The sequence below is a fragment of the Alcaligenes nematophilus genome, from assembly GCF_026344155.1.
Taxonomy (GTDB): Bacteria; Pseudomonadota; Gammaproteobacteria; order Burkholderiales; family Burkholderiaceae_B; genus Alcaligenes; species Alcaligenes phenolicus.
Genome location: NZ_JAPKMZ010000005.1, coordinates 112,389 through 337,931, shown reverse-complemented (window position 1 = coordinate 337,931; position 225,543 = coordinate 112,389). Strand labels below are relative to the sequence as shown.

Sequence of the window (225,543 nt, the reverse complement as noted above, 5' to 3'; positions counted from 1 at the left end):
GCATAACCACCTGTTCCAACTGGCTGGACGCGGTTTGGGAGATGGCATGGCCCTGTGGCAATGGCTGGGTGAGTTCATGCTGCCCTTGGCTGCCGACATACGCCCGGCAGAAGCCTTGGCTGCGGTACGCCTGGGGGCACTGGAAGCCGTCTCTTCCGGTGTGACCACCGTGCTGGACAACCACTACGCTCCCGCAGATCCGGAAACCACCATCGCCGTTGCCCAAGCCCTGCAAGACACTGGTTTGCGCGGCATCGTGGCCCGAGGCATGTTCGGCCCCTTTACCCCCGTCGCCCGTGACAACGGATTGCAGGACACCCTGTTTCGCCACAGCGTGAAACACGAGCTGGACACCATGCAGGAGTGTTTGAGCAACTGGCAACAAGGCCGCGTGCAGATCTGGCCCTCGCCCATCAACATCATCTACAACGACCTGGATCTGGTGCTGGGTTCCGCCGAAATGGCCCGCAAATTCGACGTGCGCTGGCAAACCCACTGTTCAGAAGCGCCCGTAGACCCGGATATCTTCCAGAAAGCCTACGGCGCACGCCCTTTCCGCTGGCTGGATGAGCAAGGCTGGCTGGATGAACGAGCCGGATTTGCCCATGCCATCTGGATGGACGACGATGAAATCGAGCGCGCAGGCCGCGCCGGATGCAGCATCGCCCACAACCCCATGTCCAACGAGTACCTGGCCTCCGGCCCCATCCGCCTGAAAGAACTGCTGGAAGCTGGCGTGCGCATAGGCCTGGGCGCAGACGGAGCCGCAGGCCACCAGGTCGACCTGTTCCAAATCATGCGCCAAGCCGTCTACGTCCAACGCCTGGCACGACTGGACCCACAAGCGAGCAACGCCCAGGACGCCTTCTGGCTGGCTACCCGAGGCGGCGCAGAAATGCTGGGCATAGACGCTGGTCAACTTAGCGAAGGCAAGCTGGCCGATATGGCGCTGGTCAACCTGGACCAAGCCCACCTGAGCCCCTGTTTCGACGTAGTCGCCAGCCTGGTCTACTGTGCCAGCGGCCGTGACGTCACCACGACCATCGTGAACGGCCAAGTCATCTACGAAAATGGTGAAAGCCAGTGCGTCTCCAAACAAGAAGTCGTGGCCAAAGCAAGAGAACATTGCACCGCCTTGATTACACGGCTTGGAGTCCTGAAACCAGCAGGTCTGATGCCAGCTTAAAAAGCAGATAAGAAAAAAGCTGACACAAAAGAGTAGAAGGGGAGGAGGACCAAAGGCCGAGGGGCAACCCCCTCGGCCTTTGATTTATGAGCTTGGAGGTCAATATAGATAGACCCCCTGCAGTGAAGAGAAACTGCTACTCCTAAAGCTGGAGCGAGCTGCTATCTTGCTTTTGACCTTTAGTGAGAGCGCTATTAATGATTTTTTTCATCGCCACCACTTTTTGAGTAGCTGGGTTGTCCGTTGTTTGCGGCTTGTTGTTGTTGTTGTTGTTGTTGTTGTTGTTGTTGTTGTTGTTGTTGTTGTTGTTGTTGTTGTTGTGCCAATTAGATGGGGCCAAAGCAGAAGTGGAGTATCTATTTATCGTGGGAGAGGCGGATGAATAATTTTTATCCTCTGGTCTATGGAAACCGTTCTTCAAGCGGGATGGGGAATTGATTCATCGCCGCTTTCCAATCATAGGTAGCCCGTACGGAGAGGCTCGTAGACGTTGGTTTTAAGCTGTATTTGTTTTTTCAAACTCTTGATTTCTCAAACGAGCCTAGCCCTCGTTCTTGAGCAGCGTCATAGAAACCCAAAGAGCCCCTTTCTAAGCAATCTCTGGAATTCGAAGCAATTCTGAGTCGTTCGAGTGGGTGGAGCTCTGGCGGGGCGATTCAGATGGCTTGCCGCGGGCGAGTAATTGCGTAGGGATGCAAGCGACCTGCTGTTTGAGCGGGGCGCTTGTGGTTCGTCCGGGGGACGAACCACCCCGTGAGTTCAGGTCGCGCCCGTAGCAATTACTCGACAAGGGCACCGGTGCGCAGCACCGGCAAGCTATCAGCCCGACCAGAGCTCCACCCACTTGAACGACGTCTTCAGAGCGCCTTCCTTCAATCCAGAGACGGCACCCCAGCCCCACATGGTCTTCAATCGCTCTCACTTAAGCCCCAGGCTTGAGGCAAACCCCGGCAAGCCTCATTAGCCATCCAGACGCAACACCGCTCAAAACAGTGTTCTGCAGAACGAAGCACAAAACAAAAAGGGCATCCCATAAGAGATGCCCTTCAAGTGCTTAGCAATAATGCTTACAGCCCAGCCAAACGTCCCAACACCTTGTCGCGTCCAACCAAAGCCAGCACCGCATCCACCGCAGGCGTCTGCTTCTGTCCTGTCACTGCCACGCGCAAAGGAATCGCCAGCTTGGGCATTTTCACCTCGTGATCCGCCAGAACCTGCTTGATCAAAGCAGCCAGATTCTCCGTATTCCACTGCGGCAAGCTAATCGCCTTGCTGGCAAAATCACGCAGCAAAACACGCGCTTCCGGTGTCAACACCTCGGCCATCAGCTCATCGCTGGCGGGCTCGAAAGGACGGCAGAACAGCAAAGCACCTTCAGCCAGCTGATTCAAAGTCTCGGCACGGTCTTTCAACAAACCCATGATGCCGGGCAAATCCTGACCATCCGTCTTGCCACCCAAGGCCTCAATACGGGGAGCCACACGCTCGGCCAGATCCGCATTGTCACTGGCCTTGATGTAATGGGCGTTCACCCAGTTCAACTTCTTGGGATCCCACTGCGAAGCCGACTTGCTCAGACTGCGCGTATCAAACCACTCTACCAACTGCTCGCGAGTGAACAGCTCGTCATCACCATGACTCCAGCCCAAACGGGCCAGGTAATTGATCATGGCTTCAGGCAGATAACCGTCCTTGTCGTAATCCATGATGCTGACCGCACCATGACGCTTGGACAGCTTCTCGCCATCAGGGCCCAGAATCATGGGTACGTGACCGTACTCAGGCAAAGTCGCGCCCAAAGCCTGCAAAATCACAATTTGACGTGGCGTGTTGTTCACGTGATCGTCACCGCGAATCACATGAGTGATCGCCATGTCCCAATCGTCCACCACCACGCAGAAGTTGTATGTAGGCGTGCCATCCGGGCGGGCAATGACCAGATCGTCCAGCTCGCTGTTATCAAAGCTGATGCGGCCCTTCACCATATCGTCCCAGCTGGTTGCGCCGGACTGGGGGCTCTTGAAACGAACTACAGGCTTGCGATCAGCCGGGATGGCAGGCAATTGCTTGCCAGCCTCAGGACGCCAGGTACCGTCATAACGAGGCTTCAAACCCTGAACACGCGCTTTTTCGCGCATGGCTTCCACTTCCTCGGGGCTGCTGTAGCAGTAGTAAGCATGGCCGTCTTTCAGCAGCTGGGCGATGACCTCGCGGTAACGATCCATGCGCTGCATCTGGTAGAACGGACCTTCGTCCGCATCCAGGCCCAACCATTGCATACCATCCAGAATGCCTTGCACCGCCTCGGGGGTGGAACGCTCCAGATCCGTATCCTCAATACGCAGCACAAAAGTGCCTTGATGATGACGGGCAAAGGCCCAGGAGAACAGTGCAGTGCGCGCGCCGCCCAGGTGCAGATAACCAGTGGGCGAGGGGGCAAAACGGGTGCGGATGACGTTGGAAGTAGACGTGCTCATAACTTGTGTGTGGCCTTGACCTTGGGAAGCCCGCATACGGGACCGAATCTGCGTATTTTAACCCAGCACGCCAACTAGGAAAGAACCGCCGCGTAGAACTGTCCTAATGGCCGCTTTCTGTATTGAGTTGATCGAACTGGCGCACCAGTTCCGCCAGCGACCCGGCTTGCATTTTTTGCATCACGCGGGCGCGGCGAACTTTGACCGTCACTTCCTTCACATCCAGCTCGGCCGCGATCTGTTTGTTCAGCAGGCCTTGCACCACCCGCTCAAAGACATCGCGCTCGCCGGCGTTCAGGCTGTCCCAGCGTTGCTGCAAAGTCAGCCGGGTTCTGGCTTCTTCCTTGCGCTGCGCATCAGCAGCCAGAGCCGACTGCACGGCATCAATCAGGGCCTGATCTACAAAAGGCTTGGTCAGAAAATCCCAGGCACCATGCTTGATGGCCTTGACCGCCATATGAATATCGCCGTGACCAGTAATAAAGATGACCGGCATATGCAGCCCGCGCGACTCCATCTGCAAATGAAAATCCGTGCCGCTTTGCTCGGGCATGCGCACATCCAGCACCAGACAGGCAGGGGCGTCAGATAAGGGATGCGCCAGAAAGTCCCGCGTAGAAGCAAAGCTCAGCGCGTTCAAGCCTACGCTGGCCAGCAAATCGTCCAGGGCAGCGCGAACGGACGGGTCATCATCAATGATGTAGACGGTGGGCGTGTTCAGAGAGGAATCCAGATTTTCTGTCATGGCGCCAAAGGTAAGGTGAAATGAAAGGCAGCACCACCATCGGCTTGGTCAGTGGCCCAGATATGGCCGTTATTGGCATCAATAATGGTGCGGCTGATGGTCAGACCCAGACCCAGGCCGCTTGCCTTGGTGGTCCAGAAGGTATCAAACAATTGGGACAGCTGCGTGCCCGACAAGCCGGGACCATTATCCTTGATGGAAAACAGCACCTTGTTGGCTTGCGGCTTGTCGCCGGGCAAAACGCTGGTTTCTATGGTGATATGAGCCGCATGATAGTCCGAGGGAGGGGATAGGGCTTCGATGGCATTGAGCAGCAAATTGGCCATCACCTGCTGAATCTGAACCCGGTCGGCAAAGACCTGGGGCAGATCGGACTGCAAGGCCAGACGCAGATCAATATGCTGACGTCGCATCTCGCCACCGGACAGGCTAAGCAGTTCGGTCAGAGCCAGATTCAAATCAAACGCGCTGCTGGTGGGGGCTTCGTTACGGGTAATGCTGCGTACCCGATCCAGCACATCCTTGGCGCGCTGGGCGTCGTACACAATACGCTGCGCGGCAGCCTGTGCCTTCTCGACATTAGGGGGCGAGGCTTCCAGCCAGCGCTGACAGGCGCCCGCGCTGCTGTTGATGGCGGCCAAAGGCTGGCTGACTTCATGGGCAATCGAGGTGCTGAGCTGGCCCAGGGTAGTCAAACGGGACAGTCGCAGCAAATGCTCGCGTGTCTCATGAGCCGCTGCCTGTACAGACTTGAGCTTCAGCCCCAGATAGGAGGTGATCGCGATGGCAATAATACTGATGCCGGTATTGACCAGGCCCACGTCGTAGTCGCCCGAGCGGGTCAGCAGAAAACTGACCACGGTCAGCACCATGCTGATGGTAGTCAGGGCAACAACTTGCCGTGCCGACAGAAAACGAATCGCTATCAGCAGCAGCGGGGTGTGAAAGACCGCAGCGGCGATAGCGTAGTTGGTGACGGTATCGGCAATGAAGACCAGCGCCATCAAAATACAGATGCCGGTCAGGGCCAAGGCTCGGTAGGTTTTGCTCGATAGGAAGCGAAGGGGTGGTGTCATATCTTTCGTGTATGGGCCAGGCTGCAGGATGGTGTCTGTCGTGTGGCCATCATATACCCGAGGTTCTTTCAGAAGGTGCGTTAAGGCCTGGGCCCCCGGAAGGAGTTCCGGGAGCCCAGGCCTGTCCGACTTAGAACCACTGGCCAAAGCGGCGGATGTACAGCATTTTCATACCCTGTGCGACCAGGCAGTAAGCCAGCAAGGTGCCGACCAGCCATGGGAAGTATTCCCAAGGCAAAGGCTGCAGGCCAACCAGTGCACCGACGCCCGAGAAGGGCAGATAAATACCAATAGCGGCAATCAGGAAGGTCATCAGCATCACAGGCAGGGCTGCGGTGCTTTGGATGAAGGGGATCTTTTGGGTACGCAGCATGTGAACAACCAGTGTCTGCGAGAGCAAGCCTTCAATAAACCAGCCGGACTGGAACAGCGATTGCAGTTCAGGCGTATTGGCGCCAAACACGTACCACATCAGGACAAAGGTGGTGATGTCGAAGATGGATGAGGTCGGGCCAATCCAGATCATGAAGCGGCCAATATTCTTGGCATCCCATTTACGCGGTTTGCGTAGAAAATCCTTGTCCATGCGGTCCCAGGGCAAAGCCAGCTGGGAGATATCGTAGAGCAGGTTCTGAATCAGCAAGTGGATGGCCAACATGGGCAGAAAGGGGATGAAAGCACTGGCCACCAGCACCGAGAACACATTGCCAAAGTTGGAGCTGGCTGTCATGTTCAGGTACTTGATGATGTTGCCAAAGGTCTCGCGGCCTTTGATCACACCTTCTTCCAGAACCAGCAGGTTCTTTTCCAGCAGGATGATGTCTGCCGATTCCTTGGCAATATCCGTGCCGCTATCCACCGAAATCCCCACGTCGGCATCGCGCAGGGCGGGGGCGTCGTTGATGCCATCCCCCAGAAAACCGACGGTGTGACCATTGGCCTGTAGCGCTTTGAGCACACGCGATTTTTGCAGGGGAGTGAGCTTGGCAAAAACCGAGTGACGTTCGACAGCGCAACGCAGATCGGGGTCTTGCATCAGCTCGATTTCAGGTCCGAGCAAAGGCTTGCCGGGCTCCAGGCCCACTTCACGGCAGATTTTCGCGGTAATGATTTCGTTATCGCCGGTCAGCACTTTCACGGCTACACCGTGTTCGGTCAGGGCGGCAATGGCTTGGGCAGCACTTTCCTTGGGTGGGTCCAGGAAGGTCAGCAAGCCTTGTACCGTCATCTCGCGTTCATCCTGGGCTTCGTAACGGCTCTTGGCCTGCTCGATGGAAATACTGCGAGTGGCAATCAGCAAGACACGGAAGCCGTCCGAGTTGTAGCGGTAAGCCATTTTCAGCAAACGGGCACGTTGCTCGGTATCCAGTGGCAAGCGCTGGTCACCGTCTTGTACGTGGGTGGCAATGCTGAGCATTTCCTCCACCGCCCCCTTGCAGACCATGAGCTGCTCGCCTTGCGGATTTTGCACGACAACTGATAGGCGACGACGCACAAAATCAAAAGGCAGTTCGTCGATCTTGCGGTAGGAGCCGATGGCTTGCAGGGCAGAGGGTGTCTTTTCTGCAAAGCGCAGTACCGCCTGATCCATCAGGTTCTTCACGCCGCTTTGGTGCAGGCTGTTGAGCAGAGCCAGTTCCAGAATGCGGGGGCTGTTGCGATCATCCAGACCCAGATGGTGTTCCAGAATGATGCGATCTTGTGTCAGGGTGCCGGTCTTGTCGGTACACAGCACGTCCATGGCACCAAAGTTCTGGATCGCGTTCAGACGTTTGACCACCACCTTGTTCTTGGCCATGGCCACCGCGCCCTTGGCCAGGTTGGAGGACACAATCATGGGCAGCATTTCAGGGGTCAAACCGACGGCAACGGCCAGTGCGAACAGGAAGGCTTCGGTCCAGTCGCCTTTGGAGAAACCGTTGATCAGCAGCACGATGGGCACCATGACCAGCATGAAGCGAATCAGCAGCCAGCTGACGCTGTTAACGCCCCGGTCAAAAGAAGTTTCGGCGCGCGAGCCGACAATGGCTTTGGCCAGCGAGCCGAAATAGGTCTTGGCACCGGTGGCCACAACCACTGCCGTGGCCGTACCGCTGACCACGTTGGTGCCCATAAAGCACATATTGTTCTGTTCCAGCACACCAGCCTGGGAACTGGAAGCAGAGGCACTCTTGCTGCTGACGGCGCTAAAGACATCGTACTTTTCAACAGGCAGGGCTTCACCTGTCAGGGCGGCCTGGCTGACGAACAAGTCGCGGGACTCTATCAGGCGCAGGTCTGCCGGGATCATGTCCCCAGCCGACAGGCGCACAATATCGCCGGGCACGATCTGGCTCATGGGGATTTCGCGCATGACCGTAGCGCTGGACACGGTAGAGCGTCGTTGTACGCTGGCGGTGGTACGAACCATGGCTTTCAGAGCCTGGGCAGCTTTGCCGGAACGGTACTCCTGCCAGAAACGCAGCAGGCCGCTCAAGGTGACCATGACCACAATAATCAGCACGCCGGTGTAGTCCACGTCTTCGCCCGAGCGCATGGGCAAGATGATGTCGGTGACAGCGCTGACGGCGGCCAGCACCATCAGGACCGCAATAAAGGGATTTTTAAAGGCCAGCGCCAATTGAATCAGGGCGTGGGCGGGCTTGTCCCGGGCGACCTCGTTAGGGCCGTATTCGGTCAGGCGGCTCAAGGCTTCGGCGTCGGTCAGGCCATTCAGATTGGCTTGTACAGAGGCCAGGGTCGTCTCCAGGCTAAGCCCGGTTTCGGTGGCCGTGCGCAGCTTGGCGTCGTAGTCCGCTGAGCGCAGTGGCGGACGATGTTGTTGAATGCTCATGTAATGCTCCTGGTGTACAGGCGTGACGGTGCTGTCCATCCCAAGAGATGGACACAGCAGGTCCTGCCGACCGGTTTGAGAGTCGGCAAACTAAAGATAAGAACAAGCGGATTTAGTAAGCGTCAGGCCAGCGTTTAGTGGCTGGGCAAGGTGCAGCGCCACACTCGCGCTGAGGGTGGTTTGTCACTGTCTGCAATCCAGTGAATTTCTGGTTTGCGACTGGCCGTGTTGATACGCCAGGCAATAGCGGGGCGGCGGCCAGGAACAGCGCGCTCGCGAGGGCAAGGTGTGGCAAGATGCGAACCCGACGAGGTCAGGGCCCGGATCGGTCCAGTATGAATAATGCGGTGCATGGTTGACTCCTGATCGTGCTGCGCAAGCCACATCAGCAGACAACCCGGTGGGTCAGTAGCGTCTGAGGGGCCTGTGCAGCATCTTTCTTCGACTGTCTTCGCTGGACATAGTGTGTTTTTTCCTGTCAGAGAGAACGAAAGGTCCTGCTTTCCGAACGGGTGTTATTTTACGACCTGCAAGCCGCTTTGCGACTGGCTTTGCGCCCGTTTTGCCCAGGCATTGGCGTATGGTTGCTATACGAAAGTATATGAATGGCCCGCCACAGGATAAAAACCGGCTGCATGATGCAAGACAGAGATAGCCAGCCAAGTCTCTTTTATTTGTAGACGGCTGTGCTTAAGATGGGAGAATTCATTATTTTGGTGTGTGGTTTTCTTATGGCGGAACAATCATGGCAGCCCTAAGGCATCGTCTGACAGCATTGTTTGAGCCCCGTTCGGTGTTGGTCGTGTCCACCTTGCCTTTGCCCCTGATCAACGAGATGCCAGCCCGATTGGCTGGGCGGATCACGCAGGCACGGATTACAGCCACGCAAGTGCTGGTGCCCGATCGTCTGGAAGGATTGACCGATACACAGCGCCTGGATCTGGCGCTGGTGTGTATCGAGCCGGTGCGTTTGCCACAGGCCCTGGATGCCATCCGGGTGCATAAGCCACGTGTGGTTCTGTTGCTGCCCTCCAATCTGGCCTCCCGCGATCCTATGGAAGACATGGTGTATGCGCGCTCCTGGGCCCGTATCAATAATTGTCTGGTGCTGGGGCCGCGTGCCTTCGGGATACAACGGCCGCATCTGGGCATCAATTTAAGTCACGAGCCGCAAATGGCTCTGGCGGGCCGTGTGGCCTTGGTGTCTCAGTCGCGCTCCATTACCTCGGCCTTGATGGACTGGGCTGAGGATGTCAGCCTGGGTTTCTCTGCCATTGTGTCGGTCGGGGACGAGGCCGTTATCGACGTGCCCGAGGTGCTTGAATATCTGGCCATGGACCCGCGCACGGACAGTATTGCGCTGTACCTGGAGCACACACCTGCTTCTCGTCGTTTCACCAGTGCCTTGCACGCCGTGGCGGCCGTCAAACCTGTGGTGGTCCTGAAAGTAGGCGGTCAGCGTCAGCAGGGCGAGGCCCACGAGGCGGTCTTCAATGCCTTGATGCGGCGTGTGGGGGCGGTGCGCATTCGTTATTTTGTGCAGCTGTTCTCGGCCCTGAAAGTGCTGGTTTACACCCGCCGTCCCAAAGGGCGGCGTATTGCTTTGTTCTCCAATGGGAATGGGGCCGCGCAGATGGCTTTGGATGTACTGGGTTCGGATGCCGCGGTGACCTGCCCGGAGCTATCGCCCTCTACCCAGCGGGCGCTGGATAATCTGCTGGCTCCTGGCGACCAGGTTCAGAACCCGGTGGTCACTTATGTACCACTGACGCCCATGCGCATCGACTCGGTCATTTCTACCTTGCTGGACGATAAGGATATCGACGGGGTGCTGGTCTTGTTGACCCCGGACCCTTTGGCCGATATGCCGGCGGTATCGCGTGAGTTGGCCATGTTGTCGGCCAGTGCTCGCAAGCCCATCATTACCTGCTTGATTGGGGATGCGGATATGCGGCCCCTGCGTCACCTGCTGGATGGGGTGGGGACACCGGCGTTCCGTACCCCGGACACGGCGGCCAATGCCTTTGACCTGCTGGCTCGCTATCACTATAACCAGCACTTGTCGCAGCAAACCTTGCCACCTTTGCCGCTGGGCACCTTGCCAGAGGTAGAACCCGCTCGCGAACTGGTGCGCCAGATTCAAAGCGAGCGACGCGAGGCCAGTGAGCAGGAGTGTCGTGATTTGCTGCGCTACTTCCACGTGCCTGTGGTGGACTTGCGCGTGACGCACGATCAGGGAGAGCCTGATCCCGATGTTCCGCCCATGGGTCTGCGTTTTGAGACCGATGACAAGTTGGGCCCTTACGCTGTCTTTGGTGGGGCCGATCACGCGGATTGGCTTTCCTCATCCTATCCGGCGGTAGAACTGCCACCGCTGAACCGCTATCTGGCGCGCCAGTTGGTGGAGCGTAGTCCCTTGTGGCGCAAGAGCTTGTCCTCGCAATTGACGCCTTTGGTATTGACGCAGCTGTTGCAGGTGCTGGAGCGCCTTTCGGATTTGATGAGCGAGTTGCCCGGCGTGCGCCGTGTGGTGCTGGACCCCATCATGGCGGGCGAGAATAGCCTGTACATCAAGAGCATTTCCATTTCCCTGAGCAAGCAGTCCATGCTGGTACTGCCTGAAACGGCTGGCTATCGCCACATGGCGATTCATCCCTATCCGCGTCACATGATTGAGCGGCGTCAGTTCAAGGATGGGCAGCGCTGGACCTTGCGCCCTATACGTCCCGAGGACGCCGAGGCCTTGCAGACCTTTATGCGTGGCTTGTCGGATGAAAGTCGCTACATGCGCTTTGTGTCCATGCTGCGAGAACTGACTCCACGCATGTTGTCGCGCTACACCCGTATCGACTACGACCGGGAGCTGGCGCTGATCGCTACCGTGCGTTCGCCCAATCCAGATAACCGTAACCATCCCCGTGACGAGATTATTGGCTTTGCCCACTATCTTCGTAATGGTGATGGCCGGGGGGCAGAATATGCCCTGGTTATCGGGGATGCCTGGCAGCGGCGTGGTCTGGGAGTCATCCTGATGGAGGCGCTGATACAGGCTGCCGCCGAGCAGGGGCTGACCTACATCGACGGCTATGTGCTGGCCTCCAATGCGCCTATGCAAGCCTTGATGAAGCGTCTGGGCTTTCAGAACGATGCGGACCCGGAAGACCCCAGCATGCGTCGTGTCTGGCTGGATCTGGGTGAGACCCGTCGCTCGGACTGATGCTCAGCTTGTATTAGTCCATAAAAAAACGCCACTGGTATCCAGTGGCGTTTTTCCTGCATGTGGCCTGACCGCCAGCAATTGGCTCAGGCAGACGTGAAGCCTATTTCAGTACCTGCTTCAGAAACTGGCCAATCGCGCTGATTTCTTCCGGGCAAACAGCGTGGGGCATGGGGTAGACATTCCATTGCACCTGATAGCCCATGGCTTCCAGTTGCTGACGGCTGGCTTCGGCACGTGTCAGAGGCACGACCGGGTCCATGCTGCCATGCGCCATGAATATAGGCGTGTTCTGATTGGCCTGATGACGTTCTTTTTCCACCGCTGCCGCCAAAGGCAGGTAACCGGACAGGCAGAGCATGCCAGCCAGACGCTCTGGCAAGCGCAAGCCGGTTTGCAGCGTCATGGCACAGCCTTGCGAGAAACCGGCCAGAACAATATTTTCCGTGGGAATGCCGCGAGCGTTTTCGCGGGCAATCAGGTTCTGCACTTCGATCTGCGATTGGCGCAGGCCGCTTTCGTCCTCGTGGCGCACCAGGTCCGCCACATAAATGTCGTACCAGGAACGCATGGCCATGCCGCCGTTAATGGTGACGGGCTGGATGGGGGCGTGCGGGAAAATGAAACGAATAGCGGGGGCGTTTTGCAGGCCCAGCTCTGGCACGATAGGGGCGAAATCGTGGCCGTCAGCGCCTAAGCCATGCAGCCAGATAACAGCGTGCTGAGGGTTGGCACCGGTTTCAATCTCAATCGACTCAAGCAGAGGGTTCATGCGGACTCCGAAAGATCTACCAAGGTCTTGATGTACTGGTACAGGGCGCGGTAGTGCTTGCGCTGTGGGTCCTGGCCTTGTACCAATGTGGAATTTTTCTCGGCTTCTTTGCGTGCGGCACGAATCAGGGTGCGCAATTGCTGGATATCGGCGCCGGAAAATTCATTCATGAATTCGGTCAGAGCGTCGTCATCACGCAACAACAGGTCGCGTAGCGCTTCCAGCCTGTGCATGGCACGGGTGTCTTCCTTGGAGCCGTTTTCCCAGACGTCCAGTTGTTTCAGGATCGGTTCGGGTTCCACATTGCGCATCAGCTTGCCCACGTAGTGGATTTGACGGCGGCGTCCTTCGCGGGCCGTCGGGCTGATGCGCTTGGCATCCTTGATGGCAGCCATCAAGGGCTCGCCCAGATCAAGTTGTTTGAGTCGGTCGTCCGAGAGCTCAATCAGGCGTTTGCCCAGGTCGAGCAGAGCGTGCATTTCGCGTTTTACCTGCGATTTGCTGGGGCGGTCGTAACCGTTTTCATCGATTTCAGTGCGTGGACGGGCCATAAGAAGTGAAATAGCAAAGATTGTCGCCAATTGGCTATGATAACCGCCTAACCCTCAAAGAGTAGCAATGAGTCATCCAACTATTTCCCAATTGTCGATCAGCGCCAATCAGTTCCAGTTTTGTGAATTGGTGGATGAAGCGCTGCGGCATGCCAAAAAACTGGGCGCCAGTGATGCTGCCGTCGATATTTCAGAAAACAAAGGTCTGGCCGTCTCCGTGCGCCAGATGGAACTGGAAACGGTAGAGCAGACGCAGGACCGCTCCTTGGGTGTGACCGTGTTTGCAGGCCAGCGCAGTGGCTCGGCCTCCACGTCGGACTTTTCGATCAAGGCGCTGCGTGAAACGGTAGAAGCCGCCTGGCATATTGCCCGCTACACCGCTGAAGATCCTTTTGCCGGGCTGCCTGAAAAAGACATGCTGGCGCAAAGCTATCCCGATCTGCACCTGCATCATCCCTGGCTGCTGGACGCGGATCAGGCCGCCAAACTGGCGATTCGTGCCGAGCAGGCTGCGCTGGAGTTGAGTCCTCTGATCAGCAATTCCGAAGGCGCGTCGGTCGATACGCTGGAAGGGCATTTTGTGATGGGTAACAGCCGCGGCTTTCTGGGGGGCTACCCCTATAGCCGTCACTCGCTCAGCGTCAGCCCCATTGCCGGCAAGGGCGACAATATGCACCGCGACTACTGGTACAGCAGCTCGCGTGACCCTTCCCGCCTGGCCAGCCCCGAGTCGGTTGGGCGTTATGCGGCCGAGCGCACTTTGTCGCGCCTGTCGGCCCGCCGTATCCCGACCGGCCGCTATCCGGTGTTGTTTGAAGCCCCGCTGGCTGTGGGCTTGATCGGCTCTCTGGTGCAGGCCACCAGTGGCTCGGCCCTGTATCGCAAAACCAGCTTCCTGCTGGATTCTTTGGGCAAGTCCGTCATGGCCAAGCACATTGACGTGCTGGAGCGTCCGCATCTGGCTGCCGCCATGGGCAGTGCACCGTTTGACTCGGAAGGGGTGCGTACCTGCGACCGTGATGTGGTGCGTGGCGGCGAGCTGAAAGGCTATTTTCTGTCTTCCTACGCAGGCCGCAAACTGGGCATGCCTTCTACGGGGAATGCCGGTGGTTCGCACAATTTGCTGCTGAGCTCGCGCCTGACTCGTCCCGAGGACGACCTGGATGCCATGTTGAAGAAAATGGACCGTGGTCTGCTGGTAACCGAGCTGATCGGCCAGGGTATCAATTACCTGACCGGCGACTACTCGCGTGGTGCCTTCGGCTATTGGGTGGAAAACGGCCGCATTCAGCACGCCGTGGAAGAAGTAACGATTGCGGGCAATCTGGCCGAGATGTTCGCGCAGATTGTGGCCGTGGGTGCTGATACCTTTGCGGCTGGCTCCAAGCGTACGGGTTCCATCCTGATCGAGCAGATGTCGGTGGCCGGTTCCTGATTTCTGCTGTCTGGAAAACCGGTTTAGCCCCTTATGTCTTGCCACGGGCAAGAGGGCGCTCAATAAACAGATGTTTACGGCCTGAGTTCGGCATTGCTTCCGACTCAGGCCGTTCTCTATGGAGCATCCTTCAGGTGTTTCAGATCAAAGACCCGACAATATAGGGCCGGATTTGCGGGATAATCCGGGCTTTCCCAGCCCCCCATTCGGGGCGCGCCAGTGTACTATCCATAGCATAAAAATATTTCCCAGTTACCGAATACCCACAAGGAGGTTATTCATGCAGCGTCGCTCGTTTCTGAAAAAGGCAGGTCTTGGCGCCGTAGCCAGTACCGCCGCTATTGCTGCTCCTGCTATTGCCCAAAGCAATCCCAAGGTTAATTGGAAGCTGACATCGACTTACGGTCCCGCTACCCCGGCTCTGTTTTCGACAGCCCAGTCGTTTTGCAAGATGGTGGAAGAGGCCTCTGACGGCAACTTCAACATTCGTCTGTATCCTGCTGGTGAAATCGTCCCCGGTTTTGGTGTGATGGACGCTGTTAGCAATGGCACGGTGGAATGCGGCCAGACGGCCTCGTATTACTACTACGGTAAAGATCCTTCTTTCAGCTTTGACACAGCGGTGCCATTTGGTCTGAATGCTCGTCAAATGAATGCCTGGATGCAGGAAGGCAACGGTACCAAGCTGCTGCGTGAGTTGTTTGCCACTCGCAACATCGTCAACTTCGCTTTCGGTAACACGGGTACCCAGATGGGTGGTTGGTACCGCAAGGAAATCAACTCTCTGGAAGACCTGAAAGGTCTGAAGATGCGTACGGCCGGTTTTGCTGGCGAAGTGCTAGCCCGCATGGGCGTGGTGCCTCAGCAAGTGCCACCAGGCGATATTTACCCATCGCTGGAAAAAGGCACGCTGGACGCTGTGGAATTCGTCGGTCCTGTGGATGACGAAAAATTGGGCTTCCAGAAAGTGGCCAAGTATTACTACTATCCCGGTTGGTGGGAAGGTTCGGCCCAGGTTTCGCTGTACGTGAACGACGCTGCTTTCAATGCACTGCCCAAGCAATACCAGTCCCTGATTGAAATTGCTTCGCGTGCTGCGGGCGAGCGCATGATTTGTCAGTACGATGCCCAAAGCCCAGGCGCACTGCGTCGCCTGATCGCCAGCGGAGCTGTCCTGAAATCCTTCCCGCGCGACGTGATGGACGAGTCCTTCAAGACCTCCAACATTCTGTACAAGGAATTCTGCGACAAGGATCCCATGTTCAAGAAGATTCACGACGACTACATGGGCTTCCGTGACGCGATTGTGCCTTGGTTCCGTGTGGCCGAAGGCTCTTACGACAACTACCTGGGCATTGCTCTGGCAAACCAGAAAAAAGGCTGATCTCTGTAGTTGGGACCGGGCAGGGCAGTCTGCTCCGGTTCCACAGGCCAGTCTTGTTAACCCCTGTTTTCCACTTGGAAAGCAGGGGTTTTTTATGGGCTTCCCCTCTATGAGAGAGCTCCTGTTTGTGGCAAAAAACCTGTGTTTTTGTGCAAAACCCTAGTGTTATCCACTATTTATGTTATTATGGCGAGCTATTTGGCAGAAATGCACGGGCGGAATATAACGCCTTGGCAGGGTCAGGTAGAGCTGCCCGGCTTGAAAAAGCGGGTGGATTGTATGGGCCAGGCATGTTGCTTTGACCCAGAATTTTAATATTTAGGAACCATCATGAAGACCTTCGTGGCCAAGCCGCTTGAAGTCAAACGTGACTGGTTTGTGATTGACGCTAAAGGCAAAGTCCTTGGTCGTGTGGCCAGCGAAGTCGCACGCCGTTTGCGTGGTAAGCACAAACCCGAATATACCCCTCACGTTGATACCGGCGATTACATCATTATCATCAACGCTGCTGACATTGCCGTGACCGGTAACAAGGCACAGGATAAGAAGTACTATCGTCACTCGAACTACCCAGGCGGTATTTACGAAACCAACTTCCAAACCATGCAAGAGCGCTTCCCAGGCCGTGCCATCGAAAAGGCCGTCAAGGGTATGTTGCCAAAAGGCCCTCTGGGCTACGCCATGGCCAAGAAACTGAAGGTTTACGCTGGTGCCGAGCATCCTCATAGTGCTCAACAGCCTAAAACTCTGGACATCTAAGGATAGGTCATGATCGGTAACTGGAATTACGGTACGGGCCGTCGCAAGACCTCCGTCGCTCGTGTCTTCATCAAAAAAGGTTCGGGCCAAATCGTAGTCAACGGCAAGCCTGTTGACGAATACTTTGCTCGTGAAACGGGTCGCATGATTGTGCGTCAGCCTCTGGTGCTGACCAACCATGTTGAATCGTTCGACATCAAGATCAACGTGCATGGCGGCGGCGAAAGCGGCCAGGCCGGTGCTGCCCGTCACGGCATCACCCGCGCTCTGATCGACTACGACGAAACACTGAAGACAGCTCTGAAACAAGCTGGCCTGGTGACTCGTGACGCTCGTGCTGTTGAGCGTAAGAAAGTCGGTCTGCACAAAGCACGTCGCCGCAAACAGTTCAGCAAGCGTTAATTCGCCTCGCGACCTGTTTATGGTGCTCAAAAACCCCGGACACGTCCGGGGTTTTTGTTTGCTGGCTACATTTGTCCTGCTTTGCCCGGTCTGGTGCTTGAGAACAGGCAGGACTACGTTAAGATAGAATTTTTGCTCGTCTCTCTTTCAGGAAAGTTCATGGCTACACATAGCGATACCCGGATCAAGGTAGGGATTGTTGGCGGTACAGGTTACACCGGGGTCGAGTTGCTGCGTCTGTTAAGTCAGCACCCCCAGGTAGAACTGGTTGCCATTACCTCGCGTAAAGAGGACGGTGTGCCGGTATCGGATATGTATCCGAACCTGCGTGGTCATGTGGACCTGAAGTTCTCCACGCCGGAAAATGCCAATCTGGAACAGTGTGACGTGGTCTTTTTTGCCACTCCACATGGCGTGGCCATGAGCCAGGTCGAACGTCTGCTGGAAGCGGGTGTGCGCGTCATTGACCTGGCCGCAGACTTCCGCCTGCAAGATACGGACGTATTCCAGAAGTGGTACAAGATGGAGCACAGTTGCCCGGACATCCTGAGCCAATCGGCTTATGGCCTGCCAGAGCTGCTGCGCGACAAGATTGCTCAAGCCAAGGTTATTGGTAACCCGGGTTGCTACCCCACCACCGTCTTGTTGGGCCTGGCTCCCTTGCTGGAAGGCGGCAAGGCGCTGGTTGATACCCAGCATCTGATTGCAGACTGCAAATCCGGTGTGTCCGGTGCTGGTAAAGGGGCTTCGGTTCCCAATTTGTTTGCTGAAGCCAGCGACAACTTCAAGGCATATGGCGTGTCGGGTCACCGTCACCATCCGGAAATTGTGGAACAGCTGCAGCGATTGGCTGGTGGCCCGGTGGGTCTGACCTTTGTGCCCCATTTGGTGCCCATGATCCGAGGCATGTTCTCCACGATCTACGCACGTATCAAGCCCGAAGCCATGGATACAGACTTTCAGGCCCTGTACGAGCAGCGCTATGCCCAGGAAACCTTTGTAGATGTGCTGCCTGCCGGTACTCTGCCAGAAACCCGCTCGGTACGCGCTTCCAACCAGCTACGTATTTCCGTGCAGCGTCCTGGCAATGGCGATCAGCTAATTATTCTGGTGGTGCAGGACAATCTGGTTAAGGGTGCTTCGGGCCAGGCTGTGCAGAACATGAATATCTTGTTCGGTCTGCCAGAACAAACCGGCTTGAATCACGTTGCAATTTTGCCTTAAAGGGAACTTGGTCTTGGTGAACAGGTCAAATGTTTATGGCTGAATCACCGCAAACCAATTCTTCTACTGTCGCTCCTTCCCGTTCGCGGGGCGGGGCGACTACGATTGGGCTGGCCGTATTGCTGGGAGTGTTGTTGGGCGGTGGAGGCCTGTGGCTTTACCGCAGCCTGACTCAACCGGCCGATCAGTCCGAACAAATACAGCTGGCCATGCAAAATCTGGCGCGTAGCCAGCAATCCCTGCAGCAAATTCAAAGTGAATTTGAAGGGCTGCGCGGGCAACTGGTTCTGGAAGAGAGCACGCGCAAGGGTTTGGAAAAGTCCTTGTCGTCTACCCAGGCCGAACTGGCGCAGACGCGCGAACAGTTGGCCTTTTACGAACAGTTGCTCCCACCCGGTCCCAGTGGTTCTGTTACTGTCCGAGCCCTGGACGTTGCGAAAAGGGGTGATTTGCTGGAGTACAAGGTACTGCTGCAACGTAACGCCCCAGAAGGAAAGGCTTTTTCCGGGCGCCTCCAGTTTCAGCTGACTGGGCGGCAAGACGGAAAAAACGTTAAAATCGATCTATCACCCAGTTCCGGGCCGGACTCGGTACTGGCAGAGTCGTCTGTAGAACAGATCGATCCCTTGGTTTTAAACTTCAACCAGTTTCAGCGCGCCATGGGTTGGCTGGCTTTGCCGCCAGGCTTTGAACCCACCGCCTTGACGCTGAACGTCCTGGAAGGAAGCGTTATCCGCGCCTCTCGCCAGGAAAAAATCGCCCAGCCAGACTAATCACCTTACCCGCGGGTGGTCATGTGCAAGGCGATCACATGATAATTATTCATGCCGGCGGGGGCCGGCAGGAGAACCACATGAGCACTCTTACCGAATCCGTTGATCTGCAAGCCCCTCCTTCCCCACTGATCTTTACCGATTCAGCGGTTGAGAAGGTCCGTGAGCTCCTGATTGAAGAAGGTAGCCCCGAACTGAAGCTGCGCGTCTTCGTGCAAGGTGGCGGCTGTTCCGGCTTCCAGTACGGCTTCACCTTTGACGAACTGGTTAACGACGACGACACCATTATTGATAAGGATGGCGTGCAACTGCTGGTTGACGCCATGAGCTTTCAATACCTGGTGGGCGCTGAAATTGATTACAAGGACGACCTGGACGGCGCTCAGTTCGTGATTCGTAACCCGAATGCCACGACTACCTGCGGCTGCGGTTCTTCCTTCACGATGTAAGAAGGCAAGGCTGGCGCTGATTGCTTAGCGCTCCAGGCCTTGGCAAGTTGCTACAAAGTACACCCCAGACTCTGAGTCCAGAGTCTGGGGTGTTTTGGTTACGGGGTTTTGTTGAAGGCCGTGCAGCGTCAGGTTTCAGGGCTAATCCGTTGTAGGGCGCTTCGCGGTTCAACTTGGGGGGGCTCGTTCGTAGCCTAGGTAGGGCGGCGAAGCAGCTCAATGCTGTTAATGGCACGGCCCAAAGAAAAGAACGGCTTGCTTCTATTTGCTTGAATAGGAGGGGCGCTGCCTTGTCATGTTCTGCTTTTTTGGCAGGTGCTTGGCTAGCGAATTATGAGTCCGCCGCTGTATTTTAAAGTTTTGCGAAGCTAAACGTTAAAAGCAGTTCTCAGGCCGGATAACAAGCGCCCAGCACCGTAGCGCGCCGTGCGCCTGTCACAGCGGGCAGTCCCGCAGGAATACGTTCGATATGCGCGTAAGCCAGCCAGGCAAAGGCCAGGGCTTCGATGGATTGCGGATCCATGCCCAGCTCGGCGCTGGAGCGGATAGGCATAGTCACCAGATCGCCCAGGCGTTTTAGCATGGCAGGATTGGCAGCGCCACCACCACACACAATCAGCTCTTGAATCTGATCTGCGTAAGGCTGGATGGCCTGTGCAACGCTGTGTGCGGTCAAATCCATCAGAGTGGATTGCACCGTAGCAGGCTGAAGCTCGCCTTTCGGATCAACACGATCCAGATGCTCCTGCAGCCACCCCAAATTGAACAGATCACGACCTGTAGATTTAGGAGCAGGCAGAGCAAACCAGGTTTCGCTCAACAGGCTGGCAAGCAAGGCAGGATCAGAAGCGGCGCTATCAGCCCATTGTCCGTCCTTGTCGTAGGGCTGGCCTTCATGTTTGTTCACCCAGGCATCCAGCAGCATGTTTGCCGGGCCAGTATCAAAGCCAAAAACATCGCGTCCAGGCAGCAGCAGGGAGATATTCGCAATTCCACCCAGGTTCAGAATGACGCGGCCATGTTTGTGACGGAACAGGGCTTCATGGACGATGGGCACCAAAGGTGCACCTTGGCCGCCCGCCGCTATATCCCGGCTGCGGAAATCCGCAATCACGTCCACTCCACAGCGTTCGGCCAGAAGAGCAGGGGCATTCAATTGCAGGGTATAGCCCTGGTCAGGTGCGTGGCGGATAGTCTGACCGTGTACGCCAATCGCACGGATCAGGTCTTTCTCGGGGCCTTGAGTCCAGGGCGTGCAAGCCTGAGCATAGAGCTCGGTCAACTGCTGGGCGGCGATGCTGGCGCGGGCCAGTTCGTTGTGCCCTGGATGCTGCAAAGCCAGCAGCTCGTCTCGCAGAGCGGCTGGCATGGGCAGGCTATGGGTTTGGTGTATCTGTGCCCCCTGTGGGCCGAAGGATGCCAGCACGGCATCCACACCGTCCATGCTGGTACCAGACATCAGTCCGATAAACAGGGGGGCTTTCATGGTTTAGCGGCTGGCCAGCTTCACGGGCTCAGCATCTGTGTGCAGCAAGGCAAAGCTGTTCTGGTAGGAAGCCAGGGTTTGCTGGAACTGCTTGCGCTGCGGGGCATCCAGAACGCGTGCTACTGGCAGGTCTACCGACAGGGGATCAACGGCTTTCTGGGCGATACGGAATTCGTAATGTAGATGTGGGCCTGTTGCCCAGCCCGTCGAGCCCACATAGCCAATCAACTGGCCTTGTTCTACGCGGTCGCCTTTGCGCAGTCCAGCGGCAAAGCGGCTCTGGTGAGCGTACAAGGTGGTGAACTGACCGTGATGCTTCAGGATGATCGTGTTGCCGTAGCCGTTCTGGCGGCCAATAAACTCGACCGTGCCATCCGCGGTAGCGTGGATGGGGGTGCCGGATGGGGCAGCATAGTCCACACCCTTGTGGTCACGCCATCCGCCATGCACCGGATGGCGGCGACCGCCAAAGGTGGAGCTGATACGGGTGAACTTCAGTGCGGTGCGCAGGAAAGCGCCTTTCAGGCTTTGGCCGCTGAAATCGTAATAACCACCGGAGCCATTTTCAGGCTGGAACCAGGCGGCCTCATGAGTTTTGCCCTGATTGATGAACTCCACTGCCAGCAAGCGGCCCGAACCCACGTCCTGGCCTTCATGACCGTAGGACTCGTAGACCACGCGGAAACTGTCGCCTTTGCGCAGATCTTTCAGAAAGTCGATCTTGCTGCCCATCACATCCGCCATTTGCAGCGTGATGTTGTCGGGGATGCCGGCCTGATCGCTGGCGCCAAACAGCGAGCTGTTGATCGTGGCTTGAGCCACGCGCACTCGGGTCTGGGTCAGGTCGGTTTGTTCCTGGGCGATAAAGCCATTGTTACCGTCCGGGCGTACTTCCAGCCAACTGGCCAGACCTTGGCCGGACTGATCGGAGTAGGGAGTATGACGGTAGCGCAGCCATTGCAAATTGCCATTGGCATCCAAGGCAGCTTGGATGGTACGGCCAGGGTAAAGCTTGTAGATGGAGCGCGCTTTCTTGTCGTGCGTCAGAAATTGCAACAAGCCTTCTTCACTGACTTCCATGCGCTGGAGCAGGGCGGACAAGGTGTCGCCACGGCGGATGCGGGTTTCAGTAATGTAGGCTTGCTGGTCCTGGGCCTGCAGCACGGTCAGGTCCGAGGGCAGGGTCAAGGCGGTGCGGGCTTGGTAAATCTGGGGTTCCGGGCTGCTGGGCATCACCACGGCAAGTGCACCGGCGGCTACAAAAGAGCCAAGGGCAAGCGTGATCAAACCGGCACGGATAAAAAGGGCTCGGGCGGACCGAGGCTGGTGGATGTTGAGGTGGGAGGAGGAGCGTTTCCCTTTGCTGAACATAAAACCAGAACCTTGTTGGACGTACGGTTTACCGTCCACCCGGCTGGCAGGCGGAGGTCAGTTGTACTGGGCGGACAGAACATTCCAGCCCTGGCGATCTGACCTGCGCGGGAATGATAAAATAATTCGGTTTACGAAACCTTGCTCAATTATTAAGCACGTCTCGCAATAGCAGGCTATCCTAGCGCATTAGGCTTAATTTTTCGAGCATTTTTACTCATTAGTTTGTCACCAGATTTGTTATGTCATCCCCCTCAGAGCCCCTTTCTCCAGAAGTCCTGGCTGATTTAGCCATCGTCAAACGCGGCTGCGACGAATTGCTCGTCGAATCCGAGTTTGCCCGCAAACTCGCGCGCAGCCATGCAACAGGACAGCCGCTGCGGATCAAGCTGGGTCTGGACCCCACGGCTCCCGACATTCACCTGGGGCACACAGTGGTGCTCAACAAGATGCGCCAGCTGCAGGATTTGGGGCATACCGTCATCTTTTTGATTGGCGACTTCACCTCCACCATTGGTGATCCCAGCGGCCGCAACACGACTCGTCCGCCCCTGACGCCCGAGCAGGTCATTGCCAACGCCAAGACCTACTACGATCAGGCTGCGCTGGTTCTGGACCCGGCCCGTACCGAAGTTCGCTACAACTCGGAGTGGTGCGACAAGCTCGGTTCGCGCGGCATGATTCAACTGGCTTCGCGTTACACCGTGGCCCGCATGATGGAGCGTGATGATTTCACCAAGCGCTTCAAGGCGAATCAGCCTATTTCGGTGCACGAGTTTTTGTATCCTTTGCTGCAAGGCTACGATTCGGTTCAATTGAAAGCGGACGTGGAATTGGGCGGTACCGACCAGAAATTCAATTTGCTGGTGGGTCGTGAATTGCAAAAAGAATATGGTCAGGAACAGCAATGTATTTTGACCATGCCATTGCTGGTGGGTTTGGACGGCGTAGAAAAAATGTCCAAATCCAAAGGCAATTACATTGGTATCAGTGAAACGCCGGACTCCATGTTCGGCAAGTTGATGTCCATCTCCGATACCTTGATGTGGCGTTACTTCGAGCTGTTGTCGTTCCGTAGTCTGGAAGACATCGCCGGTCTGCAAAAGCAGATTGAAGAAGGCCGTAACCCACGTGAAGTCAAAGTGGAGCTGGCACAGGAGATCGTCACACGTTTCCACAGCGCCCAGGCCGCCGAGCAGGCGCTGGAAACTTTCGATGCCCGTTTCCGTCGTGGCGAAATGCCCGAGGACATGCCCGAGGTGACCGTGGCGGGTGAACTGGCTTTGCTGCGTGTCTTGCGCGAAGCAGGTCTGGTTGCCTCCGGCAGCGAAGCCCAGCGCAATGTGGAGCAGGGCGGCGTGCGCATCAATGGCGAACGTGTGGACGATAAAGGTTTGCAACTGGAGCCGGGCAGCTATGTGCTGCAAGTGGGCAAGCGCAAGTTTGCGCGAGTCACTTTGACCGGCTGATTGATTGTGGAGGTCTGCAATGAAACTGCGTAGTGATTCTTTTCAAGATCAGAGCGTGATTCCCGAGCGTCTGGCGTTTTGCCGTTACGACGCGCAATCGAGAGTCGCCTTGGCCGGTAACGCCAATCCGCATCTGGAATGGTCCGATGTTCCCGAGCAGACCCAATCCTTTGTGGTTATTTGCCACGATCCCGATGTCCCCAGTAAACCGGACGATGTGAACCAGGATGGGCGCGAGGTACCGGCGGATTTGCCACGGGTGGATTTCTTTCATTGGGTCTTGATCAACATCTCGCCCGAGCTGCGTAGCCTGGCAGAAGGCTCTTATTCCAAGGGCATCACGCCACGCGGTAAAGCCGGTCCACTGGCTCTGGACGATACGCGCCAGGGCGTGAACGACTTTACCAACTGGTTTGCCAGCGACCGCGACATGAACGGTGATTACTTCGGTTACGACGGCCCGTGCCCTCCGTGGAACGATGCCTTGCCGCACCGCTATGTCTTTACGGTTTATGCCCTGGATATTGCCGAGCTGCCTTTGGAAGGTCGCTTCAATGGCCAGGACGTGTTGCGCGCCATGGAAGGTCATATTCTGGGTCGTGCATCCCTGACCGGCATGTATACCCTGAATCCCCGTTTGATCCAGCAATCCTGATTCCCCAGGGCGGACTGTTTGAGTTTTTTTCATATTCTCTTGAGTCCGCCTGCCGCCGCCTTACTTATTTCCATGTTTTTTGGGGTTTCTGCCACCAGAGACGTTTGTCTCGGTGGTTTGACGCGCTTCCGCGCTAAAATGTTGCTTTCTTAGTTTGCTACCACTTTATCCTTAGGAACCCTCATGTTTGACCGTTCTGCGACTCTTGACAAAGTTGACCCCGATCTTTGGGCTGCGATTCAAAGCGAAGATGTGCGCCAGGAGCAGCACATCGAGCTGATCGCCTCGGAAAACTACACCAGCCCCGCCGTGATGCAGGCCCAGGGCACACAACTGACCAACAAATACGCGGAAGGTTATCCTGGCAAGCGCTACTACGGCGGTTGCGAGTTCGTGGACGTGGTCGAGCAACTGGCTATTGACCGTCTGAAAGAGCTGTTCGGTGCAGAAGCCGCCAACGTGCAGCCCAACTCCGGTTCGCAAGCCAACCAGGGCGTGTACATGGCTGTGCTCAAACCCGGTGATACCGTTCTGGGCATGAGCCTGGCAGAAGGTGGTCACTTGACCCACGGTTCCCCCGTGAACGCATCGGGCAAGCTGTACAACTTCGTATCCTACGGTCTGGACGAGAACGAAGAGCTGGACTACGACGAGCTGGAGCGCCTGGCCAAAGAGCACAAGCCCAAGCTGATCGTGGGTGGTGCTTCGGCTTACGCCCTGCGCATCGACTTCGAACGCATGGCTCGTATTGCTCATGAAAACGGCGCCTTGCTGATGATCGACATTGCCCACTACGCCGGTCTGGTTGCTGGTGGTGCTTACCCCAACCCCGTGCCTCACGCTGACTTTGTGACGTCTACCACTCACAAGTCCCTGCGTGGTCCTCGTGGTGGCGTCATCATGATGAAGGCCGAACACGAAAAAGCCATCAACTCGGCTATTTTCCCCGGCATTCAAGGCGGTCCACTGATCCACGTGATCGCTGGTAAGGCTGTTGCGTTCAAGGAAGCTCTGGCTCCCGAGTTCAAGACCTACGCTGCTCAAGTTGTGAAGAACGCTGACGTTCTGGCCCGCACTCTGGTTGAGCGCGGTCTGCGTATCGTGTCCGGTCGCACCGAAAGCCACGTCATGCTGGTAGACCTGCGTCCCAAGGGCATCACCGGTAAAGTGGCTGAAGAAGCACTGGGCAAGGCTCACATCACGGTCAACAAGAACGCCATTCCTAACGACCCCGAGAAGCCATTTGTCACCAGCGGCGTGCGTTTGGGTACTCCTGCCATGACCACTCGCGGCTTTAAAGAAGCCGAAGCGGAATTGACGGCGCACCTGATTGCTGATGTACTGGACAACCCTCACGACGAAGCCGTTTTGGCGGACGTTCGTCGCCGTGTACACGAGCTGACTGCCAAGTTGCCCGTTTACTCCTCCAAGTAATCCAGCCGGAGCGGGCCGCGAGGCCCGCGATCTTGAATGAAGTGTCCGTTCTGCCACCATGCCGATACCCAGGTGATCGACTCTCGAATCACCGAAGAAGGCGACGCCATACGGCGACGTCGTAAATGCTCGGCCTGTGAACGGCGCTTCACGACTTACGAGCGTGCTGAGCTGAGCCTGCCGGTTGTGGCCAAGCGCAATGGCACTCGTATGGATTTTGATCCCGCACGTTTGCGGGCGAGCATGGGCGTTGCACTGCGCAAGCGTTCCATACCCATGGCTCAGGTCGATGCCGCTGTGCAGCGTATCGAAGAAAAACTTCAACTGACTGGCGAGCGCGAAGTCTCCTCCGAGACCATAGGCGAGCTGGTCATGGCCGAGCTCAAGCAGTTGGACCAGGTGGCCTATGTGCGCTTTGCCTCGGTCTACAAGAGCTTTAAAGACATCCGCGAGTTCGTAGAGGCGATCGACGAAATGAACGATCCCGACCGCGGCTAAGGCTATGGTCGAGCAAGAAGACGTCATCTGGATGCGGCAAGCCCTGGAGCTGGCCGAGAAATCCCTTTATATCAGTGCCCCCAACCCGCGAGTCGCCTGCCTGATCGTGCGCGATGGCCAATTATTGGCTTCGGGTTCAACACAGCAAGCGGGTGGCCCCCACGCAGAAGTGATGGCCTTGCGCCAAGCCAAAGAGCGCGGCGTCAGTGTGGCCGGCGCGACCTTCTACGTCACCCTGGAGCCTTGCAGTCACCACGGGCGAACCCCTCCTTGTGCCGATGCGCTGATCAAAGCAGGCGCTGGGCGTGTTGTCTTTTCCATGTACGACCCCAACCCCTTGGTGGCTGGTAACGGCGTTTCACGCTTGCGTCAGGCGGGTATTACCGTAGATGGCCCCTTGTGCGTAGAGCAGGCGCTGGCGATCAACGCCGGTTTCTTTGCCCGCATGACACGTGGGCGTCCCTGGTTGTGGATGAAGATGGCCGCTTCGCTGGATGGCCGCAGTGCCTTGCCGGACGGTCGCTCTCAATGGATTACCGGGCCGCAGGCTCGTGACGACGGTCACCACTGGCGCGCCCGCAGTTGCGTCGTGCTGACAGGCATCGGAACCGTGCATGCCGATAATCCCTTAATGAATGTGCGTGCGGTTTCTACGCCGCGTCCCCCGATCAAGGCTGTGCTGGATACGCATTTACGCATGGACCCGAAAGCTGCCTTGCTGGACGGCACGCCGTGCTGGGTATTCAGTCACCGTCGTGATCCCGAGCTGGAGGCGGAGCTGGCAGATCGAAATGCACAGGTTATTCCCATGCCCTTGCACGAAGGTCAGGTGGATGTCCGTGCCGTTCTGGACTGGATGACAGATCAACAGATCAATGAAGTCCATGCAGAAGCCGGTGCTCGCCTTTCCGGTGCCTTGATTGATGCGGGTGTAGTGGACCAATTACTGATGTACCTGGCCCCCAAAATCCTGGGGCAGGGGCGAGGCGTGGCCGATATTACCGAACTGGCCGGGCTGGACGATGTAGAGCCGTTTGAGTTTACCGATGTGCGCTTGCTGGGTGCCGACCTGCGCGTCCTGGCGCGCCAGCGCGATCATTGGGAAGCCTTGCTGCGAGCGGTGGGTGGAGCTTATCCGCCGGACTCGGAATAAGCTGTTTGTACGCTTTACTGTTTAGTTGCTACTAATTAGCCGAAGAAAGAATTTGAGCACTTGCGTTACAAGGATAAGTGCTGCTATTATTATGGACTTGGCGTTAGCAGCTTCAAATTGCTTGGCCAAAAGAACAGTTAGGACAGGTGGCCGAGTGGTTGAAGGCGCACGCCTGGAAAGCGTGTATACGTTTATAGCGTATCGGGGGTTCGAATCCCCCTCTGTCCGCCAAAATTCTTATGCAAATCAGATAGTTAGAGCTTGTGTCGTGTCATTATAAAGACACTCTTTTTCTGACTGAATTGCACAGCCCCCGGCACTTGTTGGGGGTGCTGTTATAGGCATAGCCGGTACCAAAAATGCTTTCGGCTTTTTGTCCGGCATTCTCATCGGCCTCGGGCATCCACTTAGCGTAAATTTTGGCAATCATTGTCCAGTCGCGATGCCCCATCTGTTTCGCAACCCACATTGGATGTTCTCCAGCGCTTACCATCATTGAGGCATAGGTATGTCTGGTCTGGTAAGGCCATCTGTAGCGAACCCCAGCGGCTTTCAAAATTCGTATCCAGGCATCTCTAATTTGTTGATCACCTGTCCAGCGCTGGCCTGTGCCTGGGTTTAGAAATATGGGATCTCCTTTCAGGAACGTATGCGGTCGTTGCGCCTGCAGCGCTTCAAGTGTGGGCTTCAATATTTTGATTTCCCTCAGCCCTGATGCTGTTTTCGTGGTTTCAGCTTGACCTTTTGATGCTTGGGTCATAGCGCGACGAATTCTTATATAACCACGAACAAAGTCAACGTCTCCCCAATTTAGAGCAATTAATTCACTGGTTCGGACTCCTGTCCAGAACGAGAACTTGATTTGATTGGCCATGTCCTGGGTGCATTTTGCCAATATGGACTGTTGTTCTTCTATTGTGAATGGATCAATGTCTTCCTCTTCTTTGATCTGAGCTTTTCTTTGGTAGCAGAAATCAGTCATGAAATTGACATCCAGTAGCTCATCATCAACTGCATCAGAAAGAGCCTTGCGAATAACGCTTTGTATGTTTGCTAATCGCTTGTTGCCGCACTGCATGGCTTCTAACCAGTCTCGAGTATCTTTTCGGCGCCATTGAGGCAAGAGCAAATGGCCAAACTGAGGAATAACTAAGTTATCGATGATTTTCCGGTATCCCTCATAACTGGATGCCTTCAAAACGGGTTTTTGTGAACGAAGCCACTTAGTCAGATATTCTTCGACATGTTCTGTTTGACCGCTTGTGGTGAAAAACATCTTTGCTCTCGGGCTATCAGGGAAATAATTTGCATATTCAAATGTGCCTTGATCGATAGCATGAATAATTGCAGCCCTCTGCTTCTCAACGCGCTTCAGATTCGCTGGTGTTGGTTTCAGCTGAATGTTTTCTCTGCATCTAAAGCCCTGGTACTGAAATGTAATTTGAATGCTGCTTTTTGATGCGGGCTTGACGCCACTACCATTCCTACTCATATGCAATTACCATAAAACGAAAATGAGCAACACCATGCTGGGCTTGAGTGTACGAGCTTTGGGTAAGACCTGAGACTAGGTTTCGGGCTCTACCCAAAACTGGCGAAAATGTACAAAATAAAAAAAGGTATGCCCCCTAATTAAGGGGGGGCTGAGTATAATTTCGACTAAGTTTAGTCAATACCTGAAAGAGGATTACTCGCCATCCTCACGAGGGATTGTCTCACGACAGATCCGGCGTCCAAAACATCTGGATCGTCAGTCCTGGCCCCTCTTAGCGCCAACTCACTGGCCTGGGGGGAACTGATTTTTCACGCGCTTTATCTCCTGCCGCCGTGCATTGTTGGGCAGCCGCGCAGTCCTTACCGCAAGGTAGGGCACGGTATTTATCAAGCTTCGGTTGTTAAGGAACGTGCTATACATCAGCAATTGAATGTATTATTAGTCAATGACTTAGTAAAGTCAACAGCTACCTGACCGTTATATTTATTATTTATGAACCATGATCACCCTAACTCTTCCGACAATCCCGAATTTGATGCGCCATATCATGTAAAGCGCGCTATTAAAATTGTGGGAAATGGAGCGCTCTTAGCTGAAAAACTTGGTGTCACAGCTGTGACTATCAGCGACTGGTCATCAGGAAAACGCCCTGTGCCAATTATTCGATGTGTTGAGATCGAAGAGTTGACCTGTAATGAAGTGACTCGAAAACAGTTACGCCCAGAGGATTGGTATCAAATATGGCCAGATTTACGTGATAAAAAAGCATAATCATAAAGCACTTTTATTATTTTTTCGGTAGCGCTCTTGGTTAAGCTTATTGTCCCTTTTGCTAATGATGGTTAAGAACCCGGCTCCTGGTCGGGTTTTTTATTTATGGGGTTGTTTGTAATGCCATAGTTTGAGGCTCAATGTTGTGATGCTGTAGGGCTAATGTCCTCTCTTTCAAATGCGCCTGCTCAAGCCGTAGCAGTGGAGGGCGGATCTGCATACCTGGGTAGTGTGCCACATCGTTCTCGCGTTCAAGTGCTGCACGCCGCCAGCGGCGCTTGCGGCCAGCTGGCCGTCTTCGACACTTGAGCGCTGCGCTGCGACGTGTCTTCAGGTTCCGGGCAGTTCCGCCCCAGCAACCGGAGAGACCGAATGGCAACGAAAGCACAACAGCAGAAATTCATTAACACAGCCGATGAGCATCAACAGCAAATCATCAAGCTTTTGCGAGCCGTGGCGTGTTACCGCGGCCTAGATCAAACATGGTCCGATTGGGTGGAAATGGGCGCCATAGCCATAGCGAATGCCGTCGATAAAGCGCAGTTCGAGCAGCGCGAGAAACGGTATCTTGAAATTGTGGCGCAATATCAAAAAGAAGAAGTGAGCAATTTAGTTAAGGCATTTGCGCACCTGGTGCAGTGCTGGGAACAGCGTGTCGAAACAGGTGAGTTTGGCGACGTACTAGGCTCAACATTCATGATGATGGACATGGGTAACGCAAGCACAGGACAGTTCTTCACCCCGTACGATGTGTCTCGCTTGATGGCTGGCATCTTGATGGCTGATCATAGCGCGCACCAGGCTCAATTAAAGCGGCAGGGGTTCATTACGTTGCAAGAGCCAGCATGCGGAGCGGGTGGGATGGTTGTTGCTGCGATACACGCATTGGTTGACTCCGGCATTAACTACCAGCAAGCGCTACATGTCACAGCCATCGATATTGATCGGCGATGCGTCCATATGGCATACCTTCAGCTAGCGTTGTTGCATGTGCCAGCAATCATCATTCAAGGTAATGCGCTATCGCTGGAGGTGTTTGAAACATGGTACACACCAGCTCATATACTGGGCGGCTGGTCGTCTCGTTTGCGCGAACAGCGGGCCATTAGTAATGTCGATCAGTTGCTGATGCCTGAAATTAAGCCGGCTGGAACTGAGCCGAGTATTGTAGAGCCGGTGCAGCATGTGGTAAGCGCTATTAAAAAAGGGGTAGAGGTAGGGCAGATGAGTCTATTCTAAGTGCTTAGATGGTGGGGGCTCGTAGAAGCCCCCGCCGTTATCCGTGCTCAGTTATGGTATGCGCGTTTTTATTTATTCTGCGAATCCTTGGCGTCTAAGTAATCCCGGAGCTCTTTGATGCCTGGGTATTCTCCGCTTCGAATTTGCGCTCGCAGCTCATTGGAGTGGCTCGAGAGCTCAATTTCTCGATGAATGCGATTGGTGATGCTTTCCCATTCTTCCCAATAGCTATATTTGCCACTGTCTTTTTCATCCCATATGTCTTCCCACCATGGGCGTTCATTTCTGTCTTGTGGGTTGAGGGACAGCGGATGTATCTTCCCTGTAATTACATCGAGGAACTCATCTTTGGGCATGATCATGCTTTTAATGGTAATGCCTCCGCGGGTAAATACTTTGTAAAGCAGCTCAAGAGTCAGGAAAAGGGCTCGAAGCTGGGCGGCTCCTCCGGCGCCAATGGAGTTGCTGACATGAGTCGGTGTTTGGAAGGTTGTGCAGTGATGCTTTCCAATAATTTTGATAATCGCTAGTGAGCCTGTTTGGTCATCACTGCGAACAAATACTAGTTTTTCGTGTTTGTCTGAGGGGTCTAAAGGCTGGGCGATGGCGGGTTCAGCTGCGGAAGAGAAATCCAGCAGCCACCGAGCTGCAATTGTGGGGTCTTCGCTTAAGCGAACGTAGCCAGTTGGGAATGGCGTGTCGTCGCCGTGCGCAAGCCAGCTGCTATTCACTCCCAGTACCATGGCAACTTTTTCAAGCTCAGCGAAGCTCGGTTCTTCTTGTCCGAGAAACCAGTTTTCAACGGATTCAGCGTAGGCGGAGCCAATTTTTTTTGCGATATGAGAAGGTCGTAATTTGTTTGAGTGCCTAATCTCATTGATGTTGTCTAATGCCTCATTAAGTCGCGCCGAAATGTCCTTGCGTCGTAGGCTTTGCTCTATGGCGGAAAAAGCAGGTCTTGCCCAAGACCGTAGTGCGAAACGCGCCTCAGCCTCAAGTGATCTTTCACTCTCTTTGGCCATCAGCTCAAGTTGTTTGAGTACTTCTGAATCAATGCCGCGAATCAATAATTTACCTGCCTTGTCACCCATCATTTCAATTTGACCTCATTTTGATTAAATTGGTTTTCGTTGTGAAAGCATAGTGCTTTCTCAAGTGTATGGGGTGAACGTTGAAAGCGCAATATCGTATTGATATGTCTATATAAAAGATCTGAATTAAGAAAAGAGTCAAGGATAAGAAATGGTCAAAATGTAGCCGTGACATTTACTCTGTATCCTGCTAAATTGCTGTTTATTTATACAGCGTTTAGGCATGAACAGTATGCTACCTATCCCTCTTTCACAGTTACCGATACACGTATGGGCTACGCCAACAACAGTTCAGTGTGGGTTTCCCAGTCCTGCAGAGGATCATGCTCAGAAGCGCCTGGATTTGAATGAGCTGCTTGTTCAACAAGCTGACGCTACTTTTTTCATGCGTGTCCGCGGACCTTCAATGCGAGATGCCGGAATAGATGAAGGCGACTATGTTGTGATCGATCGCTCTATAGAGGCAAAACATGGTCACATTGTGCTCGCGGTTATTGATGGTGAGTTCACGATCAAACGTCTATTTCGTCGAGCAGGTCGGGTAAAGCTACAGGCCGCAAATCCTACATTTACTGATATCGAGTTCCGTGACGGTCAAGAGCTAGCAGTCTGGGGGGTTGTCACATGGACACTAAAAGGCCATCTACACGCATAGCCCTCATCGATGGAAACTCGTTCTATTGCTCTTGTGAGCGTGCAATGCGTCCGACGTATGAAGGGCGGCCACTTGTGGTGCTTTCAAACAATGACGGTTGCGCAATCGCTAGGACCCAAGAAGCTAAGGATCTTGGTATCGCGATGGGTGCGCCCTGGTTTCAAATCAAGCACCTTGCCGACACCCATGGATTAATCGCCTTGTCTGCCAATTTCAACTTATACGGTGATCTCAGCAATCGAATGATGAGCGTCATCGGGCAGTTCTCGCCTAAGCAAGAGATTTATTCCATAGATGAGTCATTTCTCGATCTGACTGGCATCCCGGGGTCCGGCCGGGAGATCGGCAGCGAAATCCGCCGGCGCGTGCGTCAATGGGTAGGCATCCCCACATGCGTGGGCATAGGGCCAACAAAGACGCTTGCGAAGCTCGCCAACCATCTTGCCAAGAAATTGCCACGTCTGCAGGGCGTGTGTGATTTGTCCGGCCTGGCCACCGGCGATCTGATGCGTGCTATCCGGCATGTGGCCATTGAAGATGTTTGGGGAGTAGGTAGAAAACTGGCCCCCAAGCTGCAAGCGTTGCATATCAATACCGCAGCCGATCTAGCCCAAGCTGACTGGCGTGTATTGCGTGACAGGTTCTCTATCGTCCTGGCCAAGACAGCACGTGAGTTGGCAGGGGAGCAATGTATGGAATGGGAGGACATGCCAGCCGAGAAGCAGCAAATCATGTGCTCAAGATCCTTCGGACGCCCAGTACTAGCGCTGCAGGACCTGGAGCAGGCGGTCAGCACATTCACGAGCCGCGCAGCTGAGAAGCTGCGGGCTCAAGATGGCGTGACGACGTCAATTCTTGTGTTCATTCGCACCAGCTATTTTCGGGATGATCCGCAGTACTCCGGCGGCACTGTTGTGCGTCTGTTGATACCTACAGATGACACAGCAAGCCTGGTGCAAGCCGCGTTGCAAGGGTTGCAGAAAATCTATCGGAAAGGCTTCAAATACGCAAAAGCCGGGATTTGTCTATTGGACCTTTCCTCGCAGCAACAAGCGTGTGCGCAGGGCAGCTTGTTTTCCACCCCAATGCTTAATACATCCGATAAACCTGCTCTTATGTCAGTGCTAGATGGTATCAACCAACGATACGGTCGTAGCACGATTGCAGCCGCCAGTTCGTTCGCACCAGTTGATGCTGTGTGGAAGATGAAGCAAGAACGCATGACACCAGCGTACACCACTGACTGGAGTCAAATTGTGGATGTTTGGAAATAGGTAAGCCTGAATGAAACGAGTAGCGGATTAAAGAGTGGTTTGCCGCAATATGAACGTAGCGATTGCCATAATAATGCCCCCAGCAAAATACATCGCAGCGTATAGCGCGTAGGGTGGTGGTTTCACTCCTTCCAAGGCTTTGGCTATCACGGGATCTGAAATCGGAGTATTACGGAGTTGCCAAAGCCGTACCGCACGATAAGCATGGAATACGCCAGCAGTAATGAGTCCTGCAGTAATTAACAAACCAATTGGTGGCACCCACCACATAGACGTTGTTAAAGGCTGAATTATTGCATTCATCAGTGTCCTCTTGATCAATAACTGCTAAATCGTCTGTCGTTGAGTTCAACGAGTTTCACTTAACTTTTTTGACTTCGGCCCTATTGGGCCTGCGCGCTTTGCTTGCCAGGGCCGCGGTGCGGCCTAGTTGGTGCGCTGCGCACAAAAGGCGCTCGCCGCGCGGCTGTGTTGCGTCCTCTCACTACTGGGCTACCGCGAATCCGATCTCGTCAGTCCGCCGCCCCAACAACGCCGACCGTACCACTCCAGGCCCGCACTCCAAGGGCTTTCGCGGCATAAACCGCTCGCTTCGCTCCCTATTTATTCCACGGTCCCTTTCCGTTTGTCCTTCCATGGTTCGGCACGGCACGGGCGGCGAACTAACGAGACCGGCGGCACACACCGCAAGCCGAAATGTAGAACGCAACACATATCTACAAATCGGGCTCGGAATCTTCGATCCCGGTCAGCGGTAAATCCTTGGAATGTTTAAAGGGGTGGTTTATGCAAGCGAAGAAAACACGGCTTAAAGGGTACATCGTAACCGTGAAAGACGGTGATGAAACTACTGAAACTCACTATGTGGTCAAACCGAATGGTGCTGTCCTTTTCAGTTCTGGCCACGACCCACAAGACCCCCGTTTTGGCCCACGAAATAGCGATGATTGGGGCCAGTCATCAACCTTGCCCGAATGCGCTGTGTTCGTTGGTTTTTTCTATATACACATTGCATAAAGAAGCCCCTGCTCGGGAGCAACCGAAACAGGGGCAGGCATCACACAACCTTGAAGGAGTTCACGTAATGCAAGTCGATCTTATCAAATTAGCCCAGGAATGGCGAGAGGCCCATGCGACTGCAACACCCTTTCGTTTGCCAGCGTTGACCGTTGCCCAGTTGGGCCGATTGTCCGCACTGCTTTCTGACGCATTGCCTGTCGTTGGCAATTCGACGGTTCATTGATTTAGTGGGAGTACGCACCATGAAACATAAGGCTATTCAACTTGACCCGCGCAAACTGATTGTCTCGGAGCAGTATCAAGCTCGCAAAACTGCAAGTCAGACACCGTTGCCTCAACTGGCTGACTCAATTGCGGCTATCGGCTTGCTTCATGCCCTGGCTGTGGTCAAAAGCAAAAAACGTGGTTTCCATGAGGTTATCGCTGGGGGACGACGCTTAGAGGCAATCCATCTTTTGCTAGACGATGGCCGCTGGCCGGAAGGCCAATCAGTCGCCGGTAATCTCTACGAGGAAGAAAATGCCTTGCTTGTGTCGATCACGGAGAACGTGCAGCGTGAGCAGATGCATCCGGCAGACGAGTTTGAATCATTTGCTGAGCTGATAGACCAAGGCAAAACCATTGAAGATGTGGCTGCCGCATTCGGTGTCACGGCAACCGTTGTGCGACGTCGCTTGCAGTTGGGCCGAGTGGCGCCAATATTGATGCAGGCATATCGTGACAACGAAGTGTCGCTGGACGCACTGATGGCCTATGCAATGACGGACAATCAAGAGCGTCAAGTGCAGGTGTATTCCAATCTGGATATGTGGGACAGAAAAAATCCCCGTGTTATCCGCAGCATGATTGAAGAGGCCATGACAGCCAATCACCGGCTTGTGCATTTTATCGGCCTGGACACTTATCAAGCGGCCGGCGGCGGTGTGACGCGAGATTTGTTTGCCGAAGAAAGTGACTTGAACGGCATTTACCTAACTGACAGAGCGTTGGTTGATCAACTGGCGCTTGGCAAGCTGCAAGAGACTGCGGATAGTTTGATGGCGCAGGGTTGGGCCTGGGCAGATGTGACGCTTGATACTGAGCCATTCAGCAGTCGCTATGGTCGTGTTTATCCCGAACCGGTTGAGCTGACCCCGGAGCAGCAGGCGACGGTTGCCCAGTTGAAAACCCAAGAAAAATCGCTGATGCATGAGATAGCGATTCTGGAAGAAGAGGAAGAAAAGGCTGATGAAGGTGAATGGCGAGCATTGAATCAGCAGCTTGACGAGTTGCAAGAGCAAATCCGTGCAATCGAAGACCAGTGTGAAGCCTATACCGACAGCCAGAAAAAAGTTGCAGGTTGCATTGTTCGTCTGGATTACCAAGGTGTACTGGACGTAGTTGAAGGTCTGATTCGCCCAGAAGATCGTGCGCAGGCTCAGGAGCAGCAACAAGAAGCTGACGGAGTAGGACGTGTTTCCCTACCAGCAGTGAAAACCCGCCCAACGCATTCTGAACGCTTGGTGCGCCAGTTGACCGCCAATAAAACAGCCATTGTGCAAGCCGCCTTGGCTAACAATCCTAACGTGGCCCTGGCCGTGCTGGTTGCTCAGCTGGCTCGTCGTCATTTCGGTGCTGGCTATTACAGTCACGGTGGCTTTGGCTTAGGCATTTCGACGAGTTGCGAACCCTTGGCGTCAGACGCGCCAGACTTCACGGAAAGCCGCGCTGGTCAGGAGTTAGCGCGTATAGAGCAGCATTGGGGCGATGTGATTACTCCAGGTAGCGATGGCGGCGAGTTGGCCTGGGCATTGAACCAAGATACTGAAACGTTGCTTGAGTTGTTGGCCTACTTGGTGGCGACCACTGTACAGGGTATCCAGCACCAAGAGTCCAGCAAGGCGAACGCGCTTGATCAACTAGCTGGATTGCTGAACATCCAGATGCCCGAGTGGTGGAGCGCTACAAGTGAAACCTACCTAAGCCATGTCTCGAAAGATCGGTTGGTGGAAGCCGTTTCCGAAGGGGCTTCGCCCGAGCAAGCCGCACCGTTGGTGCGGATGAAGAAAAAAGAGGCGATTGACGCCGCAGAGAAAGCGCTTGCGGGTACTAATTGGCTGCCATCAATCATGGCTATTAAACAGAACTGAGTGCTAGGGAAGCTACCCCGCTTTGGGGTAGCTCATAGGCAGTGAAATAACTTATTTAGTGGAGTTAAGGCAATGAGCACAACGGAAAAATGGTGGAAATATTACTCAATACACATCAGCACGAATCTGGTGGTTCTGTTGCTAAGCATTGCAGGGCTTTATGATTTCGTGCATGACGACCCTGCTGATGCTGTGTACGTATCGGTTATTGCGTTGCTTGGCCCCTACCCGTACTTTGTGGGAATCGCTCTGAGTATCAGTGTGCTTGCTTTTACCTATTCCAGAGCGGATGAGTGTACCGAAGGTCAGGCGTTTGCGTTGGCTGGAGTTGTGTTTACGGGGCTTCTTGCGGGCCTGGTGTTCTCCAATTGGTTTTTCTCCTAAACCGGCAGTGGTACACGTATCCGTAGTTTTTTATCAAGGTTAAACCGGGCTGCTAGCGTCTTGATGGCTGGCGCTGGCAGTCTTAATACACGAGGTGATGATATGAATTTGGCAACAGGGCCATTCGATATGCTTTTTAATCATGGTGGCTGGCGTGAGTTTTTGGAAGCGTCAGGGCCACACCTGGCACTCATGATCTTGTGTGGTGTTGGGTTGATGGTAATCCTATGGGGGACAGCAAAAGAACGTCCGGGCCTAGTGCTGCTCGGTTTATCTTTGGGCGGACTCCCTCTTCTAGCGCTGATTGCCTGCAATGTTTTCAGAGGGATCATGGCGCTTCTCCTGTTCCTGATTCTGATTGCAGTTGCAATGGTGTATAGCTCAATGTCAGCCGTAAAAAAACGTGAAGAACTAGGCGGTGACCCGGCAGTCGAGTACACGAAGATCAACGAGGACGGAAGCACGCATACGCTCCTGGTTGGCAGGACGGCCTACGGCGCGGGTCACGTCCTGTCCGGAGGGCATAAGCCAGTGCGCGTGGTGGAAGCCGCCCAACCTACCAGTTCGCCGCGTGATCAGAGTGGCGACTCTGCCCCGTAGTAAATGACAGCACCAGCAGCAAGCGCTTTGCGAGGCAGAGCGCTTGCGCGGGGATTGTCCCGACGCAACAAGGAAAGGAAATGATATGAATTCAGCAACTGGGCCATTCGATATGTTTTTTAATCATGGTGGCTGGCGTGAGTTTTTTGAAACGTCAGGGCCACACCTGGCATTCATAATCCTGTGTGGTGTTGGGTCAATTCTAATCGGGTGGGGGTTAGTAAAAGAACGTCAGGGGCTGGTGCTGGTCGGTTTACTTTTGGGCGGTCTCGCTATTCCGACAATCATGATTGACTGGAATATTTTCAATGGGATCATGGCGCTTTTCCTGTTCCTAATCCTGATTGCAGTCGCAATGGTGTATAGCTCAATGTCAGCCGTAAAAAAACGTGAAGAACAAGGCGGTGGCCCTGCCGTCGAGTACACGAAGATCAATGAAGACGGAAGCACGCATACGCATCTGATCGGCAAGACAGCCTACGGCAAGGGCCATGCCCCGGCCGCAGGGCACAAACCGATGCGAGTGGTGGAAGCCGCCCGTCCCGCCAGTTCGCCGCGTGACGAGAGTGACGACTCTACCCCGCAGTAAATGACAGCACCAGCAGCAAGCGCTTTGCCCTGGCAGGACGCTTGCGCGGGGATTGTCCAGTTACTCATTACTCAAAGGGTATCAATATGAATTACGCAGCTATGCAGGACGCATTATTTTGGATAGTTGTTTTTTTAGTCATTATCTCTGCAATTGTAGGTGTCTTATATATTTGTTTGACTCCAGCCCCCGATAGCGAGAGCACGGCTAACCAAGGCGCTTGCGCGGTGGTCGCCCCGAATACTCAGGAAAAGAAAATGAAATTTTTATCAAACTCAATAAGTGCATTGTTTTTAGGTGGGGTTTTAGGAGTACTGTTTTGGGCATTTTTAAATGGAATATCTGTTACCGGAGTGCCCATTTATCTGATTGCCGGTAGCTTCGGCGTACTTGCTTGGGCCGCGATGTGGAACGGGTGGGAAATAGGAAGGGAGCAGAATTTGTGAGAAAACGCACTATACAACTTATGCTTATTTAAATGCGTTATAAAAATAGCCCCCGTCCGTGTAAATCCGAAAAACTAATTCAAAGTTTTTCGTTCTAGTAGTTCAACGGTTTTTTTTCCGTTCTGGTATATCCCAGAAAGTACGAACCAGAAGCCACCGATGATTGCACCTGTCACGATTCCAGCGATCGTTCCGAGGATGGGCATCGCGAATGTACCAATAATTGCCATAATTACTACGAGTGCAATCATTAACCAGTCATTAATTTTGATTAGAAAATTAGCCACCATATATCCTTTTAATAAAAAAACGAAAAAAACATTATAAGCATTTCTCCCGGTTTTTTTATTTTCATTAAAGGATTTCAGCCCTTCGGGTAACGATCCTTCACACCTCCGGCCCATTGGGCCTGCGCGCTTTGCTTGCCAGGGCCGCGGTGCGGCCTAGTTGGTGTGCTGCGCACAAAAGGCGCTCGCCGCGCGGCTGTGTTGCGTCCTCTCACTACTGGGCTACCGCGAATCCGATCTCGTCAGTCCGCCGCCCCAACAACGCCGACCGTACCACTCCAGGCCCGCACTCCAAGTGCTTTCGCGGCATAAACCGCTCGCTTCGCTCCCTATTTATTCCACGGTCCCTTTCCGTTTGTCCTTCCATGGTTCGGCACGGCACGGGCGGCGAACTAACGAGACCGGCGGCACACACCGCAAGCCGAAATGTAGAACGCAACACATATCTACAAATCGGGCTCGGAATCTTCGATCCCGGTCAGCGGTAAATCCTCTTGTGAATTAATTTTTTTGGAAGCAGTCATCATGGCAGCACGGCACCACCGAAAGTTTCAATGGCAAACTGCGTGACGAGTGCTTCAGTCTGGAATGGTTTCGCAACCGGATCGAGGCCAGAATCGTCATCGCGGATTGGCGGCGCCATTACAACGAGGTACGACCGCATTCCAGCTTGGGCTACCTGACGCCGTTGCAAATGGCCCAAAGCTTGAGGAACTGTTTATCAATCCATGCCATTTCCCAAATGGCGGTGGTATGAAAAAACGGAGCAGGTCACTTTATCGGGATGAGAGGCTAGACTTCAAAGGTTTTGTCCTCAAAATTTCAAGAGCCAGTCGTTTGACTGGCTATTTTGTTTGTTGCCCTTGCCCATATCTTTCACTCCGTCGTAGCCGAAGCTGCCGTGGAAAGAATCGGTGTGGCGACGCCACAGCCCGAACTTCGGCGCCCAGGGTCGGCGGCGGCATTACAAGCCGAGCTCACAAGCCGATTTAGTGCGGACGGCTCAAAAGTATGTCGACGAAAGCAGCGATGGACGGATGCTTCAGCATGCCATTCCGAAACACGATGTAGATCTCCTTCCGGGGCGGATCGCCCTCAAAGGGAACCGTTGAAAACAAGACAAGTCGGGACTCGTTCTCGACGGACGCTTTCATCACGACTGATATCCCCAGTCCTGCCTGCACAGCACTTTTTACAGCGGCGGTACTGCCCAGTTGCAAGGAAACACTCAGCGTATTTGCCCGTGTACCGAGATACTGCCGAAGGACCCGTCCGGTGCCCGAGCCCGCCTCGCCTCCGATCAAGACTTGGTTTTCAAGCTGGTTCGGCCCAACACTCCGCATGCCCGCCCACGGATGCCCCAGCGGTACGATAAGTACCAGCTCTTCTCGTCGCCACAGCTTGGCAGCGAATCCCGGGCGCTCGTCCCATCTTTCGACGACAGCGATGTCCAGGTCGTAATTCTCTATGGTCCGCGCTATCGCCTCGTTTCTATCGATGACCACCTTGACTGAAAATGGCGTTCGCTCTTCAAACTCTTTTATATATGGCTGAAGCAAGTATATGCCCGTGTTAGAACTCGCACCAATCGTGATTTCATCTTTCTTTTCAAATAGAGTTCCGGCTTTACACGCCAGGTTGACGAGCTGTTGCGCATACGGCAAAAAAGTTTCACCCTCGGCTGTCAAGCTGCAACCGGCATTGCTTCGCACGATCACTTCCATCTTAAGCGACTCTTCAAGCTTCTTGATATGCTGCGTCACCGTCGACTGCGAAATGTCGAGTTGTTTTGCGGCGTCGCGGAAGCCCCCGGCTGCGACTACGGCCAGAAAACTCTCAACGTGATCGAGATTAATCACTCAGTCATCTCCCCGCTCCAACATGGTTGACCGCTCCGCGTGGAATGCGCCCTTGCAACGCTTCGAGGATACTGAGGGCGGCTTCACGCTCGATTTCCATCCGTACCGATTTGACCGCCGAACCCAGGTGAGGCGTAAAGAATGTGGGTAAAGCAGGATCAAGCAATTCGTCAGGAATAGAATGCGGCCTGTCGGGACGCGCCCATTCCTCCATCTCGAAGACGTCTGCGGCGTAACCGCCCAGATGCCCCGTCCGAAGCGCATGCACCACGGCCCGCTCATCTACGATGGAGCCGCGACAGGCATTGACGAGGTACGCACCGGGCTTCATGCGGTCTAATGCCCGAGCATTTATGGTGTGGTGGGTATCTGACGACATCGGCAGCATGGGAATGATGAAATCGCTTGTCGCCAATAGCTGGTCCAGCGATGTTCTGCTCGCATTCCATGCCCTTTCCGACTCTTGCGGCAAAGGCTGCGGATCCGTGTACTGAATTTGCATATCGAAGGCGGCCAGCCGCTTTGCGACCGCCCGCCCGACCGCTCCCGTCCCAATGATGCCGGCGGTTTTACCCGTCAAACCTGTGCCATAAAACCGCGGGGTCCAACCATTGAACTGGCGTGATCGAATGTAATTATCACCTTGCAGCATATTCCGTGTGATGCTCAGCAACAGGCCAATCGTTAGTTCAGCTGTGGGACTCGTAAGCAAATCAGGAACAATCGTAAACCAAATCCCATGGCGGGTACATGCCTCGACATCAAAGTTGTCATATCCTTTAAGCGCGGCGCCGATGACCTTCAGATTGGGGCACGCGGATAGAAAATCCGCATCTATGCTATCCGGCATAAACACCATCATCCCGTCCGCATCATTGGTGCGCAACAGTACCTCTTCCCGCGACATGGTTGAATCGGACTGATTGGAAATTACTTCAGCGGCGGTCTCAAGGAGGGCCAGCGTGTCAGGGTGGATTCGATGCGTTGTTACGATTCTTGGTTTCATGGGACCTCTGAGGAACGAACTACGCGACATGCCGCTGCAACGGCTCGTCTCTGTCGCTGTGTACGGCACGCTGCTGATAAATGGATCGTATCTTTTGCATCATGCCTTGATTATTCGGTTGGTTAGCCATATTCAAACTGATTCGCCCATCCCGCAATCCCACGACTCGATCAGACACTTCAAGTGCCAGGTCTACCTGGTGCAGGCTGCACAGGACCGCGACATTAAGATCTGTAGCCGCGGCTTTCAGCGTTTGCAGAACCGAGCGCGCCGTCAGCGGATCGAGGCTGGAGACGGGTTCGTCCGCAATAATAATCTTGGGCTTCTGCGCCAAGGCTCGCGCTATCGCAATACGCTGTTGCTGACCGCCTGACAGCAGTTGCGTAGGCGTGTTTGCATAATCGAGCATGCCGACCCGGTCCAGACATTCGAACGCGAGCACTTTGTCAGCCCGGCTGAAGCTTTTCAATGTGACGCGCCAAATGGGCATCTCTGCCAGACGCGCACCCAATACATTCTCGAGTGCTGAGAACCTTTTCACCAGGTGCAGTTGTTGGAACACGAACCCGATCTGGCCACGTACTGCCCGCAGACGCGCCGGAGACAGTTCATGTATGGATTCTCCGAGCGCCACGATAGAACCGGAGTCAATCGGCTCAAGGCCAGTGAGACATCGGAAAAGCGTCGACTTCCCTGCCCCGCTTGTGCCGAGCAAGGCAACCATTGAGCCGTGACGTACTTCGAAGTCAATCGATTCCAGGACAACTTTATTGCCGTATGACTTACCGACATTCTTTAACTGCAACGCTACATCTTTCATTGCGAACCGCCCTTCCAGTAATACGTGAAGCAATCAGTTATTCGCAGGGAGAGTTTCGAATCCCTCGCGTTTTGTGTCCAATATCAAGTACCTGAGCCGGTCACTGATGAAATCGATTGCCGACACCATCAGCAATACAACCGCCAGTACCGTAATCATCTTGTTGAATTCCAACAAGTCCACAGTATCTTTCAGGGTCTGCCCAATTCCACCTGCGCCTACGATGCCCAGTACTGTGGACGTTCTGACACTGAATTCCCAAATGTATAGAACGCTCGCGATCAGGTGCGGCATAACATCCGGGATCAGACCGTAGCGGATAATCTTTGCCCTGCTGGCACCGGTCAAGGCGAGCGCATCCAATGGCCCTTGGTCAACGGGCTCGATGGCTTCAGCAAACATTTTGCCGATTGCCCCTACCATGTGGAAAGTAATGGCCAGTACGCCGGAGAACGGACCGAAGCCCACTGCTGCTACAAATACAAGTGCATAGACAAATGTCTCCGTGCCGCGGCTGGCGTTCAAGATGGCGCGGGATACCCGATAGGTCCACTTGTTCGGACAGGTATTACGCGCAGCCATGAGTGCCAGCGGAAATGCCATGATTGTGGCGAATATCGTGCCAATCGTCGCCATGGCGAGCGTCTCGCCAGCCCCTTTTAGAATGACGTCCAGGTCGCTCAGGTCGGGTGGAAACATCTGCACGACGAATGACCATAGTCTCGGTAAACCGGCGCCTAGCTTCTGGAATTCTATCTGACACACGTACCAGGCCACTGCCAGCAAACTGAGTACTACGACCGACGTTGCAAAATGCCGCTTTCTCCTGGCTACGTCCCTCTTGACATTAGCCAGCATGACTTCTTCGATTCGCTGATTCATTGGTTCATCCTCTGTGGTATCGCGATGCGCGCCCGTATGTTCGTGCAGCGGAGACAAGGAGCTGGCGTGCGTCAGTCCACCTTGTCGTCCGCTGCCCTCATCCAAGAACGGACCCCTCGTGCTTTATAGTTTTCCCAGGATGCGGCCGGCGTCTTCGATTACCTTGTAATCGCTGTGCTTTGCCTTCACGAAGCCGTTATAGCCCGAGCCCATCAGCGACTGTGCTTTCTCTTCGGACAAGGACGTCAGTATTTCCGTGATGCGCGCTTTCAGAGCAGGATCAAAATCCTTCGGCACGGATATCGCGTCGTTCGGCAGCTTGCTGGATTCCCACACGATCTTGGACTTCGAAGGATCGATTTGACCCGCTTCGATCATCCCGTTCCGGCCCCGATCCATATCGGATCCGAGGTCGATCAGTCCGTGCTGAATCTGTGATTCGTTCTGGCCAAACGTGGCACCTTCACGATATTCAAAATAGCTCGCAGGGTCGATGCCGATGCTCTTGAAGTACGCCATCGGGATGAGCCAGCCAGAAGTGTTGCCCTGATCACTGAGTGACAGCTTCAAACCCTTCGCGTCCTCGGGCCATTTTTTGATCGGCAGATCGGCGCGACCGACAATGAGGGCTTTGTAGAACGGCTCCCCGCGGTACTTGGCCGTTGCAAGCACTTCGGTGCCGGCCTTTTTATTCGACAAGACATAGCCCCAGGGTCCGAGCCAGCCCACATCGACATGGCCATTTGTCATTGCCACAGATATTGCCGCCCAGCTTTCCGGGGAGACGATTTCATAGGTCGCGCCGAGCTGGTCGGCGAGATACTTGAATATCGGCTCAAACTCTTTGATGGTCTGGCTAGGCGTTGGACGCACCGGCGCAATTGCAAAACGCAGGTGAAGTTTACCATTGACAACCTCAGCTGCCTGCGCGGGTGTGCACACTATGATTGTGGCGATAAAGGCAAGAATGGCGCGCGTTAACGCCTTCTTGAATTTCGAAAACAGAGTAAAAACTTGCATTATGAGCTCAGTGAGTTAAAGACTTCAGTAGTACTTTTGAGTCAAAGCTCGTTGACTTTCAAAGATGCGATCACCGTACATCGACAACGGATACGGGACAGTCAAAGGGAGTTCCACCATGCGCGGGAATACGGTGGATCGGCCAGAGACCATGAGGCTTTCATAATCCCCATAGTTGCCACAGCCCAGAAGTGGCCAGGCATCAGCCGCGGCATAGCCGATGAGCAGAAAACGCCGCCTGATCGTTGAGTGGTTTGGGCCTGAACCATGAAGGGTCCGGACGTGATGCAACGTGACAGTTCCTACGGGTCCCGTCAGTAACTCCCCTTCTGTCGGGTCGAGCGCTTCGTCCCAGTTGGAGCGAGAGATCGCGTGGCAAAACTCGCCCGTCTCGACGTTCCGGTGGTCGTACACTTTTCCTTTGTGGGAGCCTGGCAAGCATGCCATCGCGCCATTTTTCTCACTTGTCTCGTCGAGGAAAATTCCGAGAGTAAGAAAATCATCGTTTGTGTGGGGATAGAATGCCCAGTCCTGATGCCACTGGACTGGCGCGCCTGATGGCGGCTTGAAGTTGATTTTGCTATTGTGCAAACGGATGTTTTCGCCCAGGAAATGCCGAAGCAAATCGACGATTTTTTCCGACCTGACCAAAGAATCTATTGCATCGAAATAAAGGTGAGGATTCTCGACGCGACGCAGTAGCTTCGTCGTCTCGCCATTCTTCTTTTCGAACTGGTAAGTCTCATTGTCCGAAGCTACGCCAATAGCTCCCAATTCAATTTGCTTGACGTCTTCAAGAATCTTCGCTATTTCCTCCGCGGAGAAAAAGCTTTCAATCTTCGTATATCCCTTGTCGAGATATTCGCGTTGCTGCTCTGCAAACATGGTGATGCTCCGAGGTCTTCCAACGAATAATCGGGAGGGCAAACTGCGGCTCCTTCCGGCATGCTGATTCGATCATGTAATCAATAAGTAACTTTGATCTACAGATCGATCATGAAAGGATGGTAGATCGTCGGTATGACATAGGCATGACAGCGGGACGCGGAATGCAACACAGAAGGATGGTCGCAGCGCCTGGCAAGCGCCGCCCGTGTCGCTTTCTGCCTACGTCACAATAGGCCTTTGCACGATAATATCTGCTGTTCACCCCCGCAAATGGCAGTGAACAACCCGCTGCCACCAAACTGGAGAGAGCCGCTATGCAACTCACCGTCGAGACGAACGTACGAGCCCCGATTGAACGGGTGTGGGAGGCGTACACCACACCCGACGAGATAATTCGCTGGAATGCGGCCTCAGATGACTGGCACACCACCAGGGCCATTGTGGAGGAGTGCATGCGGTGCCATCAGTGGCGGTCGCTCAGAGGACGGCGCCGAGTATGTGACAGAGGCCATCCTTTACTTGGAGGATTCCAATCCGCATGACAATCGAGCCGTTCGAGTGACTATTGAAGGACAGAGAGTAGGGTATCTGTCGCGACAGAATGCGCGCCTTTATCGAAAGCAATTAAAACAATTGGGCCATGCGCAGATCGTCTGTAAGTGTGATGCAATGATAGTCGGCGGGTGGCACCGTTCACCTGCGGATGCGGGGCACTTCGGTGTCAAGCTTGATCTGCCAGTTGTATAGTTCCTGCCTGTCCATTCAAGCCTATACGCTTCACGGGTTCGTGGAGGACTGTAAACAACCTCGTTGGTCGGTCGGCATTTGTTTACATAAACTTTTTCTCAGTGCTCTCCCTATTGAGAAAAGCCCCATTGTTGCTGGGGAAATTTAGAAGTTTACAAACTTAGGTATACATAACCGTTCTAGAGGTCAGCTGGGATGGTGAGAGCCTAGAGTAATAGGGCCTCGCCATCCCAAAGCCAGAACATTACAAAGGAAAAGCACTATGCAGGCTTGCAACGCGCAACGATACACGATACAATTCATTCATGATTAAGGGATTCCGGCATAAGGGTCTTGAAGCCCTCTACGACAACGACACAACCAAGGGCGTCCAAGCTGCACACGCTCCAAAATTGAGGCGCATTTTGGGTGCATTGGATGCAGCAGTAAGCCCCGAAGACTTGAACGTCCCCTCCTTTCGTTTACATCCGCTGAAAGGAGAGTTAAAGGGGTATTGGTCTATCACGGTAAACGGCAACTGGCGAGTAATTTTCCGCTTTGTTGGCACCGATGTTGAGTTGGTCGATTACCTGGACTACCACTGATTAGGAGTACCGAATATGATGAAGAACCCCCCACACCCAGGCGAAATTTTGCGAGAAGATGTAATCGTAGAGCTGGGGTTGTCAGTAACAGAAACTGCTCAGCGTCTTGGAATGTCGCGTGTAGCATTTTCCCGAGTTCTGAATGGCAAAGCGGCTGTTAGCCCCGACCTAGCTATTAGACTGGAACGTGCAGGTGTCAGTACGGCCCGTGCTTGGTTGGCCATGCAATCCAATTATGATTTGGCTCAAGCCATGAAGCATCCGCAACCTGCAATTCAGGCTTTATTTCCAGCTAGCGCTCATGCGTAGAAAAGTTTAGCTAAGAGCTGAGCACCAAAACAACAAAGGCCACCCAAGGGTGGCCTTTGTTGTTTCTAGTAGCCAGGATGGGCTTAGCGTTCTAGTTCCGGCCCTTCTGACTTGATCTGTCTGTCCTGACGTTCCAGGCTTGGCTGCGGCAGTTTGTCAGAGATCGCCTTGGCATTGATCATCAATTGATTGACACGCTCAAAACTGGATTGAGGAGCCTCCGTTCCTTTCAAATGTAGATCAACTTTATGTTCTTCTAGCCCTTGGATATAGTTTTTAAGTAGATCTGGATGGGTTTGGATAAATTTAGGCATTTCAAGCCCGTCTCGGCCCGCTTCACGTGACGTTTCAGCTAAATTATTAAATGCTCTCACTCCATTTTTGTAGGCTTGGAGCAGCTCCGGGTCATCGTGAGCAGCTGATGGTATTTCTTTCCCTTCATATCCCGCATTTTCAGAGTCATAGTAGGCACTCCAGTCGACCGACTGATAGTCACGGTCTTCATGTTCAAATTGATGTGCCGGTAACGGAGGCTCATGATTTCGCTGTTCCTCTTTTGCGTGGTCAGCTGACGTCAATTTTTCTAATGACATACTGGCCTCATAAATCTTCGTATTGATGTGCTCACGCTCAGCCGGTTGTCGCTGAAGTCCCAGTTTGACCATCACATCCCGGAATAATCTGGGTCCATCTATGGTTCTGGAGCGCCGTTGCTGCTCAACAGCATGTGACTTTTCAGCTTGTCGCCGTCGCTCGCGATCATCTATTGATTTGCGTTTGGTGCTGTCATCCCCATTGTTCAGTTTCTTTTCCATCGTCGTAAATCTCCTATTACGCGCAGTTTGATGTACTGCATGGTGAAGCCTTCATCAGCGTGATAAAGGCGTGACAATCTGGCCGCGCTGTTCAATAGCAGCGGCTAAATCGGAGTTCGTGGGAGAGTGAGTTTCCCCGGCGTTGCCGGGGCCCCATCATAGTGACGCCGCCTGGTCTGGGGACCAGGCAAGAGACCAAAAGACCCTCAACGAGCTGGCGCTCTTTGTGGCCCTTAAGGTCTCACACAGGACGCACCCCCGCAGGGGTGCCGAAAGCCGCATGAATGCGGGCTTTCAAAAGGTTGGCGACTTTAGGCAGTGTGGAACAAATAGAGCAACATAATCATCCATAAGCCAGTAAATACACCATTTCAATGGGGTACAGATGTGGCGTTTTGGCATGTAGACATGCACTAAAAACCAGCCAATTGCCAGTTAATAGACAATCGTTAGACTATTAGCACCCACTGACTGGACAAGTAATAGACAAATCATGGTCTATCAATAGACAGATCATTGACAAACCCTTGGCAATAAATTGTCAAACTCCTCAAATCTCTAGCTCGGCATGCTGTTTTTCGGGTTTGGTGTGGGCCAATTCATGTGGCTTGACCTTGTTGCGGGTGGTCAGCAAGTCATGAGCCAGCCCTTTGTAGGCCTTTCGATTGACTGCATTGGGGAGCAAGGTGGCGTTATCCGTGAAGACAGTGACCTCATGCCGTTCACGAGAAATACTCACGTAATAGGTGTCCTGGGCGGTCGTGCGCGAAAAACTTTCCGCGTTGTAGAGCACGCGATCACAGGTTAGTCCTTGGGCACTGTGAGCGGTCGTCGCATAGGCATGATCCAGGTGCAAGGGTTGGTCAGCGGACAAGGTGACGGCTCGGCCATTGGCGGCAATCGTCACCGAGTCCTGCGCGATACTGAGTACTTCGTAGCGCTCGCCATTGGCCAGATCGAGCTCAGCATTGTTGCGAGTGACCCGAACCATGTCACCCACAGACACTTCGGCAGTGTGCTGGTGATAGACCGATAGCGTACTCATGGTTTTCGGGATCACTTCAATAGGTTGAGCCACTTGGCCAGGGTCGGGGCGCAGGGGTAAGACGATCAACCTATCGGTGGATCGATTGCATTCGACGACCTCATACAGTTGGCCACGTTTCATCCCATTCTTGTAATCGCGCTCGGGCTGGACGATATCACCGACCGTGTAGTACTTGGCGCAGCGACGCTCAGCTCGGGTAGTGTCGTGTCGGGTGAGCAGGCGGTATGGCCGTCCTTTGCCGCTCAGACCTTTGAGCTCATGCACGCGTTGATTCAAGGCCAGACGAGAGTGGTTGGTCCCAGTGACAATGAGCGTATTAGCTTGTGCGGTATCGGATAGGTTGACGTACTCGCGTGCGATCGCTTCATAGCGAGGACTGCTATCGCGTATTTGGGTGCCGTCATCCCTTTTTGTGATGCAATCGTCAATCTGCACGACATGATCTTCCAGGACTCTGAGCGATGCGCTGGCTTTGCCAACGGCGGCCAGTTCGACCGCTTGTTTTAGTGTGTCACTTTTCTGGCGCTGAATATCGCCCATGAGAGCGGTTTTCATGCCTTGTTCTTGCAGCAGTGCAAACGCCCGACCAGCCTCAACTGCCTTTGTCTGGCCAGTGTCCCCGAGCAACACGATGCGAGCGCCGCTGGGCTGCAATCGGTGTAACAATTTTTGCATCTCGCGCACCGGAATAACCCCCGCCTCGTCAATGACGACGACCGTTTTTTCGCCCAGCTTGCTGTCCAGGCGCTCGGTCTCGGTGGCCGTTGTCATTGAGGCGACCGTGTTCGCTTCAATGCCGTCCTGGCGCAGATTGGCGACCTGTGCACCGTAAGGAGCCAGGGCGATCATGCGATATCCACGTGCCTCTAACAAAGCCTTGGTTTCTTGTAGTGCGAATGATTTTCCCGTTCCGGCCAATCCTTGCACACCCACTACCTGGTCTTGGCCTGACAGCATCAGTTCGATGGCACTGCGCTGGCCAGGAGTGAGGGTGGTGTCGGTTAACTCCGCCTGTAATTGATCACGCGCGAGCACAGGCGCTACCTTGCCGCGCCCCGCGTGCATCATAGATACGACATCGCGTTCACTGCGCAATGCCGTCTGAGTCGCAAAGAGAGGTTCAGTGGGTGTCAACCGACCGACATCGATGGCCTGGTCGACTTGTTGCAGCGCCTTTTCTATGGGGATGCCGCGCAGTTGGACGAGCTCTTGCGCCCAGGCCTGCCGTGTGCGCGGTTTGGCGTCATGGTCAGAGCTGCTGCGATAATGAAAGGCCCTGGCCACCAGCTTGTTTTGCTCGACCAGTCGGGTTAAAGACTGCCGCAATTGTTCTGCGCTAACAGCGCCTTCCCCATGGAGTAGTGCGTGACTCAGCAATGCGGACTGGCTCATGACCGTTTCGCGTTCAGACAAATGTTTGATCGCCCAGATCATCGCGGTATCAGCAATGCGCTGACGAGCCTCTGGCTCTGGTGAGTGGCGAGCAAGGCTTTCCAGATCCTTGGCACGCTCTTTAGAGGTGTGCAGACTATTCTGAAAGTCGATGCCAATGTCCTTGGCTTGTGTTGTCCAGTCCGCTTGAAGCTGGTCGCGGGTGAACTCCTGGGTTTTGGCCTTGCGTGTGGCCAGAACGGCCATCTGGCGTTGCGCATGAGAAGCAGTGTGACCGTCCATGCCCGCGTCGGCCAGTCGCTGGTGCATTTGCGCACTGCGTTTACTAAAGTGCTCGATCTGGTCACGTGAGATATGTGCCAGTTCGATGTGGTTCTTTTCAAAGCGCAGATCGTAGCCGATGGCGGTTAACTCTTTGGCCAATTCAGCCATGTAAATCGAGTCCAGGAGCGGACGGGACTGAACCAGTAAATCATTATTCAGCGCGGCCCAACTGCCGTCCTTGCGCTGGGTCAGGTTCATGATGACGGCGTGGGTGTGGAGCTGCGGGTCCGGCGGGGAGTTATCCGTGGCTCTGGCAGTTTCGTGTCGAAATTTGCTGATGATCAGATTACCGGTGTTTTCCACCTGCGATTTACCACGGATGGTTTGGCGTGACTGTGCAAAATGTTGCTCTGCATAGGTCAATGCACGTTCAACAGCACGGTCATGAGCGAGGATGATGCGCTCATCACCACCGATCAAGGCTTGCAATGAAACACTTTTGGGTGCTGAAATCGTCAGATCCAGGCCTGAGCGGGCCTGTGAATCGTGGCGGATGCTGTTGCCCGCATTCACGCCATGGCCAAACTCACCGCGCAACATTGCATGAAATCGCTGGGTATCGACTATGCCGGATGCGCCAAGCATTTCGGCTCCCTTGCCTTGCCAGATAGCCGCTTGGCCGTCACGGCTGTAGTAGTCATCGGCCTGGTCGCCGTAGTAATGCGTATGCTTGGCGGCCGCAGAGCGGTGTAAAACCTCTTTGGTAATCATGATGTGTTTCCTACTGGCAAGACAAGGGAAGGACGTCACTAAGCGGCAGCCGTGTCTTGTGTTGAACGGGGAATACGTTTGAGTTGACTCGATTCAATGAACGGCTCAATGACTTGAGGAAAGGGTTCAAACTGCAACTTGAACCGTGAAATCGGGTACTTCCCGGCAAAAGCGACATAGCCGCTTAAGTCATCAAAGGCTTGAATCTGCGCAGCGGTCACCACGCGTTCTGTGACCGGTGTATTTTGATCATTGGTATTGCGATCACCCACAGAGCGAGAGACGCTGTATTTATGACGCTCTACCTCATGCTCACCCAGGCTCTTGCTCAGATCCTCAGCGGTTTCATGGTCAGTGCGAGAGCCACCCAGCACCAGCAAGTTACGAAAACTGGCACGAATCGTTTGAGCCTTCTTCTCGCCGTAGATGTAGTCCAGTTGGGACGTGCTTTGCAGGCCAGCGACGATACGCAGGCCTTTTTTACGGCCCTTGGTCAACCCATCTTCCAACGAAGGCAGGGCGTCAAGACTGGCCAACTCGTCGATGAACAACCACCAGCGCCGTTTTGCATCTTCGGGCAATGACAAGACAGCCGTAATGAACACGTCAGCCCACGATGAGACCAATGGCTTCATTGCGGTCACCATGTCTTCACGCCAGTTGATGAACGCGTTTCCACCGTTGGGATCGTCAATCCAATCACGAATCGAGAATGGGCCGGATTTCATGCTGGTGTGCTCGGACAGCTTGTTCGATAGTACAAAGCGCGCACTTGAAAGCGCTTTACTGGCCTCAGATGAACCAACAAACAGCGATTCAGCCAATGTGCCTTCCAAGTAGCTCTTGAGTTTGGCAGGGTCCTCAATCGTACATAGCCGGAACAACTCGTCGATGTGTGCCTCGTCAGGTGTGACGGTGTAGAGCTTCTTGGCTGTCTCGCGTAGCAACAAACGTCCGTAATCGTTCCATTCTTCAGCACTCTTGTCTTGGCTCATCGGAACCATGGAGTGTGATAAACGCTTCCAGTCGTACTCAGCCCGAATTTCATTGAAGAACGCCCAGCCAGGTGAGCGAGCATCGTATGGATTGAGGATGATGTCGCCCGGCTTCCAGAACTTGCTGAGCAAATCGCCATCGGGGTCGATCACAAGCATGCGGTCCCCACGCTTTTTCACGGACTTGGCCATTCTGCGTAGCACCACGGATTTACCACTGCCGGTAGCCCCTCCGATAAGGGTGTGAAGGTTTTCTACTTTGACCGGCATCGGTACAGAGGCTACGTCCACCTGTCTGTGTAATCGGTCCGTACATTGTGAACGCAGCTTGGCAATGGGAACGACTTTCGTGCCTCGGATATGTCGTGTGAAACGGTCGCCTTCAAATCCGGCCGTGCGTTTAAACATTTTGCTTAACGCAATAACGGCAACCAATGACAAGACAAATCCAATGGCAGGGGGAATATAGAGGACGGGGTACTGGACGGTTGCTGTCAGTAGATGCCAGGTAGTGCGTGCGTCCCAATGATTGACTGCCACCCCGCTGGCCAAGCTCGCAGCTGTTATCCATGCCAGAAGCGGGAATGCAACAATTAACAATACCGACAAGCGTCGTCTCGTAATCGGTGACATAAAGAATCCTTGAAAAGATGTGCCCTGGAGCTTAGCCCCAGGGCATAGGCATACAGACGTGTTTATGAAGCAAGAAAGCGCAACAAAAGTGCGGTGGCACCTGCCCCGGCGCTGGCCCCAACCAGCAATGCAAAGATGGCCATCTTGCGTGCCGAGGCATGGGCAAATCTGGCATATCGAGCGGTGTCCGCACTGATTACCTTCAACTCCGCGCGGATGGGTGAGAGGCTGCCTTGCACGTTGTGCACCACTTGATCGGTCAGATCGATACTGGCGCGATCGAGCACGGCTCCCAGGGTGTTGGCCAGATCTTCGGGCAAGTCTTGCAACTGCTTGTTGGCAGCGGAAAATGCCTCTATACCGGCTACGAGCGCAGTGACGGTTTCGCGCAGTTTGTCGTTAGTGCGCTCTGTGCGTTCAATCAGCCCGGCCACATCCCCCAGAGTCTCCTGGTACAACAGATCCAGCTTTGTCCGCGCTGTTTTTTCCTCACTCATGCGAAGCTCCGTTGGTGGCAGGCAGCACATCCCCGAATAGGGCCTGGAAAGCACGGTCAAGCTGACGATCTACAGGGCGTGCCAGTGCTTTTAACGTGTGCATGTCTGACAGGTGTGAGATGTGTTTCCGATCCTTGGGATCAGCCTCGCGCAAAAGCTGGCGGTAGTCAGTTTGATCGGCCAGTATCGACGCGATAGTGGTGCGTTTATCGGCCAACAACTCAAACACTTCGTTCTCGAAAATGACGGCTTGGGGGCTGGCGATAAATTCGCCGGTCTTCTTGGCGTAAGTCAGCAGCGCCAGAAACTCTTCATCCACATCGCTTTCTACGCGGTTGAACAACACGCGAATTCGATTGGCGGGCACGCCCAGGTCGCTCAAGGCAGCAACTGTCTTGATGGTTTCTCGCTGTGCTTTGCCTGTCGGGACGACCGGCAACACGAATTGGTCAATTTCTTCATGGGACAAGTCGTAGCGCGACATGTGCGCCAAAAATTCCTCGATGTTCGATGCCCCGACGTCCACGATTGCATCGTCCAGCGTGAGCAAACCGCGAAACAGTTTGCCAAATTGCATCCCGCGAAGCTGGTCAACATCCAGTCCTAGATCTTCCGCTGTTTCATTGGTCGATTCGATAGCGAAAATCTGTGCATGATTCAAGCGCGGGGCCAATAGGTGCGATGCCACGACGGTTTTACCGACCGAGCCGGTGTAGTTCAAAACGGCGATTTTCATGAGAGTTTTCCTTCAGGTTGTGAGGGTGAATTCAAGGTGGGGTTAAGAGGATTTAGGCTTGGTTCGCATAGCGCGGCCTTCTTCGCGCAACGCATCCAGGTCAATGTTCATCTCGCGGTATTTACGCAAATCAGCGGGTGACTCAATGGCATTAGGACGGCCTTGCACCGCTTCGGTGCGGAGGACTGGAGCTTGGACCGGAGTGGTTGACGTGATAGGCGGTGCTGCCAGGCTATGGGAGGGCTGGGTCAAGATTGGAACCTCGGTTGTGGATGTGTGAGGTTTCTTAGGCTGACGCAGGCGCCATAAGGCTTTAGAAAAAAAGGAATGCGAAATCGGGATTCCCGCCGCGTTCAGATCTTCGACGACCGCGGCATATGACGAGCCGTTGGCCAGCCGCATTTCGATGATCGGCAGCAGTAAACGAACGCGTGCTGTGACCGTGGCTCGCGGGTCAGCATCGGCCAATGCTCGACGAAATTGCTCGACGAATTGGTCAACTTGCATGGGTTGGGTTCCTGGTTGTGCGGGAAAGCAAATGCCACTTTCCACGTTGAAGACAGAAGCGCGGCAGTACCGCGCAGGGGGAGCCGCGCCCGGTGACGGGCGTGGGGGGCAAGGCCCACGGGGAAGGGTCGAGGCCGCAGTCCGACCTTGGGCGGACTGGACAGGGAACCCGGCAGGGGTTCCGCGGCCAAGGGGTACATTCATCCCCGCCCGTCAGGGTGGGGACCAATGTTCTTTGGGGGTCTACCTTTCCCCCACGCCACCAGCGTGGGGGACTGACGTGATACGAACTTCGATTACAGCGTCAGGCTTTGCATGCAGAGAAAGGGGCAGGAGATAAATGTTTCTGAAATGTAACTTTATCTGGGTGCAGCAATAGAGTTATCAACAGCCCTATATGGTAGAAAGAAGGTAGAAAGAAGGTAGAGGTGTAACAGAGGCTCTGAAAACCGCATGGATAAAGGCTTTCAGAAATGTAACCGCGACGCTATTACGATAAAGCGCGATGCTATTACGATAAAGCGCGACGCTATTACGATGGGGCGCGATGCTATTACGATGCTTTGAATGAGTTATCCACAGGCCCATTTCGGCGACAAAATGGCCAGCAAGCGCGATGCTATTACGATGTTAGGGAGCTAATTAAGACTAACTTCTAGGCTGATTGAGGTTCATCACTGACCCGATTCCAGACCGCCTGTTCCACCCCGCGTCGACTTGTTTCGATGCGCGGAGAGAGGATCAGGCCAAGCTCTGCCAGCTCATTGATCGCTCGCTCCAGCGCCGGTTTGAAATCACGCATCCGGCCTGCGTATTGTGAGCGTTCTTTGAGGATTTGCAGGCTGTAGCGCTGCTCAGCATCTTTTGAGGTGCCGATCAAGCGCTGTAGGCTTTTGGACAGCGCATAGCGCATGTTTAACCGGGTATTCCAATCGATCAAGGTAAATTCACGGTTGCCAAAAATCTGCGTCCATCGTGGGTCCACGTACAGCGTATATTCATTGAGCTCATCGTCATAATCAAATCCACCTAGCATGGCCAGAACTCGGCTGGAAGGATGGTTGCCGAAGCTGTATTTCAAGATCCCATTAGGTCTTGTTGCCACGATCGATAGTGTGAATCGGGCCAGGTCTTTCATCGTATTGTGCAGCCATTGATAGCTGGCACCACTCGTATTTCGGCCAAGTGCCCGTAAAAAATCAGCACGATTGACTACGGGACGTTGGCCAGATGGGCATGTGATTTGGAGATACATGGCATGCATCCAAACATCAGCATGATCCTCGCACAACTGTTTGCCAGAGCCTTTGATCACAACTCGTTCGTTGCGTAGGAACTCAACGTCATCGTGCATTTTGCGATGGCCTCGCGCTATGGGTGCGAAAACGCTACTACGCGCGATGTAGTTGGGCATTGCTCGCGTTTTTTCGTTGATGCCAGGTAAGAAGATGCGTTTGAAGGCGGGCTTGTTCGGTTCGCTGGCGGCTGCCGTGGCCTGACGTTGCTTGGCTGTTTCCGTCAAGCGATGTAAAGCCGTATTTAGTCGTTGATTGGCGCGTTGGTTGGGCAAAGACATGATGGTCCTGATGGCAGATAGGCACAGGACGGCCTTGTCGATGAGGTGCGCCCCTGTGCCGTTCAATTAGTCAACCGCCGCATGCGAAAAACGCATGAGGCGGTTATTTGATTAACAAAGGGGAATACGTCGCCGACTAGCGATATGTCGCAAATTCGTTATTCAGTTTGAGACTGCGCAGTGGTTGCAGACCCGGTAGGTCATGTTGCTCAAAGAATTCGCGACGGGCACGCAACCATTGTTTGTATCGCCAACCGGAGCGCTCATCCCAGGGATAGTTGGCATCAATGTCCGAGGCGATTTGTTCCAGATTCTTGCCTTCGGCTCGACCGTCGTTATAGAGCTCGGCCATCAAGTTATAGGAATAGACGGCGAAGCCGACACCTTCATAGGGTTCGACCATGGTGTTCTCCTTTTATGGGGTTAAAGGCCAGGGCGACGATTGCGCGGATCAAAGAACACTTCTTCGAGTTCGAAGTTTCTGTAAAACGCCACGACGTTAATCGTGTTCCGCAAGGACATGCGGATTGTCTCCAGATCCAGCTGGCCGCCCGTAGGCGATTGTTTGATCAAGGCGATCACTCGATCAATGGTTTCCAGTGAACTGTTTGAGTGAATCGTTGTGACCGAGCCTGGATGACCAGTGTTTAACGCTGTCATGTATTCCCAGGCCTCTGAGCCGCGTAGCTCGGCCAGGAAGATACGGTCCGGTGACAAACGCATGCAGGCTTCTACGCACTCCGTTGCTGATACACGCCCTTGCCCTTTGCCATAAAACAGGTTCACCACGTTACGGTGGTTGGGCAATAGCAACTCATGCACGTCTTCGATCGTAATCAAACGCTCATTGACCGGAACCCGTTCAATCAGTGATCGTGCAAACGTGGTTTTGCCTGAGTTGGTGGGTCCGGCCACAATGATGTTGTAGCGGGCTTGAACGGCTTCATGCAGAAATTGCGTGAATTTACGCTGTTGTTTTAGTTCTAGCAGATGCTGATCAATGGGCGTGAGCCCTTGCTCATCGAGCAAGTCCAAACTGTCACGGACGTTATCAAAGGCGCCATCGGCTTCAAGTTCTTCCAGTGTTTTAACGAGCCGTGTGTGCTTGCGTATATTGATAATGAACGTGCCGTCTGGGCAGGCTGGGGACTGCACGACTTGTCCCCGTTCTCCATCGGGTAAGCACACCACCATGATCGGTGTTAAATCCAGGCCGTTATAGACGGCCAAGCTCAATACCAATCCTTTCAAGTTTGGCAGCGTGAGCGCAGGGCAAGGATGCTCATGCCAGGTACCACGTTGACGCACAAAGACAAACTCGGGCCGCACAATCGCCAGCTCGGTGATTGTGGAGTCGTTCAAGAATGGCTCCAGCGGTCGCAGCTCAGCTCGTGTGGCAAATCCCGGATCAAGAAGTTGGTTCATGCCGGGTGTGTTGCTGCTCTTTGACTTATCGGGTGTAAGTAGGTTTGAGTTCATAGACTTTACTGAAATCCAGATCGCGAGCGACCATGATGCCGACACGTTCGCCCTGGTTTTTATAAAGGGTTGGGGGAATATCTAAGGAATGTTCCAAGATCTTGGCCACCACTTCCTGACCACCTTCGCGGGTGTTGTCGAATCGGATGTTTCCATCTCCTTTGTTGCCCTGGTTCGAAGCCCAATCACCCAAATCCCCCAGCAAGCTAAGCAAAATGGCATTGCCCAGTCGATCCCAGAAGTGATGGTCGATTGCCCCATCGACCCCGGCTTCGCCAAGTGAACCAGTACCAGGTGAGCCCAAATTAAGAATGACGCCGTTGGGCGTTTCCAGACGGTGCCAAGTTACAAAAGCGCGTGGCTGACCTTGAACAATCCCACCGCTTTGATAGCCAACAAACTTGGTGCCGGCATCGATCAGTACAACCTTGCCGTTAGCGCTCATCACATCACGGGTAGCATTGCAGGTCAGCATGCCAGCCTGAGCTGTGATCAGTCGGGTTTGCATAACACAATCGATCATCGTGCCTTGTGTGATCAGGAAGTTGCGGTTCCCGAGCTGACCAGCCACTGACGGTGCCAATTCGAGTGGACGCAGCTGATTGGCCAAGGGACCTGCATCGCTATTGACCGCGACGGAAGTCGCGTTTTTTGGGCTTGTTTCCTGTCCTTCGTTGCTTTGGGACCGTAATGGGCTACGCAAGCGCCGAGCGTCAACACCATTAATCACCTTGGGCAGTATGGGAATAGTCAGATCGCCCAATGACTCGCTTGAAGTAGTGTCTTCAGGTGGGGTGGTTTCAACACTGGAGGCTGGTGTTTGTAGCGTTTTGAGCTCAGGTAACTGAAGCAAGTTGCTGATACCGCTGACGGATGAGTCATCCCCACCATCGGGGGCTTCATCACTGCTCGCGAGCCAGCGCCAGCTTACAAAGCTGATGATGGCAATGGCGATCAGTACACATAGCCACAAAAATCCTTTCGCGCCAGGTGGTAGTGGACGTCGTGCGCCACTTAGATCATTGGGCCCGCGATCCTCGATGCTGTTGGCGTCCTTGTCGGTGCTGCTCATTTCAAATGCTCCTTCGTGGTGAAGGTGTGAATGGATGATCCTTGCTGCGATTGCCAGGCAGACGCCGTGCTGTCGATCACTAGAACGTTGTCTGGTTGAATCGTGGTCTTGACCTGAAATGGAAGACCCGACTCGTCAAGAGGCTGGACTAACGGTAAGGAGCCAGGACCGAATTGCATCCAGGTCTGTCCGTCTTGCACTTTGAGCTGACGAGGCGTCAACTCATTAGCTTGTAGGCTTATCGTTGATGCAACGGGATAAGTCGCCGTTTTTGAGGTTTGCTCCACCACAGGTGGCGGCAAGCTGGCCGGTTCTACTCCATGGACAACGCGTTTGACCGACGGTGAGACAGTGCCGGTATACGGTTTTGGTGGTGTTTGGCCGAATGCAGAGTTATGAATGGCAACAACCCGGTTTCCCAATCGGATATGCCAACGCTTGCTGGTTCGATGTAAGACCATCGTTCGGTGGTCAGCCATGTGATAGTTTGTCAGGACTTCCTGACCATCCTCGGTCACCCGGTATACGACCGGGATTTCAGCAGCCGGGGCAAATTGCAGCCAGGTCTGCTGGCCATCGTCCCAGGCATGAACAGGGGCCAGATCTAAGTCCCCGCTTTTTGTATACGCTTGCCAGTTTGCTGGCTGGCCAGCTTGGGCAAAGGCGTTTTGAACATACTGTTTACGAGCCTGATGGCGCGTCTGTACGGCATCGCTGTCCGGGTAGCGCATGACCAACTTGTAGAGCGTCCTGGTAGTCGTACGGTCATTGTGATACTGGATTCGAAACGTGTAATTGCGTCGATCAGTGATGAGGATCAGATTGCCATCGGCTTGATCCAGCATTGGTTTGAAGAAAACGTAATTATCGTGAGCGGTGAAGTCATAGGCTTCACTGTCACCGAAGACGTGGAACTGATACTGCTCACCTTTCTCAAGCTCAATCATGGTTGCTACGCCGATCACCGCATCTAGCTGGATGACATTTGCAGGGTCGTAGCTGGCGTATCGCACGCGATGATCTGAGGTAGAGCGTTTCGGGTCATTAAGGGCAGCAGCAGGCGTGACGACCGCGCACGCCAAGGCCACCGCTAATGCCGCTTGGGCAAATCGGTACATGGGAACTCCTTCTTGCGGATTAACGTGAGAGATCGGCGGCCAGGTCGTAGCGATTTACCTGGAATCCGAGGGGATTACGACGCGCGACGGACTCATCAAGTGGCACGTTGATGTACCCGTAGGCAATGGTGGCGATCATGTGCTGCTCGCGTTCATTGCGACCTGAAGCAACTTCGCGTTGAGTTGTACTGAAACGGACAGTGGCTGTTTGATTGGCACCCAGGGTGATTGAGTGCACTTGAACATCCAGATTTGACAGTTGGCCCAGCCGCTCGGTCGGTGCGTTAGGTCCTACATATCGTTTGCCATACTGAGCCTGAATTGGTGGCGAAGATAGTAAAGCGCAGGTATCGAACTGTTCTTGAATCGTGTACCAGTTATACCCCTCGCAGCTACGAACATAGGTATTGAGAAAGTACTTGTCGACCCGTTCCCCATAGGTATCGAGTGCGTCACCCAGACGGCTGACATGTTCAATGGAACCGGTGGCATCGTTAACACGTACCACATACATCTCTGGCGGTTGTTTCAACGGCGTTAGCGCTGTCACAGCAAGCACACTGGCTAGAGCCAGCACGCACATGAACAGGCAAAGTCGCCACGCCAGACGCCGACTGGATACTAACTCAGTGGTTAGGTCACGCTCCAGGCCACGGTTCTTTTCTAGTTCCTGGGCGACATTAACAGTTTCCAGGTGCTTACTCATGAACAACTCCAGATGCTTGCAATGGGGCGGTTGCGTTGACAGGAACTTGGGGTGAGTCAGCCGGTTGAGGAGCCTGGGGTGGGGTAAAGGCGCAACCAGCCAACACGATGGCCAGGGCCATCGTGGTGAGTGAGAGTTTCATAGGAATACGACTCCTGGCCCACTTACGACTTAACGTAGAGGGCTGAATAAAAGATGAAGGAAAATTTCAGACGGGCTGTAGAGCCGACGAAGAGTTATCGGCCAAGAAGTTTGCGAAGAAGATGGCCAGCTCGTAGTGCGGTCATAGTCCCCCGCATGGCGCTACCGACGCCGAATTGCGCGCCAAAACCTCCCGACAAACCTTGTGCAATGCCGGGAATCATGATCACGACAAAAATACTAGCTAAGGCAACGAGGAGCTGGGCGGTAACGAGAGGGAGAACCGAAAAAGTTCCATTGCCAATAAGTTGGATCATCATTTTGACGTAGGCAATATTGATCTGAATCAGGACTCCAAAAAGAAGCCCTGCCAACAGCGCCAAGAAAACAAAATTTAAGGCTTGAGAAACCCAGCTATTGAACATACCCTCCGTACGATCAAAGGCCAATGCTGAGATAAAGATAGGTCCAGTGGCTACGATTAGAGCCATACCAACTTTAACGACGATCATTAAAATAGCAATAACTGCGCCAACGACCATAGCATTCACGTGGATGCCTGTTTTCATTAACCACAAGACGATGTCTTCAGAGCTTGGGAGATATCCGGTATCTCTTTTGTCAATTTCATCCGCTGCTTCTTTAGAGCTTAGTCGGAGCTGATCAATCTCTGTAGCTACAGTTGTTTTGCCTGCTACTATCGAAACCATATCATCTGGTAAAGAAATCATCGTGTTGGCAATATTAGTTTGATAAAGCCCTCCTGTTGTCGCGAAGCCTGCAATTATGGCAATACGTATGTATTTCCATACCAGTTCAGTAACATTCATGTTTCCATAGCCACGCATAATAGCCATTGTGTAGAACAGAAACTGAATTGTTAAGCCGATAATAATGATGGGTGCAAGAGCCTGGGCCAGTTGTTCAATCGGTTTAGCAACCGCAGAATTTAGGACCACATCCACCTGCTTCATCAACCATTCGGCAATTCTGTCAGCATTCTCTGGTTGAGAAATTTGGGACGAATTAAAGGCCATGATCGCTCCTATTCACCGGCGGATTGACTCTTTCCCAACCACCCTCCATAAATGACATTTGCTCGTTTGCGCAGTAATTCACGCTCTGCTGCAAACTGTTGCTTGGCCAACTCCACCCGTGTCTGGTCAGCTTGAATATTTGCTTGTTCAACAGCAATACGCGCTTGTAGCTCAGCAATCTCTTTGGGATTTGTCGTTTGGTTGATTTGAGCTTGCAAGCCATCAATCGTTTCAAGACGTTTAGTCATCGCGTTATAGGCTTGTTCTGACATTGCTCTCTGCGTTGCAGCCAAGCGAACACCTTTTTCACGGAGCGCTTCTGGATCTCGTGAAAAATCTACTGAAGAATTTACATCAGCGGTAATGTTGTGAACAGCTCCTGAAAGTGCTGTATTTTGCCCATCAAGCCTGTCAATGAGTGCTGCAGCATCCGTTGGAAGAGATGCCCGAATGGCTTGTTGTACGGACGGATTGTTTAGAACATATCCAAAGCCGGACGATTGGGTTAGAGCGTTTAGTTGTGCCCGTGTTTGATCAAGTTGCGCCCGCGCTGTCTCCAGTTGATCAAGCAAAGCGTTTAGTTGAGGGATTGAATTAACGTCTAGCGTGGGAATGCCACCAGCTGCATGGACTAAGGGTGTGGTTAAGCATGTGGCCAGCAGAACGCTGACCACACGCGCGCGAATGCGTGTCATCGCAAGACTCCTAAAGTGTTTTACATAGTGTGCTGAATTGCACGAGACAATTAGCAGCCGTGATGGCTGCTAACTAAAAGGAAGAGGTACAACTAAATTGAAGTTAGTCAGAAGTTAGGCTTTTATATTCACTCTCACTGATTTTTTTAAAAGGTTTGTATCGCCCATCCGAATCAGTCAAATGTTTTTGAGACTTATCATAGGTAAGCTGCCATTTGTCAGAGATTGTCATTACGCCATTTTCCCTGGCTTTTGCTGGGAAGTTGTGTTGACGATACGTTCCAGAAATCATGGAGATTTGTCTTACTCTTACCACTAAATTAGGCCCATCTTCAGTCACGTGAAGTGTTGCGGGACGTTCGTCTTTTTGCTCTAACCAGTATCCTACGAAGGGAGCATTCAGATTATCTTGACATCCTGAAAGGAGGGTGAGGCTTAATGCTCCTAATACACTCAGGAAATAACGTCGATTCATGGAAGGCTCCTTGTAAAGTAGGTGAGGTTGAGTAGTTCCAGGCCCATGATAAGCAAAACTTCACCATGGTGCGACGTTCGGCCTTGTTTTATTCAGGGAATTGAACAGCGACTGAGAGAAACGAACGAAATTCCGGATACTTGATAACGAAGTTGCTCAAATCCTGCAAAGTGAGTTCTTCATGAAGCTTATTTCCATGCTCCGGAAAATTGTGAAGAGCATCTGCTAAGTCTATTGCAGGAGCAGTTCCACCAGGTATGCGACCTTCAAGCAAGCCACGAATTAACGTGAATCCAATCTTGGCCAAAGCATGAGTGTTCAAATCAATCGTGTCGTTGCCTACTTCTACTTCTTTGTCGGGATAAAATGGCTCCATCCCGTTTCCAAAATCGGCATGGCAACCAAAATCAACACCATCTTGCATAACCACGAATTGAAACTGCGTCGCCCCTTTTGCATTGGCTAAAGCCTCATGCCGCACCCGTTTCTGTTCCATTGTTTCAGCGGTCGCGCCACCGATTTGAACTTTCCTTTTAATGTCGGGGCAATTCCCGTGTAAGCGTCCAGCCAGTCCAGCGGTAGCGCCATTGATGACTTCCACACGACTGTGCGGGTCAGCTTTATTGATGACGGTTACACCGTATTTGCGGCCATACTTACAAAAGAAATTCAGCACTGTAATTTCATCAGGAGTTAGCTCCGCAAACCTGCGGCCGTCCAACGATTGCAGTTTATCCAATGTGGGGGTAGGTAGATAATCGGTCATTTCCTTTCCTTGGTTAATGGACGGTGATAAAAAATACTAGCGGCAATGCAGACAAGGGCAGCTGGTACAGAACTTGAGATAACCGCGATCAGGGCAGCTCCTACACCAACTCCAACCGCAAAATATTTAATGAAATAATCAACCTGCGCTGCTTCTTTATCGCTTTCTTTTGGATTCACAATTTCATCTCTTTCAAAGGGCGTGACGATCCCCGCCAAGCACCCTGCTGAGCAGGGGCTTGGTGCAGGTGCCGCTTTATTGATTGATAAGTTCGGCCTTTTTCTGAACCGCCTGTTCGTCTGCTCGGGCTTGTTTGACCCGTTGAACATACAGTGGCAGCCAATCAGTAGGATCATCACCGACTTCGGCAATGGCCTGTCGTGCGACTACGGCCATATCTGGACTGCCTGAGAATACGAGCAAGGCCTCTTTACACGCCGACAGATCCAGCTCTGCAACGGTCACGCTTGAGCCTTGCTTAATGACGAACTGACGGCTTTTTTCACCAAGCTTCTTGACGAGCTCAAATTCCTGAGCAGTTAACCCAAAATCCTTCATGTAGGTTTCACGTTTGGCGCGTGGGTTTGGTAGAAAAATCAGGGTGCCAGACTGCTGGATAATGGAGGGACCAATCGGATTGTCGGCAATGGCTTCTGGCTCTTGAGTCGAGAAGCACAAGATGCCATTCTTCTTACGAATCGTGCGGCACTGGTCTTGCATATCCTCTTGGAAATGTTCATCTTCCAATGGATGCTGACATTCATCGATCAAGTTCATGATGCGCCGCCCATCATGCATAGCCTGGCTACGGTGACGTAGGTACAAGGTCACTGCTCCACGCACGTACTCGTCATCAAGAATTTCTGTCAGGTCAAAGCCGAAAATCGGATTATGTCCGGGAGGCGCCTCCAGATTTAACCGATCCGACGGGTTATCAAATACCCATCCATATTCATTGCCTCGACACCAGGCCAGCAAACGGTCTTTGACTGAAGAGCGTCCTTCTTCCCCATCAGTCTTCATGGGATTTGTCAGGTACTGGCAAAGCAGGGTAACGCCTCGATATTGCACGTCGATACTGTCACGACACATTTGTTCGATCGCATTGAAAATCTGCTTCTTATCAAAGGTCGTGACAATCTCGCCGGACAAGCCCGCCAAGTGCGTCACCAATTTGCGCATAAATGCCTTGTTTCCAGGCGTGGGCTCCTGTTGGAAGGGGTTCCAGCCCGTAGGAATACCAAGGCGCAGCGTGAAGTATTGTCCGCGTAACGCCAGTGTCAAAACATGCAATCCCTCGTCTTTGTCGAGAATCAGGGCGGTGGCACCAAATTTTTGCGCCTGGGTTAAGAGCATTCCTTGAAGTACCGTTTTCCCTGTTCCGATGTACCCAATAATGAGAGTGTTGCCAGGCATGCGTTCGCCTGTTGAATCTACCTCTTCCAAGGAAGAGTGGTAATTGAAGAAGTAGGGATCACCCGTGACCGAACGCAACATCGTCACAGCTGGCCCCCAAGGGTTACCAGTTGCCTTGCCAGTGAGCTGATTATGGAAACTGTTGTAGCAAAGAAAATTCTCGCTCGTGATCGCCTCGGGGCGAGTGCGCCAACTCCAGTTGCAAGGCAACTGCGACCAGAAACCGGCTTCGAGTGCCTTCTCAAGAGGTTTAATAGTTAGCCCACGGTCAGCCATTTTGGCCACCATGTTGGACATCGAGCGACGCAGCTCAACAGGTTCATCTCCCCAGATTAGTATCGTCGCGTGATGGTCTCCTAAACCGAGCTCGCCAGTTTCCAGCTTTTCAATGAGTTTCAACAACTGTTTGAGCTGGCCAGGAGCATCGTCATTTGAGTCACGCATCAACTTAAAATGTTTTTTGACCAGTTTCTTGGCTGCTGCGCCAGTAAAGCTGCCCCACGATTGGGTGATGATAAATTCGTAAGGGCTGGACAGAATGGGGTCCAGGTGTCCAGGACGTAACTGCCCGGGGCTGCGAAACAGCTCTAACATGCCGAATTTGCGCGTGCTCTCGAGCGTTCGCAGTTCACCAAGCTCACCGTATCGTGAAAATATGGGACGGGCACTAGGTAGGCTATCCCACATGTAGCCATCGGTCACGGGAACCTGCTGTCGCTGACCAGTGAGCAAGAAGGCGAGAAATTCCCCAGGTTCACTAAACGCAAAGCCGCTACGATCAACGATTTTTAGCACTTCGGCATCATATCGGTGAAGTCCAGCCATGACGGCTCGGATGCCGCTTTCAAGGTCCTCAATGGACTCTTCCTGCCAGGCTTTCAATCGCTCTGCATCTGCCTTCTCCAATGAGGCCACCGTTCCTAACAACGCATCTTGCACCGGGTGAATCGAAATAGTGAGATACAGCTCATTGATCTTGAGGCCACGTTTGTTGAACGTGGCCCGATACTGATCATCGAACTGTTGAGCAAAGGGTTGCGGGAATGTGCTGTCGGGATATTCACTCACATGACGACCGACAATGTGGGTGTACAAGCCCAATTTACCCAGTGGTAAGCCTCGTATGACATTATGCAAGGCTTCAACCCAGTCATATTGCTCTTCCAGGCTTGCGGCCATGGCAGAGCGGCCGCTGACTTTGATGATAGCCAGGTATTCATTGTTTTTGGCCTTGATGATTTCATCCGTGACGTGATGAGAGTAGGGCACATAGTGCGAGACCGGACGCTCCTTCAAAGTCAGGGCGCTCATGAGAGACTCCTTTATGGTTTACGCCAGGGACGGCGTGATGAGTAAGAAGTGGGCGCGTAGCTGGAGCCATTCCAGAACTTTTTATTGCCGTTCTTGAACCGTGTTTTCAGTTCTAACCACCAAATCTGGAATGCTTTGTCATCCGATTTTGTGATGGCCGCGAACAAGGGAATTAAGATGAGGACAGCAACCCACATGTAAAGACCAATGAACATGGCTGAGATGGCCACACCGGCTAAAGTGCCAAGGAAAATCATGGTAGGAACACCCATGAAAGTGGCTTTGCGGCTCAGCCCATTGAAGACGGGATAGTGAAATGGCTTCAATACGATAGTGTTGTCATCCTCGTCTTGATTAGTGTCCTTAGCCATGGCTACTTCCAGAACAAGACAACCATCTCAGCCACCGACCCGGCTCCAAGTACGCCGATTCCCCAACGAACTGCGTCGTCTTTCCGCATAATTTCTGCGGCATAAAGTACCCAAATGACTAGGCCGATCACCACGCAGGCAATCGGCAGAATGATGTAAAGGTTGTCGCGGAACATTTCCAGCGATGATCGGGCTTTGGTAAGGCCGCCCACTTGAGCGTGTGCGACGCCGGTGGTGAGCATCGCCAGCACAGCCGTTTGATACAGATGGCGAACAAGGCGGTGTTGCGCCATACGAGCCAAGTATTGCTTAATGAACATGCATAACTCCTGTGCCAAGTGTCAATTGACATCGGCATTGATGGTTGAAAAAAAAGGGGATTGGTGCTCGATTGAGCGTTGATTACATAACGGTGAAAAAGCGGCTGAATGTTGTAGGTTTAAGTGCCGCAAATTCGGTATCCGTCAGCGCGAATGCACGTTGGTATTGCTCGTGCAAGCTTTGAAGCTGAGTGGTCGGAACAAAAAGATAAGAATGGATTTCAGGCATACGGGGTATCGTGGTTACGGTTGACGGAGGGCTTGGGCTAGCAACACACCGTGCAACGCTGTTTTTCCTGCTCCCATGTGCCCAATAACGAGCGAATTGCCGGGAACAGGATCGCCCTTGGCGTTCATTGCAGCCAACGGTAAGTGGTAAGGGTTGGAAAGGTTGGGATGAGCGGAATTGATAGGCATACGTACTCCTGCCTTTGACGTCTGGTGACGTAAGGCATTGCGGTGGTTAAGAAGAAAAATAGAGCCCGAATGGGTAAAGTGAAGGCAAGAGATCGGTCCCCAACCTGAAGGGTGAGGATCGATCTACCCCTTGGCCGCGGAACCCCTGCCGGGTTCCCTGTCCAGTCCGCCCAAGGTCGGACTGCGGCCTCGACCCTTGCCCGTGGGCCTTGCCCCCCACGCCCGTTACCGGACGTGGCTCCCCCTGCGCGGCAGTGCCGCGCTACTGTCTACAGTAGAAAAGAAGGTTGAGGCAGGGTTCGATTTGATGACACGTTGACAGAGAAGCATCACACAGTAGGCGGCTCAGCGGTGACGATAATGGGCGCGGTGTCTTGCTTCTTAGCAGACCTGTCCGTATCGTCCCCTCGGGGTGAAAACCCGTCTGGGATGCGGTGCTGGCCAAACCCGTCTGGAGTACCACCTGGGCTTTCAAGTGGAGGTGGTGGCGACTCAGGGGTGACGGTGGCTGGCGCTAGGTCTGGCTCGTTAGCAGGCGTGGCCATATCGTCCTCAGAGGATTTAGAACCTTCCGTAATGCGATTCCGAGTAAAGCCGTCTGGAATACCTGTGCGCTGAGCTTTTCGTGCTGACGATTTGGCCGTGCTCATTACGGGTTCATCATCCATAGCTTTAATAGCGGGTACTTTGATTCCTGCTTGTGCCAGGACTTTTCCAACATATCCATTGCTGAAGCCGCGCTCGAAATTGCCTGTGTTGTAGCAGGATAGGGCAGAACGTAATGCGCGTTGCTCATCACTTGATTGGCGCAAGGCTCGCTCATAACAGTCCATCAGAACTGTTTGAGCAGCTTGCAGATTCGTGCAGGGGTCAAAGACCGTTTCTGTCGTCAATCCAAGCCAAGCCCAGTTCCGCACATTGATTTGACCAAGCCCGGCATCAAAATCAATGCCACGCTCAATGAGATCGTTGGCAATCTGTGCTGCTTGCTCGTAGTCAGTTGGTTGTTGCTCCAGCCGTTTGCCTTTATTGATACCGATCGCATACACCTGGGCCGTTGATTCATGTCGCACCAGGGCTGATAACGTTGTTTCATGAATATTGGGCGCACAGGTGGCGGCCAAAAGCGCGATTTCTGCTAGCACGGCTCTCTCTCAATGGTTATTCCCAGTGCCTGCGGAGTTGTCGATATTGCGACGAGGATCTTCAAACGAGTACTGCCAACTGCTAGCCCAGTTCCCGTTGTGTTCCGCCTCCCATTTAGCCTGGGCTTGCTCGTATTCGCGAGCGGCGACCCAATAGCCGCCTTTGTTTGGAGTGCCGACGTACTTGATCGATAGATCATATGTCCAGGCATGATCGTTATAGACGACACAATAGTTAGGCAACTGGGTCAAGGTGACTGTCTTGATGAGCGAAACATCTCGTATGGCTGGGATGCCCAAGTAGTTCGAGCCGACGATGCGATAGCGATAGAGATCCTTTGCATAGGCTGCATTGAGATAGTCGGCATCACATTTGCCAGCTCCACGAGAGATTGCATCCATGCGATCGGACATACCCGGTTCACTGCCAGCTGGACACATACCTAGGAAAAAGCGTCGGGCATCTACCGTAGCCTCCCAATCGAGCATGCCTTTGGCATATTTACGGATGTCAAAGTAGTGATTGAGGGCATCGTTACATTCGCCTGGTTGGAAGCTGCTAGATAAACACAGCACTGCTTTGCAGGCTAGGGCGGGCAGGCCGGTCATAACTTCAGAAGATTGGGCGTACGAAGGGGACGCGCAGGCCAAAGCCAGCGCACCCAATGTGATGGGGAGCCGTTTCATGGTGATTCCAATTGAAAAAAGGACGGGGCTAAGGCCGGAGAACTACAAGAGAAGTAAGGACCGCTAGAAGCGGGAAAGTCTCAACGAATAATGATTAATCGTTGGAAGGGTTGGTGATTCGGTATTGCTCGCGTGACCCACCTGCTGCTTCGAGGTCGGTTATCCAAAGTGGAGGGCGGCCTCTTCCGGTCCAGGTTGAACCGTCAGGGTGTTGATATTTAATAACGCTCGCAGAGCGAGCTTTCTCTCGTGGTTGCAAAAGTGCCTGTGATACTTCCTCTAGGTTTATATCGTTGTCCCGCATGGTGCGGACAATATCACTAATGGTTTTTTTGCTTTTTTGTCTTTTGAGCTGTTCTGCTCTGCGTTTAAGGCGCGTGATCTCATTTTGGATCGCGGAAATTGATTCAAGCTTGGCGGTCATTGTTTTCTCTAATTAGTTTGGCAAGTTAACGATTCAGCCACTTCCAAATGGTTGAAAAAAATTTGAAAACGAAAGCAGCGAGCACAAGCCAGTAAAAGATGTGTGCTCCAAATACTACAACTTTGATTAACCAGTGCTCTCCCGACTCAGGAATAGCGTTCCACGCAGATATGACGATTAGAGTCGAAAGGACACCGAGAAGAAATGCACGGCGCACAGGTTTGCGCGGTTTATTGACTGTGGACTCCATTGTTAGTCCTCCAAATGAACAGGCTGGTACCCCAGTGTTGACATGCGTTGATGTGCTTTCCTAACCTTTTCTAACGGAACTATCTCTCTGAGCAACAACAAAGTTTCGAGGATTGTTCTTTTATCTTCAGTCAACAACTCAATTGCGTATCGCAGGGCTTCTAATTCGGTTCGAATTGAGTCTGAACTTGTGAGTAAGCGACGAGCATATTCTGAGGGAGTAATACCCGCCATGGCGGCCGCTTCACTGAAATTTTGTTTTTGAGAGGGTGTGATGCGCACACGCAGTAATTCTGACAAGGGCTCTACCATACGATTTCCTTGGTGAAAGTAAGCTACGAAAAATCAAAGACAGACTTAAGACACGCATAGTCTGAGAAGCGGCTTTAAACATAAAATATCAGGGGGTTCGAATCCCCCTCTGTCCGCCAGAATTCAAAAGCCCTCGCACAGTAATGTGTGGGGGCTTTTTTCTTGGCTGCGTTTTACAGAGTCGGTGAAATTAATAATTCATTTTTAGTCAGGCTCTGCGTCGTCGTTGCAAAAAAGGTCGCTGACCGGGAACCGCGCAAGATCAGCGCAGGCCTTGAGAGTCTTGCCTTTGTTTCTCTCGCCATTTTGAGGGAGGAAGTGTTTCGTGTTGCCGCCAGGCGGCGCGAAATGATTGCAGGCTGGCAAAACCACAATGCTCGGCAATTCGCTCAATAGACCAGTCGGTATCCATGAATAATTGACGCGATCTGTCCAGCCGCATGGTTTGTTGGTACTGCTTCAGACTGATGCCGCATTCTTTCATGAACAGGCGGCTCAGATGCCTGTAGCTGACTGAAAATTGTGCTGATAAGGATTCGTTGAGCGGGGTTTGAACCGTCTGTTGTGCCAACCAGTCTTGCACTTCATGAATCAAGGGATGTTGGTGATTGCGATAACTCAGATGGACGCTTAACTGCGGGTCTGCTTCCAGACGACGAAACTGAATCAGATTTTCGCGCGCGATGCGTGCGCTGATTGCGCTGCCGAAATACTGGGTGATCAGGTGCAATGCCAGATCTATTCCTGCAGAAACGCCAGCTGAGGTATAGATAGGACCATCCTGCACAAGGATGCGTTTGTTGATAACCCGTGCTTGTGGCGCAAGTTGTTGCAGGGTCTTGAGGTGATTGTGATGTGTCGTGCAGAGGCGACCATCCAGCAGTCCTGCTTGTGCCAGCAGCACAGCGCCTGTGCAAACGCTGGCGATCACTATTCCCGACGGTAGCTTGCCCCCGATATCACGTAGCCATTGCGTCACTTGTTGCTGTGCCGGCGTTGCGGGGAGTTCGGCCTGGATTTTGCTTCCGACTACGACAACGACATCTCCTGCAGTCAGACGCTTGGGGAGGGGGGCAATCGCGCTTAGAAAAATCCCCTGGTAGCTTTTTATGTGGGACTCCGGCCCGACACACTGGATCTTGATGTCGGCTATATCCAGTTCTGTTAGAGAAGCAAAAATCTGCATAGGCCCTCCCAGATCCAGGATGTGCATCTGGGGAAGGACGACAAAGAAAATCCGTTTCATGTGTTATTCGGATGAGTCATTGATTTGATTTAGCGATGTTATCGCTTTTTATTCCTTTTTCTTAATGGTGTTTTCTTTTCTATTTATGTCCTGAAACGGTCTGGAGCCTGGATGGTCGAGAATTTACGATAAACAAGAAATTTTTACATCGAAAGGGTTTGTCCTCGTGGCGGAAGAATCAAGAGTTATTGAGCTTTATTGGAATCCCGCTTTTACGGGAGCAACGGGGGCCGGGGTGCTGGAGCTTATCAATATGACGGTCGCTGATAAGGGCACGCTGGGGTTTGCCTCTGAGCTGTCGGGAGAGCAGGCGCGTCTGTTCCTGGACGCCCTGAACCGCAAAGTGGCAGACGGCGATACGCAAGCCTTGTATGCCAGCTATGCCGGTCAACCCGCTTTCTTTGTGATGATGAATTTGAGTGGCATGCCCAATTGCCGACACAGTGCTGAACTCGCCAAGGCGGTCGTGGCGCCGGGGTTTCGTGGACAAGGTTTACCGAAACATGCCTTGCGAGCCTTGATCTGTCGAGCCAGGGAGTTGGGCATCGAGCAGTTTGTTCTGGATGTGCGCGAGGGGTCTCGGGCACATCGGTTATGGACTCGATATGGTTTTCAGACCTGGGGAATTCTTCCGGACTATGCCCGCGTGGCAGGACAGGTTTTCGCGGGTCACTACATGTCGCAATCCATAGAAGTGCTGGCCCAACGCCTGGGAATTTAGGAATTCTTCAAAAGGATCTTGTAAATGTTGAGTAAGTCAGAATTTAAAAATGAGCTTGAAAGTACATTGCATGGCCATCTTACATTGGCTCATCCTATCTTTATTGAATTGCTCAATACGCAGCAACCTAATAAGGAGTTGCTGAAACAGGTGGCCTTGCAAGGTTATCAATTGACCAAGCATTTCCTGCATTATGTGGAGCACCTTTTTTTCTATTGCCCGGTCCCGAAATTCAAGAGGGCTTTGCTGGTTAATGTGTATGAGGAAGAGACGGGTCGCCTCTCCCAGACAGACAATCATGTCGTCTTGATGCAGAACTTTATTCGTGCCTTGGGAATTAGTGATGAAGAGCGCGACGCCGCCACTCCTTTGCCCGCCACGCAAGAACTGATTGATTATCGACTGAAAGCGGTCGAGGATCCGCAGCGCTACCACGTGGGCGCGGCGGCGGTCATGATCGCCAGCGAAGGCCAGAACCTGGAGACCAAGGCAGGTGAGGCCCGCCACACCTTGCTGGGAGAAGTCTACGGCTTGCAGGAAAAAGATCTTTTGTTCTTTTCCGTGCACCAGGAAGAGGATGTGGGGCATGTCATGCAGGGGCTGAATTTGGTGACCGAGCTCTGTAACACTGAAAAGTTGCAGAAAGAGGCGCTGGAGGCCGTGGACCATACCTGCACCTTGTTCTGGAATATGTATGACAACTTGCACCGAGAGTACTGTCAGCCAAGCCCCGTTCGTCTGAGTTGATTCGGTGCGCCATTGAAAATCTGAGGTGGATGTTGCTTCATGCAAAACAAGAATGTTGTCCGCTCTCTGGTCGGGCTGGGATTTCTGGCCATGTTTCTCTCGAGCGCGTTCAAAGGGGTTTTCCAGGTTTATTTCAATGACCTGGCTCTGTCTTTTGAGCGCGGCCGATCAGATTTCGGTTTTGTGGGCGGGGTGTTCCTTTTGGTATCCGGGCTGGTATCGCCGATGGTCGGCGCCTTGTCGGATCGCTTTGGGCCCATCTGGACCGTCTTGATCGGCAGTGTGCTTGGAGGGGGAGCATTCCTTTTGCTTGGCCTTCTACCTCATCAGTACTGGCTTTTTGTCATTTTGTATGGACTTTTGGCGGCGTTTTCTCTGGCGGCGATGACGTTTGTGCCCATGGGCATATTGGTTGACCGGTTGTTCGATCAGAAAAATAAAAGCTTCGCTTATGCCTTGATCACTAATGGCACGGCAATTGGATTCATTGTCCTTTCCCCATTCTGGTTGTGGTTGCAAGCCCATTTCGAATGGCAGCAGGTCTTTTTTGTTGTTGGTCTGCTGTTCCTGGGGCCTTTGGCCTTGCTGTTCTGGCTGGGGGCACGAGTGCCTTTGCCTGCGAAAGAGTCTGTCGGACATATTCAGGAGAAACGCGTTGGCACTTGGCCTGTCGTGTTGCGCGATCCTGGCTTTTACGTGCTTGCCTTTGGTTTCTTCGGCTGTGGGGCGTCGATGGCGTTCATTGACGTTCATCTGGTGCCTTTATGGCGCGATGCCGGGGTCAGCCGCGCCAGCATGGGGATGAGTTTGAGCCTGTTTGGCGTGCTGGAAATGATTAGCGGTTTAGCGGCTGGCTGGTTGGCGCTGCGCTTCTCCCAGCATCGGCTGCTGGCGGCATTCTACGTACTACGCTGTCTGGCCATGAGCTTGTTATTGGCTCCCTCCGGGATAGTGACGACCTATGTATTTGCGGCTGTATTTGGGGCCAGTTATCTCGGAACAGTCATATTGACCTCAGCGATCTGTCTGGATCGCTATGGAGGCGCCGTCAAGGGACAGGTATTTGGCATGCTTTTTCTGGTTCATCAGATCGGCGCTTTTGGGTCTGCTCAATTAGGTGCTTACGGCTATGACCGTTTGGGTAGCTATCAGGCCACAGTCATGGTCCTGGCCATGCTGACCGCGATTGCCGGTATTTCTTCACTCTTTCTGTCGTCTGTTGCTTTTCGACGGACTCAATCTGAATTCAACTGAGATCTCCATGATGTTCAATGACCAAGGTGCTACTCAAATGCTCAGGATTGGACAGGGTATCGATGTCTCTGACAGCTTTTGCGAGCCGCTTGCACTGACCTCTGCCTATTGCTTCAGTTCAGCCAGTGAGGCAGCCGCTCGTTTTGGCGGGACGGAGCCGGGCAATGTTTATAGTCGATTTACCAATCCAACAGTAAAGACGTTCGAGCAGCGGGTTGCCTTCCTGGAGGAGGCTGAAGCGGCGGTGGCGTTTGCATCCGGCATGGCTGCATTGTCAGCGGTGGTGATGGCGTTTGCCGCGAGTGGTCGCAACATCGTGTGCGCACGTGATGTGTTTGGCACGACTCTGACGATGTTGCGTCAGCACTTTTCCCCTTATGGAGTGGAGGTGCGCGTCGTTGGCATGTTGGATTACGACGCTTGGGAAAAGGCGATCGATAGTGCTACATGCTTGGTTATTGTTGAAACTCCAGCAAATCCGATGCAGCAGGTTGCCGATATTGCCCGGCTGTCACGCATGGCTCATGCCCATGGCGCATTGCTTCTGGTAGACAGCACCATGCTGACGCCTGTTTTGCAGCGGCCATTAAGGCAAGGTGCGGATCTGGTATTGCATTCTGCCGGTAAGTATATGGATGGCCAAGGTCGGTGCATTGCCGGTGTAGTCGGTGGGGCCGAGGCATTGATGAAGCCACTGCGGGCGGTGTTGCGTTCGCAAGGAGCCTGTCTGAGCCCCATGAATGCCTGGTTACTGCTCAAGAGTCTTGAGACGCTTGAGCTGCGCATGCAGCATATCAGTGCCAACACACTGTCGATAGCACGTTGGCTGGAGAAGCATCCAAATGTAGGTTCGGTGTTTTACTCGGGCCTGGAGTCGCATCTCTGCCATGAAATCGCTTGCGCGCAACAGGCCGGCTTTGGAGGGGTGGTCAGCTTTGAAGTGGGCACGAGCCAAAAAGAGGCTTGGGCTTTCATGGACGCTTTGCAGCTGATTTCAATTGCCACCAATATTGGAGATACACGCAGCATGGTCACGCACCCGGCATCGACGACACATGGACGCTGGTCGCCGGAGGATCGCATGCACTGCGGGATTGGGGACAATCTTGTGCGCTTGTCTGTGGGCTTGGAGTCACTTGCCGACTTGCAGCAGGATATGGATCTGGCACTCCAGATTGCCCTTGCTCAGAAGGATCAGAGTGCGCAGGGTTACTCCTTGCTTGAGACGCTGGAATGAGGGGGACAGATGTTTTTGACACTGTTGTTCTCTGTCGTACTGACTTTCCATGCGCTGGTGCTGTCAGATAGCGGGCGACGCTCCAGGCAATGGTTTCGGTATCTTGTTATTGGCTTGATGGCTCTGTTGCTGAGCTTGCCGATTGATTTTTCCACCCTGAGCGACCGCCGGATTGACGGCCTCGCCTTTGGTGGCCTATGCGGTTGATGGCTGACTGGAAGCCTAGTACCGGATAAGCCAATTGATTTCAGCTTGTCCGGTACCAATTTCATTAGGACGCCAGATCAGACAGGATTAAGGCAGCAGGCTCAGGCGGTCGACTTCAAATTCAGTTTTGCGCAGGCCTTTGTCGAACTCGCCTGTCAGCTCCACTTTCTGTTCGGCGCTGATGGTTTGACCAGCCGGAAAGTCCTTGTTGTCGATCTCTACCGTGATACGGCCGGTGGCATCTTCAAAAATATAGCGCTCATCACCTTCAAACGACACCAGACGGCCTTGCAAACGCGCGATTTGATCGTCGCGGCCGGTTTCCAGGAGCTGCTTGACGGTCATGAGCGGCACATTGTTAGGGCCAGAGTAGGAGCCGGCAGCCGTGGCGGCTTGAGGTGCATTGCTTGGGCCTGTGTAGTTGGCTGGTTGCGCGAGGGCAGCGGTGGCGCTCAGAGCAAGTACGGCGGCAAGAGTGGGTAAAGTGAATCGCATGATTGGGTTTCCTGTATCGGGTTATCGGGTCAATGTTCCGCCGATTGCGGAATGGTTTTATTAGACCCCCCGAACCTGAAGGCAATCTTAAGATACTTAATTGGGTGGGAAATCCAGCACGACACTCAGACCCTGGCCGTCCAGCCCCTCTTCAAAGGACAGCGTGGCCTCGTGCAAGGCCGCGATGCGGGCCACGATGGACAAACCCAGTCCGTTGCCTGTTTGGCCGGTTCCCAATACGCGAAAGAAGCGTTCTCCCAGTCTGGGCCGTTGTTCGGGGGGGACGCCAGGCCCATTGTCTCGGACCGCAAGGCGTACACCGCCATCGTGTCTGCGTGTTGTTTCGACCCGTACTCGGACGCCTGCGCCGCCGTAGCGAATGGCATTGCCAATCAGGTTACGTAAAGCGCTGTTTAACAGCACTGGCGCCGCCTGTATGCTTGTGACGGCCAGGGCTCTTTCCATGTTGATGGATGTCGAAGGCAGGGATGGAATCAGACTGTCCAGGACCTGATTCAGGTCTACGGTTTCACGCTTCAAGGGTTCGGCCTGCGGCTCCAGTCGCGTCAGGGCGAGCAGGCTTTCTACCAGGGCGGTACAACGGTCCAGGTCCGCACGCAATTGCTGTAGATGGGCTTCAGGCAGTTGCAGCTCGCGCTCAATCAGTTGAACGCGCATGCGCAGCCCGGCCAAGGGCGTGCGCAGTTCGTGTGCGGCATCGGACGTAAAGCGCCGTTCACTTTCCAGTGCGGAAGACAAGCGTGCCATGAGCGCATTCAATGCATCCAGCATGGGTTGCAGCTCGCGTGGGGGATTTCCGCCTTCTACAGGAGTGAGGTCATCGGGCGATTTGGAATTGATGCGTTTAGCCGTGTCCTCCAAAGGACGCATCAGGCGTCGGATCAGGAACCAGCTGGATAGACCCAGCAGCGCCAGTAGTCCCACTGCGGGCCAAACCAGGTTCTCGGCCATGTCTTCAAGCAGCTCCAGGCGTTCTTCCATAGGCTGGCCAACCTGGGCTGTGACCCCTTCGGCTCCGGGGCGGACGTAAACCCGCCAGAGTTCGTCATCCACCCAGACAGTGGTGATTTGCTTGCGTTTCGCCTGGGGGATAAAAGCCGTTTTGGGAGTGTCGTCGCCGCGCAGCAGTACCCGGCCATCTGCGGCCACGAGCTGGTAATACATGCGCAGCTTGAGAGCCGCGTCACGGTTCAGTCGTGTGTCTGTAGTATTGGCAGAAGCCTGCGCCTCTTGCGGGTCCAGCATCAGTACCAGACGCGCCCCTTCTTCAAGGGCATCATCAAGCACATCGCCGGTTGCGTGCCAGGCCACTCCGACTACGATGGCCAGGCTGACCAGCCACAGCCCAATACTGGTGCCCATGACGGTAAGCAGCAGACGACGTCGTAAGGACCAGCCTTTCGGGCGTGACACCGGGGACTTGGCGGTAGAGCGGATACGCTTTAGTTTCTGGGGCAGGTTTTTCATGCGGGTGCCAGAACGTAGCCTTGATTACGTACGGTGACGATGAAGTCACTGCCCAATTTCTTGCGCAGATTGTAGATGTGTACTTCGATAGCGTTGCTCTCCACTTCTTCGCTCCAGCCATAAAGGGCTTCTTCTAGCTGGGCACGACTCAGAATATGGGTGGGATGATGCATCAAGGCTTGCAGAACAGCGAATTCGCGTGCTGTTACGGCCACAGGCTTGTCGTTCAAGGTGACGCGCTTGGCTGTCGGGTCAATGGCGACGGGACCGTGACGCCATTGGGGAGAGGCTTGGGCGGCACTGCGGCGCAAGGCCGCACGTACTCGCGCGGACAGCTCTTCAAGATCAAATGGTTTGACCAGATAGTCGTCCGCGCCCAGATCCAGGCCCTGTACCCGGTCAGCCAAGGTATCGCGCGCAGTGATCACAATGACGGGCACTTGTGCGTGAGATCCGCTGGCTCCTCGCAGACTGCGTAAAACCGCATCGCCATCCACACCGGGCAAGCCCCGATCCAGCAAGATGCACTGATAGGTATGAGTGGCCAGGGCTGTGGCAACTTGATCGCCACGTTGCAACCAGTCCACAGCGTAGCCGTCCAGATGCAGCCAGGACTGCAAGGAACTGCCCAGCGAAGGATCATCTTCGATTAAGAGAATACGCATGTGCAAAGCCTGGCAGGGAAAGATGAAGGGAAACTGATGTTGCTGCGGGGTATGAGGTAAAGCAGGGGCAAGCCCCTACCTTGTTTGTATAGCGACTGTGTGTTTTTGAAAAGCGCAGCGAGGTGTTTTCCGTTCTGATTGGCGCGCTAGATGCTGCGCTGTTGTACCCGTGCAGACAGCTCCTGCGCCGTCTCCTTGCGCTCGCTATATCGATCCACCAGATACTGCGCACAGTCACGCGTCAGCAAGGTGAACTTCATCAGTTCCTCCATCACATCCACCACGCGCTCGTAGTAGGACGAAGGTTTCATGCGGCCTTCTTCGTCAAATTCCAGAAAGGCTTTGGCAACCGAAGACTGGTTGGGGATAGTGATCAGGCGCATCCAGCGGCCCAGAACCCGCATCTGGTTCAAGGCGTTAAAGGATTGCGAGCCGCCTGACACTTGCATCACGGCCAGTGTTTTGCCTTGTGTTGGGCGTACAGCACCGATGCTTAACGGTATCCAGTCAATTTGTGCTTTCAGAACGCTGCTCATGGCACCGTGGCGCTCGGGCGATGTCCAGACCATGCCTTCGGCCCACTGCACGAGTTGGCGCAACTCCTGCACTTTCGGGTGGTCTTCTGCTGCACCATCGGGCAAGGGCAGGCCTTGCGGGTCGAAAATTCTGGTTTCTGCACCCATTGCTTCCAGCAGCCGTGCTGCTTCTTGCGTCAGAAAGCGGCTGTAGGAGCGTTCTCTCAGGGAACCATATAAAAGCAGAATTCGAGGTGGGTGTGTGGCGCGTGCTTGAGGCAGTAGCTCTGCCATATCTGGAGTGTTAAATGCGTGCTCGTCCAGATTGGGTAAATCAGGCTTGCTCAATTCTTTGTCCTTTTTCATCAATAACGGCTTGGCCGTCTTCTTTCCGGAAGGCACCTTGTTGTGCTTGGGGAAGTATCTCCAGCACCTGTTCCGAGGGACGACACAAGCGCGTTCCCAATGGGGTGACAACAATAGGGCGGTTGATCAGAATCGGGTGCTGCAACATGAAATCAATCAGCTGTTCATCGCTCCATTTCGGGTCGCCGAGCCCGAGTTCTTCATAGGGCGTACCTTTTTGTCGCAAGACTTCACGCACGCTCAGGCCACAGTTTGCGATCAACTTAGTCAGCGTGCTGCGGTCCGGCGGTGTTTGCAGATACTCGATGATGGTGGGTTCTTGTCCGCTATTGCGGATCAGGCCCAAGGTGTTGCGCGAAGTGCCGCAGGCGGGGTTGTGATAGATGATGATGTCTGTCATGGCGCGATCTTGATATCAGGGTTTAGTGGGCCATACCCAGTCGCAGCGCCAAGGCTGCCAGGGTGATCAGCAAGACGGGTGTGGTCAGGATGGCTCCTACTTTGAAGTAGTAGCCCCAGCTGATTTTTGTGCCTTTCTGGGCCAGGACATGCAGCCACAGCAAGGTGGCCAGACTGCCTATAGGTGTGAATTTCGGGCCCAGATCGCTGCCAATGACGTTGGCGTAAATCATGGCTTCCTTGACGATGCCCTCGGCGCTGGAAGCGTCAATGGACAGGGCGGTGACAAGGACCGTGGGCATATTGTTCATCACCGAGGACAGCAACGCAGACAGGACGCCGGTACCCATGGCCGCTGCCCACACGCCAGCTTGGGCGAACTGATCCAGCAGTAAACCCAGGTAATCGGTTAGCCCGGCATTGCGCAGGCCGTAAACCACCAGATACATGCCCAGCGAGAAGATGACGATTTGCCAGGGGGCGTCACGCAGCACTTTTCGTGTGCTGATGACTGTGCCACGGGCGGCAACCGCCAGCAAAATGATGGCGCCTGTTGCGGCAACCGCACTGACGGGGACACCCAGGGGTTCCAGTGCAAAAAAGCCTGTCAGCAACAACGCCAGCACCATCCAGCCAGCCTTGAAACTGGCCCTGTCCTTGATAGCCTCAGCAGGCGTTCTTAATTGTTCAAGGCGATAGTGGGCGGGAATGTCGCGACGGAAGTACAGCATCAGAACGACCAGGCTGGCCAGTACAGACACGATGTTGACGGGTGCCATGATGGCGGCGTAGTCCGTGAAGCCCAGTTTGAAGTAGTCGGCAGAGACGATGTTCACCAAATTGGAGACGACCAGCGGCAAGCTGGCTGTGTCCGCAATAAAACCGGCTGCCATGACAAAAGCCAGAGTTGCTGCTGGTGAAAAGCCCAAGGCCAGCAACATGGCCATGACAATCGGCGTCAGAATCAGTGCGGCCCCGTCATTGGCAAACAGGGCAGAGACTGCTGCGCCCAGAATCACGATAAAGGCAAAGAGCTTGCGCCCGTTGCCGGCTCCCCAACGGGCGACATGCAGGGCGGCCCATTCAAAAAAACCTGCCTCATCCAATATCAGGCTGATGATGATAATGGCGACAAATGTGGCGGTGGCGTTCCAGACGATATTCCAGACCAGGGCCAGGTCAGTCCATTGCACGACGCCAGACAGCAAGGCAGCAACTGCGCCTAAAGAGGCACTCCAACCAATGCCCAAACCTTTGGGCTGCCAGATCACCAGGGTTAAGGTAGCGATAAAAATGAGTACAGCAAGAAGCATGACGGAGTGCCCTGATCAGGGGGATAGCCAGCAAGGCAGTTAAGTTCCGAGTGGTTTTTGCAGGACGTGGATATCAAGTGTCCGGCGCTCTAGCAGTTCTGACACAGGTCTTGCGTTGGGAGGCAGGTTTGACCCTGACAGCAATTCTCGGTCAGATAAGTAAGCAGATCGTTCATGGCGGGAAAGGTGGCGCTGTAGAGCAGATTGCGACCTTGCCGCTCGGCGTGGATCAGCCCGGCATTGCTAAGCTCCTTTAAATGAAAGGACAGGGCGTTGGGCGCAATGCCTAGCTGCTCAGCCAGAGAGCCGGGTGTCAGTCCGGTTGGCCCGGCAACAACGAGTGCGCGGAAAACCCGTAGGCGGGCTTCGTGGGCCAAAGCGGCCAGGGAGCGGATAACTTGAGATTCTTCCATGGAGTAATAATACAACAATTCAAGAATTGTTGAATTAATTATTGCTTTCCAATCGCAGTACTTTTGCGGACTGCTTATCTATTTGAAAGACAAAGTCACGATGATGTTCTGGTATAGCGCGTATGGCCCATTTTGCTGTTTGCCGCCAGCACTGGGCTTAAGCCGCCAACTGCTCACTTAACCAGTCGGCAAATACTTCCGCACGCGGGTTTTGATCCAGAGCCTGGGGAGAGAGCAGGTAGTACGCCGAGCCGTCCGCAATGAATCCTTGCGGGGCAATGAGCTGCCCGCTTTGCAATTCATCTTGCACCATCAGGCGCGACACAATACTCATGCCCTGTCCGGACAAGGCGGCCTGGATACATAAATAAAAATGCTCTAGTTCCAGCTTGTTGGCAGAGCGTATGACTTGGCCGCTAAGTCGCGCCCAGGTGGCCCAAGCTTGCGGACGGGAGCTGCTTTGTATCAGCACCTGTTTGGCCGTGTCCTGGATGTGGGGATAGTGGGGCTGGCAGACCGGCCCTATCATTTCTTCGCACAATTTCAGGCCGCAGACCGAGTCTGCCCAATGAAAGTCGTCACGGCGTATGGCCAGATCCACTCCCATTTGAGCAAAGTTCACTGGCCCCCCGGCTGTAATCAGATGCACGGTGATATTAGGGTGCAGAGTGTGAAAATCCCCCAGTCGGGGTATCAACCATTTCATCGCAATGGTGGGCTCGCAGGAAACGACCAGCGCATGTTCACGCTGTGTCTGCTGCAACTGATACACCACGTCTTCCAAGCGCTCGAACATGGGCGCGGTCACATGCAAAAGCTGGCGGCCTGCCTGTGTCAGAAATACAGCTCGATTGCGCCGTTCAAACAGTTCTACCCCCAAAGATTCTTCCAGCGCCCGAATCTGGCGACTGACCGCGCCGTGAGTGACATGCAGCAGCTGGGCTGCCTGCACAAAGCTGCCTGCCTTGGCGGCCGTGTCGAAGTAGCGGAAGGCCGTGAGATTGGGGATTTGCATGGTCGATGAAAACTCACAGAAATAGCGCAGGAATTATCGTTTTTAAATTAGCACAGGATTATCAATAATGAAATCCTGAGAGCAAATATTCAAACAAGAAAACGATAGAAGTTTTGGAGGGTTTTTCTTGGGTTTTGAAAATCTGGATTGGTCCCGTTGAGAATAGCAAAAACTATATAAATTGGATGAATACATAGCTCACCAGGAAGGGTTTTTACATTCTGACTGGAGCGGTCTTTGCAGACTGGTAGATCGTCCGCGAAGGAACGATCTCATTCCTAGAGTGTAGGACTGGCTCTGCGGTTTGGCTGCCTTTGACCTAGCTTGTCACACCGATTTCATCAAACTTAGGCTTGTTAAAAATGCATGAACTGTTGGCCGTTGCCACTATCACTATCCTGGCCGTGATCAGCCCAGGCCCCGACTTTGCCATGGTCACTCGTAATGGCTATTCCTTTGGCCGCAAGATTGGCCTGATTTCGGCTCTGGGTATTGCTGCCGGGGTGCAGGTGCACGTGGTCTACACGGTACTGGGCGTTGCGATTCTGATTACTCAGTCTCCCACCTTGTTTCTGGTGATGAAAGTGGTGGGAGCAGCGTACTTGATGTACCTGGGCTATCAGTCTTTCCGTAATCGCACTGTTTTGAATACGGACGGCGAGGCGGGAAATATGCCCAGCGCCTGGCAAGCTTTTGGCATGGGGTTTTTGACCAATGCCTTGAATCCCAAAACCATGTTGTTTGTGGTGGCCACCTTTACGCAGCTGGTGCAGCCGGATGCATCGTTCTGGCTGAATTTCGCTTATGGATTTTTCATGTCTTTTGCCCATTGGGTCTGGTTCAGCATTGTGGCGCTGGTGTTCTCAAACAAGCGCTTGCGGGCAGCCATGCTGGCCCGGCAAAGATTGCTGGACAGGGTGATAGGCGTGGCCTTGTTCAGCTTGGGCGCTTCGCTGCTATTTGCCAACTCGGTGTCTTAGGGCGGCCATGCGGGAGCAGGTGCTGTGCACAGGCGATTTGTACTGCCTGATTATTGAAGTGATTAATAAATTGGCTTGAATTAAATTCAGAATTTAATTGAGTATTTTATTTTTAATTTGATTTTGAATTATATTTGTATGGCTATTAATAATAAAAATATAAAAGTATGGAAAAAAATATGAATTAAATTCTTTAAAAGAATATCTGTTATCTTCTGTCATTTATTGACGGCGCTCTGGGTATGGTTGTTACGTTGCCGTTTCAGGTTTCGCACACTACTTGTAGAGAGGGAGACAAGAATGACTTGCCATCATATAAACGCAAAAGCGCTGGCTGCGTCTGGCCTGGCTTTATTCGCAGCGGTTCAGAGCGGTGTTATGGCTCAAAGCCCGGAGCCCCGGCTGGATACCAGCCAGCTGTATGCGGACGTGCATTTCCACGCTTCCAATTACGCCATGCAAGGTATTTCCTTAAAGGAATATGCAGAGCGCTATATGAGCGCCAATCGCCAGCAAATTGTGCGCTCCACCATCATGCCGATTCCTTTGCAGCAACGCTGGGATGGGTTTGAACAGTACCAGGCACAGTCTGGCGATCAGATGTATGGCCCGAACTACTACATAGGCCCCAAAGCAGACTTGTATTACTACTCTTTTGTGGATGCCATGTTTGCGCGCGAGTACGAACGCTTGCCGCCCCAGTATCAGGAAAAGCTGGATGTCATGATTACGGCCTTCAATCCCATGGACGTATATGCCTCGCAACATATCAAGCGTGCGGTGCTCAGTTTTCCAGGCGTGTTTGCCGGGGTGGGAGAGTTCACCATTCACAAGGAGCTGGTGTCCAGCAAGCTGGCTGGTGAAACGGTAGAACAAACCAAGGCCCCCTCTGTGCCGCTACCGCCTGATGCGGGCGATGGCAGCAAGGTATCGCTGTATTCCGAGTCGCTGGAGTATTTGTTCAAGACCATTGAAGAGATTGGTTTGGTCGCGATCTTGCACAATGATATGTACCGGGTAGAGGTCAATTACCAGGGTGAGCTGGAGCATTCCTATCCCGATCAGGACTATGTGGACGGCTTGAAGCACGTGTGCGGACATGCGCCCAAAGCCAAGGTGGTGTGGGCGCATACGGGCCTGGGGCGTTTTGTGAAACCCACCAGCGACCACATTACGCGCGTGAAAGAGGTGCTGGATGCCTGCCCCAGCTGGTCTACCGATATTTCCTGGGATCTGGTGCAGGACTATATGTTGAATCCCGAGCCGGGCATGCCCAGTCGCCAGGATTGGCTGAATTTCTTCAATGAATACCAGAACCGGATTCTGTGGGGTTCAGATGTGGTGATTTTTACGCGTAATCGCTTTGAGTCGGACCCTCCCTCGTCAGTGACACCGGGCGGTTTGATGGAACCGGCTCAGTACCATGCGGACTTGTCCAAGATGAGGGAGTTTCTGGACGAGTTGCCAGTGGCCATAGGCAACAAGATTCGCTATGAAAACTATCTGGGTCTGTTCAATCGTGCCAAGTTCTCTGTGCGGGCCTGGGAGCGCGAGAATGCGGATCTCAATATCTGGGATATTCCTACGCCCGTGCATCCTTGAAGGAGGCATGCTGTTGATATGGGCGATCAGCCATAGATACTGGACTTGATTCTGGCCCTTTCAAAGCCAATGGCAAAGGCAAAAAACAGCCCCCCGACAGTTGGATAACTGCCGGGGGGGCTGTTTGCGATTGCGCGTCAAGAAAGCCGAGCCTGGCTTCTTGATTCTGCTGTCAGGCATCTGGCTGGATGCAGCTTGGTTAACCGGCCTTGTTCTGCGCAGCCAGCTTGTCCAGATCCTCCTGAATCAGCTTGCGAATCGCGGTTTTCAAGAGCTTGCCGGTTGCTGTGTGGGGCAGTTCATCGACCACGATCAGTTCGTCAGGAATACTCCATTTGGAGACTTGTTCTGTAAACAGATCAATCATGTCCTGCTTGGTGAAGGTGGCGTCGTCCTGTAGCTGCACCACCAGAACCGGACGTTCGCCCCAGCGCTCGTCGGGCTTGGCTACGACAGCTGCTTCCTTGATCGCCGGGTGAGCCTGGGCAATGTTTTCCAGCTCGATGGAGCTGATCCATTCGCCACCGGATTTCACCACATCCTTGGTTCGGTCCACGATCTGGATAAAGCCATCCTGATCAATGGTCACCACGTCGCCCGTATTGAACCAGCCATCTTCTGTATGGGCAGAGGTGTCATTGCTATTGAAGTAAGAAGCCGCAATCCAGGGGCCGCGCACCATCATGGCACCAAACATCTTGCCGTCGCGGGCAATGGGTTGACCATCGTCGCCATCTACCCGGAACTCGACCCCGAAGAGCGGACGACCTTGCTTGGCCAGCAGCTTGAGTTTCTCGTTCTCCGGCAAGGACTCGTGCTTGGGCAGCAGGGCAGCCGCCAGACCGACTGGGCTGGTTTCCGTCATGCCCCAGGCGTGGCGTACCTTGACACCCAGCTTCTGGAAGCGGGTAATCATGACTGGAGGCGCAGACGAGCCGCCAATCACCAGACGTTGCAGGCTGCTGAAGGTTTTGCCATTGGCTTGCATCCAGTCGAGCAGGCCTAGCCAGACGGTAGGCACACCGGCTGTCATGGTGACACCTTCGTTTTCAAACAGGGTATGCAGGCTGGCGCCGTCCAATTTCGGGCCGGGCAAGACCAGTTTGGCGCCCACCATCAAGGCCGCATAAGGCAGCCCCCAGGCATTGACGTGGAACATGGGCACGATGGGGGTAATGGTGTCAGAAGCAGACAGACACAGGGCATCGGGCATGCTCAAGGCAAAGGCATGCAAGATCGTGGAGCGATGGCTGTAGAGCACGCCTTTGGGGTTGCCCGTGGTGCCGGAGGTGTAGCACAGGCCGGAGGCCGTGTTCTCATCAAACACCGGCCAGTCGAAATGATCGGATTCAGACGCAATCAGGGTTTCATAGCACTGCAGGTTGGGCAGCAGGTCCGACTTGGGCATGTGCGCTTCGTCCGTCATGATGACCACGGCTTTCAGCTTGGACAGCTGATCGGCCAAGGACTCCAGAATCGGCATGAAGTTCAGGTCGGCAAACAGCACGCTATCGTCTGCGTGTTCAATGATGTAGCCAATTTGATCCTGAAACAGACGCGGGTTGATGGTGTGGCACACCAGGCCCGAGCCCGATACGCCGTAATACAGCTCCAGGTGACGATAGCCGTTCCAGGCCAGGGTTCCGACGCGGTCGCCATGTTGCAGACCCATTTTTTTCAGCGCATTGGCCAGTTGCTGGCTGCGCTTGGACAGATCGGTATAGGTGTACCGGTGAATGTGGCCTTCAACGGTTTGCGAGACGACCTCTCGGTCTGCGTGATAGTTCGCTGCGTGACGCAGTATGGATGATACTAGCAGTGGGGTATTCATCATCATGCCAAGCATGGTCTTCGTCCTCCCTGGGAGTAAATCAAACAGAACTGACGGGCCTTGAAACTGTGAGTCTACGCGCAGAAAATGGACGAAACACATCACTGACTGTCATGGCCTACGTTTGCACAGTAGCCTAAAACTCACAAATACGTCTATGTAGTCGTTTGTATTTGCTTGCGTAATGCCAAAGCTTCTGTGAAAAATTGGGCAATCATGCGGCTGTCCCGGCGCTCGGCCAGGCAATACAAATATGTGTCGGTGCGCACGGGGTCTCCCTGAATACGAACGGCTTTGAAACGATGGTCCGGAATGAATTCGGCCTCGGATACCGTACCGACGCCCAGCCCTCGGGCGACGGCTTCCCGCAAGGCCTCCCGACTACCGATTTCCATGACGGCGCGGGGCCGGATATGCTCCTTTTCCAGTGCTGCTTCCAGACAGGCCCGTGTGGTAGAGCCCGATTCCCGCTGCAATAACGGAGCATCCTGCAAGGCGGACAGAGGCACGCTGTCGTACCGGGCCAAAGGGTGCGACAAGGGGGCGAACAGAATGACAGCATGGCTGGCGTAGTGCTCGGTGTGAAAAGCCGGGTCCTCGCAGGCTCCGGCCAGCACGGCAATATCGGTGGCATAGTCGGCCAGGTCGGCCAGCACCTCGGCCGAGTTCCCCATATGAATGGAGATATCCACCCCTGGAAACAGCTTGTGGTAGGCCTCTACCATTTCGATCACATGAAAAGGCCCCACCGCTCCAATGCGCAAGCGCCCCACGTGCAGCTTGCCACTGTCATGCAGGAGGTTGAAGGCATCAATTTCCAGAGCCCCCAGTTGCTGTGCCACGGGCAGCAGGGCCAGCCCGACCTGGGTTAGCTGAATCCCGCGCCCCCGGCGATGAAAAAGCTCGACATCATGCTGTTGTTCCAGGCCCTGAACCTGTTTGGTAACGGTGGGTTGGGCCAGTCCCAGGGCACGGGCCCCGGCGCTGAAGCTGCCGTGGCGGGCAACAGCCAGAAAGGCACGTAGGCGTGCGGCGGACATATAGACTCCATCTATAGATAACTGATGTTTTCAATCCTAAATCGATAACATGAAGGCAATGTGACCTTCCTAAGATGTCGGCATTCCTCCTACAAACCTTAAGGACGACTGCCGTGAACAAGAACGTATTTCAGACTGCCCGCCGCTCTTTCATCGCGGCAACGGCCGCTACAGCTATTTTTTCGGTGTTCGGTACAGCGGCTCAGGCCGCACAGGACACGCTGACCATTGGCTTGATCCCTGCCGAGGATTCCCAAGCCATGATCGAATCCAGCAAGCAGGTGATTGAACAGCTGGAGCGCGAGTCGGGCATGAAGGTCGAGCCCTTTGTCGCCACGGACTACAACGGCATCATCGAAGCCCTGCGTGCCAAGAAGCTGGACGTGGCTTATCTGGGCCCATTCTCTTATGTGCTGGCCAATTCGGTGGCCGATGTAGAAGCTTTTGCCGTGGCTGTGACCAAGAAGACGGGCAAAAGCGCGTACAAGAGCCTGATCGTGGTGCGCGCAGACAGTGGCATTGAAAATGTGGAGCAGTTGAAAGATCGCACCTTTGCCTTTGTTGACCCCAGCTCCACCTCCGGCCACCTGTTCCCTAAAGCGGGCCTGGAGAACGACGGCTACAAGCCCGAGGCGCTGTTTTCCCGTGTGGTGTTCTCCGGTTCGCACGATGCCAGCCTGCTGGCCGTGGCCAACAAGAAAGTTGACGCTGCCGCTGTTGCAGACCGTATTTATGCCAGCGCCATTGCCAAGGGCCAGTTGGCCGAAGGCGATTTGAAAGTTGTCTGGTCGTCCAGCGATATTCCCGAGTCGCCCATGGTCTGGCGCAAGGATCTGGACCCAAGTGTGAAAGAGAAAGTCGCCAAGGCTCTGGCCAATATCAAGGATGTTCCTTGGGGCGATCAAGGCATGCTCAATGGCTTCCAGCCTACCACTGACGCGGCTTACAACGTAGTGCGCGATACCGCCAAGGTGCTGGATCTGGATCTGCGGAGCATGAAATGATCCGTGTGCGTGGCCTGAACAAGTGCTACGGCAGCAATAAGGTGCTGTGTGGTGTGGACATGGATGCAGAGGCTGGCGAGTTCCTGGTGGTACTAGGCCAGTCCGGGGCGGGCAAGTCCACCCTGCTGCGCTGCATGAACCGGCTGGCCCAAGCGGATACGGGCGAGTTGTCCGTGGCCGGTATCGACGCCATGTCCGCCCAGGATACGCGGGCTTTGCGACGCCAGGTTGCCATGATTTTCCAGCATCACGACGTGGTGCCGCGCTTGTCGGTGCTGCGCAATGTGTTGACTGGGCGCCTGGGGGCGGTGCCCGTGTGGAGTTCCATTTTGCAGCTGTTCAGCCGGGCAGATATCGCCCTGGCCCAGGACTGTCTGCAACGGGTCGGGCTGGCGCACAAGGCCCAGGCTCGTACCGACTCCCTGTCCGGTGGTCAGCGTCAACGGGTGGGGATTGCCCGTGCGCTGGCTCAGCGTCCGCGCATCATTCTGGCCGACGAGCCAGTTGCCAGCCTGGACCCGAAAACGGCCCGTCTGGTGATGCGTTATCTGCACGATGCCAGCCGGGAACTGGGCATTACCGTGGTCTGCAACCTGCACCAGGTTGATTACGCACGCGAATTTGCAGATCGCATTGTGGGTCTGGCCCATGGCCGTGTGGTGTATGACGGTGCCCCGGAACAGATGACTGAGGATGATCTGGCCCGCATTTACCCCGGCCCCGAGCCAGGGCACGGCGGTGTGTCCGGCAGCACGGGTGATGCCGCTTCTTTTCTGGCCGAACCGTTAAACCTTGCTACCAAGGGAGCGTGATGATGGACAGCAAGTACTCCTGGGTCATGTCTACCCCGACCAGTGCCAAGGGCTGGATTCTGACCGCCCTGATGGTGGCCGCCATTATGGTGGGATTGCAGTGGAGCGCAGAGGGGGCGCAGTTAAGCGCCGCCGAGTTTGCTGCCGGCCTGCCACAAATTGCCGACTTTCTAAGCCGCACCTTTCCACCGGACTGGAGCATTTTGGGCAATTTGCTCGCTCCGGCTATCGAGACCATTCAGATTGCGATCTGGGGCACGGTGTTGGGCGTGATCGGCGCAGTGCCCGTGTCCTTTCTGGCAGCCCGTAACCTGAAGGTCAACCGCTACTTGTACGGCTTTACCCGCCAAAGCCTGAACATCATCCGCAGTATCAATGAGCTGATTCTGGCCCTGGTGTTTGTGGCTGCCGTGGGCCTGGGCCCTTTTCCCGGTGTGTTGGCTCTGGCCGTACATGGAGTGGGAATGCTGGGCAAGTTCTTTGCCGAAAGCATTGAGGAAATTGACCAGGGGCCATTGGATGCCCTGCGTGCTACCGGCGCGCGTCCTTTGCAGGTGATTGTGTTCGGTGTCTTGCCGCAGGTTATTACCGCCTGGATTGCCGTGATCCTGTATCGCTTCGAGGTCAACCTGCGTTCGGCCACCGTGCTGGGCATGGTGGGGGCCGGTGGCTTGGGCTTTGAACTGGTCAGCAGCCTGAAACTGTTCAAGTACCAGGAAACAGCGACCTGCATTGTGGTCATTACCGTGATGGTGGTGGTGGCCGACCTTATCTCCAACCGCCTGCGCGAAGCGATTCGCCACAACGGGCGCGATTGATTGCAGTTTTTCTTTTGAGATTGTTATGTGGCATTTTTTCAATCCAGTTCAGATCGATGCAGGGCATGGGGCTTTTGAGCGTCTGCCCGAACATCTGGGAACACGGCGAGCCATTCTGATTGCCTTTCCCGAGGCGCGTGAACTGGGCCAGTGCGATCGTTTGCAAGCCTTGCTGGGCGATCAACTGGTGGCGATCGAAACCGATATACAGCCCAATCCGGATGTGTCCTGGCTGGCCCCGCTGTATGAGCGCCTGTGGCGTGATCATCCCGATGTGGAGTGCATCATTGCTCTGGGTGGTGGCAGCGTGATCGATTGCGCCAAAGCCATGCTGAGCAGCACGCCTTCGGGCACGTTTTCCGAACTGCTGGACTGCCTGTCTGGCAAGACCAGCCTGAGCCAGCCTCCAGGGCGGGTGCGCAGCCTGATTGCCGTGCCCACCACGGCAGGTACCGGGAGCGAGGTTACCCCCTGGGCAACGATTTGGGACAAGGGGCAGGGGCGCAAGTACTCCCTGCATCTGCCCTGGACCTGGCCTCAGGCCGCCATTATTGATCCGGGCTTGATGCGCAGCCTGCCTGCAGCGGCGACGTTGGCCAGCGGCCTGGATGCCTTGTCGCACGCCCTGGAGTCTTTGTGGAACGTCAACCGCAATCCGGTGTCGGCAAGCCTGGCGGTCTCGGCAGCGCGCCAGATCATGGGCAGCCTGCCACTGCTGATGCAGGACTTGTCCAACCTGGAACTGCGCGGCCAACTGGCGGTTGCGGCCGTCATGGCAGGGCTGGCGTTCTCCAATACCAAGACGGCCCTGGCCCATTCTCTGTCTTACGAGCTGACTCTGGAACAAGGGCTGCCGCATGGCATCGCCTGCTCCTTCAGCTTGCCGCATGTGATGCAAATGGCACTGGGGCAGGATGCAGATCTGGACCGCTTGCTGCTGTCCATTTTTGATGCGCAGAACGGCCAGCAGGCGGTGACAGCTCTGGCCCGTTTTCTGGAGGGGCTGGGTGTCAGTACAGACCCGGCCGCTTACGGTCTGGCTCCCCAGCAGTGGCAAGAACGAATTGCCCAGGCTCTGGAAGGCCCGCGAGGACGTAATTTCATTGGTGCACAGACTCTGGATGCTGTGCAGGTATAAGCCCGGCTATTGATCCGGTTTGTTTTCAAAACTGAAGGTTTTTCAATAATGACTCAGAATTTCAAGGCTCTGGATACGCTTATGTCGGACAAGGTCGAGGCCGTTATTTTTGACTGGGCTGGCACGCTGGTCGATTTCAGCTCTCTGGCACCGACACAGATTTTTGTGGATGCCTTTGCCACCTTCGGGATTCAGATCAGCCTGGAGCAGGCACGTGGTCCCATGGGCTTGTCCAAGCGCGATCATATCCGTACCTTGCTGGCGACTGAATCGATTCAGGACCAATGGGTGGCCCAGTTCGAGCGTGCTTCCACGGATGCCGATATTGATGCCATCTACGAGCGTTTCATGCCCATGCAGATCGAGAAAGTAGCCGAGTACTCGGCTCCGATTGAAGGGGCGGCAGCTGTTTTGGAGCAGTTACGTGCCAAGGGGATCAAAGTGGGTTCCTGCTCGGGCTACCCGCGTCAGGTGCTTGATGTGCTGCTACCTGCTGCAGCCAGCCAGGGCTTGGCTCCTGATTGCGTTATCGCTGGTGATGAGTTGCCTGCTGGTGGTCGTCCCGGTCCTTTCATGGCTTTGGCCAATGTTCTGGCTCTGGGCGTAGGTGATGTGCGTCGTTGCATCAAAGTGGACGATACCGTGCCCGGTATCGAAGAAGGCCGCCGTGCGGGGATGTGGACGGTGGGCTTGAGCCTGTCGGGTAACGAAGTGGGCTTGTCTCTGGCCGAACTGGAGACTGCAGATCCAGTTGAAGTAAAAGCACGAGTGGAGCGAGCCAGCGAGCGTTTGAGCCAGTCCGGCGCGCACTACGTGATTGAAACCATTGCGGACTTTCCAGCCATTGTTCAGGCGATCCAGGCGCGTCTGGCACAAGGCGAAACACCTTGATTTCGTGGGGGCATTGAATCAGGCGTGAAGGGAAGGGCGGGGCTTTATGCCCCGCTTTTTTTATGCCTGGTATCAGTATGGCCGGGCGTGCTTCAGGTATTGCGCCGTCAGGCGACTAGGCACGTAGCTTGCAGGCGCTGGACAGGGCGCTTTGGTGTTGAGCAATGGCCTCGAAGAAGGCGGCCACCAGGCGCGACTCACGTCGCTCGTGCAGACAGCAGACATGGATTTGCGTCCAGACCGGCTCATTCTGGATACGCACCACCCGCAGGCGCGGGTCTGGCACGTATTCGGACTCGGAGACCGTACCAACTCCCAGGCCACGAGCCACGGATTCGCGCAAGGCCTCCCGGCTGCCGATTTCCATGGCGATATCCACCTTGATCTTGTGTTCATGCAAGGCATCTTCCAGTGCCTTGCGAGTGGTGGAGCCTTCCTCACGCATCAGCAAAGGCTCGCCAGCCAGTTCGTCCAGGGCAATGGCATCGCGCTTGGCAAAGGGATGGTCATGGCGCACAAAGGCAATGACCGGATAACGGGCATAGGGTTGCATGTAGTAGCGGCGCTGGGGCTGGCAACTGGCCACGACGCCGACATCGCAGACGTACTTGTCCAGGTCGTCCAGGACCAGCTCGGAGTTGCCCAGTTTGACAGACAGCTTGATGCGCGGGTACACCGCGTGGAAGGACTCGATCAGTTCGGTGACGTGGTAAGGGCTGACGGCACCCAGTTTGAGGGTGCCGTAGTGCAGCTTGCCCGTGCCATCCAGCATTTGGCGCATGTCGGATTCCAGCGAGATCATGCGCCGGGCCATGGGCAGCATTTCCAGCCCCAGGGTGGACAGCTCGACACGCCGGCCCCGGCGATGAAACAGCTCGGCTCCGTATTCGCGTTCAATCATCTGTATTTGTGAACTGAGCGTGGTGTGGCTCATGTTCAGGGCCCGCGCGGCGGCGGTAAAGCCACCGTGCTGGGCCACCATGACGAAGGCCCGAATCTGGTTGAGCGTCATCGTGTTTCTCTAACTGTTTTTTCCGGGACTGGCTGCCCTATCTTGCCTGATCAGTATGACTAGCGTGCGACACCCATGGCCGGATCACTGATCCCGTCGCGACCATTTTCCAGACGGCCAGCAAAGCGGCGCTCGAAATGTTCGCCCATGGTGGCGGTGAAGTCATACCAGTTGGCCGAGCCCTCCAGCGACCAGCGTGCGTCAATCTGCATGCCGGGGTCCACGGTGTACACCCATGGGCCATCTTCCCGATACGCATTGGCGGTGACCGTGACGGTCGCCGCTTCGCTACCCACGTTCATGATGGTCAGGGAGACGATGTTGGCCTTGGGCTCGTAGCAGACGCGGACTTCGGGTTTGGGGCCCTGGCGCAGGGCGTGCAGATTGCCCTTGAAATGACGGTGGTAGCCGTTGGGGCCCAGCACCCACAAGCTGTAGTCGCCGTTCTGGTCTGCGCCCACGGTCCAGGAGTCCGAAATCATCTTGTCGGCTTCTACGGTAAAGCGACGTGGGTACTCGGACAGATGCAGCTCGTCGTACACATGGAACACGGTGCCTTGCGTGCCAGTATTGCTGAAGGTCAGCCAGACCTTGTCCTTGTCCAGATCCACATTGGCGCTGGTATGTAATTGATAAGGCAGGGCACGGGAGGGGCGTAGCATCAGATCCTGTGTGGGCATGGGCTCGGAACCCACAGGCGGCATGGGAACCTTGCCCGCCTGTACTTGCTGTGCCAGTGTGGCATCGGCCTGATCGCGGGTGGGGGCTGACACCAGGGCAGGCTTGTTGGCATTGGGGGACTTGAAGTCAAAGCAGGAGCGCATGTCGCCGAATACGGCTCGACGCCAGGGGCTGATATTGGGCTCCTGCACACCGAAGCGCTGCTCCAGAAAGCGCAGCACGGAGGTGTGGTCAAACTGCTGGGAGTTCACCCAGCCGCCCACGCTCCAGGGAGAAATGATCAGGGTTGGCAAACGGGGGCCGGCACCAAAGGGGCGGCCATCGGGGGGCAGTTTGCGCGAGTCTCCATCCGGGGCGGGCATGGTGTAGTACTCGTTCGAGACATCCACGGTGGACTTGCCGGCCAGAGTGCCGTCGCGGTGACGCCATGGCGGGGCTGGTGGGGGCATGTGGTCAAAGAAGCAGTCGTTTTCGTCGTAGTTCACGATCAGAACGGTTTTGCTCCAGACTTCGGGATTGGCCGTCAGGATGTTCAGCAAACGCTCCAGATACCAGGCACCCTGTCCGGGCACGCCCATGCTGGGGTGTTCGCTGTAAGGGCCAGGGGCCACAATCCAGCTGACCTGTGGCAGGGCACCCATCTCGATATCGTCGGCAATGGCTTGCAGAAAGCCGCCGTCGGGCATGGTATTGCCAAAGCCCTTGTACAAGGGAGACAGCGCTTCCATTTGTGGTGAATACGTGGCCGAGGGCGAGCCCATCGAGGCCAGATCTTCATTGACCTTGCGGTAGGACGCAAACGCCACCAGCTGATTGTTATTGCTGTTGTTGCCGGGACGGTTGTAGACCTTCCAGCGCACGCCTGCTTCCTGCAGACGCTCCGGGTAGCTGGTCCAGCCCAGCCCGTCTTCGGATGGGCCCAGGCCCCCCCAGTTAGAGTTGGTCACGCAGGCACGCCCGGTGACATTGGCCCCGTTGGTGCCGCTCCACAGGAACATGCGGTTGGTGAAAGTGCCGGTGTTGATGGAGGTGTGATAGGCATCACAGACGGTAAAGGCGTTGGCCAGAGACCAGTGAAAGGACAGGTCCGACTCCTTCAGGTAGCCCATGGCCACATTGGTGTATTTGGCTTTGGGCCAAAAGGCCATGCGGCCGCCGTCCCAAGCCTCCTGCTGGTCATTCCAGTCGTGTGCACCACCCACGCGCAGGGCATTGCCTTTGGTGGCGTCCAGATAATAGGGCTGCACCACGCCGCTGCTGCCTTGCTGACGCCAGACCGATTCGCCCGAGGCCATGGGGATGGTGAAGCGGTCACTAAAGCCGCGTACTCCCGGCATGGTGCCGTAGTAGTGGTCAAACGAGCGGTTTTCCTGCATCAGGATAATGACGTGCTCCACGTCATTGATGGTGCCGGTGGCATTGTTGGCCGGGATGGCCAGTGCTTTCTGAATGGCGGGGGGAAAGGGCCCCAAGGCAGCGGCGCTGGCGGCCAGCCGCAGAAAATTGCGACGATTAAGGTAAGTCATGGGAAAGCCTTGTCGATTGAGTGTTGCAAGAGGGCCAGGCGCGGCAGTGGCCACCGCCCGGCCGGGGGGCCCTGTCAGGGAGCGCAGTCCAGTTGCGAATTGGGGGGGGCGGGCTTGTTAGTACCCTGTTCCCCCAGCGAACCGCTGGCCGGAGGCGTGACGATGGGCACCTGCTCACTGCCCGAGCCCGTGTCGCTTGCTGGGGAAGGGTTGCCGCTGCTGCCATCGCTGCAGGCACTCAACAGCAGGGCCGTAACGCTCGTCAGGGCCAGGGTTCGCATCAAGCGAGCCAGAAGAGTCAAAGAGGTCATGGCGTGCTCGCTTAATGGGTGGACAAGCTGGACAGCGGCTTGTTGGACCAGTAGATCGACTGCAGCTCTTCGTCGCTCAGCACACGATTCCACATGGCCAGATCACCGAACATTTGCTGGGTTGGCGGAGCAACAGCACATTTGCCCACGGTGTAGGGCGGCGTGACCGAGCCATTGCACTTGTTCATCAGGAACTTGCCGGTGCCATCATCGCCAATACCCCATTGCGGATAGGGAGAGAGCTTGGACAGATCAACAGCGCCGGTGGATTTGCCAGCCGCAACCTGCGTTGTCTGGCCGATGACCGGGTCGAAGATCTGCATGTTCATCTTCTTGGCCACACCGTCCACCGCAAAGGCAATGTAGACCCAGCGGCCTACCGGAATTTGCGTGTAGGGATTGGTGGGGCCGTCGGCACGAACACCGCCTGAACCAATATTGAAGGCCACGCCACACTGATTCTTGGTGGAGCTGCTGAACAGGCCAATCGCGACACCGGCATTGCCACCGCTGACATAGTTCTTGTTGGACAGGATGGTGACGTTATTGCGGTCAATGCATTGGGGCACTTGATACCAGAAGCCGATGGTGAACTGGGGGCTGCTGCCGGTGGAAATATCAAAGCCTTGTGTCGGCGTCATGCGGTAGCCTTCCAGCCCTTCGACAGTGACATGGTTGGTATCGACCAGCAGCCCATGCGTGCCGCTAAAGGGGCCGGGCACCACTACCCCTGCGGCCGAAGGCAGATCGGCAGAGGCGGAGGCCATGCTGCTGTTGCCTTGTGCATCAACAGGCGGCAGGGTCGCGCTGAAGGGGTAGTAAGAAAGCAGACCGTTGCGCAAGGTGGTGGCCAATGGCACAGGCGGCAAGTAGGAGATGGGCGGGCTGATCAGGTTGCGCCAGGCGGCCTGCTCGCCCGAGCCTGCCTGCACGGTGTAGTCAAACTGATACGTACCTTTGCTGCTCAGGTCGGCCGTCAACTGATTGTCGGTATAGCTTTGTGTCCCTGCGGGCAGACGCGAAGCAATGACCTGGCCATCGCGCAGGATATCGATGGGGGCGTCGGCCGGTGCTTTCCAGTCCAGCTTGATGGCCACGGACGAAGAATTGTTGTCCACGACGGTGGCATTCAGATTGGACACGGCTTGTGGGCCCAGCAGGCTGCTGCCATCGAGCTTGTATTCTGCCGCTGGGGGCAGCGTGTCCAGATAGCGCATGACGGTGGGAGCGACATCAACCAGGCTGTTGTACTGATACAGCTCGGCCAGTGTCTGGGGCAGGCTGGCGCCTATGCCTTGTTCCCCTGTGTTGACGCTTTGGTTGAAGGCCAGGAAGGTAGCGGACTGGGACAGCAAGGGCAGGCCATTGTCTTGACCATGCTCGCTCAAACCGTGGTTGCCTGTCACGACAATCAACCATTCGCGATCCTGCTGCTTGGCCGTGGCCGCCATCAAGGTACCGATCTCCTTGTCCAGCTTGCTCAGGGTGGCCAGGTAGTCAGGCGATTCGACACCAAAATCCAATGCCGCATCTTTGGCAGAACGGTACTGAACCAGAACTTTGCGGTAGTTCCCTTCAATCATCTTCATTGCCTGGGTGGAGACACAGGACAGGGTGACGGCTTGTGCAGAACAATCGGCCAGCTCGTGCAGACGCTTGGCATCATGGTCAGCCTTGAGCAAATGGGCCAGTCCGCTGGATGCAACGGCCGCGGCATTCTGGCCAGGCTGGGCAGAGTGAAACAGGCTGTTTTGACGCAAGACCTGGTCTGGTGCCGTAGATACCACACCGTGACGATTGGCCCAGGTGCCGGTCAGCAGGCTGGCCCAGCCCGGCATGTCCAGATTGGCTTGTTGGCTGGGGGTGCCCACCACACCGCCGCTATAGGCCAGTTGGACGTTCAGCTTGGCCAGATTAGGAAGGCTGCCCGCTGCCATGCCTTGCTGCACAGCGCGGTAGGTAGCCCCGTCCAGATCAATGATCAGGGCGTGACGAGTGCTGGGTGTGTCAGGCTTTTCCGGATTGGTGGGTGTTTCGGGGTCGGTGGCCGGGCCCGAGCTGGTTTCAGAGCCACTACAAGCGGCCAGAGCGGCGGTCAGGCTTGCCACCGCTAGGGCCTTGATCAGGCCTGTATTGCTGCGTCCAGCGCGGCCCAGGGGCGGGCGCTGCTCGCCAGCTTGGGCTGCATCCAGATTCGGGTTCGCAGAAGGAGAAGGAAAGCCGGGCCCCTGAGAAAGGGGGCTGGCCATGTGCGCATGTCTCATGATTCGATTGCCTTGTCGCTGACGTTAAGAAAGGATCGATCGAATTAGAGCAAGGCAGCATGACGGCCTTGGGTCGATATCCTAGACGTTCATCGTCGTTGCTGTGTATTGGTTCGGCAGATGGTGTTGACGCTCCCAGAGCTCCAGTCGTTCGACCATGAACTGATGGAGCTGGCGCAGGAGCGGGGTAATTTGGGCCCGACCGGCAACCAGCAAGTGCAAGGGCGTCAGCTCCCCGATCCAGTCCTGGCAGATGGCCTGCAAGCGGCCCTGGGCCAGATCCTGTGCCACATCGAAATGGGCCTTGTAGGCGATGCCCTTGCCCAGCAGGGCCCAGCGTCGGACAACATCGCCGTCATTGGACACATTGACGGCACGCACCCGAATCAGGCTGGCTTGTTCGTCCGGCCGTTCAAAGCGCCAACGGTCATGAACGTCGTCACCCAGCATGAAGCACAGACAATCATGTTCCTGTAATTGGGCGGGGGAGCTGGGCGTACCGCGCCTTTGCAAGTAGGAAGGGGCTGCGCACAGCACACGTCTGTGTTCAGGCGCAATGGGCAGGGCGATCAGATTGGAGTCGGGGGGATGTCCGTACCGAAAGGCCGCATCAATAGGTTCGCTGTACACATTGGCCAGCCGGTCCGACAGATGCAAGCGGATGTCCACACCGGGATTGGCATCTTGAAATTCGTTCAACCACGGCAGCAAGACATTGCGCCCCAGGTCCGAGGGAGCAGCCAGCTTTAACTGACCACGCGAGCCGGGCCCGCCGCTGGCAAGCTGCAGAGCTGCCTGTTGCAAGGTTGACAAGGCCGGACGACATTGAGCCAAAAACACTTCACCTTCCGAAGTCAGACGCAAATGCCGAGTGGAACGCAGGAAGAGCTGGACGCCGGTCTCGGCCTCCAGCCGCTTGAGGGCGGCGCTGGCGGCGGCCGGAGTAATCCCCAGGGACCGTGCGGTGGCGGACAGATTGGCGTTATCAGCCGTACGGACGAAAATTTCCAGATCTTGCAGCGCTTTCATGGCAATCCTTCGGAGACATAGAGGATGTCGTTAAGACACGGTTTTACCGCGATCAGACCCTGATTTTAGGGGTGATCTTCAAATTATTTTTGAAAATGGATTCAAGCCGCCACGGGTTTTTCTGATTCCCCTGGCGTTGCACACTGTGGTTTCGGCTCTGATTATCTGAAGTGGCATTGCCCCACGTCGCCACCAAGAGCCATCAGATTAACGGTGCTTCCAAGGAACAAAGATGAAAGCGATTGGATACAAGGTTTCCCAAGCGATTGAACAAGCAGAATCCCTGCTGGATATTGAACTGCCTGATCCCGTGGCCAGTGGTCGTGACTTGCTGGTGGAGGTAAAAGCGGTGTCCGTCAACCCGGTCGATACCAAGGTGCGACAGCGTGGCGGGCCGGATGCTGGGCAGCAGTACAAGGTGTTGGGCTGGGATGCCAGCGGCATTGTGAAGGCGGTTGGCCCTGAGGTCCGCTTGTTCAAACCGGGTGATCGCGTCTGGTATGCCGGTTCGATTGCGTGTCCGGGCACGAACAGCCAACTGCATCTGGTCGATGAGCGCATCGTGGCGCATGCACCCAAATCGTTGGATTTTGCCGCGGCAGCCGCTTTACCCCTGACCACCATTACTGCCTGGGAAATGCTGTTTGACCGTCTGGGGATCGCACCTGGCAAGGCTCCCAGCGGCAAGAGCCTGCTGATTGTCGGGGCGTCCGGTGGAGTGGGATCCATCATGACGCAACTGGCTTCCCGCCTGACTTCCCTGACCGTGATTGGTACTGCTTCCCGCCCCGAAACCCAGGCCTGGGTGCGTGAACTGGGCGCCCACCATGTGATTGATCACAGCAAGCTCTTGAGCGCCGAGCTGGAGCGTATCGGCTACCCGCAAGTGGACTACGTCGTCAGCCTGACACATACCGATCAGCACTTTGAGCAGATTGTTCAGGCCATCGCCCCGCAAGGAAAGTTTGGCCTGATTGATGACCCCGCCAGTCTGGATGTCAGCCAGCTCAAGCGCAAATCCGTGTCCTTGCATTGGGAGTTCATGTTTACCCGCTCCTTGTTTGGCACGGACGACATGCTGGCCCAGCATCGCTTGTTGAGCGAGGTCGCCGACTTGATCGATGCCGGTCTGATCCGCACAACCTTGACCGAGCGTTTTGGCAGTATCAATGCCAGCAATCTGAAAAAAGCCCATGCCTTGCTGGAGTCGGGCAAGGCACGTGGCAAGCTGGTGCTGGAGGGGTGGGACGAGTAAACCGTTTGCTGTATTTAAGCCGCCAACCCGGGTTGCCATATGGCGACAGCGGGTTTTGGTGGTTTGGATTAAACGGTTTATATGCCTTGTTGGGCTTAATGTGCGCTTGAGGGTTTTGCCCGGAGCGTTTTAAAGTTGCTTGCCAGAGTTGTTTACGGACCTCGTTGGCCCCCTCAGGGTGTCTGACGGCTGCTTTCAAACCAGTCCCACAGTGCCTGACGCTCCGGCTCCAGTTCTACCGCCAGGCCACCTGTAAATTCACGCCATGCAGGCAGGTAGGTGTGGGCCACAACGGTCAGCACCGGGTAGCCCTGGTCGATCAAGGCCAGGATCTCGTTGTTGAAGCCCTGGCCGTCCGCTTCCATGATTCCAAAGCGATTCACAATCACCAGATCAGCTGGGCTTTCCAGCGCCTGCCGCAGTACTTCGCTGGCTTCCAGCAAGGCACCAATGTCCAAGCAACAGGCGGTGGATTCCGCCCCCAGGTTCTGGGTAATGGGATACAGTGTGCCCTTGTCCAGATCCTGCACCGTGCGCAGGCTATGGTCCTCCTTCTGAATTTCCGGGCCTTGCACCAGACCACAGACGCGATAGTTCTTCGCGCGCAATTCCTGCACGAATTCCAGTAGCAAGGCGTCGGCACTGCCTTTGCCTGCGTGCACGATGGCCGCAAGGGCAAGAGGCGGGGAAGTGGTGTCCATCGGGGTGTGGCTCCGGGCAGTAGAAAGGGAAGGCAAGGCTCTTTGTACACGCATTTGGCCTGGGCTGGAAAGCGGAAAAACCTCTGTGCTGCTGGCCGGTGTTTGGCCTTGGTGGGTAGCAGGCTTGTTGTTTAAGGTTCAAGTCTTGAAGCCTGTCTGCTTGAAAAGCGGATGGAACTGTTGCGAAAGCCGCTTGCTGCTTTGCTATACGGGCTTGTCTGGCTATGGCGTGGTTCTGTTCCATGAGACAATTCATGCACTTTTAGTGACTGATGGGATATTCGATTGGACAAGACTTTTGTTAAGGGCCTGGTGCTCCTGGAAGCCCTGGCCAAGCACGAACGCGGTTCGGGTGTCACCGAACTGGCCAATCAATTGATGCTCAATAAAAGCAATGTGCATCGCCTGTTGCAGGCCCTGGTTCACCAGGGCTTTGCACGCAAAAATGAAGATACGGGTCGCTACGAGCTGACCATGAAGCTCTGGGAGCTGGGCTCGGGCCTGGCCAACCGTCTGGATGTGCGGGTGGAAGCCTTGTCTTTCATGAAAGAGCTGGCCGAGCAAACCCAGGAAACGGTGCATTTGTCGCTGCTGGACGGGGTCGAGGTGCTGTATATCGAAAAGATAGACAGCCCGCAGCCCGTGCGCGCCTACACCACGGTCGGCGGTCGCTCGCCTGCGCAATGTGTGGCTACCGGCAAGGCCATGCTGGCATGGGCCAGTGAAGACACCTTGAATCTGGTCAAGAACCGCCTCAAGCCTTATACGCCTCGCAGTCTGGTCAAGTTTGGGGATTTGCGCCGAGAGCTGGAGCAGGTGCGTGATCAGGGCTATGCCATTAACCGTGGCGAATGGCGTGAGCAGGTCGTGGGGGCGGCTGCGCCTATTTACGATAGTCGTGGAATGGTGGTGGCGGCTTTGGGTATTTCCGGGCCTGCGGAACGTCTGGAGGAAGCCCGGCTGGTTCAGGCCGGTAAAACCTTGATGACGGCAGCGGCACAGATCTCGCGCCGTTTGGGCTATAGCGGCCGTTAAGCTGCTACAGCCCCCGTCAGCTTGTCCGGGCTGCAAGAAGCCGCCCGGATGCAAATTGCCCCCAAAATCTGGATGCGTCTCCAGTTTTTGGGGGCAATTCCATTCAGGAAAGAAAGTTCAAGGTTTTGCGGCTTGCCGGAAGGCCGCAATTCTTTGTTTGAGGCCGGGTGCGGAAGCAGAGCGTACCAAGGCTGCCATATCCCGATCAGCTTGTTGTGGGCAGCCCGTTAACTGATGCAGATAGGTGCGACTGGTGGCGTCCAGCAAGCCCGCAGTCTGTTGAGCCTGCTCGATGACAGCAGGCCATGCATCGGGCTCTTGTATGCCGTTAATAAAACCCAGCTGCTCCGCCTTGGCAGCATCAAAAATCTGGCTTCCTGCCAGAAGTTGATGAGCCTGCTGGCCGCCGATCAGGGCAGCCAGCCTGCCTGTTCCCAGTGCCAGACCAAACTGCAGTCCAGGCATGCGAAAGCGGGCATCGGCACTGGCGATACGTTGACGACAAACAGCAATCAAATCCACCCCGGCGCCGAAGTTCTGCCCATGCGCCAGGGCCAGGGTGGCGCAAGGCGTATGGGCCAGCATTTGCAGCAGGGTTTCGATGCGGATAAAGCGCAGTACCAGGTCCCCTTCGCTTTCTTGCTCGTAGTCGCTGAAGTCAAAACCGGCACTGAAATTGCGGCCCTCACCTCGCAATATCAGCAGATCTGCCTGGGCCTTTTCCGCGGCCTGCACGGCCGCGATCAAGGCTTCGACCAGATCGGCCGACAAGGCATTGCGCTTGTCAGGCCGGTTCAGCGTCAGTGTCCAGACTTTGCCCGCGCAGTCCACGTTCAGGCCGGGACTGCTGCTGCAATACGGCTCTGTCATGGGGTAACTCCGTGCAAGATGCTGTCGTTATGTTCGCCCAATGCCGGGGGGGCCATACGGACGGGCAAACCCACTCCATTGATACGCAGGGGCGAGACAAAGGTGCGCGTCTCGGTGTCTGTGCCCGGCAGGCGAATGTTTTGCACCCACTCCATGTGCTCGACCTGCGGGTCTCGCAGCACATCGGAATAGCGGTTGATGGGACTGCAGGGCACGCCTTGGGCACGGAATTGCGTCAGCCAATGTTCGGAGTCGTGCTGCGCAAAAATAGCTTCCAGCAGTTCACGCAAGGCGTCTTGATGTTTGGCGCGCAGGGTGGTGCTGGTGAAACGCTCGTCCTCGGTCAGGTCCGGGCGTTCTACAACCTGACAGACGGAGCGCCACAGCGCATCGTTGCCCGCTGCCATGGCGAAGTAACCGCCTTTGCACTGGAACGCCTGGTAGGGGGCATTGCGTGGGTGGGCGGAACCCAGCTTGTCCGGGTCGCGACCACTGCCGAAATACTCTGAGGTTTGCAGTGCGGCGATGGCCAGGGTGGTCCCCAGCATGGGCACGTCGATATGTGCCCCCTGACCGGTGGCGCGGGCTTGAGGCAAGGCGGCACTGATGGCAAACGCCGCATACAAACCGGCCGCAAAGTCCGCCAGTGGAACTCCGCATTTAACGGGGGCTCCACCTGCTTCGCCCGTCACGCTCATCACGCCGCTCATGGCCTGAATCGTCAGGTCAAAACCGCCTTCCTGCGAGCGGGGGCCGCTTTGTCCGTAGGCAGAAATTGAGCAGTACAGCAGTCTGGGATTCAGGGCCTTAAGGCTTTCATAATCCAGCCCCAAGCGCTGCATGACGCCGGGCCGATTGTTTTCCAGCAAGACGTCTGCATCCAGTACCAGTTGGCGTGCCTTGGCTACATCTTCGGGGTTCTTCAGATCCAGCGTTACCGAGCGCTTGTTGCGGTTCAGCGAAGCAAAGTTCTCGCTATATCCTTGGTTGATGGGCGGCCAGCTTCGCAAGGTGTCACCCCCTTTGGGGTGTTCGATCTTGATGACGTCAGCCCCCATATCGGCCAACAACATACCGCAGTACGGGCCAGCGGCCACATTGCAAAATTCCAGTATCCGAACCCCGTTCAGGGGCAATGTCGTATCCATGAATCAGCTCCAGAGCATGATAGGTAGATGGGGGCCGACAGGGCCTTATGCGTTCACATCAACCACGATGCGGCCGCGTACCTTGCCTTCCAGTAACTGGCCGGCTTGATCAATGGCTTGGGAAAGTGTGATGGTGCTGGCGCCGATGCGCTCCAGGGCTTCGATAGACAAATGCTTGGCCAGCAAGTCCCAGGCTGCCAGGCGCTCGGGTTTGGGGCAATGGACGCTGTCCACCCCAATCAATTGCACACCACGCAGAATGAAGGGGGCCACGGAAGCGGGGAAATCCATGCCTTGGGCCAGACCGCAAGCGGCGACTGCACCCAGGTATTGTGTGCCTGCGCAGACATTGGCCAGGGTATGGCTGCCTACGCTGTCGATGGCTCCGGCCCAGCGCTCCTTGCCCAGTGGCTTGCCCGGTTCGCTCAAGGTGTTGCGCTCCACAATCTCGCTGGCGCCCAGCGCCTTCAGATAGCTTTCTTCCTGAGGTCGGCCTGTGCTGGCCATGACGGTGTAGCCCAGGGCATGCAGCAGGGCCACGCTGACACTGCCTACGCCACCAGCGGCACCCGTCACCAGAATCGGGCCCTTGTCGGGCGTGACGCCCTGACGCTGCAAGGCACGTACGCACAGGGCGGCGGTATAGCCGGCGGTGCCAATCATCATGGCTTGCTGGGTAGAGAAGGCCTCAGGCAGGGGAATCAGCCAATCGCCTTTCACGCGTGCTTGCTGTGCCAGACCGCCCCAATGGACCTCACCCAAGCCCCAGCCGTTAAGCACCACTTTCTGGCCGGACTTGAAATTCGGGTCGCTGCTGTCGGTCACTGTGCCAGCAAAGTCGATGCCGGGCACCATGGGGAACTGGCGCACTACGGGGGATTTACCCGTCATGGCCAGGCCGTCTTTGAAATTTAGGGTGGAGTAGTCGATGCGGACGGTAACCTGGCCTTCGGGCAGGGCGGACTCGTCCAGGGATTGCAGGCTGGCTTTGTATTGGCCGTCGGTTTTGTCGATGACGATGGCAGAGAACATGAGTGAATTCCTTCGATCAGTTAAGGGTTTGTGTTCTGATATTTGGAACAGCGTTCTTCAAATTGACATGGAAAAGCAGTGTTTTCATTTTATCCAGAAGCTCGTTGCGGTCAAGCCCAATGCGACCAGATGATCGAACTGGGGAAATCCCGAAGGGGTTTAATAGTTGACACCTGAAATCAAATATCCCACTATTTGAACCGTTGTCCTAAGTTGCTTGTGTTGTTGCTGTCTGTTGTATTCAAGCCGTTCTCACGGCATTTTTAATATCAAAAACAAGAACAGCGTTCTATATATTGGAACACCAAGAGAGAAAAACTCTCACACAGGAGGCAAGGATCATGTTCAGTTCTTTTTTTTCGCGCACAGGGTTTCTACGCACAGTGCTGGTCTCGGGACTGGCGGCAGTCAGCAGCTTTTCTGCCCCGGCTGCCATCGCGGCCGATACCTATCCCAGCCGTGAAGTGACCTTTGTGGTTCCCTATCCCCCAGGCGGTAACAGCGACAATCTGGCGCGTCTGTTTGCCGACCGTCTGCGCGTCAAGCTTGGCGTTCCCATCGTGATTGAAAACCGGCCCGGCGGCACCACCTCGCTGGGCACGTCGATCGTGGGTCGCGCCAAACCCGATGGCTACACCTTGTTGCTGGCCACCAGCACCGCCTTTACCGTGCTGCCCTATATACGCGACGTGCCTTATGACCCGATCAAGGGCTTTGATTTTGTAGGCAGTCTGGCCGGTTACCTGCCCATCATGACGGTGCGCAATGATTTGCCGGTCTCCAACCTGAAAGAGTTTGTCGAGCTGGCCCGCAAGGAGCCCGGCACCTTGACCTATGGTTCGGCAGGTATTGCGTCTGGCGGCCACCTGGCGGGAGAAATTCTGGAAAACGCCGAGAAACTGGACTTGCTGCATGTGCCGTTCAAAGGCTCGGCAGACACCATGACGGCTTTGATGGGCAATCACATCGATTTCTTTATTGATGGAGTCGGGCTGGAGCTGGTGAAAAGCGGCAAGGCCAAAGCCCTGGTGACCTATGCCAGCGTGCGTCATCCCGAACTGCCGGATGTGCCCACACCGAAAGAAGCCGGTTTTGATCTGGCCCTGCCTTTTGAAGGGTTCTGGGGGCTGGCGGTGCCGGCTGGCACCCCTGACGATGTCATGAAGAAGCTGGCCAAGGCTACCGAAGAAATCCTGGCCGAGCCGCAGACTCAAGAGCGTTTCCACCGCATCAGTGTCAGTGCCAGCTGGAAAGACGGCGATGCGTATGCCAAGGATCTGGAGCAGAGTCGGGCTTATTACAGCGAGCTGCTCAAGACCATCAAGATGAGCGATGACTAAACGCTCACAGAACCACCAACAGGAGACAAACGTGATGGAAACCGTCACTTGCGCCAGCACGCTGGACGCTTTGCTGGACCCGGCATCCATAGCTTTGGTCGGCGCCTCGGAAGATCAGTCCAAGTTTGGCGGGCGACTGTTCCGTATGCTGCTCAAGCACGGTTATGGCGGCAAGGTCCTGCCTATCAATCCCAGCCGCAGCAGTTTGTTTGGTTTGCCCGCTGTGCCCGGTCTGGCTGCACTGGATAGCGCTCCGGATCTGGCCGTGTTTACGGTGGGGGCCGATACCGTTCTGGAACAGGCGCAGATTGCGGCCCAAATGGGGGTACGCGGTTTGCTGGTGATCTCCGCAGGCTTTGCTGATGCAGGCGAGCGCGGGCTGGAGCGCGAGCAGGCCTTGCTGCGTATCTGTCGTGACTCGGGCATGCGACTGATCGGCCCCAATTGCCTGGGCATGATCAGCCCCAGCCGCAGTCTGGTGCTGTGCTCTTCGCCGGTGCTGGACAGAGACAGCCTGCCGGAACGGCCTATTGGTTTTGTCAGCCAAAGCGGTGCCTTGATGACTACCTATTTTGATCGGGCCTGGGCGATGGGCGGTGGCTTTACCTACGGTTTTTCGGTGGGTAATCAGGCTGACCTGGATCTGTGCGACTTTGTGGATTTCCTGATTGATGATCCCAAGACGCAAGTGATCTGTACTTATATAGAGGGCATTAAAGATACCCAGGCTTTGCGTCGCACAGCTCGTCGGGCGCAGGCGGCGGGCAAGCCCTGGCTGGCCGTCAAGGCAGGGCGCTCCAGTGCGGGCAAGGCGGCCGCCTTTTCGCATACTGCCAGCGTAGCGGGTGACCATGATGTGTTTGCCAGTGTCTGTCGCGATGAAGGCATCAGCCTGATGGACGATATGGGGGCCATGCTCTTGCTGGCAAACAGCATGGTGCGCTTTACCAGCAACAAGATCTCCAAAGTTGCGATTGTGACGCCTTCGGGTGGCGGTGGGGCCTTGGCTGCAGATGCTTTGGCAGAGCATGGCGTGGAACTGTCCAGTTTTTCGGCTACTACCAAGCAGGCTCTGGCTGCCCACTACCCGGCAGGGCAGGCGGATAACCCGGTTGATCTGGGAGCGCGTCTGACGCAGGACTCCACCGAAGTGGCCCGCGCTACTTTGGATGCCTTGATGCAGGATCAGCAAAGTGACGCGGTATTGATCACGGCTTCCATGTGTCCGCAGGAGTGGATGGCGGCCCTGATTGAAAAAATCATCCACCCTGAACCGCACTGGGCCAAGCCCGTGATGGTGGCGTTTGATGCGGGTGCAACGTCCGAGCCTTTGAGGCAGAAGCTGGCCCAGCACGGCCATGCGTATGCCAGTTCCAGTCTGGAAGCGGCGCTGGCCTTGTCCGCCTGGAAACGTCACGGTCAGTTTGTGCCGCGCCAGCAAGCCTTGCGTCCCAGTGCCTGCCAAGCGCCTACGGTCATGCCGCGCGGTGTTTTGAATGAAGATCAGTCCAAACGTCTGCTGGCGCATTACGGCCTGCCCGTGAATCTGGGCCAGGTGTGCGAGGACGTGGAACAGGCCGTGGTGCAGGCCGAGCAGATTGGCTATCCGGTGGTGATGAAGATTGTTTCCCCCGATATCGTCCATAAAACCGAGGCGGGTGGGGTGGCGCTGGATGTGGCCGACGAAGCCAGCTTGCGACGCGATTTTGCCCGGCTCTACGCCAATGCCAAAGCCTATAAAGCAGATGCCCGTCTGGAAGGCGTTTTGGTACAGGCCATGGCCAAGGGGGATGTGGAACTGCTGATCGGGGCACGTCAGGATGCGCAGTTTGGTCCGGTCGTGGTGTTTGGTGCCGGCGGCATTCTGGTGGAAATGCTGTCGGACCGGGTGATTGCCGCGGCCCCTTTAACCCTGGCTGATGCAGATCGACTTTTATCTACCTTGATGATCGACAAGCTGCTGAAGGGGTACCGGGGACGCATGCTGGATCGTGACGGTGTGCTCGATGCGATTGTGCGTGTCAGCTTTCTGGCCCACGACTTGCGCGACACCAACTTTGAATTGGATATCAACCCCTTGATCGTGGCGGCTACCCGCTGTCACGCCGTCGATGCCCGCCTGTCCATAGGCGAATAAAACCAAAACCTATTCTTTGAAAAATACCCAGGAGGAGTAAACCATGTCGGATTATCAGTGCATTCTTGTAGAAAACCATGATGACGGTGTTTCCATCTTCACGATCAACCGTCCTGATCGCCGCAATGCCTTGAGCGCTACCGTGGTCAAGGAACTGCAGCAGGCATTTCTGGCCTTTGACGAAGACCCCACACGCCGCGTAGCCGTGCTGACCGGGGCAGGCAATGATGCTTTTTCTGCCGGGGCGGATATTAATGAGTGGCCCGAGTTGTGGCGCGCCATTCCCACGGTAGGCTTTGAAACCGACAAGCCCATTATTGCGGCCGTCAGTGGTTGGTGCGTGGGGGGAGCCCTGGTGATGGCCATGATGACGGATTTGCTGGTAGCGTCCGAGAGCGCCAAGTTCTCCTACCCCGAAGCCAAGCTGGGCTTTACTGGCGGCATCATCTCGGGCCTGGCCTCGCGCATTCCGCATCATGCCGCCATGGAAGTGATCTTGTTGTGCCGTACGCTGGAAGCCCGCCGTGCTTACGATCTGGGTTTTGCCAATGAAGTGGTGCCGGTAGGCGAGCAACTCCAGGCTGCTGTGCGTATGGCGCAGGACTTGGCAAAGATGTCGCCGCGTGTTTTGCAAACCTTGAAGCGCTTTATCAATAATGAAGTGCTGACGCGCGGCCCGTCCGAGCAGATGGCGCGCACCATGCGGCAACTGAAAGCGATCGAGGATAGTTATGATGCCAAGGAAGGGATGAACGCGTTCAAAGAAAAACGTGCCCCGGTGTATCTGAACAAATAAGAACTGATTCACGAATTGGGCCGCAAGGCCCAGTCAACTATGGAGACATCCCCTTATGCACCCCCGTTTTGAGCGTTTTATTCAAGGGATGAATGAATTGACCGGCCGCCCGGCTGTCGCCGAGGCGGATATCCTGCGTGATGGCCGTGTCCTGCTGGGCGAACTGGTGGCCCAGGACGATTGGCTGGCCCCGGAGTACACCCAGCCCCATCCCCAGTTTTATCAGCAGTACTTGCTGTATTGCTGTCCGCAGGAACGCTTTTCCGTGGTCAGCTTTGTGTGGGGTCCCGGCCAGAAAACCCCTATCCACGACCACACTGTGTGGGGCTTGATTGGTATGTTGCGTGGCGCGGAACGCTCCCGGCCTTTTGACCGTGATCCCGATACCGGCCATATGACAGAACAAGACACACAGACTCTGGAACCAGGCGTGGTGGAAGTGGTGTCACCCACGGTGGGTGATATACACGAGGTCTCCAATATGTATGACGACCAGGTGTCCATCAGCATTCACGTTTATGGTGCGGATATCGGCAAGGTACGCCGTCACGTCTTTGACCCGCAGACTGGGCAGGCCAAGGAGTTTGTCTCCGGCTATGCCAACCGTCCGGCTGTCGCGTGAGTCAAGTGGTGTTGTTGGGCAGGTGCCCAATACGGGCGCCAATAATCATTTCCTGAATCCAGCGATAAAGCAGCACGGAGTAATCACGCTGGGCGACTTTCTCGTCCAGTGCGTGGTTGCTGCCTTCCAGCACTCGATGTGTCAGGGAATGAGCCTGACTGAAGGCTTGGCGATACGTTAGCAAGGTCTGGCGGGGAATCAGCTCATCGTATTCCGCTTCAAACAGCAAAACATCTCCCGTGAATTTGGAGCAGGCCTGCAAGGCGCGGTTCTCTTGCGGAGAATGAGTATGCAGACGGTAGTCCTGCAGCAACTCTCGGTTGAGCTGATCCTTTGGAGACAGCCAGTCGTCGTCCGGGTACAAGGCAGGAGCCAGCAAGCTGAGCCAGCGTACCGATCGAAATTCACTTAACAGGCAGGCCAGATAGGCGCCATAACTATGCCCCACAATGGCGATGGAGCTGGAGTCCACCATAGGGTGGCTGCTCAAGGTGTCGAAGGCCGCGCAGATGTCCTGAAAGTTCTGTTCTCGGGTGACGTTCTCGCGCTCGTGCTGATTGGCATTGTGCCCGGCAAGATCAAAGGTCAGACAAATACAGCCCATACCGGCAATGGTGTGGGCGCGTTTCAGGTCAAAGTGCTGGCTGCCGCCCCAACCGTGCACGAACAAAATGCCAGGGACAGGGGATTGGGGGACTAGCAGGCGTGCATCCAGGTGCTGATGGGGCACTTTGATGGTGGTGTTGAAAATTTCCGTACTCATGATGGCAGTGGGCCGCCGAAGCGGGCAAGATAAGCCTCGTCTTCTTGGTCGAGGCTGTAAAGATGAGGGGAGTTTTTCACCAGGCTGGCATCGTCTAGATAGCGCTCGCGTGTCCATGCGTGGGTATGTTGGAGCTCAGGGTGGCGTTGCAGGGTGCGGATGGCCAGAATCTCTGCAATGGACGCTCCGCCGAAACGCCAGGAATGTTCCAGTACGGCTGCCTTGTAGTGGCCACGCGCATTTTTACCGACGATGAGGTCATAGTTGCGACGTGAGGCATACAGTTCAGGAAAGGCCTGCCTGATGTTTTTTTCGTAGCTTATGGTCAGCTCAAGCAGATGCTCAATGCGCTTCATGCCCGAGAGCTGCAGCAACTGCGGAAACCCGCCGCGAACCAGTAGCAAGCTGGAGCCGCCATATACGGACTCGTGCTGCAGGTTGGTGGTCTGGTGTTGCTGGCCGATATAGGAAAAAAGATGCTCGCCTACCTGGGTCTGGCCGATGCTGAAGGTCTCGCCATCGAGCAGGTTCTCCTCCAGTACCAGACCCTGTTCCAGTTGACTCTGCCACGGCGGCAGGTTCAAGAGCTCTTCCAGCTCTTGACGGCTGTAGATCACCTTCTGGCCTTTGCCTGCATTAGCACTGGCCAGTTTGGCCCGTATGCCGGTCTGGCCTGCTTCATCCAGAAGGCTCATTGTGCGTAGCGCGTCGTTTCTTGAAAAGACGCTGTAGCCTGGCAAGACCGTGTGCCGTAACGCCAGGCCCAGCTCATTGTTCCAGCCTTCCGGGCGGTCCATATCGTCCTGGGGAAGGGGATGGGCGACGGTTTTATGGGCCAGAAAGTCATATGGCACTACACCCCCATACAGTTGGGAGGCCTGTTCGATACCCAGTTGTCGCGCCTGCTCCAGGCTCAAGGTCTGCAGGGGGAGGTAGTAAGTGTTTCCGGAGCTGGGCTTTAGCTGGTCTTCATAGTCAATATGGACTCGAGGCAGATCCAGGAATTGCGCCAGTTCCCTGGCCATGAATTCCAGACTTTGGAGCGCGCCTTTGTTGCAGCCCTTGCTGGGCAGGCTGATTTGCAAGGAGGTCTTGGGCGTAGAGGTAAGTATCTTGCTCATGGGGCCATCCTTTTAAGTAAAGAGAGTGCGGCCAGTGTCAGCGAGTCATGGCGCAACCGTTTTGGCGCCTGAGGGCGTTCGCTGTGCCAGCTCGGAGAAAAAGCGCGTCTCCAGCAGACTGGTTTGCAAAAGTGTCAGCAGGTCAGAGGGGTGTGGCAAGGAAAGCTGGGCCGCGCTGGCTGGCTCCTGAGGACCGATGCGTATGCTCAGCCCGCCTTTCTGGTTCACAAACTCAAAGGCGGCCTCATCGGTCAAGTCGTCGCCAATCATGACGGGCTTGCGGTCGGCGAACGCGGGCAGGCGTTGGGCCCGGGCCAGGGCTTGGCCTTTGTCAAAGCCGCTCATGCGCAGTTCGATGACACAATGTCCACGGATCAGATCAAAGCCGGGATATTCCGAGCACAGCACGTGCAGTTCGGTGGCCAAGGCCTCGCCAACTTCAGGGCGTTGCCGAAAGTGCACAGCCACACCGTGCGATTTGCGCTCCATCCAAACCAGTGAGTAGGGGTGGATCAGGGCGGCGACAGAGCGGGACAGGCTGTGGTGCTCAGCCGGGTTGATCGGGATGTTCCAGCATTCCTGACCCTCGGCGTCATACATGGCTGCGCCGTGGCTGCTGATCATGGCAAGCGGAAGCTTGGTGCAGGCGATATGCAGGCTGTCATAGTCGCGGCCTGAAACCAGTGCCACCGCGCCGTCGCAGGCAGCGTGCAGATTCAGCAGCAGGCCGGCGGTGGACGGGGGAAGAAATACCTGGTCAGGCCGCGCAGCCAAGGGGACCAGGGTACCGTCCAGATCCAGAAACAAGGCGGTCTGATCCAAATGCAGAGCGTTATTCATATCAGCTTCCTGGGTAACCCGTGATGGGGAGCACGGTGCCGGTGATGTAGCTGGCGGTGATCGGGCTGGCCAGGTAGACATAGGCAGGCGCCAGTTCTTCCGGCTGGGCGGGGCGGCCAAAGACCGTATCGGCACCAAACTCGGGGATTTTTTCGGCCGGGGAGTCGGCGGGGTTCAAGGGGGTCCAGACGGGTCCGGGAGCGACCGCGTTTACACGTATACCTTTGGGCGCCAGGTTGGCCGCCAGGGAGTACGTGAAGGCAATAATGGCGCCCTTGGTGCTGGAGTAGTCCAGCAGATGAGCGGCCCCGCGTAAGGCTGTGACCGAGCTGGTATTGACGATGGCATCGCCCGCGTGAAGGTGCGGCAGGCAGGCCTGGGCCATGTAGATATAGCCATAGATATTGGTGTGGAAGGTTTCATTGAGTCGCTCCGGGGTCAGGTCCAGCAAGGATTGGGCATGTTCCTGAAAGCCGGCATTGTTGACCAGAATATTCAGGTGACCGAAGCGGTCCAGTACCTGCTCAATCGCTTGTCGGCAAAATTCAGGGTCTTTCACATCGCCGCGCAGTGTCAGGCATTGGCGGCCTTCGGCCTCGACGGCCAGACGAGTGCGTCCGGCATCTTCATCCTCGTGCAAATACACAATCGCCACATCGGCACCTTCTCGGGCATAGAGCACGGCAACGGCCCGGCCTATGCCCGAGTCCCCACCGGTAATCACGGCTACTTTTCCTTCCAGCTTGCCGCTGCCCTTGTAGCTGGAGGCTTCGTAGCGGGGGGCCGGGTCCAGATCACTTTCACACCCAGGCTTTTCCAGGTGTTGTTGCGGCAGGGGGGGAGTGGGGTAATCGCTGCCTGGGTGGCTCTTATCGTGCGTAACGGGCTCGTTCTGGCCGACCCCGTTCTTGTCCTTCTGGTCCTGCTGTTCTTGCAGGTGACGTTGCTCTTTCACTGTTTGACGCGTTGTCATGACGGCTCCTGAAATAGACAAGGAATGGGACAGGGCGCGGCGGCCCTGGTGGGTGCGCCGCGTCCAACTGGGGCTTGGTTAAGGCTTAGCGTCGCTGGTCCTGGGTGGCCTTGCCACCTTTGGCGCCGGCCTTGCGGGCCTCCTCGGAGTCGAACTCATGGGCCGTGCCCTTTTCATGGGCTGCCCGGCCACCCTTGGCACCGGCTTCACGGGCTTCTTCGGAAGTGAACTCGTGAGCTGTGCCCTTTTCATGAGCGGCGCGACCGCCCTTGGCACCGGCTTCGCGAGCTTCTTCAGAGTTGAACTCGTGCGCCGTACCGCGTTCATGGGCTACACGGCCGCCTTTAGCGCCAGCCTCACGGGCCTCTTCCGGGGTGAACTCGTGCGCGGTGCCTTTTTCGTGCGAGGCACGCCCACCTTCAGCAGCAATCTCGCGCTGCTTTTTGTCGTCCATGGAGGCAAAGCCACGTTGATCTTTATGATCCTGTTTGTTTGTGTGCTGGGTCATATAACTCTCCTTGAGAAAGAACACCAATCACGTGATTGGTTATGACTGACCCAGCACAAAGCGTGCCTGACTGCCTGGGGGCGGGGCGCGGCACACAAGTTGCTGTATCTGGAGACATGGTTTTCAGGAGAGCAATCATGATGTCAATGACGTGGTGGATGTGGCTGCTGTTATTGCTGGGCGGCTGGGCGATACTGCTGCTGGTGCATTTTCTGGGTGGCAAGATTATTGAAAGACTGGCCTCGCCAGAGCACTTTCTGCGGTTTTTCAGCGAACGGATACGCTGGCCGTCGCGGCTGTTTTTTCTGGCCGTATTTTTGCGGATATGTATTCCGCTGGCCCCTATTTCGGCCAAGTGGCAGTCCTATCTGATCGTTGGGGACATGCTGGTGCTGATTATCTGCACGACCTGGATGCTGATGAGTGCAGTCGAATCTCTGTTCCAGCTTGTGGTGGTGCGTCACCCCTTGAATGTGTCCGACAATCTGCGTTCGCGTCAGATCTACACCCAGGCGCGCGTGCTGGCACGCAGTGTGCATTTCTTGCTGGTCTTGTTGGGGCTGTCCTTTGCTTTGATGGTTCTACCCGGCGCACGGCAACTGGGCACCAGCCTGCTGGCATCGGCCGGGGTAGCGGGGCTGGTAGCCGGTATTGCTGCCCGGCCGGTGCTGGGTAACTTTATTGCCGGTTTGCAGATCGCATTCACCCAGCCCATACGCATTGACGATGTGGTGATTGTGGAAGGGGAGTGGGGCCGGATAGAGGAAATCACGGCCACTTATGTGGTGGTACGTGTGTGGGACGAGCGCCGTCTGATCGTTCCCTTGCAATGGTTTGTAGAAACTGTCTTCCAGAACTGGACCCGTCGCAGCGCCTCTTTGCTGGGCACGGTATTTCTATGGGTGGACTACAAGGTTGAAATGCAGGGCTTGAACGCGGCATTCAAGGACTTGTGCGAGTCCTCTGAATTGTGGGATGGGCGCGTTCAGGTGTTGCAGGTGACCGATACCAATGAGTGGGGGATGCAGTTGCGCTTTCTGGTCAGTGCTGCCGACTCGGGCCGTTTGTTCGACTTGCGCTGTTTGTTGCGCGAGCGCTTGGTGGCCTATCTGGGTCAGCACCAACCGGATGCATTTGTACGCGTCAGGATGCTGGAAGCTCAGCCAGAGGGTCATGGGCCTGATTCAAGCCCGAGCTGATGCCAAGATCATGCAGGAACTGTTCGCACCACTGCCTCAGGTCCTGCTGTCGCAGTTGCATCATTAAATGCTGGTGGCGTCGGCGTCGTTCCTCTAGCGGCATGTTCAAGGCTTGATACAGGCTGCGTGCGGTGGCGTCCGCATCAAATGGGTTGACGGGCAGGTAGCCGCCTTGCAGGGATTGTGCCGCGCCCGTAAAGGTGGACAGAACCAGGACACCGGGGTCGGCGGGGTCCTGGGCAGCGATATATTCTTTGGCCACCAGATTCATTCCGTCACGCAAGGGTGCGATAAAACCGACGCGGGCGCGGCGCAACATGCGCATCAGCTGGCCGGCCGGAAAGGCGCGGTTCATGTACACCACCGGACTCCAGCCTGGCGTGGCAAATTGACCGTTAATCTGTCCGGCCAGACTTTCCAGCTCTTCACGCATGACTTGATAATCGTGAATATCGCCGCGGGTAGAGGGGGCGATTTGGACATAGGTTGTTTGCCCGTGCAGCGTCGGGTAGCTGCGCAGCAGCGTATCCAGGGTGCGCAGCCGATAGGCCAGACCCTTGGTGTAATCCAGCCTGTCCACACTGATAATGGTGTCAGGCCCGTTGACTGGCTCGATTGGTGTGGCGCTGTCGGTCCATGAGGGGGCCTTGGCCAGAGCCTGAACCAGATCCACGTCGATACTGATGGGATAGACGTCTGTGCTGACGGTACGGGCGCCTGACTCGCTCGTACGCGGTGGCACTAAGGTCTGGAGTGCGGCTGTCAGCGCATGATGGTCGCCACGGCTTTGGACGCCAATCTGGTCGTAATGGTGCAGCATGGGCAGCCATTGTTCATAGCGGGGAATGGAGCGCAGAATCTCCGGGCACGGAAAGGGGGTGTGAAAGAACAGCCCAATAGCCTGCTGCATTCCTTGCTCTCGGCAAAAATGGGCTAATGGCATCAGGTGGTAGTCATGGACCCAGATCAAGTCGTCCTCTTCGGCAATCTGGCGCAAATAAGCGGCAATTTGCCGGTTGATCTCCAGGTATTGCTGGAAGTGGTGGGTCTGGAAGTCCATCAGGTCCAGGCGGTAGTGAAAGGCGGGCCAAAGGCAGGTGTTCGCGTAACCGCAGTAAAACTGTTCGTATTGCTCCTGGGTGAAGGAGAAGGTGACGGCTTGGTAGCTGCCCCGATCTTCGGTACGCAACGCCCCCGGCTGTGGATCACATTGGCCGTTCCACCCCAGCCAGATGCCCTGGGTCTGCGGGTGCTTTAACAATTGATCTACTGCGACGGCCAGTCCGCCTGTGCAAGGTTGATCGGAACTGGCCACGCGTACGGACACCACAATGATTTTGCTCATGCTGATTCTCGCTTTGTTTTATTAAGGGATCTTCGTTGGAGAATCAGCAAATTGCGTACCCGCTCAGTTCAAGGGGTGCACATCCTGCCCGCTGACAGCACGCAAGCGTGCCCGTTGCAAACGTTCGCGGGCATTGGGAATACCCAGTTGCAGGCGGTACTTGGTGACGGTTCGTTTGGATAGCTCCACACTGTTCTGACGCAGCGCCTGATGCAAGTCGACATCGCTTAAAGGCTGACGCTCTGGTTCACTGGCAATCAGCCGGCGTATCTGCTCCTTGACCAGGGCGGTGGAGCAACTGCCACCGAAATCAGTCTCCAGCTCGCCGGAGAAAAAATGCCTGAAGCTCAAGGTGCCAAAGGGAGTGCTCATGTACTTGTTGGCAGTCGCTCTGGAGATGGTGGATTGATGCAGATCCAGCTCCTTGGCCAGATCGCTGATGCGCAGGGGTTGCAGGCCTTGCTCACCTAGCTCGAAAAAAAGGCTCTGGTGCCGGACGATGAATTCAGCGACACGGCACACCGTACTGCGTCGCATCGCCAGACTCTCGGCCAGCCAGCGAGCCTGAGTCAGGGCGCTGTGCAAAGGGCGGTTCTGTTGCGTGCGTGCCTGTTGCTCCAGGGTGGCGGCATATTCTTGATGCACCTGAACGCGTGGCAGGCTGCGAGGGTCCGCGAGCACACGCCAATGCTTGCCATCGCGGTAGACGTGGACGTCTGGCGTAATGGCTTGGCGTAACGGCTCCAGATAAGCCAGACCGGGGTTGGGGTCCAGGCTTTGCAGTTCGCGTAGCGCCTGATGAAAGTCTGCATCCGACAGATTCAGGCGGCTCTGCACTTGTGACCATTCGCCTTGCGCCAGCGCGGGTAGCTCGGTAGCCACTAACTTGAGCAGTCTCTGTTTCAGAACCGGGTCTAGAGACTGACGCGCCTGGATCTGCAAGCGCAACGCGTCGGACAGGCAGTGGGCACCTGTGCCGGGAACAGAAAGGGACTGGACCAGCGCCAGCGCGGTTTGCCATTCGGCAAGGGGGATGTGTTCGTAGCCGGCGGGGAGCAGGTCTTCAAAGTGATCGCGCAAGTATCCGTTGTCATCCAGTGCGTTCACGATCAGGGCACATAAGGCCTTGCAGCGCTCACTGGCGTGACTCAAACGTACATGCTCCAGGATCTGTTCGTCACGGCTGCGCGGAGCCGGGCTTATGTCGTGCTTATCGATCAGGTGAGCGCTTTGGCTGGACACAGGATGGGACAGGCCCTCTCGTAAGGGGGCGGCGGGTTCTGGAGCGGGTTCCAGGAGGGGATTGTCTTGCAGGCTGTCTTGCACCAGCGTTTGCAGTTCCTGCGCCGAGAGCTGCAGGATTTGTGCGGACTGTTGCAGTCGCTGCGAGAGGGTTTGCTGCATGTGCAGCTGCGGAACCATTTCCAGCTTCATGGTGGCGTCTCCTTGTGGTTGGTGATGAGAACCGACAGTTCTTCGGACACAGTTGCCGGAATGATCCGGGCCCTGTGCTATCTACATAGCAAGTTCCGTTCCTGCCCCAAGGTTCAAGGCGCGGGTACGGTCCTTGCTAGGACACCGTCAAGGCTTTGCTGGCCATGCTGATTGGCCTCAGGTCAGCAAAGATGTTCTGGTTTCAGGCAATGACTGACGTTTTTGGAGGTGTGTGATGCGAGTAAGACATCTGATGTGTTTGGCGCTGGCGGCGGGTCTGGTATTGGGTTTGAGTGTTCGCAGTGCTTCTGCCATTGAGCTGTTTTCTCCGGATAAAGGGTTCTTGAGAGATGCGGCACAATCGGGACATTTTGAAGTGAAGGCTGCCAAGCTGGCTCTGGAGCGCAGCAACAACGATAGAGTGGTCGAATTTGCACAAATGATGATCGACGACCACGAGCAGCTGGCCAAGGAACTGCAGACGCTGGCACAGGCCCGCAAGGTGGAGCTGCCCACCGAGCCCAGCCTGATGCAGCGCGGCAAGATCTCCATGCTTGAGGGCGCGGAGGGTGAACAGTTCGATGCGGACTATGCCAACGAAGCGGCAGTCAAAGCGCATGAGGACACCATCAAGCTCTTTGAGGACTACATCAAGGATGGTAAAGACAAGGAAGTCATGGGTTTTGCTCAGGACGCTTTGCCCATGCTGCAGCAACACTTGCGGCATGCTCATGCGTTGGCAGACTCCATGAAGCCTGCCGTGGCCCAGTAAGCTTTTGCCAAGCTTGCTCAGTTCCACACTGGGCAAGCATTTATTCCATGGGGTCGGCCTCCATATTGATTTCCACCTGATCGCTGTTGCTCATTACATAGCTGCGCAGTACCGCATTGCGTAGCTGGCGTATATTGCCCGGCCAGTGATAGCGCTCGATCTCCTTCATGCTGGCCAGGCTCAGTGAGCGGTTCTGCTGATGCTCCTGGTTCAGCTGTTCTACCAAGTGCTGGGCGATCAGGACGGCATCATCGCCGCGTTCACGCAGGGGGGGAATTTGAATCGGAAAGACCCCCAGGCGGTAATACAGATCTTCGCGCAGTTTCTTGTCCTCAATAGCGCGCATGGGCGGGCGATTGGTCGCAGCGATGATGCGGGCATCATGTTTGATCAACTTGTCGCCACCTACCTTCATGTATTCGCCATTTTCCAATGCGCGCAGCAGCTTGGTTTGGGCGTCTATGGGCATTTCGGTGATTTCGTCCAGGAACAGCGTGCCCTGGTCCGCCAGTTCAAAGTAGCCCTGCCGATTACGTTCGGCTCCGGTAAAGCTGCCTTTTTCGTGGCCGAACAGCTCGCTTTCGATCAGTTGTTCTGAAATGGCTGAACAGTTGATGGGCACATACGCCTGTTCCTTGCGAGCGCTGCAGCGGTGAATAGCCCGGGCCGCCAGTTCCTTGCCGGTACCACTCTCGCCAATCAGCAGCACAGGCAGGTCGGTGCTGGCCACTTTGCTGATTTCTTCATAGAGTTTTTTCATGGGGGCGGAACAGCCTACAAACTCGCCAAAGTCATGATGCTGCTCGGCTTGAAAAGCACAGGCACCGTTTTGATACTTGGCTTTTAATTGCTCCAGCAAGGTGCGCAATTGCGCCTGGTCTTGCCGGGTCGAGCCACTGTAGGCGTGCAAGGTATAGCTTTCCACCGCATCCAGTCCGATGCGACGGCTCAACTCCTGGGCCTGCAGGGCGCTGACACTGGGGCCAAACAGCAGGGCATCAGGAGTTTTCTGGTGATAACGGATCAGAACATCTTCTGGCGTATTTGCAGCGATGGCGGAAAAGTTCATCTGCCGCGCCAGTGCCAAAAAAAGGCTTATAAAAGCTGAATCTGTCTCCAGCAATAATAGGTGGGGCATTTTTTCCTCTGGGATAGACAAAGTTAATTTGAAATCCGATGTCTTATCCTAATCAGGATAGAAAGGGCATTCGTTACCAGATATGGCAAGGACGAACCCGCTTATTTTCTGAAAATACCTTATGGCCGCGTCCCCATGCCCTGGGCTCTTATGGCGTTTTTTGTCGCCTGGTCATGTACGTATTCAACTTACACATCTGTTTACCTGTCAGCGACGGGCAGGCTTGCCTGTGCCTGGGGAGCACAAGGCAGCAGGTCAACCTCTGATCCAATCGCAGGTGGGGGTCAGGACTGAGCTGGGGGCGGCTGAGTCACATCAATCCATTGCGCGCTGGTCAGCTCGGCCAGGCGCTGCGGGGTGATGCGTACCGCAGAATTAATAGAGCCTGCTGCGGGCAAGACCGTGTCGTAGTCCTGCAAGGACAGATCGCAGTAAATCTCCAGCGGGGTAGCCAGACCAAAGGGGCAGACCCCGCCAACCGGGTGACCCGTCAAGGCTTCGGTGCTTTCCAGGTCCAGCATTTTTACGCGCGTACCGAAGGCGGTACGCAGCTTCTTGTTGTCCAGGCGGGCATCGCCCCGAGCGACCAGCAGCACCACTTTATCGCCCACTTTCAAGCTAAGCGTCTTGGCAATTTGTCCCGGCTCGACTTGGTGCACTTGCGCAGCCAGCACGACGGTGGCTGTGCTTTCGGTGGTTTCAATTACCTGGATATCGGCAGCGTGTTCGTTAAAAAACTGTTTGACGGAATCAAGACTCATGGCGGATCAGGACGGATTAGTGTGTTTTGTTAAACTTTTTTGCGAGTGCCTAGTCTTAGTCAAGTGCATGAGAGTGTCAACCAGAGCGCCGTGGCGCTGCAAAACAGGAATGTAATTGTGGTTAAACCTTTATTGTTGACGGCCAGCCTGATGGCCTTCAGTTCCATGGCGTTGGCAGAGGGTCCCGCTATTACGATGTACCAGGATCCTAACTGTGGTTGTTGTGGGGGCTGGGCACAGCACATGCGTGATGAAGGCTTTGAGGTCAAAGAGGTCAAGGTCGTGAAGATTCAAGACGTGAAGCGGCTTTTGAGAGTGCCGGAAAACCTGGCGTCCTGCCACACCGCGATGATTGAAGAGACGGGGCAATTGATTGAAGGCCATGTGCCTGCCAAGGTCGTCAAACGCATGATGAATGATGGCAGTGTGCGTGGGGTGGCCGCGCCAGGCATGCCCGCCAATTCACCCGGCATGGGCCAGATGGACGGCAATTTGGTAACCGTGGACTTTAACGGACGTCCTTACTCGCGCGACTGAAGTCTGTAACGGGAAGGGTGGCATGCAGATACACGAAACTACATTGAGAAACTTGTAAGCTGCTGCCGCTCTTGTCATGATGGTCGTTCATTGACTCTGTTTAGGAGGTTCTATCCATGCAGCCCTCAGTTAAAGCTTTTCTTGCTGCTACCGCAGTCGCATTTGGCATGTACAGCCCTTTTGCGATGGCCCAGGGCAATGCGGCTCCGGCCAACTCGGCAGCCCCTGCTGCCACCCAGGTCGTTAAACCTACGGATTCTCAGCTGGAGCAATATGCGCGCACCTACAAGAAGGTCGCTCAAACTGCTTCGGAATATCAGCCGCGTCTGGATGCGGCCAAAAGTGATGCAGAGCGTCAGGCTATTGTTCAGGAAGCCGACCAGCGCCTGGTAGGCGTGGTCAGTGCCAATGGCATGGATCTGGCGGACTACAATGGTATCAGTCTGGCGATTCAGCAGGATCCGGCCTTGCGCCAGCGTGTTGAAGGGATGCTGAAGTAAGGCTTGTTTGTGATCCTCGGGTTTGACAGAGCGCCGGGTGTCATTTTGTAGTGACCGTAGTGGGTAAATTTAAACCCTGGACGTAATCGTCCAGGGTTTTTTTTGTCGCCGTGCTGCCCCAAAGCTCGGCGCCCCCCGGTAAAAAATTGGCGGCGTCAAGTCATTTGTGAAAATGGCTTGATGGTTGGAAGTCTATATGGGGTGCGGGTTTAGCTCTACTTCGGGCCGCCTTGCGGGCTGTGGCGTTGCGGGCTGGGAGCCACATAAGAGCTTCGCGGTAGAAAGCCGGAGCGTGCTGCATCGGGGACGATTGCCAGCAGACGGTGGCCGCGTTTGGTCATCATAGCCCAATCGGTCGCCGTCCTCCAGAACGAAGAACGCGCAGCGTTGGGCTGCGCGTTCGAGGGATGGCCGCCAGCGGAAACCGGCATCATCAGCTTGGCTTCGGAGGCGCGGCCTTGCCCGCGCCTCCCTTCCTGAATCCCCGATCCCCGGCCATGAAGGCTTCCAGCATGTGCGGAATCAGCACCGTGGCATCGACCGCCTCGCCGTAGGTCTGCGCGTGCAGCGCGGCGTAACGGTCGAGGTCGGCTTTCAGGCTGGCCGGGCAGGCAAAGGTCAGCTTCGTGGATTCCGTTTTCGGCAGCGGCCCCAGCCGCAGCTTGCGCGTCGTCATCGTGAAGTCCCCCTGTTGAAGAAAAGCGGCTGGTACGGCCGCAGCACCAGATCGCGGTTGACGATGATGCGTACCGGCAAGCCGGGGCGCTCGGTCAAGGTGGGCTGGATGTTGAGGTTGCGCCGGGTCATCTCCTGGCCGACCTGATTGATGCTGTCCTGGGCGCTATCGCGGCCGGCGATGATGACGCGATCACCGTCCTGCCGGTTCTCCGGCGCGGCCAGCTCGGCACCGATGCCGAGCAGCGTCGTCAGCGCCGCGCCGGCAAAGATGCGATCCCAATGCCAATCCACATCATCTTCCAGGCCGGCATAGCCGGCCGGGTCGGTGCCGGCCAGGTTGTCGAGCGTGAGCGAAGACGTGTCAGGCAGGATGATCCGGTTCCACACCACTTGCACGCGGCTCTGCCCGTAGCTGACCTGGCTGTTGTATTTGCCCAGGATGCGCGAACCCTGCGGGATCAGCAGGAACTTGCCGGTGGCGGTGTCATAGACCGGCTCCGTCACCGTGGCGATCACGTCGCCCGGCAAGTCCGACTTGATGCCCGTGACCAGCGCCCCGGCGACCACCGTTCCGGCCATGACCTGATATGGCGAAGCCGGCAGGGTCAGATTGCCGGAATTACGGGTTTCCGTGGTTCCGGCTTTCTGGAATGCCTCTTTCTGGTCTTGCCGGTTTTGCACGGCGGTCGGGTCGGCAGGCTGGGCGGCCGTTGAGGCCGGGCCAGCCGCCAGCGGGTCGAAGGCCGCATTGGCGGCGAAGCCCGGCGCGGCGGCTACCTGTGTCTGCGCCACCGGCGCGGCCTTCTGCGAACCCGAGCGGAAGAACACCGTCGAGGCCGCTGCCGCTTCGGCTTCCTTGCGCAGCGCGTCGTTGGGATCATGGCCGGGGGCCGCATAGGCGGCAGTCACCGGCTGCTGCGACTTTACGATGGCCGGGCCAAGATCGCCCGGCAGCGGCGGCCCCAGCTCCGGCACCTTCGGCGGCAGCTTGGAGTAGTCCGCCGGCAGCGCGTCCAGCCCTTCCGACTTGGAGACGCGATCGACGTTGTAAAGCTCGGTCTGCTCCGTGGCACCGCGCCGCTGCGGTTGCAGCGACCACATCAGCGCGCCGAGCACGGCAACCGACAGGGTGCCGGCGAGAATGGCCAGCGTGCGCCGGTTCAGGCGCGTGACCGGGCGCGGCTGCGCGCGCAGCGCCACCGCCTCGGGTGCTACCTTGCCCGCCTGCGGCGCGGCAAGGTCGGGAGTGTCGTCCTGGCTCATGGTCAGTTCCTCCGCGCCACGCCATCCGTGCGTTCGATCCGCACCACATCGCCGCCATCACCGCCCAGGCGCAGTTCGGCCGCGCCGAACAGCCGATCCACGATGTAGTACGGCGAGCGGAAACGGTAGTTCACCAGTTGCCCATCGCCCTGCGCGCCGATGACGAACAAGGGCGGCAACTCACCTTGGGCGATACCCGGCGGGAACTGGATATAGACCTTCTCGCCGTCATCGAAGGCGCGCAGCGGCTTCCACGGCGGATTGCTGCCGCTGACCGCGTAGCGGAAGCGGATCTTCTCCAGTGACAGGCCGGTATCGACCGGCGCGGCGGCGCTGGCCGCCTGCGCCTGGCGCTGCAAGGCCAGCATCCGGTCTTTCGGGTAGTCCCAGGACACCGACGCCATCCACGCCTTTTCCGTCGAGGTCAGTTCCAGCAGGTACGTCCGGCGGCTGGTGGTGATGACCAAGTTCGTCTTGAGGCCCGAACGGATGGGCTTCACCAGCACATTGACGCGCAGCGCATCGCCGCTGCCGCTGGACGTGTCGCCCACGATCCAACGCACGGTATCGCCTGCGGCGACCGTCACCAGTTCCTCGCCTGGCTGCAAGGAAACCACGGTCACGCGCCCCGGTGCGGCATAGACCTGATAGAGCGCGCCATCCGTGAAAGGCCACACCTGAATCGCATTGACGTAGCCCTCGCGGGTCGGCGCGATACGCGCCTCGGCATTGGCACGGGAGACGCGCACCTTCTCGTCGGCCGGCTCCGGTGCGGCCGGGGCCGCGTCCGCCTCGGGCAGCGGCTTCAACTGCGCCGGCAACGCCAGGGGTTCAGGCACGGCGACCACCTCCACCGGCGCAGGCGGCTCCGGCAGCACCTGCGCCTGCACCGGCTCATCAAGCGAAATGGACGGCGGCGGCTTGCCCTGCGTCGCGCAGCCCGACAACGCAGCGACCAGCGCCAACAGGCTAACCCGCTGTAGCGTGCGGAAATCCAGCCCGAGACGCGGCGAGAACAACGGAAAAACAAGCTGGCACATCTCGGCCGCCCGCTGGCGGTAGTCGGCTTCCATCGCCTGTCGCTGCGCTGTGGAAAGCGGCTGTGCATCGGCTTTGCGCGGACGGCGCGAAGCATGGTTGTTGAAACGTGCATTCATGGCTTTGCTCCTTCGGAAGAATCCAGTTCGCGGCTCCACGACAGGCCATTGACGTAGATACCCAGCGGGTTCTTGCGCAGGCGCTGTTCGGTGCGTGGGGTTTGCAGGACGGTGGAAAGCACGGCGTTCCAGCGTTCGGTGCCAGCCGGTGCGCCATTGACGAACCGTTGTTCCATCCAGCGCACGTTGAAAGACGTGTCGCTGGCGCGGACAACGCTGGTGATCTGCACCGTCACCGACTCCTTGCCGATGCGGGCGAAGGGATCGTTTTTACTGGCGTAGTCGTTGAGCGCCACCGCGCCCTTGTCGGTGGTGTAGTCGTAGGCATCCAGCCAGTTCTGCCGCACCACGATGGGGTCGATGGACAGCGAGCGCACCAGCGTCACGAAGCGCGCCAGGTGGTACGCGATCTGCGCATCCGTGGGTTTGTACGGAGTGATTGCCTCGCCGACAGCGCGCACATGGTCTTTTTCCACTTCGACCACGTAGGGCGTTACCAGCGACTGTGTGGAAAGGCGGATTCGATCACCGGCGAGTAGCAGCGCCAATCCCAAGCAGCCGAAGGCCATGAATCGCCAGTTCTTGGCCTGGACGCGGGGTTCGCCGATGCGCTTGTCCCACACTTGGGCGGCGGCTTGATACGGGGTGACAGGTTGCGGCGTGTCGGCATAGCGCACCTGCGGGCGTTTGAATCGCATGGGTGTTCTCCTTGAGGGTCAGGTATCGGAATCGCGCAGGCTCGGGCCTTGCCCCGAGCCGCCGCCGTCGCCACCGCGCAGCGTGTGGGCGGCGGTGGTCGCGGCATGGGTGATCTGCTGGCGGCGGTGCATCCGCTTTGCCCAGGCGGGTTGCTCGTGCTTCGGTGCGCTGGCGGCGCTGTCCGCGCCTTCGCCCGCGGTGGCCTGGCTGGAACCGGCAGCGCCGGCATCCGCGCCGTTCCAGCCAGCACGGAAGGAATCGGCCACCTTCTGCCCGGCAGCGGAAGCGCCGGACGCAGCGCGGCGGCCTGCCGCCTGCGCGCCTGTCTTGGCAACATTGCCGAGGCCCGCAGCAGCGCCCTTGGCCCCGCCGCCCGCTGCGGCGGAACCGGCCTGGAACGCCGATCGGGCGCTGCTGGCCGCCGACGTGGCGGCGCGTGCGCCGCTGCCTGCCAGCTTGGCGGCGGCCGGGGCCATGCGCGCCCCGGCAATGACGGCACCGCCCACGCCGGTTGCGGCGGCACCGATGGCAACTCCGGTGCCAACCGCGCCGACCGCAGCCCCCGCCATCGCGCCCGCGCCGAGCTGCGGCGCACCGGACACGAGGCCCGTGGCGATGCCAGGGCCGAAGATGCCCAGCGCCAGCAGCGCGAGCGAGGCCAGCATCACGACCAGCACATGGTCGATGGAAGGCTCGTCGGGATGAACCTGGAACTCCGCGAACAGGCCCGAGCCGATGCCGACGATGACGGCCAGCACCAAGACCTTGATGCCCGACGACACCACGTTGCCAAGTACCTTTTCCGCCAGGAAACTCGTCTTGTTCCAGAGCGCGAACGGAATCAAGACGAAGCCGGCGAGCGTGGTCAGCTTGAACTCGATCAGCGTGATGAATAGCTGTACCGCCAACACGAAGAAGCAGAGGATCACCACCAGCCAGGCGATAAACAGCACCACGATGGGGTCGAGGTTCACGAACACTTCGGGGAAGCCGGCCATGTCGCCGATCTGATCGAGGATCGGCGCAGCCGCGTCGATGCCCGTCTTCGCCAGCCGGCCCGGCTGCAAGAAGTTCTCCATCGTGATGGCCGAGCCGGTGGCGGTGATGCCCAAACCGGCGAACGACCGGAACACGATGCCCGACAGCCAGTTGAAGTTGCCGATGATGTAGGCGAAGGCGCCGACGTAGAGCACCTTGCGCAGCAGCTTGGCAATCACGTCCTCGCCCTGGCCTGTGGCGTGGCTCATGGCCCAATACAGCCCGGCGATGGTCATGTCGATGACGATGAGCGTGGCTGTCAGGAACGCCACTTCGCCTTGTAGTAGCCCGAAGCCGGAGTCGATGTAGCGCGAGAACGTATCGAGGAAGCGGTCGATGATGGTCACGTCGTTCATGGCGTGTCCTCCGTAGCGGCGAGCGGCGCCTCGCCTTCCGGCGCGTCGTCGTCGGGCGTGTCGAAGCTCGCCGGGATCGGCGGCAGTTCTGCCAGCGTCCGGTATTCGTCTGGCCCGGTCTGGCCGGCGAAGAAGCGCCGCCGGAAGGCTTCGGCGGCGGCCCGGCAGGCGTCTTCGCCCACGGTCGGCCGGTCGGCCTCGCATTGCGCCCGCAGCGCCTTGAGCCGCACGGGATCGGCGGCCAAGGTGGCGGCCAGGTCTTCGGCCGGCTGCTGGCCGCACGCGGTCAGCAGCACGGCCAGCAGGACAGGAGCACATCGCATGGCCGTCTCCCGTCAGTTGGAATAAAAATCCACGCGCTGCGGCGTGTACGGCGTGCCGGTGCCGAGGAAACGCCGCCGCACTTCGCGGGCGCGCTCGGTGGCGGCCGCCTGCCGCGCCAGTTCCAGCGAGGCCGCCCGGTCTTGCGTGATCTGGAGCTGCTGGGCCTGGATGGACTGCTTCGCCTGCAAGGCGAGAAGCTGGTTCGTCGCCTGCATGGCCTGCAAGGCACCCGTGGCCGATTGGCTCTGGCTCACGAGGTCGGCCAACGCGCTTTCGTCTTGCGCCAGGTTCTGCGACACCTGCGCCTGCATCCGCATCGAGGTATGCAGGCCGTTCAAGGTGTTCTGCCAGCGTTCGCGGGCGTCCTGCGCCATGCGGTCGCCGCTGATGGTGGCCGCATACTGGTCGGGGTACAGGCGTGCGAACGTGGCATCCATGCTCTGCACGTCGTAGGCCAGCCCTTGCGCCTCCGCGATCAGGCGTTCGGTGGTGGCGAGCGTCGAGCGCAGCCGGTTGACGATGTTGAAGTCGAGGCTCGTCAAGTTGCGGGCCTGGTTCATCAACATCTGGGCCTCGTTCTGGAGCTGGTTGATCTGGTTGTTGATCTGCTCCAGCGTGCGAACGGCGGTAAGCGTGTTCTGCACGAAGTTGGACGGGTCGAACACGGTGATAGCCGCCGCCGGCTGCGCGAGCAGCAGCGAACCGGCCAGCACGGCGGCGAGCGAAGCGGAAAGGACACGGGCTTTCATGGCGAAACCTCCAGCGGTTGAGTAGCGAGGAAGGAAGCCGCCGCCGGTGCGGACGGCAGCAGGTCGGCGGCCCAATCGAGGCCGCGATGGCGCAGCCAGCCGCCGGCAAAACCCGGCGTGCCGGCCTGTGCCAGCACGCGGTCTATGTCGCGTTGGTCTTGCGGTGTGGATGCGCCCGCGAACGCGAGCGCGACCGGCCCCAGGTCGAGGTCGAACAGGCGATTGCCGAGGCGCGATTGGTAGTAGTAATCGCGCTTGGGCTGTGCGGTGGCGACGATTTCGATTTGCCGACTGTTGAGGCCGAAACCTTCGTAAATCGTCCTGATTTGTGGCTCGGTAGCCTGCGGGTTCGGCAGGAAAATCCGGCTGGCGCAGCTTTCGATTATCGCGGGCGCGATGCTCGAATCCTTGATGTCCGCGAGAGACTGCGTGGCGAAGATCACCGACACGTTTTTCTTGCGCAGCGTCTTGAGCCATTGCCGGATGCGCGCCGCAAACGACGGTTCATCGAGGAACAGCCATGCCTCATCGAGGATCAGCAGCGTAGGGGCACCGTCGAACCGCGCATCGAAGCGGGCGAACAGGTAGCGCAGCACCGCTTGCACGGCGGCGGAGCTGTGCATCAGCTCTTCCATCTCGAAGCCCTGCACGTCGCCGCCGCCCAGCCGGTCGCGGTCGGCATCCAGCAGCTTGCCGTGCGCGCCGCCCAGGACATAGGGCGACAGGGCTTGCCGCAGCGCGTTCGATTGCAGCAGCACCGATAGCCCGGTCATCGTGCGCTGTTCCACGGGCGCACCGGCAAGACTGCCGAGCGCCGACCAGATGGCGGCTTTCTCGTCGGGGCCGACGGTCACGCCTTCATGCAGCAGGCGACCTTCCAGCCATTCGGCTGCCCAGGTGCGGTAGCCTTCGCCGTCGATGCGGGCGAGCGGCTGGAAGGCAATGCCGCCATCCGCACCCAGGTCGTAATGCTCACCGCCCAGCCCGAGGATGGTGGCGCGCATGGATCGCCCCATATCGAAGGCGAAGATGCGCGAACCGAAGTAGCGACGGAACTGCAAGGCCAGCATCGCCAGCAGTACCGACTTGCCCATGCCGGTCGGCCCGGCCACCAGTGTGTGGCCCACGTCGCCGATGTGCGTCACCAGCCGGAACGGTGTAGCGCCATCGGTGCGGGTGACGATCAGCGGCGGGCCGTCGAGGTGGGCGTTCTTCTCCGGCCCGGCCCACACGGCGGACACCGGCATCATGTGCGCCAGGTTCAGCGTTGAGACGATGGGTTGGCGCACGTTCGCATAGGCGTTGCCCGGCACCGATGACAGCCAGGCATCCACGGCATTGAGCGTTTCAGGGATGGTGACGAAGCCCCGGCCCTGAATCACGCGCTCCACCATGCGCAGCTTCTCATCGGCCACGGCCGGGTCGCCATCGAGCACCGTCACCGTGGCGGTGAGGTAGCCGAAGGCGACTTGATCGCTGCCCAGCTCCTGCATGGCTGCGTCCGCGTCGGCCGCCTTGTTGCTGGCATCGGTGTCCACCAAAGGCGATTCCTGCTGGAAGATCGTTTCGCGCAGTAGCGCGATGACGTTCTTCCGTTTCGCAAACCATTGACGGCGCAGGCGGCCCAGCTCCTTTTCTGCCTCGGCTTTGTCGAGGCAGAGGAACCGGGTACTCCAGCGATAGGCAAAGCCCAGGCGGTTGAGGTCGTCCAGCAGGCCCGGCCAGGTCGAGGTCGGGAAGCCCCGCACCGACACCACTCGCAGATGCTGGTCGCCCAGCATGGGCGCCAGACCACCGACCAGCGCGGAATCGGCCAGCAGCGCGTCGAGGTGAAACGGCACTTCTGGCACGCCCACGCGGTAGCGCCGCGTCGAGACGGTCGCGTGCAGGTAGGTCAGCGTCGCCGCATCGTCCAGCCAGGCGATTTCCGGCATCACGCCATCGAACAGGTCAAAGACCCGATCCGTTTCCGCCACGAAGGCATCGAGCCGACCGCGCCAGTCCACGCCATCGCCCGGCGCGTGCTCGTAGAGCAGCTTGGCCGCACGGGCGCGGGATTCTTCGGGCGGCAGGTAGGCCAGCGTCAGGTGATAGGCGCTCTCGAAGTGGTGGCCCGATTCCTCGAAGGCCGCGCGGCGTTCCTCGTCCACCAGCCACGACAGCGGTTCGGGGAAGTCGGAATGCGGATAGTCCGCTGCCGGCTGGCGCTCGGCTTCCACGAACAGCGCCCAGCCTGAACCCAGCCGGCGCAGCGCGTTGTTCAGCCGTGCCGTGGTGGCGATCAGCTCGCCCTGTGTCGCGCTGTCCAGATCAGGCCCGCGAAAGCGCGCCGTGCGCTGAAAGCTGCCGTCCTTGTTCAAGACGACACCCGGCGCGATCAGCCCGGCCCAGGGCAGCCAGTCGGCCAGCAAGGCGGGCCGCTGGCGGTATTCGGCAAGGTTCAGCATGGCGGCATCCCCCTACACGTCCAGCAGCGGCTTGTGCTTGATGTGCCGGGCGAAGACCTGCATGAACTGCGGATCGACGCGCGCGCCCCACACCGCCAGCGAGTGACCGACGATCCAGAGCACGACACCGGGAATCCAGAGTTGCAGGCCCAGCCCGACGGCGGCGGCCAGCGTGCCGTTGGCGATTGCCACGGTACGCGGCGCACCGCCCATCAAGAGCGGCTCGGTCAGCGAGCGATGTAGCGGCACCTCGAAGCCGGCCGCGAAGCTGTCCGGCCCGCTCATACGACCGCCCCGCCGGAGAAGCTGAAGAACGACAGGAAGAACGAGGACGCGGCGAACGCGATGCTCAACCCGAAGACGATCTGGATGAGTTTGCGGAAGCCGCCCGACGTGTCGCCGAAGGCCAACGCGAGGCCCGTGGCGATGATGATGATGACCGCGACGATGCGTGCCACCGGCCCCTGGATCGACTCCAGAATGGATTGCAGCGGCCCTTCCCAGGGCATCGAGGAACCGGCGGCCTGCGCCGTTCCGGCCAGGAACAGGAGCAGCGCGGCCAGCAGCAGCCCTTGCCCCGCAGGGCGGGCCAGGCTGCGCAGCCGCGCGAGGCCGGACAGGTGGGGAAGCGGATTTACGGAAAAGCGGAAAGCGTGAGCGTGCATCTGCGTCATGGCAGTTCTCCAGGTTGGTCAGGGGACGGGGAAGGCGCAGCGGCATCGGCTGCGAGAGGAACCGGCATCAGCTCGGGAAACGGCGTTTCCAGCGCGTCCGCCAGGCGGTAGCCCACACCGTCGAAGCCGACGACGCGGGCGATGCTTTCGACGCGGCGCTTGCGGCCGCGTCCGGCGATGTGGATAACGACGTTGACCGCCTCGGCGATCAGCGCACGCGGCGGGTTCACCGCCACTTCGAGAATCAGTTGTTCCAGGCGAAGCAGCGCGCCCAGCGCGGAACCGGCGTGGATGGTGGCGATGCCGCCGGGATGGCCGGTGCCCCACACCTTCACCAAGTCCAGGGCTTCGCCGCTGCGTACCTCGCCGACGATCACGCGGTCGGGCCGCAGGCGCATCGTGGCCCGCACCAGCTCGGTCATGGACACGACGCCAGCGCGGGTGCGCAGCGGCACATGGTCGCGGGCGGCGCATTGCAGCTCGATGGTGTCTTCGAGCACCAGCACGCGGTCGCCGGTGGCGGCGATTTCCGCAAGCAAGGCATTGGCGAGCGTGGTCTTGCCGCTGCTCGTCGCCCCGGCGATCAGGATGTTCTGGCGCTCGCGCACCGCGCGGCGCAGGAAGTCCGCCTGGCCTGTGGTCAGGATGCCGTCTGCCACATAGCGATCCAAGCCGATGATGCTCACGGCGCGCTTGCGCAGCGCGAAGGCCGGACCAGGCGCAGCCGGCGGCAAGATGCCCTCGAACCGCTCGCCGGTTTCGGGCAGCTCGGCGGTCAGCAGCGGCCGCCCGCGATGCACTTCCGCGCCGACGTGCGCGGCCACCAGGCGAATGATGCGTTCGCCATCCGCTTCGGACAGCTCCACGCCCAGCGGCGTGCGGCCCGACGACAGCCGATCCACCCATAGGGTGCGGTCGGGGTTGAGCATGATTTCCACCACGTCGGGGTCGGCCAGCGCAGCGGCGATGACTGGCCCCATAGCCGTGCGCAGCATCTGGATTCGGCGATCCAGCGAGGCCGCGGCGGATGAGCGTTCGGGCGGGGTCTGCGGAACGGCGCTCATGAGGCACGCTCCTGCGCTTCAGCCAGCGCCGCCGCGTCGTCCATCCGCACCGGGTCGGGGTGCAGTTCTTCCACCACGTCGCGCACCAGGCTTCGGCCGCGCAGCAGGTGTCGGCCAAGCTGCTCCACGAATTGCTCGAAACGCGCCTTACCCTGGGCGCGAGCCGCGTCCTGATGGGCTTCGGGAACCGGCATGCTGACGGTCAGGAAGTAGCGGATGAACAGCGCCAGCGTTTCGATCTGGATGTTCTGGTCGCGCTCCATGCGCTCGGCCTGGCGCGACAGGCGATCAAGCCGCTTGGCGATGGCCGCCTCGCGCTGGTCGCCGGCATCGGGCGACAGCCACGATGCGAGCGCCGCCGCGACGATGGACGACTTGGACACGCCTTTCTTGGCGGCCAGTTCTTCGAGACGCTTGGCGTGCTCGGGCTGGATGAACAGATTGAGGCGGTATTGGCTCATAGGTCGATTCCGTCGTTGGGGTCGAGGGAAGCCAGCCGGGCCGTGCGCTGTATGGCCGGATCGAACTGGCGGGGGAGCGGCAACGGCAGGTCGTCGTCGTCATCGAGCAGCGCCAGGTCGGTGCCTGCGGGCTGCGGCTTGGGGCTGTATTCCGCGACTTCGGATAGCTCCGGCTGGCGACGCGGGCCGCCGTCATCGGCGGTGCCTGCGTCATCGCTGGACAGGCCCATAGCCGGGGCCGTTGGCACGGCTGGGATCGCCAGGCCGCTCCAGTCGTCAGGGCGCGCAGGCGGCGCGTCGGCGTATTGCCCGGCCGCGAGTGCGGGCGGCGGCAATACACGGCTCTTGAAATTCGCGTCGGCGTAGTAGCGCAGCTTCTTCGCCTTGATCGGCGCCACGCTGGACACCATCACCACGGCCTCATCGGTTGGAAGCTGCATCACCTCACCCGGTGTCAGCAGCGGACGTGCGGTTTCCTGCCGCGAAACCATCAGGTGCCCAAGCCACGGCGCAAGCCGGTGGCCCGCGTAGTTGCGCTGCGCGCGCAGTTCGGTGGCGGTGCCCAGCGTTTCGGAGATCCGTTTGGCCGTGCGTTCGTCGTTGGTGGCGAACGTCACCCGGACGTGGCAGTTGTCGAGGATGGAATGGTTCTGCCCATACGCCTTGTCGATCTGGTTGAGCGACTGCGCGATGAGGAAGCTGCGAATGCCGTAGCCGGCCATGAAAGCGAGCGCCGTCTCGAAGAAGTCCAGGCGGCCCAGCGCCGGGAACTCATCGAGCATCAGCAGCAGCTTGTGGCGGCGCTCGATGCCGTCACTGCCGTCGAGCGATTCGGTGAGCCTCCGGCCGATCTGGTTGAGGATCAGGCGAATGAGCGGCTTCGTCCGCGAAATGTCGGAAGGCGGCACCACCAGATACAGCGAGACAGGATGCTCGGATGAAATCAGGTCGGCGATGCGCCAGTCGCAGCGCGAAGTCACTTCGGCCACCGTGGGGTCGCGGTACAGGCCGAGGAACGACATGGCGGTGCTCAATACGCCCGAACGCTCGTTGTCCGACTTGTTGAGCACTTCGCGGGCGGCAGATGCGACAACCGGGTGCGGTACGTCGCCCAGGTGCTTCGTCGTCATCATCCGGTGCAAGGTCAGCTCGAACGGGCTGGCCGGGTCAGACAGGAAGTTGGCGACGCCGCGCAGCGTCTTGTCTTCGCCCGCATAGAGCACATGCAAGATGGCCCCGACCAACAGCGCGTGCGAGGTCTTTTCCCAATGGTTGCGCTTCTCCAACGCCCCTTCGGGATCGACCAGAATGTCGGCAATGTTCTGTACGTCGCGCACTTCATGCGCGCCGCGCCGGACTTCCAGCAGCGGGTTGTAGGCCGCCGACTTCGCATCGGTCGGGTTGAACAGCAGGCAGTGGCTGAACCGGCTGCGCCAGCCCGCGGTGATCTGCCAGTTCTCGCCCTTGATGTCGTGGATGACGACCGAAGCCGGCCAGGACAACAATGTCGGGACGACCAAGCCGACGCCTTTGCCCGAGCGCGTGGGCGCGAAGGTCAGGACGTGTTCCGGGCCTTCATGTCGCAGATACTCGTTGCGATACTTGCCGAGGAAGACGCCGGCCGGCTGCGTCAGCCCGGCTTTGCGAATGTCATCCGCTTCGGCCCAGCGCGCCGAACCATAGGTCGTGACCAGCTTGCCCTGGCGCGAGCGCCACACCGACATGGCAATGGCGACCACCACGGCCACAAGGCCGCTGCCGCCTGCGATGGCCCCGCCAATGTCGAAGACATGCGGCGCGTAGGCATCGAAGAAGAACCACCACTCGAACAGCCGCCACGGGTGATAGACCGGCGCTCCGAAGAAATCAAACCACGGCGAGCCAAGGCGTAGTTGATAGCCCAGGGCGGCGGCTGTCCATTGCGTTGCACTCCATACGCCGGCGATCACGATGCTGAAAACAGCGGCGATCTGCCCGAACAGCACGCCCTGACCTTGCATGACTGGCCTCCGATTTCTCCTGCGCTGATTCCTCGCTCACACGCGGCACAACGACGTGCCGCATAGCGCGAGGATCTGTGCCGGGTCGATGCCGGTCAAAGACCGTTATCGGAAGAAAGGTCGAGTAAAAAGCAAGATTTCGCGCAGGGGCGCAGGCAGAAAAAACGCCGCAAGCGATGGCGCATTGCGGCGTGTCGAGCAAGAGGTCGGAAGTTTCGTGGCGATTCGCCAACGATCAGAGCTTGGGCGGATTCTCCGGTGCCGTATAAGGCACCTTGCCATCGCCATAGAATCGCTTGCGCGTGGCTTCGGCCACTCGGTTACAGAGCATGTCGCCCAGCTTGGGGCGATCGGTCTTGCATTGCTGACGCAGCTCTTTGAGCCGTTCGGGATTGGCTGCCAGTTCTTCCACCGTTGGGATGTTTCCCTCCGAATCGGCGGCTTTCTGCGGTGCCTCGGATTGGCCGCAGGCGGTCAACGCGGCCACCAGCAAGTACGGGATGATCTTTCTCATGGCGTGAGTACCTCTGGCGGATCAGCATCGCGACCCAGCGCAGGCCTAGGGAAGTCCGGCGATTCGATGGCCTGCACGCGCTCAATGAAGTGCGCCAGTTCATCGGACGGCTCGCCTTCGATACGCAGCAGATAGGTCGTCAGTGGCGGCACGCGCGAAGCCAGTGGTCGAGCCACAACGCCCGACTCACGGCTCGTGGCAATATGCGTCTCGCCCGTAAGTCCGAGTGCAAAGCCCGCCGATACCAATGCCATCATCAGATCGCACGTTGCAACTCGTTCAGCGATAAGCGGCTCCATGTCCGCCCGGCGCAGAACGCGCTCGACATGCTTTGCATGACCTTCGCACGCTTGCGGATCGCACAAGACCAGCGGATAACGCAGCAACTCGTCCAGCGGAATGCGCTTGTGGGCCAGCAGCGGATGTCGTGCGGGCACCGCCACCATGAGCGCATCGCTCCAAGCAGGCATGGTGACGATGCCATCGCCCACATCTTCGGACTGCGCAAACCCAACGTCATATAGGTCGTCGTGTAACCCCTTGATCTGCTGCGAGAGCGGAACCTCGAAGAAGCGGATTTCAACTTCGGGCTCTTCCTGACGGCAGAGTGCAAGCAAAGCAGGAAGGCGCGACGGTGTAATACCGTCGGATAAGGCCACGCGCAACTGCCCATGAAAACCATTGGCCGCGGCTTTCACGCTGTCGCGTGCCTGCTCCAATGCGGAGAACACGCGACGCACATGCTCCAAGAACAGTTTTCCGGCACGGGTCAGCCGCGTGCTGCGCGTGGTGCGGGCAAACAGCACGACGCCCAGTTCTTCTTCCAACTCCTTGATCGCCCGCGACAGTGGCGACTGCTCGATGTGCAGCCTTTCAGCTGCACGTGCAAAGTGCAGCTCTTCGGCCACGGCGAGAAAACATCGTAGGTGCCGCAGGTCCATGGAAACTAACTACCTAAGCATGGCTCGGAAATCCAGAAGTGGACAAGCTTTCGAGCTTCCTCCCACGTTTCGACACCCTCATGTTGGATGCCGAATGCTTTTGCCAGCATCGCCCCCATCTGCCTTGCCTCCTCTCGGCGCGCAGGGTCAGGCTCAATGCTGATGAATCCTTTGCACACACGGCTCATGTCTGCCTTGTTCTGCTTGAGCCAAAGTGCCCTATGCTTGCGATCCTCGTGATCTTCATCGCCCCGAAGCTGGTCATACACAATGACGAAGGGGGCCCCTTGCCCAATAAGAGAAACAGTTTCCACCTCCCACTGCTTTGCGTAGCCAGGTCTTGCAGAGTCGTTCCTGAAGACGACCATTGGATGGTGGCTAATGTCATGCACCAGGAAGTCCTGAGGGTTAAGGTTCATAGCCAGTTTGCTCCTTTGAATGATTGAGTGCCCAAACAAGTCGGGGAATCACAGTACTGTCGGACGTGCACGCAACAGTTCCGCCCGAATAGCAGTCAGAATTCGACAAAAAACGGTGGCTGGCAGAGATGTCGTGGATGCTTCTGCCCGCCCGGTATCGTGGACCAGCTCCAGCCCATTCGTGGACAGCAGCGCCCTCTGCAATCCTATGGATTGATCGATTCGCGCCCGAATAGCCGCTTCAATAAGCTGATGATGCTGCGCCGATCCGTAGGCCAAGCGTTGGCCGCTCCAGTAGGCGCCGCTGCGATCCGCTTGATCGCCGAGGTGCTTGGCCTCCCATCCACTCAACTGAAACGCCTGCAGACGGCGCGGATCGTTCTCCGCAAACTTGATACCTTGGATGAAGCCCTCAACGGATGCGAACAGCATGTCGTCAAGTACGAACGGCGAGAGCCCGAAGTTGGAAAGAGCTAGCCCACGCCAATCAGCGGAGGTGCTGGAGATATTCAGAAAGGTCGTCTTGTTGCTCATTTCGTTACCTCGCAAACCTGCAATTTCCAAAAGCACGGGCCGCCCTCAGATAGCCACGGACCGCGTATACGAAAACATCAATGACGAACGGTCGGATGCTCACCCCCGATCGTTCGAGAACGACCTGCGAGCAAACCAAAGATCACCATGACGATCGAGAGGGCCGCGCCGATGTACAGCACGGCGGTCCAGCTACCGGTAAGGTCGTGGAACTTTCCCGCAAGAGCCGGTCCGCATGCAGCCAGAAAGTAGCCAACACACTGGGCCATGCCTGAAAGCGAAGCGGCCTGATGGGCGCTGTTAGCCCGCAGGCCCATGAACATCAGCGCCAGCAATACGCCGCCGCCGGAGCCCAGGCCAAAGCAGAACGCCCACAAGGAGGCCCAGGACGGCGCCACGCAGAATCCGAGAAGGGCCAGGGTCATCAACCCGCCCATGGTGGCGGCGACCAGCCTTTGATCCCGCATGCGACTGACAATGGGGCCAAGCAAGAGACCAGGCACGGCTGAAGCAAGTTGCATGACGCCGTGAAGCGAGCCGGCGACCTCTGGAGCAATCCCCGAGGAAGTAAGAACGGACGGTAGCCACGCGACCAGGACGTAGTACACCAGTGAATTGATGCCCATGAACAAGGTGACCTGCCACGCCAACGCGGAATGCCATACCCGTCCACCATGAGGAGCAGATGCGGTTCCCTTGGCCGGCGCGGTATGACCGCTCAGTTGGCTGGTCCACACCAGGGCGGCAGCCAGCGGAAAGACAGCCGTGGCGCCAAGCGCACCTTGCCATCCGAACGCATTTCCCAGTGGAACGGCACTGGCGGATGCCAACGCGGCTGCGCCGCCAATAGCAATGGAGCAGACGCCCATGATGGTGGGCACTTTCGCCGGGAAATCGCGTTTGACCAAACTTGGGAGCAGTACATTGCCCACGGCAATGCCGGCACCGATGGTGGCCGTGCCCAGATACAGGGTCCACACAGATCCAATAGATCGGACGACCACGCCGGCAGCGATCAATAGCAGCGCCCCGAACAGCGAACGCTCCAGGCCGTACTCCCTCGCGAACATCGCGGCAAATGGGGAAATGATGCCGAACGCTAGCAACGGTAACGTCGTCAAGAGCCCCGCTTGCGCAGGCGACAGCGCAAACGCCGACTGCAGTGTCTCCAGAACGGGAGCAACGCCCGTAATGGGCGCACGCAGGTTCGTCGCGATCAAAAGGAGCCCTGCTATCAGCAAAGCTGGTCGGGCAACCGCCAAGGCTGCATCACGATTACTCATTCATAACTCCAAAAAACAGACAACCAGTACCGCAATCTATCGCTTGGACCTAAATATGAATTTAGCTAGAATGACAACAGATCGCTAAATTATGCCAAGGTAATTCCAATGGCCATATCACTAGAACCATCGTTGAAGAATTTCGACGAAACCAAGGTGCGCGGCCCGGTAGTGGGGATGCGTGTGGACATCGCCGAGCAAAAGAGCGAAGTCCCGGTACATCAACATCGACAAGGACAACTGGTCCTTGCTCTGAAGGGTGGCGTGACCTGCGAAGTACCTAATGCTATTTGGATGGTCCCTCCGCGATGCGCCGTGTGGATTCCAGGACAAATGCCCCACAGTGTTCGCGCCACCGCAAACGCGCGGATCTGCTACCTCTTCGTGCAACCCGGTGCAGCGCAACTGCCGGACCAATGCTGCACGCTCTCTATCACTCCCCTGGTGCGCGAGTTGGTGCTGCACATAGCTGACCAGGCTCCCGAATACGTTCCAGACAGCCGAGTGGGACGCAAGGCCGTCGTGCTTCTGGAGGAACTCGCACAAATGCCGGTCGAGCAGCTATACCTACCAACATCGAACGAACCTCGGATGCGCAAGATCGCGAAGATGCTCTCGGACGATCCGGCGGATCGAAGGACACTTGCCGATTGGGCCAAGCTGGTCGCCATGAGCGAACGCTCGCTAGCCCGACTCGTCCAACAGGAGACAGGCCTGACGTTCGGCCGCTGGCGCCAGCAACTGCACCTGATCGTTGCCATGCGCCAGCTTTCCTCCGGGCAGACGGTTCAGCGAGTAGCGGACCAATTGGGCTACGACTCGGTCACCGCCTTCATTACCATGTTCAAGAAGGCGGTCGGAAAGCCCCCTGCGCGCTACTTCGCCGATATCACGCAAGCCGACGAGCAATAGGGGCATCCGGATCACTCGAACTTGTACGTCATATTCACCATGAAGTTGCGAGGTTCGCCATACAGATAGTGGTTGTAGAAGCCGGTCATCGTGTAGTACTTGCGATCGAACAGGTTGTTGATGTTCGCCGTGATGCTGGTGCTTTTCGAGACGTCGTAGCGTGCCATCACCGTGGCAAGCGCATAAGAAGCCTGACCAACTTGGACTTCCCCTTGAGGTCCCGTCGCCGTCCCATAAAAGCGGCTCTGCCAGTTCACGCCACCGCCGATCGTCAAGCGATTCCAGTCACCCGGCATCCGGTAAGTGGTGAACAGACGCGCCGTCGTGCGAGGGATCTGTGTACTCAAGCGCTGGCCGTCGCCTTGCGATGCAGTGAAATGAGAAATGCCCGCGTAAAGGTTCCAATCACGCGTGATCTCACCCTGGACATCGATGTCGAATCCTCGCGACTTGGTGCCGTTGGCGGCGTAATACGCTTGAGAGCCGTCGGGCAGCAAATGGCCGCTGTCGATCTGCGGCACCCCGTCAAGGCGAGCTTCAAACACCGCGATGGACGCGTTCAGGCGGCCGTCCAGATACTCTCCCTTGATGCCGACTTCCGTGTTCTTGCCCTTGGTCGGCCCCAACACCTTGTCGTTGCGGTCACGGTCGGTTTGTGGCTTGAAGATTTCCGTGTAGCTGACGTATGCCGAGTACGTGTCGTCAATGTCATAGACCAGCCCCGCGTACGGGATCAGTTTGTTGTTCTTCTTGTAGTGGAAGGGCTCCCCACTACTGCTGTCCCGCTCCATTTCGTAGTTGCTCAGCCGAGCACCGACAATCAGCTTGAGCGGGTCAGCCAACGAGAAGCGGGCCGCGCTATAGAGACCGCTCTGCTTGATAGTCGTACTGGATGCGTCGTGCGGGAAGCTGGCGAAATCAGGCTTTGGATAGTTTCCACTCCAGTCGTAGATGCTACCGATAGGGTCCGTCGGGAAGATGAAAGCAGAGTTGTCATGTGCACGGAGCCGGGACGTTGACGCACCTACCATCAGTTCGTGATCACGCCCGAACAACGCAAACGGTCCGGAGGCCATAACGTCAAAATTGTTCTGCCGGCTATTGCTGCGGCCTCCCAGGGCAATCGGCCACAAACCTTCCCCCGAGGCGCGATCCGGATAGCCGTTCATCGAGAACAGCTCGCTTGAGCTGTCCACTCGTCGGTGCTCCGCGTTGGCGCGAACGCTCCAACCGCTATCGAACTCGTGCTCCAAGCGCGCGAAGGTCGTATTGATCCTATTGCCCCAATGGCTCCAACGCGGCGCGGTGTTCTTGGACCGGGACCAATCGGTGCGCGAGCCATCGGAATAGAACAGCGGCTGGCCACCCCAGGTAATCCCCTTCGGGTCGCTATCCTGGTATTCGTGGCCCAGGCTCAGGGTCGTGCTCGACGTCAGATCTGCCTCTACCACACCGTAGAAGGCCTGCCGACGCTGCTGGTAATAGTCGAGGAAGGAATTTCGATCCTGATAGGCACCCACCATCCGCGCGCGAACATTGCCGGTGGAGGTGAGCGGCGTGGATACGTCCAGCATTCCACGATAGTTGTCCCAAGAACCAGCCCCCAGCGAACCAGTCAGAGAGAACTCACGCAAAGGCCGCTTGCGAACCAGGTTGACCGAGGCTGACGGATCGCCGACCCCCTGCAGCAGACCAGTGGCGCCACGCACCACCTCGACCCGATCGTAAAAGGCCGTATCCAGCACGCCCTCGCCGGGCAGGAACGATCCCGGAATGTATGTGGTGGGCACGCCATCGTACTGGAAGCTGTCGATGCTGAAGCCACGTGAATAATAAGAAACACGCTCCGTATCCAATGCGGTGGAGCTGATCCCGGTCGTGTTCTCCAACACATCTTTGATTGAATTCAGTTGTTGATCGTCCATACGTTGGCGCGTCACGACGGTAACTGACTGCGGGGTTTCCCGTGGCGACAGGCTCAGTCCCGTCGCTGCTCTCGTTGTGCCGGTGGTGTATGAGCCAGTTCCTTCGGTGTCGGAGCCTGGTCTCTGCGCGGAGACCGTCACAGCGGGCAAGACCGCGACACCTCTGCCGTCCTCCTTGGACTGCGACGACGCCGAGGCGGGCTCCTCCGCTTCCATGGGCCCGGCATATGCAGGCAGCACGGTCGGTAGGAACAACGCGCAGAGCCACGTCATTTGGTTTCGGTACTTTCTCCGGGCGCAAGCGGGCCCCTGGCGATGAATAGCCATTTCAATAAAATCCTCGAATTCAGAAACGCAACGGCACTTGCGAACCTAACTCCCGTTCGTTGCCGTCAACGTGGTAGGCGCTGGGTATTGCCGCGCCGCTGGAGACAATGCGAAGACGCAGCCCTAACCGCCGGAGTAGCCCTTCAGGACCTCATCGATGAGCATTTCCAGCGAAGTGACACCGGCGCCGGTGAGATACCAAACATCCGGATTCACGAAGACCACATGGCCGGTCTTCCATGCCTTTGTCTGCCGCAACAGCGGATTGTCGAGCGCCTTGGGATCCACCGGCTTGCGGTCGTGAGCGGCGGTCCGATCGACGACGTAGAGGATGTCGGGATCAGCATCGTGAATGAACTCGTTCGAGATCGGCTGACCATGCAGTCCAGGTTCGATGTGCTGGCTGGCAGGCTTGACACCGAGGGTGTCGAAGATGAATCCGTATCGGGATTGAATGCCAAAGGCAGTGAAGGCACCGTTGTTGTGCATCACGATGAGCGCCTTCTCGGGGCGGCCATTGATTGTGGCGCGTGCCTCTTCAACCTTCTGATCGATTTCAAGACTCTTCTTGCGCGCCTGGTCTTCCACCCCGAACACATGCCCCAACGTCATGAGTTGCTTCTTGACGCCCCCGATGTAGTCGCCGTGTTGGTTCATGTAATCCACATCGAAGTAGATCGTTGGCGCGATCTGCGAAAGCTCCTGATAGCTGCCTGCTTCCAGAGGAGAAATCAATACCAGGTCAGGCTTCACCGCATGGAGTTGCTCGAAATTCGGCTGCAATACCGAACCCACATCCTGGATCGCCGGGTTGTCCTGATACTTCGAGAGGAAGCGAGGAACATAGTCCTTAGGCATGCCGACGATCGGAATGCCAAGTTGGTCGAGGGAGTCGAGCACGCTCATGTCGTAGGGAACCACGCGCTTCGGCCTGGACTTGAGAATGGCGGTACCCAATTCGTGCACGACCGTTATGGAGTCTGTATCAGCAACCACCTGTTGCTGGGCTGTCACAGCCGGCGCTTCCCCGTGCGCCGATTGCTCGTGCTTCTGATCGCAGCCCTGCAACGCGGCAACCAAAAGCAAGAGCAGAGCTGCCGCCCATCGTTCCTTACCTTTGTTCCACTTCATCTAGATTCTCCTGATGGTTTGAAGTAATTGCACACGCACCCACGAGCGGTACGCGTGATTTCGAAATCCAACTCGAACAGTTCTCGTAGTCTGTCCTCTGAAATGACCTCGGCAGCCCGGCCGCTGAAGCAAACGGACCCGGACTTCATCGCCACGATGTGGTCCGAATAGTTGGCAGCGAAATTGATGTCATGAACCACCATCACCACCGTGCGGCCGCGTTCGTCACACAGACGGCGAAGGGCCTGCATGATCTGTACGGAATGCTTCATGTCCAGGTTGTTGAGCGGCTCATCGAGCAGCAGGCAGTCGGTCTGCTGTGCAATCGTCATCGCCAAGAACGCCATCTGACGTTGGCCGCCACTGAGTTCATCGATGTAGCGCTCTCTCAACCCATCAAGAGAGAGAAAGGCCAAGGCTTGGTCGATCTCGCTGTGGTCACGGGCATCGAGTGAGCCGCGGGTATAGGGAAATCGCCCGAAAGCCACCAGCTCTTCGACTGTCAGGCGAAGGTTGATATCAGGTGCCTGACGCAGCGTAGCGACACGTGTTGCATAGTCCCGCGAGCGGAAATCTGACACAGGCTTATCGCCGATCCGAATTGCGCCACTGGTGGGCTCCAGCAGACGGGCGACCAGCATCAACAGGGTGCTTTTCCCTGCGCCGTTCGGGCCAATAAGAGAGGTCAGTTTTCCTGCAGGAAACTGGGTGCTGACTTTGGACAGCACCGAGTTGCCGTTGTATGCCTTGCAAAGGCCTTCTGTCGCGATCATGCGCCACCTCGCGTACGCACCGTCAGCATGAGGAAGTAGGCCCCGCAAACAAGGTTGACGAGGATGCTGACGGTGGTTGTGTAATTGAAAACGTGCTCGACCAGGAGTTGGGCGACTATGAAAATTCCGATCGCGACCGCGCATCCGGTTGGTAGCGTCAGGCGATGCCATGTCGATCTGGTCAACGAGTACGTAATGTTGGCGACGAAGATCCCCATAAAGGCTGTCGGCCCAATCAGGCTGGTGGAGATGGCCACCAGAGCGGCAGTGAGGGCCAGGTAGAGCCTCACGCTCCGCTTGTAGTCCAATCCCAGTGACGCGGATTGCTCGCGCCCAAGCGCTAGAACGTCCAAAGAAGGAAGCGTCTTGGCCAACACAATGGCTATCGCGGCCACCAGAACCCCCGCATAGACCAGTTGCTCTGGCCGCGCCCTGTTGAACGATGCGTAGATAAACCCTTGGACGATGCCGAAGTCCCCCGGGCTGATCTTGAGCTGGACGAACTGGATAATCGTGCTGAACAGCATGGTCAGCACCAGACCAAGCAATAACAGGTAGTACACGTTGCGCTTTCCATCTCTGAACAAATAGCGATGGACGACCCACGAATAAGCCAACATGAAGGCGATCGATAGAAAGAAGCCCTCGTTGCGGCTAATGGCGATCAACCCATGCCCGCCCACGATCAGCGTCAGCAACGATTGAAGAAGCAGGTAAACCGCTTCGTATCCCATTACAGCGGGGGTGAGTATTCGGTTGCCTGCGATGGTCTGAAATATGATCGAGGAAACCGCGACACAGATGCCACCGATCACGATGGTCGCCAAGCGGTTCAGCCGCTTAGGGATGACGTAGCCGAAATCGAAACCCGATTGCACAAAAATGAAGATCAACGCAGCCGCGATGACCAGCGTCCAAAGCCCGTACCTGTTGGCCATGCGCGTCATTTGAGTTTCCCCAGCAGGAGCACAAGGAACAGCAAGCCGCCGAGGCTGCCTGCCGTCATGCCGATCGGCACTTCAAACGGAAAGATCAGAAGACGGCCAACGATGTCGCACACAAGCAGAAGTGACGCACCCGCCAGAGCCACGATAGGCAGGGTTCGGCGTAGGTTCTCTCCACAGCGCAGCGCCACCAGGTTGGGGATCACCAAACCGACGAAGGGAATGGCCCCTACGGCAATGACGCAGGCAGAGACGGTGACGGCCACCAGCAGCAAGCCCAATGCCGCAGTCCGCGAATAGCTCAAGCCCAAGCTGGTTGCTGCGTCTTCCCCCATCCCCATTACAGTGAAACGATGTGCGAACAGGTAGGTGAGCGCAACGATGGGGAGGATTAAATAGATGATCTCGTAATTGCCTTGGATGATCTTTGAGAAATCACCCAATAGCCAGCCTTGCATGCTCTGCACAATATTGTGGCGATAGGCATAGAACTCCGCGACGGCACTCAGGACGCTGCCGTACATCAACCCCACGACGGGAACCAATACCGTGTTCTTGAACTTTATGCGCCGGATGATTGCGACGTAGAGCATGCTCGCCGAGAAGCAAAACAAGAGCGCGAACAGCATCTTGCCCATGGTTCCCAGCCCTGGCGCCAACACCAGCGAGAGCAGAATTCCCAGCTTCGCCGCGTCCAAACCACCAGACGTCGCAGGCTCTACAAATTTGTTCCGAACGATCTGCTGCAGAATCACACCGCAAATAGACAGTCCCACTCCGGTCAGAATGAGCGCTGCCAAGCGTGGAATACGACTCACTGTCAGTGTTAGCCAAGCATCATCGGACGGCGTATAAGCCTGCCCCCACGACAGTTGCTTCACACCGACGAATAGCGACGCGATGCATAGGAATCCAAACAAATAGAAAAGACGTGCACGAGCCACGACATTGCCCTGACAGAGTTCGTTTCAGGCCGGGTGTTCGATACGCGCAGCCGTAGAACCTCTATCGTATTTCTGCAATGCGAATGATTGTTATTAACAACGGACGAAGGATCGCTAAATCCTGCCAATCGCAATGGAACACACTGCGTCTTGCATCAGCGTGCCAAAGGGCCCTACATCCAACATCCTGGTCTGCGCCGAATTCCAGAAGGCGGTGAGGCTGCAGAGCGTCGAAGTCAGGGCCAGCCGAGCGCATGCAGCACGTCCCTCACCTTGGGCTAGCTGATTCAACTACCTTCCTAGTCCTCGGCCAAGATGCCAAGACGCGGTATGGCTGTGGACGGTGGCGCTAAGAGATTGCCCAAGGCGCGGCTCAATCACTGGCTTCCACGGCACAAGGCTGAACCCCTTGCCGTCATCCAGCATCGCGTAGCGCCCGCTGGCGAGCATGACGGTGCGCCGGTAGATGCCGGCCACGCGCTGCCCATCAACCACTGGCCGATACTCCAGGCCGGTTTCGACGGCAATGTCCTTGGCGGCCTGCGCCAGCTCCTGGTTGCGCAGCGTCCCCAACAGGTTGCGCGCCAGGATCACGCGCTGCCCGCGTCGCTCGGCCAACCCCTGTTCGGCCAGGAAGTCGGCGCGTTGCTGCATCGCCTGCTTGGCCTCGCCGCCAAAGCCCAGGTCGCCCAGCCCACGGCCGCCGCCGATCAACTGCTGATCGAGCCAAGTGGCCCCGATCACGCGCGCTTGCCGCTCGATGGGAAGGTGCGATTTCAGCTCCACGGCCACGCCGCCCAGCCGCTGCGCGTCGTACTGGCGGCCACGCTCGGCCAGATCGTCCGGCACCTTCCATAGCCCTTCGGCCACGCGCTCCACGATACCGGCCCGGCGCAGGGCTTCCAGCCGCCGGACGTGGGCGGCAATGACTTCCTGCGGGTCGCGTCCGGGCGTGGCCCGGCCCTGTTCGATGGCCAGGTGATGATCGGCACGGTACAGGCCATCGCTCGCCAGCGCGGCGATGTTCCTGTCGGCGGCGCGCATGTCGACCGAACCCTTCACCTCCACCACCGCGCCCGTGGGATAGTTCGCCAGCTCGTCGCGGGCGTTCAGCGCGACGTAGTGGGCCTTGCCATCCACGCCGTCGATGACCAGATAGCCACGGTCGCGCAGCTCGTCGGCCAGCCCCTTCGCGGCCACGCGACCGATGAGGGTACGGCCATCCTCGAGCGGCTCGAACACGGCCAGGTCGCGCGGCTCGCCGCTCATGGCCCGCTGCATGGTGCGGATGATGTCGCCGCGCTCGCCCAAGGCGCGCAACGTCTTCTCCGCGTCCGTATGGACGGCCCAGGTGCCGGGCTGCACCTCGTCGGTGAGGCCCAGGCGCTGCAAGCGTTGCAGGCGGCCGATCAGCAGCAGGCGTTGGCGCTGCAAGCGGGGTTCGTTGAGCCGTTCGACATGCACCCGGCCATCCTCGCCAGCCTCGCGTTGTAAGGTGCGATCCAAGCTCGTCCACCGCTCCTGTTCCACCTCGCGCCCCAAGGTCTGCTGGATCTCCAGTTCGGTGCGCGGCCCCAGCCATTCAGTCGCCAGTTCGGCGGCGCGATGGCGGAAGCCGTGGGCGATGTAGTCGCCGGCGATGATGAGGTCTTTGCCGGTGTCGTCGCGCCCGCGCACGATCAGGTGGGTGTGCGGATTGTCGGTGTTCCAGTGATCCACCGCCACCCAATCCAGCCGCGTGCCCAGGTCGGCTTCCATGCGATCCACCAGATGCCGGGTGTAGGTGCGCAGGTCGTCCAGTTCGGCCCCGTCCTCGGGCGAGACGATGAAGCGGAAATGGTGCCGGTCATCGGCGCAGCGTTCCTTGAAGGCGTGCAGGTCGGCTTCGTCGGTCTGCGGCCCGTAGGCCCGGCCCGGTTCGCCATCACGGCCCGCGCCGTCGCGCTCGACGTAGCGCAGGTGCTTGGCGAGCGATTGCGGGCTGGCCCGCTGGTGATTGACCAGCAGCGTCTTGATGGTCACACGCCGCGACATGGGCGTGAGCTTCGCCCCGGCGAAGCGCGCCGCCGTGTGGCCGCGCCCCAGGCGCGAGCCGGGGCGCTGGCCGGCGCGTGCGCCGCTACCACTGGCTGCGGAATGGCGCATCGAGGACTTGCCGCTGCTGGCCTTGCCGGCCTGCTTGAGCACCTTGGAAACGAAGCTCTGCCCCTGGCCTTTGCCCCGATTCTTCGGGGCGCTGGGGCGCACGCGGAAATCGTCATCGCGGCGGTCGGTCATCGCCGTTCTCCCTGCAAACTCTGGCGTGTCCGATCGTGCGAAGCACGCGGACATGCCTGTATTGGCGCGACCTTCGCGCCGAACGCGGCACGGCGGCAAAGCCGCTCCGTGCCGCACCACCCCCATGTGCAGACTGGCTTTCGACGCGGCCCGGCGCCGCGTCCTTTTGTCTTGCCTTCCGCCTTTGCCTTCCGCTGTTGCTCCAGACACTGGCGGCCCGGCGGCGCTGCTGCGCGAGCGGCCAGCGCGCCGGCGGACGCGGCGACGGCCATAGGCCGGCAGCGTTCGAGGCAAGACGCCTTCACGTGGGACGGCTGCGCCGGAGGCAGAGCGAAGTGCGGTGCGGATGCACCTGCACTGCACGCGCGACGACAAAGCGACGGCCAACAGAATGACTCGCCCGATGGCACGATGAGATGCGCGGCAACGTGCAGCAAATCGGCGGCCATCATGGGCGTGTCTCCAGCCAGACCGGATGCGCGACGCCGATCACGGCGGATGCGCTGACCGGGCCGAAATAGCGGCTGTCGAACGATGCAGGATTCGTCACGCTCAACAGGAACAGTTCGCCCGGTTCGAGGCGGCGGCAAAGCGGCAAGGACGGCAGCGCCCTGCCCAGCCGGTCGGCGGGCAGCGCGGCGGCCGAAGGCACGCCGTCGATGCGTACTTGACCGGCGACGATGCAGACGTGTTGCGGCGCGACCGCGCCCACACGTTTGAGCAGCGGAATGCGCGTCGGCAGGTAGCCGCGCTGCGCAGCCAGCGTGGAAGCCGTGGCCGGAAGCGGCACCAGCACGATGCTGTCCACGGACAAAGAACGTGGCAGCGAGGCGGTGCGCGGATCGAACGGGTCGATGCGATACCAGCCGACCGCCACGCTGTCGGACGGGTTGTAGGTCAGACGCGGCAGCGGCGATACGAGAGCCGCCCAGGCCAGCGCAGCGAAGCCGAGGGCGGCCAGTGTCGCCACAACGATGCGAGCGCGCAGGCGCGAGCGAGGATGCGGCGTAACGGCGGGCGTGCTGGCGGTGGTGGTCGGGGCCGTCATGGCAGCACCTTCCCGGCCAGCCAGGCGGCGTGCCGCTCGGTGGTGTATTCGGGCAGCGCAAGGTGAGCCGCGAGACGGTTGCCCAGCGTGCGCCAGTACGCGGGCGACACGTCGATGGCGGCGATGCCCAGCGCCTCGATGGCGTCGATGCGTTCCAGCACGGCACGCACGTTGGCATCACTTTCGGCGTGCAGCAGCAGGCGCGCGCCGGGCTGCACGCCGGGGATGCGCTGCACGGCATCGAGCGGGGTGGCGGTCTGCATTACCATGAGCTGCCAGCGGATCGTGCCGTAATCGTTGGCCTGCCAGCGGATGCGGCAGAGCATCGCGCCCGGCAGGAACACCGCGCAACGTCGCCAGCGGTCGAGCTGGAGCGTGCGCGCAGGTTCGCCGAAGCGCAGGTAGAGCTTGAAGCGGTGTTCGAGATAGGCCAGCGAAACGCGCGTCAGCGGCACGTTGCCGGCCTGTCCGGCGAGTGTCGCAAGTGCAGGCAGCGGCGCAGCCGGTGCCGCGTTCGCGGCAGGCAAAGCGGATGCGGTCATGGTGTGCTCTCCGGTGGAAACTCCCGCTCCAGCAGGCCGCGCAGCAGGTCGGCCACGGTCACGCCTTGCGTGAAGGCCGACACCTTGATTCGCGCCCGCATGGCGGGCGTAATGTCGAGGGTCAGGCGCGCGGTGTAGAGGTCGCCTTTTCCCAGCGCATCGGCGTCGCCCTGGCGAATCCACGCCTCGGCGTGCGGATTCGTGGGCGGACGTGCGCCGATGCCGACGCGCTTGCCCGTGCGTTTGCTGTTGGGTGGCTGCTTCGCTGTCATGTCGGCCACCGCAGCAGTTCGTCCACCAGGGCGGTGATTTCGCGGGCGGCGGCGCTGTCGGGCGCTGTCTCGCGTGCGAGTCGGCCAGCGGCCACGCTGTCGGCGAAGATGATGCGCTGATGCACTTCCGAGCGCAGCGCAGGCAGCGGCTGTTCGGCGAGCGATTGCCGCGCCTCACGGCCGATGATGGTGGTACTGACGCGCCGGTTGATGATGAAGGCTGCGCGGAGCAGCGGACGGAACACCTGCGCCTCGCGGATCAGCGAGACCATTTCCGAGCTGGCCCAAAGGTCGTAGGGGCTGGGCTGCACCGGGATCAGCACGCGCTCGGCCGCCAGCAGCGCGGAGCGCGCCAAGGCGGCGATGCGCGGCGGGCCGTCGATGATGACGTGATCGGCCCGCCTAGCGAGTTCTGGCGCTTCCTGATGCAGCGTTTCGCGGGCAAGGCCCACGGCGCTGAACAGCCGTGGCAAGCCTTGCTGGCTTCTGCGCTGCGCCCAGTCCAGCGAGGAGCCCTGCGGGTCGGAATCAAGCAGGACGACATGCTGGCCGCGCAGCGCCAGTTCGCCCGCGATGTGCGTGGCAAGCGTGGTCTTGCCGACGCCGCCTTTCTGATTGAGCAGAGCGAGGATCATGGCGCGGCCCTCCGTGTTGGAAAGCCGGTCTTTCGCTCCTGCGTTTGGTGCCGTTGGGCGGTTGTCCACCGAAACGGCGCGCTTCTACTAAAAGTTATGTATTTCTTGTTAGGGAAGTTAGAGGGGCTGAAAACCCGCACCGTTACTGGCTTTCCGGCGTTTTCGTACTCCTGATAGCACGATAGGTGTACTCCTGATAGCACGATACCCGGTACTCCTGATAGCACGAGGCCGTCCACACCTTTTCCCGCAGTTATCCCCGTGCCGTGTGCAGCACGGGCCGGAAGGTCAGCAGCTCCGTTCCGTCGTCCGGCATCCGCTCGATGCCCAGGACGTAGCCGGGCAACGACTGCCGCGCCACCAGGGCGCGCAGGTCGTAGGCGAAGTCGGAGAAGCGCGCCGCACTGCCTGACTTGCGGTGCAGGTGCCGGAAGTCGAATTGCCAGCCGCCCGGCTGCTTGCCGCCGTGCTTGCGCACTAGGCGGTACAGCCAGCGTTCGATGCCGCCCTTCAAGCGGAAATAGGCCGGGTCGATAGTCAGCACCAGGGCAGCGTCCAACACGCCCGCATAGAACCAGTCCGGCAAGATCAGTTCGATGCCCAGCGGCACGCCGCTGGCATCGGCCAGTTCCTTCCACTCGTTGATCCACGAGAAGCGATGCAATCTTCTTCCTGTGGTTTCGCGGATGGACGTGGCCACCGTGGTCGATTGCAGCCGGTCGAGCGCGGCTTTCAGTCGCAGGTAGTCGTTGAGGGACGTGCCGCGCCCGATGAACCGCAGGATCTCGTAGGGCGTGGCGCGTATCCAGCGCGACGGGCGCAAGCCCGCGTCGCGCGCCTCCACGATCTGCGAGGCGGCCCATATCAGCACGTCCGCGTCCCAAATGGTCGCTATGCCATGCTCGGCCGTGCCTTCCACGCGGATGGTGATATTCCCGCTGCGGAAGTCGATCGGCGCGGTGCGCCGCGACTTCGCCAGCGAGAAGAACGGAAAGGCCATCAAGTCCTGGCTGTCGCGGGGAGCCATGTCGCCCGGCAGCGCGCGGAACAGGTCGAGCTGTTCGCGCTGCTGCAAGGCTTGCCCTGGCGGGCTGGACATGGCGACGGCCACCCACACGCCAGCGATCAGCGGCCATCACGGTAGTCACCCGCGTGGCGCTCGGCGTATTCCGGGTCGGAAGTCGCCTCGTAGCTACGTTGGTCGGCCCAGGCATCGAGGTCAGACACTGCGTACATGACGCGGCGACCGAACTTGCGGAATTTCGGGCCGCCGCCGATCACACGCTGTTTCTCCAGCGTGCGCGGCGACAGGCGCAGGTATTCGGCGGCTTCGTCGTTAGTCAGGTAGCGTTGGGGCTGCGCAGGCGCAGCGACAGCAGCGGCGGCAGGCCGCAAGGGAGCGGGTCGCATGGGATGTACCTCCATCAAGCCCGGCCACACCACGCGGCCGGATAGAGGCACTTTCAAGAAAGCGAGGCTGCTTGCTAAGGGACGATCTGTGGGGGATGCGAAACGTCCCCTCTACTGCAACGGCAGCGGCGGAAGCTGTGCCAGGCGGCGATAGCCGCCGCGCATCAGCGCATCGCCACGGCGTACCAGCCGCCGAACGCGGGCACGTAAGGCGCTGTCCTTGTGCCAGTCGGCGGCGACAGCATCCGCCCCGAAAACCCCTTCGGTCACTTCACGCAAGGACGCGCCCGCGAGGGTCGCGTCGAGCGCCTGCAAGGTGTGCAGCTCCAGCACCGCCGCCGGCGTGGGCCGGGAACGGGCCGCCGCCGCAGGCGCGGCAATCGTAGCGGCGGCCAGGGCATCCAGCTCGGCCGCGAGCGTGCGATAGCGCGCGCAGGGCATGGCGCAGGCACGGGTGGCGTAGAGGTAGGCCATACCGTCTTCCAAGCCCGGCCCGAGCGCGAGCCGCAGGCAGCAGCCAGGCCAGCGCGACACCAGAACCAGGCGCTTGCCGTCGTGGATCAGGTGCTTGCGTCCTGGAACGCGCCACAACTCGAAGGCTTCGGCGTCCGGTGGCGGATCGGCGTCGGGGTAAAGCTGCACCACGGCATCGTGATCGGGGAACCAGGCTGGATGCGCGTCGCGCGCATCCAGGGCCGGGTCTTCCAGCAAGCGCAGGCCCCAAGCCTGCGCCGCGTCCGACCGGCGGCGACGGCGCAGCCAGTCGCGGCGGTAGTCGGGGTTTCGGCGTAAGTATTCCCAGGCCAGCGCAGGGCCATCAAGGTGCAGGACATAGAGATAAGCCGCTGTCGGATACCAGTGTTCGGCGCTGCGATCAGTCATGGCGAAACCTCCCAGTGTTCGGGGTGCGTCGCCACGATTTCCGCGATGCGAGAGCTATCGAAATGCCATCAGGTCGTCATCAAAAACGGTTAAGCTGTAACTGTTAGTGTCAAGACCGTTTGGCTCCGGCGTGTTGCGGTAGTCGTCTGAATGCGACGGCTGCGCAACCCGGAAATGGTGCGCGGCGTCGGATACCGTGCCGCAGCCCGCGCCAAGGATCAGGACTACTTACAGCATGGTTGCACCGCTTCGGTGCGAGAATGCGGATTCAGACCTGCACGGTCTTGACCAAGACTGAAATAGTCACAATGCGCCCCGGCTGGCCGGGCCGCGCTGGCTTTCATCAGTCCGTGATCGCGCCGTTCTCCTGCGCCAGCCGGACATACTCCGACAACGGACGCACCGCCTGGAAATACCGATCCCGTCGCACCGGCAGTTCGCGCGGCCCGGCGATGCCAGCCAGGTCGGACAACTTGACCGTCCCGAGCGCGGGCATCCCGATACCGAGGTCGATCAGACCGTAGGCCGTATCGCCATCCGCGGGGTCGAGGGACACCAGCAGCCAAGTGGCGTGCGCGTCCGGGGTGAACAGGCGCACCACGGGCAGCGGGTCGAACCGTTGACCAGCGGCGCGCGTCGCGCCGTGAGCCAGCAGCCGGGCGCGTTCATCTGCGGTGACAAGCGGCAGGGTCATGGGCAGCCTCCCCACGAAACCGAGGATGCGCGGATGCGCTCTTGAGCCAAAGCACAGAACCGTCGAACCGAATCTGTGCATTCGCGTGGAAGCACGGATGTGCAAGCCATCGCATCCGTAGAAGGACGGAAGCACCGAAGCGGAATTGTCGGAAGCCGGAAAGACACGGATGCGATTCCCCGGTTCTGTCGGAATCCGGGGATACGGATTTCCGTAAAAGCACGAAAGCGGCCTCTCAGCCATGAATGAACACTATAGATTGTAGCCCTATAGGATTCAATGGGTTGTCATCTTGGTTTTAAGAGGAAACCATAGGTGGCGGCAAAGTACTCATTGGCGAAGGCGTTGAAGACGGTCAGGAAGGCGCGTGGCTTGAGCCAGGAAGCGTTCTCCGACGTGTCGAGCCGCACCTATATGAGTACGCTGGAGCGCGACCTGAAAAGTCCGACCCTGCACAAGCTGACCGAGCTGTGCGAGGTCATGGACGTGCATCCGCTCACGTTGTTGACGCTGGCCTTTGCGGGCGACAGCACGCACAAGGCTGACGAGTTGTTGGCGCAGGTGCGCCAGGAACTTGAGGCGGTACTGAACTCTGATGGAGATTGAGAAGCGACATGGCATATCGAAATGGAAACTACACCGCCTTTTACGTTGCAGAGCCATTCCATCCCAGCTCGCTAGGTGCCAATGCGACGAAGGATTTTCAGTATTACAACACCCTACGGATGTGGAAAGGTGCTGATGCGACGTTCCCCTTCGTTGATTCGCACGACAAAACTTACAGTGTCCGCGATGGCAGCGATTGGGAATACACACTGAAACCCAGGCTCAGGGAGCGCCTTCGGAGCTCGAAGAACATTATCCTCATCTTGAGTTCGATCACGACGAATTCCCGCGCCCTTCGAGAAGAAATCGACTACGGGATCAACGATCAAGGGCTTCCTGTCATTGTCATCTATCCCGAATATGCCACCAAGGAAAGTCTGCTTGTCGGCGGATCATTGAAGCAGGCGGTCAAGAACCTGTGGGGAAATCTTCCCGTGTTCCGGGATTCGATGAACAAAGTCCCGACGCTTCATGTCCCGATGAATAAAGAGCTCATCAAAAAATCCTTGCAGGACGGCGAGTTTATGGTTGGGAGCATGAAGGCCCCAGGCATCTACAGATACAACCCATAATCAATCGACATATCGGAGCGAATGATTCACGTCATGGCGAAGGTCAACTTTTTTGACAAGCGGGTCATCAAGAAATTCCTTGAGATCACCGCTGTCGTCAGCGGTACGCTGTCATTCATAGTTATTTTTGTTGACGTTCCTGCCGAGTGGAAGCTGAAGGCTGGCTTGGCTTTCTTGGCAATACTGGCACTCACCTACGTGGTGATATGGCTCTGGTCGAACAACCTGAACAGTATCGACATCAATGTTGAGGGCAGCGATGTCGCGATCAAGACCGGCGACATTTTCCACCAGCCGGGATTGAAGGCAATTGCCTTCAATGAGTATTTCGACACTCAGGTGGACAACAAGATAATTGGCGAGACTTCTCTCAACGGAGTTTTCATCCAGAAGCATCTCGGCGTTCCGATTTCCGAATTAGACCGCTACATCGAGGAATACGCTTTTGATGAAAGTGAAGTCCTGGAGGAGAACGAGGCAAGGAAACACGGTAAGAAGAAAAGGTATCAGATAGGCACGATTTGCCTGTACGAAGACTATCTCCTGACCGCGTTCTCCAAGTTCGATGAGAACAACAAGGCGCTACTAACGATGCCGGAGTACCTTGAGTTCCTCATTAATTTCTGGGACAAGGTAAACAACGTGTACGCCCAGCAAAGCGTATCGACAACAATCTTTGGATCAGGAATCACGCGAATCAAAGGACACAAGAATATTTCCGACGAGGATCTACTGAAAATCATGCTGTGGACATTCAGAATCAGTGAGATGCGATTCAAATATCCCGCGAAGCTGACCATCGTGATCCACAAAGACAAGATCGACCAGATCAATCTTCTCGATATCAAATCCGCCAGGAACGGCGTGTAGTTTTCAATGGCGGTTCGGAGCGAGCCCACTTTGCAGATGCTGGCCGGGCCGATCAGGCACAGCCGGTTCGGCGGCATCGAGGGGCGCCAAGCCGTGCGCGGCGCGGATAGTCCGCAGGGCTTTCCCCTGGAGGCAAGCGCAGCGCCGCAGGCGCGAAGGCGTGAGGGATTGAAGCCGAATGGCCGTGACGACAAAGACGGCACGGGGCGCAGCCCGAAAGCCCGGCGGCGCTTTGCGCCGACACGCTCAAAAGTCTAAGAGCACAACAAGGGGCTCATTCTGGGAAATAGCAGGCACTATTTCCAAATAGATTTTATTTGCCGATGCCTACAGATTCGCCAACGAAATGGGATAACCCTGAGCCGCCATTTCCTTTGCCAGAAGCGGCCCTGCATCCTTTTGCAGATTGTCCTTGAATGGGATATAGAGCAACCCTTGGATGTCGGATGGGCGCTCCATATTGTCTTGTTGCTTCATGAGAATGGCAACGTTCTTACGACCGAGCAGCGTAAGCATCATGCCCAATTCCATCACAACATTTTGGCGCGCACGGAACGCCTTTTCGTCTTCGTGACCAGCGCGGTAGCCCTCGTCGTCGGGCGTGGCCAGCACCACAGCAAACTTTACTTCTGCCGTGTACTTTTCCAATTTCTCGATGATGGTCTGCCCTTCCGAAGGAAGTTGATCCAAGATCAACGGCTCAAGCCTCCAGCGGCGCAGCATCGCTTCAAGCTCGGTTCGGGCGGCATTATCGTGCCCATAAACCACGAATACCTTGCTGAGCATTGGCTTAGCAGCAGCGCCATTCTGTGGAGCTGGTGCCGCAGCCTGTGCAGGTTGCACGCCGAGGCAAGCCTTTACCGCCTCTTGGTTCTTGCCCTGAACATTGAAATTACCGGTGTGGTAGCTATTTACGATTGCACCATTTTGCAAACGAAGTTGTGTGCCAGTGCCGTTCGCAAGTGCCGTCTCATTCGCAATCTGAAGATTGCCGGCCTGTAGGCAGGCCTTAATTTCGTCGAGAGTCATCGCCATTCCTTCTAAGCTCCCCAAATCGCTTTTTTCGCAGCTTCGCTAAGTACATCGACAACAATGTCGCGCACGCCAGATGCAACCGAAGCGCCGACCTTCGTCATCACCTTCTTGAATCGAAGGGATGCAACTTGAGTTTTTGGACTGTCTTTGGTCAATTCCGTCAAATCGGTACGGAACTGCTGGACTTCTTCTGGCGACAGCTCTGCGCCTGCTTCCACTAGCTCAACAGCGCCAGCAATCTTGCGTTCAGTCCAAGGGAACCGGCTACCGCAGTTGTGGCAGAACGAGGGAGGCTCGTAATCACCACCCAAGCCGAAAACGCCTTCAACGTAGAAATCGCCGCGAATGGATGCGCTGCACGAAGGACACTGCATGATGGTCTCTTCACCGCACTTAGAGCAGAACGCCTCTCGAAGCTCGGGATTCTGATCAGCGGCTGTTGTTGCGACATGCCCGTTAGGACAAACCTGTGCGACCCGATATGTCCCCATTGCGCTCCCTTGTTATTTATGCCGATAGATACGGCGTTGGTCAAATCAAGGGATTGTAAAGCAGCAGCGTGGAAATTGGAGGCATGGATGACACCGGGCGCGGCCACTGCCGCGCCCGGATTTTTGCACTCACTGCGCCCAGGGCGCGGTGCTGATCGGGCTATTCCTTCGTCTCGATGAGCCACCACACGGCACGCGGCAAGGCGCGACCCGTGATGGGGTGAATGTCGGTCAGGTCGGCGCGGGCTGACCAGCCAGAGGGCGGGCGGTAGCCGCGCACGTCGCCTTCGCCGTGCCAGCGGCGGGCGCGTATCGTGCCGGGGGCATAGATCGCCGCCATGCGGGGGCGGCTGGTGGTGTAGGTCATGGGTGTTCTCCTTCCAGCAAAGCGCCCCGGTCGAGGCCGGGGCGCTTGCTTTTGCACGGGTCAAGCGGCTAGCGCCACGGAGGGTTCATCTGCTGTTGCCTCGGCATCCTCCGGGGCGTCGTCCTGCTCCTGTGGTTCTGCCTGCGTGGCGTCCGGCCCTTCGGCCTTGAAGATGGCAGGCATCCAGCCCGTGCCGTCTGCCAGCCGCTCGGCTTCGCTGGCAATGTCGGCCTTCTTCAACTTCGCCAGCCGGGTGACGTGCGACGGGGCGAACCGCTCCACGGCTTCCAGAATTGCGGCCTTCGGCACATGCCGGAAATAGCCCTCATTGGTGGGCTTCCACCATGCGGCCATGTCCAGCCTCACGGCCTGCGCGAGTTCTTCGCCCGGCTGCTGCCGTGTGGTGCGGGGTGTCACCACGTCCACCGTGACGGCCACGCATACCGCCAGCAGCCGCACCAGTTCGTCTTGGGACTTCGCCAGCAGCGCGGCGAACAGTTCGGCGCTGTCCTCCGGCAAGGCTTCGCCCGCCACCTGTTGGAACTCGCGCAGCGCGACGGCGGCGGGGGATTCCGGCCAGTCGGGGGCCATGCCTTCCAGCCGGTCTTGCACTTTCAGGCTCACGCCCAGCGGCAAGTCGTGGCCGTGGTAGCCGCCTTGCAGCACCGTTTGCACCATGCCATGCACCAGCGCAGCCAGCGCCACTTGCGGATGCCGTGCCACTTCGATTTGCAGCGCGGCGGTGCGGTGGGCGCTCAACCGTTGCGCCAGCCGGTCGGACATGGCGGCGGTCTTGGGCTGCCCTTCGCTGTCTCCGTCCTCGCCCTCGTCGTCGTTCCCAGCATCCTCGCCGCTGAACCCTTGGCGCAGGCGTTCCAGCGTGCGCAGCGCCTTGGCTTCGGCCTCGCGCAGCAGCCCGCGATAAATCACGGCCTGACCGTTGCGGTCGGTGGTGACGATGGCACCGGCTGCGGCCTTCACGGTCGGGCCGTACTCCTGCAAGCCATCTTCCAGCGCCTGCAACTGCTCGCCCAGGGCTTCGCCTTCTTCCTGCAAGGCATCGGCCTCTTCCTCGTCGTCGGCGTCCAGCGCGTCATCCACGGCTGCGGCCAGTTCGTGCAGCTTGGTTTGCAGCTTCTCGATGCGGGCTGCTTCGCGCTTGGTCGGCTCGCGCCGCTCCCTCGGCGCACGCTGGAAGGCGTGCAGGTCGGCATGGGTCACGGCGGGCGTGGCATCCACCCACGCCCAACCTTCGGCCTTCACCTCGGCGGCGATGCCTGCCAGCTTGTCTTGCGCCAGCCGTTCCAGCAGCGCGGCATCGGTCAGATACACGCCCGCATCGCCTTCCGCGAACAGGTCGCGGCGGATGCCGCCGCCTGCGGTTTCGTAGCTGTCCAGCCCTACGAAGCGCACCAGCGGATGCCGGTAGGCGTCAATTTCCCTTTCGGTGAGGCGGTCGCGCAGCGCGGACGGCTGGCGCTGCCACGTTGGGGCGTCATAGAAGGCGCTTTCCTGCGCGGCGTGGTCGTCGGTGATGGCAAGGGCCATCAACTGGTCGAGCGTCACGGCTTCGGCGCGGTAGTCGGCCAGCAGGCGCGGCGACACGTTCGCCAGCTTCAAGCGGCGCTGCACCACCAGCGGGGACACGCTGAAATCGGCGGCTATGTCCTCGATGGGTCGGCCTTCGGCCACCAGCGCGGCGAATGCCTCGAACTGGTCGGCGGGGTGCATGGCTTCGCGTTGCACGTTCTCGGTGAGGCTGGCCGTGCGGGCGGTGCCATCGGCCACCAGCAGGCAAGGCACGTCCCATTCCTTGCTGATGCGGTGCTTCTTCGCCAGCAGCTTCAACGCGGCCAGCCTGCGGCCACCGGCCACCACTTCGTAACCCTCGCCATCGGCGGCGGCAATCACGATGAGGTTTTGCAGCAGGCCGACACGCTGGATGCTGGCGGCGAGTTCGGGGATGGACATGCGCGGGGTCTTGCGCACGTTGCGGCCAGCAGGACGCGACACCAGCCGCGACAGCGGAACCAGAATCAGGTTCTTGGTCGGGTCGGCGGCTTCCAGCGGCATCGCGGCGGCGGTGTTGAGGGCGCGGGCTTCGTTTTGGGTAATGGCGTTCATGGTGATAACTCCTATGGGGTTCAGGGATACAGCAGCGAGAGAAGCGGCAAGGGCTGCTGCCTGCCCCTGCCGCGTGGGGAATCAGGCTTTCAACTGGCGCAGGCCATCGGCCAGCATCCAGAGGGCACGATTGAGGCGCACATCGGAATCAATGCCCTGCACCGGGCGGGTTTGCTGGCGGCGTCCGTTGGCGCTGCGGCCATGCAATCCGCCTTTGGTCAGGTTTTCTTGGGTGCGGTTGAACACGCTCCACAAGTCCGGGCGGCGGTCATCGAACCGGCGCGGCATCAGGATTTGCGATTCGGTGATGGGCGGGGACTTGTTGTCGGTGGGGTCGTACTTCAAGGCCAGCGCGGAACGGGCGAACACTTCGGCTTCGCCTTCGTCCAGCGTGATAGCGCGCATGGCATCGCGGGAATCCTTCACCCGGTCGAAACCGCGCAAGACTTCATAAGCGCCTTCGATGACATGCCCGGAAACGTCACCTTTGTGGGGCACGCGCACATCGGCCACGGTGTCGCCGCAGACGAGGCCATTGCTGCACACGAACCGGAACATGCCGGCCAGCATCTGATAGCTGCTCGTCCCGTCATGGGAATTGAGCAACACGATTTCATTGGCTTCCGCGCCGTTGATCTGGCTGGCGTGGCGCAGGCGCAGCATGTGTTTGGTGTGCTCGCGCTTGCCTTCGTCGCGCACACGGGTCTGCGTCACCATGAAAGGCTGGAAACCTTCTTTGCGAAGCTCGGCCAGCACGGCGGCGGTGGGGATATAGGCGTACCGCTGCGAACGGCTTTCGTGCGGCGCGTCCGCGAAGATGGACGGCGCTACGCGGTAAATCTGGTCATCGGTCAGCGGGTAGTCGCTGCGCAGCGAGGGGGAGCGGGAAGCGAATTGGGATGCGAGTTGCATGGTCTTTCTCCTGACGAAAAGGGTTTGCTGTTCAAACCGCACACCGGATTCCTAGATTCGGAGCCCAGCCTTTCGGCTGTTCGGTGCGGTTGGCACGAGGAACCCGGTTGGCCCTGTTGCCACCGTCTTTCCTGAGTTCATCGCCCGCGGCCAAAGGAGCGCGCGGACGGGGGCCGTCAAGGAAACAAGCGCAGGGTTGGTGCGGCCCGCAGGCGCAGCCGAGGACACGGCCCTGCGCGCCTTGACGGCACGCGGGAGCGAGCTACGGTCGCGGACAAGGTGATGAAGTCAGGAGAGACGGCTGGACATGGCAACGGCCGTCCCTGTGTGCCGAACCGCACGCAAGCGAAGCGCGCAGGCCCGAAGCTGGAAGCCGGGCCGTAGGCGTCAGGGATGTGAAAGGCTGGCGAATGCCAGTCCCGTCAGGGATGAGCGAAAAGCGAACCTGGAACAGCGCGGTCCGCGAAGCGGAGACGCAGGAGAACTCTTCGCTTATTATTTGTTTTGCAAGCAAATGTTGCCAAAGCAAGAACACGGAGGTCCAAAAATGATCGTCTGCATTAACCGCCTCAAGCAGTTCGGCATCTTCAACGACTTTAATGGAACGAAGATCCAGAAGTTCGGCCGGTACAACTTGGTCTATGGCTGGAACGGAACAGGCAAGTCAACCCTGTCGAACCTTTTCTCTTGCTTTGAGCTGCGCTCGATGGTTCCTCGCTTCAGTGCGGGCCAGTTTTCAGTAGCTTTGGAGGATGGCTCAACTATCACGGAAGCTACACTCCATTCATGCCAACTGAATATTCATGTCTTCAATCAACGCTTTGTGCATGAGAACATTGATTGGGACAAATCTGTAAAAAGCATCCTTCTGATTGCGAAAGAGAAGATTGATGACTTACAGAAGCTGGAGAAGTTAAAGGGCGAGCTTCAGTTGAAAAGGAAGGCTCACGACGAAAAGCAAGGCGAGGTAAAGAAGCAGCGCGAAGCGTTGGACAAGTTTCTGACCAATGCTGCCAAAAAGATGAAACTAGGGCTTCAGGCGATTGATACAAGCGATAGCTATTACCTCAATTACGATCGCCGAAAGTTGTCCAATTTCATTCAGAGCAACGGTGAAGCCATCATCAAAGCCGATTCGGTTCTTTCAGATGACAAAGTTATCGACCTTACGAATGCCGCGAAACCAGATCAGCTTCCAAGCATCAATTTCGTCTCAACATCCATTGAGCCGGATTACTTCAAGAAGGCATCAGGTCGAATCAGGGATTTGATTGGGACTACGGCGGTCAATCAAGCTATCCAGCGGTTGACTGATAACCCGGACATCCGTGAATGGGTTCAAACAGGCTTGGAAATCCATAAAAACCACGACTCGCAATCGTGCGAGTTCTGCGGCTCTACTTTTACCCAGCTTCGTGCCGAGGCACTTGCTGCCCACTTCAGCAAAGAGTTCACGGATTTTCAGAGCCGACTTCAGAACGCGGCGACTTGGATTGAGTCTCAAGGCGCTCCAGCCAATCAGTTGCCCGCGGCGACCGAGTTTTATAAAGAACTATCGGCCGAGGCGGATAAGCTCCAAAAGGACTACGCAACCGCTGCTGAGAAGATTGATAAGCAAATGGACGGATGGCGGGAAGCCCTGAAGGCCAAGATCACAGACCCTGGAAAGACTGACATTCAAATCTCGGACGTGGCCGAAGATGACGTCAAAAACTTCAATGAGACCCTGAAGTCGATCGTCGCGCTCGTCGGAAAGCACAATAACAAGACTTCTAACTTCAAATCTGAGACCTCAAAAAGCAAAGTGGCACTGGAGCTACACTTTGCTGCGGCTGAGGTGCAAGAATTTGACTATGCTGGAAGTGAGAAGAAATGCAATGACCTTGAATCAGAAGCAAAAAACGACCACAAGGAAATTGAAAAAATTAGTCAAGAGGTCGGAGCTATAGAGGCGCTGCTCTCGAATGAAACGGTCGGAGCGAAGGAGTTCAATGACATCTTGCATCGCTTCATTGGCCGCTCTGAACTTTGTCTCAACTTCAATCAGAAGAAGAAGGGTTATGAGATCATCAGAAACGGGGTGGGTGAGCATGATGGAAACTTGAGCGAAGGTGAGAAGACTGCGATTGCATTTGTGTACTTCATCACGAAGCTCAAAGAGAACGGAAACAACATCAAAGACACGATTGTCGTCGTTGATGATCCAGTCTCAAGCTTTGATTCAAACCACTTGTTCCATGCCTATTCGTTCCTGAGAACTCAATGCACTGAAGCAAAACAACTTTTTGTGCTGACCCACAATTTCACCTATTTCAAGCTAGTGAGAGACTGGTTCACTGGAGCGAATAGGAACAGGATCAACAAGGGAAAAACGGAGAACTGCTTTTTCTATCGACTGGATGCTCCGCCCGGCTCACCACGCCATTCGTTGCTTGTTGACGCCGATGACTCTCTGAAAAATTACGGCTCTGAGTATCACTACATATTCAAGAAACTTTATGAGTACAGAGCCCATACGACTCTTAACAGAGATGAAGCATTCTTGACTGCGAACCTTGCTCGCAAGCTCGTTGAATCGTTCTTTACCTTCAAATATCCAAAGCGGAGAAGCGATATCAGTCAGTTGATGGATGTTGGTCTGAAAGACTGCATCATCACAACACCGGAGCTGAAGGAGAAAATCTATCGTTTTATCAACAAGTATTCGCATAGCGACGTAATTGAGATAACCGAGGAGTCCGCAGAAAATTTGGCAGGCGAAAGCCATAGCGTCATCGGTCACATTTTTCAGTGGTTGGAGGAAGTGGACAAAAAGCACTACGACGAGATGATTCAGGTTGCGACTGCCTGAGCATCAAGCCGGCGAGGGCGGGGGCCGAAGCCCCTTGGTCAGATCAGGCCGCGTTCGGTAAACGAGGTGGTGTCGGTGCCCGCGACGATGATGTGATCCAGCACGCGCACGTCTACCAGCCCCAGCGCCTCCTTGAGGCGCTGGGTCAGTGCTCGGTCGGCCCCGCTCGGCTCGGGATTGCCGCTTGGGTGGTTGTGCGAAACGATGACCGCCGCCGCGTTGAGCCGCAGCGCCTCCTTGACCAGCTCGCGAGGATACACAGATGCACCGTCGATGGTGCCGCGGAACATCTCGGCGTATTCGATCAGCCGATGCTGCGTGTCCATGAACAGCACCGCGAACACCTCATGCTCGTAGCCGGCCAGCTTGGCGCGCAGGTACTACTTGACCGCCGCCGGCGACGTGAACGACGTACCGCGCTGCATCTTGCGCTCGATGGACTGGCGCGCGGCCTCCAGAATTTGCTCGGCAGTCGCCAGCAGGTAGCGGCCCTGCGCGTCACGCACCATCAGCGAGGAATCGAACGAGGAAAAGGACAGTTGCGACATGATCGTGCTCCGGTTGCTCGGGCGGAATTGCCCGGAACCGTGGCGAGCACGGCGCGGCGCAAGCAGTCAGGGGTCGAGGACGGCCGCCAGGCCGCAAGCGTGCAAGCACGCGCAGCCCTTGACGGCGAGAACGCCGTGATACGGTGAAGGGAACAGCAAGACCGCCTACACCCGCCCATTGCACACACTGGCCTTTGTGCAAGCGCAGCGCGCAGGCCCGCCAGGGCCGAAGGCGTCAGGGGTCAAAGCCGGATGGCTGCAATTCAGCACGAAGCGCGGGGCGCAGCCCGCGAACCCGACGGCGGCACGCCGGGACGCACGAATGCTGTTTGGGCTACTCGGTGTCTTGCTGGCGCTGCTCGATCTGCAACCGCGCCCGCTCGGTCGCCTGCTGCAACTTCTCGCCCAGCACCGCACGCGGCGGCAAGCTGGTCAGGTACTCGGCAACGTGGATGCCCGACTTATCCAGTTCCAGCAACTCGATCTGCTCGCGCTTCTTGCCAGTGCAAAGGATGATTCCCAGCGGCGAGGCTTCCTCCGGCTCCCGCTCGTGCTTGTCCAGCCAGCGCAAGTAAAGCTCCATCTGCCCTTTGTAGGCTGCCTTGAACTCGCCGATCTTCAACTCCACCGCCACCAGCCGCCGCAGCTTGCGGTTGTAGAACAGCAGGTCAAGGTGAAAATCCTCGTCGTCAATCTGGATACGCTTCTGCCGGGCGACGAAGCAGAAGCCCGTGCCGAGCTCCAGTAGGAAGGCTTCCATTTCGCGGATGATCGCGGCTTCCAAGTCGCTTTCCTGCCAGCTATCCCGCAGGCCCAGGAAGTCGAGGATGTACGGGTCGCGCATGACCAGCGCCGGCGTCATGCGTTGCGCATCGCGCAGGGTCGCCAGCTCCTGCGCGATGGTTTCTTCCGGTTTTTGGGACAGGGCCGTGCGCTCGTACAGCATCGAGTCTATGCGCTCGCGCAGCGTCCGCACGCTCCAGCGTTCGGCGCTCGCCATCTGCGCGTAGTAGTCTCGCTGGAGCGGGTCTTTCAGCGGAATCAGGGCGATGAAGTGCGTCCAGCTCAATTGTCGTATCAGTGATACGACAATTCGCTCGTCCGGGTAGGCGACGGCGAACTGCACCATGCGACGCAGGTTCTTGACTGAAAAGCTGCCGCCGTACTCCTTCACCAGTTGAGCCGCCAGGGTGGACACGACTTCCTCACCATAGTCGGCCCGGCGGCCTTCCAAGACCTGCGTGTGAATGCGCTGACCGATGCGCCAGTAGAGCATTGTCAGCTCGCTATTCACCGCCGAGGCGGCGCGCTTGCGCGCCGCCTCGATCAGTGCCCGAATGTCGCCCAGCAGCGCCGAAGGCGCTGGCGACGCGATGGATGCCTTGCGCCTGGTCATGCCGTCGCCTCCGCAGCAGGGGGGCGTTTGGTGCCGGTGATCGTCTTGCGCCGGCTCGCCACCAGTTCGGCGGCTTCCCGAACCGGCTTGTCCTCGGTGTGGACATAGCGCATGAACATCGCCACGGTCTTGTGCGCCGTCAGCACCATGCCGACCTTGACCGGGATACCCGAATTGGCAATATCGGTCGCGGAGCGGTGGCGGATACCGTGCGTGCCGACGTGCGGCACGCCAGCCGCCTTGAGCGCCCGAGTCCAGCCGCCGTAGTGCTCGCCATAGGTCAGGTGCTTGGCCGGGTCGTTGGGTGACGGCAGCACGTAGGGACAACCTTCCCGACGGGGTGCGGTCGAAAGCAGCCGGTGGGCTTCTTCGCTCAAAGGCTTGGACATGCCTCCGGTCTTGCTGTCGGGCCACACCACGCGCCGATTCTCCAGGTCGATCCAGCTCCATTCGAGCGCGCAGATTTCGGAGCGGCGACCGGCAAACTCGAATTGCAGCCGGATCGCCAGAGGGATGACGTAGTTCTCCAGCTCCTCGGCCTCCATATGCTCCAAATGGCGGAAGATGCGCGCCATTTCCTCGTCATTGATGAGGCGGGTAGCCTTGCCAGCCGGGAACATGGGGACGTGTCGGCAGGGATTGGTGCCATCCGGGCGAAAGCCCCACACTTCGGCCATGTTGAACATCTTGCGCAGCACGCCGAAGGTGTGATTCGCGTCGGCCGGCTTGTAGGCCAGCTTCTCCATCAGCCCGGCAATGTCGGGCCGCTTCACGTCCTGCACCTTCTTGCGGCCCAGCAGCGGGACGATATTGCGGTCGATGACCGCCTGATAGCCTTCCTGCGTGCTGACCTTGTTGCGCTTCTTGGAGTAGTCCTCCATGAACTTCTTGCACAACGCTTCGACCGTCGGCGCTTTGCGCGCCTCGGCCTTGGCACCGCCAGGGTCGCCACCCCGGCGAACCTCGGCCAGCCAGTCCTGCGCCATGACGCGGGCCTGCTCTACGGTCAGTTCCCCGAACAAGCCCAGGGCGGGCTTGCGGCGCTCTCCGGTGTTCGTCCGGTACTGGAGCATGAACACCTTGCGGCCCGCTGGGGTAATCTTGCACAAGAAGCCGGGCACCACGGTATCCCGTAGTTCGACGGCCTGCACCTGGGGTTGCGCCGCATCAACGGCGGTCTTGGTGAGCTTGATCTTAGCCATGATGACTCCTCGGAAAGACCCGTTTCCAAGAGCCACATGGGGGCCAAGCGGACGGAAGCCGGGTCAGGTTTCAGAAAGCACCGTCATATGCTGAACTCGCCTAACCCATTGATAAACCTGCTGTATCGGGCTGCGGCGTAGTCCAGCGAAATTCGGTGCTGGAGTCATCGTGAAATAAAAAACCCCCTCGGAGGCACTAAGCCAAAGGCGCAGCGTGGGGGCTGATTGTGTAGGTCGCTTCAAGACAAAGCGCGCCGGCCAGAGCAGGCATGACTGCCTGCATTGAGACTGGAGCCTGACGCCAGATTTACGGCTTCAAGCTCAGTCTCTGGGCGCCATTAGCAGCGGGGATAGTTAAGCGCCCCGATCATTGCATTGAATTTCAATTGCAAGCTGCTGGCGTCATTTTTTATCGGATTATTGATCTGCCAGCTGATCGAGCCTTGCTGAGGTACGTAATTGCCTTCAGAGGCATGCTGGATGACGCTTCTGCCCTGAGCCAGGAATTCATTCATTTTCGACATGATTCTTGGGCATCCTTGCGGCGTTTCTTCCTTGAATTTTTTATCCCAGTTGCTGATCATCGCGGCTGCCTGGTCAAGACTTTCCTGGAAGGGGGGAATGCTCTCTTTGGCTCCCTGCTGCTCGAAAATAGCATCGACCTTGTTCATGGCCTGCTTGCTGAACAGCACGGCACCCAAACGGTAATGCTCCATTGAGTCCTTGGGTGCTTTATCGAAAGAGGTCTGGATGTTTATCTCATCCTGTTTCTGAATACCTTGGAGAAATGCAGCCTCTGCCTGTACGACTTCTGTCAGGGCGCTGACGAACGCCTCGTTATTGTCGGTTGCCTTCTTGCCGCCATCCGTCAGAAACTCTTTTGATTCGGCATAGTTGTTCAACTCGGAATTGAGAGGTGCCAGCTTGGTCAAGGAGTCGTCAAACTGCTTTGCTGGTCCATCTATTTCCGGCATGTTGGCTTCCAGTGCCAAGGCGGATTTCAGTTTTTCCTGGGTGTTCTTGATGCTTACCAGTGAAACAACGGAATAGTTATCCAGTTTCTTGCCTGAGCGCACGGCAGGCTCGTAGACGGTTTGATAATCGGAAAGCGCACGGTAGAAAGGCGTATGCAAGCTATTGGCGACTTCAACATAGGCATTGTATTTCTGGATAAAGCCTTGCTCGGACGAGACCGCTTGAGATGGTGCTTCTGTCGCTTCTTCGCTGTTGCAGCCCGCAATAGCGATGCAAAGGCCCAGCGTGGCGAAAACAGATAGTTTTTTTAAATTCATGATGAAAGTGATTGATGCTTTTGATGCGTTGGCAATACGTTAAAACCCCTATCGGGCAGGACGCAATTTTATAGCTTCACCACTTCGTATTTTGTATCAAGCTAGGACCTTATGTTTCAGGAGTGCGTGCTACACGCGGCCGGGCGGGCTAGCAACAGTTGGCTATGCCCACCCTGCACAGGCCCGTCTCCGTCTCTGGTTTTTGGCCTTGCTTAATCCATGTCCTGGAAGTCTGGGCTTGCCCTGGGAATAGGCACGCCGGCATCAATGCGTTTGGCCCATTCTTGTAGCGGTAGCGGTGGAGTCGGCTCCCAAATACGACGCAGAACGGGCTTTAGCAAAGCAATATTGTGGCCACTGGCCCAACGATACGGAATCACCGGCAACCAGGTGTCGTCGGCAATGCGTTCGGCTACGACAAAGCGGAAACTGTACTGGCCAGGGCCCAGGCTCATGCGTATATCACTGACCACCAGCAGGTCATCGATGATGTCGTAGCGCAGCCAATCGTCCGAAAACCAGCGCAGTTGCTCCAGCTGTTTCAAGGGGGGGAACAGCTGGGTGTAGTCGCTATGAACGGGCAGGCACAGGGATTCGTATTGATGCCCCTTGGGTGCACGCAGCCGGTCCAGCAGGCCCACCATGACTTCGCATTCCCGGTCCTGTGTGTCGCGCACCAGTACACGCCAGAGCAGGATGTTCATGGGTTGGGCGGCGGAGTATACCCGCGCGATTTCCACCTGCTCTTGTTTGAGCTGTGCGGTTGCCTGTTGCTCGGCCCAGAACTTGGCACCTACCGAGGCTGCCAGATACAGGCTGCTCAAGAGCAAGGCCCAGTTGCAGGCCCGTATCGTTGCGGGTGCCGGCCCACGAATCAAGCCTATGATCGTGGCGATCAGTAAGGGCACGGTATAGAGCGGGTCAATAATGAAGATGCTGGACCAGGTTGCCGGGGTAGCGGCCAAAGGCCACAGCAATTGCGTTCCGTAACTGGTAAAGGCATCCAGAAGAGGGTGGGTAATCAGCGCCAGCCAGACCGCCAGCCCCAGCCTCCCCGCAGAGGCACGTGCTTGTGGAAACAGCAGTCGCCATAAAAGGGTGACCAGGATGCCTGCCGCGCTCAACACAAACAAAGAGTGCGAGAAACCCCGATGACTGACCATGGAGGTAATCGGGTCCCCATATTGAATGAAGACATCCAGATCGGGCAGGGTGGCGATGATGGCACCGGACAGGACCGCCTTGCGGCCATACTGCCGCCCGAGGAGGGAGCCGCAGATGCTGGCACCGAGGACTGCTTGTGTTACGGAATCCATAGCTCTCGTGCAAAGTGAAACAGGGACCGGGGCCAGATGCGGCCTGACGGCTTTAGCGTTATGATTTTAAAGTTGAATCCCCGGCCCGCCCTATTTTTTTGACGGGCGTCAAAGGCCCAAGGGGTATCAGTCGCGTATAGTGTACGACGGCCTACGCTGTCCTACCGCCTGCGGGCTGCGCCACCGCTTCTATCCAGAGAATTCGTTTACCTATGTCTACCTACCTGATCGCGGCTTTATATAAGTTCGTGGAATTGCCCGATTTCGCCCAAATGCGCGACCCCTTGTTTGCTTTTTGCGAGCAGCACGAGGTCAAGGGCACGCTGTTGCTGGCGCGCGAAGGGATTAACGGCACGATTGCCGGCCCTCAGGAGGGTATTCGTGCCGTCTTGGCATATTTGAACTCCGATCCACGTATTTCTGGCCTGGTGCATAAAGAGTCCTATGCCGACAAGGCTCCGTTTTACCGCCTCAAGGTGAAGCTGAAAAAAGAGATCGTTACCCTGGGCGTACCGGATCTGAAAACCGCCGAAATGGTGGGCGAGTATGTTGCTCCCGAAGACTGGAATGCCCTGATCAGCGATCCGGACGTGGTGGTGGTGGATACCCGCAACGATTACGAAGTGGGTATTGGCACTTTTAACCGTGCCATCAACCCCAAGACCCAAAGCTTTACCGAGTTTCCTCAGTGGGTGGCCGAGCAGTCCAAGGAAGGCGGTGTCTTGCATGGCAAACCGCGCGTGGCCATGTTCTGTACCGGCGGTATCCGCTGTGAAAAATCCACGGCCTTCATGCGTTCGCAAGGCTTTGATCAGGTTTACCACCTGCAAGGCGGCATTCTGAAATATCTGGAAGAGATTCCAGCAGCAGAAAGCCTGTGGGATGGTGACTGCTTTGTGTTCGACGAGCGCGTATCGGTGCGTCACGGTCTGGAACCCGGCGATTATGATTTCTGCCGTGCCTGTCGCATGCCTATCAGCGAAGAGGAAAAAGCCTCGCCCCAGTTCGAAGAAGGCGTCAGCTGTCCCTACTGCCACGGCCACAGTTCCCCCGAGCAGATCGAGCGTTTCCGCGAGCGTCAAAAGCAAGTGGCCTTGGCGCGCGAGCGTGAAGAGCGTCACATTGGCGTCAGCATGGACGAGTTGACCGAGCGCCGTGAAGCCGCCCGTCGCAAGGCGGAAGAGCAACGCCTGCTGGCTCAGCAAGGCAAGGACGCCTAGCCCTGATCGGGCCACTGTGTTACCTCTACTAGCTTGATTCTGGCGCTGCGTCGTTTATAGTCCGCCCTTCTGCTACAGAAGGGCGCTTTGCATAAACGCCAGCGCTTTAAGTCCGTGCCTGTGGCGCGGCTTTTTAACGGATTGAGCATGTCCTTATCTGATCTGCCCATTTTGTATTCCTTTCGCCGTTGCCCCTATGCCATGCGGGCACGGCTGGCTATTGCGGCCAGCGGCGTAACTTGTCAGTTGCGCGAAGTCGTACTGCGCGACAAACCCGAGGCCCTGCGCCTGGCCTCTCCCAAAGCCACCGTCCCGGTGCTGGTCTTGCCCGATGGCAAGGTTATTGATGAAAGCCTGGACATCATGCGTTGGGCTTTGGCGATTCAAGATCCCAAGCAGTATTTGCAGCCTGAGCAGGGCGATGTCGAGCAAATGCTGGCCCTGATTGCGGCCAATGACGGGCCTTTCAAGCGGCATCTGGATTGCTATAAATACCCGGATCGCCATACCGAGGATGAACAATTCACGGATGCAGCCAGTTTTTCGGCCCTGCATAGAGCCCAAGCCAGTGAATTATTGATGGGCCTGAATGCCCGCATTGAACAGCAGGGCTACCTGATGGGACAGCGTCCTTGTCTGGCAGATTTGGCGATTGCCCCCTTTGTGCGGCAATTCGCACAAGTGAACAGGGGCTGGTTTGATGCGCAGCCTTGGACGGCCTTGTCGACCTGGTTGCTGAACTTTCAGTCCAGCCCTTTGTTCCTGAGCATCATGGATAAATACCCTGCCTGGACGCCAGACAGCGAGATTGTGCAGTTTCCTTCTGTCTGACTGAGTCGCTAACGACCTGCCCGAAGCAATACGAGCGGGAGCAGCTTGGCCAGAACATGCAGACAAGCAAAAGGCCGGTTCTCAATTGAAAACCGGCCTTTCTTTTCAAGTGCCCGAATCAGGCTGCAACAGTCGCGCGCGGCTCGCTGGCCTCTTGTGCGGGAATCTCCATGTCACCACGCTGATGCAAGGTGACACTGGTATCCAGTGGTGGCAGCTCGCCATTCATGGCGCTGTTAAGTTGATCGGCATCCAGTTCGCCTTCCCAGCGGGCAACCACAATGGTGGCAACCGCATTGCCCACCAGATTGGTCAGCGCACGGCATTCGGACATGAAGCGGTCAATCCCCAGGATCAGAGTCATGCCAGCGATAGGTACCGAAGGCACCACGGACAGGGTAGCCGCCAAGGTAATGAAACCGGCCCCCGTTACACCCGCCGCGCCTTTGGAGCTGAGCATGGCAACCAGCAATAGCAGAACCTGCTGCTGCAAGGTCAGTGGAATATCACAAGCCTGGGCGATGAACAGGGCCGCCATGGTCATGTAGATATTGGTGCCGTCCAGGTTGAAGGAGTAGCCGGTAGGTACAACCAGGCCCACAACCGACTTGGCACACCCGGCGCGTTCCATCTTCTGCATCAAGGTAGGCAAAGCCGCTTCCGAGGAGCTGGTACCCAGCACCAGCAGCAGTTCTTCACGAATGTAGCGGATCAGCTTGGTGATGGAAAAGCCGTTGTAGCGGGCCACGGCACCCAGAATGATCAGCACAAAAAGCACGGAGGTGACGTAGAAAGTCACCACCAGCAGCGCCAGGCTGGACACGGATTCAATCCCGTATTTACCGATGGTGAAAGAGATGGCACCGAAGGCCCCGATGGGAGCGGCTTTCATCAGGATGGCAACCAGCTTGAAAACAGGCGTCATCAAGGCTTGCAGCAGTTTCAGCACGGGTTTGCCGTGATCGCCCACAGCGGCCAGGGCAATACCAAACAGCACGGCCACAAACAGCACCTGCAGAATGTCGCCGCCGGTAAAGGGGCTGATCAGGGTGGCAGGGATGATGTTCATCAAAAAGCCTGTCAGCGTGCTGTCATGGGCTTGCTGCACGTAGCCCTGGATAGAGCTGGGGTCCAGGGTGCTGGGGTCAATGTTCATGCCATGGCCGGGCTGCACGATATTGCTGACCACCAAGCCTACAATCAGGGCCAGCGTGGAGAAAGTCAGAAAGTAAATCATGGCCTTGCCCACCACACGGCCCACTTTTTGCAGGTCTGTCATGGCGGCAATGCCGGTGGCTACCGTCAGGAAAATGACGGGCGCAATAATCATTTTGACCAGCTTGATGAAGGCATCGCCCAAAGGCTTCATGCTCTCGCCCAGCGAGGGGTAAAAATGGCCCAGCAAAATCCCGATAGTGATGGCGATGATGACCTGTACGTACAAAATTCGATACCACTTGATTTTGACGATCTGCGGTACCGAACGGTCTCCTGTGCTTATATCCATCATGATGTCGTCTCCGTGACTTGATGTAGCCGACCTGGCAGTCAGCTGGTGGCCTGCTTGGAATTGTGTGTGGGCAGGCGGTTTAAGCTCGCCGGAATCCTTGTCCCGGCCCATAAGCTCATGACTAAAGCAACATCCGTGCCAATCTGTTCACCGGCAGAAAACCAGTAAATAAGCGGCTTGCGGACAGGAGACTTCCCCGCTATCTGCTTATGTGTGCGAAAATCCGCACAGCTATTACTAATTTTTGGCGATATTTCGCACAGGTTTCATGAACTCCATTCCGGTTTCTTCGGGCATGCGGCGGCGCTTCAGGCTCGAATGGTTGCTGCTGCTGGGCTTGGCCGTTGTGCTGGGGCTGTTTGCCTTCTGGCGTTCGGCCGATTTGGGCACGGCTCGTTTGCTGACACAAAGCGAACAGCGGCTTGATTCCTTGATGCGCGGGAATGCCGGCTGGATCAGGACAATTCGCGACAAATTCCGCACCTTGTCCTTTGCGCTGGCCCAGGACGAGGCTCTGCGCCAATACCTGATGGGCAATCCTGCCTATGGTGATGCCGAGGCTTTGAATCGCAAGTTCCAGCAATTGGCCGAAGATACGGGCGCTCCTGTTCTGTACCTGCTGGATATTCATTCGCAGACGCTGGTGTCCAGTAACTGGCAGGAGCCCGACAGCTTCGTGGGCAATCACTACGGTTTCCGCCCTTACTTCACCAAAGCCCTGGAGCAGGGGCATGCGGAATACTTTGCCTTGGGGACTGCCAGCGGCAAGGCGGGTTTGTACATTTCACGCATGGTGCAAGATCAGGACGGCAAGCCGGTTGGTGTGGTCGTCATCAAGCTGGTATTCGATCTGCTGGAAAAAGAATGGGAAGGTTATGGCGATCGCATGTTTGTCAGTGATCCCAATGGCGTGATCCTGCTAAGTGGTGAACCGGACTGGCGTTTGCATAGTCTGGATCAAGCTGCGCCCGAGCAACTGGTCAAGCTGCGGGCCAGTCAGCAGTTTGGTAATGAGCCCTTGGAGTCAGTGGGCTTGAATATGTCGGATTCCGGCGAACGGGCCTCCTTCTGGACACTGGGGCAGGAGCGCTTTTTGCATGTGCAGCAGCCTGTCGCGGGCAGTGATTGGACTTTGCACGCGATGGCTCCTATGGATGCCGCGTTGCAGACCCAGGCCTTTCAATCCCGTCTGACGGTGATGGGACTGTTATTCGCAGCGCTGGTGCTGACGGCCTTGGCGCTGCAACGCAATCAACAGCGACGGGAAGCCCAGGCGCGGCAGGAGTTGCTGCGTGATGCCCTTGAAGAAGCGGTGGAGTCCCGCACCGCCCAGTTGCAGGTGGCGCGTCGCCGCCTGGAGCAGGAGATGCAGGCCCTGCAGGAAGCCCGTTCGCGTGCACGTGATCTGCGTGAACAGTTGGAGCAGGCCGAGAAGCTGTCCTTTCTGGGGCAGGTGACGGCGGGGGTGGCTCACGAGATCAACCAGCCCGTGGCGGCGATTGAGGTCTATGCCGACAACACTTTGCGTTTGCTGGATCAGGGCCAGACGGAAACGGCACGGCAGAACCTGTCCCGCATCCAGACGTTGACCCAACGCATCGGCAGCATTACCTCTCAGCTGTGCCATTACGCTCGCAAGCCCAAAGAGCAGGAAGGCCCGGTACGGGTACGCTCGGCCGTGGATAGCGCCTGGCAATTATTGGAACACCGGGCAAGGGCACAGGGTGTAGATCTGGAGCTGGAAGGCGTGAACGAATCTGTGCGTGTATGGGCTTTGCCGGTACGCCTGGAACAGGTTCTGGTGAATTTACTGCGTAATGCGCTTGATGCTCTGGAAGGGAGCCGTCAGGGGCGCATTCGTATTGAAGTGATGAGCGAGCAGCAGCATGTGCGCATTGTGGTTTCTGACAACGGCCCCGGCCTGAGTCCGGAAATCCGCCAGCGCCTGTTTACCCCCTTTAGCTCCAGCCGCCGGCAAGGCGTGGGCCTCGGGTTGGTGATCTCGCACGATATTGTGGCGGCCCTGGGTGGCCGTTTGGAAGAAGGGCCTTCGCGCCTGGGTGGCGCCACGTTCCATATCGTGCTGCGCAATGCCGATAGCGAGCTGGGCCAGGGAGAGAGATAAGAATGGAAGTCGCGTTTGTTGATGATGATGCGGACTTGCGTGCCGCCGTGGTGCAAAGTCTGGAACTGGCGGGCCTGAAAGTGGTGGCCTGTGCCAGCGGGCAGGAGGCCTTGAGCCGCTTGCCCAAGGATTATCCCGGCGTGGTGGTGACGGATATTCGTATGCCGGGCATGGATGGCCTGGCGCTGATGCAGGCCTTGCATGCTCGCGATCCCGAGCAGCCCGTCGTACTGATTACTGGCCACGGCGATATTGATATGGCCGTACAGGCCATGCACGATGGCGCCTTTGATTTTCTGACCAAGCCCTATCAGGCCGAACGCCTGCTGACGGTAATACGTCATGCCGCCATGCAGCGCAGTCTGGTTCTGCAAAACCGTGCCTTGCGCGAAGAACTGGACGAGGATGGCCAAGGCCCGGCGCTCCTGGGTAATTCCGAGGTCATGGTCAATTTACGCACTACCTTGCGGCATCTGGCACAGTCCGATGTGGATGTGCTGGTGGAAGGGGAAACCGGCACAGGCAAGGAGGTGGTGGCCATGTTGCTGCACCGCTGGAGCGCCCGAGCACAGCATCGTTTTGTGGCGCTGAATTGTGGTGCCTTGCCTGAAACCATTATTGAAAGCGAGCTGTTCGGTCACGAAGCCGGGGCATTCACGGGCGCGCAGCGCAGACGTGTAGGCAGTGTTGAACATGCACACCGTGGCACGCTGTTTCTGGATGAAATCGAAAGCATGCCCATGATTGCGCAGGTGCGCTTGCTGCGTGTGCTGGAAACCCGTTGCGTAACTCCTTTGGGTTCCAACGAAGAGCACCCGGTAGATATCCGCGTCGTTGCCGCTAGCAAGGTGGATTTGTCCGACCCCGCCCAGCGTACGAACTTCCGCGCCGATTTGTATTACCGACTCAATGTGGTCACCTTGCGTCTGCCACCGTTGCGAGAGCGCAAGGAGGACATCCCCATGCTGTTCGCCCACTTTGCGGCGCTGGCTGCCAAGAAGTACGGCATGCCGCAAAAGATGCCCGATGCGCGCAGCCTGGCCTATATGCAATCACACCATTGGCCGGGCAATGTGCGCGAGCTGGCGCACTTTGCGCAACGTGAAGTGCTGGGTGTGCAGCACCCGGAGATCAAGGAGCTGGAAAACGAGGACTTGAGCCTGCCCGCCCGCATGGAGCAGTTCGAGTCGCAGCAGATACGTCAGGCGCTGGCACGCCATCGTGGCGATATCAAGGCGACCTTGCAGGACCTGCGTATCCCGCGCAAAACCTTTTACGACAAGCTGCAACGGCATGGCATTTTGCGTAGCGATTTTGTGGAAGAGGGAGCGCAGGGCGAGTGATTCGCCAGAGCCTTACAGGGCTGTCTGTTCTGCCTGATTGGCCTGTGACAGGATTTAGCAGGATTGGGCAGGCTTTGTTCGGGTTCCATCCCCAGCGACACACACCAAGCTGCGCAGGTTTTGTCTGGAAGTTTCCAAGCAAGAAAATAGCGGCCAAGGCCGCTATTTTTATTCCCATCAAAGCGTGAAGCCTTACTCCTGCATACCCGGAACGATGCAGTTAAAGCCGGCGTCAACGTGCGTGATTTCGCCTGTGATACCGCTGGCCAATTCGGACATCAGGAAGGAGGCCACATTGCCCACTTCTTCAATGGTGACGTTGCGCTGCAAGGGAGCGTGCGTCTCTACGAATTTCAGAATGGTGGAGAAATCCTTGATGCCGCTGGCAGCCAGTGTCTTGATAGGACCGGCCGAGATGGCGTTGGCACGAATGCCGTACTCGCCCAGCGCCACCGCCAGGTAACGCACCGAGGCTTCCAACGCAGCTTTGGCCACGCCCATGGTGTTGTAGTTAGGGATGGCTTTTTCAGCGCCCAGGTAGGTCAGGGTCAGCACCGAACTCTTGCGGCCCTTCAGCAAGGGCAGGGCAGCCTTGGCCAGTGCGGGAAAGCTGTAGGCGGAAATGTCATGAGCGACGCGGAACGATTCGCGCGACAGGCCGTCCAGGAAGTTGCCGGCAATGGCTTCACGGGGTGCAAAACCAATGGAGTGCACCAAACCGTCCAGACCGTCCCAGCGCTCGCCCAGCGAGGCCATGGCCTGTTCGATCTGATCGTCTTCAGACACATCACAGGGCAGCACGATATCCGTGCCCAGTTCTTTGGCAAAGCCTTCAACACGTTCTTTAAAACGCTCGCCTACATAGGTCAGGGCAATATCAGCACCTTGTTGGCGACATGCTTGCGCAATCCCGTAAGCAATAGAGCGATTCGAGAGGACGCCTGTGACCAGGATGCGTTTTCCTTGCAGGAAACCCATGCTGAAAATCCTTTATGTAATTAGTGGGTGGACTTAGCCACGAATATTGGAACCGGGAACACGCAAACGTGTCCCCCTGGAAAGAGAGCTGCCTTTGATATTGTTCAGGCGCCGCAGTTCTGCCACCGAAGTGTCGTACCGTTTGGCCAAGGCGTAAAGTGTATCGCCCTGTCGAACCGTATGGGTGCGCACATTGGCGCCGCGACGCAAAACAACAGTGTCATTCTTGCGGTTGACGCTGGCCGTTTGCGTACGAGCACGGCGTGTGCTTTGCGCTACCGGGGCGGCAGGTGTATTGGTCAGAGAAGCCAGTTGCAGGCTGCCTTCACCCAAGGTGGTGCTGGGCACCAATAGTGTCTGGGCCACGGCCTTGGTGCTCTTGCTACCCAAACCGTTGATGGAGCGCAGCTGCGACAAGGTAATGCCGTGACGCTGGGCAATGGACAGATAGCTTTCGCCGCGCTTGGATTGGTAGGCCTTCCAGTTACTGAGCTTGCCCTGGTAGGCCGCCAGATTGGCATTGAAGATATCCACCTTGTTGGCGGGCAGCAGCAAGGTACCGCGATCGGCAGGGATTGTGGGGCGATTGTGGGCAGCGTTCAAGGCTTTGAACTCGTCCACGGAGATTTCAGCCAGTTCAGCAGCAAGGGCTACGTCAATGTCCTTGTTTTTGCGCACGGCTGTGAAATACGGTGTATTGCTGACTGGAGGCAGGGTGATGCCATAACGCTCCGGGTTAGCCACAATGTTTTTGATCGCTTGCAGTTTGGGGACGTAATTACGTGTTTCGTCCGGCATCTTCAGCGATAAGTAGTCAACATCCAGGTTGGCCTGTTCATTACGCTCCATGGCGCGGCGTACCGAACCTTCACCCCAGTTGTAGGAGGCCAGGGCCAAATACCAGTCGCCCTGGAACTCGTACAAGTAAGACAGATAGTCCAAAGCAGCGCGAGTGGACTCGACCGGGTCACGGCGCTGGTCTACCCACCAGTTCTGCTCCAGCTTGTATTGTGTGCCGGTGCTGGGGATGAACTGCCACAGACCGGACGCATGGGAGCGCGAATAGGCGACGGGGTTATAGGCACTTTCCACAAAAGGCAGCAAGGCCAGTTCGGAAGGCAGGCCACGGGCATCGAGCTCGTCCATGATGTGGTACAGATAGCGCGAGGCGCGCTGGCTCATGGTACGGATGGATTCGGGGTGCGAAGCGTAGTAGTTGGTCCAGTAATCAACCAGATCGGTATGCAGGTTGGGGATGGAGAAACCCCGGCGCATCCGGTCCCACGCGTCTTTGGGTGGGTGGGTCAGATCAATGGTGCGAGACGTATCGGCGGCAATGCTGGTGGAGGTCTTGGCGGCTTTTTGAGGGCTGACCTTGGGGCCTGTGGCGCAGCCTGCCAGCACGAAAGCGCATAGCAGCGCAAAAAGTCTCATTAGGTTCATTGCGGAATCTTCAGAAATTGTTTTTCCAGTCGCGCAGGCTGGCAAATACCTCGACAGGATTATTAAGGGACTGGGCAGCATGGTGCTCGGCAGCCTTGATAACAGCAGTCGTCTCACAACGCAGAAATGGATTGGTAGCCAATTCTGTTTTCAAGGTGGAGGGCACCGTAGGCAAGTTTTGCTGACGCTTGAGATTATCCTGTTTCCAACGTTCATGCAGTTGGGGATTGTCCGGCTCTACCTCTAGAGCCCAGCGTAAATTGGATAAAGTGTATTCGTGCGCACAGCAGATCAGGGTGTCCGATGGCAGTTTTGCCAACTTGCCCAGGGAATCCGTCATTTGTGCCGGGGTGCCTTCAAACAGGCGTCCGCAACCAGCAGCAAACAAGGTATCACCACAGAAAACAAAGGGCTGTTTTACCTCATTTTGACCAAAGTACGCAACGTGTCCGGCGGTATGGCCGGGGATGTCCAGCACGTCCAGCGTCAGTTCCAGAGTAGGTAACTCGACCTTATCGGACTGGCCGACACGCACGTCACAGGCAGGCAGACGCTCGTTGGCGGGGCCCCAGACGCGAGCCGGGTGCTTGGCCAGGATATCCATGACACCCCCAACGTGGTCACCGTGGTGGTGTGTCAGTAAAATGGCATCCAGTTGTAAGGACTCGCGTTCCAGCCAATCCAGAACCGGGGCGGCCTGGCCGGGGTCCACAACCAGGGCATGACCGTTTCGACTTAAAGCCCATATATAGTTGTCGTTCAGGGCTGGTAGTGGAATCAGGCGAACATCGCTTGGCACAGGCCAGGTAAATGCATTCATCATGGTAGAGGGAGAGAGCGCCAGTGGAGCAGACTTTGAATGATCAATTTGCCCAGTGGTTGGAAACCGTACCGGGGCGATATGTGCGGGCTTGGGAACAAGCCGGAATCGATGCGGAGGTGGTCAACACCTTCGGGTATCATGCCATACAAATTGGATTGCCGCATTGGGACCTCCTGGCGCATAGTCGCATCTCCTGCAAGGTATGTACGGCTCAGGCCGGCGTCTTGCCCGCTCAGCAGAAGAACCTGGTTTATGCCGAACCCGAGCATCTGCCTTTTGATACGCAAAGCATTGATCTTTTAATCCTGCCTCATACATTGGAAAGCGCCAGCGACCCGCATCAGGTGTTGCGAGAGGCCGAGCGCGTTCTGGTGCCAGAAGGGCGCATTCTCCTGACGGGTTTCAACCCCTTGAGTTTGTGGGGTGCCCACGACTGGATTCCGGGTCTGGAGCGGGGCACGCCTACCTTGCCGGGAGATGTGATGTCACCCTCGCGCTTGCGCGACTGGTTAAAGCTTTTGTCCTTTGATGTGCAAAGTACGCAGATGGGCTGTTACGCACCGTTGTGCCGTCAGCAGTCCTGGCTGGACCGCTGGTCCTGGATGGAGCAAAGCGGTGCACGCTGGTGGAGCTTTGCGGGGGCCGTCTACATGATTAGTGCGGTCAAACGCACGCCGGCCTTGCGTATGGTCGGGCCCAAGTGGAAGAAAAACCGTCGGCGTGTGCGTCGGCCTATGGTGGTTGCTGGACGCGCTGCCGATGAAGGAATTAGCAAGACATGACTGATGTTGTCGATATTTGGACCGATGGTGCCTGCAAGGGCAACCCCGGTTTGGGGGGCTGGGGCGCCTTGTTGCGTCATGGCGGACGTGAAAAAGCCATTTGCGGTGGCGAGGCCAATACTACCAATAACCGCATGGAACTGATGGCCGTGATCGAGGCTCTCAAAGCCTTGAAACGCCCTTGCCAGGTGCGGGTACACACCGATTCGCAGTACGTACAAAAAGGCATGAACGAATGGTTGCCCGGCTGGAAAGCCCGCGGCTGGCGTACTGCCGATAAAAAGCCCGTCAAGAATGCCGACCTGTGGCAGGAGTTGGAGCAGCAGGCCGCAAAACATGAGCTGACCTGGTTATGGGTGCGTGGCCATGCGGGTGATCCCGGCAACGAGCGTGCGGATAAGTTGGCTAATGAAGGGGTGGAAATCGCCAGGCAGTTATAAGATCTTGGGCAGAGTTGTAGCCCGCTGATAGTACTATTAGCCACTCGTCATATTTTGTCAGACAGCTTCACCGGCCTGGCCGGTCAGGATAAGCCGCCCATGATTTCCACGCTGCGTCCCACGATTTTTTCTCTGTTTCTTGTACTGTTTGCCAGTAGCAGCCCCAGTTGGGCGCAGTCTGACGCCACGCGGGTGGAAGTTTTACCCGTGCGGCAAAGTGAGTTGATTCGTGATGTGGCGGCGGTGGGAACCCTGGTGGCCAGAGAGTCCGTCGTGCTGCGGCCCGAGATCAGTGGTCGTATTTCAGCGATCAGCTTTGAAGAAGGTCAGCCCGTCAAGAAAGGCCAGCTCCTGATTCAATTGGACCCGGCCATGGCGCAGGCGCAACTGAATCAGGCACAGGCAAATTTGAATCTGGCCAATAGTCAGCACAAGCGATCTTCGGAATTGAGCCGTCAGGGCTTTATCAGCCAGCAGGCCAAAGACGAGTCCGGTAGCCGTTTGGCTGTTCAGCAAGCCGAAGTGCAATTGGCGCGTGTGCAGCTGGACAAGACCCGTATCCGTGCCCCCTTTGATGGTGTGACCGGCTTGCGTAATGTCTCGGTGGGTGATTATGTTGGGCCGGGTACGGATCTGGTGCAGCTGGAAGCGGTTTCGACCTTGAACGTGGACTTCCGTATCCCTGAACAATATCTGGCCGATGTGAAGGCCGGCATGCCGGTCGAACTGCGCTTTGATGCCTTCCTGGGCGAAACCCGCCATGGCTCGGTACTGGCTGTCAGCCCGGCGGTGGATACGGCTGGCCGTTCCATTTTGCTGCGGGCTCAGGTGCCCAATGAAGATGGCGCTTTGCGCCCCGGTTTGTTCAGCCGGGTACGCCTTGAACTGTCGCGTTACCAGGCTTTGATGGTGCCTGAAACCGCCTTGGCTCCTTCGGGGCAGGATCAGTACATCTATATTGTGAAAGATGGTCGGGCCGAGCGCCGTCAGGTGCAGGTTGGTGTACGCGAGCAGGGCTGGGTACAAGTCACAGGCGATCTGAAAGCGGGTGACAATGTGCTGGTGGCCGGGCTGCAAAAGGTTCGTGACGGAGTGCCGGTCGATATTCAGGAAGTGATCGACGTCCAAACACAGCCGCAGCAATAGGACGGAATCATGGTTCTTTCTGACTTATGTATCCGTCGCCCGGTATTTGCCACGGTTCTGTCTTTGGTGATTGTGCTGGTCGGTTTCATTTCCTATGAACGCCTGACCGTACGCGAATACCCCGCTATTGACGAGCCGGTAGTCTCCGTCATCACCAACTATAAAGGGGCCTCACCGGAGGTGATCGAGTCCCAGGTGACCAAGCCTCTTGAAGATCAGTTGTCCGGGATCGAGGGTGTGAACGTGATGACTTCACGCAGCCGTTCCGAGCGCAGCCTGATCAACATTAAATTCAATTTGGACCGGGCCCCCGATGCCGCTGCGGCTGATGTGCGCGACAAGGTATCGCGTGCCCGACGTTTTCTGCCCGATGAGGTGGACGAGCCCATCATCAACAAGGTGGAAGCAGACTCCACCCCAATTATTTATGTAGGTGTGGATACCGGCGACTACAGCATGCTGGAGGCCTCGGACTACATCAACCGCTACATTAAAACGCGCTTGTCCGTCTTGCCTGGTGCCGCTGAAGTGCGCGTGTTTGGCGAGCGCTTGCCCGCCATGCGTATCGACCTGGATCGCACCCGTTTGGGAGCCTACCAGCTGACCGTGCAGGATGTGGAAGATGCTCTGCGCAAACAGAACGTGCTGATTCCGGCGGGCCGTATCGAGTCCGATGCACGCGAGTTTTCCGTGGTTTCCTCCACCGACCTGGAAACGCCCGAGGAATTTCGCAACATCATCATCAGTCAGGCAGCCGGTTATCCGGTGCGCATCTCCGATATTGCCGACGTGCGTATCGGGCCTGCCGAGGAACGGGTACTGGCCCGATTCAATGGGCAAAACAGTTTGAACATTGGCGTGACCAAACAGTCCACCGCCAACCCGCTGGATCTGTCCAAATCCGTGCGAGCAGAAGTGGAGCGCATCAACGAAAGCCTGCCGGGCAATATGAAGTTGTCCGTGTCTTACGACAGCTCCATCTTCATTCAGAAATCCATTGATTCGGTGTACACCACCATTGCCGAGGCCATCTTGCTGGTGGTGCTGGTGATTGTGTTTTTCCTGCGCAGTTTCCGCGCCAGTGTGATTCCCATTGTGACGATTCCGATTTCCCTGATCGGGGCCTTCGCCATCATGTACATGCTGGGCTTTTCCATCAACACGCTGACCTTGCTGGCCATGGTGCTGGCGATTGGCCTGGTGGTGGACGATGCGATTGTGGTGCTGGAGAACGTGTACCGCCATATCGAAGAGGGCAAGACGGCCATGCAGGCTGCCTTTTTGGGTGTGCGTGAAATTGCCTTCGCTGTGATTGCCATGACGCTAACCCTGGTGGCGGTGTATGCCCCACTGGCTTTTGCCACAGGCCGTACCGGGCGATTATTCATTGAGTTTGCCCTGACCTTGGCGGCTGCCGTGCTGGTGTCCGGTTTCGTGGCCCTGACCCTGACGCCCATGATGTGCTCGCGCATGTTACGTCCACATGGTGCGAAAGTGGGCCGTGTCAGTCAGGGTATCGAGAATTTCCTGGTCTGGCTGACACGAGGCTACCGCCGTAACCTGATTCGCGCCTTGCGCTGGCGTTTTCTGGTCCTGTTCATTGGTGTGGCCGTTGCCGCGACCAGTGGGCTGCTGTTTACGGTTATCAAAAGCGAACTGGCTCCGATTGAAGACCGAGGTGTGATTTTCGGGATTGTGAATTCGCCCGAAGGCGCTACGCTGGATTACACCTTGCGCAATGTGGAGCGGGTGGAAGAGCTATATCGCGGCATACCGGAGACAGAGGGGTATCAGTCCATTATTGGTTTCCCTACCGTCACCGATTCCTTTGCAATTTTGCGCTTGAAGCCGTGGGAGGAGCGCACACGTAACCAGCAATCCATTGCGCGTGAACTGCAACCGCATTTCTCCGCCATTCCCGGTGCGCGTGCTTTCCCCACTAACCCGCCGTCGTTGGGACAGCGGGCCACTTCCAAGCCAGTGGAGTTTGTGATCATGAGCCAGGCACCGTATCCGGAGCTGGCCAAGATCGTGGACGGTTTTCTGGCTGAGCTGCGAGACTATCCAGGGCTGTTGAACGTGGACACGGACTTGCGCTTGAACACACCAGAAATCCGTATTGATGTAGACCGCGACAAGCTGGCCGATACCGGCGTATCGGTGGAAGCGGTAGGCCGCACTCTGGAATCCATGCTGGGTGGGCGTCAGGTCACGCGCTACAAGAGCGATGGCGAGCAGTACGACGTGATTGTGCAGGTGGACAAGCAGGCTCGTTCCAGCCCGCAAAACATTCTGGATATTTACGTGCGCACTAAAGATGGTGGCATGGTGCAGGCCTCCAACTTCCTGAATGTGCGCGAGAGCGTATCGCCGCAATCGCTGAACCACTTCAACCGCTTGCGGGCGGTCATTGTGGAAGCATCAGTGGCCCCTGGCTATGCCTTGGGTGAGGTGCTCGAACACATGAATGAGGTGGCTCGCAAGACCTTGCCGGAAACGGTGCAGACAGACCTGGATGGCCAGTCGCGCGAGTTCCGGGATTCCTCGGGCAGTATCTATCTGGTCTTCCTGATGGCACTGGCCTTTATTTACCTGGTGCTGGCCGCGCAGTTTGAAAGCTGGCGCAACCCGCTCATCATCATGCTGTCCGTGCCCTTGTCCATGACGGGGGCCTTGCTGGCCCTATGGCTGTCGGGCGGGACCTTGTCCATTTACAGTCAGATCGGTTTGATTACCCTGGTGGGGCTCATTACCAAGCACGGTATCTTGATTGTGGAATTTGCCACTCAACAACGCGAAGCGGGGGCCAGTTTGTACAATGCCGTGGTGCGCGCTTGCGAGATGCGCCTGCGCCCCATCTTGATGACAACCGGCGCCATGGTGCTGGGGGTCTTGCCGCTGGCCTATGCCTCTGGGGCGGGTGCCGAATCCCGTCAGCAGATTGGTTGGGTGCTGGTGGGCGGCTTGTCCCTGGGAACTTTGTTGACCTTGTTTGTGGTGCCGGTGGCCTATACGCTGATTGCGGGCAAGAAAGAAGGGCAGGACAAGCAACTGGAATTGATTGATAAGCCCGAGGCCTCTGTCTAAACCTGTAGTGCTGGTCTGCGGGGAAGCTGTTTGTATAGCCTCCTTGTCGAGTGCCATTACTGTGATTGAATTTGTAGGGAAAGTGAATGCGTCAAATTATTCTGGATACTGAAACCACCGGTCTGGAGCCTCGTGAAGGGCACCGCATTGTTGAAGTGGGTGGGGTAGAGCTGTTCAATCGTAAATTGACGGGCCGCCATCTGCACTTGTATCTAAACCCGGACCGGGACTCTGATCCTGAAGCTTTGGCAATTCACGGCTTGACCACGGAATTTCTGTCCGGCCACCCACGTTTCAAGGATGTGGTGGATCAGGTGCTGGATTTTGTGCAGGGTGCGGAAGTCATTATTCATAACGCCTCCTTTGATACACGTTTTTTGGATGCCGAGCTGCAAAAGGTAGGTAAAGGCCCATTCTCGCAGTACTGCGACAGCATCACCGACTCCTTGTTGGTGGCGCGGGAAATGCACCCCGGCAAGCGCAACTCCCTGGATGCCCTATGCGAACGCTACGGTATTTCCAACTCTCACCGTACCTTGCACGGCGCTTTGCTGGACTCGGAGTTGCTGGCTGATGTCTGGCTGGCCATGACCCGTGGCCAGGACGCCTTGCTGATGGACTTTGACGAGTCTGATGGGCAAGGTGGGGATGGCAGCAATCTGAGCCTGGGCAAGTTTGACGCCAGCGTGCTGAAAGTGCTGCGCGCGTCCGAAGCCGATCAGGCCGAGCATGAGAAATACATGGACGTGCTGGAAAAGCAGAACAAGAAGCCGCCCATGTGGCGTGAGATGCTCAACCCGGCAACGGAGTAATTATTTAAGAAAAGAGCTGGCCCTGAACTTGTAAATCAATCAGGGCCATGCTATAGTTTTTTTCTTCGCAGCTTTTGTAGTTCTTTAAAGCTCCGGGCGGTTAACTCAGTGGTAGAGTGCCACCTTCACACGGTGGAAGTCACAAGTTCGAACCTTGTACCGCCCACCATCTCTACCTTCATTTCATTCCCCCTCATATCGTCATTGCCCTTCTTTGTGGTGGCTTGTTTGCGTCCTGCTTATGCTTCGGCTGCTTGCAGCCTGCTCAATGCAAAACGCCCCATGGATATTCAGGGGGCGTTTTTTATTGCCAGTCAGGATGCGATGCCTGATGAAGGCGTCCCGGCCTGTCTTATAACCAGGTCAAACCAATCGAGATCACAATACCCGAGACAATCAACTGAATCAGGCAAAAGCCCATGATGTCCTTGGCTTTCAGACCGGCAATAGCCAATACCGGCAAGGCCCAGAAAGGCTGCAGCATATTGGTCCAGGAGTCGCCCCAGGCAACGGCCATGGCGGTGCGCGCCATGTCCGCATCCAGAGCCTGTGTGGCAGCAATCACGACCGGGCTTTGTACGGCCCACTGGCCACCGCCCGAGGGCACAAAGATATTGACCAGACCGGCGCTCATGAAGGTCCAGAAGGGCAGGGTGGTCGCCGTGGCAAAGGACACCATCCACTCGGACAGGCTGGCAGCCAGACCGGAGTCGATCATGATGGCCATGATGCCTGCGTAGAAGGGGAACTGAATCACAATCCCGGCACCGCCGCGGATGGCTTCATCCAGGCTTTTCAGCAGACGACGTGGAGTGCCGTGCAGCAAGATGGCCAGAATCAGGAAGGTGAAGTTGATCACGTTCAGATTCAGGGTCGCACCGCGCAACACGTAGTAGTCAAACAGGTAGGCCAGGCCAGCGACACCAATCACGATGGAGATCAGACGGCTGTTTTCCAGACGGTCTGCTGGACGATCGGTGGTCTGGTTGACGTCGTCTGGCGTGTCTTCCAGCAGCTTGGGGTCGACGTAAATACTTTCCTTGTCACTGGGCAACATCAAACGGTTAATCAGTGGCACCAGAATGAACAGGGCGATCACAATGGCCAGGTTAAAGAAGGCGAAGATGGTGTCGGAGGTCCCGATGATGCCGATCTTGTCTTCAGAAAAGTGGCCCGAGGTGGCAATGGTCAGTGGTACAGAACCGGCCAAGCCACCGTGCCAGACCAGAAAGCCGGAGTAGGCACTGGCAACCAGCAAGCGGTAGTCCACGCGGACCTGACGGGCCAGCTCTTTGGCGAATAGGGCACCGACCACCAGGCCGAAACCCCAGTTGATCCAGCTGGCCGCCAGTGACACCAGGGTCACCAGAATGATGGCGGAACCAGCCGAACGGGCCAGCGAGGCCAGGCCACGCAACCAGCTTTTTACCAGTGGCGTGCTGGCCAGCATGTGACCGGTCAGCAAGACCAGCAGCATTTGCATGGCAAAGGTCAGCAGGCCCCAAAAGCCATTACCCCAATATTGGATGATCTCCATGGGAGAGCGTTGCTCAAACGCCATGGCCGCAATACCGGCAATCAGTGTGAGCAGGATGACGAAAATATACGGATCGGGTAGATAGCGTTCAACCAGGCGGACCGAACCGCGCGTCATGGCTTTAAACATAAATTGTGCTCCTGTGGATTTGCGCCAGTATTTGCGCGGGTCCTGATGTCTTGGGATCGTTTGGGTGCCCGTTTGTGCAGGCACCTTGCTGGCAGCATTTTGATGTAAATGCTCAGTACAGCCGTATTGTTGGCGAGAAGCCGCAAATCGGGAAGACGGGAAAACCTGAACCTTAAAGTTTCTGGCTAGTTGTTGTTCTTCGCTATATGCTTTACTATATAGCGGTGTTTTCGAAAGAACCATCACTCATCGCTCGATGATGGGTTCTATTTACGGGCCCCTTGGGGTCCGTTTTTTTTTGTGCCGCATCTTTGTGTGGCGTCAGTTCATAAATCAATTAGAAAGATCGAATAGGGAAGGGGAATGAGACATCAGTCCAAACGCGCCACAGCAGCGCGTCATCAGTCCGTCTGTTTTGTGCCGCGCGCATTGGTCTTGAGCATGATGGGGGCCTTGGCAGTTAGCCAGGCTCAGGCTCAGGAAAACAATGACCGCGTGTTTCAGCTGGGCAAAGTGGTTGTTCAGTCCAGCCTGGATCGCGAGGCTCCGTTGGGGGAGAGCGCAGTCAGCCAGAAAGAAATGCAGGCTTTTGATTTGCGCGATGTGGGTGCTGCCGTTAGTGTGCAACCCGGCGTGACTGTGTCGGCGGGCGGTGCCCGTAACGAACAGATGGTCTATGTGCGTGGTTTTGATTCTCGTCAGGTGCCTTTGTTCCTGGACGGTATTCCACAGTACGTGCCGTACGACGGCTATGTGGACTTTACCCGTTTCACCACCATGGACCTGAGCGAAATTCGCGTGGCCAAGGGAGCAGCTTCCTTACTGTATGGTCCCAACATCATGGGTGGTGCCATCAACCTGGTGACCCGTAAACCCGTCAAAGAGTTTGAAGGCGAGTTCCGCGCCGGTTACGCCACGGGCGATCAACGCTACAGTGCCTTGAACGTTGGCACCAATCAGGGTTCCTGGTACATGCAGGCAGGCTTGTCCTGGTCAGGCGAACGCAGCTTCCCCTTGGGGCGTGGCTTTGAAGATCAAAAAGCACGTCCTACCGATACCGGCGGCATGCGCAGTAATGCCTCGCAAATGGACAAGAAAGCGTCTTTTAAATTGGGTATCACGCCCAATGCGACGGATGAGTACGTTATTGGTTACGTGAACCAGAAAGGTCAGAAAGACAATCCGGTCTACACCGGCGTGAACGATGCCAAGCTGGGTCAACGCTACTGGCGCTGGCCGTACTGGGACAAGGAAAGCCTGTACTTCCTGAGTTCCACCCAGATTGGCGAGAGCAACACGATCAAGACCCGCGTGTACGAAGACAAGTACAAGAACGGTCTGGATATGTATAGCGATGGTCAATACGCGACCCTGACTGGCCCGACCAGCGAGTACACTGACCGTACCCGTGGTGCTGCTCTGGAGTGGGTCAACACCAGCCTGGACAATCACGAGCTGCATTTTGCCTTGCACTACAAGGAAGATCAGCACCGTGATCCCAAGCCATCGGGCACTGAGCACTATAAGGACGTGACCACGTCTCTGGCGTTTGAAGACCGTATTGCTTTGGGTGAGCTGTGGCAGTTGCGCGTGGGTGCCAGCCACGAACGTCGCAAAGCCAAAGAAGCGCACAACTTTGAAACCGGCGATACCGATGCCACCAACGGTTTGCTGGAGCTGGGTTACGACTGGAGCGATGCCATGCAGGTCTACGGTAGCGTGGCTTACAAGACTCGTTTCCCCACGATTAAGGATCGCTACTCCAGCCGCATGGGCTACGCCCAACCTAATCCGGATCTGAAACCCGAGCACGCCATTCACTATGAACTGGGCTTGCGCGGTCAGCCATGGGAAGGTGCACAGCTGGAATCGGCGCTGTTTTTGAGCCAGGTGCGTGACATGATTCAAAGCACGGTTATTCAGGCTCCCGGTTGTGACAAGTACCGTCCAGTGGGTTTTTGTGATCAGGCCACCAACGTCGGCAAGGCTCGTCAAATGGGTCTGGAGCTGTCTTTGCAGCAGGAGTTGTCTGCTCATTGGTCGGCAGGCCTGGCGTACACATATTTGAATCGTCGCAACCAGTCTGACCCGGACGTCAAACTGGTGGATACACCCAATCACCGCCTGTTTGCTCACCTGAGCTGGAAGCCCACTGCGCAGTGGGAAGTGATGGGTTCGGTGGAAACCGAAAGTGGCCGTTACTACTCCTATGCAAACAATAAGGGTGATCAGATCTACGAAAAAACACCGGGCTTTGCCTTGTTGGGCTTGAAAGGTATCTGGCGTCCGAATTCGGATATCACGCTGGAAGCCGGTGTGCGTAATCTGGGCGACAAGCTGTACCAATACAAAGAAGGCTACCCCATGCCCGGACGTGTCTGGTTTGTGGGCGGAAGCTATCGTTTCTAAAGCCGTTTTGTGATTTGCAGTTAAAGGGGGAGAGGCATAAATGAAGCGTCGTGATGTATTGCGTGCCTGGGTGGCACTGACTATGTTGGCGCCTCATGCCCGTTTGCTGGCCCGGTCCGAGCAGGCCGGGACTAGCCGCTCTATCAGCTTGCATATCAGTGTGGCGGGCAAGCTGCCTGATCCGGCTCAAGTGGGGCGGATAGTGGCAGCCGGTCCGCCCGCTTCTGTGCTGGTGTATTGCCTGGCACCCCACGCGCTTTTAGGTTGGCCTTTTCAGCTGGCTCCTGCTGCACGCAGCATGATGGAGGCCGCTGGTTTTTCCTTGCCGTATCTTGGCCGTCTGGCCGGTCGGGGCAGTACCTTGTCCCTGGAAAGCCTGCTGGCCTTGAAGCCTGATATGGTCGTGGATATAGGCGATGTGAATCCCTATTACGAGTCTGCCGCCAAATCCGTGCAAGAGCAGACGGGCGTGCCTTATGTCTTGCTGGATGGTCGCCTGAACGACAGCCCGGCGCAGTTGCGTCAGGCAGGTCATATCCTGGGGCAGGCCGAACGCGGCCAGCAATTGGCCTTGCGTGCACAGGCAATTCTGGACAGCGCACATCAAGCTGCCAGACCCCGAGCCAAAGGCTTGAAAGCCTATTTGGCACGCGGTAACGATGGTCTGGAAACCGGCATGGGTCAATCCATTCATACCGAGGTGCTGCGGCTTTGCGGTTTGACGGTGATGGGGGACGAGAAAACCGATAATCGCCTGGGCCGTATTTCCTACGAACAATTATTGGCCTGGGACCCGGACATGCTGTTTGCTCAGGATGATGCTTTCTTTGAGCTGGCCCGTACTCAGGCTCCCTGGAGTCAGCTCAAGGCAGTGAAGGAAGGACGCTTGTACCGCGTACCCGCCTTGCCCTTTGGCTGGCTGGATGGCCCGCCGGGTATCAATCGCCTGGCCGGGGTGATCTGGCTTAATGCCTTGCTGGAAGGCAGTGCTGCCATGCCACGCATGTATTCAGAGTTGCAGGAGTTTTACTCGGCTTTTTACGGCATGTCCTTGAGCGACGAGCAGATCAAGCGATTGGTACAAGGGCTGGACCCGCTGGGTTCGCAGCAAGGCGCATGAAGTCAGGTTTGTCCTACGGGCTACTACTGCTTTTACTGGGGCTAGTTCTGGCGGTATTGGTGGTGTTTGCCCTGAGGCAGGGGGCGTATCCCTTGTCCGGAACAGAAGTGCTGCGCGCCTTGGTCGCCGGTTTTGGGAGCGATCCAGAAGCGGGGCAGAGTCAGGCCGTACGCGTGGTCTGGGATTTGCGTCTGCCACGTATTGCAGCGGCTTTGCTGGTGGGGGCGGCGCTCTCGACCGCAGGCGCGGCGTATCAAACCATGTTTCGCAATCCACTGGTTTCACCCGATATCCTGGGTGTGTCCTCGGGTGCAGGTCTGGGGGCGATTCTGGCCATTTATTTGAATTTTTCCTTGTTCGGCGTACAGATGGCGGCCTTTGTTGGCGGCCTTCTGGCGGTGGGCATTGTCTTGAGCCTAGCGCGCATGCTACGCCATCATCCACCTATTCTGATATTGGTCCTGGCCGGGATGGCGGTGGGCACCTTGCTGGGTGCCGCCCTGTCGCTGATCAAGATCCTGGCCGACCCCTACTCTCAATTGCCCTCCATGACCTTCTGGTTATTGGGAGGTTTGAGCGCCGTACGTTCCTACGAAGTCTGGCCGGCTGCGCTGATGGTATTGGCGTGCATCGTCCCTGTCTGGCTTTTGCGTTGGCGTATCAATGTCCTGGCGCTGCAAGATGAGGAGGCCCGCTCCTTGGGCATGCCCGTCTCTGCCTTGCGTTGTCTGCTGATCGTTTGCGCGACCTTGATGACGGCGGTGTGCGTGGCTCTGGCAGGAATTATAGGTTGGGTCGGTTTGCTGATCCCGCACGCGGCCCGTTTATTGGTTGGCCCGGACTTCTCCCGTCTATTGCCTGTTTGCTTGTTGGTGGGCGCCGCCTTCCTCTTGTTAACCGATACCTTGGCACGAAGCATAGGCACGCTGGAATTGCCCTTGGGTGTGCTGACGGCCTTGGTGGGTGCTCCCGGCTTCTTGCTGTTGCTGGCTCGTGGTGCGAGGCAGCGATGAGCGAACAAGGCTTGGAAGCGATTGATCTGGCTGTAGGCTACGGGCGCAAGCAAGTCGCCAGTAATGTGAATCTGCGCGTACAGACCGGGCAGGTCGTTTGTTTGCTCGGGCCCAATGGCAGCGGTAAGTCCACCTTGCTGCGCACCTTGCTGGGCCTGCAGCCGCCTTTAAAAGGGCAGGTGAAGGTGCAGGGCAAGCCCCTGGAGCAATGGAGTGCGCGTGCCCTGGCCAGACAACTGGCCTATGTACCGCAAGCGCAGGAGTCGGCCTTTGCCTTCACGGTAGAACAATGGGTCTTGCTAGGTTGTGCCAGTGAGCTGGCCTGGTACACCCAACCTCGGGCCGCCGACCGGCAATGGGTAGGCGTTTGCCTGGAGCGGTTGGGCATCGGGCAGCTGGCTCAAAAACGTATTGATCAGATCAGCGGTGGAGAGCGTCAGCTGTGTGTGATTGCACGTGCCTTGGTGCAGCGTTCACAGTTCTTGATCATGGACGAACCTGCCTCCAGCCTGGACTTCGCGAATCAATTACGGGTGCTGGATCAAGTCTCGCACTTGCGTCAGGAAGGTCTGGGTGTGCTTTTGTGTACGCATCAACCCGAACATGCGGCTCGCGTGGCGGACTGGGTGATCTTGTATCGGGATGGGGGCATATTGGCGCAGGGACAGCCCCGCGACATGCTTAGTCAGGCAAGTTTGCGCCAGCTCTACAAACTGCCAGCGCATGCCTTTGAACTACCTGATTGGTATGCGCAAGGGGCCTGAGGCCCCCCGAGCTTCTCACATGTTTTTCAGGGCGGCACGACCATATTGGTTGTTGTGCTCCACTACACGCGTCAGCATGGTCATAAAGGTCTGGCGCTGCTTGGCGGTCAGTGGGTCCAGCAGTCGTTCCTGGGCGCGGTTCATGCCCGCACTGATTTCCTTCATCGCCGCCAATCCTGCTTCGGTGATGTAGGTCTGGCGAGAGCGGCGGTCTTCGGGGTTGATACGGCGTCCCAGCAAACCTTTTTCCTCCAGCCTGCGGATGACATCGGCCGAGGTGGTGCGATCCAGCCCCAGCTCGTAGCCGATCGTGGTTTGATCCAGCCAGGGTGACCCCATCAACACGGACAGGACACCGTGCTGGACAGGGGTGAGGTCACTTTTGCACTCCTCGTAAAACATGGCGTAATGAATCTGGTTAAGACGGCGGACCAGAAAACCAGGCCGGGACCACAGTTTGCGTCGATACAGCTCGGCATTTTCTTCTTCCACTGGACCCAGGATTTCGGCCTCGTCGGCTTCCAGTCGTTCTTCTTGCTTTAGCTCGGCGTGATTCTTCATGGATAAGTCAGTCATCGATTGAGTGGCCTTCAGCCCGTTGCCAACAAGGCAGCACACTGAAAGCGGGACGACCTGCAAAGGGTATGGCTGCAAGGTCGGCGTCTACAAGGAAAGCAGGGCTACGCTAACGTGAACAAAAGCCCTGATTTCTGATTTGCAGTCATTTCTACAGGTGCTGTCCACGCCCCAAAGTATATGTGATTTCCCGACTTGCTGAAAACAATAATAATCAGCATACTGATAGATATTGTTGGGGGGTCAAACGATTGACCTTATGTAAATCAATAATTTAGGGAAAATTTATGGTGAAACGTATTAAAAAAATAGCACTGGAGGAGCACTTCAACGCCGTTGGCTTTGAGGATTATTCCAAGGCCTTTGTCAAACATATTGACAGTGCCGACGCGCGTGAACTGATGGCTCGTTTGCATGACTTCGACGCCCAGCGTCTGGAGGTGATGGATCGTGCCGGTATCGAGTACGTTGTGCTGTCGCAGACCGGCCCTGGGGTACAGGTGGAAAAGGATGTGTCCGTCGCTATCGAGCGTTCACGTCAGAACAATGATTTCCTGGCGCAGCAAATTGCACGCCATCCCGATCGTCTGGGCGGCTTTGCCACTTTGCCCATGCAAGACCCGGCTGCTGCCGCGCAGGAATTGACGCGTGCGGTGCAGGATCTGGGCTTGAAAGGCGCTTTGGTTAACGGTCACACGCATGGCGTGTACTACGATGGCCGCGAATATGATGCCTTCTGGGAAACGGTGCAGAAGCTGGATGTGCCATTCTATCTGCATCCCTTTGATGCTTATGAAATGCCGCACGCTTACACAGGCCACCCGGAGCTGATGGGTGCAACCTGGGGTTGGGGTGTGGAAACCGGCACTCACGCGCTGCGCATGTTGTTCGGTGGTGTGTTTGATCGCTGCCCGGATGTGAAGTTGATCTTGGGTCATATGGGTGAAGGCTTGCCGTTCCAGCGCTGGCGCTACGACAGCCGCTTTGCCGTGTACCCACATGGTGTGACCTTGAAGCGCAAGCCTTCCGAGTACATCGGCAGCAACATCCTGATCACCACTTCGGGTGTCTGTTCTGCCCCAACGCTAATGGGCGCAATCGGTGAAATGGGTGCCGAAGCCGTGCTGTTCTCGGTTGATTACCCTTACGAATCCACTGAGCTGGCCGCTGATTTCATCGAGGCAGCGCCTATGGATGACAAGACACGCGAGCTGGTTTGCTACGGCAACGCGGCCCGTCTGTTCAAGCTGGACCGGAGCTAAGCATGAGCACATTTTTGTACGGCGCTCATGTGCACGCCAATGGCATTCGTCAGCATTACCTGCGTTTTGGTGGTTCCGTTGGTGGGCGTGACCAGCGTCCTGCCGTCATCATCGTTCCCGGCATTACCAGCCCGGCGGTGACCTGGGGCTTTGTGGGCGAGCAGTTCGGCAAGCACTTTGATACCTACATTCAAGACGTGCGTGGTCGCGGTTTGAGCGAAGCGGCTGAAGGTATGGATTACAGCCTGGATGCGCAGGCGGATGACTTGATTGCACTGGCTCAGGCGCTGGGCCTGAAGGACTACATCGTGGTCGGTCACTCCATGGGTGCCCGCATTGGTTTGCGTGCCGCTCACAAGAACAGCGATGGCCTGAACCGTCTGGTGATGGTTGATCCGCCAGTGTCCGGCCCAGGTCGTCGCGCTTATCCCTCCAAGTTGCCCTGGTACGTCGATTCCATGGCGATGGCTCGCAAGGGTTGCACGGCTGACGATATGCGTGCCTTCTGCCCGACCTGGACCGAAGAGCAATTGCAATTGCGTGCTCAGTGGCTGCACACCTGCCATGAGCCTGCGATTCTCGCCAGCTTTGAGGGCTTTCATACCGACGATATTCATGTCGACTTCCCGCATTTGACCGTGCCTGCCTTGCTGATGACAGCCGAGCGTGGTGACGTGGTGCGTGACGAGGATGTGGCCGAGATTCAGCAGTTGGCCCCTGGCGTTCAGCACGTTCGCGTGCCTGATGCCGGTCACATGATTCCTTGGGATAACGAAGCAGGCTTTTACGAAGCTTTCGGTGATTTCCTGGGCCAGCGCTTGGTGTGATGTTGAAAGGGCCGCATGGGCGGCCCGTCGTGATGCAAAGGTTCCGCGTCAGTGTCGGAACTTTTCACAAGGAGAGACAAGATGGCAGTTAGTGATTACCAACTTATCGAGGCATGGCAAGAAGTGCTACGCCTGTCCAAGCTGCAGGCCGGTCAAACCGTGACCTTGCTGACCAGCTCGACCACGCACCCGCAAACCATGCAGTGTGCGCAGATTGCCGCTCAGTCCATGGGTGCAATTGTGAATCGCCTGGACTTGTTGCCGGTCAACGCGGAAAAAGCCTTGAGCCGTGACTCGCTGGCCTACCTGGGTACGACCCCGCTGACGGGTAACGAAGCAGCGATTGCAGCCCTGAAGGCCAGTGATCTGGTGCTGGACTTGATGACCCTGTTGTTCTCGCCCGAGCAGATCGACATTCTGAAGTCGGGCACGAAGATCTTGCTGGCGGTGGAACCACCAGAAATTCTGGTTCGCACTGTGCCAACGGAAGCGGATCGTGCGCGTGTGACAGCGGCTGCGGGGCTGATTAAAGCGGCCAAGGAAATGAGCATTACGTCTCCTGCCGGTACCAATCTGCGTTGCCCGCTGGGTGAGTTCCCCGCGATTCGTGAATACGGTTTTGTGGATGAGCCCGGTCGTTGGGACCACTGGCCTAGTGGCTTCGTGCTGACCTGGCCGAACGAGCTGGGCACCAACGGCACCATCGTGATCGACAAGGGCGACATCCTGCTGCCGCAGAAAAAGTATTCCTCCGAGCAGATTATTCTGACTGTGGAGAATGGTTATGCCACGAAGATCGAAGGCGGCATTGAGGCGCAATTATTGGACGAGTACATGAAGTCCTTCAATGACCCCGAAGGCTACGCTATCTCGCATATCGGCTGGGGTCTGCAACCACGTTGCCATTGGTCCACACTGGGTCTGTACTCGCGTGAGAACACCATTGGCATGGATGCGCGTGCGTTCGAGGGTAACTTCCTGTTCTCCCTGGGCCCGAACAATGAAGCTGGCGGCAAGCGCACGACGGCCTGCCACATTGATATTCCTTTGCGCAATTGCACGGTCAGCCTGGATGGCCGCGCTGTCGTGCGTGATGGCAAAGTACTGGACGGAGGCGTTGGTGAGTACGAATGATGGAGCGGTTTACGCTCAACAAGGGTTTGGGTCGACATTGGAGCCTAAAGCTCCTTACGGTTTGTTGATTATTGATCTGGTGAATGGCTTTGCGGATCCTGCCGTGTTTGGTGGCGGTAATATTCCCGAAGCTATCGAGAACACGCAGAAGTTGCTGGCAACGGCGCGTGAACAGGGTTGGCCGGTGGCTCATACGCGTATCGTGTATGCCGACGATGGCGCTGATAACAACATCTTCAGCATTAAAGTGCCCGGCATGCTGGGTCTGACCGAAGACGCGCACAACAGCCACATCGTGCCGGAACTGGCTCCTGTGCCCGGTGAGTTCATCGTTCGCAAGAACGTGCCTTCGGCCTTCTTTGGTACGCCTTTAGCCGCTTGGTTGACCCAGCGTGGTGTGCAAACACTGCTGGTTGCAGGCGCCGTGACCAGCGGTTGCGTGCGTTCCAGCGTGGTTGATGCGATGCAACTCGGTTTCCGCCCCTTGGTGGTATCGGATTGCGTGGGTGACCGTGCGATTGGGCCTCACGAGGCGAACCTGTTCGATATGCGTCAGAAGTACGCCACCGTGGCAACACGTGAAGAGGCGATGAGGTTGATTGGTCTTTAACGCTATTCAATTTTTTTGAGCTTTTGAAAAGAGCGACGTGTTTCATCACGACCTGGATGGGCGTCCGCGCTTGATGAGACATGATTCGTCGTTAACAAGTCTGTTTTGATAGCCTTGTAATTGAGTATCGATGGTCTGCCGCTTGGGGGCGGGCTATCGGACCTGTGCCCCTGGGAGCCGTATGGCTCTCGGGGGCTTTTTTATTTTTGGCAGCGTTGTGGGTTTGCAAGGATTACGGTGTCAGGGCTTTCTTCTGGACGTGCCGTTTGGGCTTTGCGTGAGGGCGGCGGATAGTTTTCTTGTGGGGCCCGGGTACGGCTTGTCTTGGCGGGTCTCTTGCCCACGCTGCGCGTGGGTACCCTTGTCAGAGTGCTGGGGCGGGCGGGTCGTGAACTCGGAGCGCGGTTTGTCCCCCGGACAAACCGCAAGCGTGCTCCTCAAACAGCACGCCCCTTGCATCCCGCCCCAGCACTCTGCCTGCGGCAAGAGCCCTGACTCGCCCGCCAAGCCGTACCCGGGCCCCACAAGAAAACAAGCAACACGAGTTAAAGCCCAAACGGCACTGGCAGAGGTGGGATGAAATTAAGGGCCCAGATTGGATGGGTGGAGAACGGAAGGGAGGGGGGCTGAAGAGCAGAACGATAGGTGCTTAGGAAATACAGAAGAGCAAGGCACGAGGCCCTGTTTGTTCAAAGAGTCCGTAAGAGATTGGTAGATAAAAAGCCATTGTGAGCCGTTCAGTCGGCCTGCTGGGGTGTCAGGGCGGATCAGAGTACTTGCCGCGGGCAGGAGATAGCGTAGGGGTGCAAGCATCCTGCTGTTTGAACCCGACGCTTGTACTTGGTCCGGGGGACCAAGTACCGGGTGAGTTCGGGATGCGCCCGTAGCTATCTCCTGACAAGGGCACCGGTGCGCAGCACCGGCAAGTGCTCAGCCCGGACACCCCAGCAGGCCGACTGAATGGCGTTTTCACAGAGACTTCTTTTACCCCCGGTCCCCTGATTAACCTTAATTCCCTCCAGGCTTGATAGGCCCCCAGAACCTGCGCTACCAGCCCTAAAGCCTCATATCTCTGACGTTGCGCCAGGCATCAGCCCTTTGCCCCAATAAATAAGCAAAAAAAAGCACCCCTCAACAAAGAAGGGTGCTCAAAGGAATCAGAAGACCTTCTGACTCAAGTGGCTCGGAAACAGCACACAAAAAACAGTTTTAAAACCAGAAGCAAACCCCGGGCTTAGACCGGAAACACCAGATCATTCGCCAGGATGGAGGTATCAAAAATCACCTGACGCTCCTTGAGCATCAAACGACCGTCCACACGTGTGAACGTATCAAAATAATTACCCACCAGATGCACCGTGGAAGGCCCTTCCACCAAAGTCTGCATCAGCATGAAATTGCCTTCAGCCTCAATGTCGCCATTGTCAGCCTCGCTGATCACGCGCACATCCGTGACCAGATGCAGCATGTAGCGCGGGGCATACATCTGCGTGCGGGCAATAGCCACCGCACGATCGTGCATCATGTCGCGCCCTTCGGCATAGACCAGACCTACCGGCAAGTTCAGATCCGCGTTCTCGCGTGAAGTGACCCGGTAAACCGCGTCCTCCACAAAAAACATGGGCCAGTCCTCAACATTGCCACGATCCAAAGTGGCACAGTACTCGGCATTGAAAAGCTCAATTTCCGCCTTCAAGGCCAAAGCGCGCTCAACAGAAACCTGGGCGGGTTTGAAAGAAAAATCCATTTTCATAAGTCAGCTCGTCTTACAGATCCATCACTTGGCGGTAGTACTGGTACATGGAGCGAATAGCCGCTTCCGAGATCAGCGTATTGGACGTACCCAGCTTGCTTTCATCCAGCTTGATGATGTTCACCTCGCTGCTGGAACGACGTACCCCTTCCTGCACAAATTTCATGGCCTCGTTGTCTTCCAGACCCAGGAAACCGGCAGGACCCATCAGGTTGCCCTGACGCAGACGGTGACGAGTCATCTCCTCGGTATCGTCCTCATAGCCAAACATGGTCCATTGCATGATCAGACTGTTGGGGCCATTGGGCACGATCTGACGCACACCCAAGGTGTTCATCTCGCGCTGAACAATCAGGTTGGGCCAGATCGTCTGCATGGTCACCGACCACGGCGAATCAAACTCCTTGACGTAGTCCAGAAAACGCTCATCGCGCAAACGCATATCGTCCACAAAGGAACGCATTTCCTTCTTGTTGTCCTCACTGACCTCGGCGTACTTGTCCTCGGACTTGGCCGAAGCCATATAGCCATGACGACCATGCACAGGGTCCACATACATCTGCGACTTGTTGCCCGCTACCAGCAGACCGAACACCACCAGGAAAGAGTGCAGCAAGGTCGCGTGGTAAGGATCTTTCAGGTTCTCGTGGTACATCTTCCAGTTGCAAGGCAACTCGTTACGGTAGTAACCCAGAATCTTCAGCTTCTTGCCGGGAAACACCGCCTCGAAATCCTTCAGAATTTCAGGCGTCAGGTATTCCGTAATAGGCTCGACCTTGTCGCTGTAGGACGCAAAAATTACGCCGTTGTGCGTTGTCACATGCAGCTTTTTCAGACCATGCTCGGAGTTCTTGAAGCTGCGCGGCATGCCGCCTTCTTTATTCGCACCGCGCTTGAAAGGAATCCCTTGCAGATCACCCTTCAGGCTGTAAGACCACTGGTGATACGGGCACACAAATTCATTGGTATTGCCCTGATTGTGGCGGCAGAACTCGGCACCACGGTGTGCACAGCGGTTTTCAAATACGTTGATACTGCCATCTTCCGCACGAGCGACGACCACTGGCGTGGAACCCACATACGAGCGCTTGTAGTCGCCCGAATCGGGAATTTCCGCCTCCAGGGCCACAAAGTTCCAGGTGTCACCATGGAAAATGCGTTCCATCTCGCGGTTGTAAATGTCGTTGCTGGTGTAGACCCAGTCCGGAATGGTGTTGAGCACGTCCTCGGGCCAGGTGCATTCCTCGACAGGGCGGTCTTTGGACCCGACCGTCTGGCCTATCACCGTTTGCGTCTGATACATGGGGTTCTCCTCTGATAACTCTTTAATGATTCGTGATGACGAGGCGGCGCAGGCCGCTTCTCTTTCTTAGACTTGGGCCGTACGAGCCGCTTCTTTCACGTACTGGCGCAGCTTGGTGGCCGGGTCCAGCACGATGGCCGGGTCCACAGGCAAGTTCTGTTCCATGACGCTGCGCAAAGCGCGTAGATCCGCGCCGGCATTGACGCCAATTGCGTGTCGCAAATGCTGGCCTTCAAATGCCAGCAGCATGAAGCTGATGGCATCGCCCTGGCTGTCCATGACGCCGCGTACCTGATAGTCCAGATCCGGGCTGCCTTGACCCAGCATTTGAATGTTGCAACCGAGCACATCCGTCCAGAACCAACTGACAGGTGCAACAGGAGCATCCTGCCCGGCAATGGCGTGGGCCACCTGACGGGCTTGCTCGTTGGCGTTCTGCCAGGATTCGGTGCGCGTGCGCACGGCGGTATCGGGGCAGATCTGGGTGGCGCAATCGCCAGCGGCATAAATGCCCGCCACACTGGTGCGGCCCTGGCGATCCACAATAATCCCGGCCGTCATATCGTCTACCGCGATACCACTGGCCCGCGCCAAGGCGGAGTTCGCGCTCAGACCGGCGGCCACAATGGCCAGATCGCCATTCAGGATCTGGCCATCGTTTAGTTCCAGCTGAACGGGGTGCTCGTTTTCTGCCGCAAAGTGGGCCTGACGCACTCCCTGACCCAAGCGCACGGTGATGCCTTGCGACTCGAAGCGCTCCAGCAACCATTGCGACAGCAGGGCAGGGGCGTTGCGGGCCAGCAGACGTTCATTCGCTTCAATGATGGTGACCTGTGCGCCAGTTTCACTGGCAGTTGAAGCCAGTTCCAGACCCATGAAACCGCCACCAATCACCAGGGCGCGCAAACCGGGATGCAGACGGGCTTGCAGGCTCAGGGCATCGTCCAGCGTGCGCAGATACAGGGCGTTGGCCTGGCTGGCGGGCAGCAGAGCCAGTTCGCGGGCCGCGCCGCCTGTGGCCAGCACCGCGTGGTCAAAGCTCCAGGTCTGGCCATTGCTCAGGCTGGCCTGACGCGTGGCGCAATCCAGAGACTGCACGCTGGTGCCCAACAAGAGTTCAATATTCTGTTCTTGATAGAACTCGGCTTTTTGCAAAAACACGCTGTCAGTGGTCGCGCTGGACTTGAGCACGTCTTTGGACAGGGGCGGACGCTCGTAGGGAAGGTGAGTTTCATCCCCTACCAAGGTGATGCTGCCGCTAAAGCCCAGGCTGCGCAGTTCGCGCGCCAGCACCGAAGCCGCTTGGCCAGCGCCGATGATCAGTACGGAAGTGTGGTGTGCCATGATGTTGCAGGTCTCGTCAGCAGAAAAAAGCTCAGGCCTGACTGAAGTCGGCCAGAATATCGTTGCCTTCAATGCGCAGCGGGTAGACCTTGATGTCCACCGTGGCAGGGGCGTTCATCGCCTTGCCGGTGCGCAAACAGAACTTGGCCTGATGCAGCGGACATTCCACACAACCGTCTTCCAGATAGCCGTCGGACAGCAGGGCATATTGGTGGGTACAGACGTTGTCGGTCAGGTGGAACTCGTCATCCAGTTTGTGCAGGGCCAGTTTCTTGCCTTCCCACTCGATTGCCAGGGACTCTTCGTTGTCGATGGCATCAGTTTCGGAAATTTTTATCCAGTTCAAAGTTGTCTCCGGGTTGTGCTTTCAATTAGTCAGTATACTGTATAAATTATAAAATCAAATATCGTTTTTATAAGGGATTGCGCTAGTTGAGGCTTAAGCTATTGATGATGCTTTCCTTTATCTCATCAAGGACATGCGTCAGTAGTTTCCCTGCTTGACCAAAAATTAATTAATCAGCACACTTACTATTATCGAAGCGGTGAATGTAAATTTCATAGTGTGCTGACACTGCTTGGAACGTCCGTCTGGCCCCTCGGGGGGGACGGTTTGGCAAGGTTCGGGCAGTTGCTGTCGGGGCTGCAAGCCAGACTGGCGGGCAAACTACCCAGACCCCTATCGAGCAAGGGGTGTAAATACATTAAAAAATACAAAGAGGTGAGTGATGGAGCGTCGTAGTTTTCTGCTGAAATCGGCAACGGTTGCGGGTGCGGGTTTGGCAGCCGTAGCCGCCCCTGCAATTGCGCAGAACAGCCCCACCGTACGCTGGCGCATGTCTACCGGCTGGCCCAAAAGCCTGGACACCATTTATGGTTCGGCCGAAGCGTTGTGCAAACGTGTCAGCGAACTGACTGAAGGCAAGTTCGAAATCCGCGCTTTCCCCGGTGGCGAGCTGGTGCCTTATGCCCAGAACATGGATGCCATCAGCAACGGCACGGTCGAGTGCAACCACGTGCTCAGTACCGCTTTTGTGGGCAAGAACACCGCCGTAACGTTTGATACCGGCTTGTCCTTTGGCATGAATGCCCGTCAGCACAACTCCTGGGTGCACTTCGGTGGTGGTCTGAAACTGCTGCGCGAAATGTACAGCCAGTACAACATCGTCAACTTTGTGGCGGGTAACGTGGGTGTGCAGATGGGGGGCTGGTTTCGCAAGGAAATCAAGGACCTGGACAGCCTGCAAGGCCTGAAGATGCGTATCGGTGGCATTGGCGGCATGGTGCTGTCCAAACTGGGCGCCGTGCCCCAGCAGATTCCTCCTAGCGATATTTACTCCTCGCTGGAAAAAGGCACGATCGACGCGGCCGAGTGGATTGGCCCTTACGACGACGAAAAGCTGGGCTTGAACAAAGTCGCTCCTTTTTACTATTCCCCCGGCTGGTTCGAGGGCAGTGCGTCCCTGACCACCATGGTCAATAAAGATGCCTGGGAAGCCTTGCCAGCCAACTTCAAAGCAGCATTCGAGACGGCCTGTAATGAGCAGACCATGCTCAGCCTGGCCAAGTACGATGCCTTGAACCCCGGCGCTCTGCGCAAGCTGGTGGCCGATGGGGCCAAGCTGCGTTACTTCCCCAAGGACGTCATGAAGGCCGCTTACGACAAGTCCCAGGAACTGTGGAAGGAACTGTCGGATAGCAACGCCGATTTTGCCAAGATTTATCCAAGCTGGAAGGCCTTCCAGGAGCAGGAGGCCAGTTGGTTCCGGGTTGCTGAAAGCGCCCTGGACAACTTCACCTTCAGCGAGTTGGGCAAGCGCAGTTAAGCAGCACATTCTTAAGGTAGTGAAATGAGTCAGCACAGTCACCCGTCAAGCCTGGGTGGCCAAGGAGTGGGTGCGCGTATTCTTCGCAAGGAGGATGCGCGCCATCTCAATGGCCGGGGCAACTTCATCGGAAACATGACCATGCCAGGGCTGCAGGAAGTCGCCTTCCTGCGCAGCCCCATGGCGCATGCCCGAATCCGTCAGATCAATATTGAAGACAGCGCACGTGCGCAGGTTATTACCCGCGCCGATATGCCGGACTGTCTGGATATTTACGCCGCTTCCACTTTGCCCAGTTACCAGGCCTCCAGCATGCCGCCGCTGGCCTCGGGCAGTGTGCGTTATGTGGGCGAGCCGGTTGCCATGGCCTTTGGTGAAAGCCGTGCCGTGGCCGAGGATGTTCTGGAGGAGATTGAAGCGCTGTACGACGAGCTGCCGGTTTACGGCAGTGTGCCGGCCTCGCTGGCCGCGCAGGGTGATCTGCTGCATGAGGGCTGGCAGGATAATGTGTTTGTGACACTGCGCTCGGACGTGGCCTTTGAAGAGCATGCCGCCCGTGCCGATCGCGTGATCGAGCACTCGGTCAGCCTGTCGCGTCAGTGCATGTTGCCGATGGAAGGCAAGGCCGTTCTGGCCTATTGGGATTTCCAGGCCGATCAACTGGTGGTGTATTGCGGCAGTCAGATCCCGCATATGCACCGCACAGGCATTGCCCAGTTTCTGGGTATGGATCAGGCGCAGGTGCGTGTGATTTCCCCCGATGTGGGCGGCGCTTTTGGTTATAAATGCGTGCTGCATCAGGAAGAGCTGTGCGTGGCCTGGTTGGCCAAGACCTTCCGCAAGCCCTTTCGTTTCATGGAAGACCGCCGTGAGCACTTGATTGCTGGCGCCAATACCCGTGAACACCAATACCGCCTGAAAGCACACATCAGCAATGAAGGCCGCCTGCTGGCGCTGGATGCTGAAATTGATATTGATGGTGGCGCTTACTCGGTCTGGCCCTTTACCGTGGGTTTGGAAGTAGGCCAGGCCCTGGGCAACTTGCCCGGTCCTTACGATTTTCGTGGCTACCGCTGCCGCACACGCGGTGTGGGCACCAACAAACCAGGCTTCATGCCGTACCGTGGCGTTGCCCGTACGGGTGTCTGCCTGGCTATTGAACAGATGATGGATCAGATCGCCCTGGCGGTCGGCAAGCCCTCCTGGGAAATTCGCTTGATGAACCTGGTGCAAGGCGAGCAAATGCCTTACGTCAACGTGGCCAACAAGCATTACGACTCGGGCAACTATCCAGAAAGCCTGCGCCGCGCTCTGGCTGCGGTGGATGTGGAGGCTGTGCTGGCTCGTCAGGCCAAGGGTGAGCCCGATGGTCGCCTGATTGGTCTGGGTGTGGCTTCTTATACCGAGCAGTCCGCACACGGTACGTCCGTGTTCGCCAGTTGGGGCACTGCGGTGATTCCGGGTTTTGATCAGGCTTTTGTACGCATGACCCCGGACGGTGGGCTGGAAGTGCGTGTGGGTGTGCACTCGCACGGCCAGGGTATGGAAACCTCGTTTGCCCAGATCGCCAGCGAAATTCTGGGTATTCCCGTGGCCAAGATCAAAGTGGTGCACGGCGATACGGGCCGCACGCCATTCTCTACCGGCACGTACGCTTCGCGCTCCCTGGTGATGTCCGGCGGAGCGGTATCGAAGGCCTGTAAAGAGCTGCTGCCGCGCGTGCGCAAGATTGCCGCGCATATGCTGAAAACTGATGTGGACAGCATGCAGCATCAAGGCGATATGTTCAGTGCCGAGGGTCGTCAAATCAGCATCGCCCAAGTGGCGGATGCCTGGTACATCAATCCGCAGCATTTGCCCGAGGACGTGGACCCGCAAGGTCTGGAGCTATCCGTAGGCTACAAACCCAAAGTCGATACCGGCAGCTTCACCTACGCCAGCAATGCCGTGGTGGTGGCTGTTGATCCAAAGACTGGCGGGGTGGAAGTGCTCAAGTACGTGGTGGTGGAAGATTGCGGCGTCATGATCAACCCCATGATTGTGGAAGGCCAGACCATAGGCGGGATTGCCCAGGGGATCGGCACCGCCTTGTACGAAGAAATGCCCTACGACGAGTTTGCTCAGCCGCTGGCATCGACCCTGGCAGACTACGTCATGCCCGGTGCCTGCGAGGTGCCCAATATTCATATCGAACACATGGAAAGCCCATCGCCCAATACCGAGTTTGGTGCCAAGGGCATGGGCGAGGGCGGGGCGATTGCACCTCCTGCCGCCATCATGTCCGCCATTAATAATGCCTTGCGCTCTACGGGAGCACAGGTCTCGCACACGCCCGTGACACCGCATCGACTGCTAAGCGCCATTCGCGCTGCAGCACAGCCCGCCAATCAGCAAGATAAACAGCCCGTGTCGGAGGTTCAGGCATGAAGGCCGCCAAGTTTGAGTATGAACAGGCCCAGAGCCTGAAACAGATCCAGGACGCTTATGGCAGCGACCCTTCCGCCGTGCGCTTGATGGGCGGTAGCCAGTCCCTGGGCCCCATGTTGAATCTGCGTCTGGTGCGCCCTGCTCGAGTGCTGGATGTGTCGGCAGTGCCCGAGCTGCGACAGGTAACGGCCAATAAAGGGCAAGTGCGTATCGGCGCTGCTGTGACTCACGCCCAGATTGAAGATGGCATTCACGAACTGCTGCGCGGCCACATGATGCAGAAAGTGGCAGGCCGCATTGCTTACCGGGGTGTGCGTAATCGCGGCACCTTGGGTGGCAGCCTGGCCCATGCGGACCCGGCGGCAGACTGGGTGCTGACCTGTGCCGCCCTGGGCGCACGCATCAATGTGCGTGGAACCCAAGGCAGCCGTACGGTTCCCATGAGCGAATTCATGCTGGCTGCCTACACCACGGTGCTGGAAGCCGGTGAGTTCATCGAGTCTGTGGATGTACCTGAAGTGTCCGGTTCGGCCCGTTGGGGTTATTACAAATTTACCCGCAAAGTGGGCGAGTTTGCCGATGCCAGTTGTGCCTGCTATTTCGACCCGGCCACACGCACGGCGCGCGTAGTGATTGGTGCCATGGAAGGCGCCCCGCGCTCCTTGCCCGAACTGGCCGTGAACGTGGCTGCACAAGGGGCCGCCGTCCTGGAAGGGGACACGATTGCAGCGGCCTTGCAGCCGTATCTGGCACAACGGGATGAAGCTCATCAGGTGCTGTTCCGTACGGTAGTAGAGCGCAGCCTGAAGCAAGCGCTGGGTGTGAAAGGTTAAGACATGGCAGAAATCTCGATTCAAGTTAACGGCCGTCAGCAAAAGCACGAGGCCGAACCGCGCACCCATCTGGGTGATTTCATCCGCGAGAAAAGCCGTTTGACCGGCACCAACCTGAGCTGTGAACACGGTGTGTGCGGCGCATGTACGGTGCTGGTGGATGGCCGTCCAGTGCGCTCCTGCATCACTTTTGCCGGTGCTTGTGATGGCCACGAAGTCACCACCGTGGAAGGCTACGATGACGATCCGATCATGAGCCGTCTGCGTACGGCTTTCTCGGAAAAACACGCCTTGCAATGCGGCTTCTGTACGCCTGGCATGTTGGCGACCAGCCGCGACATCGTGCTGCGTTTGCCCGATGCAGACGAAGCCCGTGTGCGTATTGAGTTGTCCGGCAATATTTGTCGCTGCACCGGCTATCAAGGCATTACAGCCGCCATTCTGTCCGTGCTGCAAGCCCTGCGCGATCAGCCCGATGCCCAGGTAGAAGCCTTGCGCGCTGCCGTGGTGCAGAACGTGCAGCAAGACTGGAACCAGAACGGCTTTACGACTTTTGAAGCGGTACAGGAAGAAGTGCAGACGCCCGCTCCGGTGGCCGCTGCTGCACCTGCCGCGTCCGGCAGTGCCGACAAGGGAAAGGGCCAGGCTATTCAAGGTGGTTTTGATGCCCGTTTCCCGGCCGATCAGGTTTGGGCTTTCATGAAGGATTTGCCCAAAGTGGCGGGCTGTCTGCCCGGCGCGATTATCGAGTCCCAGGAAGGGGCCACGGTACAGGGCAAGATCGCCATCAAATTTGGCCCCATGTCGGCTGCCTTCAAGGGTAATGCCACGTTGGAAGAGGATAACGAACGCCGTGCTGCCGTGCTGCGCGGTGAGGGCGTGGACTCCTTGAGCCAATCGCGTGCCCGCGGCGATGTCAGCTTTCAGGTCAATCCGGATGGCGAAGCGCGCAGCCGCGTGGAAGTGGAGCTGGTGTATTCGCTGCAAGGGCCACTGGCGCAGTTTTCGCGCTCCGGGCTGGTTCAGGATTTCGTGCGCCGCATGATTGCGGAGTTCGGCAAGAACGTGAACCTGCGCCTGGAAAAACCGCTGGCCGAAGGTGAAGAGCCGGTGGTGGCCGAGTTCAATCCGGTCAAGATGTTCTTCAGCATTTTGTGGGACCGCTTCAAGGGACTTTTCCGGCGCTCATAAGCGCATAGACGACGCAAGACGATAAATAAAACGGGGGTAAGGAGATGACGGAGCGTAAAGCTTTGGGGGGACGTGTGCGCCTCGCAATCGGGGCCACCTTCTTGTTGAGCACCTGGGGGGCGGCAGCCGAGCCCTTGAATGTAAAGCTGGACTGGACCCCTTGGGCCGTCCATGCACCGTTTCATCTGGCCGTGGAAAAGGGCTGGTTCAAGCAGGCTGGCCTGGATGTACGGCTGGAAGATGGCAACGGTTCTGTCACGGCGGTGCAGATCGTGGGTGGCAGTGATCGCTTTGATGTGGGCCAGGCAGCGCTGGCCTCCATGGTGATTGCACGCAGCAAAGGCTTGCCAGTCAAAGGGCTGGCCACCTTTGCCACGTCCAGCGATATCGGCGTGTTGGTGCCCAAGGATTCGGGTATTAGCGGGCCGGAGGGTTTGAAGGGACGCAAGATCGCCTATACCGCCGGTTCTCTGGAAGCGCCTTTTGTCGATGCGTTTCTGGCGGCGGGCGGCTTGCGTCGCAGCGATGTGGATCTGCTGAGTGTGGATGCGGCTGGCAAGGCAGCGACCTATGCGGTGGGGCGGGCCGATGCCGTGATCTCCACCATTCCATTTGTACTGGCTTCGGTGTCGCGTCAGCGCGCCTCCAATGCCATTCCTTTCGCCCAGCACGGCCTGGATATGGTCAGCTTTGGCCTGTTCACCAGCGAAGCCAAGCTAGCCAGCCGGGGACAGGAGCTGGCGACTTTCTCCAATGTGGTGGCCAAGTCCTGGAACTACATTTACAGCGGTCACGAGCAAGAAGCGGTGGATGCGATTGTGGCGCAACGCCCCAATGCGCGTTTGGACAAAGCCATTTTGCTGGACCAGCTAAACATTCTTAAAACCTACTTTGGCCCGGCTGTGGAGCAAGGCAGTATCGGCGTGAACCAGCCTGCGGACTGGGACAAGACAGTTGCCACGCTGGAACGGGTAGAGCTGATTCCTGCCGGTCAGAAGGCCACGGACTATTACCAGTCCGGCGTGGTCACCCCGCAATCCCTGAGCAGTCTGGAGCTGAAGTAATGGCGGCGCGGGTACTTTCTCAAGATGTGCGCAAGCGCTTTGAGGGCGCGCGTGATGTGCTGGCGCTGGACGGCATCAATGTCGATATTCAACCAGGCCAGTTCATCAGCATTCTGGGCCCCAGCGGCTGCGGGAAAAGCACCTTCCTGCGTTGCGTGGCCGGGCTGGAAAACATCAGCAGCGGCTCCCTGACGGTAGACCAGCAACCCGTCAGCGGCCCGCCCGACCAGGTGGGCATGGTGTTCCAGCGCGATGCCTTGCTGGAGTGGCGCAGCATACGCGACAACATTCTTTTGCCTTTGGAGTTTGCCGGCAAGCGCACGGCCGATTATCTGGACAAGGTGGATCAATTGCTGGCCTTGACCGGCCTGTCTCAGTTTGCCGACAGCTATCCACGCCAGTTGTCTGGAGGCATGCGCCAGCGGGCCTCCATTTGCCGTGCTTTGGTGGATGATCCGCGCCTGCTGCTGATGGATGAGCCTTTCGGTGCGCTGGATGCACTGACGCGCGACAACATGAACGCCGAATTGCAGCGCATCTGGATGAAAACGGGCAACACCACCTTGTTTGTGACGCACGGCATTGCCGAAGCCGTTTTCCTGGGCGATACCGTGCTGGTGTTCTCGTCTCGTCCAGGCCGCATTCTGGAGCAGATCAAGATCGACTTTCCTCGTCCGCGCCCGCTGTCCTTGCGCGAGACCCCGGAGTTCGGCCGGCATGTCGCTCATATCCGTCAATTGTTCGGCATTGCCGATGGTGCAGGAGACAGCCATGAATAAAGCCTTGCGTTCCATGCCCAGCTGGTTGGCGGGCGTGGTCTCTACCGTCGTGGTGCTGTTGGCGTGGGAATTAATTTGTTGGCTGGGTCAGGTGCGGGAAGTGATTTTGCCGCGCCCCTCGCTGATTCTGGAGGATTTGTATGGCGAACTGGGTTGGTACATGGGTCAAGCGTTATACACGCTCGGCATCACGCTGGCTGGATTTGTATTGGCCGCCGTAGGCGGCGTGCTGATTGCCGTCGCCCTCGTGGGTTCACCGCTCTTCGAGCGTTTTTGCTATCCCCTGATTGTGGGTTTCAACAGCATTCCCAAAGTGGCTTTGGCACCGCTGTTCGTGGTCTGGATGGGTACCGGCTACGAGCCCAAGGTGGCCATTGCTTTTCTGATCGCCGTCTTTGCCGTGATTGTGGATACGGTGCAAGGCTTGCGCTCGGTCTCGCCCGACATTCTGGACCTGGGCCGGGTTTTGAAAGGCGGGCCGGTTGCCCTGTTTTTCAAAGTGCGCCTGCCCTCTGCGCTGCCATCGATCATGGCGGGCCTGAAAGTGGCTCTGTCCCTGGCTTTGGTAGGGGCCATTGTGGGCGAGTTCGTGTCCTCCCAGCGTGGCCTGGGCTTTGTGATCATGAGCGCCCAAGGGGTGTTCGACACGGTGCGGGTGTTCTCCGCCCTGTTCATTCTGGCCGTCATGGGGCTGGCGCTGTACTTCCTGCTGGATGCAGTCGAAAAGCGCGCCACCCGTTTTCGGTCTCATTAGATTCCAACTAACTTCAACGCAGAAAATCTGGGGGATTGATGCAATCTTTACTCAAACTATCCAGGGCGATCGACAGCCTGAATCAGCTATGTGGCCGGGTGGTCATGTGGGTGGTTTTGCTGGTTGTCGTGATCAGCTCTTATAACGCCATCGCGCGCAAGTTCTTTGACTCCAGCTCCAATGCCTGGCTGGAGGTGCAGTGGTATTTGTTTGGCGCCTTGTTCCTGCTGACGGGCGGCTATACCTTTTTGCGCAATGAGCACGTGCGTGTGGACGTGCTGGCCTCGCGCCTGTCCGAGCGCAAGCAGATTGTGATCGAAGCCATGTGTGTGGTGCTGTTCATGCTGCCGGCCTGTATTGCCATCATGGCCTTGTCCTGGCCGGTGTTCATGGACTCCTATCTGACTCAGGAAGTGTCCTCTAATTCCGGCGGCCTGATTCGCTGGCCCGCCAAATTGATTATTCCCATCGGCTTTGCCCTGATTTCCCTGCAGGGGATCTCGCACCTGATCAAGTGCATTGGTTTCTTGCGCGGTGCCTGCCCCAACCCCAACAAGAAGTTGCAGGAAAAATCGCCCGAAGAGCTGCTGGCTGAAGAAATTGCTCGGCAAGCCGAGGCCAAGTTAGCGCATCAACACAAAGGCTGAACCAGATCATGATGGATTTATTTGTCGCCAATATGGCGCCAGTGATGTTTGCGTCACTGATTGTTTTCTTGCTGCTGGGCTTTCCGGTTGCCTTTGCGCTGGCCGCCAACGGTATGGTGTTCGGTCTGATCGGTGTGGAAATGGGCCTGTTCAACTGGTCCCTGTTCCAGGCGCTGCCGCTGCGTGTGTTTGGCATCATGGCCAACGATACTTTGCTGGCCATTCCCTTCTTTACCTTCATGGGGCTGATTCTGGAACGCTCCGGCATGGCAGAAGACCTGCTCGATACGATTGGTCAGCTGTTTGGTTCCATGCCTGGTGGTCTGGCCATTGCCGTGGTGTTTGTGGGTGCCATGCTGGCTGCAACCACAGGTGTGGTGTCAGCCTCGGTGATCTCCATGGGCCTGATCTCCTTGCCCATCATGTTGCGCTACGGTTATAGCCGCAGACTGGCCACGGGCGTGATTGCCGCTTCAGGCACCTTGTCGCAGATTATTCCGCCGTCGCTGGTGCTGATTGTGCTGGCTGACCAGTTGGGCCGTTCGGTAGGCGATATGTACCGCGGTGCCATGGTGCCTGGTCTGGTGCTGACAGGCGCTTATCTGCTTTACATCCTGATTCTGGCCGTGCTGCGTCCCAAGGATGTGCCACCGATTCCTGCCGAACATCGCACTTATTCGGAGGCCAATGGCCGTTCGGGTGCGCGCTCCTTGTGTGTGCTGCTGCTGATCTCGCTGGTGGCCGGTTATATCTTGGACGAATTTTGGGTTGACCCCAACGGCCCCGTAGATGAGAAAGTCATTATCTGCATCTTGCTGGTTGGTGGTGTGGCGTTCGTGTTGGCCCTGATCAACAAATGGCTGAAGCTGGGCTTGCTGTCGGTGCTGGCAGAACGCGTGGTGTTTGTGATGATCCCGCCCCTGGGCCTGATCTTTCTGGTGCTGGGCACGATTTTCCTGGGTATTGCCACCCCCACGGAAGGCGGTGCGATGGGCGCAGTCGGTGCCATTCTGATGGCGGTCAGCCGTCGTCGTTTGAGCACTGATTTGCTCAAGCAAGCCATGGATACCACGGCCAAGCTGTCCTGCTTCGTGATGTTCATTCTGATCGGTTCCACCATCTTCTCGCTGACTTTCCGTGGCGTGGATGGCGACTTGTGGGTGGAGCACCTGCTGATTGACCTGCCTGGCGGCGAATATGGCTTCCTGATTCTGGTCAGTGTGCTGGTGTTTGTACTGGCCTTTTTCCTGGATTTCTTCGAGCTGGCGTTCATCATCGTGCCTTTGCTGGGGCCGGTGGCCGACAAGATGGGCATCGATTTAATCTGGTTTGGCGTGCTCTTAGCCGTTAATATGCAAACATCCTTTATGCATCCACCATTTGGCTTCTCACTATTTTATTTACGTTCGGTGGCGCCCAAGGATGATTACATCGATAAAGTGACCAAGAAAAAGATTCCGGGTGTGGCCACAGGCGACATTTACTGGGGCTCCGTACCGTTTATTTGTATCCAGATCGTGATGATTGCTGTGGTGCTGTTGTTCCCTGGCATGGTGACGCATTACAAGGGAACGGGCGCCCAAGTTGATCCCAATACAGTCACGATCGAAATGCAGGACGAATACGGTGCCGACCTGAATCCGTTTGATGATTCGGGCGAGGGTGGCGGTATGCCGGTATTCAAATAAACACAGGAAAGACTGGAGACACATATGGAGAGCCTGGATGTCAGGGTATTGCGCCAGTTGCACGAGTGGCGCGCACAAGGACGTGATGCCATTTTGGTTACGGTTGTGCAGACCTGGGGCTCGTCCCCCCGTCCAGAGGGCTCCATCATGGCTCTGGAAAAAGGTGGGGCGGTGGTCGGGTCGGTCTCGGGTGGTTGTATCGAGGACGACCTGATCCGTGCCTATCACGACCCCGCGGGGGCGGATAAGCGCCTGCATGGCGATGGCTGTCCTCAGATGCTGACGTATGGCGTCAGCGCGGATGAGGCGCATCGCTTTGGCCTGCCTTGTGGTGGCACGATCCGTTTGCTGGTGGAGTTCAATCCCTGCCCGCAAGCCCTGTCGGAATTGCTGAGCTTGCTGGAGCAGCGCCATCTGGTGAAACGTCATGTGGATCTGCAAACTGGCCGTGCCTGGGGCAGTGCCACCCGTGTTCCGGCTGCCTTGCATTTAAGTCAAGATTGCCTGTCTGTGACTTTTGGCCCGTCCTATCGGCTCTTGCTGATCGGTGGTGGGCAACTGTCCGAGTACGTGGCGACCATTGCCTTGTTCAACGGCTTTGATGTGACGGTCTGCGATCCGCGCAGCGAGCATATTCAAGGCTGGAGCGTAGCGGGTGCGCGTGTAGTTAAGGGCATGCCGGATGATGAGGTCATTGCCTGCGTGCCGGATCGGCGTACGGCCATTGTGGCCCTGACGCACGATCCCAAGCTGGATGATATGGCCTTGCTGGAGGCGCTCAAGAGCAGTGCCTTTTATGTGGGGGCGATTGGTTCGCGACGTAATAACCAGAGCCGGCGCGAACGCCTGGCCGAGCACTTTGATCTGACGGCCGAGGAAATCGACAAGCTCAAAGGTCCGATTGGCTTGTATATAGGTAGCAAGACCCCGGCAGAGATTGCCGTCAGCATCATGGCCGAGATCATTGCGATCAAGAACGGGGTGGAGGTACCGCGTGAGCTGTCCGTCGGCTCTGTCAAGGATAGACAAGAACAGCCGTCGGCCTAGAGGGTGGCTGTTGCGACAGTTCTGCATTCAGACTTTTCGCACTAAGATAAGAGAACGGGCGGCGACCCGTTCTTTTTTTGTCTCCGGGCCGCCCAGGACCTGACGCCTTCTGTTTTCAGCAGGCCGCCAGCGGGTGACCAGCCCGTGCAGCGTAGGGACGTTTTGATTTCTGCCTTTGTGAGCCTGCCATGCCCTTTGTGTCCCAATATGGTTTTTTGCCCCTGAGTGCCGCGCCCGGGAAACAGGCCCTGTACAGTCCGGCACAGTGCGCCAGCATGGATGCAGCCGCTCCGGCTTTCGGGGTATCCATCGAGCAATTGATGCAGGCCGCTGCCAGTGCGGTGGCGCGTACCGTGCAGCGCCACTGGCCGCAAGGAGCGGTGCTGTTCTTGTGCGGGCCGGGTAATAACGGTGGAGATGCTCTGGTGGCGGCGCAGATTCTGCGCGAGCAGGGGCGGGTGGTTTCCGTGTTCAGTCTGGTGGACCCGTCTGTGCGGCAGGGAACGGCTGCCTGGGCGCAAACGCAATGGCAGGGTCGCTGGGAAAGCCAGTGCCCGGACTTTCGACGCTTTTCCGTGGTGGTGGATGGTTTGCTGGGAGCAGGCCTGGATCGTGATGTAGAGGGCGAGACAGCTGCCTTGATTCAGGCTTTGGCGGCTTCCAAGGTTCCTGTATGTGCCATTGACGTGCCATCGGGCCTGGATGGGGCCAGCGGGCAGGTGCGCGGTGTGGTCGCCCCTGCCACGGTGACAGTCAGCTTTGTGCGCTACAAGCCGGGCCATGTGCTGTATCCGGGCCGTGCCTTGTGCGGCAAGCTTGAGCTGGCCGAAATCGGTATGCCAGCGCCGGCCTTGCAAGAGGCCAATACCTGGTTGAATGAACCTGCCTTGTGGCAGGCTCATCTGCCGCAGTTGGGCGCCCAGAGCCATAAATACACGCGTGGGCACGCTTTGGTGGTTGGGGGCGAACGGATGACCGGAGCCAGCCGTCTGGCGGCTCGTGCAGCACAACGCGCAGGAGCCGGACTGGTCAGCATGGCTGTGCCGCCCTCGGTCTGGTCGGTGTACGCCGGTGCGCTGGACAGCATCATGGTGGCCCCCTTGGATGACACTTTGACCACGGACGAGCGCATTCGCGCCTGGCTGGTGGGGCCGGGTGCGGGATTGGGTGAGGAAACCCGTCGCCTGACTTTGGCTTTGCTGGCAACGGGGCGACCTTGTGTTCTGGATGCGGACGCCATCAGCAGCTTTGCAGCACAGCCCCAGGAGTTATGGGATGCCTTGCATGAGCAGTGCGTGCTGACCCCTCACGCGGGCGAGTTTGCCCGCGTTTTTGAGGAAGCGCCGGATCGCCTGGAGGCAGCGCGACTGGCTGCTACGCAATGTGGTGCCGTGCTGGTGTTGAAGGGAGCAGATACTGTTATTGCCGCGCCCGATGGGCGGGCCTTGATCAATGCCTGCGCACCGCCGTGGTTGGCCACCGGGGGCAGCGGGGATGTGTTGGCGGGTCTGGTCTGTGGCTTGCTGACCCAAGGCATGCCTGCCTTTGAAGCGGCGGGGGCGGCTGTCTGGCTGCATTCACAGGCCGCCCTGGAGTTTGGTCCCGGACTGATTCCGGAGGATTTGATAGAGGTGCTGCCACGTGTTTGGCAGCGCCTTCTGTCCAGAGCCTGAGACTTACTTGCGTGGGGCGCGCTGGTAGGCCAATGCCACAATCCCGCTCAGCACCACCGCTCCACCCAGCAATTGGGTGGAGTTCAAGGTCTGCTTCAGAATCAGCCAGCCCAGAATCAGCGAGGCCACCGGCTCCATATTCATGAAGGGCGCATTGCGTGTCATGTCCAGGCGGGGAGCCAGCACAAACAGGGTCACAAAGCCCGTGGTGTACAGCACACAGACCAGCGACAGGGCAATCCAGCCTACAGCGTCGTGGGGCAGCGAAGAGCCACCGGGCAGCAGTCCCAGAGGGCTAAGTGCAATCAGGCAGACCAAAGTTTGGCTGATGGTACAGAAACTGCGTACCAGGCCGGGCAAGGGTGCCAGTTTATTTTCTGTAATCCACAGGCCAATCGCAAAGGTCAGGGCGGTCAGCAGGCTGCACACCACGCCCAGGACCCACTGCCCATCCAGCGTTGCGCCCTTGATCAGACTGGGAGCGTCCAGCGCCAACAAGAGGCCGATCAGAATTGCCACCATGATGATGGAGGTTTTGCGCGTGGGTTTGTGCCCGCCCAGTATCCAGGTCAGTAGCGCCAGCAGAATCGGGTACATATTGGCCACCAGCAAGGCCAAGGCGACGGGGATACGGGCAATGGAGGAATAAATCAGCATGCACTGCATGGTGATCAGCCCGCCCAGCATCAGTTGCCAGCCCAGATACTGACGGGGCACATACAGGGCTTGCTTGCGCCAGATCAGCAGCATGCTCAAGGCCAGGGTGGCCGCGGCCGAGCGAAAAATAACCGAGATGATCAGCCCGGTGCCATGGTCCAGCGCCACTTTGGCCGCGATATGGTTGGCGGCGAAGGAGCTGCCCAGCATTAACAGCAACATAATGGCAAGGTGACGGGGCAGTAAGGCGGGGGATGTTGCGGGGGGCATGCTACTTTTATTTCAAGTTTAAAGAATGGGCGGATGCTTTATTGTTGTCCGCCCTGTCACTTGCTGCAAGTATTGATTGCGAAACATGCCCAGGCTTGGCCCCGAGGGCGGTGCTACTATGTTGAGCGATGTCCATGTCCACAGAGATGCCTTCATGAAAATCGACCCCGCCAAAAAGCCGACGATTCCTCGTTCTACGGGACAAGCGCCGTCCTTTTTCTGGCGCAGCTTGATGGCGGGTGGGGCCTTGCTGGCCGGCCTGACAGGCTGTGCCCTGCCTTCGCTGGAAGGACGTAGCCAAAGCGAGGCTTTGCCGCTGGATCAGGCCAAGGAAACCATGATTGGACAGGCTGTGGCCCCCATGGCACAGGAGCATCCCGGTCTGACAGGCATTTATCCCTTGTTCGATCCGCACGATGCCTATGCTGCCCGTGCCTTGTTGGCCTTTGCCGCTCAAAAAACGCTGGATGTGCAGTATTACATCTGGCGGGGCGACACCACCGGCACCTTGATGCTGGGCACCTTATTGCAGGCTGCCGAACGTGGCGTGCGTGTGCGCTTGTTGATTGATGACAACGGCATCACCGGGCTGGACGATATCTTGGCCGCTCTGAACGCTCACCCCAATGTCGAGGTACGGCTGTTCAACCCCTTTGTGCTGCGCTGGCCCAAGCCTTTGGGTTTTCTGACGGACTTTTCCCGTCTGAACCGGCGCATGCACAACAAGTCTTTTACCGTGGATAACCAGGTCACCATTATTGGTGGGCGCAATGTAGGCGATGAGTACTTCGGTGCGACTCAGGACGTCTTGTTTGCGGATCTGGATGTGATGGCGATTGGCGCGGTGGTGCAGGACGTCTCCAAGGATTTTGACCGTTACTGGGCCAGTCAATCGGCCTATCCGGTGGACAGCCTGATCAAAACGGGTGGTTCGGAAGCTCTGATGAAGTTTCAGGCCAAGTTGCAGGAAGCCGAAGCGCAACCACGCGCCAAGGATTACCAGCAGGTGCTGCGTGAGTCGGACCTGGTCAGCCATTTGGTGCGTGGTGAGCTGGATTTCCAGTGGGCGCGGACCACCATGATCAGTGATGATCCGGCCAAGGCCTTGGGCCCGGTCAACCCGGAGCAATTGATGGTCTGGCAAATGGACCATGTGCTGGGCAAGCCCACCAGCCAGGTGGACCTGGTGTCCTCGTACTTTGTGCCTACCGCTGCAGGTGTACGGGCCTTTGAGGACATGATGAAGCGGCCTGGCATGAAGGTCCGTATCCTGACCAATTCCCTGGCTGCAACGGACGTGACGGCCGTACATGCAGGCTATGCGAAACGACGTAAAGCCTTGTTGGAAGCCGGGGTGCAGTTACTGGAGCTGCGGCCCACCATGGACAAGCCTACGCGTCACGGCTCCGGGCCTTTTGGTAGCTCGGGTTCGGCCCTGCATGCCAAGACCTTTGCGGTAGACGGCAAGCGCCTGTTTGTGGGCTCTTTTAATTTCGATCCGCGTTCGGTCAATTTGAATACGGAGCTGGGCTTTATTATCGAGAGCCCCGAAATGGCGCAAGCCCTGTCCAAGAGTTTTGAGGACGTCCTGCCTTACCGCAGCTATCGTGTAGAACTGGATGAAAAGGGTGATCTGGTGTGGATTCAGTTGAACGAAGACGGCACCCAGCGCTTTTTCACCTCCGAGCCGAATGCCAGTATCTGGCGTCGAGCCGGGGTAGGCGTCTTGTCTATCCTGCCGATCGAGTGGCTGCTTTAAGCCGATTCAATTATCGGTAGCGGATCTGAAATGTCCCCAAGGAGTCAGCTTGATCCTTGGGGGCATTTTCTTGTCGTTACTGGTTTTATTGACTAGACCTTGAGCTTTTGCACGGCCTGTCGGCGTGTCTGAATCCAGTCTGCGTAGCGATGCAAGCCATGTTTTTCCATGTGTTGCTCGGCCAGATTCCACTCCTGCAAGGCCTGTGCGTTCTCTCCCAGCGCCATCCAGGCGTCTCCGCGCACACAGTGCAGCTCGGTGCCCAGACTATTGGTGTCATAACGCAGACCTTGAGCGGCAGCCTTGTCCAGCCAGGGCATGGCTTCATTGCTGCGACCCAGACGTATCATGGCGCGGGCAATGCGGCTCATCAGGCCATCTGTGCTGATGGGTAGACCGTACTGGGCGATCTGTACGCAATCGAGCAGGGACTGCAGACTGGTTTCTCGGCCTTGCAACATCACTTGGCAATAGTGCAGGTACGAGCGACTAAGTGCAGACCAGGGCTCGGGGTTATGCGATTTTTGCAGCTCTTGCAAGGACAGCTCGGCCACTTGCTGACAGTCTTCCAGCTGTTCCATCAGGTAGTAGGCCTGCATGACGAACAAGTGCGTAATGGCACGCAGGGAAAAAGCGGTATCCACACGCAAGGATTGCAAGGCCAGATGGACATGTTGCTGAGCGGCATCCATATTGCCTTTCAAGGCCAGGGCGACACTCAGGGTTCCAAAGGTAATGGACTGAGGAAAGTGCTCGGCAATGGCCTGACGACCGTTCTGCTCCTTCAAGTCATCAAATACGGCCAGGCTCAGGTTCAGCGTCTGAATGGCATTGGTGACATTCCCTTTCCACAGCTCGTGCTGACCAATGGCGTACAAGGCCCAGCTGCGGTTCTGATCGTGGCTGGTTTCATTGGCCAGAGCCAGTAACTGGCGCGCTTTTTGCAGGGCTTGCTCGAAATTGCCCTGGGCTTGAAAGGCTGTCCAGGCTGTCCACAAGCTGATCATGACCTGATCCGAGTCATGCTCGTCATGCAGCTCATGGCCCAGCTCGTAGGCCATGGCTGTAGAGGCGGAGGCGGGGCCGTACAACGAGGACTCAATCGCGCCTTGCAACATGCGACATTCAAATTGCAGGGTTTGGCGAACCTGCAAATCTTCAATCAATTCGCTGCGGTTCAAGGAGCGCTGCAGGTATTGGCTGGCCTGGCGCAGGTCGTCCTGTGCCAGCGCTTCGCGGGCCGCACGCTGCCACCAGAAGGCGGCTTCCGGACTTTCCGCTTCGCACAGATGCAGGGCAATGTACTCGGGCGCGTGACGGCGGCGTATGCCGTGCTGGGCGATGGCGTAGTGGGCCTGACGCAGTTCTTCCTGCATCGCCACACGTTCCAGTGCCTGGGAGACCAGCGGCAGACAGGAGACATGCTTGTCATGCACATCGATCAGATCCAGCGTCGCCAGCGTGTCCAGTCCACTGCTCAATGCGGTGTTTTCCAAGCGCAGCATCAGAGCCAGCTCGTCGATGGAAATAGGCTGTGCCTGCAAGGCGATGCTGGTCAGGATGTGGCGTGTTGCGGGCAGGAGGCTGTGGTACTGGGTGCAGACCAGGTCAGTCAGGCACAAGGCATCGCTGCATTCACTATTGAGCTCATGGCAGCGCAGCAGCTCGTTGGCATGGCCCGGATTGCCTGCGCTTAAGCGGACCAGGCGGCTGCGTTTATCGCGCGCCAGCCTTTGCCCCCGTTGGCCGCTTAACAGGCTGTTGATGCTGGAGCGATCCAGTGTACGCAGGCTCAGGTGCTCGGCACGTTCCAGTCCATGACCGGGTTTGCGGCTGGTCGTCAGCAGCAAGGTGGGGTGACGCGGTGCCGTGTGCGCCAGCAAGCGGATCAGGCGCTGGGTAGGCGGGTCGGCCCATTGCACGTTTTCAATTATCAGCAAGCGACGGCGTGGCGAATTGCCTGGGCCGCTGAGCAAATTGAACAATAAATCCATATGAGCCGTGGAAGGCTCGTTCAGGTCTTGCTCGTCCGGGCCGCTATTTAGCCATTGATGCAGGGACTGGGCCTGTTTGGGGCTGATTTCCAGTGCCTCTTGCAAGGTTTGCACGGAGAAGGGATCGCGCTGCTTGCCGTTTTGCGCGGTGAGGTAATCGGCAATCTGCTCGTGCAGCCAGAGGCGAATCGGATGCCAGGCCACGCGGCGCTTGTCTTCACGACAATTGAGCACAATGCAGTGGTGGGCGGTTTTCTGCACATAGTCCGCCAGAGACTGCACCAGCAGACTCTTGCCGATATGAGCCCGACCGTGAATGGCAATGTGATGCAAGGCACGGTTGGGACCGATATGCGACCAGGCTTGCACCAGATGGTCGAACTCTTGCGAGCGGCCATAGACACGGCTGGTTAAACGCGTAGGGTCTGCGTCGGAAGGGCTCAGATTCAGCCACAGCGCTTCGCTCTGGCGGCCCAGCGGGCCTTGCACATCCTTGGTGTCCAGACGCAGAGCGGCCTGCACGCTGATACGTGGCGTGCCGGGGCTGGCTTCCCAGCTCAAGGGCAGCACCACTTGTGCCAATTGGCCCCAGGGATCGGGGTAAGCACTTTGATCGTCCATGGCCAGATCGGCGTGGAGGGCGATGCTCAGCTTGACGTGTTCATCCATGCGCAAGGTTGCCGCAACCCGTGCCAATGCGGCTGCTTGCGCAACGGGTGACTCCAGCAACTCGGGATAGCCAAAGTAGGCAATCAACTGATTGGGACCGGCCTCACAGGGCCAGCCGCCATGCTGTTCAATCAAGGTTTGCAAGGTCTGGCGACATTGTTCCAGCAGATGGCCGCCGCGCTCACGAGCATGCCGGTGACCGGGCTCAAAGCGCAGGCAAAAGCCGACCGCGGCCAAGGGGCGCAGGCGCAGGGAGACCATCGTGGGTAAGGATTTGGCAGGGCTGATCGAGCGTGCCGGCAAATCCACCAGACTGCGTGTCTGGGCACTGGGTTCGCAACCCAGGCGGTCGGCCAGCAAGACCGAGCACTGCTCGTAGGCGTGCAGGGCAGCTTCATGCTGGCCTTCCTGTTTCAGCAGCCGAATCAGCTCTTGATGCAGCTTTTCTTCTTCTGGCCAGATCAGGAGCCAGCGTTTAAGGTAACTGATTGCTTGCGGCGTAGGTAGCGTGCTCAGGCCAGACTGTATGTAACGGTCACGGCATTGCGACAGAGTTTGACGAATGTTTTGCTGTGTATCCTGCAACCAGTCCTGTAACTGCTCGCCATGGTGCAGTTTTACCTGCCCTAGCAAGGGGCCTTGATACAGGTTCAGGCGCTCCAGATCGTTAAGCGATGGCTGACTGGGGTGTTGCAACAGGCTGAGCACATCCACCTGGGTGTGGCTGGGGTCCAGGGCCAGGGTGTCATTGGTAATGTGCAGGGCCTGATCACAACCCTCAAAGGCGCGGCGCAAGGCATGCAGCGCGTGGCGTAAACGAGCGCGGCCCACACTGATGGGATCTTCATGCCAGATCGTTTCAGCCAGACGGCTGCGACTAATCGGCTTGCCCTGGGCCAAGGCCAACATGGACAATAAAATACGCGCTTTATCGTAGTTAATGATTTGTGCGCGGCATTGTCCTTTCACCAGCAGTCGGTAGGTACCGAGCAGGTAAATTTGGGCCAAGTGCGAGGCGGAGGAAGGCAAAACATCCATGGGCTCGGGCTCGTATCAAGAGTTAAGCAATGATTGGGATAATGTATCCGATCCGTTTAATTTTCGTTTACCAACTTTTGCAAAAATAAACGCTTTGCTTGTTCAAGATTAAACCTTTTTGGGATAACTCCGGCTTAACTCATCGCAGGCTATGATGTGGACTTGTCACTTTCCTGTGCTTGCTTGCCTCTTGGTATGGTCGATCCCACACGTTCATCGCTGCGCAAACAGTCCAAATTGCCTCTGTCGCTCAAGGTGAAATATACCTTGCGAGCGCGCCTGGAGCGTGGCGAATGGCCGGTAGGCACGCGTATTCCCACGCTGGAAGAGTTGATGCAGGAGTATGGCGTCTCGCGCGCTACCGTGCGGGCGGCGCTGGATGAGCTGGAACACGAAGGCCTGATCGAGCGCACACGCGGCAAGGGCACGTTTGTGATTGGCGACGTCGCGCAAGACCATTGGCTGATGTTGCCCACCAATTGGGATGCCTTGATTGAACATCTGACGCGTCTGGATTCGGTCATGGTGGAGCTGGGCAATGGTCTGGGAGCCTTGCCCATTGAAATTACCGGGCAGTCCTTGCCCGATGAGTATTGGTGGACCAGCCGTGTGAATTACGCTGATGGCGTGGCTTACAGCCTGAATACGGTCTACGTGTTGAATACTCTGGCCCAGACCTTGCAACCGGAATTAAGTCAGGAACCAGTGCTGCTGGTGCTGAATCGTCTGGCTCGCGAGCAGATTCATACTATTCGTCAGACACTGACCGTACGGGTTGCCGATGCGGATTTAGCACGCCATTTGAATATGGACATAGGCATGCCTGTGGTGCGGGTAATTCGCCTGATTGTGAACCGTGCAAATCAACTGGTTTATGCGGCACAGGTCTTTTATCCCGCTAAATATCTCAGCATTCAGACCGAGCTGACCCCCGGCCTTTAAGACTGCCATCCCAGGCGCGCTGCGCCTTTACGACACTCCTAGGTAAAAACACCAAGTTATGCCGCTGGATAGCGAGGTGTACACTTTTTCCATAAAGTCCTAAAAATAGAACTTTATGACTTTATAGGGAAGGCACTGTTCTGGTGCTGGATGTTTTTATTGTTTGGAGGAGTTTTACGTGAAGATAACCATGCTTGGCACCGGCGCTGCGTTGCCAGATCCCGATCGTGCTCAGTCGTCCATTTTGGTGACGCTGGAGAATGGCAAGAATTATCTGTTTGATTGCGGCGAAGGGTCCACGCGTCAGATGGTGAAGGCCAATATCAATCCAGCCGATGTGCCTTGGGTGTTTTTAAGCCATCTGCACTATGACCACGTTTGCGGTCTGCCTTTTTTTGTACTGTCCAGCTGGGTTTTTAACCGTGAAGGCAAGCTGAAGGTTTTTGGCCCCAAAGGCACGCAGGATTTTGTGGATCATTCCTTCGAGAATGGCGCGTTCCGGGTGGATATTCAGGCTCGTGCGGCTTATCCGGCTCGTCAGAAAAATATTGAAGCGGTGCGCCCCGAGGTCTTCGAGGTGGAGCCAGGTCTGATGTACGAGGACGAGGACGTCAAAATCTACATTGATGTGGTGGACCACATTCCTAGCGAAATTACGGACTGCTTTGGTATTCGTATGGAGGCTGAAGGCAAGGTTGTGGCGTTCAGTGGCGACACGGCTCCGTGTGAGTCCATGATTCGCCTGGCGCAGGATGCGGATCTGCTGATACATGAGTGCACTTTTCCGGAGTCTTTCCTGAAGCATCGCGCGCAGTCAGGGGTAGGGACGTTTGCCCATACCAGTCCTTTGCAGTTGGGTGAGATCGCTCGTAAAGCCAATGTGAAGAGTTTAGTGGCCACGCATTTTGGACATTACGACTCCACCAGTCCGGTGATTAAACGTGCGGCGGGCAATCATTTGCCGGTTGATTTGATGGGGCCGGAGCGTCTGGATGAAGTGGCTCGGGATATTCGCAAAAGCTACAAAGGCGATTTGCGCTTGGCAACGGATTTGATGCGCATAGACCTGTAAAAGGCGCGCGGGGGAGACAAGATGCAAGCAATTAAAAAGACGGTGGTGGGCCTGGTGGCTGCGCTTGGTCTGGCTGCGGCAGGTCCGGTCTGGGCAGATTATCCCGATCACCCTGTGCGAGTGGTGATTCCTTACCCTCCAGGAGCGGCGGGTGACATTATTTTCCGTATCTTGCAGCCCGAACTGTCGAAGGAACTGGGGCAGACGGTAATTACGGATTACAAGACCGGCGCGGGCGGCAATATTGGCACGCAGATGGTGGCGCGCTCCAAGCCGGACGGCTACACCTTGCTGTTTTCAGCCACCAATAATTTTGTGATCAATCAGTTCTTGTACAAGAACATGGGTTATGACCCGTTCAAGGATTTGTATGTGATCAACAAGGTGGCGGATGCGGCGGCTTTTGTTTATGTGAATGGAGATTTGCCGGTCAAGAATATGGCTGAATTCCGGGATTATGTTCAGCAGCGCAAAGGGCAGGTGAATTACGGGACGCCAGGAGCAGGCACAACGCCGGAGCTGTCGGCCTGGAAGTTGTCCGAGGCCCTGGAGGGCGACATGTTGGGCATTCATTACCGAGGCTCGGCGCCGGGGATTCAGGCTTTGTTGAGCAATGAAGTGCAGATGTTTGTCAGTAGCTATGGTTTGGGGGCGGCTTTTCTGCCTGAAGGTCGTTTGAAGGCCTTGGCAGTGGCCCTACCAGAGCGCTTCCCGGCTTTGCCTGATGTCCCCACGATGGAGGAGCTGGGCTACAAGGACGTAGTGATCAGCAACTGGTGGGCGTTGGCTGTTCCTGCCGGGACGGAGACGGAGATCGTGAGCAGGATTGAAGGGGCTTTGGAGAAGGTTCTGGCTGATCCGGCTATTCGCAGCAAGCTGCTGGATCAAGGGTATTTGCTGTCCAAGGTTTCTGCCGAGGAGTTTCGGAAGGGACTGCCTGCGGAGGCGGATTATTGGCACGATATCGTGACTAAGGCTGGGATTAGTTTGGATTGATATGTCGCTTGGGCACAGGGTTGGCTTGATTGGGATTGAGTGTTTTGTCGAGCCTTGTATGCGAGGGCTTGTTTGAAGTGGGAGGGCGCTGGTTTTGACAGGAGGAGGCTTTCTTCTGGACGTGCTGTTTGGGCTTTGCGTGAGGGTGGCGGGTAGTTTTCTTGTGGGGCCCGGGTACGGCTTGTCTTGGCGGGTCTCTTGCCCACGCTGCGCGTGGGTTCCCTTGTCAGAGTGCTAGGGCGGGCGGGTCGTGAACTCGGAGCGCGGTTTGTCCCCCGGACAAACCGCAAGCGTGCTCCTCAAACAGCACGCCCCTTGCATCCCGCCCCAG

General features: G+C 57.0%; 215 protein-coding genes, 2 tRNA genes and 2 pseudogenes (1 of these 219 cut by a window edge). 90 read left to right on the top strand and 129 right to left on the bottom strand.

Going from position 1 to position 225,543, the window contains the following annotated elements; genetic code table 11:
- A protein-coding gene (locus OSH04_RS15310) for an amidohydrolase family protein (RefSeq protein ID WP_266108793.1) crosses the window boundary here: on the top strand, positions 1 to 1,186 show its 3' portion. 206 nt of this gene lie to the left of the window's left edge; the window shows 1,186 of its 1,392 coding nt (coding positions 207-1,392); its start codon lies off the left edge, out of view; the stop codon is at positions 1,184 to 1,186.
- A 194-nt stretch (positions 1,187 to 1,380) separates the two neighbouring features.
- On the opposite strand, the gene OSH04_RS15305 is transcribed toward OSH04_RS15310, so the two are convergent.
- From OSH04_RS15305 to OSH04_RS15280, 6 genes are all read right to left on the bottom strand, one after another.
- Positions 1,381 to 1,512, bottom strand: a complete 132-nt coding sequence (locus tag OSH04_RS15305) for a hypothetical protein (protein WP_266108792.1) — start codon at positions 1,510 to 1,512, stop codon at positions 1,381 to 1,383.
- Between the two features lie 741 nt (positions 1,513 to 2,253).
- Positions 2,254 to 3,663 carry a glutamate--tRNA ligase gene (gene gltX / locus OSH04_RS15300; RefSeq protein WP_009460641.1) on the bottom strand — a complete coding sequence of 470 codons (1,410 nt, stop codon included), beginning with the start codon at positions 3,661 to 3,663 and terminating at the stop codon, positions 2,254 to 2,256.
- A 103-nt stretch (positions 3,664 to 3,766) separates the two neighbouring features.
- Positions 3,767 to 4,408: a response regulator transcription factor gene (locus tag OSH04_RS15295; RefSeq protein ID WP_009460643.1), complete on the bottom strand. Its 642-nt coding sequence runs from the start codon at positions 4,406 to 4,408 to the stop codon at positions 3,767 to 3,769.
- Positions 4,405 to 5,484, bottom strand: a complete 1,080-nt coding sequence (locus OSH04_RS15290) for a sensor histidine kinase (RefSeq protein ID WP_035270490.1) — start codon at positions 5,482 to 5,484, stop codon at positions 4,405 to 4,407. Before OSH04_RS15290 ends, OSH04_RS15295 begins: the two co-directional genes overlap by 4 nt.
- Positions 5,485 to 5,614: 130 nt before the next feature.
- The gene (gene mgtA, locus OSH04_RS15285) at positions 5,615 to 8,317 is read right to left on the bottom strand and encodes a magnesium-translocating P-type ATPase (protein WP_060186671.1); all 2,703 of its coding nucleotides are present in this window, start codon (positions 8,315 to 8,317) and stop codon (positions 5,615 to 5,617) included.
- 134 nt (positions 8,318 to 8,451) lie between these two features.
- Entirely contained in the window at positions 8,452 to 8,670 is a 219-nt protein-coding gene (locus tag OSH04_RS15280; RefSeq protein WP_009460652.1) for a hypothetical protein, read from the bottom strand.
- Between the two features lie 392 nt (positions 8,671 to 9,062).
- On the opposite strand from OSH04_RS15280, the gene OSH04_RS15275 reads away from it, so the two are divergent.
- Positions 9,063 to 11,534, top strand: coding sequence for a bifunctional acetate--CoA ligase family protein/GNAT family N-acetyltransferase (locus tag OSH04_RS15275; RefSeq protein ID WP_026484390.1), 2,472 nt, complete (start codon positions 9,063 to 9,065; stop codon positions 11,532 to 11,534).
- Between the two features lie 103 nt (positions 11,535 to 11,637).
- Here OSH04_RS15275 and OSH04_RS15270 read toward each other — a convergent pair whose 3' ends face one another.
- Both OSH04_RS15270 and yjgA read right to left on the bottom strand, forming a co-directional pair.
- A complete protein-coding gene (locus tag OSH04_RS15270) occupies positions 11,638 to 12,306 on the bottom strand; it encodes an alpha/beta hydrolase (RefSeq protein ID WP_035270496.1) in 669 nt (222 codons plus the stop codon).
- On the bottom strand, positions 12,303 to 12,857 hold the full coding sequence (gene yjgA, locus OSH04_RS15265) for a ribosome biogenesis factor YjgA (protein ID WP_009460660.1): 555 nt from the start codon (positions 12,855 to 12,857) through the stop codon (positions 12,303 to 12,305). The genes OSH04_RS15270 and yjgA overlap by 4 nt, the downstream gene beginning before the upstream one ends.
- Positions 12,858 to 12,924: 67 nt before the next feature.
- Between yjgA and pmbA the strand changes: the two genes are divergently transcribed.
- From pmbA to erpA, 7 genes are all read left to right on the top strand, one after another.
- The gene (gene pmbA, locus OSH04_RS15260) at positions 12,925 to 14,292 is read left to right on the top strand and encodes a metalloprotease PmbA (protein WP_026484387.1); all 1,368 of its coding nucleotides are present in this window, start codon (positions 12,925 to 12,927) and stop codon (positions 14,290 to 14,292) included.
- Between the two features lie 280 nt (positions 14,293 to 14,572).
- On the top strand, positions 14,573 to 15,676 hold the full coding sequence (locus OSH04_RS15255; RefSeq protein WP_026484386.1) for a TRAP transporter substrate-binding protein: 1,104 nt from the start codon (positions 14,573 to 14,575) through the stop codon (positions 15,674 to 15,676).
- 330 nt (positions 15,677 to 16,006) lie between these two features.
- Entirely contained in the window at positions 16,007 to 16,435 is a 429-nt protein-coding gene (rplM, locus tag OSH04_RS15250) for a 50S ribosomal protein L13 (RefSeq protein ID WP_003801836.1), read from the top strand.
- Positions 16,436 to 16,444: 9 nt separating this feature from the next.
- Positions 16,445 to 16,837 (top strand): 30S ribosomal protein S9, encoded by a 393-nt coding sequence (gene rpsI, locus OSH04_RS15245; protein ID WP_026484385.1) that lies wholly within the window; start codon positions 16,445 to 16,447, stop codon positions 16,835 to 16,837.
- A 159-nt stretch (positions 16,838 to 16,996) separates the two neighbouring features.
- Positions 16,997 to 18,061, top strand: a complete 1,065-nt coding sequence (gene argC, locus OSH04_RS15240; RefSeq protein ID WP_026484384.1) for an N-acetyl-gamma-glutamyl-phosphate reductase — start codon at positions 16,997 to 16,999, stop codon at positions 18,059 to 18,061.
- A gap of 35 nt (positions 18,062 to 18,096) precedes the next feature.
- The gene (locus tag OSH04_RS15235; protein ID WP_143241235.1) at positions 18,097 to 18,834 is read left to right on the top strand and encodes a DUF6776 family protein; all 738 of its coding nucleotides are present in this window, start codon (positions 18,097 to 18,099) and stop codon (positions 18,832 to 18,834) included.
- 80 nt (positions 18,835 to 18,914) lie between these two features.
- Complete coding sequence (gene erpA, locus OSH04_RS15230) at positions 18,915 to 19,283, top strand: iron-sulfur cluster insertion protein ErpA (RefSeq protein ID WP_003801826.1); 369 nt, start codon at positions 18,915 to 18,917, stop codon at positions 19,281 to 19,283.
- A gap of 388 nt (positions 19,284 to 19,671) precedes the next feature.
- On the opposite strand, the gene OSH04_RS15225 is transcribed toward erpA, so the two are convergent.
- Together OSH04_RS15225 and OSH04_RS15220 are read right to left on the bottom strand one after the other, a co-directional pair.
- Positions 19,672 to 20,769, bottom strand: coding sequence for an anhydro-N-acetylmuramic acid kinase (locus OSH04_RS15225; protein WP_266108789.1), 1,098 nt, complete (start codon positions 20,767 to 20,769; stop codon positions 19,672 to 19,674).
- 3 nt (positions 20,770 to 20,772) lie between these two features.
- On the bottom strand, positions 20,773 to 22,140 hold the full coding sequence (locus OSH04_RS15220; RefSeq protein WP_026484381.1) for a M23 family metallopeptidase: 1,368 nt from the start codon (positions 22,138 to 22,140) through the stop codon (positions 20,773 to 20,775).
- Between the two features lie 242 nt (positions 22,141 to 22,382).
- Here OSH04_RS15220 and tyrS point away from each other — a divergent pair, with 242 nt between their 5' ends.
- The 6 genes from tyrS to OSH04_RS15190 all read left to right on the top strand — a co-directional run bounded on the left by tyrS (position 22,383) and on the right by OSH04_RS15190 (position 27,580).
- The gene (gene tyrS / locus OSH04_RS15215) at positions 22,383 to 23,609 is read left to right on the top strand and encodes a tyrosine--tRNA ligase (RefSeq protein WP_009460677.1); all 1,227 of its coding nucleotides are present in this window, start codon (positions 22,383 to 22,385) and stop codon (positions 23,607 to 23,609) included.
- A 19-nt stretch (positions 23,610 to 23,628) separates the two neighbouring features.
- The gene (locus tag OSH04_RS15210) at positions 23,629 to 24,264 is read left to right on the top strand and encodes a YbhB/YbcL family Raf kinase inhibitor-like protein (RefSeq protein ID WP_009460679.1); all 636 of its coding nucleotides are present in this window, start codon (positions 23,629 to 23,631) and stop codon (positions 24,262 to 24,264) included.
- Between the two features lie 183 nt (positions 24,265 to 24,447).
- Positions 24,448 to 25,698: a serine hydroxymethyltransferase gene (glyA, locus tag OSH04_RS15205; protein WP_009460681.1), complete on the top strand. Its 1,251-nt coding sequence runs from the start codon at positions 24,448 to 24,450 to the stop codon at positions 25,696 to 25,698.
- 36 nt (positions 25,699 to 25,734) lie between these two features.
- On the top strand, positions 25,735 to 26,196 hold the full coding sequence (gene nrdR / locus OSH04_RS15200) for a transcriptional regulator NrdR (RefSeq protein WP_003801815.1): 462 nt from the start codon (positions 25,735 to 25,737) through the stop codon (positions 26,194 to 26,196).
- Positions 26,197 to 26,200: 4 nt separating this feature from the next.
- The gene (gene ribD, locus OSH04_RS15195; RefSeq protein ID WP_009460683.1) at positions 26,201 to 27,349 is read left to right on the top strand and encodes a bifunctional diaminohydroxyphosphoribosylaminopyrimidine deaminase/5-amino-6-(5-phosphoribosylamino)uracil reductase RibD; all 1,149 of its coding nucleotides are present in this window, start codon (positions 26,201 to 26,203) and stop codon (positions 27,347 to 27,349) included.
- A gap of 140 nt (positions 27,350 to 27,489) precedes the next feature.
- Positions 27,490 to 27,580: transfer RNA gene (locus tag OSH04_RS15190), tRNA-Ser, on the top strand.
- A 43-nt stretch (positions 27,581 to 27,623) separates the two neighbouring features.
- Here the strand turns inward: OSH04_RS15190 and OSH04_RS15185 are convergent.
- The gene (locus OSH04_RS15185; RefSeq protein WP_086068649.1) at positions 27,624 to 28,841 is read right to left on the bottom strand and encodes an Arm DNA-binding domain-containing protein; all 1,218 of its coding nucleotides are present in this window, start codon (positions 28,839 to 28,841) and stop codon (positions 27,624 to 27,626) included.
- 495 nt (positions 28,842 to 29,336) lie between these two features.
- On the opposite strand from OSH04_RS15185, the gene OSH04_RS15180 reads away from it, so the two are divergent.
- From OSH04_RS15180 to OSH04_RS15170, 3 genes are all read left to right on the top strand, one after another.
- Positions 29,337 to 29,615 carry a transcriptional regulator gene (locus OSH04_RS15180; RefSeq protein WP_080655548.1) on the top strand — a complete coding sequence of 93 codons (279 nt, stop codon included), beginning with the start codon at positions 29,337 to 29,339 and terminating at the stop codon, positions 29,613 to 29,615.
- A 162-nt stretch (positions 29,616 to 29,777) separates the two neighbouring features.
- A complete protein-coding gene (locus OSH04_RS15175; RefSeq protein ID WP_251197133.1) occupies positions 29,778 to 29,924 on the top strand; it encodes a hypothetical protein in 147 nt (48 codons plus the stop codon).
- 63 nt (positions 29,925 to 29,987) lie between these two features.
- Entirely contained in the window at positions 29,988 to 30,854 is an 867-nt protein-coding gene (locus tag OSH04_RS15170) for an N-6 DNA methylase (protein ID WP_086068650.1), read from the top strand.
- A 68-nt stretch (positions 30,855 to 30,922) separates the two neighbouring features.
- Here the strand turns inward: OSH04_RS15170 and OSH04_RS15165 are convergent, their stop codons facing one another.
- On the bottom strand, positions 30,923 to 31,948 hold the full coding sequence (locus tag OSH04_RS15165; RefSeq protein WP_086068651.1) for a helix-turn-helix domain-containing protein: 1,026 nt from the start codon (positions 31,946 to 31,948) through the stop codon (positions 30,923 to 30,925).
- Between the two features lie 220 nt (positions 31,949 to 32,168).
- Between OSH04_RS15165 and OSH04_RS15160 the strand changes: the two genes are divergently transcribed.
- Together OSH04_RS15160 and OSH04_RS15155 are read left to right on the top strand one after the other, a co-directional pair.
- Positions 32,169 to 32,600, top strand: a complete 432-nt coding sequence (locus OSH04_RS15160) for a LexA family protein (RefSeq protein ID WP_086068652.1) — start codon at positions 32,169 to 32,171, stop codon at positions 32,598 to 32,600.
- A complete protein-coding gene (locus OSH04_RS15155) occupies positions 32,570 to 33,874 on the top strand; it encodes a Y-family DNA polymerase (RefSeq protein ID WP_086068653.1) in 1,305 nt (434 codons plus the stop codon). The genes OSH04_RS15160 and OSH04_RS15155 overlap by 31 nt, the downstream gene beginning before the upstream one ends.
- 27 nt (positions 33,875 to 33,901) lie before the next feature.
- Here the strand turns inward: OSH04_RS15155 and OSH04_RS15150 are convergent, their stop codons facing one another.
- Positions 33,902 to 34,177, bottom strand: a complete 276-nt coding sequence (locus OSH04_RS15150) for a hypothetical protein (RefSeq protein ID WP_143243666.1) — start codon at positions 34,175 to 34,177, stop codon at positions 33,902 to 33,904.
- 538 nt (positions 34,178 to 34,715) lie between these two features.
- On the opposite strand from OSH04_RS15150, the gene OSH04_RS15145 reads away from it, so the two are divergent.
- The 7 genes and pseudogenes from OSH04_RS15145 to OSH04_RS15115 form a co-directional block, all read left to right on the top strand.
- The gene (locus tag OSH04_RS15145; RefSeq protein ID WP_143243724.1) at positions 34,716 to 35,117 is read left to right on the top strand and encodes a hypothetical protein; all 402 of its coding nucleotides are present in this window, start codon (positions 34,716 to 34,718) and stop codon (positions 35,115 to 35,117) included.
- Between the two features lie 19 nt (positions 35,118 to 35,136).
- Positions 35,137 to 37,023, top strand: coding sequence for a ParB/RepB/Spo0J family partition protein (locus tag OSH04_RS15140; RefSeq protein ID WP_086070012.1), 1,887 nt, complete (start codon positions 35,137 to 35,139; stop codon positions 37,021 to 37,023).
- Between the two features lie 72 nt (positions 37,024 to 37,095).
- Positions 37,096 to 37,407, top strand: a complete 312-nt coding sequence (locus tag OSH04_RS15135; protein WP_086070013.1) for a hypothetical protein — start codon at positions 37,096 to 37,098, stop codon at positions 37,405 to 37,407.
- A 102-nt stretch (positions 37,408 to 37,509) separates the two neighbouring features.
- On the top strand, positions 37,510 to 38,007 hold the full coding sequence (locus OSH04_RS15130; RefSeq protein WP_143243725.1) for a hypothetical protein: 498 nt from the start codon (positions 37,510 to 37,512) through the stop codon (positions 38,005 to 38,007).
- 85 nt (positions 38,008 to 38,092) lie between these two features.
- The gene (locus OSH04_RS15125) at positions 38,093 to 38,596 is read left to right on the top strand and encodes a hypothetical protein (RefSeq protein WP_086070015.1); all 504 of its coding nucleotides are present in this window, start codon (positions 38,093 to 38,095) and stop codon (positions 38,594 to 38,596) included.
- 86 nt (positions 38,597 to 38,682) lie between these two features.
- Positions 38,683 to 39,042, top strand: coding sequence for a hypothetical protein (locus OSH04_RS15120; RefSeq protein WP_086070057.1), 360 nt, complete (start codon positions 38,683 to 38,685; stop codon positions 39,040 to 39,042).
- Positions 39,043 to 39,855: 813 nt separating this feature from the next.
- Positions 39,856 to 40,086, top strand: a pseudogene (locus OSH04_RS15115) (integrase core domain-containing protein); the annotation flags it as partial.
- Between the two features lie 232 nt (positions 40,087 to 40,318).
- Here OSH04_RS15115 and OSH04_RS15110 read toward each other — a convergent pair.
- The 6 genes from OSH04_RS15110 to OSH04_RS15085 form a co-directional block, all read right to left on the bottom strand.
- Entirely contained in the window at positions 40,319 to 41,188 is an 870-nt protein-coding gene (locus tag OSH04_RS15110; RefSeq protein WP_013743899.1) for a LysR family transcriptional regulator, read from the bottom strand.
- Between the two features lie 4 nt (positions 41,189 to 41,192).
- Positions 41,193 to 42,194, bottom strand: a complete 1,002-nt coding sequence (locus OSH04_RS15105; protein ID WP_026485313.1) for a phosphonate dehydrogenase — start codon at positions 42,192 to 42,194, stop codon at positions 41,193 to 41,195.
- A gap of 19 nt (positions 42,195 to 42,213) precedes the next feature.
- Positions 42,214 to 43,014, bottom strand: a complete 801-nt coding sequence (gene phnC / locus OSH04_RS15100; RefSeq protein ID WP_086069209.1) for a phosphonate ABC transporter ATP-binding protein — start codon at positions 43,012 to 43,014, stop codon at positions 42,214 to 42,216.
- A 33-nt stretch (positions 43,015 to 43,047) separates the two neighbouring features.
- A complete protein-coding gene (gene phnE / locus OSH04_RS15095) occupies positions 43,048 to 43,896 on the bottom strand; it encodes a phosphonate ABC transporter, permease protein PhnE (protein WP_013743895.1) in 849 nt (282 codons plus the stop codon).
- A gap of 123 nt (positions 43,897 to 44,019) precedes the next feature.
- Positions 44,020 to 44,916 carry a phosphate/phosphite/phosphonate ABC transporter substrate-binding protein gene (locus OSH04_RS15090; protein WP_013743894.1) on the bottom strand — a complete coding sequence of 299 codons (897 nt, stop codon included), beginning with the start codon at positions 44,914 to 44,916 and terminating at the stop codon, positions 44,020 to 44,022.
- A gap of 24 nt (positions 44,917 to 44,940) precedes the next feature.
- Positions 44,941 to 45,801 carry a phytanoyl-CoA dioxygenase family protein gene (locus tag OSH04_RS15085; protein WP_086069208.1) on the bottom strand — a complete coding sequence of 287 codons (861 nt, stop codon included), beginning with the start codon at positions 45,799 to 45,801 and terminating at the stop codon, positions 44,941 to 44,943.
- A 317-nt stretch (positions 45,802 to 46,118) separates the two neighbouring features.
- Here OSH04_RS15085 and OSH04_RS15080 point away from each other — a divergent pair, with 317 nt between their 5' ends.
- The 3 genes from OSH04_RS15080 (at position 46,119) to OSH04_RS15070 (ending at position 47,444) form a co-directional block, all read left to right on the top strand.
- Positions 46,119 to 46,346 carry an SRPBCC domain-containing protein gene (locus tag OSH04_RS15080; RefSeq protein ID WP_121739573.1) on the top strand — a complete coding sequence of 76 codons (228 nt, stop codon included), beginning with the start codon at positions 46,119 to 46,121 and terminating at the stop codon, positions 46,344 to 46,346.
- Positions 46,347 to 46,856: 510 nt separating this feature from the next.
- Positions 46,857 to 47,135 carry a type II toxin-antitoxin system RelE/ParE family toxin gene (locus OSH04_RS15075; RefSeq protein WP_026485315.1) on the top strand — a complete coding sequence of 93 codons (279 nt, stop codon included), beginning with the start codon at positions 46,857 to 46,859 and terminating at the stop codon, positions 47,133 to 47,135.
- 15 nt (positions 47,136 to 47,150) lie between these two features.
- Positions 47,151 to 47,444, top strand: coding sequence for a HigA family addiction module antitoxin (locus OSH04_RS15070; protein ID WP_086069207.1), 294 nt, complete (start codon positions 47,151 to 47,153; stop codon positions 47,442 to 47,444).
- A gap of 83 nt (positions 47,445 to 47,527) precedes the next feature.
- Here the strand turns inward: OSH04_RS15070 and OSH04_RS15065 are convergent, their stop codons facing one another.
- From OSH04_RS15065 to OSH04_RS14935, 27 genes are all read right to left on the bottom strand, one after another.
- Positions 47,528 to 48,259 carry a hypothetical protein gene (locus OSH04_RS15065; RefSeq protein ID WP_086069206.1) on the bottom strand — a complete coding sequence of 244 codons (732 nt, stop codon included), beginning with the start codon at positions 48,257 to 48,259 and terminating at the stop codon, positions 47,528 to 47,530.
- 550 nt (positions 48,260 to 48,809) lie between these two features.
- The gene (mobF, locus tag OSH04_RS15060) at positions 48,810 to 51,734 is read right to left on the bottom strand and encodes a MobF family relaxase (protein WP_086069205.1); all 2,925 of its coding nucleotides are present in this window, start codon (positions 51,732 to 51,734) and stop codon (positions 48,810 to 48,812) included.
- A 38-nt stretch (positions 51,735 to 51,772) separates the two neighbouring features.
- Positions 51,773 to 53,362, bottom strand: coding sequence for a helicase HerA-like domain-containing protein (locus tag OSH04_RS15055; RefSeq protein ID WP_086069204.1), 1,590 nt, complete (start codon positions 53,360 to 53,362; stop codon positions 51,773 to 51,775).
- Positions 53,363 to 53,424: 62 nt separating this feature from the next.
- Positions 53,425 to 53,859, bottom strand: coding sequence for a hypothetical protein (locus tag OSH04_RS15050; protein ID WP_086069203.1), 435 nt, complete (start codon positions 53,857 to 53,859; stop codon positions 53,425 to 53,427).
- Positions 53,852 to 54,595, bottom strand: coding sequence for a StbB family protein (stbB, locus tag OSH04_RS15045; RefSeq protein WP_086069202.1), 744 nt, complete (start codon positions 54,593 to 54,595; stop codon positions 53,852 to 53,854). The genes OSH04_RS15050 and stbB overlap by 8 nt, the downstream gene beginning before the upstream one ends.
- A gap of 42 nt (positions 54,596 to 54,637) precedes the next feature.
- Positions 54,638 to 55,102 carry a hypothetical protein gene (locus OSH04_RS15040; protein WP_086069201.1) on the bottom strand — a complete coding sequence of 155 codons (465 nt, stop codon included), beginning with the start codon at positions 55,100 to 55,102 and terminating at the stop codon, positions 54,638 to 54,640.
- A gap of 655 nt (positions 55,103 to 55,757) precedes the next feature.
- On the bottom strand, positions 55,758 to 56,678 hold the full coding sequence (locus tag OSH04_RS15035; RefSeq protein WP_253248721.1) for a TrfA: 921 nt from the start codon (positions 56,676 to 56,678) through the stop codon (positions 55,758 to 55,760).
- A 136-nt stretch (positions 56,679 to 56,814) separates the two neighbouring features.
- Positions 56,815 to 57,081, bottom strand: a complete 267-nt coding sequence (locus OSH04_RS15030) for a hypothetical protein (protein ID WP_026485324.1) — start codon at positions 57,079 to 57,081, stop codon at positions 56,815 to 56,817.
- Positions 57,082 to 57,101: 20 nt separating this feature from the next.
- Entirely contained in the window at positions 57,102 to 58,040 is a 939-nt protein-coding gene (gene virB11 / locus OSH04_RS15025) for a P-type DNA transfer ATPase VirB11 (protein WP_231691452.1), read from the bottom strand.
- A gap of 88 nt (positions 58,041 to 58,128) precedes the next feature.
- Positions 58,129 to 59,229 (bottom strand): type IV secretion system protein VirB10, encoded by a 1,101-nt coding sequence (gene virB10 / locus OSH04_RS15020; protein ID WP_086069199.1) that lies wholly within the window; start codon positions 59,227 to 59,229, stop codon positions 58,129 to 58,131.
- Positions 59,226 to 60,347 (bottom strand): TrbG/VirB9 family P-type conjugative transfer protein, encoded by a 1,122-nt coding sequence (locus tag OSH04_RS15015; protein WP_086069198.1) that lies wholly within the window; start codon positions 60,345 to 60,347, stop codon positions 59,226 to 59,228. The genes virB10 and OSH04_RS15015 overlap by 4 nt, the downstream gene beginning before the upstream one ends.
- A gap of 19 nt (positions 60,348 to 60,366) precedes the next feature.
- Positions 60,367 to 61,053 carry a virB8 family protein gene (locus OSH04_RS15010; protein ID WP_086069197.1) on the bottom strand — a complete coding sequence of 229 codons (687 nt, stop codon included), beginning with the start codon at positions 61,051 to 61,053 and terminating at the stop codon, positions 60,367 to 60,369.
- The gene (locus OSH04_RS15005) at positions 61,046 to 61,195 is read right to left on the bottom strand and encodes a YajG family lipoprotein (protein WP_086069196.1); all 150 of its coding nucleotides are present in this window, start codon (positions 61,193 to 61,195) and stop codon (positions 61,046 to 61,048) included. Before OSH04_RS15005 ends, OSH04_RS15010 begins: the two co-directional genes overlap by 8 nt.
- A 94-nt stretch (positions 61,196 to 61,289) precedes the next feature.
- A complete protein-coding gene (locus tag OSH04_RS15000; RefSeq protein ID WP_231691451.1) occupies positions 61,290 to 62,231 on the bottom strand; it encodes a type IV secretion system protein in 942 nt (313 codons plus the stop codon).
- Positions 62,232 to 62,239: 8 nt separating this feature from the next.
- A complete protein-coding gene (locus OSH04_RS14995) occupies positions 62,240 to 62,926 on the bottom strand; it encodes a type IV secretion system protein (RefSeq protein WP_086069195.1) in 687 nt (228 codons plus the stop codon).
- 103 nt (positions 62,927 to 63,029) lie between these two features.
- A complete protein-coding gene (locus OSH04_RS14990; RefSeq protein ID WP_143243685.1) occupies positions 63,030 to 63,401 on the bottom strand; it encodes a hypothetical protein in 372 nt (123 codons plus the stop codon).
- 88 nt (positions 63,402 to 63,489) lie between these two features.
- Entirely contained in the window at positions 63,490 to 64,167 is a 678-nt protein-coding gene (locus OSH04_RS14985) for a hypothetical protein (RefSeq protein ID WP_086069194.1), read from the bottom strand.
- Entirely contained in the window at positions 64,164 to 64,385 is a 222-nt protein-coding gene (locus OSH04_RS14980; protein ID WP_143243684.1) for a hypothetical protein, read from the bottom strand. The genes OSH04_RS14985 and OSH04_RS14980 overlap by 4 nt, the downstream gene beginning before the upstream one ends.
- 37 nt (positions 64,386 to 64,422) lie before the next feature.
- On the bottom strand, positions 64,423 to 66,894 hold the full coding sequence (locus OSH04_RS14975) for a VirB4 family type IV secretion/conjugal transfer ATPase (protein ID WP_086069193.1): 2,472 nt from the start codon (positions 66,892 to 66,894) through the stop codon (positions 64,423 to 64,425).
- 11 nt (positions 66,895 to 66,905) lie between these two features.
- On the bottom strand, positions 66,906 to 67,265 hold the full coding sequence (locus OSH04_RS14970; RefSeq protein ID WP_086069192.1) for a type IV secretion system protein VirB3: 360 nt from the start codon (positions 67,263 to 67,265) through the stop codon (positions 66,906 to 66,908).
- Positions 67,266 to 67,267: 2 nt separating this feature from the next.
- Positions 67,268 to 67,585 (bottom strand): conjugal transfer protein, encoded by a 318-nt coding sequence (locus OSH04_RS14965; protein ID WP_086069191.1) that lies wholly within the window; start codon positions 67,583 to 67,585, stop codon positions 67,268 to 67,270.
- Between the two features lie 243 nt (positions 67,586 to 67,828).
- Entirely contained in the window at positions 67,829 to 68,002 is a 174-nt protein-coding gene (locus OSH04_RS14960; RefSeq protein WP_172400377.1) for a hypothetical protein, read from the bottom strand.
- 329 nt (positions 68,003 to 68,331) lie between these two features.
- The gene (locus tag OSH04_RS14955) at positions 68,332 to 69,147 is read right to left on the bottom strand and encodes a lytic transglycosylase domain-containing protein (RefSeq protein ID WP_251197069.1); all 816 of its coding nucleotides are present in this window, start codon (positions 69,145 to 69,147) and stop codon (positions 68,332 to 68,334) included.
- Between the two features lie 9 nt (positions 69,148 to 69,156).
- On the bottom strand, positions 69,157 to 69,834 hold the full coding sequence (locus tag OSH04_RS14950) for a TrbM/KikA/MpfK family conjugal transfer protein (protein WP_086069190.1): 678 nt from the start codon (positions 69,832 to 69,834) through the stop codon (positions 69,157 to 69,159).
- A 94-nt stretch (positions 69,835 to 69,928) separates the two neighbouring features.
- Entirely contained in the window at positions 69,929 to 70,258 is a 330-nt protein-coding gene (locus OSH04_RS14945; protein WP_086069189.1) for an H-NS histone family protein, read from the bottom strand.
- A 252-nt stretch (positions 70,259 to 70,510) separates the two neighbouring features.
- On the bottom strand, positions 70,511 to 70,819 hold the full coding sequence (locus OSH04_RS14940; protein ID WP_086069187.1) for a plasmid mobilization protein: 309 nt from the start codon (positions 70,817 to 70,819) through the stop codon (positions 70,511 to 70,513).
- A gap of 262 nt (positions 70,820 to 71,081) precedes the next feature.
- Complete coding sequence (locus tag OSH04_RS14935; RefSeq protein WP_266108773.1) at positions 71,082 to 72,065, bottom strand: GlxA family transcriptional regulator; 984 nt, start codon at positions 72,063 to 72,065, stop codon at positions 71,082 to 71,084.
- A 253-nt stretch (positions 72,066 to 72,318) separates the two neighbouring features.
- On the opposite strand from OSH04_RS14935, the gene OSH04_RS14930 reads away from it, so the two are divergent.
- The 5 genes from OSH04_RS14930 to OSH04_RS14910 all read left to right on the top strand — a co-directional run bounded on the left by OSH04_RS14930 (position 72,319) and on the right by OSH04_RS14910 (position 76,231).
- On the top strand, positions 72,319 to 72,786 hold the full coding sequence (locus OSH04_RS14930) for a GNAT family N-acetyltransferase (RefSeq protein ID WP_052159312.1): 468 nt from the start codon (positions 72,319 to 72,321) through the stop codon (positions 72,784 to 72,786).
- Positions 72,787 to 72,870: 84 nt separating this feature from the next.
- Positions 72,871 to 73,533, top strand: coding sequence for a TenA family transcriptional regulator (locus OSH04_RS14925; protein ID WP_235332463.1), 663 nt, complete (start codon positions 72,871 to 72,873; stop codon positions 73,531 to 73,533).
- A 39-nt stretch (positions 73,534 to 73,572) separates the two neighbouring features.
- A complete protein-coding gene (locus tag OSH04_RS14920; protein WP_266108771.1) occupies positions 73,573 to 74,787 on the top strand; it encodes an MFS transporter in 1,215 nt (404 codons plus the stop codon).
- Between the two features lie 7 nt (positions 74,788 to 74,794).
- Complete coding sequence (locus tag OSH04_RS14915; protein WP_266108769.1) at positions 74,795 to 76,024, top strand: aminotransferase class I/II-fold pyridoxal phosphate-dependent enzyme; 1,230 nt, start codon at positions 74,795 to 74,797, stop codon at positions 76,022 to 76,024.
- 9 nt (positions 76,025 to 76,033) lie between these two features.
- On the top strand, positions 76,034 to 76,231 hold the full coding sequence (locus tag OSH04_RS14910) for a hypothetical protein (RefSeq protein WP_035270521.1): 198 nt from the start codon (positions 76,034 to 76,036) through the stop codon (positions 76,229 to 76,231).
- A gap of 87 nt (positions 76,232 to 76,318) precedes the next feature.
- On the opposite strand, the gene OSH04_RS14905 is transcribed toward OSH04_RS14910, so the two are convergent.
- From OSH04_RS14905 to OSH04_RS14870, 8 genes are all read right to left on the bottom strand, one after another.
- A complete protein-coding gene (locus OSH04_RS14905) occupies positions 76,319 to 76,726 on the bottom strand; it encodes a YgiW/YdeI family stress tolerance OB fold protein (protein ID WP_060186678.1) in 408 nt (135 codons plus the stop codon).
- A 96-nt stretch (positions 76,727 to 76,822) separates the two neighbouring features.
- Positions 76,823 to 78,214 carry an ATP-binding protein gene (locus tag OSH04_RS14900; protein ID WP_266108768.1) on the bottom strand — a complete coding sequence of 464 codons (1,392 nt, stop codon included), beginning with the start codon at positions 78,212 to 78,214 and terminating at the stop codon, positions 76,823 to 76,825.
- Entirely contained in the window at positions 78,211 to 78,879 is a 669-nt protein-coding gene (locus OSH04_RS14895) for a response regulator transcription factor (protein WP_009460700.1), read from the bottom strand. The genes OSH04_RS14900 and OSH04_RS14895 overlap by 4 nt, the downstream gene beginning before the upstream one ends.
- A 146-nt stretch (positions 78,880 to 79,025) precedes the next feature.
- Positions 79,026 to 79,760, bottom strand: coding sequence for an arsenical resistance protein ArsH (gene arsH / locus OSH04_RS14890; protein WP_200884463.1), 735 nt, complete (start codon positions 79,758 to 79,760; stop codon positions 79,026 to 79,028).
- Positions 79,729 to 80,160, bottom strand: a complete 432-nt coding sequence (gene arsC / locus OSH04_RS14885; protein WP_009460703.1) for an arsenate reductase (glutaredoxin) — start codon at positions 80,158 to 80,160, stop codon at positions 79,729 to 79,731. The genes arsH and arsC overlap by 32 nt, the downstream gene beginning before the upstream one ends.
- A gap of 22 nt (positions 80,161 to 80,182) precedes the next feature.
- A complete protein-coding gene (locus OSH04_RS14880; RefSeq protein WP_266108767.1) occupies positions 80,183 to 81,472 on the bottom strand; it encodes an arsenic transporter in 1,290 nt (429 codons plus the stop codon).
- 89 nt (positions 81,473 to 81,561) lie between these two features.
- Complete coding sequence (locus OSH04_RS14875) at positions 81,562 to 81,885, bottom strand: ArsR/SmtB family transcription factor (RefSeq protein ID WP_083054599.1); 324 nt, start codon at positions 81,883 to 81,885, stop codon at positions 81,562 to 81,564.
- 157 nt (positions 81,886 to 82,042) lie between these two features.
- A complete protein-coding gene (locus OSH04_RS14870; RefSeq protein ID WP_083054597.1) occupies positions 82,043 to 82,900 on the bottom strand; it encodes a LysR substrate-binding domain-containing protein in 858 nt (285 codons plus the stop codon).
- 362 nt (positions 82,901 to 83,262) lie between these two features.
- On the opposite strand from OSH04_RS14870, the gene OSH04_RS14865 reads away from it, so the two are divergent.
- Together OSH04_RS14865 and OSH04_RS14860 are read left to right on the top strand one after the other, a co-directional pair.
- Entirely contained in the window at positions 83,263 to 83,880 is a 618-nt protein-coding gene (locus OSH04_RS14865; RefSeq protein WP_009460710.1) for a LysE family translocator, read from the top strand.
- A 378-nt stretch (positions 83,881 to 84,258) separates the two neighbouring features.
- A complete protein-coding gene (locus OSH04_RS14860; protein ID WP_254002264.1) occupies positions 84,259 to 85,482 on the top strand; it encodes a hypothetical protein in 1,224 nt (407 codons plus the stop codon).
- Positions 85,483 to 85,681: 199 nt separating this feature from the next.
- Here the strand turns inward: OSH04_RS14860 and OSH04_RS14855 are convergent, their stop codons facing one another.
- On the bottom strand, positions 85,682 to 87,328 hold the full coding sequence (locus OSH04_RS14855) for a long-chain-fatty-acid--CoA ligase (RefSeq protein ID WP_083054591.1): 1,647 nt from the start codon (positions 87,326 to 87,328) through the stop codon (positions 85,682 to 85,684).
- A gap of 140 nt (positions 87,329 to 87,468) precedes the next feature.
- The gene (locus tag OSH04_RS14850; protein WP_035273418.1) at positions 87,469 to 88,353 is read right to left on the bottom strand and encodes a LysR substrate-binding domain-containing protein; all 885 of its coding nucleotides are present in this window, start codon (positions 88,351 to 88,353) and stop codon (positions 87,469 to 87,471) included.
- 152 nt (positions 88,354 to 88,505) lie between these two features.
- On the opposite strand from OSH04_RS14850, the gene phnD reads away from it, so the two are divergent.
- The 5 genes from phnD to phnX are packed head-to-tail and all read left to right on the top strand — an operon-like array spanning position 88,506 to position 93,016.
- Positions 88,506 to 89,357, top strand: a complete 852-nt coding sequence (gene phnD / locus OSH04_RS14845) for a phosphonate ABC transporter substrate-binding protein (protein WP_266108806.1) — start codon at positions 88,506 to 88,508, stop codon at positions 89,355 to 89,357.
- Positions 89,354 to 90,169, top strand: a complete 816-nt coding sequence (phnC, locus tag OSH04_RS14840) for a phosphonate ABC transporter ATP-binding protein (RefSeq protein ID WP_254002263.1) — start codon at positions 89,354 to 89,356, stop codon at positions 90,167 to 90,169. The genes phnD and phnC (OSH04_RS14840) overlap by 4 nt, the downstream gene beginning before the upstream one ends.
- A gap of 2 nt (positions 90,170 to 90,171) precedes the next feature.
- On the top strand, positions 90,172 to 90,987 hold the full coding sequence (gene phnE, locus OSH04_RS14835; RefSeq protein WP_009460720.1) for a phosphonate ABC transporter, permease protein PhnE: 816 nt from the start codon (positions 90,172 to 90,174) through the stop codon (positions 90,985 to 90,987).
- Between the two features lie 25 nt (positions 90,988 to 91,012).
- Positions 91,013 to 92,125 (top strand): iron-containing alcohol dehydrogenase PsrA, encoded by a 1,113-nt coding sequence (gene psrA / locus OSH04_RS14830; protein WP_266108766.1) that lies wholly within the window; start codon positions 91,013 to 91,015, stop codon positions 92,123 to 92,125.
- Positions 92,126 to 92,173: 48 nt separating this feature from the next.
- A complete protein-coding gene (gene phnX / locus OSH04_RS14825) occupies positions 92,174 to 93,016 on the top strand; it encodes a phosphonoacetaldehyde hydrolase (RefSeq protein ID WP_239054657.1) in 843 nt (280 codons plus the stop codon).
- A 115-nt stretch (positions 93,017 to 93,131) separates the two neighbouring features.
- On the opposite strand, the gene OSH04_RS14820 is transcribed toward phnX, so the two are convergent.
- The 5 genes from OSH04_RS14820 to OSH04_RS14800 all read right to left on the bottom strand — a co-directional run bounded on the left by OSH04_RS14820 (position 93,132) and on the right by OSH04_RS14800 (position 99,839).
- A complete protein-coding gene (locus OSH04_RS14820; protein ID WP_052159501.1) occupies positions 93,132 to 94,028 on the bottom strand; it encodes a LysR substrate-binding domain-containing protein in 897 nt (298 codons plus the stop codon).
- A 59-nt stretch (positions 94,029 to 94,087) separates the two neighbouring features.
- On the bottom strand, positions 94,088 to 96,235 hold the full coding sequence (locus tag OSH04_RS14815) for a phosphocholine-specific phospholipase C (protein WP_266108763.1): 2,148 nt from the start codon (positions 96,233 to 96,235) through the stop codon (positions 94,088 to 94,090).
- Positions 96,236 to 96,309: 74 nt separating this feature from the next.
- Positions 96,310 to 96,546, bottom strand: coding sequence for a hypothetical protein (locus OSH04_RS14810; protein ID WP_266108762.1), 237 nt, complete (start codon positions 96,544 to 96,546; stop codon positions 96,310 to 96,312).
- A gap of 11 nt (positions 96,547 to 96,557) precedes the next feature.
- A complete protein-coding gene (locus tag OSH04_RS14805; RefSeq protein ID WP_266108761.1) occupies positions 96,558 to 98,810 on the bottom strand; it encodes an alkaline phosphatase family protein in 2,253 nt (750 codons plus the stop codon).
- 81 nt (positions 98,811 to 98,891) lie between these two features.
- Positions 98,892 to 99,839: a LysR family transcriptional regulator gene (locus OSH04_RS14800; RefSeq protein WP_179136470.1), complete on the bottom strand. Its 948-nt coding sequence runs from the start codon at positions 99,837 to 99,839 to the stop codon at positions 98,892 to 98,894.
- Positions 99,840 to 100,071: 232 nt separating this feature from the next.
- Between OSH04_RS14800 and OSH04_RS14795 the strand changes: the two genes are divergently transcribed.
- On the top strand, positions 100,072 to 101,094 hold the full coding sequence (locus OSH04_RS14795; protein WP_266108760.1) for a zinc-binding alcohol dehydrogenase family protein: 1,023 nt from the start codon (positions 100,072 to 100,074) through the stop codon (positions 101,092 to 101,094).
- A gap of 173 nt (positions 101,095 to 101,267) precedes the next feature.
- On the opposite strand, the gene OSH04_RS14790 is transcribed toward OSH04_RS14795, so the two are convergent.
- Entirely contained in the window at positions 101,268 to 101,795 is a 528-nt protein-coding gene (locus tag OSH04_RS14790; RefSeq protein WP_254002256.1) for a DUF2478 domain-containing protein, read from the bottom strand.
- Positions 101,796 to 102,080: 285 nt separating this feature from the next.
- On the opposite strand from OSH04_RS14790, the gene OSH04_RS14785 reads away from it, so the two are divergent.
- Positions 102,081 to 102,830 carry an IclR family transcriptional regulator gene (locus OSH04_RS14785; protein WP_035273436.1) on the top strand — a complete coding sequence of 250 codons (750 nt, stop codon included), beginning with the start codon at positions 102,081 to 102,083 and terminating at the stop codon, positions 102,828 to 102,830.
- Positions 102,831 to 102,947: 117 nt separating this feature from the next.
- On the opposite strand, the gene OSH04_RS14780 is transcribed toward OSH04_RS14785, so the two are convergent.
- The 3 genes from OSH04_RS14780 to acuI are packed head-to-tail and all read right to left on the bottom strand — an operon-like array spanning position 102,948 to position 105,880.
- A complete protein-coding gene (locus tag OSH04_RS14780) occupies positions 102,948 to 103,700 on the bottom strand; it encodes an enoyl-CoA hydratase/isomerase family protein (protein ID WP_266108757.1) in 753 nt (250 codons plus the stop codon).
- On the bottom strand, positions 103,697 to 104,848 hold the full coding sequence (locus tag OSH04_RS14775) for a CaiB/BaiF CoA transferase family protein (RefSeq protein ID WP_035273440.1): 1,152 nt from the start codon (positions 104,846 to 104,848) through the stop codon (positions 103,697 to 103,699). The genes OSH04_RS14780 and OSH04_RS14775 overlap by 4 nt, the downstream gene beginning before the upstream one ends.
- Positions 104,849 to 104,893: 45 nt before the next feature.
- Complete coding sequence (acuI, locus tag OSH04_RS14770; RefSeq protein ID WP_266108756.1) at positions 104,894 to 105,880, bottom strand: acrylyl-CoA reductase (NADPH); 987 nt, start codon at positions 105,878 to 105,880, stop codon at positions 104,894 to 104,896.
- Between the two features lie 341 nt (positions 105,881 to 106,221).
- On the opposite strand from acuI, the gene OSH04_RS14765 reads away from it, so the two are divergent.
- Genes OSH04_RS14765 through OSH04_RS14750 form a run of 4 tightly spaced genes read left to right on the top strand, consistent with a single transcriptional unit; the run spans position 106,222 to position 110,775 of the window.
- Complete coding sequence (locus OSH04_RS14765) at positions 106,222 to 107,220, top strand: Bug family tripartite tricarboxylate transporter substrate binding protein (protein WP_051316466.1); 999 nt, start codon at positions 106,222 to 106,224, stop codon at positions 107,218 to 107,220.
- A gap of 34 nt (positions 107,221 to 107,254) precedes the next feature.
- Positions 107,255 to 109,357, top strand: coding sequence for an acetate--CoA ligase family protein (locus OSH04_RS14760; protein WP_266108755.1), 2,103 nt, complete (start codon positions 107,255 to 107,257; stop codon positions 109,355 to 109,357).
- 43 nt (positions 109,358 to 109,400) lie between these two features.
- On the top strand, positions 109,401 to 110,153 hold the full coding sequence (locus OSH04_RS14755) for an enoyl-CoA hydratase/isomerase family protein (protein ID WP_266108754.1): 753 nt from the start codon (positions 109,401 to 109,403) through the stop codon (positions 110,151 to 110,153).
- 55 nt (positions 110,154 to 110,208) lie between these two features.
- Positions 110,209 to 110,775, top strand: a complete 567-nt coding sequence (locus OSH04_RS14750) for a cysteine dioxygenase family protein (protein WP_060186695.1) — start codon at positions 110,209 to 110,211, stop codon at positions 110,773 to 110,775.
- 1 nt (position 110,776) lies between these two features.
- Here OSH04_RS14750 and OSH04_RS14745 read toward each other — a convergent pair whose 3' ends face one another.
- From OSH04_RS14745 to OSH04_RS14725, 5 genes are all read right to left on the bottom strand, one after another.
- Positions 110,777 to 111,538 carry an alpha/beta hydrolase family protein gene (locus tag OSH04_RS14745; protein ID WP_083054568.1) on the bottom strand — a complete coding sequence of 254 codons (762 nt, stop codon included), beginning with the start codon at positions 111,536 to 111,538 and terminating at the stop codon, positions 110,777 to 110,779.
- Entirely contained in the window at positions 111,535 to 112,659 is a 1,125-nt protein-coding gene (locus tag OSH04_RS14740; RefSeq protein WP_035273451.1) for a DUF3182 family protein, read from the bottom strand. The genes OSH04_RS14745 and OSH04_RS14740 overlap by 4 nt, the downstream gene beginning before the upstream one ends.
- Before the next feature lie 45 nt (positions 112,660 to 112,704).
- Positions 112,705 to 113,499 (bottom strand): trehalose-phosphatase, encoded by a 795-nt coding sequence (gene otsB, locus OSH04_RS14735; RefSeq protein WP_060186696.1) that lies wholly within the window; start codon positions 113,497 to 113,499, stop codon positions 112,705 to 112,707.
- Position 113,500: 1 nt separating this feature from the next.
- Positions 113,501 to 114,472, bottom strand: a complete 972-nt coding sequence (locus tag OSH04_RS14730; RefSeq protein WP_022983321.1) for an SDR family oxidoreductase — start codon at positions 114,470 to 114,472, stop codon at positions 113,501 to 113,503.
- Positions 114,473 to 114,557: 85 nt separating this feature from the next.
- Positions 114,558 to 114,980: a KGG domain-containing protein gene (locus OSH04_RS14725; RefSeq protein WP_035273453.1), complete on the bottom strand. Its 423-nt coding sequence runs from the start codon at positions 114,978 to 114,980 to the stop codon at positions 114,558 to 114,560.
- Between the two features lie 137 nt (positions 114,981 to 115,117).
- Between OSH04_RS14725 and OSH04_RS14720 the strand changes: the two genes are divergently transcribed.
- Positions 115,118 to 116,179 carry a mechanosensitive ion channel family protein gene (locus OSH04_RS14720; RefSeq protein WP_035273455.1) on the top strand — a complete coding sequence of 354 codons (1,062 nt, stop codon included), beginning with the start codon at positions 115,118 to 115,120 and terminating at the stop codon, positions 116,177 to 116,179.
- On the opposite strand, the gene OSH04_RS14715 is transcribed toward OSH04_RS14720, so the two are convergent.
- Together OSH04_RS14715 and rpoN are read right to left on the bottom strand one after the other, a co-directional pair.
- Complete coding sequence (locus tag OSH04_RS14715; RefSeq protein ID WP_251197066.1) at positions 116,124 to 117,524, bottom strand: alpha,alpha-trehalose-phosphate synthase (UDP-forming); 1,401 nt, start codon at positions 117,522 to 117,524, stop codon at positions 116,124 to 116,126. The genes OSH04_RS14720 and OSH04_RS14715 overlap by 56 nt on opposite strands.
- A 63-nt stretch (positions 117,525 to 117,587) precedes the next feature.
- Positions 117,588 to 118,958, bottom strand: coding sequence for an RNA polymerase factor sigma-54 (rpoN, locus tag OSH04_RS14710; protein WP_266108753.1), 1,371 nt, complete (start codon positions 118,956 to 118,958; stop codon positions 117,588 to 117,590).
- A gap of 235 nt (positions 118,959 to 119,193) precedes the next feature.
- On the opposite strand from rpoN, the gene OSH04_RS14705 reads away from it, so the two are divergent.
- Positions 119,194 to 119,730 carry a DUF4142 domain-containing protein gene (locus OSH04_RS14705; RefSeq protein ID WP_226348433.1) on the top strand — a complete coding sequence of 179 codons (537 nt, stop codon included), beginning with the start codon at positions 119,194 to 119,196 and terminating at the stop codon, positions 119,728 to 119,730.
- 40 nt (positions 119,731 to 119,770) lie between these two features.
- Here the strand turns inward: OSH04_RS14705 and OSH04_RS14700 are convergent, their stop codons facing one another.
- Both OSH04_RS14700 and OSH04_RS14695 read right to left on the bottom strand, forming a co-directional pair.
- Positions 119,771 to 120,799 (bottom strand): sigma-54 interaction domain-containing protein, encoded by a 1,029-nt coding sequence (locus OSH04_RS14700; RefSeq protein WP_226348432.1) that lies wholly within the window; start codon positions 120,797 to 120,799, stop codon positions 119,771 to 119,773.
- Between the two features lie 353 nt (positions 120,800 to 121,152).
- Positions 121,153 to 121,629: a YbaK/EbsC family protein gene (locus OSH04_RS14695; protein ID WP_060186701.1), complete on the bottom strand. Its 477-nt coding sequence runs from the start codon at positions 121,627 to 121,629 to the stop codon at positions 121,153 to 121,155.
- Between the two features lie 117 nt (positions 121,630 to 121,746).
- Here OSH04_RS14695 and OSH04_RS14690 point away from each other — a divergent pair, with 117 nt between their 5' ends.
- Both OSH04_RS14690 and OSH04_RS14685 read left to right on the top strand, forming a co-directional pair.
- Complete coding sequence (locus OSH04_RS14690) at positions 121,747 to 122,166, top strand: DUF411 domain-containing protein (RefSeq protein ID WP_266108752.1); 420 nt, start codon at positions 121,747 to 121,749, stop codon at positions 122,164 to 122,166.
- 116 nt (positions 122,167 to 122,282) lie between these two features.
- Positions 122,283 to 122,666 carry a DUF4168 domain-containing protein gene (locus tag OSH04_RS14685; RefSeq protein ID WP_035273462.1) on the top strand — a complete coding sequence of 128 codons (384 nt, stop codon included), beginning with the start codon at positions 122,283 to 122,285 and terminating at the stop codon, positions 122,664 to 122,666.
- A gap of 215 nt (positions 122,667 to 122,881) precedes the next feature.
- Here OSH04_RS14685 and OSH04_RS14680 read toward each other — a convergent pair whose 3' ends face one another.
- The 19 genes from OSH04_RS14680 to OSH04_RS14590 form a co-directional block, all read right to left on the bottom strand.
- Entirely contained in the window at positions 122,882 to 123,010 is a 129-nt protein-coding gene (locus OSH04_RS14680; RefSeq protein WP_266108751.1) for a hypothetical protein, read from the bottom strand.
- Positions 123,011 to 123,099: 89 nt separating this feature from the next.
- Positions 123,100 to 123,342 (bottom strand): DUF2274 domain-containing protein, encoded by a 243-nt coding sequence (locus OSH04_RS14675; protein WP_006472382.1) that lies wholly within the window; start codon positions 123,340 to 123,342, stop codon positions 123,100 to 123,102.
- The gene (locus tag OSH04_RS14670; RefSeq protein ID WP_128722800.1) at positions 123,339 to 124,607 is read right to left on the bottom strand and encodes a TrbI/VirB10 family protein; all 1,269 of its coding nucleotides are present in this window, start codon (positions 124,605 to 124,607) and stop codon (positions 123,339 to 123,341) included. Before OSH04_RS14670 ends, OSH04_RS14675 begins: the two co-directional genes overlap by 4 nt.
- Positions 124,608 to 124,609: 2 nt before the next feature.
- Positions 124,610 to 125,764 (bottom strand): P-type conjugative transfer protein TrbG, encoded by a 1,155-nt coding sequence (gene trbG, locus OSH04_RS14665; protein ID WP_260476848.1) that lies wholly within the window; start codon positions 125,762 to 125,764, stop codon positions 124,610 to 124,612.
- Positions 125,761 to 126,462, bottom strand: coding sequence for a conjugal transfer protein TrbF (trbF, locus tag OSH04_RS14660; protein ID WP_128722799.1), 702 nt, complete (start codon positions 126,460 to 126,462; stop codon positions 125,761 to 125,763). Before trbF ends, trbG begins: the two co-directional genes overlap by 4 nt.
- An 18-nt stretch (positions 126,463 to 126,480) precedes the next feature.
- Positions 126,481 to 127,857: a P-type conjugative transfer protein TrbL gene (gene trbL, locus OSH04_RS14655; RefSeq protein ID WP_128722798.1), complete on the bottom strand. Its 1,377-nt coding sequence runs from the start codon at positions 127,855 to 127,857 to the stop codon at positions 126,481 to 126,483.
- Positions 127,854 to 128,180 carry a hypothetical protein gene (locus OSH04_RS14650; RefSeq protein WP_128722797.1) on the bottom strand — a complete coding sequence of 109 codons (327 nt, stop codon included), beginning with the start codon at positions 128,178 to 128,180 and terminating at the stop codon, positions 127,854 to 127,856. Before OSH04_RS14650 ends, trbL begins: the two co-directional genes overlap by 4 nt.
- A gap of 12 nt (positions 128,181 to 128,192) precedes the next feature.
- Positions 128,193 to 128,930 (bottom strand): P-type conjugative transfer protein TrbJ, encoded by a 738-nt coding sequence (gene trbJ / locus OSH04_RS14645; RefSeq protein ID WP_128722796.1) that lies wholly within the window; start codon positions 128,928 to 128,930, stop codon positions 128,193 to 128,195.
- On the bottom strand, positions 128,927 to 131,377 hold the full coding sequence (gene trbE, locus OSH04_RS14640) for a conjugal transfer protein TrbE (RefSeq protein WP_128722795.1): 2,451 nt from the start codon (positions 131,375 to 131,377) through the stop codon (positions 128,927 to 128,929). The genes trbJ and trbE overlap by 4 nt, the downstream gene beginning before the upstream one ends.
- A 12-nt stretch (positions 131,378 to 131,389) precedes the next feature.
- Entirely contained in the window at positions 131,390 to 131,662 is a 273-nt protein-coding gene (locus OSH04_RS14635) for a VirB3 family type IV secretion system protein (protein WP_004883097.1), read from the bottom strand.
- Positions 131,659 to 132,051: a TrbC/VirB2 family protein gene (locus tag OSH04_RS14630; protein WP_128722794.1), complete on the bottom strand. Its 393-nt coding sequence runs from the start codon at positions 132,049 to 132,051 to the stop codon at positions 131,659 to 131,661. Before OSH04_RS14630 ends, OSH04_RS14635 begins: the two co-directional genes overlap by 4 nt.
- Positions 132,048 to 133,115, bottom strand: coding sequence for a P-type conjugative transfer ATPase TrbB (gene trbB, locus OSH04_RS14625; protein WP_128722793.1), 1,068 nt, complete (start codon positions 133,113 to 133,115; stop codon positions 132,048 to 132,050). The genes OSH04_RS14630 and trbB overlap by 4 nt, the downstream gene beginning before the upstream one ends.
- Positions 133,112 to 133,576: a ribbon-helix-helix protein, CopG family gene (locus tag OSH04_RS14620; protein WP_128722792.1), complete on the bottom strand. Its 465-nt coding sequence runs from the start codon at positions 133,574 to 133,576 to the stop codon at positions 133,112 to 133,114. The genes trbB and OSH04_RS14620 overlap by 4 nt, the downstream gene beginning before the upstream one ends.
- Positions 133,573 to 135,576: a conjugal transfer protein TraG gene (locus tag OSH04_RS14615; RefSeq protein ID WP_128722791.1), complete on the bottom strand. Its 2,004-nt coding sequence runs from the start codon at positions 135,574 to 135,576 to the stop codon at positions 133,573 to 133,575. Before OSH04_RS14615 ends, OSH04_RS14620 begins: the two co-directional genes overlap by 4 nt.
- A gap of 235 nt (positions 135,577 to 135,811) precedes the next feature.
- Positions 135,812 to 136,090, bottom strand: coding sequence for an EexN family lipoprotein (locus OSH04_RS14610; protein WP_022995783.1), 279 nt, complete (start codon positions 136,088 to 136,090; stop codon positions 135,812 to 135,814).
- Positions 136,087 to 137,031, bottom strand: a complete 945-nt coding sequence (locus OSH04_RS14605; protein WP_126071847.1) for a LysR family transcriptional regulator — start codon at positions 137,029 to 137,031, stop codon at positions 136,087 to 136,089. Before OSH04_RS14605 ends, OSH04_RS14610 begins: the two co-directional genes overlap by 4 nt.
- Before the next feature lie 5 nt (positions 137,032 to 137,036).
- Positions 137,037 to 137,450, bottom strand: coding sequence for a hypothetical protein (locus OSH04_RS14600; RefSeq protein WP_128722790.1), 414 nt, complete (start codon positions 137,448 to 137,450; stop codon positions 137,037 to 137,039).
- 48 nt (positions 137,451 to 137,498) lie between these two features.
- On the bottom strand, positions 137,499 to 137,984 hold the full coding sequence (locus tag OSH04_RS14595; RefSeq protein ID WP_096306231.1) for an NADAR family protein: 486 nt from the start codon (positions 137,982 to 137,984) through the stop codon (positions 137,499 to 137,501).
- Positions 137,985 to 138,061: 77 nt separating this feature from the next.
- Positions 138,062 to 139,267 (bottom strand): CynX/NimT family MFS transporter, encoded by a 1,206-nt coding sequence (locus OSH04_RS14590; RefSeq protein ID WP_128722789.1) that lies wholly within the window; start codon positions 139,265 to 139,267, stop codon positions 138,062 to 138,064.
- 108 nt (positions 139,268 to 139,375) lie between these two features.
- On the opposite strand from OSH04_RS14590, the gene OSH04_RS14585 reads away from it, so the two are divergent.
- Positions 139,376 to 140,179 carry an AraC family transcriptional regulator gene (locus OSH04_RS14585; protein WP_022995788.1) on the top strand — a complete coding sequence of 268 codons (804 nt, stop codon included), beginning with the start codon at positions 139,376 to 139,378 and terminating at the stop codon, positions 140,177 to 140,179.
- 11 nt (positions 140,180 to 140,190) lie between these two features.
- On the opposite strand, the gene fhuE is transcribed toward OSH04_RS14585, so the two are convergent.
- The 14 genes from fhuE to OSH04_RS14515 all read right to left on the bottom strand — a co-directional run bounded on the left by fhuE (position 140,191) and on the right by OSH04_RS14515 (position 153,983).
- Entirely contained in the window at positions 140,191 to 142,320 is a 2,130-nt protein-coding gene (fhuE, locus tag OSH04_RS14580) for a ferric-rhodotorulic acid/ferric-coprogen receptor FhuE (protein WP_128722808.1), read from the bottom strand.
- A gap of 234 nt (positions 142,321 to 142,554) precedes the next feature.
- Positions 142,555 to 143,562 (bottom strand): siderophore ABC transporter substrate-binding protein, encoded by a 1,008-nt coding sequence (locus tag OSH04_RS14575; protein ID WP_128722788.1) that lies wholly within the window; start codon positions 143,560 to 143,562, stop codon positions 142,555 to 142,557.
- Positions 143,559 to 144,335 carry an iron ABC transporter ATP-binding protein gene (locus OSH04_RS14570; protein ID WP_128722787.1) on the bottom strand — a complete coding sequence of 259 codons (777 nt, stop codon included), beginning with the start codon at positions 144,333 to 144,335 and terminating at the stop codon, positions 143,559 to 143,561. The genes OSH04_RS14575 and OSH04_RS14570 overlap by 4 nt, the downstream gene beginning before the upstream one ends.
- Positions 144,332 to 145,282, bottom strand: coding sequence for an iron chelate uptake ABC transporter family permease subunit (locus OSH04_RS14565; protein ID WP_128722786.1), 951 nt, complete (start codon positions 145,280 to 145,282; stop codon positions 144,332 to 144,334). Before OSH04_RS14565 ends, OSH04_RS14570 begins: the two co-directional genes overlap by 4 nt.
- Positions 145,279 to 146,223 carry an ABC transporter permease gene (locus OSH04_RS14560; protein ID WP_031228494.1) on the bottom strand — a complete coding sequence of 315 codons (945 nt, stop codon included), beginning with the start codon at positions 146,221 to 146,223 and terminating at the stop codon, positions 145,279 to 145,281. The genes OSH04_RS14565 and OSH04_RS14560 overlap by 4 nt, the downstream gene beginning before the upstream one ends.
- 291 nt (positions 146,224 to 146,514) lie before the next feature.
- Positions 146,515 to 148,500, bottom strand: coding sequence for a relaxase/mobilization nuclease domain-containing protein (locus OSH04_RS14555; protein WP_128722785.1), 1,986 nt, complete (start codon positions 148,498 to 148,500; stop codon positions 146,515 to 146,517).
- Positions 148,501 to 148,948: 448 nt separating this feature from the next.
- On the bottom strand, positions 148,949 to 149,548 hold the full coding sequence (locus OSH04_RS14550) for a S26 family signal peptidase (RefSeq protein ID WP_128722783.1): 600 nt from the start codon (positions 149,546 to 149,548) through the stop codon (positions 148,949 to 148,951).
- Positions 149,545 to 150,090, bottom strand: a complete 546-nt coding sequence (locus OSH04_RS14545; protein WP_128722782.1) for a DUF2840 domain-containing protein — start codon at positions 150,088 to 150,090, stop codon at positions 149,545 to 149,547. Before OSH04_RS14545 ends, OSH04_RS14550 begins: the two co-directional genes overlap by 4 nt.
- Positions 150,087 to 150,362: a chromosome partitioning protein ParB gene (locus OSH04_RS14540; RefSeq protein ID WP_128722781.1), complete on the bottom strand. Its 276-nt coding sequence runs from the start codon at positions 150,360 to 150,362 to the stop codon at positions 150,087 to 150,089. The genes OSH04_RS14545 and OSH04_RS14540 overlap by 4 nt, the downstream gene beginning before the upstream one ends.
- Complete coding sequence (parA, locus tag OSH04_RS14535; protein ID WP_128722780.1) at positions 150,359 to 150,997, bottom strand: ParA family partition ATPase; 639 nt, start codon at positions 150,995 to 150,997, stop codon at positions 150,359 to 150,361. The genes OSH04_RS14540 and parA overlap by 4 nt, the downstream gene beginning before the upstream one ends.
- Positions 150,998 to 151,250: 253 nt before the next feature.
- Positions 151,251 to 152,096: a replication initiator protein A gene (locus OSH04_RS14530; RefSeq protein ID WP_128722778.1), complete on the bottom strand. Its 846-nt coding sequence runs from the start codon at positions 152,094 to 152,096 to the stop codon at positions 151,251 to 151,253.
- 26 nt (positions 152,097 to 152,122) lie between these two features.
- Positions 152,123 to 152,407 (bottom strand): helix-turn-helix transcriptional regulator, encoded by a 285-nt coding sequence (locus tag OSH04_RS14525; RefSeq protein WP_004883058.1) that lies wholly within the window; start codon positions 152,405 to 152,407, stop codon positions 152,123 to 152,125.
- Positions 152,408 to 152,518: 111 nt separating this feature from the next.
- Complete coding sequence (locus OSH04_RS14520) at positions 152,519 to 153,289, bottom strand: DUF2285 domain-containing protein (RefSeq protein ID WP_128722777.1); 771 nt, start codon at positions 153,287 to 153,289, stop codon at positions 152,519 to 152,521.
- A 343-nt stretch (positions 153,290 to 153,632) separates the two neighbouring features.
- Complete coding sequence (locus tag OSH04_RS14515) at positions 153,633 to 153,983, bottom strand: DUF2958 domain-containing protein (protein WP_024087534.1); 351 nt, start codon at positions 153,981 to 153,983, stop codon at positions 153,633 to 153,635.
- A gap of 315 nt (positions 153,984 to 154,298) precedes the next feature.
- On the opposite strand from OSH04_RS14515, the gene OSH04_RS14510 reads away from it, so the two are divergent.
- The 3 genes from OSH04_RS14510 to OSH04_RS14500 are packed head-to-tail and all read left to right on the top strand — an operon-like array spanning position 154,299 to position 156,031.
- Complete coding sequence (locus tag OSH04_RS14510; protein WP_024087535.1) at positions 154,299 to 154,589, top strand: helix-turn-helix domain-containing protein; 291 nt, start codon at positions 154,299 to 154,301, stop codon at positions 154,587 to 154,589.
- 8 nt (positions 154,590 to 154,597) lie between these two features.
- Complete coding sequence (locus OSH04_RS14505; RefSeq protein WP_024087536.1) at positions 154,598 to 155,161, top strand: TIR domain-containing protein; 564 nt, start codon at positions 154,598 to 154,600, stop codon at positions 155,159 to 155,161.
- A 21-nt stretch (positions 155,162 to 155,182) separates the two neighbouring features.
- The gene (locus OSH04_RS14500) at positions 155,183 to 156,031 is read left to right on the top strand and encodes a macro domain-containing protein (RefSeq protein WP_033936961.1); all 849 of its coding nucleotides are present in this window, start codon (positions 155,183 to 155,185) and stop codon (positions 156,029 to 156,031) included.
- A gap of 327 nt (positions 156,032 to 156,358) precedes the next feature.
- Here OSH04_RS14500 and OSH04_RS14495 read toward each other — a convergent pair whose 3' ends face one another.
- The 5 genes from OSH04_RS14495 to OSH04_RS14475 all read right to left on the bottom strand — a co-directional run bounded on the left by OSH04_RS14495 (position 156,359) and on the right by OSH04_RS14475 (position 160,960).
- Positions 156,359 to 157,060, bottom strand: a complete 702-nt coding sequence (locus tag OSH04_RS14495; RefSeq protein ID WP_011002526.1) for a TIR domain-containing protein — start codon at positions 157,058 to 157,060, stop codon at positions 156,359 to 156,361.
- 11 nt (positions 157,061 to 157,071) lie between these two features.
- The gene (locus OSH04_RS14490; protein WP_004350864.1) at positions 157,072 to 157,557 is read right to left on the bottom strand and encodes a DUF2321 domain-containing protein; all 486 of its coding nucleotides are present in this window, start codon (positions 157,555 to 157,557) and stop codon (positions 157,072 to 157,074) included.
- Between the two features lie 160 nt (positions 157,558 to 157,717).
- The gene (locus OSH04_RS14485; protein WP_004350866.1) at positions 157,718 to 157,924 is read right to left on the bottom strand and encodes a hypothetical protein; all 207 of its coding nucleotides are present in this window, start codon (positions 157,922 to 157,924) and stop codon (positions 157,718 to 157,720) included.
- 60 nt (positions 157,925 to 157,984) lie between these two features.
- A complete protein-coding gene (locus OSH04_RS14480; RefSeq protein WP_128722776.1) occupies positions 157,985 to 160,048 on the bottom strand; it encodes a ParB/RepB/Spo0J family partition protein in 2,064 nt (687 codons plus the stop codon).
- Positions 160,049 to 160,129: 81 nt separating this feature from the next.
- Positions 160,130 to 160,960, bottom strand: coding sequence for a DUF932 domain-containing protein (locus OSH04_RS14475; RefSeq protein ID WP_128722775.1), 831 nt, complete (start codon positions 160,958 to 160,960; stop codon positions 160,130 to 160,132).
- A 307-nt stretch (positions 160,961 to 161,267) separates the two neighbouring features.
- On the opposite strand from OSH04_RS14475, the gene OSH04_RS14470 reads away from it, so the two are divergent.
- Positions 161,268 to 163,811, top strand: a complete 2,544-nt coding sequence (locus OSH04_RS14470; RefSeq protein ID WP_260476847.1) for an ATP-binding protein — start codon at positions 161,268 to 161,270, stop codon at positions 163,809 to 163,811.
- A 38-nt stretch (positions 163,812 to 163,849) separates the two neighbouring features.
- Here OSH04_RS14470 and OSH04_RS14465 read toward each other — a convergent pair.
- The 5 genes and pseudogenes from OSH04_RS14465 to OSH04_RS14445 form a co-directional block, all read right to left on the bottom strand.
- A pseudogene (locus OSH04_RS14465) lies at positions 163,850 to 164,359 on the bottom strand (JAB domain-containing protein).
- 334 nt (positions 164,360 to 164,693) lie between these two features.
- Positions 164,694 to 165,755, bottom strand: a complete 1,062-nt coding sequence (locus OSH04_RS14460; protein ID WP_128722774.1) for a PDDEXK nuclease domain-containing protein — start codon at positions 165,753 to 165,755, stop codon at positions 164,694 to 164,696.
- Entirely contained in the window at positions 165,752 to 166,957 is a 1,206-nt protein-coding gene (locus tag OSH04_RS14455) for a tyrosine-type recombinase/integrase (RefSeq protein ID WP_060042678.1), read from the bottom strand. The genes OSH04_RS14460 and OSH04_RS14455 overlap by 4 nt, the downstream gene beginning before the upstream one ends.
- Before the next feature lie 338 nt (positions 166,958 to 167,295).
- Entirely contained in the window at positions 167,296 to 168,249 is a 954-nt protein-coding gene (locus OSH04_RS14450) for a DUF3829 domain-containing protein (protein WP_266108745.1), read from the bottom strand.
- A 212-nt stretch (positions 168,250 to 168,461) separates the two neighbouring features.
- Positions 168,462 to 169,565 (bottom strand): metal-dependent hydrolase, encoded by a 1,104-nt coding sequence (locus tag OSH04_RS14445; RefSeq protein ID WP_266108744.1) that lies wholly within the window; start codon positions 169,563 to 169,565, stop codon positions 168,462 to 168,464.
- A gap of 212 nt (positions 169,566 to 169,777) precedes the next feature.
- Here OSH04_RS14445 and trhO point away from each other — a divergent pair, with 212 nt between their 5' ends.
- Both trhO and OSH04_RS14435 read left to right on the top strand, forming a co-directional pair.
- Positions 169,778 to 170,785: an oxygen-dependent tRNA uridine(34) hydroxylase TrhO gene (trhO, locus tag OSH04_RS14440; protein WP_022983316.1), complete on the top strand. Its 1,008-nt coding sequence runs from the start codon at positions 169,778 to 169,780 to the stop codon at positions 170,783 to 170,785.
- 147 nt (positions 170,786 to 170,932) lie between these two features.
- Complete coding sequence (locus OSH04_RS14435) at positions 170,933 to 171,616, top strand: glutathione S-transferase (RefSeq protein WP_060186703.1); 684 nt, start codon at positions 170,933 to 170,935, stop codon at positions 171,614 to 171,616.
- A 118-nt stretch (positions 171,617 to 171,734) separates the two neighbouring features.
- On the opposite strand, the gene OSH04_RS14430 is transcribed toward OSH04_RS14435, so the two are convergent.
- On the bottom strand, positions 171,735 to 173,126 hold the full coding sequence (locus OSH04_RS14430; RefSeq protein WP_115634395.1) for a dicarboxylate/amino acid:cation symporter: 1,392 nt from the start codon (positions 173,124 to 173,126) through the stop codon (positions 171,735 to 171,737).
- Between the two features lie 268 nt (positions 173,127 to 173,394).
- On the opposite strand from OSH04_RS14430, the gene OSH04_RS14425 reads away from it, so the two are divergent.
- Positions 173,395 to 175,251, top strand: a complete 1,857-nt coding sequence (locus OSH04_RS14425; RefSeq protein ID WP_266108743.1) for a sensor histidine kinase — start codon at positions 173,395 to 173,397, stop codon at positions 175,249 to 175,251.
- A gap of 2 nt (positions 175,252 to 175,253) precedes the next feature.
- Complete coding sequence (locus OSH04_RS14420) at positions 175,254 to 176,594, top strand: sigma-54-dependent transcriptional regulator (protein WP_247966452.1); 1,341 nt, start codon at positions 175,254 to 175,256, stop codon at positions 176,592 to 176,594.
- A 192-nt stretch (positions 176,595 to 176,786) separates the two neighbouring features.
- Here the strand turns inward: OSH04_RS14420 and fabI are convergent, their stop codons facing one another.
- Genes fabI through gloB form a run of 3 tightly spaced genes read right to left on the bottom strand, consistent with a single transcriptional unit; the run spans position 176,787 to position 179,835 of the window.
- Entirely contained in the window at positions 176,787 to 177,572 is a 786-nt protein-coding gene (gene fabI, locus OSH04_RS14415) for an enoyl-ACP reductase FabI (protein ID WP_009460819.1), read from the bottom strand.
- A gap of 33 nt (positions 177,573 to 177,605) precedes the next feature.
- The gene (locus tag OSH04_RS14410) at positions 177,606 to 179,015 is read right to left on the bottom strand and encodes a transglycosylase SLT domain-containing protein (protein WP_026485385.1); all 1,410 of its coding nucleotides are present in this window, start codon (positions 179,013 to 179,015) and stop codon (positions 177,606 to 177,608) included.
- A 10-nt stretch (positions 179,016 to 179,025) separates the two neighbouring features.
- Positions 179,026 to 179,835 carry a hydroxyacylglutathione hydrolase gene (gloB, locus tag OSH04_RS14405; protein ID WP_407066163.1) on the bottom strand — a complete coding sequence of 270 codons (810 nt, stop codon included), beginning with the start codon at positions 179,833 to 179,835 and terminating at the stop codon, positions 179,026 to 179,028.
- 23 nt (positions 179,836 to 179,858) lie between these two features.
- On the opposite strand from gloB, the gene OSH04_RS14400 reads away from it, so the two are divergent.
- The 6 genes from OSH04_RS14400 to OSH04_RS14375 all read left to right on the top strand — a co-directional run bounded on the left by OSH04_RS14400 (position 179,859) and on the right by OSH04_RS14375 (position 186,274).
- Positions 179,859 to 180,620, top strand: coding sequence for a class I SAM-dependent methyltransferase (locus tag OSH04_RS14400; protein ID WP_035273499.1), 762 nt, complete (start codon positions 179,859 to 179,861; stop codon positions 180,618 to 180,620).
- Entirely contained in the window at positions 180,617 to 181,060 is a 444-nt protein-coding gene (gene rnhA / locus OSH04_RS14395; RefSeq protein WP_266108741.1) for a ribonuclease HI, read from the top strand. The genes OSH04_RS14400 and rnhA overlap by 4 nt, the downstream gene beginning before the upstream one ends.
- Positions 181,061 to 181,159: 99 nt before the next feature.
- A complete protein-coding gene (locus OSH04_RS14390; protein ID WP_009460829.1) occupies positions 181,160 to 182,206 on the top strand; it encodes an efflux RND transporter periplasmic adaptor subunit in 1,047 nt (348 codons plus the stop codon).
- Positions 182,207 to 182,215: 9 nt separating this feature from the next.
- Entirely contained in the window at positions 182,216 to 185,293 is a 3,078-nt protein-coding gene (locus OSH04_RS14385; RefSeq protein WP_266108739.1) for an efflux RND transporter permease subunit, read from the top strand.
- An 86-nt stretch (positions 185,294 to 185,379) separates the two neighbouring features.
- On the top strand, positions 185,380 to 186,105 hold the full coding sequence (gene dnaQ, locus OSH04_RS14380) for a DNA polymerase III subunit epsilon (RefSeq protein WP_009460833.1): 726 nt from the start codon (positions 185,380 to 185,382) through the stop codon (positions 186,103 to 186,105).
- 94 nt (positions 186,106 to 186,199) lie between these two features.
- Positions 186,200 to 186,274, top strand: a tRNA-Val gene (locus tag OSH04_RS14375).
- Positions 186,275 to 186,457: 183 nt separating this feature from the next.
- Here the strand turns inward: OSH04_RS14375 and OSH04_RS14370 are convergent.
- The gene (locus tag OSH04_RS14370) at positions 186,458 to 187,771 is read right to left on the bottom strand and encodes a short-chain fatty acid transporter (protein ID WP_035273510.1); all 1,314 of its coding nucleotides are present in this window, start codon (positions 187,769 to 187,771) and stop codon (positions 186,458 to 186,460) included.
- Positions 187,772 to 188,134: 363 nt separating this feature from the next.
- Between OSH04_RS14370 and OSH04_RS14365 the strand changes: the two genes are divergently transcribed.
- Genes OSH04_RS14365 through OSH04_RS14350 form a run of 4 tightly spaced genes read left to right on the top strand, consistent with a single transcriptional unit; the run spans position 188,135 to position 193,077 of the window.
- On the top strand, positions 188,135 to 190,180 hold the full coding sequence (locus OSH04_RS14365; RefSeq protein ID WP_060186718.1) for a TonB-dependent receptor plug domain-containing protein: 2,046 nt from the start codon (positions 188,135 to 188,137) through the stop codon (positions 190,178 to 190,180).
- A 40-nt stretch (positions 190,181 to 190,220) separates the two neighbouring features.
- Positions 190,221 to 191,300, top strand: coding sequence for an ABC transporter substrate-binding protein (locus OSH04_RS14360; RefSeq protein ID WP_266108738.1), 1,080 nt, complete (start codon positions 190,221 to 190,223; stop codon positions 191,298 to 191,300).
- On the top strand, positions 191,297 to 192,313 hold the full coding sequence (locus OSH04_RS14355) for a FecCD family ABC transporter permease (RefSeq protein WP_083054538.1): 1,017 nt from the start codon (positions 191,297 to 191,299) through the stop codon (positions 192,311 to 192,313). The genes OSH04_RS14360 and OSH04_RS14355 overlap by 4 nt, the downstream gene beginning before the upstream one ends.
- Positions 192,310 to 193,077 carry an ABC transporter ATP-binding protein gene (locus OSH04_RS14350; RefSeq protein WP_266108737.1) on the top strand — a complete coding sequence of 256 codons (768 nt, stop codon included), beginning with the start codon at positions 192,310 to 192,312 and terminating at the stop codon, positions 193,075 to 193,077. The genes OSH04_RS14355 and OSH04_RS14350 overlap by 4 nt, the downstream gene beginning before the upstream one ends.
- A 15-nt stretch (positions 193,078 to 193,092) precedes the next feature.
- On the opposite strand, the gene OSH04_RS14345 is transcribed toward OSH04_RS14350, so the two are convergent.
- Entirely contained in the window at positions 193,093 to 193,653 is a 561-nt protein-coding gene (locus OSH04_RS14345; RefSeq protein ID WP_009460842.1) for a MarR family winged helix-turn-helix transcriptional regulator, read from the bottom strand.
- A gap of 287 nt (positions 193,654 to 193,940) precedes the next feature.
- On the opposite strand from OSH04_RS14345, the gene OSH04_RS14340 reads away from it, so the two are divergent.
- The 4 genes from OSH04_RS14340 (at position 193,941) to OSH04_RS14325 (ending at position 197,486) form a co-directional block, all read left to right on the top strand.
- Positions 193,941 to 194,915 (top strand): amidohydrolase family protein, encoded by a 975-nt coding sequence (locus tag OSH04_RS14340; protein WP_277614478.1) that lies wholly within the window; start codon positions 193,941 to 193,943, stop codon positions 194,913 to 194,915.
- A gap of 2 nt (positions 194,916 to 194,917) precedes the next feature.
- Positions 194,918 to 195,742: an alpha/beta fold hydrolase gene (locus OSH04_RS14335; protein ID WP_060186722.1), complete on the top strand. Its 825-nt coding sequence runs from the start codon at positions 194,918 to 194,920 to the stop codon at positions 195,740 to 195,742.
- An 81-nt stretch (positions 195,743 to 195,823) separates the two neighbouring features.
- Complete coding sequence (locus OSH04_RS14330) at positions 195,824 to 196,876, top strand: M29 family metallopeptidase (protein WP_266108736.1); 1,053 nt, start codon at positions 195,824 to 195,826, stop codon at positions 196,874 to 196,876.
- Positions 196,863 to 197,486, top strand: coding sequence for an N-carbamoylsarcosine amidohydrolase (locus tag OSH04_RS14325; protein ID WP_266108735.1), 624 nt, complete (start codon positions 196,863 to 196,865; stop codon positions 197,484 to 197,486). The genes OSH04_RS14330 and OSH04_RS14325 overlap by 14 nt, the downstream gene beginning before the upstream one ends.
- Positions 197,487 to 198,720: 1,234 nt before the next feature.
- Here OSH04_RS14325 and OSH04_RS14320 read toward each other — a convergent pair.
- The 4 genes from OSH04_RS14320 to OSH04_RS14305 form a co-directional block, all read right to left on the bottom strand.
- Positions 198,721 to 199,239: an aromatic-ring-hydroxylating dioxygenase subunit beta gene (locus OSH04_RS14320; protein ID WP_009460849.1), complete on the bottom strand. Its 519-nt coding sequence runs from the start codon at positions 199,237 to 199,239 to the stop codon at positions 198,721 to 198,723.
- Between the two features lie 13 nt (positions 199,240 to 199,252).
- Positions 199,253 to 200,542, bottom strand: coding sequence for an aromatic ring-hydroxylating dioxygenase subunit alpha (locus OSH04_RS14315; protein WP_009460850.1), 1,290 nt, complete (start codon positions 200,540 to 200,542; stop codon positions 199,253 to 199,255).
- A 66-nt stretch (positions 200,543 to 200,608) separates the two neighbouring features.
- Complete coding sequence (locus tag OSH04_RS14310; protein WP_266108734.1) at positions 200,609 to 201,886, bottom strand: NAD(P)/FAD-dependent oxidoreductase; 1,278 nt, start codon at positions 201,884 to 201,886, stop codon at positions 200,609 to 200,611.
- A 31-nt stretch (positions 201,887 to 201,917) separates the two neighbouring features.
- A complete protein-coding gene (locus tag OSH04_RS14305) occupies positions 201,918 to 202,232 on the bottom strand; it encodes a non-heme iron oxygenase ferredoxin subunit (protein ID WP_009460854.1) in 315 nt (104 codons plus the stop codon).
- Between the two features lie 382 nt (positions 202,233 to 202,614).
- On the opposite strand from OSH04_RS14305, the gene OSH04_RS14300 reads away from it, so the two are divergent.
- The 11 genes from OSH04_RS14300 to OSH04_RS14250 all read left to right on the top strand — a co-directional run bounded on the left by OSH04_RS14300 (position 202,615) and on the right by OSH04_RS14250 (position 215,815).
- On the top strand, positions 202,615 to 203,712 hold the full coding sequence (locus OSH04_RS14300) for a TRAP transporter substrate-binding protein (RefSeq protein WP_035273653.1): 1,098 nt from the start codon (positions 202,615 to 202,617) through the stop codon (positions 203,710 to 203,712).
- Between the two features lie 24 nt (positions 203,713 to 203,736).
- A complete protein-coding gene (locus OSH04_RS14295) occupies positions 203,737 to 206,139 on the top strand; it encodes a xanthine dehydrogenase family protein molybdopterin-binding subunit (protein WP_226348414.1) in 2,403 nt (800 codons plus the stop codon).
- Positions 206,136 to 206,972 carry an FAD binding domain-containing protein gene (locus OSH04_RS14290; RefSeq protein ID WP_009464042.1) on the top strand — a complete coding sequence of 279 codons (837 nt, stop codon included), beginning with the start codon at positions 206,136 to 206,138 and terminating at the stop codon, positions 206,970 to 206,972. The genes OSH04_RS14295 and OSH04_RS14290 overlap by 4 nt, the downstream gene beginning before the upstream one ends.
- 3 nt (positions 206,973 to 206,975) lie before the next feature.
- The gene (locus OSH04_RS14285) at positions 206,976 to 208,163 is read left to right on the top strand and encodes a xanthine dehydrogenase family Fe-S subunit (protein WP_083054524.1); all 1,188 of its coding nucleotides are present in this window, start codon (positions 206,976 to 206,978) and stop codon (positions 208,161 to 208,163) included.
- Between the two features lie 44 nt (positions 208,164 to 208,207).
- A complete protein-coding gene (locus tag OSH04_RS14280) occupies positions 208,208 to 209,227 on the top strand; it encodes an ABC transporter substrate-binding protein (RefSeq protein WP_137431454.1) in 1,020 nt (339 codons plus the stop codon).
- Positions 209,227 to 210,006 carry an ABC transporter ATP-binding protein gene (locus OSH04_RS14275; protein WP_009464036.1) on the top strand — a complete coding sequence of 260 codons (780 nt, stop codon included), beginning with the start codon at positions 209,227 to 209,229 and terminating at the stop codon, positions 210,004 to 210,006. The genes OSH04_RS14280 and OSH04_RS14275 overlap by 1 nt, the downstream gene beginning before the upstream one ends.
- Complete coding sequence (locus OSH04_RS14270) at positions 209,999 to 210,760, top strand: ABC transporter permease (protein ID WP_009464034.1); 762 nt, start codon at positions 209,999 to 210,001, stop codon at positions 210,758 to 210,760. The genes OSH04_RS14275 and OSH04_RS14270 overlap by 8 nt, the downstream gene beginning before the upstream one ends.
- 38 nt (positions 210,761 to 210,798) lie before the next feature.
- On the top strand, positions 210,799 to 211,407 hold the full coding sequence (locus OSH04_RS14265; RefSeq protein ID WP_179136468.1) for a TRAP transporter small permease subunit: 609 nt from the start codon (positions 210,799 to 210,801) through the stop codon (positions 211,405 to 211,407).
- An 11-nt stretch (positions 211,408 to 211,418) separates the two neighbouring features.
- The gene (locus tag OSH04_RS14260; protein ID WP_250757253.1) at positions 211,419 to 213,095 is read left to right on the top strand and encodes a TRAP transporter large permease; all 1,677 of its coding nucleotides are present in this window, start codon (positions 211,419 to 211,421) and stop codon (positions 213,093 to 213,095) included.
- Positions 213,096 to 213,119: 24 nt separating this feature from the next.
- The gene (locus OSH04_RS14255) at positions 213,120 to 214,142 is read left to right on the top strand and encodes an XdhC family protein (RefSeq protein ID WP_266108733.1); all 1,023 of its coding nucleotides are present in this window, start codon (positions 213,120 to 213,122) and stop codon (positions 214,140 to 214,142) included.
- A gap of 188 nt (positions 214,143 to 214,330) precedes the next feature.
- Positions 214,331 to 215,815 (top strand): NAD(P)H-hydrate dehydratase, encoded by a 1,485-nt coding sequence (locus tag OSH04_RS14250; RefSeq protein WP_266108732.1) that lies wholly within the window; start codon positions 214,331 to 214,333, stop codon positions 215,813 to 215,815.
- Positions 215,816 to 215,818: 3 nt separating this feature from the next.
- On the opposite strand, the gene OSH04_RS14245 is transcribed toward OSH04_RS14250, so the two are convergent.
- On the bottom strand, positions 215,819 to 216,742 hold the full coding sequence (locus OSH04_RS14245) for an EamA family transporter (RefSeq protein ID WP_022983297.1): 924 nt from the start codon (positions 216,740 to 216,742) through the stop codon (positions 215,819 to 215,821).
- Between the two features lie 154 nt (positions 216,743 to 216,896).
- Between OSH04_RS14245 and OSH04_RS14240 the strand changes: the two genes are divergently transcribed.
- Complete coding sequence (locus OSH04_RS14240) at positions 216,897 to 218,501, top strand: phospholipase D family protein (RefSeq protein ID WP_035273666.1); 1,605 nt, start codon at positions 216,897 to 216,899, stop codon at positions 218,499 to 218,501.
- A gap of 92 nt (positions 218,502 to 218,593) precedes the next feature.
- Here OSH04_RS14240 and OSH04_RS14235 read toward each other — a convergent pair whose 3' ends face one another.
- The gene (locus OSH04_RS14235) at positions 218,594 to 222,202 is read right to left on the bottom strand and encodes a BTAD domain-containing putative transcriptional regulator (RefSeq protein ID WP_266108730.1); all 3,609 of its coding nucleotides are present in this window, start codon (positions 222,200 to 222,202) and stop codon (positions 218,594 to 218,596) included.
- A gap of 195 nt (positions 222,203 to 222,397) precedes the next feature.
- Between OSH04_RS14235 and OSH04_RS14230 the strand changes: the two genes are divergently transcribed.
- From OSH04_RS14230 to OSH04_RS14220, 3 genes are all read left to right on the top strand, one after another.
- Positions 222,398 to 223,144, top strand: coding sequence for a GntR family transcriptional regulator (locus OSH04_RS14230; RefSeq protein WP_009464020.1), 747 nt, complete (start codon positions 222,398 to 222,400; stop codon positions 223,142 to 223,144).
- Between the two features lie 178 nt (positions 223,145 to 223,322).
- Complete coding sequence (locus tag OSH04_RS14225; protein ID WP_035273671.1) at positions 223,323 to 224,216, top strand: MBL fold metallo-hydrolase; 894 nt, start codon at positions 223,323 to 223,325, stop codon at positions 224,214 to 224,216.
- Between the two features lie 21 nt (positions 224,217 to 224,237).
- On the top strand, positions 224,238 to 225,212 hold the full coding sequence (locus OSH04_RS14220) for a Bug family tripartite tricarboxylate transporter substrate binding protein (RefSeq protein ID WP_009464016.1): 975 nt from the start codon (positions 224,238 to 224,240) through the stop codon (positions 225,210 to 225,212).
- The last annotated feature ends 331 nt before the right edge of the window (positions 225,213 to 225,543 follow it).

Bases quoted from the DNA above. Each gene is read 5' to 3' on its own strand.
- OSH04_RS14245 (WP_022983297.1), bottom strand. From the start codon at position 216,742: ATGCCCCCCGCAACATCCCCCGCCTTACTGCCCCGTCACCTTGCCATT.
- OSH04_RS15290 (WP_035270490.1), bottom strand. From the start codon at position 5,484: ATGACACCACCCCTTCGCTTCCTATCGAGCAAAACCTACCGAGCCTTG.
- OSH04_RS14280 (WP_137431454.1), top strand. From the start codon at position 208,208: ATGACGGAGCGTAAAGCTTTGGGGGGACGTGTGCGCCTCGCAATCGGG.
- OSH04_RS14760 (WP_266108755.1), top strand. From the start codon at position 107,255: ATGGAAACCGTCACTTGCGCCAGCACGCTGGACGCTTTGCTGGACCCG.
- OSH04_RS14650 (WP_128722797.1), bottom strand. From the start codon at position 128,180: ATGCGATGTGCTCCTGTCCTGCTGGCCGTGCTGCTGACCGCGTGCGGC.
- OSH04_RS14520 (WP_128722777.1), bottom strand. From the start codon at position 153,289: ATGACTGATCGCAGCGCCGAACACTGGTATCCGACAGCGGCTTATCTC.
- arsC (WP_009460703.1), bottom strand. From the start codon at position 80,160: ATGACAGACATCATCATCTATCACAACCCCGCCTGCGGCACTTCGCGC.
- OSH04_RS14445 (WP_266108744.1), bottom strand. From the start codon at position 169,565: ATGGATTCCGTAACACAAGCAGTCCTCGGTGCCAGCATCTGCGGCTCC.
- OSH04_RS15295 (WP_009460643.1), bottom strand. From the start codon at position 4,408: ATGACAGAAAATCTGGATTCCTCTCTGAACACGCCCACCGTCTACATC.
- OSH04_RS14290 (WP_009464042.1), top strand. From the start codon at position 206,136: ATGAAGGCCGCCAAGTTTGAGTATGAACAGGCCCAGAGCCTGAAACAG.
- OSH04_RS14700 (WP_226348432.1), bottom strand. From the start codon at position 120,799: ATGAACTTTTCCGCCATCGCTGCAAATACGCCAGAAGATGTTCTGATC.
- phnC (WP_086069209.1), bottom strand. From the start codon at position 43,014: ATGAAAGATGTAGCGTTGCAGTTAAAGAATGTCGGTAAGTCATACGGC.
- OSH04_RS14615 (WP_128722791.1), bottom strand. From the start codon at position 135,576: ATGCAAGGTCAGGGCGTGCTGTTCGGGCAGATCGCCGCTGTTTTCAGC.
- gltX (WP_009460641.1), bottom strand. From the start codon at position 3,663: ATGAGCACGTCTACTTCCAACGTCATCCGCACCCGTTTTGCCCCCTCG.
- OSH04_RS14900 (WP_266108768.1), bottom strand. From the start codon at position 78,214: ATGAAAAACCTGCCCCAGAAACTAAAGCGTATCCGCTCTACCGCCAAG.
- OSH04_RS15160 (WP_086068652.1), top strand. From the start codon at position 32,169: ATGAACAGTATGCTACCTATCCCTCTTTCACAGTTACCGATACACGTA.
- OSH04_RS14350 (WP_266108737.1), top strand. From the start codon at position 192,310: ATGAGCGAACAAGGCTTGGAAGCGATTGATCTGGCTGTAGGCTACGGG.
- OSH04_RS14965 (WP_086069191.1), bottom strand. From the start codon at position 67,585: ATGTTCATTAAGCAATACTTGGCTCGTATGGCGCAACACCGCCTTGTT.
- OSH04_RS14715 (WP_251197066.1), bottom strand. From the start codon at position 117,524: ATGAGCAAAATCATTGTGGTGTCCGTACGCGTGGCCAGTTCCGATCAA.
- OSH04_RS15075 (WP_026485315.1), top strand. From the start codon at position 46,857: ATGATTAAGGGATTCCGGCATAAGGGTCTTGAAGCCCTCTACGACAAC.
- OSH04_RS14500 (WP_033936961.1), top strand. From the start codon at position 155,183: ATGATTCACGTCATGGCGAAGGTCAACTTTTTTGACAAGCGGGTCATC.
- rpsI (WP_026484385.1), top strand. From the start codon at position 16,445: ATGATCGGTAACTGGAATTACGGTACGGGCCGTCGCAAGACCTCCGTC.
- OSH04_RS14240 (WP_035273666.1), top strand. From the start codon at position 216,897: ATGAAAATCGACCCCGCCAAAAAGCCGACGATTCCTCGTTCTACGGGA.
- OSH04_RS14995 (WP_086069195.1), bottom strand. From the start codon at position 62,926: ATGACACGCATTCGCGCGCGTGTGGTCAGCGTTCTGCTGGCCACATGC.
- mgtA (WP_060186671.1), bottom strand. From the start codon at position 8,317: ATGAGCATTCAACAACATCGTCCGCCACTGCGCTCAGCGGACTACGAC.
- argC (WP_026484384.1), top strand. From the start codon at position 16,997: ATGGCTACACATAGCGATACCCGGATCAAGGTAGGGATTGTTGGCGGT.
- OSH04_RS14320 (WP_009460849.1), bottom strand. From the start codon at position 199,239: ATGAAAATGGATTTTTCTTTCAAACCCGCCCAGGTTTCTGTTGAGCGC.
- OSH04_RS14740 (WP_035273451.1), bottom strand. From the start codon at position 112,659: ATGAGCAAGATACTTACCTCTACGCCCAAGACCTCCTTGCAAATCAGC.
- trbE (WP_128722795.1), bottom strand. From the start codon at position 131,377: ATGCTGAACCTTGCCGAATACCGCCAGCGGCCCGCCTTGCTGGCCGAC.
- OSH04_RS15140 (WP_086070012.1), top strand. From the start codon at position 35,137: ATGAAACATAAGGCTATTCAACTTGACCCGCGCAAACTGATTGTCTCG.
- pmbA (WP_026484387.1), top strand. From the start codon at position 12,925: ATGAGTCATCCAACTATTTCCCAATTGTCGATCAGCGCCAATCAGTTC.
- OSH04_RS14470 (WP_260476847.1), top strand. From the start codon at position 161,268: ATGGCAACGGCCGTCCCTGTGTGCCGAACCGCACGCAAGCGAAGCGCG.
- OSH04_RS14270 (WP_009464034.1), top strand. From the start codon at position 209,999: ATGAATAAAGCCTTGCGTTCCATGCCCAGCTGGTTGGCGGGCGTGGTC.
- dnaQ (WP_009460833.1), top strand. From the start codon at position 185,380: ATGCGTCAAATTATTCTGGATACTGAAACCACCGGTCTGGAGCCTCGT.
- OSH04_RS14720 (WP_035273455.1), top strand. From the start codon at position 115,118: ATGATGTCAATGACGTGGTGGATGTGGCTGCTGTTATTGCTGGGCGGC.
- OSH04_RS14550 (WP_128722783.1), bottom strand. From the start codon at position 149,548: ATGACGGCCCCGACCACCACCGCCAGCACGCCCGCCGTTACGCCGCAT.
- OSH04_RS14295 (WP_226348414.1), top strand. From the start codon at position 203,737: ATGAGTCAGCACAGTCACCCGTCAAGCCTGGGTGGCCAAGGAGTGGGT.
- OSH04_RS14285 (WP_083054524.1), top strand. From the start codon at position 206,976: ATGGCAGAAATCTCGATTCAAGTTAACGGCCGTCAGCAAAAGCACGAG.
- OSH04_RS15155 (WP_086068653.1), top strand. From the start codon at position 32,570: ATGGACACTAAAAGGCCATCTACACGCATAGCCCTCATCGATGGAAAC.
- OSH04_RS14480 (WP_128722776.1), bottom strand. From the start codon at position 160,048: ATGAACGCCATTACCCAAAACGAAGCCCGCGCCCTCAACACCGCCGCC.
- erpA (WP_003801826.1), top strand. From the start codon at position 18,915: ATGAGCACTCTTACCGAATCCGTTGATCTGCAAGCCCCTCCTTCCCCA.
- OSH04_RS14935 (WP_266108773.1), bottom strand. From the start codon at position 72,065: ATGAAACGGATTTTCTTTGTCGTCCTTCCCCAGATGCACATCCTGGAT.
- OSH04_RS14800 (WP_179136470.1), bottom strand. From the start codon at position 99,839: ATGAAAGCGCTGCAAGATCTGGAAATTTTCGTCCGTACGGCTGATAAC.
- OSH04_RS14250 (WP_266108732.1), top strand. From the start codon at position 214,331: ATGCCCTTTGTGTCCCAATATGGTTTTTTGCCCCTGAGTGCCGCGCCC.
- phnE (WP_013743895.1), bottom strand. From the start codon at position 43,896: ATGAATCAGCGAATCGAAGAAGTCATGCTGGCTAATGTCAAGAGGGAC.
- rnhA (WP_266108741.1), top strand. From the start codon at position 180,617: ATGACTGATGTTGTCGATATTTGGACCGATGGTGCCTGCAAGGGCAAC.
- OSH04_RS14590 (WP_128722789.1), bottom strand. From the start codon at position 139,267: ATGAGTAATCGTGATGCAGCCTTGGCGGTTGCCCGACCAGCTTTGCTG.
- OSH04_RS14555 (WP_128722785.1), bottom strand. From the start codon at position 148,500: ATGACCGACCGCCGCGATGACGATTTCCGCGTGCGCCCCAGCGCCCCG.
- OSH04_RS14810 (WP_266108762.1), bottom strand. From the start codon at position 96,546: ATGACCTCTTTGACTCTTCTGGCTCGCTTGATGCGAACCCTGGCCCTG.
- OSH04_RS14895 (WP_009460700.1), bottom strand. From the start codon at position 78,879: ATGCGTATTCTCTTAATCGAAGATGATCCTTCGCTGGGCAGTTCCTTG.
- OSH04_RS14230 (WP_009464020.1), top strand. From the start codon at position 222,398: ATGGTCGATCCCACACGTTCATCGCTGCGCAAACAGTCCAAATTGCCT.
- OSH04_RS14750 (WP_060186695.1), top strand. From the start codon at position 110,209: ATGCACCCCCGTTTTGAGCGTTTTATTCAAGGGATGAATGAATTGACC.
- OSH04_RS14490 (WP_004350864.1), bottom strand. From the start codon at position 157,557: ATGGGGACATATCGGGTCGCACAGGTTTGTCCTAACGGGCATGTCGCA.
- OSH04_RS14670 (WP_128722800.1), bottom strand. From the start codon at position 124,607: ATGAGCCAGGACGACACTCCCGACCTTGCCGCGCCGCAGGCGGGCAAG.
- OSH04_RS15165 (WP_086068651.1), bottom strand. From the start codon at position 31,948: ATGATGGGTGACAAGGCAGGTAAATTATTGATTCGCGGCATTGATTCA.
- OSH04_RS14620 (WP_128722792.1), bottom strand. From the start codon at position 133,576: ATGAGCCAATACCGCCTCAATCTGTTCATCCAGCCCGAGCACGCCAAG.
- OSH04_RS15150 (WP_143243666.1), bottom strand. From the start codon at position 34,177: ATGAATGCAATAATTCAGCCTTTAACAACGTCTATGTGGTGGGTGCCA.
- OSH04_RS14220 (WP_009464016.1), top strand. From the start codon at position 224,238: ATGCAAGCAATTAAAAAGACGGTGGTGGGCCTGGTGGCTGCGCTTGGT.
- ribD (WP_009460683.1), top strand. From the start codon at position 26,201: ATGGTCGAGCAAGAAGACGTCATCTGGATGCGGCAAGCCCTGGAGCTG.
- OSH04_RS14460 (WP_128722774.1), bottom strand. From the start codon at position 165,755: ATGACCAGGCGCAAGGCATCCATCGCGTCGCCAGCGCCTTCGGCGCTG.
- tyrS (WP_009460677.1), top strand. From the start codon at position 22,383: ATGTCATCCCCCTCAGAGCCCCTTTCTCCAGAAGTCCTGGCTGATTTA.
- OSH04_RS14805 (WP_266108761.1), bottom strand. From the start codon at position 98,810: ATGAGACATGCGCACATGGCCAGCCCCCTTTCTCAGGGGCCCGGCTTT.
- OSH04_RS14365 (WP_060186718.1), top strand. From the start codon at position 188,135: ATGAGACATCAGTCCAAACGCGCCACAGCAGCGCGTCATCAGTCCGTC.
- OSH04_RS14685 (WP_035273462.1), top strand. From the start codon at position 122,283: ATGCAGCCCTCAGTTAAAGCTTTTCTTGCTGCTACCGCAGTCGCATTT.
- OSH04_RS14880 (WP_266108767.1), bottom strand. From the start codon at position 81,472: ATGCTTCTTGCTGTACTCATTTTTATCGCTACCTTAACCCTGGTGATC.
- OSH04_RS14600 (WP_128722790.1), bottom strand. From the start codon at position 137,450: ATGAACCTTAACCCTCAGGACTTCCTGGTGCATGACATTAGCCACCAT.
- OSH04_RS14875 (WP_083054599.1), bottom strand. From the start codon at position 81,885: ATGGAAGAATCTCAAGTTATCCGCTCCCTGGCCGCTTTGGCCCACGAA.
- OSH04_RS14775 (WP_035273440.1), bottom strand. From the start codon at position 104,848: ATGGATACGACATTGCCCCTGAACGGGGTTCGGATACTGGAATTTTGC.
- fabI (WP_009460819.1), bottom strand. From the start codon at position 177,572: ATGGGTTTCCTGCAAGGAAAACGCATCCTGGTCACAGGCGTCCTCTCG.
- OSH04_RS14950 (WP_086069190.1), bottom strand. From the start codon at position 69,834: ATGAAACGGCTCCCCATCACATTGGGTGCGCTGGCTTTGGCCTGCGCG.
- OSH04_RS15040 (WP_086069201.1), bottom strand. From the start codon at position 55,102: ATGCAAGTTGACCAATTCGTCGAGCAATTTCGTCGAGCATTGGCCGAT.
- OSH04_RS14850 (WP_035273418.1), bottom strand. From the start codon at position 88,353: ATGTCCGCCGCACGCCTACGTGCCTTTCTGGCTGTTGCCCGCCACGGC.
- OSH04_RS14930 (WP_052159312.1), top strand. From the start codon at position 72,319: ATGACGGTCGCTGATAAGGGCACGCTGGGGTTTGCCTCTGAGCTGTCG.
- OSH04_RS15145 (WP_143243724.1), top strand. From the start codon at position 34,716: ATGAAACTACTGAAACTCACTATGTGGTCAAACCGAATGGTGCTGTCC.
- OSH04_RS14525 (WP_004883058.1), bottom strand. From the start codon at position 152,407: ATGCGACCCGCTCCCTTGCGGCCTGCCGCCGCTGCTGTCGCTGCGCCT.
- OSH04_RS14745 (WP_083054568.1), bottom strand. From the start codon at position 111,538: ATGAGTACGGAAATTTTCAACACCACCATCAAAGTGCCCCATCAGCAC.
- OSH04_RS15065 (WP_086069206.1), bottom strand. From the start codon at position 48,259: ATGGAAAAGAAACTGAACAATGGGGATGACAGCACCAAACGCAAATCA.
- OSH04_RS14970 (WP_086069192.1), bottom strand. From the start codon at position 67,265: ATGGCTAAGGACACTAATCAAGACGAGGATGACAACACTATCGTATTG.
- OSH04_RS14795 (WP_266108760.1), top strand. From the start codon at position 100,072: ATGAAAGCGATTGGATACAAGGTTTCCCAAGCGATTGAACAAGCAGAA.
- OSH04_RS14340 (WP_277614478.1), top strand. From the start codon at position 193,941: ATGGTGAAACGTATTAAAAAAATAGCACTGGAGGAGCACTTCAACGCC.
- OSH04_RS15070 (WP_086069207.1), top strand. From the start codon at position 47,151: ATGATGAAGAACCCCCCACACCCAGGCGAAATTTTGCGAGAAGATGTA.
- OSH04_RS15270 (WP_035270496.1), bottom strand. From the start codon at position 12,306: ATGAACCCTCTGCTTGAGTCGATTGAGATTGAAACCGGTGCCAACCCT.
- yjgA (WP_009460660.1), bottom strand. From the start codon at position 12,857: ATGGCCCGTCCACGCACTGAAATCGATGAAAACGGTTACGACCGCCCC.
- nrdR (WP_003801815.1), top strand. From the start codon at position 25,735: ATGAAGTGTCCGTTCTGCCACCATGCCGATACCCAGGTGATCGACTCT.
- psrA (WP_266108766.1), top strand. From the start codon at position 91,013: ATGTGGCATTTTTTCAATCCAGTTCAGATCGATGCAGGGCATGGGGCT.
- OSH04_RS14865 (WP_009460710.1), top strand. From the start codon at position 83,263: ATGCATGAACTGTTGGCCGTTGCCACTATCACTATCCTGGCCGTGATC.
- OSH04_RS15015 (WP_086069198.1), bottom strand. From the start codon at position 60,347: ATGTACCGATTTGCCCAAGCGGCATTAGCGGTGGCCTTGGCGTGCGCG.
- OSH04_RS15130 (WP_143243725.1), top strand. From the start codon at position 37,510: ATGAATTTGGCAACAGGGCCATTCGATATGCTTTTTAATCATGGTGGC.
- OSH04_RS14505 (WP_024087536.1), top strand. From the start codon at position 154,598: ATGGCATATCGAAATGGAAACTACACCGCCTTTTACGTTGCAGAGCCA.
- OSH04_RS15035 (WP_253248721.1), bottom strand. From the start codon at position 56,678: ATGTCTTTGCCCAACCAACGCGCCAATCAACGACTAAATACGGCTTTA.
- OSH04_RS14945 (WP_086069189.1), bottom strand. From the start codon at position 70,258: ATGACCGCCAAGCTTGAATCAATTTCCGCGATCCAAAATGAGATCACG.
- OSH04_RS14765 (WP_051316466.1), top strand. From the start codon at position 106,222: ATGTTCAGTTCTTTTTTTTCGCGCACAGGGTTTCTACGCACAGTGCTG.
- OSH04_RS14725 (WP_035273453.1), bottom strand. From the start codon at position 114,980: ATGACCCAGCACACAAACAAACAGGATCATAAAGATCAACGTGGCTTT.
- OSH04_RS14605 (WP_126071847.1), bottom strand. From the start codon at position 137,031: ATGGACCTGCGGCACCTACGATGTTTTCTCGCCGTGGCCGAAGAGCTG.
- OSH04_RS14255 (WP_266108733.1), top strand. From the start codon at position 213,120: ATGGAGAGCCTGGATGTCAGGGTATTGCGCCAGTTGCACGAGTGGCGC.
- OSH04_RS14815 (WP_266108763.1), bottom strand. From the start codon at position 96,235: ATGACTTACCTTAATCGTCGCAATTTTCTGCGGCTGGCCGCCAGCGCC.
- OSH04_RS14595 (WP_096306231.1), bottom strand. From the start codon at position 137,984: ATGAGCAACAAGACGACCTTTCTGAATATCTCCAGCACCTCCGCTGAT.
- OSH04_RS14705 (WP_226348433.1), top strand. From the start codon at position 119,194: ATGCGAGTAAGACATCTGATGTGTTTGGCGCTGGCGGCGGGTCTGGTA.
- OSH04_RS14425 (WP_266108743.1), top strand. From the start codon at position 173,395: ATGAACTCCATTCCGGTTTCTTCGGGCATGCGGCGGCGCTTCAGGCTC.
- OSH04_RS14450 (WP_266108745.1), bottom strand. From the start codon at position 168,249: ATGAATTTAAAAAAACTATCTGTTTTCGCCACGCTGGGCCTTTGCATC.
- phnE (WP_009460720.1), top strand. From the start codon at position 90,172: ATGGACAGCAAGTACTCCTGGGTCATGTCTACCCCGACCAGTGCCAAG.
- OSH04_RS14385 (WP_266108739.1), top strand. From the start codon at position 182,216: ATGGTTCTTTCTGACTTATGTATCCGTCGCCCGGTATTTGCCACGGTT.
- stbB (WP_086069202.1), bottom strand. From the start codon at position 54,595: ATGAAAATCGCCGTTTTGAACTACACCGGCTCGGTCGGTAAAACCGTC.
- OSH04_RS14540 (WP_128722781.1), bottom strand. From the start codon at position 150,362: ATGACAGCGAAGCAGCCACCCAACAGCAAACGCACGGGCAAGCGCGTC.
- OSH04_RS14455 (WP_060042678.1), bottom strand. From the start codon at position 166,957: ATGGCTAAGATCAAGCTCACCAAGACCGCCGTTGATGCGGCGCAACCC.
- trhO (WP_022983316.1), top strand. From the start codon at position 169,778: ATGTCTACCTACCTGATCGCGGCTTTATATAAGTTCGTGGAATTGCCC.
- OSH04_RS15105 (WP_026485313.1), bottom strand. From the start codon at position 42,194: ATGAAACCAAGAATCGTAACAACGCATCGAATCCACCCTGACACGCTG.
- OSH04_RS14755 (WP_266108754.1), top strand. From the start codon at position 109,401: ATGTCGGATTATCAGTGCATTCTTGTAGAAAACCATGATGACGGTGTT.
- rplM (WP_003801836.1), top strand. From the start codon at position 16,007: ATGAAGACCTTCGTGGCCAAGCCGCTTGAAGTCAAACGTGACTGGTTT.
- OSH04_RS14475 (WP_128722775.1), bottom strand. From the start codon at position 160,960: ATGCAACTCGCATCCCAATTCGCTTCCCGCTCCCCCTCGCTGCGCAGC.
- OSH04_RS15085 (WP_086069208.1), bottom strand. From the start codon at position 45,801: ATGTTTGCAGAGCAGCAACGCGAATATCTCGACAAGGGATATACGAAG.
- arsH (WP_200884463.1), bottom strand. From the start codon at position 79,760: ATGAAAAAGGACAAAGAATTGAGCAAGCCTGATTTACCCAATCTGGAC.
- OSH04_RS14390 (WP_009460829.1), top strand. From the start codon at position 181,160: ATGATTTCCACGCTGCGTCCCACGATTTTTTCTCTGTTTCTTGTACTG.
- OSH04_RS14260 (WP_250757253.1), top strand. From the start codon at position 211,419: ATGGATTTATTTGTCGCCAATATGGCGCCAGTGATGTTTGCGTCACTG.
- OSH04_RS14370 (WP_035273510.1), bottom strand. From the start codon at position 187,771: ATGTTTAAAGCCATGACGCGCGGTTCGGTCCGCCTGGTTGAACGCTAT.
- OSH04_RS14330 (WP_266108736.1), top strand. From the start codon at position 195,824: ATGGCAGTTAGTGATTACCAACTTATCGAGGCATGGCAAGAAGTGCTA.
- OSH04_RS14820 (WP_052159501.1), bottom strand. From the start codon at position 94,028: ATGACGCTCAACCAGATTCGGGCCTTCGTCATGGTGGCCCAGCACGGT.
- OSH04_RS15185 (WP_086068649.1), bottom strand. From the start codon at position 28,841: ATGAGTAGGAATGGTAGTGGCGTCAAGCCCGCATCAAAAAGCAGCATT.
- OSH04_RS14985 (WP_086069194.1), bottom strand. From the start codon at position 64,167: ATGACCGATTATCTACCTACCCCCACATTGGATAAACTGCAATCGTTG.
- OSH04_RS15210 (WP_009460679.1), top strand. From the start codon at position 23,629: ATGAAACTGCGTAGTGATTCTTTTCAAGATCAGAGCGTGATTCCCGAG.
- OSH04_RS14495 (WP_011002526.1), bottom strand. From the start codon at position 157,060: ATGACTCTCGACGAAATTAAGGCCTGCCTACAGGCCGGCAATCTTCAG.
- parA (WP_128722780.1), bottom strand. From the start codon at position 150,997: ATGATCCTCGCTCTGCTCAATCAGAAAGGCGGCGTCGGCAAGACCACG.
- OSH04_RS15000 (WP_231691451.1), bottom strand. From the start codon at position 62,231: ATGGCCTTTAATTCGTCCCAAATTTCTCAACCAGAGAATGCTGACAGA.
- OSH04_RS14635 (WP_004883097.1), bottom strand. From the start codon at position 131,662: ATGAGCGGGCCGGACAGCTTCGCGGCCGGCTTCGAGGTGCCGCTACAT.
- OSH04_RS14905 (WP_060186678.1), bottom strand. From the start codon at position 76,726: ATGCGATTCACTTTACCCACTCTTGCCGCCGTACTTGCTCTGAGCGCC.
- glyA (WP_009460681.1), top strand. From the start codon at position 24,448: ATGTTTGACCGTTCTGCGACTCTTGACAAAGTTGACCCCGATCTTTGG.
- OSH04_RS14695 (WP_060186701.1), bottom strand. From the start codon at position 121,629: ATGAGTCTTGATTCCGTCAAACAGTTTTTTAACGAACACGCTGCCGAT.
- rpoN (WP_266108753.1), bottom strand. From the start codon at position 118,958: ATGAAGCTGGAAATGGTTCCGCAGCTGCACATGCAGCAAACCCTCTCG.
- OSH04_RS14860 (WP_254002264.1), top strand. From the start codon at position 84,259: ATGGCTCAAAGCCCGGAGCCCCGGCTGGATACCAGCCAGCTGTATGCG.
- OSH04_RS15255 (WP_026484386.1), top strand. From the start codon at position 14,573: ATGCAGCGTCGCTCGTTTCTGAAAAAGGCAGGTCTTGGCGCCGTAGCC.
- otsB (WP_060186696.1), bottom strand. From the start codon at position 113,499: ATGAATAACGCTCTGCATTTGGATCAGACCGCCTTGTTTCTGGATCTG.
- OSH04_RS15080 (WP_121739573.1), top strand. From the start codon at position 46,119: ATGCAACTCACCGTCGAGACGAACGTACGAGCCCCGATTGAACGGGTG.
- OSH04_RS14265 (WP_179136468.1), top strand. From the start codon at position 210,799: ATGCAATCTTTACTCAAACTATCCAGGGCGATCGACAGCCTGAATCAG.
- OSH04_RS14530 (WP_128722778.1), bottom strand. From the start codon at position 152,096: ATGTCCAGCCCGCCAGGGCAAGCCTTGCAGCAGCGCGAACAGCTCGAC.
- OSH04_RS14300 (WP_035273653.1), top strand. From the start codon at position 202,615: ATGGAGCGTCGTAGTTTTCTGCTGAAATCGGCAACGGTTGCGGGTGCG.
- OSH04_RS14960 (WP_172400377.1), bottom strand. From the start codon at position 68,002: ATGCCTATCAATTCCGCTCATCCCAACCTTTCCAACCCTTACCACTTA.
- OSH04_RS15220 (WP_026484381.1), bottom strand. From the start codon at position 22,140: ATGTTCAGCAAAGGGAAACGCTCCTCCTCCCACCTCAACATCCACCAG.
- OSH04_RS15055 (WP_086069204.1), bottom strand. From the start codon at position 53,362: ATGTCACCGATTACGAGACGACGCTTGTCGGTATTGTTAATTGTTGCA.
- trbB (WP_128722793.1), bottom strand. From the start codon at position 133,115: ATGAGCGCCGTTCCGCAGACCCCGCCCGAACGCTCATCCGCCGCGGCC.
- OSH04_RS14570 (WP_128722787.1), bottom strand. From the start codon at position 144,335: ATGATCGCGACAGAAGGCCTTTGCAAGGCATACAACGGCAACTCGGTG.
- trbJ (WP_128722796.1), bottom strand. From the start codon at position 128,930: ATGAAAGCCCGTGTCCTTTCCGCTTCGCTCGCCGCCGTGCTGGCCGGT.
- OSH04_RS15050 (WP_086069203.1), bottom strand. From the start codon at position 53,859: ATGAGTGAGGAAAAAACAGCGCGGACAAAGCTGGATCTGTTGTACCAG.
- OSH04_RS14355 (WP_083054538.1), top strand. From the start codon at position 191,297: ATGAAGTCAGGTTTGTCCTACGGGCTACTACTGCTTTTACTGGGGCTA.
- OSH04_RS14420 (WP_247966452.1), top strand. From the start codon at position 175,254: ATGGAAGTCGCGTTTGTTGATGATGATGCGGACTTGCGTGCCGCCGTG.
- OSH04_RS14990 (WP_143243685.1), bottom strand. From the start codon at position 63,401: ATGAATCGACGTTATTTCCTGAGTGTATTAGGAGCATTAAGCCTCACC.
- OSH04_RS15005 (WP_086069196.1), bottom strand. From the start codon at position 61,195: ATGAAACTCTCACTCACCACGATGGCCCTGGCCATCGTGTTGGCTGGT.
- OSH04_RS14335 (WP_060186722.1), top strand. From the start codon at position 194,918: ATGAGCACATTTTTGTACGGCGCTCATGTGCACGCCAATGGCATTCGT.
- OSH04_RS14485 (WP_004350866.1), bottom strand. From the start codon at position 157,924: ATGACCTACACCACCAGCCGCCCCCGCATGGCGGCGATCTATGCCCCC.
- OSH04_RS15275 (WP_026484390.1), top strand. From the start codon at position 9,063: ATGGCAGCCCTAAGGCATCGTCTGACAGCATTGTTTGAGCCCCGTTCG.
- OSH04_RS14345 (WP_009460842.1), bottom strand. From the start codon at position 193,653: ATGACTGACTTATCCATGAAGAATCACGCCGAGCTAAAGCAAGAAGAA.
- OSH04_RS14610 (WP_022995783.1), bottom strand. From the start codon at position 136,090: ATGAGAAAGATCATCCCGTACTTGCTGGTGGCCGCGTTGACCGCCTGC.
- OSH04_RS15010 (WP_086069197.1), bottom strand. From the start codon at position 61,053: ATGAGTAAGCACCTGGAAACTGTTAATGTCGCCCAGGAACTAGAAAAG.
- OSH04_RS14920 (WP_266108771.1), top strand. From the start codon at position 73,573: ATGCAAAACAAGAATGTTGTCCGCTCTCTGGTCGGGCTGGGATTTCTG.
- OSH04_RS14940 (WP_086069187.1), bottom strand. From the start codon at position 70,819: ATGGTAGAGCCCTTGTCAGAATTACTGCGTGTGCGCATCACACCCTCT.
- OSH04_RS14630 (WP_128722794.1), bottom strand. From the start codon at position 132,051: ATGACGCAGATGCACGCTCACGCTTTCCGCTTTTCCGTAAATCCGCTT.
- OSH04_RS15225 (WP_266108789.1), bottom strand. From the start codon at position 20,769: ATGAAAGCCCCCCTGTTTATCGGACTGATGTCTGGTACCAGCATGGAC.
- phnX (WP_239054657.1), top strand. From the start codon at position 92,174: ATGACTCAGAATTTCAAGGCTCTGGATACGCTTATGTCGGACAAGGTC.
- OSH04_RS15090 (WP_013743894.1), bottom strand. From the start codon at position 44,916: ATGCAAGTTTTTACTCTGTTTTCGAAATTCAAGAAGGCGTTAACGCGC.
- OSH04_RS15280 (WP_009460652.1), bottom strand. From the start codon at position 8,670: ATGCACCGCATTATTCATACTGGACCGATCCGGGCCCTGACCTCGTCG.
- trbG (WP_260476848.1), bottom strand. From the start codon at position 125,764: ATGAATGCACGTTTCAACAACCATGCTTCGCGCCGTCCGCGCAAAGCC.
- OSH04_RS14315 (WP_009460850.1), bottom strand. From the start codon at position 200,542: ATGTATCAGACGCAAACGGTGATAGGCCAGACGGTCGGGTCCAAAGAC.
- OSH04_RS15180 (WP_080655548.1), top strand. From the start codon at position 29,337: ATGAACCATGATCACCCTAACTCTTCCGACAATCCCGAATTTGATGCG.
- mobF (WP_086069205.1), bottom strand. From the start codon at position 51,734: ATGATTACCAAAGAGGTTTTACACCGCTCTGCGGCCGCCAAGCATACG.
- OSH04_RS14575 (WP_128722788.1), bottom strand. From the start codon at position 143,562: ATGAAGTGGAACAAAGGTAAGGAACGATGGGCGGCAGCTCTGCTCTTG.
- OSH04_RS14585 (WP_022995788.1), top strand. From the start codon at position 139,376: ATGGCCATATCACTAGAACCATCGTTGAAGAATTTCGACGAAACCAAG.
- OSH04_RS14915 (WP_266108769.1), top strand. From the start codon at position 74,795: ATGATGTTCAATGACCAAGGTGCTACTCAAATGCTCAGGATTGGACAG.
- OSH04_RS14730 (WP_022983321.1), bottom strand. From the start codon at position 114,472: ATGACAACGCGTCAAACAGTGAAAGAGCAACGTCACCTGCAAGAACAG.
- OSH04_RS14790 (WP_254002256.1), bottom strand. From the start codon at position 101,795: ATGGACACCACTTCCCCGCCTCTTGCCCTTGCGGCCATCGTGCACGCA.
- OSH04_RS15235 (WP_143241235.1), top strand. From the start codon at position 18,097: ATGGCTGAATCACCGCAAACCAATTCTTCTACTGTCGCTCCTTCCCGT.
- OSH04_RS15135 (WP_086070013.1), top strand. From the start codon at position 37,096: ATGAGCACAACGGAAAAATGGTGGAAATATTACTCAATACACATCAGC.
- OSH04_RS14235 (WP_266108730.1), bottom strand. From the start codon at position 222,202: ATGGATGTTTTGCCTTCCTCCGCCTCGCACTTGGCCCAAATTTACCTG.
- OSH04_RS14975 (WP_086069193.1), bottom strand. From the start codon at position 66,894: ATGAGCGCCCTGACTTTGAAGGAGCGTCCGGTCTCGCACTATGTGCCC.
- OSH04_RS14680 (WP_266108751.1), bottom strand. From the start codon at position 123,010: ATGATGACCAAACGCGGCCACCGTCTGCTGGCAATCGTCCCCGATGCA.
- OSH04_RS14515 (WP_024087534.1), bottom strand. From the start codon at position 153,983: ATGACCCTGCCGCTTGTCACCGCAGATGAACGCGCCCGGCTGCTGGCT.
- trbL (WP_128722798.1), bottom strand. From the start codon at position 127,857: ATGAACGACGTGACCATCATCGACCGCTTCCTCGATACGTTCTCGCGC.
- OSH04_RS15125 (WP_086070015.1), top strand. From the start codon at position 38,093: ATGAATTCAGCAACTGGGCCATTCGATATGTTTTTTAATCATGGTGGC.
- trbF (WP_128722799.1), bottom strand. From the start codon at position 126,462: ATGCGATTCAAACGCCCGCAGGTGCGCTATGCCGACACGCCGCAACCT.
- OSH04_RS14565 (WP_128722786.1), bottom strand. From the start codon at position 145,282: ATGACGCGCATGGCCAACAGGTACGGGCTTTGGACGCTGGTCATCGCG.
- OSH04_RS14780 (WP_266108757.1), bottom strand. From the start codon at position 103,700: ATGACAGAGCCGTATTGCAGCAGCAGTCCCGGCCTGAACGTGGACTGC.
- OSH04_RS14410 (WP_026485385.1), bottom strand. From the start codon at position 179,015: ATGAACCTAATGAGACTTTTTGCGCTGCTATGCGCTTTCGTGCTGGCA.
- OSH04_RS15030 (WP_026485324.1), bottom strand. From the start codon at position 57,081: ATGGTCGAACCCTATGAAGGTGTCGGCTTCGCCGTCTATTCCTATAAC.
- phnC (WP_254002263.1), top strand. From the start codon at position 89,354: ATGATCCGTGTGCGTGGCCTGAACAAGTGCTACGGCAGCAATAAGGTG.
- OSH04_RS14360 (WP_266108738.1), top strand. From the start codon at position 190,221: ATGAAGCGTCGTGATGTATTGCGTGCCTGGGTGGCACTGACTATGTTG.
- OSH04_RS15120 (WP_086070057.1), top strand. From the start codon at position 38,683: ATGAATTACGCAGCTATGCAGGACGCATTATTTTGGATAGTTGTTTTT.
- OSH04_RS14910 (WP_035270521.1), top strand. From the start codon at position 76,034: ATGTTTTTGACACTGTTGTTCTCTGTCGTACTGACTTTCCATGCGCTG.
- OSH04_RS14675 (WP_006472382.1), bottom strand. From the start codon at position 123,342: ATGACGACGCGCAAGCTGCGGCTGGGGCCGCTGCCGAAAACGGAATCC.
- OSH04_RS14310 (WP_266108734.1), bottom strand. From the start codon at position 201,886: ATGGCACACCACACTTCCGTACTGATCATCGGCGCTGGCCAAGCGGCT.
- OSH04_RS14430 (WP_115634395.1), bottom strand. From the start codon at position 173,126: ATGATGGATATAAGCACAGGAGACCGTTCGGTACCGCAGATCGTCAAA.
- OSH04_RS14275 (WP_009464036.1), top strand. From the start codon at position 209,227: ATGGCGGCGCGGGTACTTTCTCAAGATGTGCGCAAGCGCTTTGAGGGC.
- OSH04_RS14855 (WP_083054591.1), bottom strand. From the start codon at position 87,328: ATGCTTGGCATGATGATGAATACCCCACTGCTAGTATCATCCATACTG.
- OSH04_RS14870 (WP_083054597.1), bottom strand. From the start codon at position 82,900: ATGCAAATCCCCAATCTCACGGCCTTCCGCTACTTCGACACGGCCGCC.
- OSH04_RS14435 (WP_060186703.1), top strand. From the start codon at position 170,933: ATGTCCTTATCTGATCTGCCCATTTTGTATTCCTTTCGCCGTTGCCCC.
- fhuE (WP_128722808.1), bottom strand. From the start codon at position 142,320: ATGGAAGCGGAGGAGCCCGCCTCGGCGTCGTCGCAGTCCAAGGAGGAC.
- OSH04_RS14545 (WP_128722782.1), bottom strand. From the start codon at position 150,090: ATGACCGCATCCGCTTTGCCTGCCGCGAACGCGGCACCGGCTGCGCCG.
- acuI (WP_266108756.1), bottom strand. From the start codon at position 105,880: ATGTTCTCTGCCATCGTCATCGACAAAACCGACGGCCAATACAAAGCC.
- gloB (WP_407066163.1), bottom strand. From the start codon at position 179,835: ATGAATGCATTTACCTGGCCTGTGCCAAGCGATGTTCGCCTGATTCCA.
- OSH04_RS15175 (WP_251197133.1), top strand. From the start codon at position 29,778: ATGTCCTCTCTTTCAAATGCGCCTGCTCAAGCCGTAGCAGTGGAGGGC.
- OSH04_RS15170 (WP_086068650.1), top strand. From the start codon at position 29,988: ATGGCAACGAAAGCACAACAGCAGAAATTCATTAACACAGCCGATGAG.
- virB10 (WP_086069199.1), bottom strand. From the start codon at position 59,229: ATGAGCAGCACCGACAAGGACGCCAACAGCATCGAGGATCGCGGGCCC.